This window comes from Bradyrhizobium sp. sGM-13, from assembly GCF_018398875.1.
GTDB lineage: Bacteria > Pseudomonadota > Alphaproteobacteria > Rhizobiales > Xanthobacteraceae > Bradyrhizobium.
Map to the genome: position 1 here is coordinate 1 of NZ_JAGWDK010000009.1, position 223,659 is coordinate 223,659.

At 62.5% G+C, this 223,659-nt stretch carries 221 protein-coding genes and 7 pseudogenes; 129 read left to right on the forward strand and 99 right to left on the reverse strand.

Translation table 11 applies throughout. The annotated features are described in order from the left end of the window. Positions 1–718 precede the first annotated feature (718 nt). Entirely contained in the window at positions 719–1,144 is a 426-nt protein-coding gene (locus KJQ96_RS15095) for a hypothetical protein (protein WP_213287381.1), read from the forward strand. A gap of 2,112 nt (positions 1,145–3,256) precedes the next feature. Here the strand turns inward: KJQ96_RS15095 and KJQ96_RS15100 are convergent. Further along, a complete protein-coding gene (locus KJQ96_RS15100) occupies positions 3,257–3,424 on the reverse strand; it encodes a hypothetical protein (protein ID WP_213287382.1) in 168 nt (55 codons plus the stop codon). A gap of 1,043 nt (positions 3,425–4,467) precedes the next feature. Here KJQ96_RS15100 and KJQ96_RS15105 point away from each other — a divergent pair. After that, positions 4,468–4,677 carry a hypothetical protein gene (locus KJQ96_RS15105; RefSeq protein ID WP_213287384.1) on the forward strand — a complete coding sequence of 70 codons (210 nt, stop codon included), beginning with the start codon at positions 4,468–4,470 and terminating at the stop codon, positions 4,675–4,677. A 388-nt stretch (positions 4,678–5,065) separates the two neighbouring features. On the opposite strand, the gene KJQ96_RS15110 is transcribed toward KJQ96_RS15105, so the two are convergent. Then, on the reverse strand, positions 5,066–5,992 hold the full coding sequence (locus KJQ96_RS15110) for a sialate O-acetylesterase (protein WP_309142419.1): 927 nt from the start codon (positions 5,990–5,992) through the stop codon (positions 5,066–5,068). Positions 5,993–6,614: 622 nt separating this feature from the next. Between KJQ96_RS15110 and KJQ96_RS15115 the strand changes: the two genes are divergently transcribed. The 3 genes from KJQ96_RS15115 to KJQ96_RS15125 all read left to right on the forward strand — a co-directional run bounded on the left by KJQ96_RS15115 (position 6,615) and on the right by KJQ96_RS15125 (position 9,431). Then, entirely contained in the window at positions 6,615–7,406 is a 792-nt protein-coding gene (locus KJQ96_RS15115) for a hypothetical protein (protein WP_213287385.1), read from the forward strand. A gap of 581 nt (positions 7,407–7,987) precedes the next feature. Then, positions 7,988–8,503, forward strand: a complete 516-nt coding sequence (locus KJQ96_RS15120) for a septal ring lytic transglycosylase RlpA family protein (RefSeq protein ID WP_213287386.1) — start codon at positions 7,988–7,990, stop codon at positions 8,501–8,503. A gap of 694 nt (positions 8,504–9,197) precedes the next feature. Next, a complete protein-coding gene (locus KJQ96_RS15125) occupies positions 9,198–9,431 on the forward strand; it encodes a hypothetical protein (protein ID WP_213287387.1) in 234 nt (77 codons plus the stop codon). Positions 9,432–9,927: 496 nt separating this feature from the next. On the opposite strand, the gene KJQ96_RS15130 is transcribed toward KJQ96_RS15125, so the two are convergent. Beyond that, the gene (locus KJQ96_RS15130) at positions 9,928–10,077 is read right to left on the reverse strand and encodes a hypothetical protein (protein ID WP_213287388.1); all 150 of its coding nucleotides are present in this window, start codon (positions 10,075–10,077) and stop codon (positions 9,928–9,930) included. Positions 10,078–10,531: 454 nt separating this feature from the next. On the opposite strand from KJQ96_RS15130, the gene KJQ96_RS15135 reads away from it, so the two are divergent. From KJQ96_RS15135 to KJQ96_RS15150, 4 genes are all read left to right on the forward strand, one after another. Next, entirely contained in the window at positions 10,532–10,765 is a 234-nt protein-coding gene (locus KJQ96_RS15135) for a hypothetical protein (protein WP_213287389.1), read from the forward strand. A 286-nt stretch (positions 10,766–11,051) separates the two neighbouring features. After that, positions 11,052–11,945: a bifunctional 2-polyprenyl-6-hydroxyphenol methylase/3-demethylubiquinol 3-O-methyltransferase UbiG gene (locus KJQ96_RS15140; RefSeq protein ID WP_213287390.1), complete on the forward strand. Its 894-nt coding sequence runs from the start codon at positions 11,052–11,054 to the stop codon at positions 11,943–11,945. Positions 11,946–12,075: 130 nt separating this feature from the next. After that, positions 12,076–12,765 (forward strand): glycosyltransferase family 2 protein, encoded by a 690-nt coding sequence (locus KJQ96_RS15145; RefSeq protein ID WP_213287391.1) that lies wholly within the window; start codon positions 12,076–12,078, stop codon positions 12,763–12,765. Next, the gene (locus KJQ96_RS15150) at positions 12,762–13,172 is read left to right on the forward strand and encodes a DUF2304 domain-containing protein (protein WP_213287392.1); all 411 of its coding nucleotides are present in this window, start codon (positions 12,762–12,764) and stop codon (positions 13,170–13,172) included. Before KJQ96_RS15145 ends, KJQ96_RS15150 begins: the two co-directional genes overlap by 4 nt. Positions 13,173–13,204: 32 nt before the next feature. On the opposite strand, the gene KJQ96_RS15155 is transcribed toward KJQ96_RS15150, so the two are convergent. Beyond that, on the reverse strand, positions 13,205–14,902 hold the full coding sequence (locus tag KJQ96_RS15155; protein ID WP_213287393.1) for a hypothetical protein: 1,698 nt from the start codon (positions 14,900–14,902) through the stop codon (positions 13,205–13,207). Positions 14,903–15,227: 325 nt separating this feature from the next. On the opposite strand from KJQ96_RS15155, the gene galE reads away from it, so the two are divergent. The 7 genes from galE to KJQ96_RS15185 all read left to right on the forward strand — a co-directional run bounded on the left by galE (position 15,228) and on the right by KJQ96_RS15185 (position 20,706). Then, positions 15,228–16,352, forward strand: coding sequence for a UDP-glucose 4-epimerase GalE (gene galE / locus KJQ96_RS15160; protein WP_213287395.1), 1,125 nt, complete (start codon positions 15,228–15,230; stop codon positions 16,350–16,352). Between the two features lie 51 nt (positions 16,353–16,403). Continuing rightward, positions 16,404–16,532: a hypothetical protein gene (locus tag KJQ96_RS41375; protein ID WP_256441616.1), complete on the forward strand. Its 129-nt coding sequence runs from the start codon at positions 16,404–16,406 to the stop codon at positions 16,530–16,532. 103 nt (positions 16,533–16,635) lie between these two features. Beyond that, a complete protein-coding gene (locus KJQ96_RS15165) occupies positions 16,636–16,797 on the forward strand; it encodes a hypothetical protein (RefSeq protein WP_213287396.1) in 162 nt (53 codons plus the stop codon). Positions 16,798–17,357: 560 nt separating this feature from the next. Next, a complete protein-coding gene (locus KJQ96_RS15170; protein WP_065744938.1) occupies positions 17,358–17,549 on the forward strand; it encodes a hypothetical protein in 192 nt (63 codons plus the stop codon). A 171-nt stretch (positions 17,550–17,720) separates the two neighbouring features. Beyond that, positions 17,721–17,957, forward strand: a complete 237-nt coding sequence (locus KJQ96_RS15175) for a DUF3551 domain-containing protein (protein WP_213287397.1) — start codon at positions 17,721–17,723, stop codon at positions 17,955–17,957. A 1,669-nt stretch (positions 17,958–19,626) separates the two neighbouring features. Beyond that, on the forward strand, positions 19,627–19,869 hold the full coding sequence (locus tag KJQ96_RS15180) for a PilZ domain-containing protein (protein ID WP_213287398.1): 243 nt from the start codon (positions 19,627–19,629) through the stop codon (positions 19,867–19,869). Positions 19,870–20,349: 480 nt separating this feature from the next. Beyond that, on the forward strand, positions 20,350–20,706 hold the full coding sequence (locus KJQ96_RS15185) for a hypothetical protein (protein ID WP_213287399.1): 357 nt from the start codon (positions 20,350–20,352) through the stop codon (positions 20,704–20,706). A gap of 720 nt (positions 20,707–21,426) precedes the next feature. Here KJQ96_RS15185 and KJQ96_RS15190 read toward each other — a convergent pair. The 3 genes from KJQ96_RS15190 to KJQ96_RS15200 form a co-directional block, all read right to left on the reverse strand. Continuing rightward, positions 21,427–21,873: a response regulator gene (locus tag KJQ96_RS15190; RefSeq protein ID WP_249734099.1), complete on the reverse strand. Its 447-nt coding sequence runs from the start codon at positions 21,871–21,873 to the stop codon at positions 21,427–21,429. Between the two features lie 47 nt (positions 21,874–21,920). Then, the gene (locus tag KJQ96_RS15195) at positions 21,921–24,254 is read right to left on the reverse strand and encodes a PAS domain S-box protein (protein ID WP_249734100.1); all 2,334 of its coding nucleotides are present in this window, start codon (positions 24,252–24,254) and stop codon (positions 21,921–21,923) included. A 202-nt stretch (positions 24,255–24,456) separates the two neighbouring features. After that, a complete protein-coding gene (locus KJQ96_RS15200; RefSeq protein WP_213287402.1) occupies positions 24,457–24,849 on the reverse strand; it encodes a hypothetical protein in 393 nt (130 codons plus the stop codon). A 160-nt stretch (positions 24,850–25,009) separates the two neighbouring features. Here KJQ96_RS15200 and KJQ96_RS15205 point away from each other — a divergent pair, with 160 nt between their 5' ends. The 4 genes from KJQ96_RS15205 to KJQ96_RS15220 all read left to right on the forward strand — a co-directional run bounded on the left by KJQ96_RS15205 (position 25,010) and on the right by KJQ96_RS15220 (position 27,068). Then, a complete protein-coding gene (locus tag KJQ96_RS15205; protein WP_213287403.1) occupies positions 25,010–25,255 on the forward strand; it encodes a hypothetical protein in 246 nt (81 codons plus the stop codon). Positions 25,256–25,397: 142 nt separating this feature from the next. After that, positions 25,398–25,997 carry a formyltransferase family protein gene (locus KJQ96_RS15210; protein WP_213287404.1) on the forward strand — a complete coding sequence of 200 codons (600 nt, stop codon included), beginning with the start codon at positions 25,398–25,400 and terminating at the stop codon, positions 25,995–25,997. Positions 25,998–26,200: 203 nt separating this feature from the next. Then, a complete protein-coding gene (locus tag KJQ96_RS15215; protein ID WP_083754438.1) occupies positions 26,201–26,554 on the forward strand; it encodes a hypothetical protein in 354 nt (117 codons plus the stop codon). A gap of 79 nt (positions 26,555–26,633) precedes the next feature. Then, positions 26,634–27,068: a hypothetical protein gene (locus tag KJQ96_RS15220; protein WP_213287406.1), complete on the forward strand. Its 435-nt coding sequence runs from the start codon at positions 26,634–26,636 to the stop codon at positions 27,066–27,068. Between the two features lie 86 nt (positions 27,069–27,154). Here KJQ96_RS15220 and KJQ96_RS15225 read toward each other — a convergent pair whose 3' ends face one another. Both KJQ96_RS15225 and KJQ96_RS15230 read right to left on the reverse strand, forming a co-directional pair. Then, a complete protein-coding gene (locus KJQ96_RS15225) occupies positions 27,155–27,358 on the reverse strand; it encodes a hypothetical protein (protein WP_213287407.1) in 204 nt (67 codons plus the stop codon). 78 nt (positions 27,359–27,436) lie between these two features. Beyond that, entirely contained in the window at positions 27,437–27,835 is a 399-nt protein-coding gene (locus KJQ96_RS15230; RefSeq protein WP_213287408.1) for a RidA family protein, read from the reverse strand. Positions 27,836–28,110: 275 nt separating this feature from the next. Here KJQ96_RS15230 and KJQ96_RS15235 point away from each other — a divergent pair, with 275 nt between their 5' ends. Both KJQ96_RS15235 and KJQ96_RS15240 read left to right on the forward strand, forming a co-directional pair. Continuing rightward, positions 28,111–28,989, forward strand: a complete 879-nt coding sequence (locus tag KJQ96_RS15235) for a DMT family transporter (RefSeq protein ID WP_213287410.1) — start codon at positions 28,111–28,113, stop codon at positions 28,987–28,989. 174 nt (positions 28,990–29,163) lie between these two features. Continuing rightward, positions 29,164–30,591 (forward strand): caspase family protein, encoded by a 1,428-nt coding sequence (locus KJQ96_RS15240; RefSeq protein ID WP_213287411.1) that lies wholly within the window; start codon positions 29,164–29,166, stop codon positions 30,589–30,591. 105 nt (positions 30,592–30,696) lie between these two features. Here KJQ96_RS15240 and KJQ96_RS15245 read toward each other — a convergent pair whose 3' ends face one another. Continuing rightward, positions 30,697–30,936: a BrnA antitoxin family protein gene (locus tag KJQ96_RS15245; RefSeq protein ID WP_065729276.1), complete on the reverse strand. Its 240-nt coding sequence runs from the start codon at positions 30,934–30,936 to the stop codon at positions 30,697–30,699. Between the two features lie 2 nt (positions 30,937–30,938). Continuing rightward, on the reverse strand, positions 30,939–31,916 hold the full coding sequence (cysK, locus tag KJQ96_RS15250) for a cysteine synthase A (protein WP_213287412.1): 978 nt from the start codon (positions 31,914–31,916) through the stop codon (positions 30,939–30,941). Between the two features lie 234 nt (positions 31,917–32,150). Between cysK and KJQ96_RS15255 the strand changes: the two genes are divergently transcribed. Continuing rightward, positions 32,151–32,366, forward strand: coding sequence for a hypothetical protein (locus KJQ96_RS15255; RefSeq protein WP_213287413.1), 216 nt, complete (start codon positions 32,151–32,153; stop codon positions 32,364–32,366). A 67-nt stretch (positions 32,367–32,433) separates the two neighbouring features. Here KJQ96_RS15255 and tgt read toward each other — a convergent pair whose 3' ends face one another. Continuing rightward, positions 32,434–33,567: a tRNA guanosine(34) transglycosylase Tgt gene (gene tgt, locus KJQ96_RS15260; protein WP_213287414.1), complete on the reverse strand. Its 1,134-nt coding sequence runs from the start codon at positions 33,565–33,567 to the stop codon at positions 32,434–32,436. Positions 33,568–33,871: 304 nt separating this feature from the next. On the opposite strand from tgt, the gene KJQ96_RS15265 reads away from it, so the two are divergent. The 6 genes from KJQ96_RS15265 (at position 33,872) to KJQ96_RS15290 (ending at position 39,454) form a co-directional block, all read left to right on the forward strand. Next, positions 33,872–34,963 (forward strand): patatin-like phospholipase family protein, encoded by a 1,092-nt coding sequence (locus KJQ96_RS15265; RefSeq protein WP_249734102.1) that lies wholly within the window; start codon positions 33,872–33,874, stop codon positions 34,961–34,963. A gap of 203 nt (positions 34,964–35,166) precedes the next feature. Continuing rightward, positions 35,167–35,748, forward strand: coding sequence for an FAD-dependent oxidoreductase (locus KJQ96_RS15270; protein ID WP_213287416.1), 582 nt, complete (start codon positions 35,167–35,169; stop codon positions 35,746–35,748). A 74-nt stretch (positions 35,749–35,822) separates the two neighbouring features. Then, positions 35,823–36,311, forward strand: coding sequence for a hypothetical protein (locus KJQ96_RS15275; RefSeq protein ID WP_213287417.1), 489 nt, complete (start codon positions 35,823–35,825; stop codon positions 36,309–36,311). A 233-nt stretch (positions 36,312–36,544) separates the two neighbouring features. Then, complete coding sequence (locus KJQ96_RS15280) at positions 36,545–37,297, forward strand: TetR/AcrR family transcriptional regulator (protein WP_213287664.1); 753 nt, start codon at positions 36,545–36,547, stop codon at positions 37,295–37,297. 273 nt (positions 37,298–37,570) lie between these two features. Next, the gene (locus tag KJQ96_RS15285; protein WP_213287418.1) at positions 37,571–38,176 is read left to right on the forward strand and encodes a PepSY domain-containing protein; all 606 of its coding nucleotides are present in this window, start codon (positions 37,571–37,573) and stop codon (positions 38,174–38,176) included. A 252-nt stretch (positions 38,177–38,428) separates the two neighbouring features. Beyond that, positions 38,429–39,454, forward strand: coding sequence for an aspartate-semialdehyde dehydrogenase (locus KJQ96_RS15290; RefSeq protein WP_213287419.1), 1,026 nt, complete (start codon positions 38,429–38,431; stop codon positions 39,452–39,454). Between the two features lie 102 nt (positions 39,455–39,556). On the opposite strand, the pseudogene KJQ96_RS15295 reads toward KJQ96_RS15290, so the two are convergent. The 6 genes and pseudogenes from KJQ96_RS15295 to coaD all read right to left on the reverse strand — a co-directional run bounded on the left by KJQ96_RS15295 (position 39,557) and on the right by coaD (position 44,197). Continuing rightward, a pseudogene (locus KJQ96_RS15295) lies at positions 39,557–40,857 on the reverse strand (PQQ-dependent sugar dehydrogenase). A gap of 180 nt (positions 40,858–41,037) precedes the next feature. Next, complete coding sequence (gene queA / locus KJQ96_RS15300) at positions 41,038–42,114, reverse strand: tRNA preQ1(34) S-adenosylmethionine ribosyltransferase-isomerase QueA (protein ID WP_213287420.1); 1,077 nt, start codon at positions 42,112–42,114, stop codon at positions 41,038–41,040. Between the two features lie 113 nt (positions 42,115–42,227). After that, positions 42,228–42,692 (reverse strand): peptidylprolyl isomerase, encoded by a 465-nt coding sequence (locus tag KJQ96_RS15305; protein WP_213287435.1) that lies wholly within the window; start codon positions 42,690–42,692, stop codon positions 42,228–42,230. Further along, the gene (locus KJQ96_RS15310; protein WP_213287437.1) at positions 42,668–43,108 is read right to left on the reverse strand and encodes a hypothetical protein; all 441 of its coding nucleotides are present in this window, start codon (positions 43,106–43,108) and stop codon (positions 42,668–42,670) included. The genes KJQ96_RS15305 and KJQ96_RS15310 overlap by 25 nt, the downstream gene beginning before the upstream one ends. Positions 43,109–43,112: 4 nt before the next feature. Continuing rightward, the gene (locus tag KJQ96_RS15315) at positions 43,113–43,655 is read right to left on the reverse strand and encodes a peptidylprolyl isomerase (RefSeq protein WP_213287439.1); all 543 of its coding nucleotides are present in this window, start codon (positions 43,653–43,655) and stop codon (positions 43,113–43,115) included. Positions 43,656–43,699: 44 nt separating this feature from the next. Then, entirely contained in the window at positions 43,700–44,197 is a 498-nt protein-coding gene (coaD, locus tag KJQ96_RS15320) for a pantetheine-phosphate adenylyltransferase (RefSeq protein ID WP_213287441.1), read from the reverse strand. Positions 44,198–44,465: 268 nt separating this feature from the next. Here coaD and KJQ96_RS15325 point away from each other — a divergent pair, with 268 nt between their 5' ends. The 3 genes from KJQ96_RS15325 (at position 44,466) to KJQ96_RS15335 (ending at position 49,808) form a co-directional block, all read left to right on the forward strand. Next, complete coding sequence (locus KJQ96_RS15325; protein WP_213287443.1) at positions 44,466–44,723, forward strand: hypothetical protein; 258 nt, start codon at positions 44,466–44,468, stop codon at positions 44,721–44,723. A gap of 221 nt (positions 44,724–44,944) precedes the next feature. After that, positions 44,945–46,291 carry a 3-carboxy-cis,cis-muconate cycloisomerase gene (gene pcaB, locus KJQ96_RS15330; protein ID WP_213287445.1) on the forward strand — a complete coding sequence of 449 codons (1,347 nt, stop codon included), beginning with the start codon at positions 44,945–44,947 and terminating at the stop codon, positions 46,289–46,291. Positions 46,292–46,463: 172 nt separating this feature from the next. Continuing rightward, positions 46,464–49,808 carry an adenylate/guanylate cyclase domain-containing protein gene (locus tag KJQ96_RS15335; protein WP_213287446.1) on the forward strand — a complete coding sequence of 1,115 codons (3,345 nt, stop codon included), beginning with the start codon at positions 46,464–46,466 and terminating at the stop codon, positions 49,806–49,808. 119 nt (positions 49,809–49,927) lie between these two features. Here the strand turns inward: KJQ96_RS15335 and KJQ96_RS15340 are convergent, their stop codons facing one another. The 4 genes from KJQ96_RS15340 to KJQ96_RS15355 form a co-directional block, all read right to left on the reverse strand. Then, a complete protein-coding gene (locus KJQ96_RS15340) occupies positions 49,928–50,437 on the reverse strand; it encodes a hypothetical protein (RefSeq protein ID WP_213287447.1) in 510 nt (169 codons plus the stop codon). Positions 50,438–50,634: 197 nt separating this feature from the next. Then, complete coding sequence (gene gyrA / locus KJQ96_RS15345) at positions 50,635–53,361, reverse strand: DNA gyrase subunit A (RefSeq protein ID WP_213287448.1); 2,727 nt, start codon at positions 53,359–53,361, stop codon at positions 50,635–50,637. Positions 53,362–53,565: 204 nt separating this feature from the next. Next, on the reverse strand, positions 53,566–53,964 hold the full coding sequence (locus KJQ96_RS15350) for a DUF2306 domain-containing protein (RefSeq protein WP_213287449.1): 399 nt from the start codon (positions 53,962–53,964) through the stop codon (positions 53,566–53,568). A 233-nt stretch (positions 53,965–54,197) separates the two neighbouring features. Then, positions 54,198–54,686: a single-stranded DNA-binding protein gene (locus tag KJQ96_RS15355; protein ID WP_213287450.1), complete on the reverse strand. Its 489-nt coding sequence runs from the start codon at positions 54,684–54,686 to the stop codon at positions 54,198–54,200. Positions 54,687–55,193: 507 nt separating this feature from the next. Between KJQ96_RS15355 and KJQ96_RS15360 the strand changes: the two genes are divergently transcribed. From KJQ96_RS15360 to uvrA, 3 genes are all read left to right on the forward strand, one after another. Then, positions 55,194–55,976, forward strand: coding sequence for an outer membrane protein (locus tag KJQ96_RS15360; protein ID WP_213287451.1), 783 nt, complete (start codon positions 55,194–55,196; stop codon positions 55,974–55,976). A gap of 277 nt (positions 55,977–56,253) precedes the next feature. Further along, on the forward strand, positions 56,254–56,910 hold the full coding sequence (locus KJQ96_RS15365) for an outer membrane protein (RefSeq protein WP_213287452.1): 657 nt from the start codon (positions 56,254–56,256) through the stop codon (positions 56,908–56,910). A gap of 264 nt (positions 56,911–57,174) precedes the next feature. Continuing rightward, positions 57,175–60,156 (forward strand): excinuclease ABC subunit UvrA, encoded by a 2,982-nt coding sequence (uvrA, locus tag KJQ96_RS15370; protein ID WP_213287453.1) that lies wholly within the window; start codon positions 57,175–57,177, stop codon positions 60,154–60,156. Positions 60,157–60,320: 164 nt separating this feature from the next. On the opposite strand, the gene KJQ96_RS15375 is transcribed toward uvrA, so the two are convergent. Beyond that, positions 60,321–60,647, reverse strand: coding sequence for a PRC-barrel domain-containing protein (locus KJQ96_RS15375; protein ID WP_213287454.1), 327 nt, complete (start codon positions 60,645–60,647; stop codon positions 60,321–60,323). 217 nt (positions 60,648–60,864) lie between these two features. Further along, a complete protein-coding gene (locus KJQ96_RS15380) occupies positions 60,865–61,635 on the reverse strand; it encodes an AAA family ATPase (protein ID WP_213287455.1) in 771 nt (256 codons plus the stop codon). A gap of 79 nt (positions 61,636–61,714) precedes the next feature. Between KJQ96_RS15380 and KJQ96_RS15385 the strand changes: the two genes are divergently transcribed. After that, a complete protein-coding gene (locus KJQ96_RS15385) occupies positions 61,715–62,038 on the forward strand; it encodes a hypothetical protein (protein WP_213287456.1) in 324 nt (107 codons plus the stop codon). Between the two features lie 399 nt (positions 62,039–62,437). Continuing rightward, on the forward strand, positions 62,438–63,130 hold the full coding sequence (locus KJQ96_RS15390; protein ID WP_309142420.1) for an outer membrane beta-barrel protein: 693 nt from the start codon (positions 62,438–62,440) through the stop codon (positions 63,128–63,130). Between the two features lie 127 nt (positions 63,131–63,257). On the opposite strand, the gene KJQ96_RS15395 is transcribed toward KJQ96_RS15390, so the two are convergent. The 3 genes from KJQ96_RS15395 to KJQ96_RS15405 all read right to left on the reverse strand — a co-directional run bounded on the left by KJQ96_RS15395 (position 63,258) and on the right by KJQ96_RS15405 (position 66,497). Further along, positions 63,258–64,115, reverse strand: a complete 858-nt coding sequence (locus KJQ96_RS15395; RefSeq protein ID WP_213287666.1) for a PCC domain-containing protein — start codon at positions 64,113–64,115, stop codon at positions 63,258–63,260. A 4-nt stretch (positions 64,116–64,119) separates the two neighbouring features. Next, positions 64,120–65,709, reverse strand: coding sequence for an acyl-CoA synthetase (locus KJQ96_RS15400; protein ID WP_213287667.1), 1,590 nt, complete (start codon positions 65,707–65,709; stop codon positions 64,120–64,122). A 386-nt stretch (positions 65,710–66,095) separates the two neighbouring features. Then, positions 66,096–66,497, reverse strand: a complete 402-nt coding sequence (locus KJQ96_RS15405; RefSeq protein ID WP_213287457.1) for an SPW repeat protein — start codon at positions 66,495–66,497, stop codon at positions 66,096–66,098. 382 nt (positions 66,498–66,879) lie between these two features. Here KJQ96_RS15405 and KJQ96_RS15410 point away from each other — a divergent pair, with 382 nt between their 5' ends. Beyond that, on the forward strand, positions 66,880–67,152 hold the full coding sequence (locus KJQ96_RS15410) for a GNAT family N-acetyltransferase (RefSeq protein ID WP_309142421.1): 273 nt from the start codon (positions 66,880–66,882) through the stop codon (positions 67,150–67,152). A 63-nt stretch (positions 67,153–67,215) separates the two neighbouring features. On the opposite strand, the gene KJQ96_RS15415 is transcribed toward KJQ96_RS15410, so the two are convergent. Next, entirely contained in the window at positions 67,216–68,007 is a 792-nt protein-coding gene (locus KJQ96_RS15415) for a fumarylacetoacetate hydrolase family protein (protein WP_213287459.1), read from the reverse strand. Between the two features lie 158 nt (positions 68,008–68,165). Then, entirely contained in the window at positions 68,166–68,546 is a 381-nt protein-coding gene (locus tag KJQ96_RS15420; protein ID WP_213287460.1) for a DUF3597 domain-containing protein, read from the reverse strand. 296 nt (positions 68,547–68,842) lie between these two features. Between KJQ96_RS15420 and KJQ96_RS15425 the strand changes: the two genes are divergently transcribed. The 5 genes from KJQ96_RS15425 to KJQ96_RS15445 all read left to right on the forward strand — a co-directional run bounded on the left by KJQ96_RS15425 (position 68,843) and on the right by KJQ96_RS15445 (position 74,082). Next, positions 68,843–69,748, forward strand: a complete 906-nt coding sequence (locus KJQ96_RS15425; protein WP_213287461.1) for a DUF2189 domain-containing protein — start codon at positions 68,843–68,845, stop codon at positions 69,746–69,748. Between the two features lie 217 nt (positions 69,749–69,965). Next, a complete protein-coding gene (locus KJQ96_RS15430) occupies positions 69,966–70,778 on the forward strand; it encodes a lytic transglycosylase domain-containing protein (protein WP_213287462.1) in 813 nt (270 codons plus the stop codon). Positions 70,779–71,267: 489 nt separating this feature from the next. Then, a complete protein-coding gene (locus tag KJQ96_RS15435) occupies positions 71,268–71,420 on the forward strand; it encodes a DUF1127 domain-containing protein (RefSeq protein ID WP_074832357.1) in 153 nt (50 codons plus the stop codon). Between the two features lie 120 nt (positions 71,421–71,540). After that, positions 71,541–72,974, forward strand: coding sequence for a methylenetetrahydrofolate--tRNA-(uracil(54)-C(5))-methyltransferase (FADH(2)-oxidizing) TrmFO (gene trmFO, locus KJQ96_RS15440; protein WP_213287463.1), 1,434 nt, complete (start codon positions 71,541–71,543; stop codon positions 72,972–72,974). Between the two features lie 4 nt (positions 72,975–72,978). Further along, a complete protein-coding gene (locus KJQ96_RS15445) occupies positions 72,979–74,082 on the forward strand; it encodes a serine/threonine protein kinase (protein WP_213287464.1) in 1,104 nt (367 codons plus the stop codon). Positions 74,083–74,261: 179 nt separating this feature from the next. Here the strand turns inward: KJQ96_RS15445 and KJQ96_RS15450 are convergent, their stop codons facing one another. The 5 genes from KJQ96_RS15450 to yajC are packed head-to-tail and all read right to left on the reverse strand — an operon-like array spanning position 74,262 to position 78,553. Beyond that, positions 74,262–75,125 carry a phytoene/squalene synthase family protein gene (locus tag KJQ96_RS15450; protein ID WP_213287465.1) on the reverse strand — a complete coding sequence of 288 codons (864 nt, stop codon included), beginning with the start codon at positions 75,123–75,125 and terminating at the stop codon, positions 74,262–74,264. Beyond that, positions 75,122–75,505: an Mth938-like domain-containing protein gene (locus tag KJQ96_RS15455; protein WP_213287466.1), complete on the reverse strand. Its 384-nt coding sequence runs from the start codon at positions 75,503–75,505 to the stop codon at positions 75,122–75,124. The genes KJQ96_RS15450 and KJQ96_RS15455 overlap by 4 nt, the downstream gene beginning before the upstream one ends. Positions 75,506–75,507: 2 nt before the next feature. Further along, on the reverse strand, positions 75,508–76,530 hold the full coding sequence (gene secF, locus KJQ96_RS15460) for a protein translocase subunit SecF (protein ID WP_213287467.1): 1,023 nt from the start codon (positions 76,528–76,530) through the stop codon (positions 75,508–75,510). 10 nt (positions 76,531–76,540) lie between these two features. Then, positions 76,541–78,142 carry a protein translocase subunit SecD gene (gene secD / locus KJQ96_RS15465; RefSeq protein WP_213287468.1) on the reverse strand — a complete coding sequence of 534 codons (1,602 nt, stop codon included), beginning with the start codon at positions 78,140–78,142 and terminating at the stop codon, positions 76,541–76,543. A gap of 48 nt (positions 78,143–78,190) precedes the next feature. Next, positions 78,191–78,553 (reverse strand): preprotein translocase subunit YajC, encoded by a 363-nt coding sequence (gene yajC, locus KJQ96_RS15470; RefSeq protein WP_028345926.1) that lies wholly within the window; start codon positions 78,551–78,553, stop codon positions 78,191–78,193. A 194-nt stretch (positions 78,554–78,747) separates the two neighbouring features. Here yajC and KJQ96_RS15475 point away from each other — a divergent pair, with 194 nt between their 5' ends. Beyond that, entirely contained in the window at positions 78,748–79,734 is a 987-nt protein-coding gene (locus KJQ96_RS15475; RefSeq protein WP_213287469.1) for an ATP-binding protein, read from the forward strand. Between the two features lie 138 nt (positions 79,735–79,872). Here KJQ96_RS15475 and KJQ96_RS15480 read toward each other — a convergent pair whose 3' ends face one another. Together KJQ96_RS15480 and KJQ96_RS15485 are read right to left on the reverse strand one after the other, a co-directional pair. After that, positions 79,873–81,243, reverse strand: a complete 1,371-nt coding sequence (locus KJQ96_RS15480; protein WP_213287470.1) for a LysM peptidoglycan-binding domain-containing M23 family metallopeptidase — start codon at positions 81,241–81,243, stop codon at positions 79,873–79,875. Positions 81,244–81,352: 109 nt separating this feature from the next. Further along, the gene (locus KJQ96_RS15485) at positions 81,353–81,997 is read right to left on the reverse strand and encodes a protein-L-isoaspartate(D-aspartate) O-methyltransferase (RefSeq protein WP_213287471.1); all 645 of its coding nucleotides are present in this window, start codon (positions 81,995–81,997) and stop codon (positions 81,353–81,355) included. A gap of 258 nt (positions 81,998–82,255) precedes the next feature. Between KJQ96_RS15485 and KJQ96_RS15490 the strand changes: the two genes are divergently transcribed. After that, positions 82,256–82,633: a response regulator gene (locus KJQ96_RS15490; protein WP_082637436.1), complete on the forward strand. Its 378-nt coding sequence runs from the start codon at positions 82,256–82,258 to the stop codon at positions 82,631–82,633. A gap of 63 nt (positions 82,634–82,696) precedes the next feature. Here the strand turns inward: KJQ96_RS15490 and surE are convergent, their stop codons facing one another. From surE to KJQ96_RS15550, 12 genes are all read right to left on the reverse strand, one after another. Beyond that, the gene (gene surE / locus KJQ96_RS15495) at positions 82,697–83,464 is read right to left on the reverse strand and encodes a 5'/3'-nucleotidase SurE (protein WP_213287472.1); all 768 of its coding nucleotides are present in this window, start codon (positions 83,462–83,464) and stop codon (positions 82,697–82,699) included. 96 nt (positions 83,465–83,560) lie between these two features. Further along, the gene (locus KJQ96_RS15500) at positions 83,561–83,977 is read right to left on the reverse strand and encodes a hypothetical protein (protein WP_213287473.1); all 417 of its coding nucleotides are present in this window, start codon (positions 83,975–83,977) and stop codon (positions 83,561–83,563) included. An 11-nt stretch (positions 83,978–83,988) separates the two neighbouring features. Next, positions 83,989–85,320 (reverse strand): serine--tRNA ligase, encoded by a 1,332-nt coding sequence (serS, locus tag KJQ96_RS15505; protein WP_213287474.1) that lies wholly within the window; start codon positions 85,318–85,320, stop codon positions 83,989–83,991. 200 nt (positions 85,321–85,520) lie between these two features. Continuing rightward, complete coding sequence (gene tatC, locus KJQ96_RS15510; protein ID WP_213287475.1) at positions 85,521–86,342, reverse strand: twin-arginine translocase subunit TatC; 822 nt, start codon at positions 86,340–86,342, stop codon at positions 85,521–85,523. Then, on the reverse strand, positions 86,339–86,854 hold the full coding sequence (tatB, locus tag KJQ96_RS15515) for a Sec-independent protein translocase protein TatB (protein WP_213287476.1): 516 nt from the start codon (positions 86,852–86,854) through the stop codon (positions 86,339–86,341). The genes tatC and tatB overlap by 4 nt, the downstream gene beginning before the upstream one ends. 121 nt (positions 86,855–86,975) lie before the next feature. Next, positions 86,976–87,215 (reverse strand): twin-arginine translocase TatA/TatE family subunit, encoded by a 240-nt coding sequence (locus tag KJQ96_RS15520; protein WP_028345916.1) that lies wholly within the window; start codon positions 87,213–87,215, stop codon positions 86,976–86,978. A 166-nt stretch (positions 87,216–87,381) separates the two neighbouring features. Next, on the reverse strand, positions 87,382–88,113 hold the full coding sequence (scpB, locus tag KJQ96_RS15525; protein ID WP_213287477.1) for an SMC-Scp complex subunit ScpB: 732 nt from the start codon (positions 88,111–88,113) through the stop codon (positions 87,382–87,384). A gap of 18 nt (positions 88,114–88,131) precedes the next feature. After that, on the reverse strand, positions 88,132–88,959 hold the full coding sequence (locus KJQ96_RS15530; RefSeq protein ID WP_213287478.1) for a ScpA family protein: 828 nt from the start codon (positions 88,957–88,959) through the stop codon (positions 88,132–88,134). Next, the gene (gene nagZ / locus KJQ96_RS15535; protein WP_213287479.1) at positions 88,956–89,978 is read right to left on the reverse strand and encodes a beta-N-acetylhexosaminidase; all 1,023 of its coding nucleotides are present in this window, start codon (positions 89,976–89,978) and stop codon (positions 88,956–88,958) included. Before nagZ ends, KJQ96_RS15530 begins: the two co-directional genes overlap by 4 nt. Positions 89,979–90,025: 47 nt before the next feature. Then, complete coding sequence (locus KJQ96_RS15540) at positions 90,026–91,504, reverse strand: SPOR domain-containing protein (RefSeq protein WP_213287480.1); 1,479 nt, start codon at positions 91,502–91,504, stop codon at positions 90,026–90,028. Positions 91,505–91,623: 119 nt separating this feature from the next. Continuing rightward, positions 91,624–93,417, reverse strand: a complete 1,794-nt coding sequence (argS, locus tag KJQ96_RS15545; protein ID WP_213287481.1) for an arginine--tRNA ligase — start codon at positions 93,415–93,417, stop codon at positions 91,624–91,626. A 9-nt stretch (positions 93,418–93,426) separates the two neighbouring features. Further along, positions 93,427–94,635, reverse strand: a complete 1,209-nt coding sequence (locus KJQ96_RS15550; RefSeq protein WP_213287482.1) for a deoxyguanosinetriphosphate triphosphohydrolase — start codon at positions 94,633–94,635, stop codon at positions 93,427–93,429. Positions 94,636–94,739: 104 nt separating this feature from the next. Between KJQ96_RS15550 and erpA the strand changes: the two genes are divergently transcribed. Next, complete coding sequence (gene erpA / locus KJQ96_RS15555) at positions 94,740–95,069, forward strand: iron-sulfur cluster insertion protein ErpA (RefSeq protein ID WP_213287483.1); 330 nt, start codon at positions 94,740–94,742, stop codon at positions 95,067–95,069. A 248-nt stretch (positions 95,070–95,317) separates the two neighbouring features. Here erpA and KJQ96_RS15560 read toward each other — a convergent pair whose 3' ends face one another. Further along, positions 95,318–96,223, reverse strand: a complete 906-nt coding sequence (locus KJQ96_RS15560; RefSeq protein ID WP_213287484.1) for a LysR family transcriptional regulator — start codon at positions 96,221–96,223, stop codon at positions 95,318–95,320. Between the two features lie 112 nt (positions 96,224–96,335). Here KJQ96_RS15560 and KJQ96_RS15565 point away from each other — a divergent pair, with 112 nt between their 5' ends. The 4 genes from KJQ96_RS15565 (at position 96,336) to KJQ96_RS15580 (ending at position 101,472) form a co-directional block, all read left to right on the forward strand. Then, a complete protein-coding gene (locus KJQ96_RS15565; protein ID WP_213287485.1) occupies positions 96,336–97,409 on the forward strand; it encodes a tartrate dehydrogenase in 1,074 nt (357 codons plus the stop codon). Between the two features lie 78 nt (positions 97,410–97,487). Next, complete coding sequence (locus KJQ96_RS15570; RefSeq protein WP_213287486.1) at positions 97,488–98,456, forward strand: tripartite tricarboxylate transporter substrate binding protein BugD; 969 nt, start codon at positions 97,488–97,490, stop codon at positions 98,454–98,456. A 344-nt stretch (positions 98,457–98,800) separates the two neighbouring features. Further along, complete coding sequence (gene thrS, locus KJQ96_RS15575) at positions 98,801–100,000, forward strand: threonine--tRNA ligase (protein WP_213287487.1); 1,200 nt, start codon at positions 98,801–98,803, stop codon at positions 99,998–100,000. Between the two features lie 155 nt (positions 100,001–100,155). Then, positions 100,156–101,472: a Spy/CpxP family protein refolding chaperone gene (locus KJQ96_RS15580; protein ID WP_213287488.1), complete on the forward strand. Its 1,317-nt coding sequence runs from the start codon at positions 100,156–100,158 to the stop codon at positions 101,470–101,472. A gap of 101 nt (positions 101,473–101,573) precedes the next feature. On the opposite strand, the gene KJQ96_RS15585 is transcribed toward KJQ96_RS15580, so the two are convergent. From KJQ96_RS15585 to KJQ96_RS15595, 3 genes are read right to left on the reverse strand one after another with little or no spacing between them, the layout of a single operon-like run. Then, complete coding sequence (locus tag KJQ96_RS15585) at positions 101,574–102,428, reverse strand: amidohydrolase family protein (RefSeq protein WP_213287489.1); 855 nt, start codon at positions 102,426–102,428, stop codon at positions 101,574–101,576. Then, positions 102,425–105,553: an efflux RND transporter permease subunit gene (locus tag KJQ96_RS15590; RefSeq protein ID WP_213287490.1), complete on the reverse strand. Its 3,129-nt coding sequence runs from the start codon at positions 105,551–105,553 to the stop codon at positions 102,425–102,427. The genes KJQ96_RS15585 and KJQ96_RS15590 overlap by 4 nt, the downstream gene beginning before the upstream one ends. Before the next feature lie 3 nt (positions 105,554–105,556). Then, entirely contained in the window at positions 105,557–106,687 is a 1,131-nt protein-coding gene (locus KJQ96_RS15595; RefSeq protein WP_213287491.1) for an efflux RND transporter periplasmic adaptor subunit, read from the reverse strand. A 157-nt stretch (positions 106,688–106,844) separates the two neighbouring features. On the opposite strand from KJQ96_RS15595, the gene xth reads away from it, so the two are divergent. Next, positions 106,845–107,636 carry an exodeoxyribonuclease III gene (gene xth, locus KJQ96_RS15600; protein ID WP_213287492.1) on the forward strand — a complete coding sequence of 264 codons (792 nt, stop codon included), beginning with the start codon at positions 106,845–106,847 and terminating at the stop codon, positions 107,634–107,636. A gap of 118 nt (positions 107,637–107,754) precedes the next feature. Here xth and KJQ96_RS15605 read toward each other — a convergent pair whose 3' ends face one another. Both KJQ96_RS15605 and ilvD read right to left on the reverse strand, forming a co-directional pair. Beyond that, positions 107,755–108,606, reverse strand: coding sequence for a tetratricopeptide repeat protein (locus KJQ96_RS15605; RefSeq protein ID WP_213287493.1), 852 nt, complete (start codon positions 108,604–108,606; stop codon positions 107,755–107,757). Next, complete coding sequence (gene ilvD / locus KJQ96_RS15610; RefSeq protein ID WP_213287494.1) at positions 108,593–110,317, reverse strand: dihydroxy-acid dehydratase; 1,725 nt, start codon at positions 110,315–110,317, stop codon at positions 108,593–108,595. The genes KJQ96_RS15605 and ilvD overlap by 14 nt, the downstream gene beginning before the upstream one ends. A gap of 869 nt (positions 110,318–111,186) precedes the next feature. Here ilvD and KJQ96_RS15615 point away from each other — a divergent pair. Together KJQ96_RS15615 and KJQ96_RS15620 are read left to right on the forward strand one after the other, a co-directional pair. Beyond that, on the forward strand, positions 111,187–112,143 hold the full coding sequence (locus KJQ96_RS15615) for a calcium-binding protein (protein WP_213287495.1): 957 nt from the start codon (positions 111,187–111,189) through the stop codon (positions 112,141–112,143). Between the two features lie 514 nt (positions 112,144–112,657). Beyond that, entirely contained in the window at positions 112,658–113,947 is a 1,290-nt protein-coding gene (locus KJQ96_RS15620; protein WP_213287496.1) for a hemolysin family protein, read from the forward strand. A 288-nt stretch (positions 113,948–114,235) separates the two neighbouring features. On the opposite strand, the gene KJQ96_RS15625 is transcribed toward KJQ96_RS15620, so the two are convergent. The 16 genes and pseudogenes from KJQ96_RS15625 to eno all read right to left on the reverse strand — a co-directional run bounded on the left by KJQ96_RS15625 (position 114,236) and on the right by eno (position 130,683). Continuing rightward, complete coding sequence (locus KJQ96_RS15625; protein ID WP_309142422.1) at positions 114,236–115,498, reverse strand: YeeE/YedE family protein; 1,263 nt, start codon at positions 115,496–115,498, stop codon at positions 114,236–114,238. Next, the gene (locus KJQ96_RS15630; RefSeq protein ID WP_213287498.1) at positions 115,488–116,414 is read right to left on the reverse strand and encodes a sulfurtransferase; all 927 of its coding nucleotides are present in this window, start codon (positions 116,412–116,414) and stop codon (positions 115,488–115,490) included. Before KJQ96_RS15630 ends, KJQ96_RS15625 begins: the two co-directional genes overlap by 11 nt. Positions 116,415–116,805: 391 nt before the next feature. Further along, positions 116,806–117,099, reverse strand: coding sequence for a tripartite tricarboxylate transporter substrate-binding protein (locus tag KJQ96_RS15635; protein WP_309142423.1), 294 nt, complete (start codon positions 117,097–117,099; stop codon positions 116,806–116,808). 127 nt (positions 117,100–117,226) lie between these two features. After that, a pseudogene (locus KJQ96_RS15640) lies at positions 117,227–117,910 on the reverse strand (CNNM domain-containing protein); the annotation flags it as partial. A gap of 355 nt (positions 117,911–118,265) precedes the next feature. After that, positions 118,266–118,433, reverse strand: coding sequence for a hypothetical protein (locus KJQ96_RS15645; RefSeq protein WP_156908446.1), 168 nt, complete (start codon positions 118,431–118,433; stop codon positions 118,266–118,268). Between the two features lie 59 nt (positions 118,434–118,492). After that, positions 118,493–119,461, reverse strand: coding sequence for a tripartite tricarboxylate transporter substrate binding protein BugD (locus tag KJQ96_RS15650; protein WP_213287500.1), 969 nt, complete (start codon positions 119,459–119,461; stop codon positions 118,493–118,495). Between the two features lie 33 nt (positions 119,462–119,494). Beyond that, complete coding sequence (locus KJQ96_RS15655) at positions 119,495–120,736, reverse strand: threonine synthase (RefSeq protein WP_213287501.1); 1,242 nt, start codon at positions 120,734–120,736, stop codon at positions 119,495–119,497. 125 nt (positions 120,737–120,861) lie between these two features. Continuing rightward, the gene (gene lpdA, locus KJQ96_RS15660; RefSeq protein ID WP_213287502.1) at positions 120,862–122,280 is read right to left on the reverse strand and encodes a dihydrolipoyl dehydrogenase; all 1,419 of its coding nucleotides are present in this window, start codon (positions 122,278–122,280) and stop codon (positions 120,862–120,864) included. Positions 122,281–122,420: 140 nt separating this feature from the next. Beyond that, complete coding sequence (locus tag KJQ96_RS15665; protein ID WP_213287503.1) at positions 122,421–123,776, reverse strand: pyruvate dehydrogenase complex dihydrolipoamide acetyltransferase; 1,356 nt, start codon at positions 123,774–123,776, stop codon at positions 122,421–122,423. A gap of 2 nt (positions 123,777–123,778) precedes the next feature. Beyond that, complete coding sequence (locus KJQ96_RS15670) at positions 123,779–124,084, reverse strand: DUF5076 domain-containing protein (protein ID WP_028345892.1); 306 nt, start codon at positions 124,082–124,084, stop codon at positions 123,779–123,781. A gap of 4 nt (positions 124,085–124,088) precedes the next feature. After that, positions 124,089–125,489, reverse strand: coding sequence for a pyruvate dehydrogenase complex E1 component subunit beta (locus KJQ96_RS15675; protein ID WP_213287504.1), 1,401 nt, complete (start codon positions 125,487–125,489; stop codon positions 124,089–124,091). Positions 125,490–125,592: 103 nt separating this feature from the next. Further along, on the reverse strand, positions 125,593–126,615 hold the full coding sequence (pdhA, locus tag KJQ96_RS15680) for a pyruvate dehydrogenase (acetyl-transferring) E1 component subunit alpha (RefSeq protein ID WP_213287505.1): 1,023 nt from the start codon (positions 126,613–126,615) through the stop codon (positions 125,593–125,595). Between the two features lie 214 nt (positions 126,616–126,829). Then, complete coding sequence (locus tag KJQ96_RS15685; protein WP_057843085.1) at positions 126,830–127,147, reverse strand: septum formation initiator family protein; 318 nt, start codon at positions 127,145–127,147, stop codon at positions 126,830–126,832. 360 nt (positions 127,148–127,507) lie between these two features. Then, positions 127,508–128,065, reverse strand: coding sequence for an NADPH-dependent FMN reductase (locus KJQ96_RS15690; RefSeq protein ID WP_213287506.1), 558 nt, complete (start codon positions 128,063–128,065; stop codon positions 127,508–127,510). A 151-nt stretch (positions 128,066–128,216) separates the two neighbouring features. Next, a complete protein-coding gene (locus KJQ96_RS15695; RefSeq protein WP_213287507.1) occupies positions 128,217–129,353 on the reverse strand; it encodes a zinc-binding dehydrogenase in 1,137 nt (378 codons plus the stop codon). A gap of 46 nt (positions 129,354–129,399) precedes the next feature. Beyond that, a complete protein-coding gene (eno, locus tag KJQ96_RS15700; protein WP_213287508.1) occupies positions 129,400–130,683 on the reverse strand; it encodes a phosphopyruvate hydratase in 1,284 nt (427 codons plus the stop codon). Between the two features lie 179 nt (positions 130,684–130,862). Between eno and KJQ96_RS15705 the strand changes: the two genes are divergently transcribed. The 4 genes from KJQ96_RS15705 (at position 130,863) to KJQ96_RS15720 (ending at position 133,140) form a co-directional block, all read left to right on the forward strand. Then, positions 130,863–131,846: a lyase gene (locus tag KJQ96_RS15705; RefSeq protein ID WP_213287509.1), complete on the forward strand. Its 984-nt coding sequence runs from the start codon at positions 130,863–130,865 to the stop codon at positions 131,844–131,846. Then, entirely contained in the window at positions 131,843–132,217 is a 375-nt protein-coding gene (locus KJQ96_RS15710; protein WP_213287510.1) for a c-type cytochrome, read from the forward strand. The genes KJQ96_RS15705 and KJQ96_RS15710 overlap by 4 nt, the downstream gene beginning before the upstream one ends. 56 nt (positions 132,218–132,273) lie before the next feature. Further along, a complete protein-coding gene (gene queF / locus KJQ96_RS15715) occupies positions 132,274–132,738 on the forward strand; it encodes a preQ(1) synthase (protein WP_213287511.1) in 465 nt (154 codons plus the stop codon). A gap of 123 nt (positions 132,739–132,861) precedes the next feature. Beyond that, complete coding sequence (locus KJQ96_RS15720) at positions 132,862–133,140, forward strand: hypothetical protein (RefSeq protein ID WP_213287512.1); 279 nt, start codon at positions 132,862–132,864, stop codon at positions 133,138–133,140. A 27-nt stretch (positions 133,141–133,167) separates the two neighbouring features. Here the strand turns inward: KJQ96_RS15720 and KJQ96_RS15725 are convergent, their stop codons facing one another. The 5 genes and pseudogenes from KJQ96_RS15725 to KJQ96_RS15745 all read right to left on the reverse strand — a co-directional run bounded on the left by KJQ96_RS15725 (position 133,168) and on the right by KJQ96_RS15745 (position 138,968). Next, positions 133,168–134,118, reverse strand: coding sequence for an ABC transporter substrate-binding protein (locus tag KJQ96_RS15725; RefSeq protein WP_213287669.1), 951 nt, complete (start codon positions 134,116–134,118; stop codon positions 133,168–133,170). A 133-nt stretch (positions 134,119–134,251) separates the two neighbouring features. Continuing rightward, the gene (locus tag KJQ96_RS15730; protein WP_213287513.1) at positions 134,252–136,018 is read right to left on the reverse strand and encodes an adenylate/guanylate cyclase domain-containing protein; all 1,767 of its coding nucleotides are present in this window, start codon (positions 136,016–136,018) and stop codon (positions 134,252–134,254) included. A gap of 400 nt (positions 136,019–136,418) precedes the next feature. After that, entirely contained in the window at positions 136,419–137,594 is a 1,176-nt protein-coding gene (locus tag KJQ96_RS15735) for an MFS transporter (protein WP_213287670.1), read from the reverse strand. 14 nt (positions 137,595–137,608) lie between these two features. Beyond that, positions 137,609–138,459: pseudogene (kdsA, locus tag KJQ96_RS15740) on the reverse strand (3-deoxy-8-phosphooctulonate synthase). Between the two features lie 182 nt (positions 138,460–138,641). Further along, complete coding sequence (locus KJQ96_RS15745; RefSeq protein WP_028345877.1) at positions 138,642–138,968, reverse strand: NIPSNAP family protein; 327 nt, start codon at positions 138,966–138,968, stop codon at positions 138,642–138,644. A gap of 200 nt (positions 138,969–139,168) precedes the next feature. Between KJQ96_RS15745 and KJQ96_RS15750 the strand changes: the two genes are divergently transcribed. From KJQ96_RS15750 to KJQ96_RS15760, 3 genes are all read left to right on the forward strand, one after another. Further along, a complete protein-coding gene (locus KJQ96_RS15750; RefSeq protein ID WP_213287514.1) occupies positions 139,169–139,843 on the forward strand; it encodes a response regulator transcription factor in 675 nt (224 codons plus the stop codon). Further along, a complete protein-coding gene (locus KJQ96_RS15755; RefSeq protein ID WP_213287515.1) occupies positions 139,840–141,219 on the forward strand; it encodes a sensor histidine kinase KdpD in 1,380 nt (459 codons plus the stop codon). The genes KJQ96_RS15750 and KJQ96_RS15755 overlap by 4 nt, the downstream gene beginning before the upstream one ends. Before the next feature lie 104 nt (positions 141,220–141,323). Beyond that, positions 141,324–141,965 (forward strand): class I SAM-dependent methyltransferase, encoded by a 642-nt coding sequence (locus KJQ96_RS15760; protein ID WP_213287516.1) that lies wholly within the window; start codon positions 141,324–141,326, stop codon positions 141,963–141,965. Positions 141,966–141,968: 3 nt separating this feature from the next. Here KJQ96_RS15760 and KJQ96_RS15765 read toward each other — a convergent pair whose 3' ends face one another. Together KJQ96_RS15765 and secG are read right to left on the reverse strand one after the other, a co-directional pair. Beyond that, complete coding sequence (locus KJQ96_RS15765) at positions 141,969–143,600, reverse strand: CTP synthase (protein WP_213287517.1); 1,632 nt, start codon at positions 143,598–143,600, stop codon at positions 141,969–141,971. A gap of 167 nt (positions 143,601–143,767) precedes the next feature. Then, on the reverse strand, positions 143,768–144,142 hold the full coding sequence (secG, locus tag KJQ96_RS15770) for a preprotein translocase subunit SecG (protein WP_065747221.1): 375 nt from the start codon (positions 144,140–144,142) through the stop codon (positions 143,768–143,770). Between the two features lie 226 nt (positions 144,143–144,368). Between secG and KJQ96_RS15775 the strand changes: the two genes are divergently transcribed. Together KJQ96_RS15775 and KJQ96_RS15780 are read left to right on the forward strand one after the other, a co-directional pair. After that, positions 144,369–144,935: an XRE family transcriptional regulator gene (locus KJQ96_RS15775; RefSeq protein ID WP_213287518.1), complete on the forward strand. Its 567-nt coding sequence runs from the start codon at positions 144,369–144,371 to the stop codon at positions 144,933–144,935. Positions 144,936–144,937: 2 nt separating this feature from the next. After that, a complete protein-coding gene (locus KJQ96_RS15780; RefSeq protein WP_213287519.1) occupies positions 144,938–145,471 on the forward strand; it encodes an N-acetyltransferase in 534 nt (177 codons plus the stop codon). 59 nt (positions 145,472–145,530) lie between these two features. On the opposite strand, the gene tpiA is transcribed toward KJQ96_RS15780, so the two are convergent. Continuing rightward, a complete protein-coding gene (gene tpiA / locus KJQ96_RS15785; protein ID WP_213287520.1) occupies positions 145,531–146,283 on the reverse strand; it encodes a triose-phosphate isomerase in 753 nt (250 codons plus the stop codon). A 252-nt stretch (positions 146,284–146,535) separates the two neighbouring features. Here tpiA and KJQ96_RS15790 point away from each other — a divergent pair, with 252 nt between their 5' ends. The 5 genes and pseudogenes from KJQ96_RS15790 to KJQ96_RS15810 all read left to right on the forward strand — a co-directional run bounded on the left by KJQ96_RS15790 (position 146,536) and on the right by KJQ96_RS15810 (position 153,878). Beyond that, positions 146,536–148,437, forward strand: a complete 1,902-nt coding sequence (locus KJQ96_RS15790) for a peptidylprolyl isomerase (RefSeq protein WP_213287521.1) — start codon at positions 146,536–146,538, stop codon at positions 148,435–148,437. Between the two features lie 156 nt (positions 148,438–148,593). After that, the gene (gene trpD / locus KJQ96_RS15795; RefSeq protein ID WP_213287522.1) at positions 148,594–149,607 is read left to right on the forward strand and encodes an anthranilate phosphoribosyltransferase; all 1,014 of its coding nucleotides are present in this window, start codon (positions 148,594–148,596) and stop codon (positions 149,605–149,607) included. 18 nt (positions 149,608–149,625) lie between these two features. Beyond that, positions 149,626–150,447 carry an indole-3-glycerol phosphate synthase TrpC gene (gene trpC / locus KJQ96_RS15800; RefSeq protein ID WP_213287523.1) on the forward strand — a complete coding sequence of 274 codons (822 nt, stop codon included), beginning with the start codon at positions 149,626–149,628 and terminating at the stop codon, positions 150,445–150,447. A gap of 3 nt (positions 150,448–150,450) precedes the next feature. Next, a complete protein-coding gene (moaC, locus tag KJQ96_RS15805; protein ID WP_213287524.1) occupies positions 150,451–150,951 on the forward strand; it encodes a cyclic pyranopterin monophosphate synthase MoaC in 501 nt (166 codons plus the stop codon). A gap of 195 nt (positions 150,952–151,146) precedes the next feature. Continuing rightward, positions 151,147–153,878: pseudogene (locus KJQ96_RS15810) on the forward strand (EAL domain-containing protein). A gap of 1,071 nt (positions 153,879–154,949) precedes the next feature. On the opposite strand, the gene KJQ96_RS15815 reads toward KJQ96_RS15810, so the two are convergent. After that, positions 154,950–155,204, reverse strand: coding sequence for a hypothetical protein (locus KJQ96_RS15815; protein ID WP_213287525.1), 255 nt, complete (start codon positions 155,202–155,204; stop codon positions 154,950–154,952). 19 nt (positions 155,205–155,223) lie between these two features. Between KJQ96_RS15815 and KJQ96_RS40220 the strand changes: the two are divergent. Both KJQ96_RS40220 and KJQ96_RS40225 read left to right on the forward strand, forming a co-directional pair. Beyond that, positions 155,224–157,047: pseudogene (locus KJQ96_RS40220) on the forward strand (hypothetical protein); the annotation flags it as partial. Between the two features lie 679 nt (positions 157,048–157,726). Further along, a complete protein-coding gene (locus KJQ96_RS40225) occupies positions 157,727–158,899 on the forward strand; it encodes an autotransporter outer membrane beta-barrel domain-containing protein (RefSeq protein ID WP_249734105.1) in 1,173 nt (390 codons plus the stop codon). 128 nt (positions 158,900–159,027) lie between these two features. Here KJQ96_RS40225 and KJQ96_RS40230 read toward each other — a convergent pair whose 3' ends face one another. The 3 genes from KJQ96_RS40230 to KJQ96_RS15835 form a co-directional block, all read right to left on the reverse strand. Then, a complete protein-coding gene (locus tag KJQ96_RS40230; RefSeq protein WP_249734106.1) occupies positions 159,028–160,167 on the reverse strand; it encodes a hypothetical protein in 1,140 nt (379 codons plus the stop codon). 215 nt (positions 160,168–160,382) lie between these two features. Continuing rightward, positions 160,383–161,717 carry a S41 family peptidase gene (locus KJQ96_RS15830; RefSeq protein WP_213287527.1) on the reverse strand — a complete coding sequence of 445 codons (1,335 nt, stop codon included), beginning with the start codon at positions 161,715–161,717 and terminating at the stop codon, positions 160,383–160,385. A 199-nt stretch (positions 161,718–161,916) separates the two neighbouring features. Continuing rightward, on the reverse strand, positions 161,917–162,222 hold the full coding sequence (locus tag KJQ96_RS15835; RefSeq protein WP_213287528.1) for a hypothetical protein: 306 nt from the start codon (positions 162,220–162,222) through the stop codon (positions 161,917–161,919). 156 nt (positions 162,223–162,378) lie between these two features. Between KJQ96_RS15835 and KJQ96_RS15840 the strand changes: the two genes are divergently transcribed. The 5 genes from KJQ96_RS15840 to KJQ96_RS15860 all read left to right on the forward strand — a co-directional run bounded on the left by KJQ96_RS15840 (position 162,379) and on the right by KJQ96_RS15860 (position 166,106). Further along, positions 162,379–163,005 carry an HAD family phosphatase gene (locus KJQ96_RS15840; RefSeq protein ID WP_213287529.1) on the forward strand — a complete coding sequence of 209 codons (627 nt, stop codon included), beginning with the start codon at positions 162,379–162,381 and terminating at the stop codon, positions 163,003–163,005. A gap of 13 nt (positions 163,006–163,018) precedes the next feature. Next, positions 163,019–164,230, forward strand: a complete 1,212-nt coding sequence (gene glp / locus KJQ96_RS15845; protein ID WP_213287530.1) for a gephyrin-like molybdotransferase Glp — start codon at positions 163,019–163,021, stop codon at positions 164,228–164,230. A 209-nt stretch (positions 164,231–164,439) separates the two neighbouring features. After that, positions 164,440–165,141, forward strand: a complete 702-nt coding sequence (gene lexA, locus KJQ96_RS15850; RefSeq protein ID WP_213287531.1) for a transcriptional repressor LexA — start codon at positions 164,440–164,442, stop codon at positions 165,139–165,141. Between the two features lie 228 nt (positions 165,142–165,369). Then, positions 165,370–165,792: a hypothetical protein gene (locus KJQ96_RS15855; protein ID WP_213287532.1), complete on the forward strand. Its 423-nt coding sequence runs from the start codon at positions 165,370–165,372 to the stop codon at positions 165,790–165,792. An 86-nt stretch (positions 165,793–165,878) separates the two neighbouring features. Beyond that, the gene (locus KJQ96_RS15860) at positions 165,879–166,106 is read left to right on the forward strand and encodes a hypothetical protein (RefSeq protein ID WP_028345854.1); all 228 of its coding nucleotides are present in this window, start codon (positions 165,879–165,881) and stop codon (positions 166,104–166,106) included. Between the two features lie 7 nt (positions 166,107–166,113). On the opposite strand, the pseudogene KJQ96_RS15865 reads toward KJQ96_RS15860, so the two are convergent. The 14 genes and pseudogenes from KJQ96_RS15865 to KJQ96_RS15920 all read right to left on the reverse strand — a co-directional run. After that, positions 166,114–167,196, reverse strand: a pseudogene (locus tag KJQ96_RS15865) (ComEC/Rec2 family competence protein); the annotation flags it as partial. A 38-nt stretch (positions 167,197–167,234) separates the two neighbouring features. Further along, a complete protein-coding gene (locus KJQ96_RS15870; RefSeq protein WP_213287534.1) occupies positions 167,235–168,368 on the reverse strand; it encodes a site-specific integrase in 1,134 nt (377 codons plus the stop codon). Between the two features lie 23 nt (positions 168,369–168,391). Continuing rightward, positions 168,392–168,622 (reverse strand): annotated as a pseudogene (locus KJQ96_RS42030) (excisionase family DNA-binding protein); the annotation flags it as partial. Further along, positions 168,589–169,068, reverse strand: a complete 480-nt coding sequence (locus KJQ96_RS15875) for a hypothetical protein (RefSeq protein WP_213287535.1) — start codon at positions 169,066–169,068, stop codon at positions 168,589–168,591. The pseudogene KJQ96_RS42030 and the gene KJQ96_RS15875, both read right to left, overlap by 34 nt. Further along, a complete protein-coding gene (locus KJQ96_RS15880; protein WP_213287536.1) occupies positions 169,065–169,544 on the reverse strand; it encodes a hypothetical protein in 480 nt (159 codons plus the stop codon). Before KJQ96_RS15880 ends, KJQ96_RS15875 begins: the two co-directional genes overlap by 4 nt. Further along, complete coding sequence (locus KJQ96_RS15885; protein ID WP_213287537.1) at positions 169,544–170,614, reverse strand: DUF5131 family protein; 1,071 nt, start codon at positions 170,612–170,614, stop codon at positions 169,544–169,546. Before KJQ96_RS15885 ends, KJQ96_RS15880 begins: the two co-directional genes overlap by 1 nt. Next, positions 170,614–171,069 carry a hypothetical protein gene (locus tag KJQ96_RS15890; protein WP_213287538.1) on the reverse strand — a complete coding sequence of 152 codons (456 nt, stop codon included), beginning with the start codon at positions 171,067–171,069 and terminating at the stop codon, positions 170,614–170,616. Before KJQ96_RS15890 ends, KJQ96_RS15885 begins: the two co-directional genes overlap by 1 nt. Beyond that, positions 171,069–172,298 carry a hypothetical protein gene (locus tag KJQ96_RS15895; protein ID WP_213287539.1) on the reverse strand — a complete coding sequence of 410 codons (1,230 nt, stop codon included), beginning with the start codon at positions 172,296–172,298 and terminating at the stop codon, positions 171,069–171,071. Before KJQ96_RS15895 ends, KJQ96_RS15890 begins: the two co-directional genes overlap by 1 nt. After that, positions 172,295–173,239 carry a hypothetical protein gene (locus KJQ96_RS15900; protein ID WP_213287540.1) on the reverse strand — a complete coding sequence of 315 codons (945 nt, stop codon included), beginning with the start codon at positions 173,237–173,239 and terminating at the stop codon, positions 172,295–172,297. Before KJQ96_RS15900 ends, KJQ96_RS15895 begins: the two co-directional genes overlap by 4 nt. Beyond that, the gene (locus KJQ96_RS41380) at positions 173,236–173,367 is read right to left on the reverse strand and encodes a hypothetical protein (RefSeq protein WP_256441617.1); all 132 of its coding nucleotides are present in this window, start codon (positions 173,365–173,367) and stop codon (positions 173,236–173,238) included. Before KJQ96_RS41380 ends, KJQ96_RS15900 begins: the two co-directional genes overlap by 4 nt. Further along, the gene (locus KJQ96_RS15905) at positions 173,367–173,537 is read right to left on the reverse strand and encodes a hypothetical protein (RefSeq protein WP_213287541.1); all 171 of its coding nucleotides are present in this window, start codon (positions 173,535–173,537) and stop codon (positions 173,367–173,369) included. The genes KJQ96_RS41380 and KJQ96_RS15905 overlap by 1 nt, the downstream gene beginning before the upstream one ends. Beyond that, positions 173,534–173,791, reverse strand: coding sequence for a hypothetical protein (locus KJQ96_RS15910; RefSeq protein ID WP_213287542.1), 258 nt, complete (start codon positions 173,789–173,791; stop codon positions 173,534–173,536). The genes KJQ96_RS15905 and KJQ96_RS15910 overlap by 4 nt, the downstream gene beginning before the upstream one ends. Continuing rightward, the gene (locus KJQ96_RS15915) at positions 173,791–174,252 is read right to left on the reverse strand and encodes a hypothetical protein (RefSeq protein ID WP_213287543.1); all 462 of its coding nucleotides are present in this window, start codon (positions 174,250–174,252) and stop codon (positions 173,791–173,793) included. Before KJQ96_RS15915 ends, KJQ96_RS15910 begins: the two co-directional genes overlap by 1 nt. 329 nt (positions 174,253–174,581) lie before the next feature. Continuing rightward, positions 174,582–175,070 carry a hypothetical protein gene (locus KJQ96_RS15920; protein ID WP_213287544.1) on the reverse strand — a complete coding sequence of 163 codons (489 nt, stop codon included), beginning with the start codon at positions 175,068–175,070 and terminating at the stop codon, positions 174,582–174,584. On the opposite strand from KJQ96_RS15920, the gene KJQ96_RS15925 reads away from it, so the two are divergent. The 24 genes from KJQ96_RS15925 to KJQ96_RS16040 all read left to right on the forward strand — a co-directional run bounded on the left by KJQ96_RS15925 (position 175,039) and on the right by KJQ96_RS16040 (position 185,025). Then, positions 175,039–175,269, forward strand: a complete 231-nt coding sequence (locus tag KJQ96_RS15925; protein WP_213287545.1) for a hypothetical protein — start codon at positions 175,039–175,041, stop codon at positions 175,267–175,269. The two genes, KJQ96_RS15920 and KJQ96_RS15925, sit on opposite strands and share 32 nt — an antisense overlap. Then, on the forward strand, positions 175,266–175,847 hold the full coding sequence (locus KJQ96_RS15930; protein ID WP_213287546.1) for a hypothetical protein: 582 nt from the start codon (positions 175,266–175,268) through the stop codon (positions 175,845–175,847). Before KJQ96_RS15925 ends, KJQ96_RS15930 begins: the two co-directional genes overlap by 4 nt. 61 nt (positions 175,848–175,908) lie before the next feature. Then, complete coding sequence (locus KJQ96_RS15935; protein ID WP_213287547.1) at positions 175,909–176,100, forward strand: hypothetical protein; 192 nt, start codon at positions 175,909–175,911, stop codon at positions 176,098–176,100. Positions 176,101–176,148: 48 nt separating this feature from the next. Next, positions 176,149–176,481, forward strand: coding sequence for a hypothetical protein (locus KJQ96_RS15940; RefSeq protein WP_213287548.1), 333 nt, complete (start codon positions 176,149–176,151; stop codon positions 176,479–176,481). A gap of 15 nt (positions 176,482–176,496) precedes the next feature. Further along, on the forward strand, positions 176,497–177,408 hold the full coding sequence (locus KJQ96_RS15945) for a DUF2303 family protein (RefSeq protein WP_213287549.1): 912 nt from the start codon (positions 176,497–176,499) through the stop codon (positions 177,406–177,408). A 2-nt stretch (positions 177,409–177,410) separates the two neighbouring features. Then, the gene (locus tag KJQ96_RS15950; protein WP_213287550.1) at positions 177,411–177,716 is read left to right on the forward strand and encodes a hypothetical protein; all 306 of its coding nucleotides are present in this window, start codon (positions 177,411–177,413) and stop codon (positions 177,714–177,716) included. Further along, positions 177,713–178,363: an MT-A70 family methyltransferase gene (locus tag KJQ96_RS15955; protein WP_213287551.1), complete on the forward strand. Its 651-nt coding sequence runs from the start codon at positions 177,713–177,715 to the stop codon at positions 178,361–178,363. Before KJQ96_RS15950 ends, KJQ96_RS15955 begins: the two co-directional genes overlap by 4 nt. After that, entirely contained in the window at positions 178,356–178,775 is a 420-nt protein-coding gene (locus KJQ96_RS15960; RefSeq protein WP_213287552.1) for a hypothetical protein, read from the forward strand. The genes KJQ96_RS15955 and KJQ96_RS15960 overlap by 8 nt, the downstream gene beginning before the upstream one ends. A 62-nt stretch (positions 178,776–178,837) precedes the next feature. Then, positions 178,838–179,035, forward strand: coding sequence for a hypothetical protein (locus tag KJQ96_RS15965; protein WP_213287553.1), 198 nt, complete (start codon positions 178,838–178,840; stop codon positions 179,033–179,035). Next, the gene (locus KJQ96_RS15970; protein ID WP_213287554.1) at positions 179,032–179,379 is read left to right on the forward strand and encodes a hypothetical protein; all 348 of its coding nucleotides are present in this window, start codon (positions 179,032–179,034) and stop codon (positions 179,377–179,379) included. Before KJQ96_RS15965 ends, KJQ96_RS15970 begins: the two co-directional genes overlap by 4 nt. Before the next feature lie 11 nt (positions 179,380–179,390). Further along, positions 179,391–179,714, forward strand: coding sequence for a hypothetical protein (locus KJQ96_RS15975; protein WP_213287555.1), 324 nt, complete (start codon positions 179,391–179,393; stop codon positions 179,712–179,714). Beyond that, positions 179,707–179,919, forward strand: coding sequence for a hypothetical protein (locus tag KJQ96_RS15980; protein WP_213287556.1), 213 nt, complete (start codon positions 179,707–179,709; stop codon positions 179,917–179,919). Before KJQ96_RS15975 ends, KJQ96_RS15980 begins: the two co-directional genes overlap by 8 nt. A 2-nt stretch (positions 179,920–179,921) precedes the next feature. Next, positions 179,922–180,308: a hypothetical protein gene (locus KJQ96_RS15985; RefSeq protein WP_213287557.1), complete on the forward strand. Its 387-nt coding sequence runs from the start codon at positions 179,922–179,924 to the stop codon at positions 180,306–180,308. A gap of 2 nt (positions 180,309–180,310) precedes the next feature. Continuing rightward, positions 180,311–180,496 carry a hypothetical protein gene (locus KJQ96_RS15990; protein ID WP_213287558.1) on the forward strand — a complete coding sequence of 62 codons (186 nt, stop codon included), beginning with the start codon at positions 180,311–180,313 and terminating at the stop codon, positions 180,494–180,496. Further along, complete coding sequence (locus tag KJQ96_RS15995) at positions 180,493–180,828, forward strand: hypothetical protein (protein WP_213287559.1); 336 nt, start codon at positions 180,493–180,495, stop codon at positions 180,826–180,828. Before KJQ96_RS15990 ends, KJQ96_RS15995 begins: the two co-directional genes overlap by 4 nt. Next, the gene (locus tag KJQ96_RS16000; protein ID WP_213287560.1) at positions 180,825–181,004 is read left to right on the forward strand and encodes a hypothetical protein; all 180 of its coding nucleotides are present in this window, start codon (positions 180,825–180,827) and stop codon (positions 181,002–181,004) included. Before KJQ96_RS15995 ends, KJQ96_RS16000 begins: the two co-directional genes overlap by 4 nt. 103 nt (positions 181,005–181,107) lie before the next feature. Further along, on the forward strand, positions 181,108–181,305 hold the full coding sequence (locus KJQ96_RS16005; RefSeq protein ID WP_213287561.1) for a hypothetical protein: 198 nt from the start codon (positions 181,108–181,110) through the stop codon (positions 181,303–181,305). Continuing rightward, a complete protein-coding gene (locus KJQ96_RS16010; protein ID WP_213287562.1) occupies positions 181,302–181,481 on the forward strand; it encodes a hypothetical protein in 180 nt (59 codons plus the stop codon). The genes KJQ96_RS16005 and KJQ96_RS16010 overlap by 4 nt, the downstream gene beginning before the upstream one ends. Then, on the forward strand, positions 181,471–181,752 hold the full coding sequence (locus tag KJQ96_RS16015; protein WP_213287563.1) for a hypothetical protein: 282 nt from the start codon (positions 181,471–181,473) through the stop codon (positions 181,750–181,752). Before KJQ96_RS16010 ends, KJQ96_RS16015 begins: the two co-directional genes overlap by 11 nt. A gap of 55 nt (positions 181,753–181,807) precedes the next feature. Beyond that, positions 181,808–182,725 (forward strand): YdaU family protein, encoded by a 918-nt coding sequence (locus KJQ96_RS16020; protein WP_213287564.1) that lies wholly within the window; start codon positions 181,808–181,810, stop codon positions 182,723–182,725. Next, positions 182,661–183,482, forward strand: coding sequence for a hypothetical protein (locus KJQ96_RS16025; RefSeq protein ID WP_213287565.1), 822 nt, complete (start codon positions 182,661–182,663; stop codon positions 183,480–183,482). The genes KJQ96_RS16020 and KJQ96_RS16025 overlap by 65 nt, the downstream gene beginning before the upstream one ends. Positions 183,483–183,525: 43 nt before the next feature. Continuing rightward, positions 183,526–184,380 carry a hypothetical protein gene (locus KJQ96_RS16030; RefSeq protein ID WP_213287566.1) on the forward strand — a complete coding sequence of 285 codons (855 nt, stop codon included), beginning with the start codon at positions 183,526–183,528 and terminating at the stop codon, positions 184,378–184,380. Further along, a complete protein-coding gene (locus KJQ96_RS16035) occupies positions 184,377–184,613 on the forward strand; it encodes a hypothetical protein (protein ID WP_213287567.1) in 237 nt (78 codons plus the stop codon). The genes KJQ96_RS16030 and KJQ96_RS16035 overlap by 4 nt, the downstream gene beginning before the upstream one ends. A gap of 184 nt (positions 184,614–184,797) precedes the next feature. Beyond that, complete coding sequence (locus KJQ96_RS16040) at positions 184,798–185,025, forward strand: hypothetical protein (protein ID WP_213287568.1); 228 nt, start codon at positions 184,798–184,800, stop codon at positions 185,023–185,025. Positions 185,026–185,144: 119 nt separating this feature from the next. Here the strand turns inward: KJQ96_RS16040 and KJQ96_RS16045 are convergent, their stop codons facing one another. Both KJQ96_RS16045 and KJQ96_RS16050 read right to left on the reverse strand, forming a co-directional pair. Then, on the reverse strand, positions 185,145–185,495 hold the full coding sequence (locus KJQ96_RS16045; protein ID WP_213287569.1) for a hypothetical protein: 351 nt from the start codon (positions 185,493–185,495) through the stop codon (positions 185,145–185,147). 2 nt (positions 185,496–185,497) lie between these two features. Then, positions 185,498–186,361: a hypothetical protein gene (locus KJQ96_RS16050; RefSeq protein ID WP_213287570.1), complete on the reverse strand. Its 864-nt coding sequence runs from the start codon at positions 186,359–186,361 to the stop codon at positions 185,498–185,500. A 535-nt stretch (positions 186,362–186,896) separates the two neighbouring features. On the opposite strand from KJQ96_RS16050, the gene KJQ96_RS16055 reads away from it, so the two are divergent. From KJQ96_RS16055 to KJQ96_RS16100, 10 genes are all read left to right on the forward strand, one after another. Beyond that, entirely contained in the window at positions 186,897–187,280 is a 384-nt protein-coding gene (locus tag KJQ96_RS16055; RefSeq protein WP_213287571.1) for a hypothetical protein, read from the forward strand. 290 nt (positions 187,281–187,570) lie between these two features. Then, a complete protein-coding gene (locus KJQ96_RS16060; RefSeq protein WP_213287572.1) occupies positions 187,571–187,789 on the forward strand; it encodes a hypothetical protein in 219 nt (72 codons plus the stop codon). Positions 187,790–187,898: 109 nt separating this feature from the next. Further along, positions 187,899–188,411 carry a dual specificity protein phosphatase gene (locus KJQ96_RS16065; RefSeq protein WP_213287573.1) on the forward strand — a complete coding sequence of 171 codons (513 nt, stop codon included), beginning with the start codon at positions 187,899–187,901 and terminating at the stop codon, positions 188,409–188,411. 1 nt (position 188,412) lies between these two features. After that, complete coding sequence (locus KJQ96_RS16070) at positions 188,413–188,598, forward strand: hypothetical protein (protein ID WP_213287574.1); 186 nt, start codon at positions 188,413–188,415, stop codon at positions 188,596–188,598. Next, positions 188,595–189,335 (forward strand): hypothetical protein, encoded by a 741-nt coding sequence (locus KJQ96_RS16075; protein WP_213287575.1) that lies wholly within the window; start codon positions 188,595–188,597, stop codon positions 189,333–189,335. The genes KJQ96_RS16070 and KJQ96_RS16075 overlap by 4 nt, the downstream gene beginning before the upstream one ends. Next, positions 189,325–191,100: a hypothetical protein gene (locus KJQ96_RS16080; RefSeq protein WP_213287576.1), complete on the forward strand. Its 1,776-nt coding sequence runs from the start codon at positions 189,325–189,327 to the stop codon at positions 191,098–191,100. The genes KJQ96_RS16075 and KJQ96_RS16080 overlap by 11 nt, the downstream gene beginning before the upstream one ends. A gap of 2 nt (positions 191,101–191,102) precedes the next feature. Next, the gene (locus KJQ96_RS16085; protein WP_213287577.1) at positions 191,103–191,273 is read left to right on the forward strand and encodes a hypothetical protein; all 171 of its coding nucleotides are present in this window, start codon (positions 191,103–191,105) and stop codon (positions 191,271–191,273) included. 3 nt (positions 191,274–191,276) lie between these two features. Then, positions 191,277–191,552: a hypothetical protein gene (locus tag KJQ96_RS16090; RefSeq protein WP_213287578.1), complete on the forward strand. Its 276-nt coding sequence runs from the start codon at positions 191,277–191,279 to the stop codon at positions 191,550–191,552. Between the two features lie 32 nt (positions 191,553–191,584). Further along, the gene (locus KJQ96_RS16095) at positions 191,585–192,121 is read left to right on the forward strand and encodes a hypothetical protein (RefSeq protein ID WP_213287579.1); all 537 of its coding nucleotides are present in this window, start codon (positions 191,585–191,587) and stop codon (positions 192,119–192,121) included. Further along, a complete protein-coding gene (locus tag KJQ96_RS16100; protein WP_213287580.1) occupies positions 192,118–194,412 on the forward strand; it encodes a hypothetical protein in 2,295 nt (764 codons plus the stop codon). The genes KJQ96_RS16095 and KJQ96_RS16100 overlap by 4 nt, the downstream gene beginning before the upstream one ends. Before the next feature lie 41 nt (positions 194,413–194,453). On the opposite strand, the gene KJQ96_RS16105 is transcribed toward KJQ96_RS16100, so the two are convergent. Then, the gene (locus tag KJQ96_RS16105) at positions 194,454–194,594 is read right to left on the reverse strand and encodes a hypothetical protein (protein ID WP_213287581.1); all 141 of its coding nucleotides are present in this window, start codon (positions 194,592–194,594) and stop codon (positions 194,454–194,456) included. Between KJQ96_RS16105 and KJQ96_RS16110 the strand changes: the two genes are divergently transcribed. From KJQ96_RS16110 to KJQ96_RS16210, 21 genes are all read left to right on the forward strand, one after another. Next, positions 194,593–195,279 carry a hypothetical protein gene (locus KJQ96_RS16110; RefSeq protein ID WP_213287582.1) on the forward strand — a complete coding sequence of 229 codons (687 nt, stop codon included), beginning with the start codon at positions 194,593–194,595 and terminating at the stop codon, positions 195,277–195,279. The two genes, KJQ96_RS16105 and KJQ96_RS16110, sit on opposite strands and share 2 nt — an antisense overlap. Beyond that, positions 195,279–195,509: a hypothetical protein gene (locus tag KJQ96_RS16115; protein ID WP_213287583.1), complete on the forward strand. Its 231-nt coding sequence runs from the start codon at positions 195,279–195,281 to the stop codon at positions 195,507–195,509. The genes KJQ96_RS16110 and KJQ96_RS16115 overlap by 1 nt, the downstream gene beginning before the upstream one ends. 1 nt (position 195,510) lies before the next feature. After that, entirely contained in the window at positions 195,511–195,894 is a 384-nt protein-coding gene (locus tag KJQ96_RS16120; protein ID WP_213287584.1) for a hypothetical protein, read from the forward strand. Beyond that, complete coding sequence (locus tag KJQ96_RS16125) at positions 195,891–196,268, forward strand: DUF1515 family protein (RefSeq protein WP_309142424.1); 378 nt, start codon at positions 195,891–195,893, stop codon at positions 196,266–196,268. The genes KJQ96_RS16120 and KJQ96_RS16125 overlap by 4 nt, the downstream gene beginning before the upstream one ends. A 13-nt stretch (positions 196,269–196,281) precedes the next feature. Further along, on the forward strand, positions 196,282–196,659 hold the full coding sequence (locus KJQ96_RS16130; RefSeq protein WP_213287585.1) for a hypothetical protein: 378 nt from the start codon (positions 196,282–196,284) through the stop codon (positions 196,657–196,659). Then, positions 196,652–197,890: a hypothetical protein gene (locus tag KJQ96_RS16135; RefSeq protein WP_213287586.1), complete on the forward strand. Its 1,239-nt coding sequence runs from the start codon at positions 196,652–196,654 to the stop codon at positions 197,888–197,890. Before KJQ96_RS16130 ends, KJQ96_RS16135 begins: the two co-directional genes overlap by 8 nt. 76 nt (positions 197,891–197,966) lie before the next feature. Further along, entirely contained in the window at positions 197,967–198,959 is a 993-nt protein-coding gene (locus tag KJQ96_RS16140; protein WP_213287587.1) for a hypothetical protein, read from the forward strand. A gap of 15 nt (positions 198,960–198,974) precedes the next feature. Beyond that, on the forward strand, positions 198,975–199,418 hold the full coding sequence (locus KJQ96_RS16145) for a hypothetical protein (protein ID WP_213287588.1): 444 nt from the start codon (positions 198,975–198,977) through the stop codon (positions 199,416–199,418). Positions 199,419–199,470: 52 nt separating this feature from the next. Then, the gene (locus tag KJQ96_RS16150) at positions 199,471–199,671 is read left to right on the forward strand and encodes a hypothetical protein (protein WP_213287589.1); all 201 of its coding nucleotides are present in this window, start codon (positions 199,471–199,473) and stop codon (positions 199,669–199,671) included. 6 nt (positions 199,672–199,677) lie between these two features. After that, a complete protein-coding gene (locus KJQ96_RS16155; protein ID WP_213287590.1) occupies positions 199,678–199,866 on the forward strand; it encodes a hypothetical protein in 189 nt (62 codons plus the stop codon). 11 nt (positions 199,867–199,877) lie between these two features. Then, positions 199,878–200,339, forward strand: coding sequence for a hypothetical protein (locus KJQ96_RS16160; RefSeq protein ID WP_213287591.1), 462 nt, complete (start codon positions 199,878–199,880; stop codon positions 200,337–200,339). Positions 200,340–200,342: 3 nt separating this feature from the next. After that, positions 200,343–200,975 (forward strand): hypothetical protein, encoded by a 633-nt coding sequence (locus tag KJQ96_RS16165; protein ID WP_213287592.1) that lies wholly within the window; start codon positions 200,343–200,345, stop codon positions 200,973–200,975. Then, a complete protein-coding gene (locus KJQ96_RS16170) occupies positions 200,976–201,968 on the forward strand; it encodes a tail fiber protein (protein WP_213287593.1) in 993 nt (330 codons plus the stop codon). 75 nt (positions 201,969–202,043) lie between these two features. After that, positions 202,044–203,816: a hypothetical protein gene (locus KJQ96_RS16175; protein ID WP_213287594.1), complete on the forward strand. Its 1,773-nt coding sequence runs from the start codon at positions 202,044–202,046 to the stop codon at positions 203,814–203,816. Next, a complete protein-coding gene (locus KJQ96_RS16180; protein WP_213287595.1) occupies positions 203,813–204,577 on the forward strand; it encodes a hypothetical protein in 765 nt (254 codons plus the stop codon). Before KJQ96_RS16175 ends, KJQ96_RS16180 begins: the two co-directional genes overlap by 4 nt. Next, on the forward strand, positions 204,574–205,134 hold the full coding sequence (locus KJQ96_RS16185; protein WP_213287596.1) for a hypothetical protein: 561 nt from the start codon (positions 204,574–204,576) through the stop codon (positions 205,132–205,134). Before KJQ96_RS16180 ends, KJQ96_RS16185 begins: the two co-directional genes overlap by 4 nt. A gap of 64 nt (positions 205,135–205,198) precedes the next feature. Further along, positions 205,199–205,636, forward strand: coding sequence for a GNAT family N-acetyltransferase (locus tag KJQ96_RS16190; RefSeq protein WP_213287597.1), 438 nt, complete (start codon positions 205,199–205,201; stop codon positions 205,634–205,636). Between the two features lie 3 nt (positions 205,637–205,639). Further along, positions 205,640–206,761 (forward strand): tail fiber domain-containing protein, encoded by a 1,122-nt coding sequence (locus tag KJQ96_RS16195; protein WP_213287598.1) that lies wholly within the window; start codon positions 205,640–205,642, stop codon positions 206,759–206,761. Further along, the gene (locus KJQ96_RS16200) at positions 206,761–207,717 is read left to right on the forward strand and encodes a hypothetical protein (protein WP_213287599.1); all 957 of its coding nucleotides are present in this window, start codon (positions 206,761–206,763) and stop codon (positions 207,715–207,717) included. The genes KJQ96_RS16195 and KJQ96_RS16200 overlap by 1 nt, the downstream gene beginning before the upstream one ends. Positions 207,718–207,725: 8 nt before the next feature. Further along, entirely contained in the window at positions 207,726–221,873 is a 14,148-nt protein-coding gene (locus tag KJQ96_RS16205) for an LPD38 domain-containing protein (RefSeq protein WP_213287600.1), read from the forward strand. Positions 221,874–221,976: 103 nt separating this feature from the next. Continuing rightward, positions 221,977–223,476: a glycosyltransferase family 39 protein gene (locus KJQ96_RS16210; protein WP_213287601.1), complete on the forward strand. Its 1,500-nt coding sequence runs from the start codon at positions 221,977–221,979 to the stop codon at positions 223,474–223,476. Positions 223,477–223,659 lie beyond the last annotated feature (183 nt).

The following is a 223,659-nucleotide window of genomic DNA, read 5'->3' on the forward strand; positions in this document are numbered from 1 at the left end:
GAAAGTGTAACCCATGTGTCCGGTACGTTCTGTCACCTATGTCTCGGGCCGCTCATAGGGGCATTTTGCAATCGGCCGGCCCCTTGGCGCCTCGACTGGGGGCACAAAGGGGGCACAAAAACCGTTTCCGCCCGCCTTGGCACAGCCTGAGGCCAAGATCTTCGGCCTCTATTTTCTGTGGGGGTTTCAGTCGCCATCGCTGCACCGTTCCACCGATCCGCCAGCGCGTCGGCAATCCCGATAGGCCCAAGGCTCGATGTAGCTCCCGGCAATTTTCGCGGCGCCATCATTGCCCTATTCTGAATTTGAGCCTGCAGCCTGGTCGCCCCTCGTCGATCAATTCAACGCCGGCCGCGCCCCGAGGGCATCCATCACTGCCTTGATGGCATCGATCCACTTCCCAGCGTTGCGGCGCCCTTCCCCTCCATCGCCGAAATTGTCGTCAGGTTTAGCCCGGCCGCCGCGGCGAGCTGCGCCTGACTGAGCCCGGCAAGCGCGCGAGCGGCCCTTGGTTGGTTTCCTATCGTAAGCATATTGGCGGGGCTCCTAAAGCTGATGGTTATCCCCGGGCGCGAGGGAGATGTCAGAGCGTTCATCCGGCTGGAAGAGGATGCGGGGTCCCAGCTTCGGCACCTTCTTTCTCGGGTTTCGTTGCGAAAAACGTCCGTACTTTCAAGCGCATTTATCATGACGCTCGCCGAGATCCGGAGAACATGAAATGAGCATGAAGGGTCAGACCCAGAGATACTATCGCCAATCAAGGGTCTCGTTGATGGCCGATGGATTCGGATTGGACCGGTCTGATCCGTTTTCGATGAGCACTAGGCCAATGTTTTCTAAGGTCTCGCTTGCTATGTTCGTGCTGATTTTGGTGCTTGCTGCCAACGTTGGCAGCAAAGCGGACGACCTACTACCGCAACTGAGGAAAAACTACGAAGATTGCGTCTACCGCGCAGTTCGTTCGCAAGCTGAAAAACTGAGGTCTACGGGCGGCACCTCTGAAGCGATCGAGCTAGCATTCGAAGCTTGTCAAAGCGAAGAACGAGAAATCGTAGAGCACCTAAATGCCATCGGCATGGCGTCAGCTACGGTTGATAAGGCCTTACGGGCCTTCAAACTGAGGCTGCAGAAGACGGTTCGATAAGAGAGATCGGGCGAGAGATTGCAAAAGGTCTAGATAATATTGAGCGCCTTAGAGACAACCGCTCTCTGATTGCTAAAGGTAGATGTTTGAGGCAACGCGTTTCCACCGGTCGCTTCCCCCAATAGAAGCCTCAATTTCTTTTGCCGGCTGCGCCACATACAGCAAGACTCGCAGGAAGTGCCCGCCAGGGTGAACAAGACGGCCCTAGCAAGATGCGCCAGAGCCGTCCACTTCCGGCGGGAGCCTGTTTGGTGACGCAAACCGGAAGCCACGGAATCGACTCATTCAAGCCAACATCGTTCCTAATAGAGGGCCCGACGCTCGACGATTCCAGACGACACGCGCCCGGCCTTACCACCGCGGTCACGCCTAAAGAGATTTGCGTTTGCTCGGAACGTTCGAATAAACGCGTTGGTTGTTCTATCATTATGAAAGGACAACCCATGAAGCTCACGACAATCGCTTTGGCGTCAGTCCTCACGCTCGGGTCCACACTCGCATTTGCACAAGCTGGTAGTTCTAGCGATGCCGCTGCTGCCGGCGGCGCGACGGGCGGACCGGCCGGGGCTGGTTCTTCCACCGCAGTCAAGGGCGACGCGACGGGTCCCAGCGACACCCGGGACAGTGCACAAGGCTCCGGTTCGGGCGATGCCTCAGCCGCTGCCGCCGGTGGTGCGACTGGTGGGCCAGCTGGGGCTGGTTCCTCCAGTGCTGTTAAGAGCGACACCAACACCACAGGCTCTTCAAAAGACCCCGTGCGGCGCTAACAACCATCAGAAGAGAATGAAGCGCGACACAGTTTTTTGCTTCGACCGGCGAGTTGCGCGAGTCCGCCTCTTCGGGCCCTTGTCCTTTGAGGCTCAGCCTGCGCCGTAGGGCTTGTTGAGAAAGTAATCGCGGTTGCCGAGCACCCTCAGCGTACTGATTGATCCGCGACCGTGATCGCCTGGACGTGCTGATAACAGTAGCCTTCACGCGCGGCCGGCTGGCGCAATTCGGCCAGCGCCATAAGCCATGCTATCCGCCTTCTCGTCGTACCGCTGTAGCGGCTCCGGCATTACCAACTCCGGCCGCCAAGCACGCGCCCTTTTGGCAGACCGCCCTGCTCTTTCCTGAGCCGGTCCCGCTCGCCGCACAGGTCTTCTATCTTCGCCAGCATCCTCGCTAGCAACAGCTCAGCCGCTGCAGTCGATATGCCGGCGCGCTGAAGCTGGAGGATTTCCTTCTGCCTTCCGACCTGGACGCGCATGTGTTCGATTTCGGAACGGACGTGATCTAGGCCCATAGCTCTCCTTCAATGCTCTCTGGATTGTCCGGTAGAGGCCTTCGGAGCGGCGCCCAAGGGCGCCGTAAAGCCGAAGCCGCCTAAACAGGATTTCGATCTCACGGGTGCCTTCCATTTCACGCCAGCGTGAACCGGCGGGCCTGAGACGTTCTATGTCCCTACCCGCGGCATAAGCCTGGGCAGGATATCGACAAGGCCGGCAATCACGAAATACTGCCACGTCCGAATGCCCGACAAATCGTCTGCCTCACGTCTTGGGCGAGCCCATGCCGTGAGTAGCGTCGTCATAGTCACAAGCATAGGTCAGCAAGGTAATGCCGCCTGCCGGGGTAGTTGGGTCGATCTTCAGCAGCTCGTAAGCCGCATCCTGCTCAACACCCCCCGCCTGATCTAGCGCCGCCCTCGATCGTCTATCGCGCTCTCCATTTCAGAAATATTAATTTAGACGTTTGAGGAGCAGCAACTATATGACGCTCCGGAACCGCGTTTATTGGGCGTCCATCATTCCGAGCCGCTACAATTGCTTTTACTCATTTTTGTCCTGCCATGTGTAACGCAGCGGACAGACCTTCACGCTCCCACGGGAATAACCTGCAAAGTTCTGAGTGGTGCGCTGGTAGGAGGATTAAAAGATGGATCAATTTATTTCAAGAGAGCAGAGTCTCTCGCAGATACACCTCGATCTTTCCCACCGCATGGCCGAACTTCAAAAGCTCAGAGAAGCGGTCCGTATTGCGGAGGCGCTGCATGCGTCAACGGCGCAAAGGCGTCCCCGACCTTCACCGAGCGACACCGCTTCGTACACCGAATCTCGATTGGCGGGTTAGTTAGGTCGGCGGCTTCGCACGTCGAGCGGGGTTCGCGCTTGCTGCATCGCTCGGCGGCTGGTTGAGCTGACGCAATCGATCTTCTAGTGCTGCCTTTTTGGCGAGCAGTTTTTCGCGGAGAACTGACTGCATCTGTTGGTGCAGTTCGAACAGTTCTTCGATCGACATTGACTCCCACTCACTCCGCATGACGCGTCCCGGCGATCATGAAACCATTTGAATTATTGCTCACGATAGAAACTTCAGAGATATGGAAGAGAGGCTCAGTCTCAATGTACTGAAGAAAGTTTAATGAGGGCGGCAGACGGTCCCGACCGTCTAGCGCGTTTCTCGAGCTATCTATCGCGAAGAAAAATGGCCCCAGCGCCAGAACGCCGAGGCCATCCAAGTTACCTTCCAGCTAGACAGGAGTAGTGGAGCCTACCTAGCACGCACACGAAAGCGGGAAAAAGTGGCAATTTCTATGCAATAGTGAACACATCCCCGAGTTTGTAGCCTCTGGCTTATCTCAGTTCCTGAGTCAGAAGCCGAAGGGGCCGCAATGGAAAAGAAGGTCCGCGTTTCAAAACGGAAACCGTTCAGGTAAGCACAGGGTAAGCAGGCTGGCGGAGACACGTCGGGTCGATTCCCGTGCTTAGCAAAAGATGCGTAGGCATTGCTGCCCTTTTCGCGGACGGTTGGTTGCAGAACTCTTGTCGGAGACGCGACCGCGCCGATATTTCCCCGCTAAGAAACGACTGGTCCGCGGCGGTTCAGGCGGCCTAAGCTGGCGCGCGTCGCGATCCGGGAGTACCGCCCCTAAAACTTTTATTCAGGAGCAACCCACCCGTTTTGGGACCCAATCTTTAGAATTGCGAGCAACGAAAGACTGGATTTCGCAGGCTTGAATTTCCCGCTATAAAGAAGGAATTGCTCTGGGAAGAATGTCGCTGCCCTTGATTTCAAAGGACAAAAAATTCATCCGGAAATTCGTGGAAAGTGACTCTTTGGGAATTTCACGCCTCTGAAATTCCGGGATAGTCCGGCCCGCTCGTCAGTATTCATTACCCGGATAACATTCCGGCGCGCCGCTTCGTTTCACTGTCACGAATCCATAGCCTTGGGTCCTTACACTAGGTAGGCGGCACAGTTTATGCCTGCTCCCGGAGCGTGAGTACAGGAGACCTCAGATTTCCCATCATTGATTTTCGACCGATTATTAGGAGTACAATATGATTGATGAGAATTGCGCTCGGCTTAGAACGCATCGCGGCAACATTCAGCGCTATCGCCAACTGCTAGAAACCAGCCTGACGGACTTCGAACGCGAATTTGTTGCCAAACGGCTCACCGAAGAGCTGTCGGCCATGGAAACCCTCTCTGCGATGACGCCAGCAATCCCATCCCGGGATTCACGAGCACGGCCTGACCACAAGCTGTAAAGGAGGCCCCGGCGTATGTCGTTCGAACCTCGTACGCCGGGCCTTTAGCGCCCTACGATGCAGACGGTCGCGACCGAGAGAGTAGCATAGCAGGGCTGGTAAGGGGCGTAGAGGTGCAATATGGAACAGTCGCTTGAAGCCCGGACGCATCGCCTTCTGCAAATCTCGATCGACCTTCACGACCAAATGGCTGAAATTCAGAAACTTAGAGAGATGGTGCGATCAGCGGAGGCCGCAGAGCGCGCCAAGAGCCGGTCCATGCTGCGACCGTGGCGCAGCCCGTCGGCGATGAGCTGAGCGTCTAAGTAAGTGGACCAGCGACTGCAAGATTTCGTCGGCCCGACATCGCTCAGCGGCTGGTCGAGCATCTCCAATCTACGCTCGACCTTCACGGCGCGTTTGAGAGCAAGTCTGCCCAGGCTTTGGCGACCTTCTGTTCTCCCGATGAGCCGAAATGGCAATCGTCGTATCGATCCAAATCGTCAAGCAGGGCGTCTGAATTAACTCCGCTTCTCAGATTGGCACCGCGCTCAGGGAGCGCCAGTTGAGCGCGCGCGACGGCGTTGTCGGGAGAGTGGGAGCGCGTTCCTCCATTTGTTGCACCCAAGCACTTGGTCGCGATGCCAATGTATACCGGCGCCGCCACGTTATGAGATCTCAACGAGTTAACCAGCGACAAGAAGCGGTCGCGGTAGTCCTTCTCGCTCGTTCCCTTCACGTAGTCGATCTCACCTTGCACCCAGAGTACGTGCGTCACAAGATGCCCTTGCCGCTGCAGACGGCTCGCGGTGTCGGTCATGATTGCGTTCAAATCGCCGCCCGGCCCCCAACGAGAGACCTCAGAGCCGCTTATGGACACGGGAGCCAGTATGACTTGGTCGAACGATCCGCGTTCCAGCAGAAGATTGCCGAGCTGGGTCCAATACTCACCGCCGATGCCGTCGGATCCCAGCAGGGGCGACGCGGCGACATAGCATCGTCCATCGAAAAAATTCACAACCTTCTCTCCGTGTTCCGAGCGGAACCGTTGCCCCCCGTGATTTCCAGCGTTGGACTGCCCGATCAGCAGCAGAACGGCTGTACGGTTCGTCTGCTCCGGGCAGGTGACAGCTTTCTTCTGATCGCCCGAAACGAGCCGTCCCGTTTGATCAAACGTGTAAAGGTCTTCAGGAGCCGTCCTGCCGGCGAAGCCAGCCTTCAGCGCCTGCAAAAACGGAAACGGAAATAATTGCTGGCGCGCGCTATACGCTCCAAACAAGTACGTCGCGGTCAGGACAAGAATTGCTAACAAGAACCTCACGGGCGACATCTGCATTCAGAACACCTGAAAATTTGGCTCAGCGTTTTGGGCAATTAGCGCGACGATTGATGGCGCGAAAAGGGCCTTGGCCAGCAGTGCGTTATTCTGACACCCCGAGCGGGACACCACAGTTGCGGCCGTCCTTTTGCTCTTCGCGTGACTTTGAGCCACCTCCCGCTGGTGCCCTCACGGGCGCGCATATCAATCTCCGGTCAAGCGCTTTGCCGGCGCCCTCTGCTACTCGCGCTGCGCCGGTCTCGATATCGTTCGCGCAGCGGCAGAGCGCCCCGACTGGCATAGTCGATGCAGATGAGGCTCTCATGATCAACGGAGCAAAGGCCGCGCCTGATCACCATCCCTTTGACCGGGAAGGAGGTCTTTCGCTGGCGCCGAAACTGCGTTTGAAGGTCAGGGTTCCTTCCGTAGTTCTCCGGCCGTGAACATAGTTCCGCCTTCCCGGTTGCGTTAATAGCGCCGGTACAGTTCCGGGTGAATTAGAAAAAGACGACGTGACGCCCAGTTGAAAGCTCATCCCTTGGAAGCTTCGTAGGCTCAAGACCGTCCCGTCGAAATGTTAGTTAGTCGTAGCGCAGATGCGCGGTGGCGGGTGCCATTGCATTTGACACGGAGCACCAAAATGGTTTCCACGCCGGACAACAAGTTCGTGGAAGAGCAGATCGAGAGCTGTCTTTCGAACCTGCTAAGCGAAGCCGGAGTGCATCCTTCGGCCCCGCCGACCACCATGAAGACGTCTCGCGCCCTGCGGGCAACGATTCATCGATCGGCGGGTTGGCGCTATGCGGTTTTCGTCGGCTCTCTCGTGACAGCATCAGTTGGTGGCGCTACTTGGTGGTTGTCCTCCTCAGCTCATACAGCGATGATAGCCCCCTCGGACCCAGCACCTCTGTCAGAGGCCGCGCCGGGAGCCGTCAAAGACGCAGCGCCGACTGCCGTCGCCATGTTTTCCGACTTGGCGCAGCAACTCCAACCGATGACGCGCGATCTCGCTGCCTTGAGGCAAGCGGTAGAACAGCTCAATGTGAGGCAAGAACAATTGGTCCGCGACAATGAAAATGTCGCGAGCCAACTCAAGGCGAGCCATCAAGAAATGGCCCGCAACAACAGTATCATCGAGCAGGTCAAGGCGACCCAGATCCAGATGGCGCGCGAAAGCCAAACGCTCACCGAGCGGCTCAACGCAAGCCAGGAACAACTCGCCCGCGTCATCGCCAACGCTTCTGAGCCAACGGTGATGCCTGCAGAGCCAAAGGTGAGCCCCGAACAGCCAAAGGTAATGCCCGAGATACCACTGCCGCGTCCGCGGCAGTCGGCCAATGTCGCCCAGGCGCAAAAGCCGTCGCCAACCCCGGCCCGGCCGCAAGCCCAAAAACAGCAATCGCCATTAGCATGGCCGTGGTCAGTGCGCTAATGCCGTCTACCTTCCTTTCTGCGACGTGATGAGAAGTAGCGCAGCATTGCAGTGGTTCGCATGACATTGGCATTTCCCGTCCAGCGCGTGATTGCGCCGGCAGATGCAAGAGCCTGGGTCGACAATCCATGAAGTGCGTTTCGCGCTGAACTGACTGGGTGTGACAGGCACGAAAATAGCCGGCCGTGCATGCAGGAGCGCGAACCGGGGCCTCGCGCGCGCTGCTGAGGTGGGAGAGCTCCCTAAGCGGTTCGATCACCTCGGAGACCGCATGAAAAGGAGGGCCGTCCCTTTGCCTCAGGGACGTATCACCCAATAGCGTCGGGCTTCTGGAGCATCAGCGCAAGCAAGCCGTCCGCGCACCACCCTCTCCGAGGAGAAATTCTAAATCGCTCCACTCTCAGGAAGAACTTGGGGAGACAAATTCGTCGTTCTTGCTGCAGCGCCTCCAAACGCGGTTCTCCGCATATTGGAATCATCGGTAACTTGTCACCTTTTACGGCGCTGTAGGTTCTCCAGCGGGAACACGGTTTCATGAACTTGCGTTGTCCTGTTGTTTTTCCAATAGTGCGAGGTTCATCATGCGTATTCTGTTTAGAGTTGTCGCGATTGCGGCAATCCCCGCTTGGTTCGGCGTACATACAGATTCTGCTGCAGCTCAGAGCTTCAACGAGAGATGGTCGATCATTCCAAAGGCGCACGCAGAACCGGCTCCTCCTGAAGCAGCCGACCAGATTAACCAGGAAGTGCAATCTCAAATCGGAGGACAGCCGACGCGGTCTTCGGAAGATCGCGTAACTCGTCGATCTTCCAACCGGGTCTTTTCCGGAAATGCCTCTTACTACTCATACTCGAAAGGAAAAACAGCCAGCGGCTCCGCGTTCAACCGGGATGCATTGACCGCAGCTCACCGTAGCCTGCCGTTCGGCACAAGAGTTCGCGTAACCGATCTTGCGAGCAACAAGTCGGTGGTAGTTCGCATCACCGATCGTGGCCCTTGGGTACGCGGCCGCGTCGTCGACGTTTCGCTCGGCGCCGCGCGCAGCCTGGGGATCACAGACCGCGGCGTGGCCCAGGTTCGTGTTGAGGTGCTTTAGCTTGCGTCTGCCCAGCGACTGAAATGGACTTAGCGAACGAGCTGCGAGACTGTAGGCCGCTCCCTGGATCGATGGTGAGGCGTGCGGCGCGTGACCGGCAGCCGGTCCTTTAGCCGCTCAAAACAAAATCGCCGCAATCATGGCGCTCTTCATGACGCGCCCACGATGACGAGCCATATCGACTCAAGCTGTATTGAAGGACAGCGAATTCATAGAGATTGACGTACGAGATTGACGGTACCGAACGCGGCAAACCGGCCGACTATTCCATCCCCTCAAGCTCGCGAACGTCCCATAGTGAAACTGCCAGGATAATGAGCGATGGCGTCCACGCGAGCATGGCTCCAAATGCTATCGCTTGCAAAGTGGTCATGGATCTTTCCCAAATTTCCACCCACCAACCAACATCAGGAAACTAATTTGAACCTTCAGTTTGACCAGAAGTTACCAACACAAACCTTTTCTGCGCGAAGAGTTCCCCGCCTGGTGTGACTTTCCGGGAACAGTTGAATGTGTGAGATGCAGCGCTTCCAAACAAGCGCGGCGCCGACGTCAGGCTGCTCTTCGATCACGCCGGTGTCCAATTCCCCTTAGGTATGTCGCCTAACGGGCAGACAGTGATTTGAATTAAATATTATTATCATCTCGAATTAAATCAGCATAACTCGTCTAAATTACTGGCTCGGAGGCAGTCATGGATGACCGCGAGCAACAAGAGACCGAAGACCGCCGGAAATTTCTGATTTCAGCCGGCAGGTTTGCAGCCGTAACACCCCCAGCAATAACGCTGCTGCTATCGACCTCTCTCACCTCCGATGCGATCGCGCATTCTGGCGCGAGCGTCCGTGGCGGGCCGAAAGGCAACAACGGCTACGGCAACAGCGGCGGCGACGGCAGCCCAAACGGCAAGCCTGACAAGTATCGCTAGGTACGAGTATTGGCCGCCGACATCAAACGACTTTTTGAGCCAACCAGTTTCTGGAACCAGCTGCCCAACCCCAACCCGGAAGAAGGCGGCCCCAGCACGTCAAGGTCTTCGCCACCACCACCGTCGCGGAAAGCTGGTTCGAGGAAAATGATCCCGAAGGCGTAGCGTTCGAATATGAAGTTCTGGAATGAACCGCATCGGCCGCAGGTTCCGCGAGCAGCCCTGTCCGCATCGGGAAAAATAGGCAACTACTTAGGAACTTATCATCGCGAAAGTGGTATCCTTCGAGCGCTGGGTGCATGGTGAGCGTAGGAGGGGCTGATGAGGGCTAAAGTCCAAATTCCAAGCTACTACCTGTATCAATTAGACAAAGATAACACTGAGATACTCCGAAAGTTTGCGGAGCTCGCGACTCTGCGGGAGCTGGTTCGACAAAAAGAGGCAGCCCTGCGCGCGGAGCGAGCGTATCGCGAAAGATCGACGACTATGTTGCCGATTAAGGCCGGCGATCCTTCCCGCCGTCACTATCGGACGGCCGGTTGAGTTGACGTATTCGATCTTCCAGCAGCTTCTTCCTGGCGGTCAGTTTTTCACGAAGAACTGACTGCATCAGCTGGTGAAGCTCGAACAGTTCTTCAATCGACATTGACTCCCACTCCCTAGGCATGACGCGTCTCCGCGATCACGAAAGCAGTTTGCTCATCGAAACTTCAGAGATATGGGAGAGAGGCTCAGTCGCAACGCACAGAAAATATTAAATTAGGATCTACGGTTCGAGAACCTCACCGCGCGCCCTAAGCTGGCAAACGTGAAGAAGAAGGCCCTGGCGCGGGGATCGCGCCGGGGCCATCGGAGTATTCCCATTCCAATCAGCCAGACAGCGCAGTGGGTACCCGTCTAGCGCTCCCAGATTAGCGGGAAAACCTGGCAATGTCTGCCAAATAGTCAACAGAGCGGTGAAGAGAGGGCGGACAATGAAACCAGTTCCGCCGCTTGTACGCTCGGGGTGGAAGGCGCCAAATGATCGCCTAGGAACCACTCGGTGGCCCCCCAAGTTTCTACCACGTGTCAACTTGTTTGACTTTGCACAGGGGCGTTTGATGAAGGAGCTCTCTGCGCTCGAGTTGGCCATAGCGTCAAGCCTAATGGCCGGCGCCATGCAAGCGGCAATGCTTCAGTCGATGGTCCGCAATAATCTCATTACCGCCGAGGAAGGCCATGAGATATACGAGCAGGCACTTTTGATGCTTGAGACTAACCAGACCATGGCTTCCTCGCCAGACGTGTTCGAGGCAGCTCGCGAACTGATCGAGCAACATCTTCGGAGTACATAGACCAATCGGCTGCCTATTCGGAAAGTTATTGGTCTACCGCGGCGACCGCTCGGAGGAAGGCGGACCGACAAATGGTAGCGCGGCCCACCCCTCCGCGTTGCACCTAACCATCTGAGGCATTGTCGAATAAGACTCTGACCAGGGTCACGGTTGGACGCGAAAGGGGTCAATATTCGAAGCCCAGACACAGCAGAACAACCTGCGACCCCGTAGCCGTTCGCCAAGCGGAACAGTTCGGCATCGGAGGCGTTTTTTTCGCACTGAAGAAACGCCGTTGGGGACGCATGTGCTGACGCGAAACGACCGAGCTGCGTTTGCGCTTAAGTGTCCCGCGTGCAGTCGGGCGACGCCACATCGGTTTCTTTACATCAAGAACGGTTGCGACATCTTTCAATGTCGTGACTGCGGACTGGGACGCACCGAGGCATCGAGCTTCGATCCCCTCGCTTATTATGACGATGGCTACTTTTCCGGCCGTCAGTCGGACGGCTACGCCGATTATCGCGGCGCCGAACCCGTGCTACGGCGCGAGTTCGCCCGCACGGTCGAGTTCATCCAGCACCGCAAGCCGCAGGGCCGCCTGCTCGAGATCGGTTGCGCCTACGGCTTCTTTCTCGATGAAGCCCGCCGCGCGGGATTTGAGGTGAGCGGCATCGAGCCGGCGGGCCAGGCTGCTGCCCATGCTGGCGATCTCGGCTTGAACGTCATCTGCGGCCTGCTGAGCGAAGCGACTCTCGAGCCGCTAGGCACCCTGGATGTTATCGTCCTCCTCGACGTCATCGAGCATCTGCCCGACCCGCAGGGAGCCCTCGCGCTGCTCGCGGACCATCTTCGGCCGGACGGAATCATCGTGCTGACGACCGGAGACTTCGGCTCCTTGGCGGCGCGGTCAACCGGCGCGCACTGGCGCCTGATGACGCCTCCGCAACACCTGTGGTTCTTCAATCGCGCCAGCATCGCGTCTCTGGCCCAATCGGTCGGCTTTCGCGTCGAGAGTTCCGATTACCCCTGGAAATTCGTGCCGTTCTCGCTGATCGCCTTCCAGGTCGGTCGCATGCTCCGCCGCAAGATCGCGGCCAGCCCGACCGGCAACCGGTTCGCCATTCCGGTGAACCTGTTTGACGCGATGCGCGTGGTCTTGAGCAAGGCGCCACCATGTCCGGATACGAGCCCCCCATGATGGAGCGCCTGAAGGTTGGCCAGATCGCATTGTTGCCGGCGCGTCTCCCGGTTGGAATCGCGGTGATCGGCTGCGGCCTTGTTGTGGTTTGTTCTCGTTGTGGCTTGTTCTTGTTGTGGGTTGATGGGACATGACCAGCCGGATTCGCAATCCCTGGATCGTTGTCGCGGCGTACAATGAAGCGCCGATGGTCGGCAGCGTCGTGTCCGGCATTCGCCACGCCGGATATGCAGTCGTCGTGGTCGATGACGGCTCCAGTGACCGGACCGGCGACGTTGCGTTACTCGCAGGCGCGGTCGTCGTCCGGCATCCGGTCAACCTCGGACAGGGCGCCGCGCTGCAGACCGGCATCGACTATGCCCTCCAGCGGCGTGCGGATGCGCTTGTCACGTTCGACGCCGACGGCCAGCACTCCCCCGTGGCCATCGCGGCGCTGCTCGCGGCGATCGAGCAGCCCGGCATCGATTTCGCGCTCGGCAGCCGCTTTCTCACCGGCGCGACGACAAATCTGCCGGTGTCGCGCCGCATCCTGCTCAGCGCCGCGCTTTGGTTCACGCGCGCGAGCACCGGACTGCCGGTCACCGATACCCACAATGGCCTACGGGCGATGACCGCGCGCGGCGCCCGCGCGATCTCCTTGCGACAGAACCGAATGGCGCACGCGTCCGAGATCCTGCACCAGATCGCGCAGAGCCGCCTGCGCTTTGTCGAGGTGCCGGTGAACATCGAATACAGCGCCTATTCGCTTGCCAAGGGTCAACGCATCACCGATGCGCTGGCCATCCTGATCGATCTGTTTGCGCGGAGGCTCTACCGATGATCGCGCAGCTCTTGTTGACGGCCTTTCTGGCGTTGGTTCTGATCTACGCCTGGTCGGAGCATCGGACGGTGCCGATCATCGGCCCGCTCGCGAGCGGCGCTGCGCTCGCCGGCCTCTACTTCGTTTGGGTGCCGGAGCATGCCACCGCGCTTGCGGCCTTCGTGGGAATTGGCCGCGGCTCCGACCTCATCGTCTACACCTGGGTCGTGATCAGCCTGCTCATCATGCTCAACTTGCATCTCAAGTTGCGGCTTCAGCTCGATATGATCACGCGGCTGGCGCGCGCCGTCGCGATCGATCGCGCCAAGGAGAGCCGACGTGAGGCAGGCCCGCCGCGAAAACGTCGCCCGGTCATGTTGGGCCAAAAGGCCGAGGCGCCCCCGATCGAATTGCAGGCGAAGAAGTAGATGCCCTTGTCAAGTCGCGCCCGAAATTGGCGTCACTCGCCGAGCCCGCGACGATTGGCGTAGATCTGGGCGAACGGGCGGCCAAATCGCGTGACCTCATCAACCAGTACGGCCGACGTATCCTTGGCACAAGGCCAGCGCTCGGTGGCGATCAGGTAGTCGGCCTTCTGCAGATCGGTTTCGGCAATCCAGTTGCGACGGAACATCACGCCGGCCAGTTGCTCGCGCCAGCCCAGGCAGACCAGCACGCGCGGCGGATCGCCCGCGAACCGGCCTTCGGCGTCAATTCGACCCTCGAGGCGGCGCAGCGCCACGGGCGTCGCCATGCCCCAATAGTCGAGATCGAATCGGCCGTAAGCGCCGGCGACGCCGCCTGCCAGACTGTTCATTGCGATATATTCGAGCGGATGCAGGATGACGAGCGTCACCACGATGACGGCCGCGTGCGCGACCCCGAGGGCCACGGGCACAATCGGGAGGCGTCGCAAGAAGGGCAAGAGGCTCATCAGCCCGCGCGCGGCCACGATGGCGAGCATTGGGATCACGAACAATACGTGGCGGACACCGTCATAGAGCGTCGAGCCCTGCAGGATGAGCACCCCGATGGGCCCGAACGCCGCCACACTGACGACCAGCACCGCGCGCGATCCAGCGAGCTCGGCCGCAACTGGTCGCAGTCCCACGGCGCCGGACCGACGCAGGGCGCTGAGGGCGGCGCGCGTCCACGACCCTGCAGCACCGATCCAGGCCGCCATGCCGAGCAACAGCAACGCCAAAAAGCCCTCGGGCAAACGCGCCGCGAGCTGTCCGGGGATGTACCAGGCGGGCAGTTTATCGGTGAACGTGCGCTGGCCCCAGTTCTGGAATTCGAACGAGGTGTCGAGCGTAGCAAAGTGCCGATAGGCCTCGAGGAATCGCATGAGCGGATGACCAGTCTGCAACCACGGCCAGAGCGCAATCGCCGTCAGCCAGGCGACGAGGATGACGAGCAGCGTATGCAGGGCGATCTGGCGCAATTGGCCATAACCCGCGCGGCCATGGCGCAGCAGCGCCTCGAGCGCGCACAGGCTCATGCCACCGACGAGGTAGGCGTGCGTGATCACCCCGCCGGTGCGCGTCCCAATGGCGAGGCCAGTGGCAAGGCCCGTCGCAAGGGTCAGAGGCCAGCTCGGGACCTCCTGCCGCACCATCAGGACGATCAAGAGCGTCGACCAGCTCATGGCGAACAGGAACGGCACGTCGATCGGGGCGAAGAACAGGTTGCCGTACAGGAAGCCGGTCAGCAGGCACAGGATGAGCGCCGTCAACCCAGCCCAGTACCCGACCGTGAGCCGTGCCATCGGCACGACGGCGGCGAGCCCAGCGAGGCCGAACAGGAAGGTCATGGCGTGCCGGACCGTGATCGGGCTCGCGAGCTCAAGCGACTGAACGGCCGCGACGAGCATCTGAAACCACGGTCCATACATCCACAGATACTCTTCGACCGTCTCGAACTGAGACCGGTCCGTAAAGGCGCTCGTGTACCAGGCAAGCGCCTTGGGACCGTAATCATCGGTATTGAATTCGTCGGTCGACAGCCCGTAATCCGCGGCGGTCGCAAGCCCGATGATCAAGGCCACGCTCAGCACAAGGAGCACGAGCAACGTCTCGGCATGGCGAGCAGCAAATGCGAGGCCGAGCTTGGGCCTCGTAAACCCAGAGCCGTCGTCATCCACCTGTTCAAGCACCATGCATTGTCCTTAACGGTTGCATGACAACGCACTGGTGCCGTCCGGAAATGTGGTGGGAATTCGCGCGGCGGGATCGCCACATCGCTACCACCACCAACGCGATCGAGCGGCAGCACGAGGAGCTTCACGCGGCGGATCGAGACTCAGACGGATCTACCATCCATCGGCCGACACCACCGCCTGCATCACATCAGGCGACATCCAGCTAAATCGCTTAATCGAGAACGAACCCCCAGCGCACCTCAAGTGTTGTTCATGGGCTTCCATAACCCGGCTGAAGGGAACTTTGTTCCGCGTTTCAGGTCTCCTAACTAAGGCGATAGCAATGACGATCCTTATCACCGGAGGTGCCGGGTACATTGGGAGCCACATGGTGCACGAACTCGCTGATCGTGGCGAACTGCCCATCGTGATCGATGATTTTTCGTCGGGGTTCGAATGGGCAATACCATCCGGCGTTTCGGTTTTCGTTGAGGACATCGGGGATCAGCGGCGAGTTGCGCACCTGATCGCGAAGTATGGGATTTCGGAGATCATTCATTTTGCGGGTTCTGTCGTCGTGCCGGAGTCGGTTGCCGAACCGCTTCGATATTACCGCAACAACACCGCAAATACCCGAAGCCTGCTCGAGATCGCAATCAGGAGTGGAGTGCGGCGTTTCATCCTCTCGTCGACGGCCGCAGTGTATGGGAATCCGCCAGCAAATCCTGTCCCGGAAGAGACCCCCGTTGCGCCCCTATCACCTTACGGCTCATCCAAATTCATGGCCGAAACAATGCTGCGTGATGCTGCACGCGCTCATGGCCTACGCTACGTCATCTTGAGGTATTTCAACGTAGCAGGCGCCGATCCTGCTCTGCGCACCGGACAGGCAACGCGAGAGGCAACGCATCTTATCAAGGTTGCAGCAGAAACCGCCGTGGGTCTGCGAGAGAAGATGCAGGTTTTCGGCACCGATTACCCCACGCCTGACGGGACCTGCATTCGCGACTATATCCACGTGAGCGACCTCGTAAACGCTCATTATCACGCGCTTTCATACCTGCGCGGTGGTGGAGAATCCCTGACGCTAAATTGCGGCTACGGCCGCGGCTTTTCGGTCTTGCAGGTGATCGAGGCCATGCGGCGCGAATCCGGAAACGATTTTCCCGTGGAACTTGCCGCCCGCCGGCCTGGCGATCCGGCGGAGATCGTGGCGTCGGCGGAACGGATGCGCAATCTGCTAGCCTGGCGGCCTCAATGGGATGATCTTTCCCTGATAGTCCGCCATGCGCTCGCTTGGGAACGTAAACTGTTGGCACAAGGTAACGCGACGCAGCGCTTGGCAACTACGGCTCTTCATCCCAACAGCGGAGATCCGCCACCTAGGACCGTTTGGGTCAGCAGGCCTCGGTCGAGCCGCGTATTCCGCGCCTCGCAGGACGCCTCGGGGACGAGCAAACAGGCGTGACAGGCGGCGCCGAGCGGATATTCGTCGCTTCCCTCGCTGTGCTCGGCGCAGATGGGATCATTCGAGCAAGCGCAGGCGCTTCACTGGTCGATCGCGACGGTGATCGCCTGGGACGTGCTGATAGCAGTAGCCTTCACGGGCGGCTCGCCGGCGCAGTTCGGCAAGCGCGTCGATCGGTAGCGACCCCTCGACTTTCTCGTCGTACCACTGAAGCTGTTCCGGCATCACCAACTCCGGCCGCCCAGCACGCCTTTCGTCGGACCGCCCTGCTCTTCTTGAACCGGTGCCGCTCGCCACAAAGACCCTCGATCTTGGCCAGCATCCTCCCGAGCAAAAGCTCGGCCGATGCCGTCGATATGCCGGCGCGCTGAAGCTGGAGGATCTCCTTACGCTGCCTTCCGACCTGGACGCGCACGTGCTCGATTTCGGAACGGACGTGATCTAGGCCCATAGCTCTCCTTCAATGCTCTCTGGATTGTCCGGACGAGCCCCTGGGCACGGCGCCCGAGCTGGTCGTACAGCTGCCTGAACAGGATCTCGATTTCACGTTCGTTTTTTATGATGTGCTCAATGGTGCAAAACGTGAACAAGATGACAAGACGCTAGGAACAGGGGTGTGCTGGCGCCGCGTACCCAAGATTGTTGCCTGAGTAGATTTTATTGCCCTGGTCCACCCCGTTTGATGACCCGATCCTTCTTCCCAAGGGCCGGCGGCTCCTCACCTTGAGGCATGCGGCCAGCGACATCATGGTGCTGCCCAATCATGTCGAGCCAGTCCTTGATCCCGAGCGCAAGAGTCATCATTGGGGCAAGCGCAAGCTGAAGAGAGAGACCAATGACCGTTTTTGTCTACGTCAACACCAGCAAGCAGGTGGGAGATCCCGAGCACATCAATGTGGACGCCGCAGAAAGTGGTTTGAGGAAAACGATCCTGAAGGCGTAGCCTTTGGGTATGAGGTCTTGGAGTGAACCGCTGCCTTCCAATTACAACTAGCGGAGAGCGAAATGGCTGAGAGAATAGACGTTGAGGTTACCGGCAAATCGCAGTTTGAAGTCGCCCACGACATGGCGAAGTTTATTCTAATTAATATGGAAGGGCGTCAGGTGAAGCGCATAAAGCGGCAAGAGTTCTTGCATTTGGTGGCTGACTGCATCGAGGCCTTGCGCGGCATCAAGGTCAGGGAGATTGTCAGCTAAAAAGCAAGGCACTCCCTGCAGGCTCCAGCCTCCACTTGTCCACACGAGCAATCAAGTTCGGTGACAAGGTTTGCGAGCGAGGACGCCGCGGAAAAACGGTTCGAGCAGAACGATCCGGAAGGTGTGGCCTTCGAGTATGAGGTCTTGGAGTGAATGCCGAAGGAGGCTCTGATGCGCATTCTGGCCTTGGCGATTTTGGCTATCGGGATAGTCTCAATAGGGCCGGTGGCCGCCCAGACATACGATCCGGCTTATCCGGTTTGCCTGCGGGTATATGGCCCGGCCACCTATTACGAATGCCGCTACACGTCGCTGCCTCAATGCAACGCGTCGGCATCGGGCCGCTCGGCACAGTGCGTCATCAATCCATATTTCGGAGGTTATCAGCGGCATCACCGGGTCTACTGAAGTGAACCGTGGCCGCAGGACCGGTTACGCCGTGCTCTTGGTGCTGGCCATCGTATGGCAGACGCTGGGGTCACTGTAGCCTACAAAAAGCCCGGCCAGTGGCCGGGCTAACTCGGTAAGTAACTGCACGTGCTGAAACCGGGACATTGAAGCATCAGGAATGCGGTGCGTCTGTCACAAAGCTGACACTGGAACAATGATGCGACACTGTGCCCAGGAAAACGTGGCATGTGTGAAGCTAATATGACAGTGGATGGCTTGCCGGGTAGCCTTTGCTGCCAGCCCAATACCTAAAGCCGTTGATTAGCAGCAGCGTTGCGTATCCGCGCCGGAGCCGCTGGCCGCAATGAGCCCGCCAGCGTGACCGGCGGCAGTTTGGATCCGAGCAGAGCAAAGGAGCGGTATTCACGGCACCAATTTAACCCGTGCTCAAGACAGCGAGCTGCCGTGATGATCCGCTTTGCTTGCTTTGGGGCCTTTGTAGCTTTTGCTCTTGCCGAACCAGCTTTGGCCACGGGCGGATGTGGAGTCGGGTGCAGCAGCACGTCTGAAGGGGCTTGTGTCCGCGATGGATGGCAGCAAGGTTTGCCCGTTCGGAACGTGTGCCCGGCCACATCCCAGCCATCTCCTTCTTGCGGCCCAATCACCGATGGAGTCGGCCATCCGTGATATGCGTACCGCGTTGAATCGAGCGGCCCCGGCAATACGCAACGCACCGGGGGCCGCCAACCAGGAGATTCCCCCGGCTAGTGGCTTTGGGGACATGCAGCCAGGGGACTTACAGAATAGCCCGCCACCGGGCGCGCGGTCTGTACGGCCGCTGACAAAGGGCAGGTCCGCCAGCGTGAAGCGGCGGGCCAGTCATACGCCTGTGGCATAGGCATTGCACCCGATTAGGCGACTGGGATTTCAGAGCCCAGTCTGAGACAAGGCGCCGCCGGGATAGGGTATTTCGAGCCCGGCGGCGTATCTTTTTAAGGCCCATCCATCCCAACGCAAGCTCGCTGCCCACTGGAGCCGGACAGAGTCCCGCGGCCTGTTGCCATGCAGGACTTGCCAGCCTCCGCAATCATCCTCACCCTCTGCTCACAGCTCAGCGCCGGCCATCTGTCAGCGCACCATAGGTCCGCAAGGTGATCTTCCAGGTGATTGCTGCCAAGGATGGTGCTGGAGCCGGGTCCGGCCCCAGCCGCCCGCCATTAGGCAGCCCTCCGCGCTCACCAAGCGATTTCTTGTCCATAGGTAACGGAACGTACCTGAGACATGAGTGACAACCTCGTGCCGAACGGGTTGTCGTGCTCACGGGTCCTCGTTGCCGGAGCCTTCCAACAATGGAAGGCTCTGCGCACGACGTTGCCGGACGACATGCGCAGAGCCGCGCCACGCCAGGGAACTCCCCAAAGGGCACTCCCCAAAATGGCTTATTCAGGCTGATTTCGATTCTTGGCAGAATTGGGCACGATGCTGCGGCTTGGGCAATCACCTTTGGAGAGATGCGCGAATCGGGCGCCTGCGGTGTCGTCGTGTTCTGCGGCGATTATCCACTGTCGCCCCTTCGACCGTCCTCGACGCCGATCGTTGATACGATCTGCCTGAAAACGGACTCCATCTTTGCAACGCTTTAAGAGTTCAGTGCTACCAAGGCAGTATTTTAAAGCGGATTATTGCGATGGTGGAAACTCGGATTGCCCCACGTGTTCGCGTGATGAAGCCTGCCAAGATCGATTACGGCGGCGACAAGTATCCTTGCATCGTTCGTGACATATCCAGCACGGGCGCGGCGCTGGACTTTTCCGAGCTGATCCGCATTCCCAATGCGTTCACATTGATCTTGCCGGATGACAAGCTAAAGCTCCCTTGTCGCGTTGTGTGGCGCAAGGAGTACAGACTTGGCGTGGTCTTCGACCTGTAGCTCTATGCAGCCATTCGGCTCCCGATGTCCGGCTGCGCTACTCTCACCCGCATTGGCTTGCCGCCCGAAATAGTTATGACGCTCTTCGCTTTCGGGCTAACAATTCGAAGCGGACAAGTATAGCCGTGCAAGCGGCCAGCGCGGTCAAAGCCATCAAGAGAACCGTCGTGAGCATGGCAAATCTCCAGCCCGATGATTCGCAATTTCCTAAAGTCTGAACTATCTCAATCGAATCCTTAAGAAAAAGTTAACGGCCTGACTTCTAATGGGCCGTTGCTCAGCTCGGGCATCCGGGTTGAGCCTGCCCGGGAGCACCTCAGCCGGGGTCGTAGTCCTTGGGACAATCGCGCCGCTCAAAGCTGCGCTCACACACAGAGAGACCGCCCTTCGGGCAGCCATTTTGTTTCTGGCAAGCTCCTTGCTCTCCGCACAGCATTGCCACGTATCGCTGCCAATGATGTGCCATTGCGGAGCAAACAAATGAACCAGCCCCAATTCAAGACAGCGGATCTGCGACATCTTGTTCGCGCTCAAGCCAAGGGACAGGCCATGGCAGAGCGCAAGCGGCTCGCAACGGACCGCGCGCTTAGGCGGAAGCATCAACAAACTGAAGCAACGCTAATCGATATCAAGAACGCCCTCCGCCTCCTTGATCAAAGCATTGAGGCTGAACTACAGAACAGTCCGACGAGAGATCCTCATCACTTCGCATTTCCGATGACGGTGAGAGCTTTGATCGCGCGCCGCGAAAATCTTAAATCGACTATTACGTTGCTTTTGCTTGAGCTCACCGAGAGCGATCACAAACGTGTCGATGGCGGCTGCACACGTCCGTAATGGCGGGCCTTTTAGAGAGAGGACATCGCGGTCGGTAAGGTTGACTGGTTAGGTTAAACTGCAAGTTCGATTGCCGCCTGCTGCGGCGACGCCTAATGATCAGCCACCGGACACTCCCCCAAGCGTCCGGGCCCACACCGGCAAGCCGTCAGGCGACCATGCTCCGCCTGGCGGCTTTGTCTTGCTGGCCGAACGTCCTCCTTTTCCATCTAGCTCCGCTGTTCCTCGCCTAACGTCAAGATTACTACCGCTACCTGAAACAAACGGCTGCGTACCTGGTTATTAACAAAAACACATGGACGCCACCGTGCAATCTCATCTGGAACCGGTCACACGACGGCGTCCTCCTGCAATCGGTAAGCGGGAGGCCGAACAATGATCGAGCTGTCAGCAGGGATCCTCGCCCTGATTAGCGTGGGAATCTTCGCCGCTCACGCGCTGGATGCCTACCGCACCGACTAGCGCACGAGCGGAGAAACAAAATGTCGCCTGAGGTGCCACGGCGCCTCAGGCGCATTCGTCAGACGTCTGCTGCCGCCTGTAAATCTCCTGTCCGACGGAGGTCCTTGGCCGCCGGATTGATGGGCCACGAGCGCAGCCTTAGGCACTCCTAGCTGCTGAGGCTTGAAGAGACCACCACGACCCACGGTCGATCCATCTTCTCTGCAATTGCTTGGGCCGAAAAGTTCCATAGCTCCGGTGCGACTGCCGACGTATCCGCTACGGCCGGCGCAACTGCGCGAGAGCCTCGACGACCACCGATACCAGCGACGCCATGGTGTACGGCTTCGGCAGCCATCCGAGCGGGGCGTAGGGCTCGGCGCGCCCGCGCGTGTACACATCGTCGTGCGCGGTCGCAAAGATGCAGCGAATGGCGAAGTCCTGATAGAGTTGCCGTGCGGCGTCGATGCCGTCGCGGGTGCTGGCCAGGCGAATATCCATCACGGCAAGCGTCGGTTGGGCCTCGCTGGCGAGCGCGACGGCTTCCTCGGCGGTAGTGGCCGGACCAACAACTTCAAAGCCGGCAGCCGTCAGCGCGACTTCGGATTGCATGGCGATCAAGAAATCATCCTCGACGACAAGAACCCGCAGCGGGCCCTGCTTCCCTTCCTTGCGCCGGGTCTCTTCAGCAGGTGGCGACGAATTCCGGTCCGGCTCGGATGGCAACGCAACATGCCCTGCATTCTGGTGGAGCGTCGTCATCGATCACCGGCCTAACTCTTGGCAACAGGGAAATCGAGGCACGCCCGCGAAGGGCTTTTCGTGACGTGAAGTGTTCCATGGAGCTGGCGCGCGAGGCCGAGCACGAGCTGGAGCCCAGACGACGTCTTGCGCACGGCCTCCAGATCGAAACCCTCCCCGTCATCCTCGACGCAGAGCGCCAGCCGTCCGTCATGTTCGGTCAGGCTGATCCGGACGCCCTGCCTCGCGTGATCCTTGATGCCGTGCTTCACCGCATTGGTCAGCAGCTCGTTCAAGATCAGGGCGAGCGGCATCGCCACGTCGTTGGAAAGCACACCGTGCGCCGCGCCACACTCAATTCGCGCATCCGCCGGCAGCAACTGTCGGATGGTCTGGCAGACCGCCGGCAGAAATTCTTCCGCATCGAACCGGCTTGTATCGCTTCGGCCATACAGCACGCGCTGCGCTGCCGCCATGGCCGCGATCCGTGCGCTGGCTTCGTTCAGGACTTTCCGCGCCTCCTCGCTGTGGGCTGTTCTTGCGGCGGAGAACAGCAGCGACTGCAGCATCTGCATGTTGTTCTTGGTGCGATGATTGAGTTCATCGAGCAGCAGGCGCTGCTGGGTTTCGGCCTGCCGTCGCTCGCTGATATCGACCAGCATGTTGATGGCACCTGTGACCTTGCCGGAAGAATCCCGCAGCGGCGTCGGGAATGGGATAAACGGCACCCGCGTCCCGTCCGGCCGCTCTGCGACCGCTTCGGCGCCACGCACCGCGCGTCCTTCCTTCAGCGCAACCGCCATCGGACACTGGTCGTGCGGAAGCGGCGTGCCGTCCGGCATGTACAGCTTCCACGTGACGCACCATTCGTCAGTGCCGAGCACGGGCATCCGACCTGAGAATTCCACCGCCGCTTCATTGAAGTAGGTAATCTTCCCCTGCGCGTCTGTTGTGTAGATGGCGGCTGGAATCGCCGCGAGCAGTTCCTTGAGACGCAGTTCGCTCTCCTGAACCTTGCGTTCGGCCTCCTTGCGATCGGTGATGTCGCGGGCGATCTTTGATGCGCCGATGATGGTCCCTGTATCGTCGCGCACGGGCGAGACGGTCAGCGAGATGTCCAGAAGTCTTCCGTCCTTCCGCCGGCGAACCGTCTCGTAATGGTGGACGCGCTCGCCGCGCCGGATGCGGGCCAGGATCCCGGGCTCCTCGTCTTCACGTCCTGGCGGAAACAGAATGGTCACGGGCTTACCGATGGTCTCGCCGGCGGTATAGCCGAACAGCCGCTCAGCGCCAGGATTCCAGGTCCGGATGATCCCGTCGAGATCCTTGCTGATGATCGCATCGTCGGAGGACTCGACAATGGACACAAGCTGCTGTGCCCTTTGTTCGGCGGCCGAGCGCGCCTCCTCCGCCCTCAGCTTGGCAATGCCGAAGCCGAGTTGCCGGGCCAGCGTCAGGGCGACATCGACCCCCGGATCGGTGAAGCGATGCGGGCTGTCGTAATAGGCCATGAATTTTCCGGCGAGCCGGCCGCCGATCAGGATCGGAATAAAAGCGACGGCCGCAATCTTCTCGCGCGCAATCGTTTCCTTGAGGGCATCAGACAGGCCAGAAGCGCCAATGTCCTCGAAATAGACCGGACGCGGATTTCTTTCATCCTTCGCCCATGGCGAATGCCCCTCAACTGCCCGCCGGTACCCGTCCGACAGGCCCCGCCATCCGACGAAACGCATCACCTCGCGCTCGTCGAACAAAAGGATGGAGGCGCGATCGCAGGCGAGCGCCGCGAGGATAGCGTCCAAGGCGGCGTCGTAAACATCCGAAAACGACGTAGCGCGTTGCAGCTTTTCGGAAAATTCGAACAGCGCCCCCTGCTCCTCGCTACGGCGTGCCAGCGCTAGTTCGGTTTCCTTGCGGGCGCTGATGTCATGTTGAACGCGGACCGCGTAAAGGAAATTTCCCGATGCATCGCGGACGCTTACGGACGTAACTTCCGCCCAGAAGGATGAGCCGTCCTTGCGGACGATTCGCTTTTCGATGGTGTAGCGATCGATGTCGCCCGTGATCTGTCGCCTGAACTGCGCGAGATCATGCGCGACGTCGTGCGGCGAGGTCTCGTCAAAGATGGAGCGGCCGAGCAGGTCGGCCGCTTCGTGTCCCATCAGTTCGCAGAGCGTCTGATTGACGCGCAGCATCCGCCCAGCCTCGTCGATCTCGACGATGCCGACGCCGACATGCTCGTAGGTGATAGCCAGCCTGTCTTCGTGCGCCTGCCGCCGTTCATCAAGAGGTATATGATGGACGTCGGGGATGGCGGACCGGCCTGGCTGGGAGAGGGTCTTGGCCGTCAATTGCTGGATATTCATTCCCGCCATCCCTGCCACAAAGCAATTTTGGGTCGCACGATACTCGGTGTCGGCACATGCAGGGACCCGCACGCACGACCGCTGAGCGCTTGACCTTGGAAAAATCCGGCAAGAGAAAATTTGTTCCTAACTGTGGCCGGGCGCCGAAATGTCAGTCTTCCGGCGCGCTTTGTTTCCCGCAGGATGGGTCGCAATTTGATCGCTAGCACCCGCGGCAGATCCCGGTGAACCTACTCACCTCCGGCCGCCCCCGCGGCCGAACCGGCGGCTTACGCGGAGCCTTGCGCGCACTGATGATCCGCTGCGAGGCGCTTGGATATGGCGGCGTCACGACACGTGCGCGCGGCGCCTCGACTGAGCCGTAGGAGACGGCCGGCGGCGGGGGGTTGGGGCGGAGCGGTGGCACGTTCGCGGCATTGCTGATGCCGCTGGGATCGGAGAGGGCCCTGGGGTTGGCCGGTCCGAACGGCACGCCCGATATCGGCGAATTGCCGGCGCCTGCCGAGCCGGCTGGCGGCATCAATTGTGCTGATGCATTTACGGGAACCATCAGGTTGAGCGCCACGAAGAGAACAAGCGCCGGATTGCGGGACATCGAGGTCTCTCCAGGAGGCTCCCACTCAACGAACATGTAGGGCGCGCGTTCCCCAGCTTCCAGGCGAGCCCATTTCGTGCTGCCCGCCCTGTCACGAGTAGGCGTCGGCGGGAGAATCAGTCCTAATCAAGGCGCGATCACGTTTTGAGATTCCGGCGGCATGAACCAGCCTGAAGTGCTCGACTCCGATATCCGCGCCCTGCAGCAATGGCTGCGCGCTGCCTGGCAGCAGCTTGGCGATCCCACCCTCACCGTCTTCGCCCGGCGCGAGCTTCGCAACCAGATGAAGCAGTGCAGCTCCGACTTGCGGGAGTGCCTGCAAAGGGTGGCTGAACAACAGCCCGAGCCGGTCCAATCACCGGCCTCGCCCTTTTCCAGGCCAGAACTGCGAATCCTGTCGTGGTGACGGAACGCGATTAGGCGCCTGCCCCTCCGTCTATGCTCGACGGCCTGCCCTGTTGATAACCCGCGAGCCTGTTGGCGAGCATCGAAACAGGCCGGCATCGTGTGCTATCGCCATACGGCCTGATTAACGACGGACAGAACACATGCGGATTACCCTGGTCGGTTCCCGCCATTTTGGCGTGACGACAATGAACACCCTGCGCCAACATGGGGTCGATATCGTTCGCGTCGTCGTTCACGACGGCGAAGACCGGCTTGCCGCCGCGGCGCACGCCGCCGGGATTGACGTCGTGGTGCAGACCGATCCGAAGCGCGTGATCGCCTCCGAAATCGCACCAGGGACCGACCTGATCGTCACTGCACACAGCCATGCCCGCGTCACCAGGGAGGCCCTGGCCACAGCCAAACTCGGCGGCATTGGCTATCACCCCTCGCTGCTGCCCCGGCATCGCGGCATCGCCGCTGTCGAATGGACCATCAAGGAAGGCGATCCGATCGCTGGCGGTACCATCTACCATCTCGCCGATCGGATGGATGCCGGCGCGATTGCCGCGCAGGAATGGGTGTTCGTCAAAAAAGGCGAAACCGCCCGGGAGCTCTGGGAGCGCGCGCTGGCGCCGCTTGGCCAGAAATTGTTGGCCGATGTTATTTACCACGCCAAAGCCCACGGCAGCCTGCCGGCCACGCCCCAGGATGAGGAATTTGCCACCAAGGCACCGAGCGTGACTGACGCCAAGCATTGACCTCTACCATAATACCGCAAAAGCGTCGCAATTTGCCGCAATCGCGACAAAACTGCGGATTTTTCCGTTCCTCCACCGGAACCAGATTCACCTTGATGTGTTTGAGATCGCGGGAACATTCCACAGTGCTGCGGCGCACCCAAGTTTGGACACATTGTGACCAGATAAGGCGAGCCATCACACACATTTCGAGGACTTGATCCATGCGCTCCAACCGCATTCACAACCTGTTGTTTGTTTCGTTGCTTGCTTCCGCCGCCACCTTTGCCAGCGCTCCCGCCTCCGCCCAGAACCCCTATGACGGCCTTTGGCAGGTGACTGTAGTCACAAAAACGGGCAATTGCGATGCGCAGACTACGTCGACCGTGAATGTCACCGGCGGCAAGATTTCGGGCGGTCCGGTTTCCGGCAGCGTCGGCAGCGGGGGACTTGTGCGAGTCTCGATCAATGGTGCATATGCGAACGGTCAACTCAGTGGCAACTCCGGATCGGGGAAATGGAATGGGGCTTCAGCGGGCGTCGCATGTAGCGGTCGATGGGAAGCGTCCCGTCAATAAGACAAGCCAGACTTTTGAATCTTCTGCCAAAGCGCGGCGGCTGACATTCGCAGCCGTCGCTTTTTTTATGACGGCCTTTATGACGGCCTTGGCCACCACCACTACGAGCCACGCCCAGTCCAGTACGTTCGCCGGCATGGCCGGCACGTGGTCCGGTCCTGGCACGGTGACGCTGGATGACGGTTCGAGCGAGCGGATCCGCTGCCGCTCCACCTACAAGGTGATCGGGGCCAGCATGGAAATGGCCCTCACCTGCGCCAGCGACGCCTACAGGTTCAACCTGCAAGCGGCGGTGGTCTCAGCCGGAGGCGAAGTCAGTGGCACCTGGAGCGAAACCAGCCGGAACATCGGCGGCACCATCCAGGGCCGCGGGGCTGGCGGCAGTTTCCAGGTGATCGCCCAGGCGGCCGGATTCGCCGCCAACATCTCGCTGAAGACCACCGGCAACAAGCAGCAGATCGCCCTGAGGGCCGACAGCGTGTTCCGCGCTGCCAATATCTCGCTGTCGAAGTAGACCAATCCCCGCCCGCCACCTGTCATCGCCCGCCAACGGATCGTGCGAATGCGCGGGCGACGACAGCACGGAGTTGGCGATCGCTCTTAACTCGTCTTCGGCTTCTCGAGCTTCGCCGCGGTCTCCTTGATCGTCTTGGCGATCAGCAGGGCCTGCTCCCTGTTGAACGCAAAATCCTGCACGCCGCGGTGCGTGGTCAGCGCCAGCACCATGATGTGAGGCTGGTGCTCGGGCCAACCGGTTGCGAAGGCGGTAACGAAATCTGCAGAGGTCGATCGAGTAGCGGTCATTGGCTCACGGTATCCTTTTGTTCTTTCCGGCGCGCCTGATGAAACGGACAGCGCCCGTGCGGCAGTTGTGATGTCCGGTTACGCCTTGGGCACGAAGGCGGTGACTTCGATTTCGACCTTGGCCCTGACGTCGACCAACCCGTCGATGTAGAGCAGCGTCGACGGCGGGAAATTGCGCCCGAGTGTTTCCTTCCAGGCCGCACCGATGCCGGGACCTGCGGCTTCGTATTCGCTGCGGCTGGTCAGGTACCAGGTCAGGCGCACGATGTGCTCGGGGGCTGCGCCTGCTTCCCCAAGCAGCTTGACGATGCGCTTGAGCGCCGTGCCGACCTGCGCGGCCATGTCTGGAGCATACTCGCCCTTCTCGTCGCCGCCGGTCTGGCCGGCCAGCACGATCCATTTACCAGGGCCGTCGACCTCGACACCATGCGAGAAGCCGCGGGGTTTCGACCATTCGGCCGGTTGCAAGATGCGCATGCGTACGTTCCTCCTCAATTCCCGTGGTTATTCCGGGACGGTCCGAAGGACCAGACCTCAGATGCGCAATTGCGCATCGGGGAATCCCGAGATTCCGGATCGCCGCTGCGCGACGTCCGGAATGACGCTCAAAGTCCGCCGCTCTTAGCACTGAACCGGCAGCCGCTCCCACAGTGAAATTGCAAAGGCATGCATCGCTGCCCCCGCGCATTTGCGCGTTGCAAATTGTGGCGCGCTCGCCGATACCGGCCTGCCCTCAACTGATCTCCCCGCGAATGGACCGCACACAATCCAAAACCCTGGCCGCGCTGTGGATGGCCGGCTGGCTGACCCTGATGCTGATCATCGCGATCGCCGGGCGCGAGGCGGCGCGCGAGATCAACGTGTTCCAGCTCATGGAGATGCGCTCGATCCTCGGCTTTCTGATGCTGTACCCGCTGATCCGCGCCAGGGGCGGATTTGCCATGATGAAGACGAAACGCCTGCCGGAGCACGTTGCGCGCAACCTCATTCACTATGGCGCTCAACTCGGCTGGTTCTTTGCGCTCACGCTGATCCCGATCGGTCAGGTGGTGGCGATCGAATTCACTATGCCGATCTGGACTGCGATCCTGGCCGCTACGTTTCTGGGTGAGCGCATGACGCCCTGGAAGATCGCTGCGATCGTGCTCGGAATCGTCGGCGTCTTTGTGATCGTTCGCCCCGCTGCCAGCGAGATCAATCCGGGGCAGTTGATCGCGCTGGCGGCCGCGGTCGGGTTCGGCGTTTCGGTAGCGATGGTGAAGTCGCTTACCCGGACCGAGCAGACGCTCTCGATCATGTTCTGGATGCTGGTGATACAGTCGGCGGCCGGCCTCTTCCCCGCGCTCTACGTCTGGACCTGGCCGCCAGCCCATCTGTGGGGCTGGGTGGTGGTGATCGCGTTTTGCGGCACGTTTTCCCACTACTGCATGGCGCGCGCGATGCTGCACGCGGATGCCACCGTGGTGATCCCGATGGACTTTCTGCGGGTTCCATTGAGCGCCGCTGCGGGCTGGCTGATCTATTCGGAACGGCTGGATGCATTCACCGTGTTCGGCGCGGCGCTGATCCTCACCGGCAATCTGCTGAACCTGAAACCGAATCCTTCGCCGCCTGCGCGCGTGCAAGGCTGAAGTTTATTTCCCGGGCTGTGATCTAGATCACGCTACCGCGCGTGTCGCGAGGGTAACGGATGGCTCGGGATTTGGCCGTTCGGCTGCTTTTTTGTGGTGCGAAGCGGGCGATATTTGTAATGTCCAGCCAGCGTTACAGCCAAAGCCTTTGTTGATTCTGCAGGGGGATTTCTTATGCGTTACCCAACGCTCATTTTGTCCGTCATATGCATGGTCTTTGCGGCCGGAACCGCTCAAGCCGAAAAGCGCGTCGCTTTCGTCGTCGGCAACGGCACCTACAAGAACGTCGCACCGCTTCCGAATCCCTCCGTTGACGCCAAGGCGATGGCCGCCGCGCTACGCAATGTCGGATTCGAGGTGGTCGAAGGGTCCAACCTCACGCGCGACAAGATGACCGAACGTCTGCTCGACTTCGGCAAGAAGGCGCAAGGCGCCGACGTTGCGCTGTTCTTCTATGCCGGCCACGGCATTGCCATCTCCGGCACCAACTATCTGTTGCCGATCGACGCCGACATCAAATCCGAAATGGACGTCAAGCTTGGCGCCGCGATCAATATCGACCTCACCCTCGAGCAGACCATGGGCGATGCCAAGGTCAAGCTGGTGTTCCTCGACGCCTGCCGCGACAATCCGTTCGCAGCCAAGATCAAGTCGAACTCCGCCACCCGCAGCGTCAACGTGCAGACCGGCCTCGCCGAAATGAAGTCCGGCGAAGGCACGCTGATCGCGTTTGCGACCGGCCCGGGCCAGACCGCGCTCGACGGCCAGGAAGGCGGCAATAGCCCGTTCACGCGCGCCTTGCTCGCCAACCTTACCCAGCCTGGCGTCGAGATCCAGCAGGCGATGACCAAGGTCCGTGCCCAGGTCAACGAAGAGACCAACAAGGGTCAGCTCCCCTGGGGTCACACCAACCTGATCGGCGCGGTCTACCTGAACGGCGCGCCCGCGCCCGGCGCCGTGGCGGCTGCAGCGCCGGCGTCGGGTCCAAAGCCGGGCTCCGACGTTGAACTGGAGTTCTGGCGCTCGATCAAGGATTCCAACAAGCCGGAAGAGTTCAACGCCTATCTGACCAGCTATCCCAACGGTCAGTTCCGGTCGCTGGCGCTGTCGCGGATTGCGTCGCTGGAGAGCGGTGCAAAGGATGCAACCCGCAATCTGAGCACGGGTATCGATCCCGCGACCTTCAAGGACGAAGCAAACCAGACCACCGAGGACCAGATCGGCCTCGACAAAGGCCAGCGCCGCGACGTGCAGCGCCGCCTGAACGGGCTCGGTTTCGATACCAAGGTCACCGGCCAGTTCGACGCCCCGACCCGCGCCGTGATTACGCGCTGGCAGGCGGCGCGCGGCTATCCAAAGAGCGGCTACCTCAACAAGCTGCAGCACAAGGCGCTGCTGACGGAGATCGTGGCCGCCGCACCGACCGCGAGTTCCGATGAGGAGCGTCCCGCCCCCAAGCGCCGCGCCCCCAGCACCGTTCAGGCGCAGCCTCAAGCGCAGCCGCAGCAGCCCCCGCCGCAGCGCCAGTACAGCAACCCCGGCCCCGATCCGGCCGGTGCCGGACGCTTCATCGGCGGCGTCGTCGGCGGCATGCTGCGCTAACGGCAAGCGACCATCTGCCAAAAAAAGGCCCGGGATCATCCCGGGCCTTTTTCATTTGGCAGGTCGCAAACCAATAAGCCGCAAATCAATAAGCCTAGGAGCGTTCTATTTGCCTGCAGCCTTTCGCAGCGCCTCGTTGATGCGATCCTGCCAACCCGGACCACCCTCCTGAAACCATTCCAGCACGTCCTGATCGATCCGCAACGTAACCTGCTCGCGCACGCCGGGAACGGCGGCTTGTTTGGCGGGTGCTTGCGCCACCTTTGCGGTCGCGCGCTTGAATGCGGCCTCGGCTTCGGTGCGCGCATCGTTCAGGGTTCTCGGTCGCCGCGGCTGGTCCGCCATCGCTAAATTCCTTCAAACAAGGCCGTCGACAAATACCGTTCGGAGAATGATGGCACGACAGCCAGAATGGTCTTGCCGGCGCTCTCGGGACGTTTGCCGATCGCAAGCGCCGCCGCGATCGCAGCGCCCGAGGAAATGCCGCCGGGAATGCCCTCCATGCGCGCCAGCGCACGCGAGATTTCAATCGCCGTCGGACCGTTGACCCTGACGATCTCATCGATCACAGAGCGATCCAGAATGTCCGGAATGAAGCCGGCGCCGATGCCCTGGATCTTGTGCGGCGTATGCTGGCCGCCGCCCAGCACCGGGCTTTCCTCCGGCTCGACGGCAACGATCCGCAAAGATGGCCTGCGCGGTTTCAGCACCTGTCCGACTCCGGTGATGGTGCCGCCGGTGCCAACGCCGGCAACGAACACATCGATGTTGCCGCCGGTGTCGTTCCAGATCTCTTCCGCCGTGGTGCGGCGATGAATTTGGGGGTTGGCGAGGTTCTTGAACTGTTGCGGCATCACGGCGTTGGGCGTGCTCCGCACCAGTTCCTCAGCGGTTGCGATCGAGCCCTTCATGCCCTGCGCGGCGGGCGTCAGGATGATCTCGGCGCCGAGGAACGCCAGCATCTTGCGCCGCTCGATCGACATCGATTCCGGCATCACAAGCTTCAGCCGGTAGCCGCGTGAAGCCGCGACGAACGCCAGCGCGATGCCGGTATTGCCCGAGGTCGGCTCGATCAGCACGGTGTCGGCGTTGATCACGCCGGCCTTTTCCATCGCGATCACCATCGCCGCGCCAATGCGGTCTTTGACGCTCGCGGCGGGATTGAAATATTCCAGCTTGGCCAGGATGGTTGCGCTAACGCCATGTGCCTCCGGCAATTTGCGCAAACGAACGATTGGCGTGTCGCCGATCGCATCGACGATGGAGTCGAAGACCCGTCCCCGCCCCGGACGTTGCACTGCACTCGCGACTGACGATGCATCCATCTCGACACTCCTGTGACGACTATGTGCGGGAATTGGCGGCTGTTCCTACTTAGGAGCCGCTAGCGTTGATGCGCAAGGTGAAATCAACGCGTTGAAGAATTCGCTGCATTGCAAAACAAGAACGTCGGTAAATATCGCGAAATGAACGCATTTGTGTTGCCACATCGTCAAAGATTTTGGTGTATACTTTCGTAGTGAGCTGAACCAGAAGGTTCAGATCGCTAGGAGGTCACGATGCCAGCTTTTGCTGAAATCCGGTCGACCGTGCCGCTTGGACCAGATCCGCGTGGATGTGATCTGCCGACGTGCCCTGTGTGTGCTGACACCATGGTGGCCGCGGAAGCGTCAGCCTACCTCAACGACAACGTGATCAGCTATCTCTGGACCTGTGACACCTGCGGTTATGGTTTCGTGACCAAGCATTCGGTCAAGCGGTTCGCCTGTAATTGAGGGCATAGCGTTTTCAAGCGAAGTGGCATCCGGTTCGCGTGAAGAAAACGCGTCAAACTAAAATAGCCTATCTCGGAGCTATGTCACCGCGCGCCCAACCGGCGCGCGTTTGTTCTTGGAACGTCTCGAACGTGCCGGCGGTGATCGCGTCGCGCATGCCCTGCATCAGATACTGGTAATAGGCCACGTTGATTTCCGACAGCAGCATCGCGCCGAGCGTCTCTCCTGACCTCACCAGATGATGCAAATAGGCGCGCGAGACGTTGCGCGCCGAGGGCCACGCGCTCTCCTCGTCGAGCGGCCGCGGATCGTCGGCATGACGGGCGTTGCGCAGATTGATCTGGCCGAAGCGGGTGAATGCCATGCCGTGACGCCCGTTCCGCGTCGGCAGCACGCAATCGAACATATCGATGCCGCGCGCCACCGCCTCCAGCAAATCCTCGGGCGTGCCGACGCCCATCAGATAGCGCGGACGATCCGCGGGCAGCGCCGGCGCCGTTTCCTCGATCATCGCAAGCATCACCGCCTGCGGCTCGCCGACCGCCAGGCCGCCGATCGCGTAGCCGTGAAAACCGATATCCACCAATTCACGCGCGTTGATGTGGCGCATCGCGGGAATATCGCCGCCCTGCACGATGCCAAACAGCATGTAGCCATCAGGCGCGCTCTCGAATGCGCGCTTGCTGCGCTCGGCCCAGCGTAGCGACAGCCGCATCGCGCGTTCGATGTCGTCGCGCGAGGCCGGCAGCCGCACGCATTCGTCCATCTGCATGGCGATGTCGGCGCCGAGCAGGCGCTGCACCTCGATCGAACGCTCCGGCGACAGCTCGACCTTGGTGCCGTCGATATGCGAGCGAAACGTCACGGCCTTTTCGCTCACCTTGCGCAGGTCCGACAGCGACATCACCTGGAAGCCGCCGGAGTCCGTCAGCATCGGGCCGTTCCAGCCGGTGAAGGCCTGCAGGCCCCCCAGCACGGCGATCCGCTCGGCGCCCGGCCGCAGCATCAGATGATAAGTATTGCCGAGCACGATATCGGCGCCGGCATCGCGCACGTCGCGCCAGTGCATGCCCTTCATCGCGCCGGCGGTGCCGACCGGCATGAAGGCCGGCGTTTGCACCACGCCATGCGGCGTGGTCAGGCGGCCGGTGCGGGCATGGCCGTTGGTGGCGAGCAACTCGAAATGATTGGGAAGACTCATGGCGCTGCTTATTGCGTGCCGGGAACGGCCAATCAACCCGCCCGGTGCGCATTCCGAGCCACCCGTGCCCCACGCCGGACACAATTGAGCCGCCCAGAGCGCCTCAGCTCTCGCACTTGTTAAATAAAACGATACCGTATAGTTTTATAGGACAAGGCGGATGTCGCGGGCGATGAGGCCGGCGGCGGGTAGTAGCGTGTACGGTGACTGACGGCGAATGCCCTCCCCCTCTTTCCCGACTGGATCACTCCTCTCCGACCGATGGATCAGGAAGACAGGCCCACGCCTGCTCAGGTCAGCAGTCTTGCTGTGCAGCCTCGCGGCTGCCGCCTGCACGTCCCTGCCGCGGACGCCTTACAGCGCTGCGGATGCCTCTAGCGCCCGCGTGCTCGATATCGATGGCCTGCGGCGCTACACCGACGAACCCGTCACAAAATTCCGTTTCGAGAAAGACCAGTTCTCCTCAACCAAGACCTATCTCGCGCTCTCCGGCGGCGGCGCCGATGGCGCCTATGGCGTGGGCGTGTTGAACGGCTGGACCGCAGCCGGCACCCGCCCGACCTTCTCGGTCGTCTCTGGCGTAAGCACCGGCGGCCTGATTGCGCCGTTTGCGTTTCTCGGGTCCCAGTACGACGACACGTTGAGGGAGGTCTACACCAGCGGCATAGCAGAGAGCCTGCTCGCTGATCCCAGCATCATTCGCGTGCTGTTCGGATCCGGCCTGTTCGGCAATAAGCGACTGCGCGAGCTGGTGGCCCGCTATGTCGGGCCGGAGATCCTCGCCGCCGTTGCGCGCGAAAATGCCAAGGGCCGAAAACTGCTGGTGGTGACGACCGATCTCGACACCCAACGCACGGTCGTTTGGGACATGGGGAAAATCGCAGCCGTCGGTTCGCCCGAGGCGCTGCGCCTGTTTCGCGACGTGATGGCGGCCTCCGCCAGCATTCCCTTGGTCTTCCCGCCGATCCTGATCGAAGCCGAGGGCCAGGGCCGGCGCTTTGAGGAGATGCATGTCGACGGCGGCGTGACCGCTCCGGTCCTGACGCTGCCAGATGCCCTGCTCTTCCAGGGACGTCTGCCCGGAAACAGCCGGATGAACATCTACATTCTCGTCAACAAGAAGCTCGAACGAACTTTTGAACTCGTGTCCAACAGCACGATCGATGTCGCCTCACGCAGCCTGTCGTCGATCACCCAGTCCCAGACGCGTTCGGTCATCTTCTCGACCTACGATTTCGCCAAGCGCAACCGGTGGGGCTTCCATCTGTCCTATATTGAGCGCGACTATCCCGCGTCGCCCTCGGAGGGATTCGACACGGCCTATATGCGTGCCCTTTATCGGTATGGTTATGAGAAGGCTGCATCGGGCCGCGCCTGGACCTCGGCGCTTCCGTGAGCCGCCGCCTTGAAGAACAAGCGGGCCAGGTCTCTGAAGTTTGGCGTTTCATTCTTCCGTAGTGCCGAAAGACAATGGCCTCCAGAAGTATCAGACATATAGATAAGGTATTTGGCGTGACCCAGTGCCTTGGCCGGCAAGGGGAGCGGTGCTGACATGGTGGATTTCATGCTGCTTATGCCAGCAAGGCGTAGGAGTTAATCGTGAGCGCTAATAAAGCGATCAAACTTGCGGTGATCGGACGTGGTCTGATCGGGTCGGCGGCTGCGCGACATTTGTGCAAAATGGGCCATGATGTTGCACTGATCGGGCCCAATGAGCCGGCAGATTTTTCGAGCCACAGCGGCGTCTTTGGAAGTCACTACGATGAGGGCCGTATTACGCGAAGTTTCGATCCGGGGGCATTTTGGAGGCAGGTGAACCGCGCTGCGATTTCGCGCTACGGCGAGATTTCAGCGGAAAGCGGTGTAGAATTTTACCGAGAAGTCGGCGTGCTTCACGTTGGCTCTGGCGAAAGCAGCGACGTCGCTTCAGTTGGGAAAATCTGTACTGAGGCCGGGATCCTCTGTGAATCATATAGGGATACCGGGCTCGCGGAGCGATTTCCGTTTCTGAGATCAACGGCGGGTATGCAGGGGTATTTCGAGCCGCGGAATGCCGGATACATCAGCCCGCGCCGCTTGGTCCGGGCACAGACAATCGGGGCGGAGCGCGCCGGGGTTCAGATTATCGACGAACCTGCTCTAGGGATTCGGAAAGCGGCTCGGGTGTTACGATCCGGATGAGATCGGGCAGTGTCGAGGCCGAGCGTGTTCTCGTTGCGGCTGGCGGGCATACCCAATCACTGCTCGGTCAATCATTGGGCTTTACGGTCTATGGACGTACCGCGGCGCTGTTTCGGCTTGGGGCGGCAGAGGTTCAACGTTTAGCCGGAATGCCGTCGATGCGTTGTATCGGACCCAAAGGCCAGAATCCCTATATTCTGCCGCCAATCGCCTATCCGGACGGCCAAACTTGGCTAAAGCTCGGCGGTGATCCGGTTGATATTCCGCTCGAAAGCGAGGCGGATATCAAGGACTGGTTCAAATCGGGCGGATCAATCGACGTTGCTGATGGGCTTCAAACGCAGATCCTTGACCGTATTCGCGACTTCAATTTCGAAGAACGCCGCGTCGTGCCTTGCATGACCACCTTTGGCGACACGGGCCTGCCCCGCATCGGACCGCTTTCGAAGCGGGTATCGGTTGCATTCGGCTGCTACGGCAAGAGTGCGAAATGTTCGGACGAATTGGGTCGGTTAGGTGGCATGGCGCTGCTCGGTGAGGTTAGAGCAGAGCTCGCGCCCTGACTGAGTTTTGTGTGGGTTCTTCTGCAAGATGTTGTGCACCCAAGAGTGCTTCAGGGCCAAAGGCGCGCCAAACGCGGACGGCGAAGACGTCAGCGACAAGTTCGCCGTGGTGGAAGAGAGCCACGAGTTCACGTTGACGATATGGCCAATTCGGCCAGATTCGCGATGACGCCCCTCCTACTGCGCGTTATAGAACAATGACTGATATCACGACCGCGCAGGAATCGATGGGCATGGGATTGACTGCGACCAAGGCCAGACCGGCAAGACGAGAGGTCCCGAAGTCGCGCGGCGGCCGGCCGACGAAGAGCGCCGCCATCGAGCGCGATCAGCGGCTGATCGAAGTTGCCACCCGCCTTTTTTTGGACCGGGGCTATGACGCGACCTCGCTTGATGCGGTTGCGGAAGCAGCCCGGGTCAGCAAGCCCACCGTCTATTCGCGCTACGGCGACAAGCGCGGACTGTTTGCGGAGGTGCTGAGGCGCGAGATCGCGCGCTGGCTTGCGCCGCTTGCTGAGGCGGCGGAGGGGCAGCTCACGCGTTCCTCGGACATTTCGGTCGAGCAGCGCCTGATAGAGGTCGGGCGCGAGATGCTGATGTTCACCTGCGGGCCCGATGCCGTTGCGTTCAGCCGCATGATGACGTCACAGGCCATCAACTTTCCCGACATTGCCAAACTCGGCAAGGAAGAGGGCTGGTTGAAGGCCGTTTCCACGACCGCGCGCTTCTTTGATCATTTGGTCGCACAGGGCGCTATGGACGTCGAGGATACCGGCATCGCGGCAGAGGTCTTTCTCGACGTGGTCGTCGGTCACACGCACCGCATGGCGACGTTCGGAACGCCGCTGGAGATGAAGTCCGCCGAAAAACGCATGCGCTTGGCGATCAGGCTGTTCCTGGCCGGTGCGCTTGGACCATCGAGCCGCGTTCAGTCCGCCCCCAAGGGAACCACTAAGGGAACCATTCGGCGCCGCTCTTCCCGCTGACAATTCCGTGAGAACGGCGTTTCACGTGCGTTACCCCATGGCGCCATCGTTGACCAAAACAAAACGATACGGTATGGTTTTATTATAAGCGAGTGCGAGCTTCCGCTTTCACTGGTCCCAGCGGGGGCTCTCACCGCTTCGATCGCCGCAAGCGGCGGTACCTTTGCGGCGTTCCGCGGCCGGCCCGAATACCTCCAAAGGGTCGGCCGCGCTTTCTTCGAGGCGATCCGGCAACCGCCGGCCGAGACAGGCTCATCGATGGAGACTGCAACAATGCATGCGCCGAGATCGTGGAGAAAGTTGCTTGCAGCCATCCTGGTGGCGTTCATCCTGCCTGCCCCGGTCTATGCCATCGCATCGTCGACCGGCGAGCCAGCCTCCCTCCGCAACGAGGCCGGCGATGACGCCGCGTCCGACCAGCAGGCGGTCAGCCGCGAGCTGGCGCTTTTCCGTGGATCGGCGATCTCGCTGAGCCAGGCGATGGCGATTGCCGAAGCCCTGCATGCCGGCGCGACGACCGCCGATGTCAGCTTCGACGGCGCGCCGGATTCACCGGTCTACCGCGTCAAGACACTTCACAACGACCGCATCTGGCACCACGCCATCGACGCCACGACTGGCAAGATCGTCGGCGGCGAAGCCGCCCTGCCCCTGAAGGAGTTCGATGCCGCGGAACGCAGCAACCTCGTTGCACTCAAGACGATCCGGCAGCGCCTGGCAGATGCCGTCCGCGTGGCCGAGCACGCGGCGTCGGGCAAGGCCATCAGCGGCGGCCTGATCCGCGAACGCGGCCGGCTGAATTTCGCGATCGTCGTCATGAGTGGCAACGACCTGAAAGCGGTGATCCTCGAGCCTCCCGGCGCCGCAAGGCGGCGATGACGGGGCTCGTCTGCCCGCATTGCAGACCGGATGAGGCGAAAAGCCGTTGACTGCAGCCCCAAGCTGCCGCATAAGTCCGCGCCATGACGACTTCGACCAAAGCGACCACGAAAACCAAAGCACCCTCCGGGGGCTCGGGAGCCGTGCGCGCGTAGTCGAACGATCGCATTATCCGAACCGAAGCCCCGCCTGAAAAGGACCGGGGCTTTTTTATTGCCTGTAAGCCATGATGCTCAACCAGAGGACAGACCCGTGAGCCACGAACCCGTTGTAGCCATTGCCGGCGTGACCGGCGCGGTCGGCGCCGAATTCATCGCCACCATGGACAGGCGCGCTTTTCCGGTCGGCAGGCTCAAGGCGCTGGCGAGCGCCCGCTCGGCCGGCAAGACCATCGATTTCCGCGGCGAGAAGATCGTGATCGAGGAGCTAACCGAAAAGTCGTTCGAGGGCGTCGACATCGCGCTGTTCTCGGCGGGCGGCGGCATCTCGCGCAAGTTCGCGCCTGCTGCCGTGAAGGCCGGCGCGGTCGTGGTCGACAATTCCTCAGCGTTCCGGATGGATCCGAACGTGCCGCTGGTCATCCCGGAGATCAACGCGGGCCGCATCCGCGACCACAAGGGCATCATCGCCAACCCGAACTGTTCGGCGATTACCGCGCTGGTGCCGCTGTGGCCGATCCACCGCCAGAACCGCATCAAGCGCATGATCGTCTCGACCTACCAGGCGGCAAGCGGTGCAGGCGCGGCCGCCATGGAGGAACTGGTGGAATCGACCCGCGCCTATCTCGACGGCCGGCCGTTCACGCCCAAGGTGATCCCGCTCCCCTACGCCTTCAACGTCTTCAGCCACAACACGGCAATCGATCCCGAGACCGGCTACAACGACGAAGAGACCAAGGTGATCAGGGAGACCCGCAAGATCTTCGAGGACGATAGAATCGCGATCGGCGTAACCTGCGTCCGCGTGCCGGTGCTCCGCGCCCATTGCGAGGCCATCACCTTCGAATGCGAAAAGCCGATCACCGAGGATGAAGTGCGCGCGATCCTGTCGAAGGCGCCGGGCGTCAGAATCGTCGACGACCGCGCAAAGAACTATTTTCCGATGCCGATCGATGCGTCGGGCCAGGACGACGTTCTGGCCGGCCGCATCCGCAAGGATCTCAGCGACGCCTCCGGCCACTCGATCTCGATGTTTGTATCGGCCGATCAGCTCCTGAAGGGCGCAGCGCTGAACGCAATCCAGATCGCGGAGTTACTGCCGCAACGCGCGATGGCGTGAACATGCCGCAGGGTGGGCAAAGGCGCGACTGCGCCGTGCCCACCATCGGTCCGCATCATCAATCGAAATATTGGGCACGCTTCGCTTTGCCCACCCTACCCGCTACGCGCCCGTCACGCGCCAGATCACGTTGCCGACGTCGTCGGCGACTAGCAGCGAGCGGTCGGGACCGATCGTCACGCCAACCGGTCGTCCGTAGGAGACTTTCTCGTCGGCGGCGAGAAAGCCCGTCAAAATATCCCGCGGCGGACCGGAGGGGCGGCCGTTCTCGAACGGCACGAAGACGACGGCGTAGCCGCTCAGCGTGCTGCGATTCCAGGAGCCGTGCTGGCCGATCAACATGCCGTCCGGAAAGCCCGGCAGCGTGCCTGATGGCATCCAGCACAGGCCGAGCGAGGCGGTGTGGCCGCCGAGTGCATAGTCGGGTTGAATCGCCTTCGCGACCATGACCGGGTCCTGCGGCACGCGGTCGTCTATCGTCTGTCCCCAGTAGCAATAGGGCCAGCCGTAGAAGCCGCCGTCGCGCACTGAAGTCAGATAGTCCGCGGCGTCTCGTCGCCGAGGCCGTCGCGCTCGTTAACGACCGTCCAGAGCACGCCGGTGTTGGGCTCCCAGGCGAGGCCCACGGGGTTGCGCAGTCCGCCGGCGAAGATGCGGCTCGAACCGTCGCCAAGATCGAGTTCATAGATCGCAGCGCGGCCCTGCTCCACTTCCATGCCCATCTCGGCGATGTTGCTGAGCGAACCGACTCCGGCGTAGAGCTTTTTGCCATCCGCGCTCGGCAGCAGGCTCCGCGTCCAATGTCCGCCGGGCTTGAATGTCACGAGCTTTCGTCCCTCGGCGGTGATGCGGTCCGCGCCAGCCACATAGGGAAAGGCGACCACGCCGTCGGTGTTGCCGACATAGAAGGTGTCGCCGACCATCGCCATGCCGAACGGCTGGCTCAGTCCCTCCATGAAGATCCCGCGCCCTTCAGCAACGCCGTCACCATCGCGATCGCGCAACAGGGTGATGCGGTCGGCGCTGACACCGAGCGCCGCGGCACGCCGCATCGTGGCCTGCATCGCATAGTGGAACACGCTCCTGGGCGGTCCCGCGATCTGGGTGGCCTCTGCGATGAGCACGTCGCCATTGGGCAGCACGTTGATCCAGCGCGGATGGTCCAGGCCGGTCGCAAACGCGTTGACCTTGAGCCCGGGCGCCGCGGTCGGCCTCTGCCCGTCGCTCCAGCCTTGGGCCGTCGGCATCTTGAGCGTCGGGATCGCCCCTTGCGGCTTCGCCGCTGGAATTGCCGGCGCGCTGCCCCAGGCCGCTTTGGGCGCGGATCCCTGCAGACGTCGCCACAGCAGCGCCGCGGCGCCGATCAGCGCGACCATTCGCGCGAAAATGCCGGAAAAGTTCATGCAGGGCCCCTGTTGTTCCCGCGCACCGATGCGCCGAGAGACGGTAGTTATACGATCTTGGCGTCAGCCGCCGAATCAAAGAGACAGGCGTTAGCGCTTTTTTGTCAGAGCGCTTCCTCCCTGAACCTTTGCCCGCCCAATTGGCGGGCCTCTTTTCAAGCGAGGACGCCCGGCTTCGCCTCAATCCGGCGCGCGAAACAGTAAGCAAGCATCGCCATAGGAATAGAACCGGTAGCCGGCTGCGATCGCATGCGCATAGGCGCGCTTCATCGTGTCAAGACCGGAGAATGCCGACACCAGCATGAACAGCGTCGAGCGCGGCAGGTGGAAATTGGTCATGAGGATATCGACCGCGCGAAAGCGATAACCCGGCGTGATGAAGATCGAGGTCTCGCCATCGAACGGCTGAACGGTGCCGTCTTCGCGCGTGGCGCTCTCCAATAGCCGTAGCGACGTGGTGCCGACCGCTATGATGCGCCCGCCCTGGGCGCGCGCGGCATTCAACGCGGCAGCGGTATCAGCCGAGATCGATCCCCATTCGGCATGCATCCGGTGCTCGGAGGTCTCGTCCACCTTCACAGGCAGGAAGGTCCCTGCCCCGACATGCAGCGTTATCCGATGCAATTCGACGCCGTGGCGGCGTAGCGCCGTCTCGAGCTCAGGCGTGAAATGCAGTCCCGCCGTCGGTGCCGCGACCGCCCCCTCATTTGCGGCGAACATGGTCTGATAGTCGGCGGCATCGCGATCGCCGGGCGCGCGTTTGGAGGCGATATAGGGCGGCAGCGGCGGCGTGCCGAGATCGGCGATGGCCTGATCCAGCGCCGGACCGTGAAACGAAAACGACAGCGTGATCTCGCCCTCTTCGCCCTTGGCCTCGACCTCGGCGTCGAGATGGCCGAGCAGGCAGACCTTGCCTTCATTGCCGAAGCGAACGATGTCGCCGGGCGCGAGCTTCTTCGCCGGCTTAACCAGCGCGCGCCAGCGCGACCCGTCCAGCCGCTTGATCAACGTCGCCTCGATCTTCGGCTCGGTCTCGCGGCCGATGCGCCGGCCCTTGAGTTGGGCGGAGATCACCTTGGTGTCGTTGACGACGAGTTGATCGCCAGGCTCCAGCCATTGCGGCAACTCGGCGACGGTGCGGTCGCGCAGCACGCCATCGGGTTGCACCACCAGCATCCGCGCAGCATCGCGCGGGCTCGCGGGCCGCAGCGCGACGCTGGTGGCGGGAAGTTCGAAGTCGAAGAGATCAGTGCGCATGTTCTTGCACGTCATTCCGGAGGCCGCGCAGAGCGCGGCAATCTGGAATCCAGAGATTGTCAGCGCGAGATTCCGGGTTCACGCTTCGCGTGCCCCGGAATGACGGCGTCAAATCAAGCCGCTTCCAGCGCCATCCGTGCCTTGACGATCTTGTCCGGGTTCTGCACCGGCTCGCCGCGCTTGATCTTGTCGACGTTCTCCATGCCCGACGTGACCTTGCCCCAGACCGTGTACTGGCCGTTGAGGAAGGAGGCGTCATCGAAGCAGATGAAGAACTGGCTGTCGCCGGAATCCGGGCTCGCGGCGCGAGCCATCGAGACGGTGCCGCGCACGTGCGGTTCCTTGTTGAACTCGGCCTTCAGCTTGTTGCCGGAACCGCCGGTGCCGGTGCCGTGCGGGCAGCCGGTCTGCGCCATGAAGCCCTCGATGACGCGATGGAACACGATGCCGTCGTAAAATCCCTCACGCACCAGTTTCTTGATCTGAGCGACGTGGCCAGGTGCGAGATCGGGACGCATTTCGATGGTGACGGGGCCCTGGGTGGTTTCAAGGATCAAAGTATTTTCGGTATCAGCCATACTCTTTTCTCTTCCGGTTTGGGTGGACGTTTGCGGGTTCTAAAAAGGACCGCGAAAGGCCGGCCGGCGACCGCACCGCCCAGTCCCTCGGTAAATGGCAACGGCGTGCAGCGTTGCAATGTCTCCATCACGGCAATTCGGTACGCGACCCTGTCGTTATCGCTGGCGCGTTCCGATTCGTAGGTGATCCTGGGTTGCCCCAGAATGGCGCCCTCGCGGTTGAAGCTGACGGCGACCGTAATGTCCATCGGGCTGGCGCGCGAGTAAGGCGGCGGCTGCCAACACGAATACAGTTTGGCGAATATGTCCTTGATGGTGTCGAGTTGCTGCGGTTGAGCCGCCGCATGCGCCCCCGATGCGAGCCACACGAGAGCAGCGGCAAACCAGACGAATGGCTTGCTGCGGCCCGCCGTCATGGCCTCACTTGACGTCGGATGCGACTTGCACCTTCACCATCTTGTCGGGATCGACGACCGGTTCGCCACGCTTGATCTTGTCGACCACGTCCATACCCGACATCACTTCGCCGATCACGGTGTATTTGCCGTTCAGTGACGCGCCTTCGGCAAACATGATGAAGAACTGCGAATTGGCCGAGTTGGGATCGCTGGTTCGCGCCATGCCGACGATGCCGCGCTTGTACGGCACGTTGGAGAACTCGGCCGGAAGGTTCGGATGTTTCGAGCCGCCGGTGCCGTTGAAATTCTTGCCGTCGCCGGTCTGCGCCATGAAGCCTTCGATCACGCGATGGAACGGCACGTTGTTGTAGTAGCCCTCGCGCGCGAGCAGCTTGATGCGTTCGGCATGCTGGGGCGCGATGTCGTTGCGCAGCTTGATCACGATGCGGCCCTTGGTGGTGTCGATCACGATCGCATTCGCCTTGTCGAGATTAGCGGGCAGCGGCTGCGCGATCGCGGGGACCATAACGAACAACGCGGCGAGAACAGCGAGAATTCGGATCATGAAAGCTCCGGTCATGTGGAAACAGGAAAGCGCGTAGAAGCGCGTTAGCCCGCGAACTTGGCCTTCAGCCTCGCGGCAATCTGGGGCGGCACGAAGGCGGAGAAGTCGCCGCCCATGCCGGCGATCTGGCGAACCAACGTGGCGGTGATCGGGCGGACCACAGGCGACGCCGGGACGAACACGGTGTGCACCTCTGGCGCCATCACCTCGTTCATGCCGGCAAGCTGCATTTCGTAGTCCATATCGGTTCCATCGCGCAGGCCGCGAATCATGATGGTCGCGCCGACCTGCCGCGCCGCAGCTACGGTGAGGTTGTCGTAGGTGGTGCAGTCGAAAGCGCAGCCGGCCTTTTGCGCAATCGGCTCACATACCGCCCGAATCATGTCGACCCGCTCCTCGATCGAAAACAGCGGCTTCTTGCCGGAATTGACGCCGATGGCGACAACCAGGCGGTCGCACAGCGTCACGGCGTGCCGCAGCACGTCCAGATGGCCGTTGGTGATGGGATCGAATGAACCGGGATAAAGCGCGATACGGGACATATTCCCTCCTACCGCGCCTCGGGCGGCCGGGCAAGCCGGGTCGGTTCCCTTCGGATCCGGGTTTTTACTTCGAGTCGGCCAATGAACCAGTCTCGGGATCCCCGTCTCGGGCGGGCCGGCAATGTTTCGTCCGCCACCGGCCGGCGAAACAAAACTCGGTCCGGACGAAACCATTTTCCGCGCCCGCGAAGACGGCCGGAAACTTGCGCCCCCTACAAGTCCACCCAACGAAACGACGGGCCGCCAAGGCCCATGACAGGGGACCGTCATGATCAAGGCTTTATCCGCCATCGCTGCTGCCGCGTTCATCGCTGCCGCGATGACCGTATTGCCCGGCTTTGCCCCCCAGGTCGAAGCCAGCGTGCCGCAGGCGCTTGCCAAGGGTGACCGCCTGGATATCCGCAACGTCGGCAAGGACTGCTCGCAGCAGGCTTGGCCGAATTTCGAGGCTTCGTGCCTGCGCGCCGCCGGCTCCAAGGCCGTGGTGAGGGAAGCCCGCCTGGTGACCGCCGACCGCACCCCGTAACGGCAAAACATTCGTTCCGACCCCACCTCCAAGGAACGCTCTAGTGGCGAGTAGGGATGCCCCCCTGCTCGCCATTGACGTTCTGGAAGCTTGGATTGCGCGAAATTCTCCTGCCTGCCTCAAGCGCGCGAGCACGCGTTCGAGGTCTTCGCGGCCGCGCTTGACGGATCTGTACACATCACTCAGATGGCCGGAAATATTGACAGGAAGGAAACAAGCGCGTGGCCAGCACGATTTTCGACAACGCCCTCTATCGCGACGTTTTCTCGACGCCGGCCATGCGAGCGGTGTTTTCCGATGAGGCGCAGCTCAAGGCCTATGTGCAGGCTGAAGTCGCGCTTGCCATTGCGCAAGGCGACACCGGCGTGATTCCGCGCGAGGCGGCCGAGGCGATCGCGCGGCAGGCGCCGGCGATCGCGCTCGATATCGAGCAGTTGAAGCGCGACACCGAGAACGTCGGCTATCCCATTGTCGGCCTGGCCCGCCAGCTATCGGAGCGACTCGGCGAAGCCGGCCGCTATCTGCATTGGGGAGCGACCACGCAGGACATCATGGATACCGCGACGGTCCTGCAACTGCGCGAAGCGGTCGCGCTGATCGAAGCGCAGCTCACTGACGTCATGGCCGCGCTTGCCAATCTCGCCCGCCTCCACCGCGATACCCCGATGGCCGGCCGAACCCATCTTCAGCAGGCGCTGCCGATCACGTTCGGGCACAAGGCAGCGATCTGGCTGTCGGCGCTGCAGCGCTCGGCCGATCGGCTCGCGCAAGCAAAACCTCGTGCCCTTCAGGCGCAGCTCGGCGGCGCGGCGGGAACGCTGGCTTCACTCGGCGATCGCGGACTGGATGTACGTGCCGCCTATGCCCGCGTGCTCGGTCTGGCCGAACCCGACATCACTTGGCACGTCGCCCGCGACGGGCTGGTCGAACTGGCGCAGACGCTGGCCGTGATCTGCGGCGCGTTCGGCAAGATCGGCTACGACATCATGCTCCTGATGGCGACCGAGATCGGCGAGGTATTCGAGCCCTTCTCCTCACATCGCGGCGCATCCTCGACCATGCCGCAGAAGCGCAACCCGATCTCCTCGGAAATTCTGCTGGCGAACGCAAAGGCATCGCGCGACGCCGCTTCGCTGATGTTAGATGCCATGGTTCAGGATCTCGAGCGCGCCACCGGGCCCTGGCATTGCGAGTGGCTCGCTTTGCCCCAAGTCTGTTTGCTGACGGCCGGGTCGCTGGCGCAGGCGCAATTCATGCTGTCCGGCCTGATCGTCGATCCCCAGGCGATGAAGCGAAACCTTCATGCCACGCGCGGGCTGATCGTCGCCGAAGCGGTCATGATGGGGCTGGCGCCCGCGCTTGGCCGTCAGTTGGCCCATGACGAGGTTTATGCCGCCTGCCGCGATGCGTTCGAGCGTGGCGACGCGCTGCTCGATGCCCTGCTGCGCCGCCCGGCCATCGCATCCGCCCTGCCGCGCGATCGGCTCGCCGCGTTATGCGAGCCGTCAAACTATCTCGGCACCGCGGGAGCGATGGTCGACCGCGTGCTCGCACGTCACAGCAAGTGATAAGCACGATCGATAAACACCGACGCGCTACCGCATGGCAGCGTATTGACGCGAATGGCCACGACCCGATTATCGGAGCCGAGCCCGCCGCTTTCGGAACTCCTGCCGGCGGCAAAGACCCTTTGGAGCGCGCGCTCGATCTGGTAGAATCCGCACGAGCGAGGAGGAAGCCGTGGACGAGCTGGAGCGCTGGCTGGCGCCGCTTGGCCTGGCGCAGTTCGCACCCGCGTTGCGGGCGAACGATGTCGATCTCAATATCCTGCCTGAGCTGAGCGAGGCGGACCTGGAGAAGCTCGGCCTCTCGCTTGGCCAGCGCAAGAAGCTATTGAAAGCGGCCGCATGCCTGCCACAGCCCTCGAAACTGGCAGGCCCGAGCGCCGCGTCGGCGCCAAGCCTCAGTGCCGTCTCCTCTGCCGAACGTCGGCAGCTCACGGTGATGTTCTGCGACCTCGTCGGTTCGACCGCGCTATCGGCTGGTCTTGACCCCGAGGACCTACGCGAGGTGATTGGCGCCTATCACCGCTGCGTAGCTGAGACGGTCGCCCGCTTCGACGGCTTCGTCGCCAAGTACATGGGCGACGGCGTACTACTTTATTTCGGCTATCCGCAAGCGCACGAGGACGACGCCGAGCGAGCGGTGCGCGCCGGTTTGGCACTTATCGACGCCGTCAACCAACTGCAAACACCCGAGCGTCTTCGGGTCCGGATCGGCATCGGCACAGGACTTGTCGTGGTCGGCGACCTTATTGGCATGGGCGAAGCACAGGAACGGGTCGTGGTAGGCGAGACGCCCAACCTCGCGGCGCGCCTGCAAGCAGTTGGCGAGCCGAACACCATCGTCGTGGGTCCCATGACGCGTCACCTCCTGGGCGATCTTTTCGAGTACCGCGATCTCGGGACGGTCGCGATGAAAGGCTTCCCGCAGCCGGTCCAAGCCTATCAGGTGCTCCGCTCGAGCGCCGTCGAGAGCCGGTTTGAAGCCTTCCATTCGGCCGGCCTGACGCCACTGGTCGGCCGCGAGGAAGAGCTCGAACTGCTACTGCGCCGGTGGCAGCGTGCGACCTCCGGGGAGGGGCAGGTGGTGCTGCTCTCAGCGGAGCCCGGGGTCGGGAAATCGCGACTGGTGGCGGCCCTCCAGGAGAAGCTCCAGGCCGAACCGTACTCGCGCCTGCGCTGCTTCTGCTCGCCGCACCACCAGGGCAGCGCGCTGTACCCGGTCATCAAGCAACTGGAGCGGGCGGCCGGGTTCACCAGGGACGACCCAACGGCGGTCAGGCTCGACAAAATCGAGGCGCTGTTAACGGCCTCAGCGACCGCTGCCGAATACATGCCGCTATTGGCCGAGCTGCTATCATTGCCCTCCGACCGCTATTGCCCGGTATCGCTCAGTCCGCCTGCGAAGAAGGAGCGCACGCTTCAGGCGCTGCTCCGGCAAGTGGAGGACCTGTCTCGGCGCAATCCCGTGCTGTGGGTCTTCGAAGATGTGCACTGGATCGACCCGACCTCGCTCGAGCTTCTGCAAGTAGCGGTCGATCGCGTGCAGCAACTGCCGGTGTTGCTACTCCTCACCTTCCGACCGGAGTTCTTGCCACCGTGGATCGGCCAGCCGCACGTCACGATGCTGGCGCTCGGTCGCTTGAACCGGCGTGACACCGCAGCCCTCGTACAGCGGGTGGTCGGCGATAAAGTGCTGCCCGGCGCGGTCGTCCACGAGATCGTCGACCGCACGGACGGCGTGCCGCTGTTCGTGGAGGAACTGACCAAGGCCGTGCTGGAAGCGGGAGCCGAAGGGAATGCCAAGGCCGTGCTTTCGCGAACCTCACCGGGTGCACTCGCCGTCCCGGCTACCCTGCACGCCTCGCTCCTGGCCCGTCTCGACCGTCTCAGTCCGGAAGCCAAAGAAATTGCCCAGACCGGCGCCGCCATTGGCCGGGAATTCTCCGACGATCTGATACGCGCCGTGTCGCCACTGCCGGACGCACCTTTGCAGTCCGCCCTCGACCAGCTTGCCGCGTCACAGTTGATTTTTCGTCGTGGCTCGTCAATCTACAGCTTCAAGCACGCACTCGTTCAGGACACCGCCTACGGCACACTGCTGCGCGGCAAGCGGCAACCGCTGCACGCGCGGATCGCACGTGCCCTCGAGGAGCTGTTTCCGGACATCGCGGCTACCCAGCCGGAGGTGCTTGCGCACCACTTCACCGAGGCTGATCTCACGGAAGATGCTGTGGCCTACTGGCGCAAGGCTGGCCAGCGCGCGGCCGAGCGCTCGGCACACGCGGAGGCGATCGCCCATCTCCGCAAGGGGCTGATGCTCGTCGATCGGGTCGCCGAGCCTGCGGAACGCGCCCGCCGCGAACTCGACCTGCAGCTCGTGCTTGCGCCGGTGCTGATCAGCACCAAGAGCTGGTCGGCACCGGAGGTGGAGCAAGTCTACCTGCGTGCCCGAGACCTGTGCCGGCAAGCCGGCGATGTGGCGCAGCTCTTTATCGTGAGTTGGGGGTTGTGGCTCGTTTACCAGCAACGCTGCGAGTTTAAGACGGCTCGCGATCTGCTGGACGAGCTGTTCGCACTCGCGCGGCAGAGCACAGATCCGGCGCTCCTCCTGCAGGCGCATCATGCCGCATGGACAACCCTTCTCAATCTCCCGGATCTGACCGCGTGCAGGGCGCATCTCGAGGCGGGATTGGCGCTCTATCGGCCGGACGCGCACAGTGCCCACAAATTCCTCTATGGCAGCCACGACGCGGGTGTCTGCTACCGATACACCGAGGCTGCCGCGCTGTGGCCGCTTGGCTTCCCCGAGCAGGCGCTCGCCGCTGCGCGCGAAGCGGTAAGCATGGCGCGGGAGCTGTCGCATCCTTTTAGCCTTGTTCTCGCCCTGGTGTTCGCGGCGATGATCTACCAGCATCGGCGGGAAGCCGAGCCGGCCCGGGAGCAAGCGGAAGCCGCGATCGCGGTGTGCGCCGAGCACGGCATCGCACCGCACCTGGCGGCGGCGGGAAGCATCTTGCGGGGTTGGGCGATCGCGGAACGCGGACAGGCAGCGAAAGGGATCTCGGAGGTCCGCGACGGTCTCGCGGCCGTCCAGCCGACGGGCGTGCGTATCCGTCGGCCCTTTTATCTCGCGCTGCTGGCTGAAGCTTCGGCGCGGGCCGGAGAAATCGAGCCAGGATTGACTGCGCTGGCCGAAGCTGCGGCCGCTGTCGAGGAGACCGGCGAGCGGCGATGGGAGGCGGAAATTTATCGCTTGATTGGGGAGCTGACGGCGGCGAGGCCAGGCGGCGACAGGACCGCAGCGGAAGCGTACTTTCGGCGAGCGCTTGACGTGGCCGGTCGCCAGAGCGCGAAGACGCTGGAGTTGCGCGCCACCACGAGCTTGGCCCGGCTCTGGCGTGATCAGGGCAAGCACCAGCAGGCCAGTGATCTCCTCGCGCCGACCTATGGATGGTTCACGGAAGGTTTCGATACCCCTGATCTGCGGGAGGCCAAGGCGCTGCTTGATGCGCTCCAGTGACGCTCCTGTATGTCAATCGGCGCCGACGTTGAACCTAGATCGGCAACGCTCCGGAGAGTCCAGTGTGATCTGAAGTTTGTGCCAATCGCGGCAAAGCACCGACACGTTGGCAGGCCGATTCAATTCTGTGACTGGGGTACGGGGCCGGCGCTCTCGCGAGTGCCCGAGGCGACTTGCGGTAGGGCAAGGTTGAAAGCATCAACCAGCCGACGTCGCCAGGGTTGCGTCAGCATCGACAGCTTGCCTTCGAGCAGAGCTGCCCTTTCCCGGGCTCCCGCGCTTTCCGTGCTCACTTTGAGCAGTTCGGCCAACAGCTTGTTGGTGCGTTCGCATTCTCTTTCGAAGTCGGCGCGATGACCGCTGGCAATCACCTTCATCTCTGCCAGCTCAGTCTGCAGCGTCTCAATTCGTTGCTTTAGGGCGGTGACCACCTGGTGACCGGCCTGCGTTTGCGGCTGACGGGGTATCGGGGAATGGCTGAATTCGCTGAGATCGACCTGGACTAACGTCTTGCCGTCGTTGGAGCGCGAGCGCGGCCATCGGTGTCGCTTCACCAGAGCGCGGGCAGCTTCTGGGGAAATCTTGAGCCGTTCGCCCAGATCGGCATACGTCAGCATCTCGACGGGCATGAGATCCGCTCCCGTTGGCCGGACGGTCACCACCCGGACACGGCAAACGGTATCAATCTATAGTTAATGCTTGGTTTACCGTAAGCGGGAGCCCTGACGCGACGCGCCGCGGCGAGCGTCCAGCTCATCCGGACTACGCACCTCGTCATTCCGGGATGCGTGCGCAGCGCGCAGGCCCGGAATGACGGCGAACGGCGCTAGCCGCCGTTCCCGTTTACGCCGTTCTCGTCTTCCGAGATATGCTCGACCGACACCACGTGCTCGTCCTCCGCCGTATCGAACACGATGACGCCTTGGGTCGAGCGCCCGGCGATGCGGATGTCCTCGACCGGGCAGCGGATGAGCTGGCCCTTGTCGGTGACCAGCATGATCTGATCGCTATGCTCCACCGGGAACGACGCCACCAGCTTGCCGTTGCGGTTGTTGACGCTCATCGCGACGATGCCTTTGCCGCCTCGGCCGGTGGTGCGGTACTCGTAGGACGAGGTACGCTTGCCGTAGCCGTTGACGGAGACCGTCAGCACCACCTGCTCCTGCGCCGACATTTCGGCGTAGCGCTCCTGCGAGAGCTGGAGCGAACCCGAAGTCTCCTCGCCCTCGGCATCAACAGGCTCTTCCGCCGCGGTTTCGCCGGCCACTGCGCGGCGCATCTTCAGGTAGGCTGACCGTTCATCGGAGGTGGTCTCGACATGGCGCAGGATCGCCAGCGAGATCAATTTGTCGCCTCCCGCCAGCGCAATGCCGCGCACGCCCATCGAGGTGCGCCCCGTGAAGACGCGCACGTCGCTGACCGGGAAGCGGATGCACTGCCCGCCGGCCGCCGTCAGCAGCACGTCGTCGTGCTCGGTGCAGATCTGCACGTCGACGATCGATTCGCCCTCCCCGAGCTTCATGGCGATGATGCCGGAGCGGCGGACATCGACAAAGTCGGACAGCTTATTGCGGCGGACCGTGCCCCCGGTGGTAGCGAACATCACGTCGAGATTGGCCCAGGAGGATTCATCCTCCGGCAGCGGCATGATGGTGGTAATGCGCTCGCCCTGCTCCAGCGGCAGGATGTTGATCATCGCCTTGCCGCGGGCGTTCGGTGCCGCCATCGGCAGCCGCCAGACCTTTTCCTTGTAGACCTGGCCGCGCGAGGAGAAGAACAGCACCGGCGTGTGGGTCGAGGCCACGAACAGCCGGCTGACAAAATCCTCGTCGCGGGTCTGCATGCCCGCGCGGCCTTTGCCGCCGCGCCGCTGCGCCCGATAGGTCGAGAGCGGCACGCGCTTGACATAGCCAGCGTGCGAGACCGTGACCACCATGTCCTCGCGCTGGATCAGGTCCTCGTCTTCGACCTCGCCTTCCTGTTCGACGATGACGGTTTTTCGCGGGGTGGCGAATTTGTCTTTCACCTCAGCCAGTTCGGTCTTGATGATCGCCTGCACGCGGGCACGCGAGCGCAGGATTTCGAGGTAGTCGGCGATCTCGACCGCGAGCTTGTCGAGCTCTTCGGAAATCTCCTCGCGGCCGAGCGCGGTCAGGCGCTGCAGGCGCAGCTCGAGAATGGCCTTGGCCTGCTCGAGCGATAGCCGCGCAGTGCCGTCCGGCGCCATCCGGTGACGGGGGTCGTCGATCAGCGTGATCATTGCTTCGACATCCTTGGCCGGCCAGTCGCGCGACATCAGCGTGTCGCGCGCGGTGTTCGGATCTGGCGAAGTTCTGATCACGCGAATGATCTCGTCGATATTGGCAACTGCGATTGCAAGGCCGACCAGGATGTGGGCGCGGTCGCGGGCCTTGCTGAGCAGGAACTTGGTCCGACGGGTGACCACCTGCTCGCGGAACGCGATGAACAGCGTCAGCAGATCCCTTAGGTTCATCGTTTGCGGGCGGCCGTTATCCAGCGCCAGCATATTGGCCGGGAAGTTCGATTGCAGCGGCGTGAAGCGATAGAGCTGATTCAGAACGACATCGGCCATCGCCTCGCGCTTCAACTCGACGACGACACGGAAGCCGTCGCGGTCGGATTCATCGCGCAGGTCGGCGACACCTTCGATCTTCTTTTCGCGCACCAGTTCGGCGATGCGCTCGACCATGGTGGCCTTGTTTATCTGATAGGGAATTTCAGTGATGATGATCGCTTCGCGATCCTTGCGGATGGTGTCGATCGTCACCTTGCCGCGCATTACGATCGAGCCGCGGCCGAGGTGATAGGCCGAGCGGATGCCCTGGCGTCCCAGAATGATGCCGCCGGTCGGGAAATCCGGCCCCGGAATGATATTGATGAGATCGTCGATGCCGAGGGCGGGATTGTCGATCAGCGCCACGCAGGCGTCGATGACTTCGCCGAGATTGTGGGGCGGGATGTTGGTCGCCATGCCGACCGCGATGCCGCCGGCACCGTTGACCAGCAGGTTCGGGAATCTCGCCGGCAGGACCGACGGCTCCTTCTCGGAATTGTCGTAGTTCGGCTGGAAATCGACAGTGTCCTTGTCGATATCGCCAAGAACTTCCAGAGCCGACCGGGTCAGACGGGCTTCGGTATATCGATAGGCCGCGGGCGGATCGCCATCGACCGAGCCGAAATTGCCCTGGCCGTCGATCAGCGGTACGCGCATGGAGAAATCCTGCGCCATCCGGACCATCGCGTCGTAAATCGACTGGTCGCCGTGCGGATGATATTTACCGATCACGTCACCGACGACGCGCGCTGATTTGACGTACTTCTTGTCCGGCGTGTGCCCCTGCTCGTACATCGAATACAGAATCCGCCGATGCACGGGCTTGAGCCCGTCGCGCGCGTCCGGCAGCGCCCGCGCCACGATGACGCTCATGGCGTAATCGAGGTAGGAGCGTTTCATCTCGTCGAGAATGGAAACGGGGCGAATGTCGGAGTGCTCCGGCGGCTCGCCGGGCTTGTCGTCTTCGTTATCGGACAAAGGGGGAATCCAGTCAGTTCTCAGCTAAGAATCATATAGCGCATCGAGGGTCCGATAACCACCCCGAAGCTGTCAGGAGGAAGCTGTTTTTCCGCTCGTTTTTTCATAGACTTACCGGGATCGGAGACAGCTCGCCCGAGCCCTGCCGGGACCGCCATTTCAAGGCCGGAAGACGGTGTCAAAAACGGTGTTCCCATGGTGGGCCTAATGGCCAAAAACCACCGCATGCATGATCCGTCCGGGTAAGAAGGTGAACACGCCGGCCACGACGAGCGCTCCAAAGAAGATCGACACCATCGCTTTGCGGTGACCGCTGACATTGTGCCGGCGAGCATGCAGGACTGCGAGCGTCAGCATGATCGGCACAAAGATCGACAGCAGATGGATCGGGCTGAACAGCCCGAACATGCGGATCTCATGGATCCAGAGCGAGCTGATCGCGACCGCAGCCATCAGCACGACCCAGATCCAGCCGATGGTCCGGTGCGGCAGGCTTCCCTTCGGTGCTGCGAATTGCACGATGCCAAGCGCAAACGCCGCCAGGGCTGCGAGGGCATGCAACGGGATCGTCCCAGGCGCCTCCAGCAGCGGTGCGAGGCTCATGGTAGGCGCTCCAGATCCGGTTGGCGTTCAAGGCTGGAGCAGCTTAAGCGAAATACCTCATGTGAATATTAACAACATGACGGCTGAGCGAACCGACCGGGCGCCCGGATCGCAACGCGCCTGTGGGCTGGTGTTCAGCCGAATGCAGCCGATTCCTGCGGCGGCACATTAGCCGCAAAGCGGGTGAACGCCCGTTCTCGCAAGCGAATTTCTCGCCGGCCGAGGGCCCTGCTTTAGAACGGAATATCGTCGTCCATATCGCTGTTGCGGCTGCCCGCCGCGACCGCCCGCCGCGGCGCGGAGCTAACTGGACCGCTCGAGCCGAAGTCACCGGAATCATCGGAGCCGAAGCTGCCGCCCCCGCCGCCGCTGCGGCCGTCGAGCATGGTCAGGTTCGAGTTAAAGCCCTGCAGCACGACCTCGGTCGAGTATTTGTCGACCCCGCTCTGGTCGGTCCATTTGCGCGTCTGCAACTGGCCCTCGATGTAAACCTTGGCGCCCTTCTTCAGATACTGTTCGGCGACCTTGCAGAGCCCCTCGTTGAAGATCACCACGCGGTGCCATTCGGTCTTTTCCTTGCGCTCGCCGGTGCCTTTGTCGCGCCAGGTCTCCGATGTCGCGATGCTCAGATTGGCGATCGGTCGCCCGTCCTGTGTCCGCCGGATTTCAGGATCCTTGCCGAGGTTGCCGACCAGAATCACCTTGTTCACGCTTCCCGCCATCGCCGCTCTCCACTCGATATCGCCGGCAAAAATCACTGGTCCGGCCGCTTTCGTGCCGGCCGTCTTCAATTCTTGACCTGTCGCTTGTCCGTTTCCGCGTCCGCTCCCGGACATCCGGACCCTATACACCGACAGACCCCGCTGACTTGGCGATCCCTCGGCAAGTCGCCGGTTATCCACATATAGCATCGCCTACGTGCACGTTCCAGCTTTGTTCCGGATGACGTTCTACGTGCGTCTGCTGGCGGCTCGGCAATCTCTAGGCGAACCCCAGGGAACCCGCGGGGAAACCGAAAGAGGCGAAACGGAACCCGAAAGTTCCCGCCTCGGTTCCAATTATACCAGATAAATCATAAGCTTCGTTCCATAAACTTGGTTGGCGCCTGTTGCATCCGGGACACGCCATTTCCGGTCGAGTCGCGCTATAGAATTCTCCAGCGGCGCGGGCGCTCGCGTCACAACAACGCTTCAGGCCTAGCGGGAAGCGGACAAAACTGGGGATAGATCATGAAGAAGTATCTGTTAGCTACAGTTGCGCTCATTGCGTTCGCCGCGCCTGCGGCGGCGGCCGACCTTGCAGCGCGCCCATACACCAAGGCGCCGCCTGCTCCTGTCGCCGCCATCTACGATTGGACCGGCTTCTACATCGGCGCCAACGGTGGCTGGGGTTCGGCCCGCAAGTGCTGGGATCTCACCGCCGACGCTTTCGGTCCTATCGTTCCGCCGCTGGCCGAAGGCTGCCACGATGCGACTGGCGGCACGGCCGGTGGTCAACTCGGCTACCGCTGGCAGGCCGGCACCTGGGTATTCGGCGTGGAAGGGCAAGGCAACTGGGCTGACTTCCAAGGCTCCAACATAAGCTTGGCCTTTCCTCTCGCTCCCGTTGAGAACGAATCGAGGATCAACGCGTTCGGACTGATCACCGGTCAGGTCGGCTATGCCTGGAACAACGTTCTGCTCTACGTGAAGGGCGGCGCTGCGGTGACCAGCGACAAATACCGGGGATTCGATGTCGCGACCGGGCTGCTGATCGACAGCGCCAAGGAAACGCGTTGGGGCGGCGTCGTTGGTGCCGGTCTCGAAGTCGGCTTCGCCCCGAACTGGTCGGTTGGAGTCGAGTACAACCACCTGTTCATGGGTGATCGCGACATCGACTTTGCTGCATCCGGCAACTTTATTGGTGCTCCGGCCGGCTCGTTCTCGAGGACTAGCAACATCAGCCAGGACGTCGATCTCGTCACGGTCCGCGTCAACTACCGCTGGGGCGGCCCCGTCATCGCGAGGTACTGATCGCAAAGCCAGCGCGGTACTACGGAAAGGCCGGCTTCACGCCGGCCTTTTTGTTTGCGGTGATAACCAGCACTGAGAAGGCCGGCCTTGCGCCGGCCTTTTTGTTTGGTTGTAGACCGGCACGACCGACACCCGGAACAGTTGTATTTCCATGCTTTTGCCGCTGATGTGGTATTTCCGCGACAGCATTTTTCGGGAACTTCGCGCTATATCGCCAAGCAACCTCAAATTGACGGCTGAGGAAAGTTGCGTTGGAGAGCCGCGAAAGGAAAAGAAAGTGAAGAAGATTCTGCTGACCACCACCGGCCTGATCGCGCTTGGGATGGCGCCTGCGATGGCCGCCGATCTCGCTGCCAGGCCCTACACCAAGGCGCCGGCCGCAGCGATTGCGATCAATAACTGGACCGGCTTTTACCTCGGCGCGATGGGCGGCTACGCGCACGAAAACAGCGATGGCGTTGGTACGCTCAGTGGCGGCTTCGCCGGCGGCACCGTCGGCTACAATTGGCAGACCGGCAATCTCGTTCTCGGTGTGGAAGCCGATGGCGCCTGGGCTGACGTGGGCGCGACACTGGGCATTCCCGGCCTAGCTTCGGTCGACTACACGATTCGTTCGATGGGCACCGCTCGCGGCCGCATTGGCTACGCCTTTGATCAGGTCCTGATCTACGGCACCGGCGGTTACGCCTGGTCTGATAACCGCCTGACTGCAACGCTCCTCGGCTTGAGCGCCTCGGACAGCAAATTCCACTCCGGCTGGACTGTCGGTGCCGGTGTCGAAGTCATGTTCGCACCGAAGTGGTCGGTCAAGGCTGAGTACCTCTATCGCAGCCTCGAAAGCGCGAACTACTTCACCGCTGCTATCCCGGGCGGCGTTCCGGTCGGAACGATCAATCTCAACAGCGTTCAGGTCGGCGTGAACTACCACTTCTAAGATTTCCTGCTGAAACTGCCTGCGCCTCCGTTCCGAGAAATTCGAACGGAGGCGTTTGTATTTGAGGAGTTCCGACCGGAGCTGCTGACGGCTGCTGCCAAAAACATCTGAGCGCAAACAATCCGTTGATGATTCGCGCGCGGCACTGGAAATTCCCTGCCGTTCTTCCTATGTTCCGACTTTCAATCAACGGCGCCTGATCCCGGTTCTTGCCCGGCGATGCGCGCCCAACGTGGCGCGTGCCTCGCGTCTGGAAATGCCGATATGGATGAAGTGCTCAGGGCGAAGCGCCAACAGAACGCCGGCTCCGCATCGCGTGCGATCACCATCCGCGGTGCGCGCGAGCACAATCTCAAGAATGTCGATCTCGAGATTCCCCGCGACAAGCTCGTGGTGTTCACCGGCCTCTCCGGCTCCGGCAAATCCTCGCTCGCCTTCGATACCATCTATGCCGAGGGCCAGCGCCGCTACGTCGAATCGCTCTCGGCTTACGCGCGCCAGTTCCTGGAGATGATGCAGAAGCCGGACGTCGACCAGATAGACGGCCTGTCTCCTGCGATCTCGATCGAGCAGAAGACCACCTCGAAGAACCCGCGCTCCACCGTCGGCACCGTCACCGAGATCTACGACTACATGCGCCTCTTGTGGGCACGCGTCGGCGTGCCCTACTCGCCGGCCACGGGATTGCCGATCGAAAGCCAGGTCGTCTCGCAGATGGTCGATCGCGTGCTGGCACTGCCCGAAGGCACCCGGCTCTATCTGCTGGCGCCGGTCGTGCGCGGCCGCAAGGGCGAGTACAAGAAAGAGCTCGCCGAATGGCTCAAGAAGGGTTTTCAGCGCGTCAAGATCGACGGCACGTTCTATGAGCTCTCCGACGCGCCGACGCTCGACAAGAAATTCCCGCACGACATTGATGTCGTCGTCGACCGCATCGTGGTGCGCCCCGACCTCGGCCAGCGCCTCGCGGAAAGCTTTGAGACCGCGCTGAAGCTCGCCGAGGGGCTCGCCGTGATCGAATATGCCGACGCGCCGGCAGGCGCGCCTGCGGCCGAGGACAAGAAGAAAACCGCAAAGATCCACGACAAGAGCGGGCCTGAACGGATTTTGTTCTCGGAGAAATTCGCCTGCCCGGTCTCCGGATTCACGATTCCCGAAATCGAGCCGCGGTTGTTCTCGTTCAACAATCCGTATGGCGCCTGCCCCGCCTGCGGCGGCCTTGGCATCGAGCAGCATATCGACGAGGACCTCGTCATTCCCGACAAGGAGTTGACCTTGCGCAAGGGTGCGATTGCGCCCTGGGCAAAGTCGTCCTCGCCCTATTACATCCAGACGCTGACCGCGCTCGGCAAGTTCTACAAGTTCACGCTCGACACCAAGTGGAAGGACCTGCCGAAAAAGACGCAAGCAGCCCTGCTGCATGGTTCCGGCGACGACGAGATAAAATTCTCCTACGAGGATGGCGTCCGCTCCTACGACACCAAGAAGCCGTTCGAGGGCGTCATCACTAACCTCGAGCGCCGTTACCGCGAGACCGAGAGCGAATGGGCGCGCGAGGAGCTGGCCAAATATTTCTCCGACATCCCCTGCGAGGCCTGCAAGGGCCATCGGCTCAAGCCCGAGGCGCTCTGCGTCAAGATCGGCGGCAAGCATATCGGCGAGATCTCCGAACTGTCGGTGAAGCGCGCCGGCGAATGGTTCGAAAGCGTGCCGAAGGCGCTCAACGACCAGCAGAACGAGATCGCCGCGCGCGTCTTGAAGGAGATCCGCGAGCGGCTGTCCTTCTTGCTCGACGTCGGCCTGAACTACCTCACGCTCTCCCGCTCCTCCGGCACGCTCTCCGGCGGCGAAAGCCAGCGCATCCGCCTCGCCTCGCAGATCGGCTCGGGGTTGACCGGCGTGCTCTATGTGCTGGACGAGCCCTCGATCGGCCTGCACCAGCGCGACAATGCGCGCCTGCTGGAGACGCTGAAGCGGCTGCGCGACCTCGGCAATACCGTGATCGTGGTCGAGCACGACGAGGACGCGATACGTCTGGCGGATTACGTGCTCGACATCGGCCCCGGCGCCGGCATGCATGGCGGCCACATCGTGGCGCAGGGCACGCCTGCCGATATCATGCGGAATCCGAAGTCGCTGACGGGCAAATACCTCACCGGCGAATTGTCGGTTCCGATCCCCGAGCGCCGGCCGCCGAACCATCGCCGCACCATCAAGGTCGTCAACGCCCGCGGCAACAATCTGAAAAACGTCTCGGCGGAAATTCCGTTGGGGCTGTTCACCTGCGTGACGGGAGTCTCCGGCGGCGGCAAGTCCACGCTGCTGATCGACACGCTCTACCGTGCCATCGCGCGCAAACTCAACAACGCCAGCGAGGGCGCCGCCCCCCACGACTGCATCGAGGGGCTGGAGCATATCGACAAGATCATCGATATCGATCAGTCGCCGATCGGCCGCACCCCGCGCTCCAACCCTGCTACCTATACCGGCGCCTTCACCCCGATCCGCGAATGGTTTGCCGGCCTGCCCGAAGCCAAGGCGCGCGGCTACGAGCCCGGCCGCTTCTCCTTCAACGTCAAGGGCGGCCGCTGCGAGGCCTGCCAAGGCGACGGCGTCATCAAGATCGAGATGCACTTTTTGCCCGACGTCTACGTCACCTGCGACACCTGCAAGGGAAAGCGCTACAACCGCGAGACGTTAGAGGTCCTGTTCAAGGGCAAGTCGATCTCGGATGTGCTCGACATGACGGTGGAAGAAGCCGCCGAATTCTTCAAGGCGGTCCCGCGCGTGCGCGAAACCTTCAAGACGCTGCACCGCGTCGGCTTGGACTATATCCATGTCGGCCAGCAGGCGACGACCTTGTCCGGCGGCGAAGCCCAGCGCGTCAAGCTGGCGAAAGAACTGTCAAAGCGCGCCACCGGCCGCACGCTGTACATCCTGGACGAGCCCACGACGGGGCTGCACTTCCACGACGTGGCAAAGCTGCTCGAAGTCCTCCACGAGCTGGTTGCCCAGGGCAATACAGTAGTCGTGATCGAGCATAACCTCGAAGTCATCAAGACCGCCGACTGGGTCATCGACCTCGGCCCCGAAGGCGGCGACGGCGGCGGCGAAATCGTCGCCTGGGGCCCGCCGGAGGACATCGTGAAAGCGCCGCGGAGCTATACGGGGAAGTTTTTGGCCCCGGTGCTGAAGAAGGCGGAAGGCAAGCCGCGGAAGAGCGGAGCTGCGAGCGAGGCGGCGGAGTAAGCCCGACGCAAAACCCGGAACACCCATCCTACAGTCTTGTGTCACCGACCAACAAATTCAACGATCGTCTCCCCGCGCTCGCAGATCGAACCAGGAAGCGTACGGCAGATTAGCGTAATCCGCCGTTTCTTCCTCCCCGCGAGCAGGTCACTCCGCTGGCGCCGCTACACCCCCCAATAGTGCGGATGCGGCCGCGAGCGGTCGCCCCAGTCGAAGGCATCGTCATCGAGTTCGGACGGGCCCGTATGCAGCTCCTCCAGCGTCACGTCGGTCTGGTAGGCCTGACGCGCGGGATCAAATCGGAGCGCGTCCCAGCGGATCGGATAATGATGGTGGCTGCCGAGCAGCCCGCCGGTTTTGATCACAGCGTAGGCAACCGTTCCGCTCACCTTGTCGAGCATCAATCGCTCGATCGAGCCGAGTTTTGTGCCGTCGCGCCCGTACACGTTCACACGCTCGACGCGATCACTGGGCACCAGGGTATGAGGCATGGCGACCTCCCTGTTTTCCTTTGTTCGGTCGATATAATAGCACAGCCGAGCCCGGAGTAGATGATCCAGCCTGCGACAAAGTCTGCAGTTACCGTAGGATGGGTGGAGCGACGTGTCCGCCGTAGCCAACGGGCGAAGGCGGAAGCGATACCCATCAAAGTCGTCGTACGATGCAACATGGTGGGTTTCGCTTACGCTCTACCCACCCTACAAACCCTCACTCCTCGATCGCCGCCTGCACGAATCCATCCGGATCGTCGCAAAATTCGCGCAGGACCTTGTAGTGGTCGGTCTCGCGCACCGTCACCGGCTCCAGCCCATACTTTGTCAGCCGCAGCAGCGTCGCGTTCGGATAGGCCATCAGGACAGGCGAATGGGTGGCCATGATGATCTGGCAATGGCCGATCTCGTCCATCCGCCGCATCAGTTTCAGAAACTCGATCTGCCGCGATGGCGAGAGCGCGGATTCCGGCTCGTCGAAGATGAAGATGCCTTGCCGCTGGCAGCGCTCTTCGAAGAAGCGCAAAAAGCCTTCGCCGTGGGAGTGCGAGAGGAAATCGGGAGGCGGCGGGCCGGGCGTTCCAATGGCTGCTTCATCGAGATATCGGGCGACCGAAAAGAAACTTTCGGCACGGAAGAACCATCCGTTGGTGATCTTCGGCAGCCAGCTCGCGCGAAGGGCGGTCGACAACGTTCCACCCATCTTCTCCAACGCCTTCGAATGATCGACGGGCATGTACCCCTTGCCGCCGCCGGCTTCGTCGTAGCCGGCAAGCACAGCGATGCCTTCGAGCAAAGTCGATTTGCCGGTGCCGTTCTCGCCGACGATGATGGTGATCGCCTTGTTGAAAGTCAGTTCGAACTCATCGCGCAGCAGCGGCAGGCAGAACGGATAGACCTCGCGGTTGGTAATCCGTGCCGGCTCCAGCCAGATGCGCTTGAGGTACGGCGCCGGCAGATTGATCGCACGATTGCGCTTGTAAGCCATGGTTCGCAGCCCCGCGGAACAAAGTCATTCGGAACGGTTATACAGACAATGCCGTACAATCCTAGATGGTACCCTGCCGATGCCGAGTGCTGCCTACACCCTCTTCCGCAATGCCATCCTCGGCGAGCAGCAGGTCGTCTGCGCCTATGACGGCCGCGTCCGCGAGCTATGCCCGCACATCATCGGCACCAACAAGAGCGGTGAAGAGGTCGTGCTGGCCTGGCAGTTTGCCGGCGAAAGCAGTGGCCCGCTGCCGCAATGGCGCTGCCTGAAGCTCGCGAATGTCAGAGATGCGCGCACGCGCGAGGGCCGCTGGCACGAGGGCCGCTCGCATCGCACGACGCAGACCTGCGTCTACGAGATCGATCTCGACATCAACGTTCATGTTCGAAAGCGGCGCTGACACGAGGCCTGCCTGCCCGTATTCACGCTCCAAAGCGTGCACCGCCATTGATGGGTATCGCTTCCGCCTTCGCCCGTTGGTGACGGCGGACACGTCGCTCCATCCACCCTACGAGGCGCGTCTCTCTCTCTCTCGCAGATCGCGAACGTGTCTTACGCCACACGTCGCCGCACTGCTGTCGAAATAGCAACCTGTCCGCGCCAATGAGCGAACGCGCTTCGGTCCAATTTTTGCCGGCATACATGACGTATGGTTAACCTGCGAACGACGTTCTCACATTTGCACGAACGTTGCTTGCAGACGGCTCTTTGGGGGCGCATTCGCGCCCGCTTTCCGAAAACGATACGTCACCATGCCGGTGCAATCGGTCCGTTATGGGGCCTGCAGGGGGTTATACGAGTGTTCAACTTCAGGGGACAAAATATGAAACGACTACTTTTAGCTGGTGTGGCTCTTTCGGTCGCGACCGCGGCCTCGGCCGCCGACCTGCGGGCGCGGCCCTACGCCAAGGCGGCTCCCCCGGCGGCGGTGGTTGCGGCGTATAACTGGTCCGGCTTCTATATCGGTGCGATGGGTGGCTATGGCTGGGAGAGCGAAGGCGATGGTGGCGGCGGCTTCGGCGGCGGCACTATCGGCTACAACTGGCAATTCCCAGGCAGTCAGTTTGTTTTCGGTATCGAAGTCGACGCCGCCGGCGCCAGCATCAAGGACAGCCTCACCGCAGACATCGGCGGGGGCGTCCTGGCCACGGAGGAACTCAAGATCAACTCGTTCGGCAGCGTGACCGGCCGCGCGGGCTTCGCATTGGATGCGGCCCTCATCTACGCCAAGGGCGGTTTTGCGTGGGCCAACAGAAAGGACTCCATTTCAGTGCCCGCGCTCGGCGTGTCGCTTTCGGATAGCCAGTCTCACACCGGATACACCATCGGCGGCGGCCTCGAATATTTGTTCACGCCGAACTGGTCGGCCAAGGCCGAATACATGTTCACCAGCCTCGGCAGCGAAACCTACAATCTGGGCGGCGACGTGTTTGACTCCGGTACGGTCGATTTTCACACCATCAAAGTCGGCGTGAACTATCACTTCAGGTGAGGCGAGAAGTCGAGAACTGTAGGGTGGGCAAAGCGCAAGCGTGCCCACCATCTGCAGATCGTGATGACGCCGGATGGTGGGCACGGCACTGCGTGCCTTTGCCCACCCTACGGCAGTCATGACGAGCTCACACCACCTCCAGCACCAGCTCCATCGTCATCAGCACCGGATTGTCGCCGCGCATCAGCCGTCCCTCGGCGATGCCGCCGAGATAATCGACCAGCGCGACATCGAGCTCCGCATGCAACGTGCCGTCAGCGCCGGGCGCGATCAGGCCGTCCCTGATCGCAAGCTCGGTTGCAAACGGCACCACGGTTCGACCATCGGTGAAATGCGCGCCGATGGTGGAGCCGACGCCGCCGTGAATCCGCGCGCGCAGGATTCCGTGTTGCCGGCAGAAGGTCTCCAGCGCCGCGGCAAAATCCTGGTTCGGCCGCAGCCGCAGCGCAAAGGCGCGGCTGGTGGTCTCGGCGGCCGTGCTCGCGCACGCCACTGGACCGAACAATTTGAAGTTGGTCTCGGGATCGGGCTCGGCCACAAACATCGCGCCGTCGATGCCGAATGCTTCCACCGCGAATGATTCGGCGACGATGCTTTCCTCGGGAAGAATGTGGCCGCCGTGCAGATGTCCGTCCGTCTCGGTCCACAGCCCGTGGCAATGGAAGAACGGCGCGCCGTCGCGCTCGCCGAGCGTCATCGCGCCGAGCTTCAGCCGCGTGATGCCGGACGGCCGGAACGTATCGCTGTAGAAGGCGGCATTGGCGCCGGTCTTCGACAGCGCCGGCATGACATAGGCAAACGGCCCGAGTGCCCCTCCCCGCATGCTCAACACGCCGCCGGAAAATCCGGCTTCGGCAAAGCCGCGGCGCGCAGCCTCTAGCAGCGGCAGATCCGCCTGCAGCGTGAACGAGAACGCCCGCCCCTGCGCCTCGACCCATTGGATGCGCTCGGACGCGGGCGGCCCGGGCTGCGCGATGCTGCGCATCGGCTCAGCTACCCGTTTTGGCAACAAGCTCAAGCAGTCCCCTCGCCTCCAGCTCATCGCGAACCAGCCGCTTCGGAATCTTGCCATAGCCGGATTTCGGCAGCGCCTCCCAGAAGAAGAAGCGCTTCGGCATTTTGTAGCGCGGCACCTTGGGCGCGAGGAACGCGGCAAGCTCCGCTTCGCTCACAGCAGCAGCGCCCTCGCGCGCGACGCAGACGGCGACCCCTACCTCGCCCCAGAACGGGTCCGGCACGCCGAGCACCGCCACCTCGCCGATCGCGGGGTGGGTGAGAATCTTCTCCTCGACCTCGCGCGGATAGATGTTGGAGCCGCCGGAGATGTACATGTCGGAGGCGCGGCCAGTGATATAGACGAATCCCTCCTCGTCCATGTGGCCGAGATCGCCGGTGCGAAACCAGCCGTCGCGAAACGCCTTCGCGTTAGCCTCTGGGTTGTCATAATAGCCGGCGAACACGGCGGGGCCGATCACGCAGATCTCGCCGGTCTCGAACGGTTTGAGCTCGCGCCCGTCATCGCCCTGGATCGACACCTGCATGCCGGTGCGCTCGAAACCGCAGGTGCCGATGCGGGCCTGCGGGCCGTCCTCCGTGTCGTGCAGACTGGCCGGCATCACCGTGATGTTGCCGGTGACCTCGCCGAGGCCGAAATACTGCACGAGCACCTTGCCGAGCTTGTTCAGCGCGGCCTTCTGGTCCTCGCGATACATCGGCGCGCCGGCATAAATCACGAAGCGCAGCGAGGAATGATCATATTTGTCGACCGCCGGATGCTCGACCATCATCTTCAAAATCGTCGGCACGGTAAAGATGTTGCTGACGCGATGGGCCTCAATCAGCCGAAACGCCTCGGCGATGTCGAATTTTTCCGACGGCAGCAGAATGGTCGGTACGCCGCGCGCCGCCTGTACGAGCTGGTGCACGCCGGCGCCGTGCGACAGCGGCGCGACCACCAGCGAGGCATCCATCTCCGTCGTGCCCGGCATCAAATCGGCGAGATGATTTGTCACCACAAAGGCCATCTGCCCATGGGTAAGAACCGCGGCCTTGGAGCGCCCGGTCGTGCCGGAGGTAAAGAAGAACCAGCAGGGATCGTCGTAGTCGACCGCCGCATTCTCTATCTTGGCGCCGGCATGCTCGGCGATCACGTCACTGACCGCCTTCTCGCCGAGGGCGCCATCACCGATCCGCCAGATGAATTCGAGCGCCGGATTGGCCGCCGCTGTAGCGTGATCGGGAAAATCGCCATGGCACAAAAAGGCCTTCGCACCGGAGGCGCTGGCGAGATAGGCGACCTCGTCCGGCATCAGGCGGAAATTGGTCGGTACCCAGACTGCGCCGAGCCGAAACGCCGCGAACATCGACCAGAACATCTCGTCGCAATTTTTGGAGTGCACGAGGATGCGATCGCCCCTGGCGATACCGCGCGCGGCGAGGCCTGCGGCCAGAGCCGACACGGCACTATCGATCTCGCGCCAAGTCCAGGATCTATCGCCCCAGATGAAGCCAATGCGGTCGCCATGGCGGCGGGCATTCTGGGTCAGTATATGCGCCAGATTCATCACCCGGCGCGACATCCGCGCGAGACCGCCGCGCGGGATAGGAATGGTCACCGTTTCAGTCACAGGGAATCAACCACCACGCTTCGGAAAATAGACATAGAACATCTCACGGCAACGATAGCAGAAAGGCCGCTGTGAGCTCAAATCCGCCGTCGGCTTACCGGCCGTGATAGTCTCCCGCCAGCGGGCCGACGCCACCATTATCCAGCCACGCGTTCGCGTCCATAACCCCGCGCAAATGATTTTCGTCGGCCAATGGAAGATTGACCACATCAAGGGTGGCGTCGACGGCAGCCCGTGGTCGGTCCGCGCGCTGCTTATCGTCTCATTAGGAATTAGAATTGAAACGAGAGCCCGCCAGCCACGTGTGTGGACCCGACGGGCTCTCGGCTCTTCAGAATTTATTGCGGATGATTGGCCAGTTCCTGATCGCTCAAGCGCCAGTCCTGCCAGAGCTGAAGTGCGCCCAGCAAGACGACGATTCCACCGAGGGCGACGTGCCAAGCCCGAAGCATGTCGTCACCGGCATACCCGAGTATGAAGGGCGAAGCGGCCAACCAGAGGCCGAGCGCGATCTCCCCCACCTCCTCCCAGCGCTGCAGTGCGACATATTCGAGTTGGGCCAGACCGAAGACCAGCATACCGATCACGAACGTATTGAGGATCATGGTGCTGCGTTCGGCGTCCATCACGTCGTGGCTGGAGAACGGAAACCACGGAGATACCACAATCAGCACGCCAAGCAGCATGCCGAACCAGTCTTCCCACGTGCGATGCTTGCTGAAGAATCCAAAGCCCGACATTGTAAACCTCCCCTTGAAAAGAGGCATACGTCGGCGGCCGCGATCACAGTATTTCCGATATCGAGCCCAGACCCGGCCGCCACAGCGGCGTATGTCATTCTAAAGACGTAGGAACCTCGCCCCCGGTTGCAAGGTGTCGCCGGCAAAGTTCCTGTGCGATTGCGCGTCCTTATTGCACTGCACCGAGCCACTACGCGCTCTCGCGCTGGCCCCAGCCGGCTCGTTGAGGTGGCCGGTTGCGACGATATCACCGCGATGCCCAGCAATGCAGGGGTCAAGGCTCAAGACAGCATATCAGCGAGGCAGTTGTCCGTTCGTCGCCGGTTTGCGCCGGCGGGTTCATATCTCTAAATCAAGCAGTGAATCATACGGGAATCGCTACGTGGCCGCCGTCCGCGACAACAAGGCTCAAAACCGCTTCGAACTCGATGTCGATGGCGCCGTGGCGTTTGCGAATTATCGCATCACGCCCGCGGCGATCATCATCACCCATACGGAAACGCCGCGCGCCCTGCGCGGCCGCGGCGTCGCTTCTAAGCTGATCAGGGGCGCCCTCGAACTGATCCGCGCCGACGGACGCAAGGTCATCGCCGGCTGCGGCTTTGTCGTGGATTATCTGCGCAGAAATCCGGAATTCGCCGATCTGACGGGGTGACGTGGCACACCAAACCACCGTCGTCCCTGCGAAACGCAGAGGCGACGGCGATAGGTGGCACTCTCACGTAATCCGGATCGACATATCCGGCAGGCCCTCGAGCCTGCACAGGATAACGTCGCCCTTCACGACGGGACCGACATTTTCCGGCGTGCCCGAATAGATGATGTCACCCGCCTTGAGCTCGAAAGCTTCCGAAAGCTTGGCGATTTGCTCCGCCACGTTCCAGATCATATTCCGCAGATCGGAGTTTTGCTTGACGGTGCCATTCACCGCCAGCGAGATCGCGCCCTTGCTAAAATGGCCGGTCTTCGTGGCCGGATGAATCGGTCCGAGCACCGCGGAGCGATCAAAGCTCTTGCCGATTTCCCATGGCTTCTTCTCGTCGCCCATTGCACGCTGCAGATCGCGCCGCGTCATGTCGAGGCCCAGCGCATAACCGTAGACATGATCGAGCGCCTGCTCCACGGGGATCTTGGTGCCGCCCGATTTCAGCGCCGCCACCAGCTCGACCTCATAATGATAGTTCTTGGTGAGCGACGGATACGGATGATCGCCAACCGTTCCGATGGCTACATTCTGGATCGCGTCGGTCGGCTTTTGAAAGAAGAACGGCGGCTCGCGATTGGGATCCGAACCCATTTCGCGGGCATGCGCGGCATAGTTGCGCCCAATGCAATAGATTCGCCGCACCGGAAAAACATCGGTCTCGCCGACGATGGGTATGGTCGTCGTGCCAACCGGAAAAATCGATTTCGGGCCGGCCTGCGCTGCGGCAGTGCCCCATTGCGCCGCCGTACCCGCCAGCGCCAGCGCGCCCGTGGCCAGAATGGTCCTGCGATCAACATTGCTCATTGGCATCCTCCTTCTTTTATGAGTCTTCTTGTCCGCCTGCATCTACGGCGTTTTCTCCACGAAGTAGATGCCGTTGACGCGTTTGCTGCGTTACAATCGCACCAAAAAAGAAGGCCCGCGCCGCCGCGGACCTTCGCATGTCAGGACCGAGCGAAGCGTCAGTGCTTGATATCAGGCGGCAGCTTGCCGCCATTGGCGGCCAACTTGGCCATGACCTGCTTGTGCAGCCAGATGTTCATGCTGGCGGAATCGTTGCTGTCGCCGGTGTAGCCGAGTTCTTTCGCAAGATCCTTGCGCGCTGCGAAGCTGGAATCGATGTCGAGCGCCTTCATCAGATCGACGATCGAGGTGCGCCACTCCAGCTTCTCACCCTTGGCCTTGACTGCCTGATCGAGGATCGGCGCGACGTCGACAGTCGCCGCAGGTGCAGCGGCCGCACCGGAGGATGATCCGCCTCCTGCAGCCGCACCGCCGCCAGCCGGCGCGGCATCTGCCTTGGTGCCGAAGATCGCGCTCATGATTTTTCCGAAAATGCTCATCGTTCGCTCCCAATGAGTTGAGGATGGGGTGAGTCTTGGGCGGCACTGTTTTGACCGGCAGCACCACGCCGGGATCGCTTGGAAGTCTAACCACCCAGGCGGAGCTTGCCAATGAAACATTCACCTAAGCGTGAGTGCGTTTGTTGCTGGTTGAGAGTACCCTATCTCGACAGTTCGCGACACGGCCAGTTCCCACCTCTGTCTTCGCGTCTGGCCTGATCGTGATCGTTTTATGAAAACGGCGCGTGTGTGTCTTTCGATTGGCGCGCAATGCGACCGCCAGGGAGACAGCGACCATGGCCACCTATCACGGCAATGTCACATCGATGGCGCAGCGCGCAGCGGATGCCGCTGCCGCGCCAGTCATCAGAACCATCGGCCTCGCCGAACTGGGTCGCGCGTTGCGGCGCGGCTGGGAAGATTTCAAGGCAGTGCCAAGCCACGCCATCCTCCTGTGTGTGATCTATCCCATTCTCGGACTGGTGCTGGCACGCGCCGTTCTCGGCTATTCTGTCATACCGCTGTTGTTTCCGCTGGCCGCAGGCTTCGCCCTGATCGGCCCATTCGCGGCGCTCGGCCTCTACGAGATGAGCCGCCGTCGCGAACGCGGCGAACAGGCAACTGCCTGGGATGCGCTCGAGGTGCTGCGTTCGCCGTCGTTCGGCGCGATGCTCGGGTTCGGCGTGCTGCTGCTGGCACTTTTTGTGACCTGGGTGGCGACCGCGCAGGCGATCTACATCGCTGCGTTCGGCTATGAGGGCGTGACCGGCTTTTCCAATTTCGCGACGCGCGTGCTGACGACACCACAAGGCCGGTGGCTAATCGTGGTTGGCTGCGGCGTCGGCTTCCTGTTTGCCCTCGTCGCGCTCTGCATCAGCGTGGTCTCGTTCCCGCTGATGCTGGACCGTCATGCGGGCGCTGGCGATGCGATGGTGACCTCGCTGCGCGCGGTCGCGCACAACCCGGTGCCGATGGCGGCCTGGGGCTTGATCGTCGCGGTGCTGCTGGTCGCGGGAACGTTGCCGTTCTTCCTCGGCCTTGCGGTCGTCATCCCGCTGCTCGGGCACGCTACCTGGCATCTTTATCGGGAGACGATCGAGCCGGAACTCAACCCGCAGCCGCTTCCGCCCCGCGCGCACCGCGAACGCAAGCCTGCTGCCGACTTCCCGGCCAATCTGTTCCCATGGCGGCGCAGGGAATAGCGTATAGGCCTGCACGGAACCTGATCGATCAATCCGCCGGTCGAATCCGACCGGCGGTTTGATTGTTCATCTCTCACTAACGATGAATTGAGCACATTCAACGAAATGGCATTGCGGGCACCTACATAAGCCTTGTTTTGGCCGACCTTGCTTCGAACATTCGGCGTGGCGTCAACACTAATGCTGAAGACGCATCGATCGTGGAGCGAACAACACGATGATCTCTCGCCTTTTCCTGCGCGCCCTGACCTTGGGCGCGCTGTTATTGACCTCTACTGCCGCGCTCGGTGCGCCCTGCGGCACGGCCCCGTTCGAAACATGGCTGGAAGATTTCAAGAAGGAGGCGGCCTCCAAGGGAATATCGGCGTCCGCCATCCAGGCCGGCTTGACCGGCGTCACGCTCGACAAGAGCGTGCTGGCCCGCGACCAATCGCAAAAGGTCTTCAGCCAGAGTTTTGAGGAATTCTCCGGCCGTATGGTCCCGCCCCGGCTGACGCGTGGGTCCAACATGCTCAAGCAATACGGCTCCGTGCTCGGGCGCATCGAACAAGCATATGGCGTGCCCGGCGAAGTGCTGGTGGCGATCTGGGGCCTGGAAACCGATTTCGGCGTCAACATCGGAAAATTCCCGACGCTGCGCGCGCTGGCGACGCTAGCTTATGATTGCCGCCGCACCGACATGTTCAAGGCCGAGTTGATGGATGCACTACGCATCGTCGAACGCGGCGATATCGCGCCGCAGGAAATGCGCGGCGCCTGGGCCGGCGAAATCGGCCAGACCCAGTTCATGCCGTCGTCCTACATCAAGTTCGCGGTCGACTTCGACGGCAACGGCCGCCGTGACCTCCTGCGCAGCCCGCCCGACGTGCTGGCCTCGACCGCCAATTTCCTCGCCAACCACGGCTGGCAGCGCGGCAAGGACTGGGAGCCCGGCGGCGCCAATTTCGCTGCGATCAAGGAGTGGAACAAGAGCGAGGTCTACGCAAAGACCATCGGCTATTTCGCGACACAGCTTTCGCGGGCGCCTTAACACGAACTCAGAGGGCTGGCCGTGGTGAGCCTTGCAGGCCGGCCCATTCACTAAGGCTGCCACTGCGGCGGCCGCGTTGCGACTGTCTACCGTAATAATGAATTAATATTCAATTCATTCTGCAAATAGCATGCGGTTCGCGCATGAGAAGATTCCAAAAGCGTCGGCATTTGTGGCACGTTTTGTCGCCCTTGAGAGCCTTCGAGCTGGTTTCCGGCCTCTTTGGTCGCCAGTTAAGGGTTATCTGACGATTACGAGAAACCCGCAAATCTACGGCATTACTTTGCATGTTCGGCGCACGCCATCACGTGCTTCTGCCGACTAATCCGCGACTATGCCGAAACGTTAAACGGTCGTTACCATCGCTATGCGTTTTGGGATTAGCTGCATCGCAACATAAGAAGTTCTGCACTGCAAAAAACGAGTTATATTCATTTCAACGATGAAGCCGTTCTCTAAGGGCTGAATCGTAACTGCAAGGAGACTACCATGTTGCTCTCGCTCATCCGCATGATCCAGGCGTTCCGGGATTATCAGCGCAATGTCAGCGAACTGTCCCAGCTCAGCGATCGGGAACTGGCCGATATCGGCCTTGATCGTTCGGACATCCCGCGCGTTGCCGCCGGAAGCTATAACGGCTGATCATTGCTCAGCCACCTGGATGAACGGATAACGCCCGCCCCGCTGCGGGCGTTGTCGTTTGCTTCGCTTGGAAGCGCTTCGTAGGTGCGCCAGGCGCGAAAACGCGCTAACCCTGCGCGCATGATTTCCAACACTCCCCAAACTGACACCGTCCATGTGATTGGCGGCGGCCTTGCCGGCTCGGAAGCGGCCTGGCAGATCGCCAATGCAGGCGTTCGCGTGGTCCTGCACGAGATGCGCCCCTCGCGAATGACCGAGGCCCATCGCACCGAGGGCTTGGCCGAACTCGTCTGCTCCAACTCATTCCGCTCGGACGACGCCGCCAACAACGCCGTGGGCCTGCTGCACGCCGAGATGCGCCGGCTGGGCTCGCTGATCATGCGCTCCGCCGACGCCAACCAGGTGCCCGCGGGCGGGGCGCTGGCGGTCGACCGCGACGGATTTTCCGCCGCCGTCACCCGGGCCTTGCACGACCATTCCCTCATCGAGATCGACCGCGCCGAAATTGCCGGTCTACCACCGGCCGAATGGGGCAACGTGATCGTCGCCACCGGCCCCCTCACCTCGGCGCCGCTGGCGGACGCCATCCGCGAACTCACCGACGAGAGCGCGCTGGCGTTCTTCGATGCGATCGCACCGATCGTGCACAAGGATTCCATCGATATGTCGGTGGCGTGGTTTCAGTCGCGCTACGATAAGGTCGGGCCTGGCGGCACTGGCGCCGATTACATCAACTGCCCGATGACCAAGGAGCAGTATGACGCCTTCGTCGCGGCATTGCTCGCCGGCGAGAAGGTAGATTTCAAGGACTGGGAGACCAATACGCCTTATTTCGACGGCTGCCTGCCGGTCGAGGTGATGGCCGAACGCGGCCACGAGACATTGCGGCACGGGCCGATGAAGCCGGTAGGATTGACCAATCCGCACAACCCGACAATCAAACCTTATGCCATCGTGCAGCTACGACAGGACAACAAGCTCGGCACGCTCTACAACATGGTGGGTTTCCAGACCAAGCTGAACTACGGCGCGCAGCAGCGCGTGTTTCGCACCATTCCGGGGCTCGAGAACGCCGAATTCGCCCGGCTCGGCGGCCTGCATCGCAACACTTTCCTGAACTCGCCAAAGCTCCTGGATGGGCAATTGCGGCTGCGCGCGCAGCCACGGCTGCGCTTTGCCGGCCAGATGACCGGCTGCGAGGGCTATGTGGAGTCCGCCAGCATCGGCCTGATCGCAGGGCTCTACGCTGCAGCCAATGCGCGAGGACACTCGCTCGAATCGCCGCCCGCGACGACGGCGCTGGGCTCGCTGCTCGGCCATATCACCGGCGGCCACATCGAAACGTCAGAGGCGGGCACGCGCTCGTTCCAGCCGATGAACATCAATTTCGGCCTGTTTCCCCCGCTTGCCAGCGTGCCGACCAAGAAGGCCGATGGCAGCAGGCTGCGCGGCAACGAGAAGACGGTCGCCAAGAAGCAGGCGCTCAGTGCCCGTGCGCTGACCGATCTCGATCGCTGGATCGCTGATCATCTGCGCGTAGCGGCGGCCGCGTAATCCCATGGGCTTGCCGAAAGACGACGCTGCCATTTTGTCGGCGCGATGGATTGAAGGCGTGCTTTTGAAGCGCGACGTATTCTCCACCGTCGAACGCGGCCGGTTTCGCGAGGATAGCGGCGAGGTGGATGCCGTGCTGCGCCGGCTCGATCAGGTGCCGCTGTGGTCCTATCCGCTCGCCCAACATCTGTTCGTCCGCGAGCGCCGAGCCCTGGCGCTGGCTCGCGATCTCGACGTTAGCCCGAGACTGCTATGGGCTGGACGGCGGGTACTGGTGCGCGGCTTCATCGACGGCGTTGCGCTGCATCTGGCAAAGCCCCATGGCAATATCGCCTATTTCCGCTCCGCCAAGCTCGCCCTTCGCAAGCTGCACCGCGCCGGCATCTGCCACAACGATCTCGCCAAGGAGCAGAATTGGCTGGTGGGCCGCGACGGCCGCGCTTACCTCACCGATTTTCAACTCGCGGCGTGCTTCAAGTCCCGCAGCCGATTATTCCGGATCGCGGCTTACGAAGATCTGCGGCATATGCTGAAGCACAAGCGCAGCTACGCGCCTGCCGCGCTGACGCCGATGGAACGCAAGATTCTGGCGCGCAAATCCTTTGTCGCCAGCATCTGGCTCAAGACCGGCAAGAAGGTCTACCAAGCCATCACCCGCGGACTGTTCAACTTCACCGATCGCGAAGGCGGCGGCCGCCGGCTGGTCAACGACGCGCCGGTGCTGAGCGCCCTGATCAGGAAAAATCCTCAGGTGCGCGATACCGCCATCGTCGCGTTCGCCGACCGCCGCACCGGCGTCGGGCTCTATGCATTCGTCGAGGCCGACGAGGTCGCACTGGAAAGGCAGTTGCGCAGCGAGCTCGCATCAGCCAAAGGCGTCAAAGCGCCGGAGCATATCCAGGTGGTGCATGCCCTGCCCCGCGATGCCGCCGGCAAGCCGCGCACCGAGATCCTGCAGCTCGTCGCGATGAACCAGCTCGACCTGATCGAGCCGCTGATCACGAGCGATATCGACCGCGCGTTCCTGAAGGACATTCTGGAGAGTCGCAAGAATCTGCGCGATCGGTTCAATTTTGAGAGTAGCGAATTGAATTCGCAATCGAACTGATTGCTCGTGTCCCGGGCGCGATGCAGCGCACTTCGCGCTGCATCGCAGAACCGGGACCCACTTGGCGGCAATGATGGACCCCGGATCAGCAGCGCACCACGTCGCAAGCATAGCGCGTCGAAGACGCGCGTGAACGCGCTGTTGGCGCTGCGCAGCATCCAGGGAACGCCAGGAGCCCCTTACCCGCCAAACTCCCGCGAGCGCGAAGCGCGCCAAAGCGTCCACAGCGTCCGGAGTCGTGACGTTACGTGCGGCACGAACGGATCGACGTCAGCCCGTGACATATGATCCAGATCGCGGCGGACCATCGCCAGCGGCAGGAATACCGGCCGCACTTGAGGCGGCACATGCGTGAGCAACTCGAAGGCCGTACGGAGATGTTTTTGCCCCTCTCCGATCAACTGATCAATCGCGGCGCGCGCCTGTGGCGTCTGCTTGCCCGAAAAGACCTGCTCTATCCCGCTGCCATGTTGCTGCAGCAGTTGCAGCGGCACGAACAATTGCCGCCGCACAGCATCGAGCGGCAGCGCTGCGATCACCTGCGCCATGCCCTGGGCGAGACCCGCATGGCGGGAGAGATGGTCGATCGCCACCGACGGCTGTGCTGCAGTCCGCGCAGCCAACGAGAACAGCGCCGAGGCGGTGTCGGTGACATAGCCTTCCAGCGCCGCCATCGACGGCATTGGATCGTTGTAGAGGTCGAACTGGTGCTCCTCGATCAGCCGCGACAGCGGCTCGACCGGCAGGCGGAATTCGCCGATGGTCTGCAGGAGTTCGGCTGCAACCGGATTGCCTTCGACGCCGCCATGGCCGGCGCCTACCAGCATATCGGTCCACCATTGCAGCCGGATTTCGCCCGGCAACGGCTGGCTGACCTGCTCGCGCACGCGCAAAATCTCGACGTTGAAGGCATAGATCGACAGCAGTGCGCGGCGCTGGACCTGAGGCAGGAACAGTGTCGAGGCATAGCGGACAAAGTCGTGCGTGCGCACCAGATCGGCGCAGAACGCAGCGGATTCTTTCGACGTCGCCGTGGCGCTCATGGCACCGCGATCAGCGCCGCAGCGACGCGCCGCCGCTCGCCCAGCATGATGTTGTAGGTGCGGATCGCCGGCCCCGTCTGCATCGGGTCCAGCACCACCCTGACCGCACGCAGCGCCTCGCGCAGCCCGCTCGGCGGCAGCCAGATTTCTGTGCCGGTGCCGACGACCAGCGTATCGATGGAATTGGCCGCCTTGAACACGCGGTCCAGCGAATATTGATCGATCTCGGCGGGCCTGGTCACCGGCCAGGCCCAGATGCCGTCCGGCAGGCACAGCAGCGAGCCGCGATGCGACATGTCGGCGAAAGCGAAGCCGCCCTTGCCATAGGCCTCGATCGGTGCCGGCCTCGGAAGGTGCGGAGCGTCCGAGGATGTTGCCATGACTATTTCTTTGCCGGCGTATCCGGCTTCTTCACAGGCGTATCCGGCGCCTCGCGGTGCTCACCAACGCCCAGATAGATCAGGATCGGCGCGGCGATGAAAATCGAGGTGTAGGTGCCAACCAGCAGCGCCCCGAACACCATGACGGCCGTAAAGCTGTGGATCGCGTGACCGCCGAACAACAACAGCGCCAGCAACGCCAGCGTTACCGTGACGTGGGTGATGATCGAGCGCGACAGTGTCGAATTGATGGATTCGTTCAGCAGTTGCGGCATCGGCATTTTCTTGTAACGCCGCAACATTTCCCGGATGCGATCGTAGATCACGACCGTATCGTTTAGGGAGTAACCGAGAATCGTCAATAACGCGGCAATACTCGTGAGGTCGAAGTCGACCTGGGAGATCGACATGAAGCCGATCGTCAGCACGATATCGTGGACGTTGGCGATCATGGCGCCGAGCGCGAACTGCCATTCGAACCGGAACCAGAGATAGATCAGGATTGAGAAAATCGCGAGCATCATGCCGAGCATGCCGTAAGCCAGCAATTCGCCGGAAACGCGCGGTCCCACCACTTCGACGCGGCGATACTCAACGGAATCGCCGAGCGCGCCGCGGACTTTCTGCACCGCAGCCTGCTGCGCGGCGTCGCCGCCGGGTTGCTCGGCTACCCGAATCAGCACGTCGGCCGGACCGCCGAATTGCTGCAACTGAATGTCGCCTAGGCCAAGATTGCTCAGCGACGCGCGCATCGTGCCGATATCGGCGGAACCGGACTTGGACTGCACTTCAAGCAGCGTGCCGCCCTTGAAGTCGATGCCGAAATTCAGCCCGTGGGTGAAAAACAGCACGATCGCGAGGATCGAAAGAGCCGCAGAGATTGGGAAGCTGATGCGACGAAAGCGCGTGAAATCGAAATGCGTGACGTCAGGGACGATGCGCAGCGGCGGCAACAGATCGAACACGGCGACCACGGTCAGCACGACGATCAGAACGCCCAGCGCAATGAGAATAGATTGAGTCACAGTGGGGTCCCTAGATCGGCACGGTCTTCGGCCGCTTCCAGCGCACCCAGCCAGCGACGATCAGGCTGGTGAGCGTAAACGCTGTGAAGACCGTGGTGATGATACCGATGCCGAGCGTGACGGCGAAGCCACGAACCGGGCCGGTGCCGATGTAGAACAGCACCGCTGCGGCAATGAAGGTGGTGATATTGGAGTCCAAGATAGTCGCCAGCGCCCGCCTGAAGCCGGCGTCGATCGCCGAGATCGCATTGCGTCCGCCGCGCAGCTCCTCGCGGATGCGCTCATAGATCAGCACGTTGGAATCGACCGCGATGCCGACCGTCAGCACGACGCCGGCGATACCGGGCAGCGTCAGCGTGGCGTTGAGTAGCGACAGGATGCCGAAGATCATCGCGACGTTGATGGCGACCGCTATGTTGGCGAACACACCGAATAGGCGGTAGGTCAGCAGCATGAATGCGACGACCATGATCGAGCCGACATAGGCTGCGAGCTTGCCCTTCTCGATTGAGTCCTGCCCGAGGCCGGGACCGACGGTGCGCTCCTCGATCACGGTCAGCGGCGCCGGCAGTGCGCCGGCACGCATTAGCAGCGCGAGTTCGTTGGCCGCCTGCACCGTGAAGCTGCCGGAAATCTGCCCTTGGCCGCCGGTGATCGGTTCACGGATCACGGGTGCGGATATCACCTTGTTGTCGAGGACGATGGCAAAGGGCTGCCCGACATTTTCCGACGTCGCCTGCGCGAATTTGCGCGAGCCCGAACTGTTGAACTTGAAGTTCACGATCGGCTCGTTGGTGCGCTGGTCGAAGCCCGGCTGCGCGTCGGTCAGGTCGCCGCCCGACACCAGCACCTGCCGTTTGATGACGTAGGGAACCTTGGGCGATTGCTCGCTCATCAAGACTTCCGAATCCGCCGGAACCCCCCGCCCCGACTGAACCTGATCCGGCGATACCGACGGATCGACCATGCGGAATTCCATCTTGGCGGTCTGACCAAGGATGCGCTTCAGGTCGGTTGGATCCTGCAATCCCGGTACCTGGACCAGGATACGATCGGTGCCTTGCCGCTGGATCAAGGGCTCGACCGTGCCCAGTTCGTTGATACGGCGCTCGACGATCTGGATCGACTGTTCAATCGTTTGCCGGATGCGCTCGGTGATGGCGGCTTGCGGCACGGTGAGACGGAACAGGCCGCCGCCGGCATCGGAGACTTCGAGGCTGCGCTGCCCTGAGGAGCCGAGCAGGCCGCCAAGCGGCTGCGACAGCTCGCGCAGCTTGGTGAGGGCCGCCTGCTGGTCACTCTCCTTGACACGGACCTCGACGGCGTCGGCGCGCACGGCCAAGCCTGTATACCCGATCTTGGCGTCGCGCAGCACGCGACGGACTTCGTCGCGCACCTGATCGAGCTTTTCCTTCTTCACGTAGTTGGAATCGACTTCGAGCAGCAGGTACGAGCCGCCCTGCAGATCGAGGCCGAGCACGATGTGGCGCTGCGCCCACACCGGCCAGGTCTTCACCCGCTCCTGGGAAAAAAAGTTCGGAACCGCGAACAGGCAGACGATCAGCGCGGTCAGAATGATCGCCAGCGCCTTCCACCGCGAGAAATACAACATCGAGTAGACCCGTCAGGAAAATGCGCCGCGACAAGCGGCGCGGAAAACTCAGCTCGCGGACGTCTCGTCCTTGGCTTCACTCTTTTCCTTGGCCGGCTCGCCCTTGGCGCGAACACCCGAAATCATCTGCCGCATCTGCCGCACGCGGACGCCGTCCGAAATCTCGAACTCGATCTGGTCGTCGTCCACCACCTTGGTCACCTTGCCGACCAGGCCGCCCGAGGTGACGACGGTATCGCCGCGGCGGATGTTTTTGACCAGTTCCTGGTGATCCTTGATCTTCTTTTGCTGCGGTCGCAGAATCAGGAAGTACATGATCACGAAGATCAGTGCGAACGGCAGCAGCGACATCAACATGCTGTTGGCATCGCCACCGGCTGCAGCCTGGGCGTACGCAGGGGTAATCAGCATTCGAACAATCCTCGTGAGACGGAAAAGAACCGGCCATGCCTGGGCACAGCATCCTGGGCATGTCGCCGGTCCGGGTAAATTTGCGCGGACTATAGCGGCGGCGGGCCCAATTGCAACGTTGGCCGCCCCCTCATTTAGGCCGCTTGCGAGAGCTTCCAAGGCCCGTTAAGGCTGCCCCGTCAGGAACTCGGGAAATGTCGAAAAAAGTCAAGAAAACTGCGGCTCAAACAGCGCCCCGCGCCGCCCCCAAGGCCGCCTCGCGAAGACCAGCGAAAACCGCGACAAAAGGTCCGGCAAACCGGCTTAACGGCGCCACCGCCGAGCGGATCGCCAGCGCGCTGGAAGCGATCGCCGGCCATCTCTCTGCGGCCTCGCCGGCGGCGGGAGGCACCGAGGCGTTCGGCTCGGCCGATGCCTTTGTCTGGCATCCCGAGGGGCGCCTTTCGCCGGTGCCGCGCGTCAGCCGCGTCGACCTCGGCCTGCTCAAGGGCATCGACCGGATGCGCGACATCCTGATCCAAAATACCGAGCGCTTTGCCGATGGCCTGCCCGCCAACAATGCGCTGCTGTGGGGCGCACGCGGCATGGGCAAGTCGTCGCTGGTGAAGGCGACACATGCCAGTATCAACGTCGATCGCAAGCCGGCTGACCGGCTCAAGCTGATCGAGATTCACCGCGAGGATATCGAGAGCCTGCCCGGCCTGATGGACCTCCTACGCAGCTCCGATTTCCGCTTCATCGTGTTTTGCGACGATCTCTCCTTCGACGGCAACGACGCCTCCTACAAATCGCTGAAGGCGGTGCTGGAGGGCGGCATCGAGGGACGCCCCGACAATGTCATCCTCTACGCCACCTCGAACCGGCGGCACCTCTTGGCGCGCGAGATGATCGAGAACGAACGCTCGACCGCGATCAATCCGGGCGAAGCCGTCGAGGAGAAGGTGTCACTATCGGATCGTTTTGGCCTGTGGCTCGGCTTTCACCGCTGCAGCCAGGATGAGTACCTCGCCATGGTGCGCGGCTATTGCGGCCATTTCGGCATCAAGATTGCCGACGAAGAGCTGGAGCGCGAGGCGCTGGAATGGTCGACCACGCGCGGCTCCCGCTCGGGGCGCGTCGCCTGGCAGTTCACGCAGGAATTGGCCGGAAGGCTTGGCGTGAGGCTGGCCGGGAAGTCATGAAGGACTGCGTTCCCCGGGCGCTGCGCAGCGCATAGCGGTGCGCTGCAGAATCGGCGTCCAAACTTCACGGCACGCTCTGCGATGGGTCCCGGCTCTGCGGCGCAGCGTCCCGCTGCACCGCGTCCGGGACACGAAGCCTCACGCCCCGTTCAGGAATTGAAGCGGGTCAACCGGTGAAGATCCCTTGCGGATTTCGAAGTGGAGCTGCGGCGACCCCACCTCGCCCGATTGACCCGATTTGGCAATGATCTGGCCGCGCTTGATCGTATCGCCGCGCTTCACCAGCAGTTCACTCGCATGGGCATATGCGGTGACGTAACCGTTGGAGTGCCGCACCAGAACCAGGTTGCCGTAGCCCTTGAGCTCGTTGCCGGAATAGGCGACCACGCCATCTTCCGCGGCTTTCACCGGCGTTCCCTCCGGCACCGCCAGGTTGATGCCGTCATTCGACTTGCCGTTGGTCTTGGCGCCATAGCTCGTGATCACCTTGCCGCGCACCGGCCAGCGGAAGGTCGGCAGCGCGCCGGTGGCTTCGCTGGGCTTGATCGAGGCTTGCTCGACGACGGGCTTCTCCTCGGTGACGCTGGTGGTCGCCTGGGCCAACCGCGCACTCTGCGGCGGACCACCGGCCGAGGCTACCTTGGTGGCCGGTGCCGCAACCGCTGCGGCCGGCTGGGCCGGAGCTGCAGCAACGGGCTGCGCCACTGGTGCTGCGGCGGCGGATTTCGAACGGGGCACGGTCAGCTTCATGCCGAGGCTGAGCTTGGTGGACTGATCGAGATTGTTGGCCCTGGCGAGTTCGCTGACCGAAACCTGATTCCGCCGGGCGATGCTCATCAGCGTATCGCCGCGATTGACGACATGGACGCTCGGCGCTGCCGCCGCGGCAACCGGCTTGCTGGCCGCAGGCGCGAGGGCCGGCGCGGGCGCTGCCGTCGCCGTCTGGCGCGGAATGATCAGTTGCTGGCCGGGCGACAGCACGCGCGGGCCCTTATAGCCATTGGCCTGCAGGATCGCAGCGGCTGAAACGTTGTAGCGCTTGGCCAGAATGTCGAGCGTGTCGCTCGTGCCGACGATGATCGTAGTGCCGCCCGGCGCGGATGGTCGCGCTGCAGCCACCGAACGCGGCGGCACCGTGGCGGTGGTCTCGATGGGCGAACGGGACGGCGGCGCATAGGACGAAATCCCGCGCCCTCCTCCCGACACCCCGCCCGAGTTGGCGGGATAGGCCTGCGGCGCAGTGACCGCGGGCGGCGGCAGGTCCTGGGACTGATATTGCGGGGTCGAGGCCTGCGGCCGGGCATATTGCGGCGGCTCGCGGCGTTCGACAGCGGGAGCGCGCACCGAACCTGTCGCTTCGGGCTGAGAAGCAAAGGGATTGGAGAACGAGCTATCGGAAAAGCGCGTCTGCATATCGGCGCTGCAGCCGGCAAAGCCGACCGACATCAGCGCCAGCACCGCGGCCTGCGGCACCCGACGCGAGCGAAGCAACTCGGCTACACGGGACATGGTTACTCACTCGTACGCAACAAAATACTGTTTTGAGTAAACACGTACCGAGTAAATAACCGCTTAACCCTTGGAATAAGATGTTGGCGGGAACCGCCAATCCGGGATTCTACAGTTCGCGCGCAATTCCCGGCAGGGCCGGGACGAAGCGGACATCGACCAATTCCTTGCGCTCAAAACCGCTGTCCGTTCGGGTCACCCTGACCAGCGTCTGGCTGCCATGATGGGGCCCGACCGGCGCGATCAGGATGCCACCCGGCAGCAGCCGCTCCAGCAGCTTTTCGGGGATTTGCTCCATCGCAGCCGTCACGATGATGCGGTCGAAGTCGCCGGCGCCAGGCGGAATCTGGAAACCGTCGCCCAACATCACTTCGATATTGAAATAGCCCAGCGCTTCGAGCCGGTCGCGCGCGGTGTCCGCCAGCGTCCGGTAGCGCTCGATGGTCAGGACATGCGCGCATAGCCGCGACAGCACCGCGGCCTGGTAGCCGGAGCCGGTCCCGATCTCGAGTACCTTATGGTGCTTTTGCAGTTGTAGCTGCTCGGTCATGTAGGCGACCACGAAGGGCTGGCTGATGGTCTGCCCGCAGGCGATGCCGAGCGCACTGTCACGATAGGCATAGCTGCGATCGCCGGCCGCCACGAAATTCTCGCGGGGCACCTCTTCCATGGTCCGCAGCACCGCCTGATCGCTGATCCCCCGCCGCCGCAGAGTGAGCTGAAACATCATCTTTTCGAGCGGTTCTTGGGACATCGCGGTCTCGTGGCGGGAGTCTGCCGCCGATCCAATGCTTCGGCCTCGCCGAGTTGTAATATAGCGTCCGCGCACTTAAGGAACGATTTCCTTAAAGATTGTTGTTCCTCGTCCGGAACTGGGACCGCGTCCCGACGTTAGGGGCCGGGGAAAATCCCTCGCAGACAGTCTTTACACAGCGCCTACCCGCCCATACCGACATTGCACCCGGGTCCGTTTTTTGCGAACCTCGACACTCGGAAGGGCAAGGAATCCATCATGGTAGCGACACGGCCGGCGGGCTGTTCAGTTTTCCTCGTTGAAGACGAGGTCATGATCCGCATGATGGTCGCTGACATGCTGGAAGAGTTGGGCCACAGCGTAGCCGCCGAGGCCGGCGAAATCGGTGAGGCGGTCAAGCTGGTGCAATCCACCGAGTTCGATCTCGCCATTCTCGACGTCAACGTCAACGGCAAGGTGATCACACCGGTGGCCGAACTGATCACAGCGCGCAACCGTCCGTTCATCTTTGCGACCGGCTACGGCTCCTCCGGCCTGCCGCAGGAATATCGCGACCGCCCCGCGCTGCAGAAGCCATTTCAACTGGAAACGCTGGCCCAGGTGATCGCCTCTACATTGAAGAGCGCGCCGGTTTAGGGCACTACGTGTGGCCCGAATGGAGCGAAGCGCAATCCGGCTGCTTCGTCGCCGTGCTCCGCGTCACTTCAGCGTCGCCGTCAACTCTTCCGAGAACGCTTCATCGGTACGATCCAGCCGCAGCGGCGTGACCGAGACGTAGCGCGCCGCGAGTGCCGCCAGATCGGTGCCATCGGCCGGTGTATCCATCGCCGCGGCGCGTTCGAAACCGATCCAGTAATACGGATTGCCGCGCCCGTCGTGGCGCTTATCGATTTTCAGGAAGCCGAGATTGCGCTTACCCTGCCGCGTCACCCGCACGCCCTTGACCTGATCGGGCGTGCAAGCGGGAAAGTTGACGTTGATCACGGTATTTTTCGGCACCCCGGCATCGATCACCTTACGCAGGATGCCGGGGCCGAATTTCAGTGCAGTATCCCACAGCGGCGCGTGACGGGTCTCGATGGAAAATTCCTGGCTCAGCGCAAACGACGGGATGCCAAGGATCGTGCCCTCGAGCGCGCCCGCGATCGTGCCGGAATAGACGACGTCCTCGGCGACGTTGCGGCCCTTGTTGACGCCGGACAGCACGAGATCGGGCATCTTCTCGCCGAGGATGTGGCGCGATCCCATGATCACGCAATCCGTCGGCGTGCCCCGCACCGCGAAATGGCGCGGACCGATTTCGCGTAAGCGCAAGGGATCGTTCAGCGACAGTGAATGCGAGACACCGGATTGATCAAGCTCCGGCGCCACGATCCAGACATCGTCGGACAGCGCGCGGGCGATCTCCTCGACGATCTTGAGACCCGGCGCATGGATGCCATCGTCGTTGGTGCAGAGAATTCGCATCCGTCAAAATGCCTTCAGGTTCAGGTCGAGGTAGGCTTTCGCCTTTGGCTGTCGTCTTATCCGGCTATCGCGGCTGAGGCAAACCGGCCTATTTCCTCATGTTTTCTTGATCCAGACACGCCAGGGGCGGGCAAATCTGGCGCCGCCATCGATTTTCATCTGCAGGTCTGGCGATGCCTGTTGCGCCGATTCGACGGGCAGAGACGGCGGGCTCGCGTCCACTGGCTTGGGCGAAGATGCCGCGACGGGCTCGATCGCCGGAAGCGCCGCGGCTACCGGTGCCGATCCCGTCTCCGGCTGCGTGTGCCGCGTCCGCGCAACCGCCAGCCCCTTGTCGAAATCGGCGGCGTTGAGCCACTCCTTGGCATGCATGCGCGCGATCAGATCGTCGTCCCACAGGCGGGCCACTTCGATATCGAAGGCGCCCATCAGCCGTTGGTCGATCAATTGCATCCCGTGGCCGGTGACAGCCCATTGCCTCCCGATCCATAGGATGTCGCGATGCAATGCCATTTTGCCTTGCGCTATTTGTCCCGCTCGATGGTCTTGAGCCCGCCCATATAGGGCTGCAGCGCCGCGGGCACCGCGATGGAGCCGTCTTCCTGCTGATAGGTTTCCATCACTGCAATCAGCGCGCGGCCGACCGCCGTGCCGGAGCCGTTCAGCGTGTGCACGAAACGCGGCTTGCCGTCGGGGCCGCGCGAACGCGCATCCATGCGCCGCGCCTGGAAATCGCCGCAGATCGAGCAGCTCGAGATTTCGCGATAAGCGCCGCCCTCGCCCTGTCCCGGCATCCAGACCTCGATGTCGTAGGTCTTCTGCGCGGAAAAGCCCATGTCGCCGGAGCACAGCGTCATCACGCGGTAATGCAGGTCGAGCCGGCGCAGCACTTCCTCGGCGCAGGACAGCATGCGCTCGTGCTCGTCCCGGCTGGTCTCCGGCGTCGCGATCGAAACCAGTTCGACTTTTGTAAATTGATGCTGCCGGATCATGCCGCGGGTATCGCGCCCGGCGGCGCCCGCTTCGGCGCGGAAGCACGGCGTCAGCGCGGTCAAGCGCATCGGCAGTTCTTTTTCGTCGACGATGGATTCGCGGACGAGATTCGTGAGTGAGACTTCGGCGGTGGGAATGAGACCCAGACGTTCAGTTTTCAATCGCTCATCCGGCGCTGCTAGCAGCTCCCCCTTGATGGCCCAGAACTGGTCGTCCTCAAATTTCGGCAACTGGCCAGTGCCGAACATCACGTCGTTGCGCACCAACAACGGTGGATTGACCTCGGTGTAGCCGTGCTCGTTGGTATGGAGATCGAGCATGAACTGCCCGATCGCACGCTCCAGCCGCGCCAGGCCCTTCTTCAGCACCACGAAGCGCGCGCCTGAGAGTTTCGCCGCCGCCTCGAAATCCATGTAGCCGAGCGCGCCGCCGAGATCGTCATGCGGCTTCGGCGTGAAGGTGTAATTGCGGATTTTTCCGAAGACATGGCGCTGCACATTGCCATGCTCGTCTGCGCCTTCGGGGACGTCGTCGAGCGGCAGGTTCGGAATGGCAGCGAGTCCTTTCGCCAGTTCCTCGTCCGCCGCCTTCGCCGCAAGCTCGAGCTCCGGCATCGTGGTCTTGAGCTCGGCGACTTCGGCCATCAGCTTGTTGGCGCGCGCGTCATCCTTGGCCTTCTTCGCCTCGCCGATTTCCTTCGAAGCCGCATTGCGCCGCGCCTGCGCCTGTTCGGACGCCAGGATGGCCGCACGACGCTTCTCGTCGATCGCCAGCAGCGAAGCCGACAACGGCGCCAGTCCGCGGCGCTTCAGTCCGGCGTCGAACGCCTGGGGATTGTCGCGGATCGATTTGATGTCGTGCATTGGCGTGCGGTCCTGAACTCGTCTCAACACGCACGTTGATTGTTTGCGGTGCGCGCCCCCAAGTACCACACCCGTCATCACCCGCGAAAGCGGGTGATCCAGTATTCCAGAGCAGTTCGAGATAAATTGGCCACGCCGCGGCGTACTGGATTCCCCGCTTTCGCGGGGAATGACAGCCGATTGCGGAGTACGATAGAGCCCTACTCGGCCGGATTAGCCTCTGGCGGCGGGCTTGCGGGCGGCGTCCCCGTGGACGCCCGCGCCGCGGCGGCCTTCTTTTCCACCATGCGGACGGCGACGATCGCGCCCTCGTAGAGCGCCATCAGCGGGATCGCGAGCGAGGCCTGGCTGATGACGTCGGGCGGCGTCAGCACGGCGGCAATCACGAAGGCGATCACGATGAAATAGCGCCGCTTCTCGCGCAGCATCTGGGATGTCACGATGCCGATCCGGCCCAGCAGCGTCAGGATCACCGGCAACTGGAACGCGACGCCGAAGGCGAAGATCAGCGACATCATCAGCGACAGATATTCGCCGACCTTGGGCAGCAACTGAATCTGTGCACTCTCGTCGCCGCCCATCTGCTGCATGCCGAGCGAGAACCGCACCAGCATCGGCAGCACCACGAAATAGACCAGGAGCGACCCGAGCACGAAGAAGAATGGAGTTGCGATCAGGTACGGCAGAAACGCGCCACGCTCGTGCTTGTAGAGGCCGGGCGCCACGAATTTATAAATCTGCGTCGCCACGATCGGGAACGAGATGAAGGCGGCACCGAACAGCGCGAGCTTCAATTGCGTAAGGAAATATTCCAAGAGCGCGGTATAGATGAATTTCGAATTCTCGGCGCCCGCCACCCAGACGAAGGGCCAGACCAGCACGTTGTAGATCTGCTTGGCGAAGAAGAAGCAGAAGATGAACGCAATGCCAAAGCCGAGCAGCGCCTTGATCAGCCGCGAGCGCAGCTCGATCAAATGGTCCATCAACGGCGCCTTGCTGGCCTCGATGTCTTCGATTGTCATGACGCTTTGGCGTCCTTGAGAATGTCGGGCGCCGTCGGCGCGATATCCTGCGGCGCGGCCTGAACTTCACGCGTGATCGCCAGCGGCTCGGAGGCCGCCACATGCGCCTCGGCCTCGACGAAGGTTTCCGGTGTGGGCAGCGCTGGGGTAGTCGGCGTGACAGGCTCGCCGGTCGCGGAGGCAACTTGCGCATCCACCGGCTTGTCGGCAGGCTTGTCGATATCCCCAATCTGCAGGGCGTCGTTGACGTCTTTTTGCAGCGAGGTCATGACGTTGGCCGGCGAAAGGCCCGTAGCCACGTCCTTGACCTCGTCAAAGCTCTTCTTGAGGTCGGCCATTTCGGCCTCGCGCATGGCTTCCTGGAACTGGCCCTGGAATTCGGCGGCCATTTTGCGCGCCTTGCCCATCCATTGCCCGACCATGCGCAGCACACCGGGAAGCTCTTTCGGGCCGATGGCGATCAGCGCGACGACCGCGATGACGACCAGTTCACTCCACCCGATGTCGAACATGAATTCTTCCGCTCACGCGAGACGTCCGCGCCCCAATCCCTTTAGCAAAGATTTGGAGCCGCCCGCGTCTTTTCTCAACCGGCGTTTTTCCCGGGTGCCTGGTTCAAGATGTCTGGTTGGTTCAGACAGCCTTGCTGCCGACATCCGTCCGCGCTGTCGGCGCCGGCGTCGCATTGTGATCGATGGTCTTCACCGGTTCGGCGGGCTTTTCAGGCGCCTTCTCGTCGTCCTGCATGCCCTTCTTGAAGGCCTTGATACCATTTGCGACATCGCCCATCAGATCAGAAATCTTGCCGCGGCCGAACAACAGCAGGACCACTGCGATCACGACGATCCAGTGCCAAATGCTAAGCGAACCCATCCTGCAACCCTCCAAAAGAGACGGCCGGCTTCCGGCCAAGCTTTGGCGGAAGGTAGGCTCCCAGGGTATCAAAAACAAGGACCCCTGCCGCGGCAAATCGCTGTCGCGGCTACGTATTATGGCTATTATACCCCGCCTCAGCCAATAAATCGGCGAGCCATTGGAACTAGCTTTCGCTGCCGCCTTCAGGCTCGGCGGCCGGAGCCAGCAGCAGTTCCAGGTTGTCGCCAGCGTCCAGCGGATCCTCGTCCTCGCGTAGCGCCACGTCATCCGACGGCGTCGGGACGCTGAAGCCGGAAGGCAGCCGCGAATCCAGGAGCCCCGTCCCCTTCAGCTCTTCCAGGCCTGGCAGGTCGCTCAGCGCCTCCAGGCTGAACTGCGAAAGGAACGCTTCCGTCGTGCCGAACGTCAGCGGCCGCCCCGGCGTCTTGCGGCGGCCGCGGGGGCGAATCCAGCCGGTTTCGAGCAGCACATCCAGCGTTCCCTTTGACGTGATCACGCCGCGGATCTCCTCGATCTCGGCGCGCGTCACGGGCTGGTGATAGGCGATGATCGCGAGTACCTCGATCGCCGCCCGCGACAGCCGCCGCGTCTCTGTGCTTTCGCGCGTCATCAGCCACGACAGGTCGCCCGCGGTGCGGAACGTCCATTTGTTGGCGACGCGCACCAGATTGACGCCGCGCGGCGCATACTCCGCCTGCAACTGCGCCAGCGCTGCCTTGACGTCGACGCCGTCCGGCATGCGCTTGGCCAAGGTTGCCTGGTCGATCGGCTCCGAAGAGGCAAACAGCAACGCTTCGAGCAGCCGCAATTCCTCCGGCCGCGCGGCCTGATCGGTATGTTGGTCGATGGGATGATCCTCGGCATCTTCCATGCGTTTTTCCGCCAGGCTTGCCATGGCTAGGTCTCCTTCCACTTACTCGACCGTCATATCCGGCGCAGGCATTGCGGCCTGCGGCGGACGCTTACGAAAATACAGCGGCGCGAACGCCTCTTTCTGGTTCAATTCCATCTCGCCTTCGCGCACAAGTTCGAGCGCCGCGGCAAAGCTCGACGCGAACACCGTTGCCCGCTGCGAGGGATCGACCACGTAGCTGAGCAGGTAATCGTCGAGACAGCTCCACTCCTCGGATTCGGCCATGCCAACCAGCCGCTCCAGCGAGGCGCGCGCTTCGGCCAGCGACCACACCGTGCGCTTGGCCAAATGCACCGTCGCCAGCACGCGCTGCTGGCGCTGCGTGGCATAGGCGGTGAGCAGGTCGAACAGCGTCGCGGTGAATTTGGGATGCTTGATTTCGGCGATCGTTTCCGGATTGCCGCGCGGGAAGATATCGCGCTGGAACTGTGGCCGGTTCATCAACCGGTTGGCGGCTTCGCGGATGGCTTCGAGCCGGCGCAGCCGATTGGCCAGCGCGGTCGCCATTTCCTCGGCGCTTGGCCCATCGGGCGTGGCCGGTTCGGGCAGCAACAGCCGCGATTTCAGGAACGCAAGCCAGGCGGCCATCACAAGGTAATCGGCGGCGAGTTCGAGGCGGATCTTTCGCGCCGCCTCGATGAAGGTCAGATACTGGTCTGCCAGCGCCAGGATCGAAATCTTGGCGAGATCGACCTTCTGCTGCCGCGCCAGCGTGAGCAGCAGGTCGAGCGGGCCCTCATAGCCCTCGACGTCAACGACCAGCGCCGGCTCGCCCTCGGTGATTTCGGCGGGCCGTCCGGTTTCAAACGATAGAATCTCAGCCGTCATGCCGTTCCTACCCGATCCATCAACGCTTCAAGTTCAACCCGCGCCGCCTGCCGGTCGAACGGCTCAGGCTGCTTTCGCGAGGCCAGTGCCCGTGTGGCGCGGCTCAAGGCCTCGCCCGTCAGTTCCGGCGTCTCGCGCGCCACATCGCTCATCTCATCGAGCTTGCCGTTGCAATGCAGGACCATGTCGCAGCCGGCGCTGACGATGGCGCGGGTCCGATCCGAGATCGATCCCGCCAACGCATTCATCGACACGTCATCACTCATCAACAAACCCTGGAACCCAATTACGCCGCGAATCACCTGCCGGATGATTGTCGCAGAAGTCGTCGCCGGTTGGATGGGGTCTAACGCGCTAAACACAACATGCGCGGTCATGGCCATCGGCAGGTCCGCCAGCGGTTGAAAGGCGGCGAAATCGGTCCGTTCCAGCTCTTCCCGCGCTGTATCAACGGTCGGGAGCCGGAAATGGCTATCCGCATTTGCCCGGCCATGGCCGGGAATGTGCTTCAGCACAGGTAGCACGCCGCCCTGCTCCAATCCCTCGGCGACCGCTCGGGCGATCGCTGCGACCTTGCCCGGCTCGGTTCCATAAGCCCGGTTGCCGATCACGGCGTCCGCGCCAGCCACCGGCACGTCCGCCAGCGGCAGGCAGTCGACGGTGATGCCGATGTCGATCAGATCGGCCGCGATCAGGCGCGAGCTCAAGCGCGCGGCTTGCAGGCCCAGCGCCGGGTCGATGTCGTAGAGCGCACCGAAGGTGGCGCCGGGCGGATAGACCGGCCAATGCGGCGGCCCGAGCCGGGCCACCCGCCCGCCTTCCTGGTCGATCAGGACCGGCGCGTCGGCCTCGCCTACAAGACCCCGGAATTCATCAACAAGCGCAGATACTTGATCCGGCGTCTCGACATTGCGTTTGAACAGTATGAGACCCCATGGCCGTTCGCCACGGATGAATTCGCGCTCCGCGGCGCTCAGCTCCAGTCCCGATACGCCCGTGATGAATGCGCGGCTTGTCATGGGGGCCGATTAGGCCCCTCATAACCCCGCGGTCAAGGAAACCGCCGTTAATTCCTTTGGACGAAGCACTGCCCGCCGGCAGATTTTAGGCTGCTGCAGACCTGCGCCGCCTCTTCGGAAGAGCCGAACGGGCCGGCGAACGCGCGGTAATAAACGCCCTTTTCGCCGAGATCGACGCGCTTCACGAGTGACGAGTGCTGCCCCAGCACGCTCGGGAACTTGCTCTGCAGGGCCCGGTAGGAGGCCTGCGCGTCGGCCTCGTTCTTCTGCGAGGAGACCTGGACCAGATAGCCACTGCCAGTCGGAGCAGCCGGCTGGGCCGGATTGGTCGCGGCCATTCGGGTTGGCGGGGTGGGATCGGCCTGCGGCGCGAGCGACACCGGCGTATTGGCGCTGGCATTGGCCGAAGCCGGATTACGCGCTGGCGGTATTACGGGAGCCGCAGCCGCTGGGGCAGCCGCGCTTCGCGTCGTCGGTGCCGGCCTCGGCGGCGGCGCGCTGGCCCCTGCCGGAATGCCGCCATTGTCGGCGGGGTCGCCCTTGACGGCGAGCGTCCTGATCCTGCGCGGCTCGTTGTTCGGCATCGTACCGTTCACGCCGGTCTGCGGCGGCGGGCCGGACGGCGAAACGCTCGCGACCGGCGGCGGATTGCTATTCGGATTCAGCGGCGGAAACACCACGCGCGGCGCGCCGGACCTTGCATTGACGTCGACCGGCGTCTCTTCGCGCGACACCAGCTTTTCGCCGCCATCGCCCGGCAGCATGCGGTCAGGGGCCTTGGCGGTGCCCATGTCGGACGGTGCCGGCATTACCTTGGTCGGGCTGTTGTCGGCCCTGATGATCGGCGGCTCGCCCGAGCGGGGCGAACCGATGTAAGTGCGATAGGCAAAGGCAGCGCCCGTCCCGACCACAGCCAACGCCAGCACCGCAGCGACCGTCATCAGGCCGCTCGAGCGCTTCTTCGGAGCGGGCTCCTCCTCCTCGTATTCGCCCTGGTACGCATAGGGATCGTCCGGATAGGCCGGATCGCGGTGATAGTCCTGCTCGCCATTTTCGAGCCGTCCATACAGCGCTTCGTCATAGCGCGACGGGTCCTGCTGCGGCTCGTCGGCATCTTGCTGCGGAGCCTCGTAATAGTCCTGCGAGTCCTGCGCGGGCGCCTGATGCTGGGCCGCGTAGCGGTGCAAGGGGTGCACCGGCGCCGGCTGGTAGTCCGGCTCGTCATCCTGAGCCTGATCCTGCGGCAAAGGCGATGGAAGTGGTGGCGGCGGGGTTTCCTGGCGCGTTTCCTGGCGTGCACGCTGCATCCATGCCGGCGGGGCCGGAGGCGCATCGAGATCTTCCGGTGGATCATACCGCTGTGGACGCGCATTCGCCCGCGACTGCAGCGGATGCGGTGTCGGTTTGGCGGCAGCCCCGTACGGGTCGTTCTGCCCGATCAGCCTTGCGAGCTCGGCAAGCGGATCGCTCTCGCCGCGATCTTGGTCGGCGGAGGGAAAATGTCGGTCCTGATATCGATCAGCCATCGTGATGATGCATCCCCTACGGGACAGCGCCAACCCGCCATGTCAAACAAACCATGACGAGCGTGGCCCCTGCCAGATACCCCCACGAACCCCCATCCGTGAAGGGCCTTCGCCCCTGCCTACCGCATCTCGGTCGGAGCGTGGACGCCGAGAACGGCTAAGCCCGATGCCAGAACCGAGACGACGCCCTGGACCATAGCCAGTCGCGCCCTCGTGATTTCTGCATCATTAGTTATAATGAAGCGTAAATAGGGCAAATCCCGCCCCTTCGTCCATAACGCGTGAAATTCACTGGCTAAATCATACAGATAAAAAGCGATTCGGTGTGGTTCGTGTGCGACCGCCGCCGCCTCGACTATCCGGGGATAGAGTGCCAGCCGCTTCAAAAGGTCCAGTTCGGCCGGATCCGTCAGCCGCTCCACCGGGGAATCCTCCAAATAGGCCGTCCGGGCCGCGTCATCCTCGGGGAGGTCAGGAACTACCTCGCGGGCATTCTTGAAAATTGAGTGGCCGCGGGCGTGCCCGTATTGAACGTAGAAGACCGGATTGTCCTTCGATTGCTCGAGCACCTTGGCGAGGTCGAAATCGAGCACGGCGTCGTTCTTGCGGAACAGCATCATGAACCGCACCGCATCGGACCCGACCTCGTCGACCACTTCGCGCAGCGTGACGAAATCGCCGGAGCGTTTCGACATCCGCACCGGCTCGCCGGCACGCAGCAGGCGAACGAGTTGCACCACCTTGACGTCGAGCGCCGCCTTGCCGCCGCTGACGCCCTTCACCGCCGCCTGCATGCGCTTGATGTAGCCGCCATGGTCGGCACCGAACACGTCGATCATGTCGAGGAAGCCGCGATCGACCTTGTTCTTGTGGTAGGCGATGTCGGAAGCGAAGTAGGTGTAAGAGCCATCCGACTTGATCAACGGACGATCGACGTCGTCGCCGTAGGCGGTGGCGCGGAACAGCGTCTGGATCCGGTCCTCGTAATCCTCGACTGGCTTGCCCTTCGGCGGCGGCAGGCGGCCTTCGTAGATGTCACCCTTCGCGCGCAGGAAATCGATCGTCTCGGTGACCTTGTTGTTGCCGGTCTCGATCAGCGACCGCTCCGAGAAGAACACCTCGTGCTTGATATTGAGCGCCGCGAGATCGCCCTTGATCATGTCCATCATCATGGCGATCGCCTTGGCGCGCACGATCGGCAGCCAGGCGGCTTCAGCCATCGCCTTCAGCTTGTCTCCGTGCTCGGCAGCAAGAGCCTGCCCGACCGGCACGAGATAGTCGCCGGGGTAAAGCCCTTCCGGGATCTCGCCGATGGCTTCGCCGAGCGCTTCCACATAGCGCAGGTAGGCCGAGCGCGCGAGCACGTCGACCTGCGCGCCGGCGTCATTGATGTAATATTCGCGGGTGACGTCGTAGCCGGCAAAATCCAGCAGGCCGCACAGCGCGTCGCCGAACACCGCGCCGCGGCAATGGCCGACATGCATCGGCCCGGTCGGGTTGGCGGAGACATATTCGACATTGACCTTATCGCCGCGGCCGATCGCGCTCTTGCCGTAGGACACGCCTTCGCGCAGCACGGTGCGCAATTCGTCGGCCCAGACTTGCGGCTTCAAGGTGAGATTGATGAAGCCGGGCCCGGCGACCTCGACGGCGGCAACCAGATCGTCGGCGCGCAATTTTTCTGCGATCTTGTCGGCGAGTTCGCGCGGTTTTGCCTTGGCGTCCTTGGCCAGCACCATCGCGGCGTTGGTCGCCATGTCGCCATGGCTCGCATCGCGCGGCGGTTCGACCACGACGCGGGAGAAATCGATGCCGGCGGGCCATTGGCCCTCGGCTGCGAGCGCGGCGCAGACCGCCTGCACGCGCACCAGCGCGTCGGCGAACAGATGTTGTGTGGCTGGCTTATCGGACATGGCCGCCGCCTAACGCAAATCCGGGGTCGAGTCAAAAAGCCGCTGGTGCTCCATCAGGGCGTAGCGGTCGGTCATTCCGGCGATGAAATTGCCAATCCGGCGCGCTCGTTCGCCGTCCGTGACGCGCTCGGTACCCTCCACCCATTCGGCCGGCAGGTCCCCCGGCGAACTCTGGTAGCGCGCGAACAGGTCGAACAGGATGCCTTCCGCCTCGCCCATAACCCGCATCACCCGGTGGTGGCGATACATGTGCTGCTTCAGGAACGCCTTGATGGCGGCCTCCTCCTCGGCGACGTCAGGCGGAAAGGCGATCAGCGGCTGGTGATGGTGGCGGACGTCATGAGCCGATTGCGGTTTCGCTTCTGCCAAGCGCCTGCCCGCCTCCGACATGACCGCCATGATCATGTAGGAAATCAGCTCGCGTACCAGTTCCGCGCCGCGCCTGGCGTCGTCGAGGTTGGGATAGTGCCGGTCGATCTCGGCGATGATCGCTGCGGTGAGCGGCATCACCTTGAGGTCGTCGACGGCAAACAGGCCGGCGCGCAGGCCGTCGTCGATGTCGTGGGCATCATAGGCGATGTCGTCGGCAAACGCTGCGGCCTGCGCCTCCAGTGAGGCGTAGCTCGATAGCTCCAGATCAAATTTTTGATTGAAATCGGAGATGCCGATGGGGATGCCGCCGTCGCGGTAAGGCGCGGCTGGGGTCCCGTCCCGCTCGGTCAGCGGGCCGTTGTGCTTGACGATGCCCTCCAGCGACTCCCAGGTCAGGTTCAGCCCGTCGAACTCGGGATAGCGATGCTCCAGCGAGGTCACGACCCGCAGCGCCTGCGCGTTGTGATCGAAGCCGCCGTGATCCCTAAGGCATTGGTCGAGCGCCCGCTCGCCGGCATGGCCGAACGGGGGATGGCCGAGGTCATGGGCCAGCGCCAGCGTTTCTGTGAGATCCTCGTCGAGGCCGAGCTGGCGGGCCAGCGCGCGGGCGATCTGCGCCACTTCCAGCGAATGGGTCAGCCGGGTGCGGTAGTGGTCGCCCTCGTGAAACACGAAAACTTGTGTCTTGTGCTTCAGCCGGCGGAACGCGGTGGAATGGATCACCCGGTCGCAATCGCGCCGGAACGGGCTGCGGGTCCGGCTCGGCGGCTCCGCAAACAGCCGGCCGCGGCTCCGGTCAGGGTCGCAGCCATAAGGCGCGCGGGGGGCAGCCATTCCGACCGACACGGTTTTTTAGCCCTTATCCATTTGATTCCGCGAGATTGCGCACTTAACTATGTCTGACGCGCCATACCAAATGAATTGGGTATGACGGGGCCGGAGACCATGCAATGACCACTGCCATCACCGTCAGCGAGCGGGCTGCCCGCCGCATCGGCGAAATCCTAAAGAACGAAGGCGACGGCGCCATGCTGCGCATCTCCGTCGAGGGCGGCGGCTGCTCCGGCTTCCAGTACAAGTTCGACGTCGACCGCGCCAAGGCCGAGGACGACCTGGTGATTGCGCGCGAGGGCGCGGTGGTGTTGGTCGATCCAGCCTCGGTGCCGTTCCTCGCCGGCTCCGAAGTCGATTTCGTCGACGATCTGATCGGCGCGTCGTTCCGCGTGGTCAACCCGAATGCGACCGCATCGTGCGGCTGCGGGACCAGTTTTTCGGTTTGAGACGAAGGCGCTTCCGCTTGTCGTCCCTGCGAACGCAGGGACCTACAACCACTGTCGCCAATTGGTGAAGCACAACCGGCGACCACTCTCCCCAGGCAACATCCGCCGGCGTATGGGTCCCGGATCGCGCTCGCTACGCTCGCTTGTCCGGGACGACGGGTGGTGTAGATCGGGCTCAGCGAAGACACGCCGGTGCGCATGGCGATGGGTTTCGTTTCGCTCTAGCCATCCTACAACAAACAATCGCTCTACGCCTCGCGCGCGTAGCGCGGCAAATCGGCTTTCAGCATTTCCAGAACGTCGTCCCGGACCGGATCGCGCGTGCCCCGCGTCCAGGCAGCCGCTAGTGGCAGCTTGTTCATGTCAGAGGCGGCAAGGCGGATGAAGCGGACACCGCGCGTCGCCATGCGCGAGGTCCAGCGCGGGACGATGGCGACGCCAAGGCCGGTGGAAACCAGGTTGACGATGGTCTGCTTCTCGTCGGCGACCTGGGCGACGCGCGCCTCTAACCCCGCCTCGGCAAACAGTTTCATCGTGAGATCATGACTGTGCGGACGCGAGCGGCGTTCGGGCACGATCAACGGCTCGTTCTCGAGATCGGCAATGGTCACGCGCTTGCGCTGTGACAGCGGATGCCGGTCGGCAACCGCAACGACGGCAGTCTCGTGCAACAGGAAGGCAAACTCCAGCCGCTTGTCGGGCCGCTCCGGCGGACGCACCAAGGCGAGATCGAGCCGGCCGGACAACAAACGCGGCAGCAGGCGAACCGTCTTGTCCTCGACCAGTTGCACGCTGACGTCGGGCCGGCGCTGCCGGAAATCATGGAGCAGTTTTGGCAACAGTCCCGCGGCAGCGCTGTCGATGGCGCCGACGCGAATGATCGCCGCGCGCTTGCGGCCGCCGGTGCGAAACCGCCCTGCAAGCGCATCGGCCTGCGTCAACAGCGCCCGCGCCTCCTTGAGCAGCACAGCACCATCATCTGTCAGCGCGACGCTTCGCGTCGTGCGCGTCATCAGCCGCGTGCCGAGGTCCTCTTCGAGCAGGCGGATGAAGCGACCGAGCGCCGATGGCAGCATGTCGAGCCGTTGCGCCGCCCGGCCAAAATGCAATTCTTCGGCCGCCGCCACGAAGCAGCGTAAGTGATGTAGGTCCATCGGCCCTCCCGCCTCTGATTATATCAATTTTTTGTATAAACGCGAGGCAATTGCCTCCGACCTGCCGGAGCCGCAAGCTCTCGCGCACCAAGCTGGCTCACGGGAGAATTCGATGCGTGAATATTCAATCGCCGCCATTCCGGCTGATGGCATCGGCCCGGAAGTCATCGCCGCCGGCGTCACCGCGCTCGAAAGCCTCGAGAAGCGGCTCGGCGACGTGAAGTTCAACGTCGAAACCTTCGATTGGGGCTCGGCCTATTATCGCAAGCACGGCGTGATGATGCCGGCCGACGGCCTCGCCACGCTGAAGAAATTCGACGCGATCTATTTCGGCGCGGTCGGCGCGCCCGACGTGCCCGATCACATCACGCTGTGGGGCCTGCGCCTGCCGATCTGTCAGGGCTTTGACCAATACGCCAATGTCCGGCCGACCCGGATCCTGCCCGGCATCACCTCGCCGCTGCGCCATGCCGAGGTGGGCGACCTCGACTGGGTGATCGTGCGTGAAAACTCCGAAGGCGAATATGCCGGCTGCGGCGGACGCGTGCATCGCGGCCTGCCGGAAGAAGTCGGCACGGAGGTCGCCGTCTTCACCCGCGTCGGGGTCCAGCGCATCATGCGCTACGCATTCCGCCTGGCGCAGTCTCGGCCACGCAAGCTGCTCACGGTGGTGACAAAATCGAACGCGCAGCGGCATGGCATGGTGATGTGGGACGAGATCGCCGAGCAGGTCTCGAAAGAATTCCCCGACGTTACCTGGGACAAGATGCTGGTCGATGCGATGACGGTGCGGATGACGCTGAAACCGCAGAGCCTCGACACCATCGTCGCGACCAATCTTCACGCCGATATTCTGTCCGATCTCGCCGGTGCGCTCGCCGGCAGCCTCGGTGTGGCACCGACGGCGAACATCGATCCGGAGCGGCGCTTTCCCTCGATGTTCGAACCGATTCACGGCTCGGCATTCGACATCACCGGCAAGGGCATTGCCAACCCGGTCGCGAGTTTCTGGACGGCATCGCAGATGCTCGATCATCTCGGCGAGGCTGAAGCCTCGGCGCGGCTGATGCGTGCCGTTGAAAACGTCACGGGCGCCGGCATTACGACGCCCGATGTCGGCGGCACCGCGACTACCAAGGATGTCACGGCGGCCGTTGTGGAGGCGATTCATAGCTCCAATGTGTGAGGCCCGCACGGCGAACCGGTCGTGCGGCAGGAGGCCTGCGTTAAAAGCCAAACAAAACAAATTCTTCGGGAGGCACGTATGAGGAAAACAGCTGTCGTCGCCGCAGCGTTCGCGATGCTCAGTTCGACCGCTTTGTCGCAGAACTATCCCAGCAGACCCATTACGTTGATGGTCCCGTTCGCCGCCGGCGGCGCCACCGACACGGTAGCGCGGGTGACCGCGCAGTCGATGTCAAAGCTGCTTGGCCAGACGATCGTCATCGAGAACGCGACCGGCGCCGGCGGCACCATCGCGGCCACGCGCGCCTCACGCGCGGACCCGGACGGCTATACCCTTCTGATACACCATATCGGCATCTCCACCGCCGCCACGCTGTATCGCAAGCTGCCTTACGACACCAAGACGGCATTCGCGCCGATCGGCCTTGTCACCAATGCCCCGATGACGATCATCGGGCGCCCCGATCTGCCGCCGAACACGCTCGCCGAGCTCGTCACCTACATCAAGGCCAACGGCGACAAGATGACGTTCGGCAATGCCGGCCTTGGCGCCGCGTCGCACCTATGCGGCATGCTGTTCATGACGGCGGTCGGCAAGCAGGTCCTGACGGTGCCCTACAAGGGCAATGCGCCTGTCATGAACGACCTGATCGCCAAGCAGATCGACCTCTCCTGCGACCAGACCACAAACACCACGAGCCCGATCGCATCGAAGCTGGTCAAGGCCTACGCCATCACGACGAAGACACGGCTCGCATCGATGCCCGATCTGCCGGCCGCCGACGAAGCGGGCCTCAAGGGCTTTGAAGTCGGCGCATGGCACGGCATCTACGCGCCGAAGGGTACGCCCGACGAGATCGTTCAAAAACTGTCCAGGACGCTGCAAGAGGCGTTGCGCGATCCGGATCTGGTGAAGCGATTCAACGACATCAACACGGAACCTGTCCCGCAGAGCGAAGCGACGCCGGAAGCGCTGAAGGCGAAACTGATCAGCGAGGTCGATCGCTGGGCGCCGATCATCAAGGCGGCCGGTCAGTTTGCGGATTGAGCGCCAGCCGCCACGACGTTTGCCGATTTTAAGCGCGTTTCTCACCAACGAGCCGCATCATCCGCTACAGGAGTATTGATGCCCCCGCGCATTATCCATATTCCGCGACGCCAAGCGGCTGGCGTTGACGCCTGAGCGCTTTACCGCCATATACAGCGCATGAATAAGCTTCTGTCAGCCGCATTGACCACCACGGCGACCGCTTACGGCGGATCGCCTGCTGGTTGCGCGCGCTAGAGACAAGCGTACTTCACCCAGAAAAGGCCCCGCCGGCGACGGACGGGGCCTTTTCTGGTTTTTGATGGTCCCCGTCCGCGCTTTTTCCCATCACAAGGAACACAGCCATGGACGATCTCGACCACAGAAATCTCGGCGTGAAGCTCAAACTCTGGCACCTTCAGGAAGATGCGCCGGGCATGGTGTTCTGGCATCCGCGCGGCTACGCGGTCTACCGGGTGCTGGAGGATTATCTCCGGCGCAAGATGCGCCGAGCCGGCTATGCCGAGGTCCGGACGCCACAGCTGCTGCCAAAGGAGTTCTGGGGCCGCAGCGGCCACTGGGACAAGTTCGGCGAGCACATGTTCCGGGTCGACGACGGCGAGCTGGCGATGGCGCTGAAACCGATGTCGTGCCCGTGCCACGTGCAGATCTTCAACAAGGGGCTGCGCTCGTGGCGGGAGCTTCCGATCCGCTATGCCGAGTTCGGCGCTTGCCACCGCAATGAGCCTTCCGGTTCGCTTCACGGCATCATGCGGACGCGCGCCTTCGAGCAGGACGACGCCCATGTGTTCTGCCGCGAGCAGGACGTTGAGGCCGAAGTCGCACGCTTCATCACCCTGCTGGGCGAGGTCTACCGGGACCTCGGTTTTCCCAACTGCGAGGTGGCGCTGGCCACGCGGCCGGCGGTGCGCGCCGGCGACGACGCGACCTGGGACTGGTCAGAGGCGAAGCTCGCCGATGCCGCGCGGCAATGTGGCCTCGTGCCGCAAATGAATCCCGGCGAAGGCGCGTTCTACGGACCGAAGCTGGAATTCGCGCTGCGCGACCGGCTGGGACGATCCTGGCAGTGCGGCACGGTGCAGCTTGACGGCGTGCTGCCGCAGCGGCTCGAGGCGTCCTACGTCGCCGCCGACGGCAGCCGCGCGAGGCCCCTGATGATCCACCACGCCATCTTCGGATCGCTCGGCCGCATGATCGCGATCCTGCTCGAGCACCATGGCGGCGTGCTTCCGTTCTGGCTGTCGCCGGACCAGGTCGCGGTCGCGCCGATCTCGAAAGACCAAGCCGGATACGGCGCGGACGTTCTCGCGGCGTTCGAGGCTGCCGGGATTCGGGCCGTAGCCTATGACGGCGCCGATACCCTTTCGCGGCGCATCGTGGCGGCGCATGAAATGGCGGTGCCGGTGATGGCTGTCGTCGGCGGGCGCGAGATGAGGGACGGCCGGGTGAGCCTGCGCGAGCGCGACGGCTCACAGGCCGACGTTCCGCTGGCCGAGGCGGTATCCCGTCTTCAGGCGAGGGCCCGGCCGTGCTCCCCTGTGTAGCTGAAGCCTTGTAGTCCGCGGACGCAAGGATATACCGGTGATTGCTGCCGTATTTGCGCGCGATGCCTTGGTCTGTGCATCATTTGCTTACAAGGAACTTTCGGTCATGTGCGGCGTCATAAGTGGCGCGGCCAAGGCTTGGCACGGGAGATGCCATGTCGAAGTTCGGCGTTACAGTAATCGCTGTCGTACTGGTGACCGCGCTGTCGAGTGCCGCCACTGCGAAAAGTCGCGGACATTTTGGTCTCGGCCCACTTGGCAGCGTGAAATCCGCGTTCGCCCGCGTGCTTGCGCCAGGGCTGTTTCATAGCCGCCCCAGGCATCACCGCCGGGTGCACGTCCGTCGGGCCAAAAACGCTCCTCCCGTCGCTTTAAAAAGTGCTGCCGCCGCAAAAAGTGCTCCCGCCGTTTTACAAAACATCCCATCCGCGACGAACCAGCCTTCCGGCGAGGAGGAGTTGGTTGTTAGCAAGCTATTCACTGACCCTGCGGCACGCAGGCAGATCGCCGCGACTGCAGCACTTGCTCACTGGCATGGTGACCGTGACACCACAGACGGGTGGTGGTCGCATGGCCATGGCGGATATGGCTGGGTTGGGCCGCTGTTCTGGCCGTTCGCCTACAATGATATTTATGGTTATGCCATCTTCGGCGATGCCATGGGCTTCTGGGACTACGGCTACCCCGACATCCATGCCGGAATTTTTGGGCCTTACGGCAGTGACGAACTAGCGGCCTATATGGCACCGGTCTCTTCCGGCCAAAGCGAACGAAGGATCCCGCCGCTGCAGCAGCTCTGTGGTGATGCCGGCGGCGAGATTACCGGTCTCGCCATTGATGAGATTCAGCGGGCGATTCAGCCGACCGAGGCGCAACGGGCCGCGCTGGACCGTCTCGCCGACGCGTCTAACTCGGCCGCTCAGATCATTCAGGCATCTTGTCCGACGCAGCCCGCATCAACGGCGCCGGCCCGATTGGCCCTGATGCAGCAGCGCACTGCGGCACTTCTTACTGCGGTAATATCGCTGGAGCCGCCGCTAGGGGAACTTTATGATCTGCTGAACGACGAGCAGAAAACGCGGCTCAATGCACTCGCCGATGATCGGCTCAAGACAGCGTCCGCAAACGGGGCGATGATGGCGCCGTCCCAGGGCTGCGACGCGTCCTTGCCAGCCGCGTTGCAATGGCCGGCTGGCGAGATCGAGGCCGCGCTACAACCGAACGATACTCAACGCGACGCGCTTGAACGGCTGCAGCGTGCCAGCGCCAGAGCTGTCGAGATGCTAAGCTATGAATGTCAGCCGAAAGATGCGATCACCCCACGCGCTCGCCTCGCCGCGATGGATGGTCGGCTCGGTACCATGCAACAAGCCATCAATCTAGTGAGCGACGCTCTGGAAGACTTCTATGCTACACTGAGTGATGAGCAGAAGTCTCAATTCGAGCTGATCGGACCAAAACGAGCGCCGTGATTGCCATGTATTCCGATCGGCGCGTTGGCTTTTGCGCCGCTCTCGGGGGAGAAGCGGATCGAACGCACCTATGCCGAACGTCCTATTTATGAGTACACGGGCTAGTGGCCAGAACCGAACAGCGCCCGCGCATTGCCATGGGCAATCTGCGCAGCGACCTTTGGCGGTAGCTGCGCGAGCCAGGCACGGTACTCCGCGATGATCTCGCCGTAGCTCTCCCAGCGCTGGTTGATCCAGGTGTCGGAGCCGAGCAGGAAGCGGTCGGGGTAGCGCTCGAACAAGGCGCGCCATTCGTCCGTCAGTTTTCCGCCGCCGCCAACGATGCCGCCGCGGTAGGACAACTCGCCCCACAGCTTCGGATATTTCGACAGCATCTCGGCGACGCGGTCGGTCGAAAGCCCAAAACCGGTATGGGCCCAGATGATGCGGGCGCGCGGATTGTGGCGCATCAGGATTTCGACGGCCACGTCATCGGCATGGGCGTGCAGATAGAGGTCGTGCTCGACCGCGAAATCGACGGTCTTCTTCACCCACTCGGTATCGGCCGCCTTGCCCGAGATGTGGAATTCGCCGATGCCGCGGTAATAGCCGCGCTTGAACTCGTCCTGCACGAGATCGAAGATGAAGGGATCGCCGAACCAGGTCTGAATGTCGGCGCGCACCCGATAGGGCCGGATGAACGGCACAATCCAAAGGCCCTGCGGCTTGGCATCCATGAGCGCATGCGTGCCGGTGTTCGGACGGCTGGTCGCGAGGATGCCGGTGACGCGGTGCTTTTTGAACAGCGCCAGCACCTCGTCGACGCCAAAATGAGGCTTTGGCTCCCAATTGTAGTGCAGATGGGCGTCGAAGATTTCGATCGGCTCGTCGGCGTTGGCGCGATCGATCGTGCCTGCCGCCCATGCGAGCGCGACCAGCAAGGTGATGAATCGCGATGCCCGCCCGAACGTCGTCATTCGGCTGCGACCACGTGCGGCCGCTCGCCCTCGCCCGCTTCCTGCAGTTGCGGTTCGAGCTTGCGCCGCAGACGGCGGTCGATGCGGTCGAGATAAATGTAGATGACAGGTGTGATGTACAGCGTCAGCAGTTGCGACAGGCAGAGACCGCCGACCACGGCGACGCCGAGCGGCTGGCGCAGTTCGGCGCCGGCGCCGGCGCCGAGCGCGATCGGCAGCGTGCCGAAGATCGCGGCGAACGTCGTCATCATAATCGGACGAAAACGCAACAGCGCCGCTTCCCGGATCGCGTGCTCGGCGCTTAAGCCGACGCGGCGACGCTCCAGCGCGAAGTCGACCATCATGATGGCGTTCTTCTTGACGATGCCGACCAGCATCACGATGCCGATCATCGCAATCACGGACATTTCCATCCCGAACATCATCAGGGTCAGGATCGCGCCGATACCGGCTGACGGCAGGCCGGAGATGATGGTGATCGGATGAATGAAGCTCTCGTAGAGAATGCCGAGGATGACGAAGGCGGCGAAGACGGCCGCGAGGATCAGGACGCCCTGCCCGCGCAGCGAATCCTGGAACACCTGCGCGGTGCCGGAGAATCCGGTGGCGATCGTCGCCGGCAGATTCGAAGCTTGCTCCAACTTGGTGATCTCGTCGACCGCGTAGCCCAGCGAATAGCCCGGCGCGAGGTTGAAGGAGATCGTCACGGCCGGCTGCTGCGCCTGATGGTTGATCTGCAGCGGACCGACCGTCGGAACCAGTTTTGCCACCGCCGACAGCGGGATGGTCTGGTTGTTCTGCGTCTTCATGTAGAGCTTGGAGAGATCCGACGGATCGACCCGGAACTGCGGCTGCACTTCCAGGATGATCTGGTAGTCGTTCGACGGCATGTAGATGGTACCGACCTGGCGCGAGCCGTAGGCGTTGTAGAGCTGATTGCGCACCTGGTCGACCGTGATGCCGTAGACCGCGGCCTTCTCGCGGTCGATATCGACCGTCATCTGCGGGTTCTTGATGTAGAGGTCGGTGGTGACGTCGAGCAGGCCGGGCAGCTTCTCGATCTTCTCGCGCATTTCCGGCGCCAGCCGGTACAGCGAATCGGTGTCGCCGCTCTGCATCACGTATTGATACTGGCTCTTCGAAATCCGGCCGCCGATATTGAGGTTCTGGATCGGCTGGAAGAACGCCTGCATGCCCGGAACCTGCCGCGCATTGGCACGCAGCCGGCCGATGATGGTGTTGAGGTTGTCGCGCTCCTTTTTCGGCTTCAGGGCGATAAACAGGCGTCCATAATTCGCCGTCGGATTGGGGCCGCCCGAGCCGACGGTGGAGTTGATGTAGTCGATCGCCGGATCGGATCTCAGCACGTCGACAAGCGCCTGCTGCCGCTCCTTCATCGCATCGAACGAGGTGTCTGTGGCAGCTTCGGTCACGCCTATCAGAAAGCCAGTGTCCTCCTGCGGGAAGAAGCCCTTCGGCACGATCATATAGAGGTAGACGGTGCCGCCCAGCGTCGCCAGCGTCACCATCAGCATCAGGAATTTTCGGGCCAGCACCCAGTCGAGCGTCCATTCATAGGCGCGCAGCCAGGAATCGAACATCCTCTCGAAGATGCGGAGCACGATGTTCGGCCGCTTGGTCGCGTCATGCGCCCGCAGCACGCGCGCGCACAGCATCGGCGTCAACGTCAGCGAGACGAACCCGGATACCAGGATGGCGACCGATACCGTGACCGCGAACTCGCGGAACACGCGGCCGACGATGCCGCCCATCAGCAGCACCGGGATGAACACCGCGATTAGAGAAAACGTGATCGAAATGATGGTGAAGCCGATCTCGCGGGCGCCCTTCAGCGCCGCCTCGAACGGCCGCATGCCGTGCTCGATGTGGCGGACGATGTTTTCCAGCATGACGATGGCGTCGTCGACCACGAACCCGACCGAGAGGGTCAAAGCCAAGAGCGTCATGTTGTTGATGGAGTAATCGAGCGCGTACATCACCGCGCAGGTGCCGAACAGCGAAATCGGCACCGCCAGCGCCGGAATGAAGGTCGCGGACGCCGAGCGCAGGAACAGGAAGATCACCAGGATCACCAGCCCGATCGCGATCAAAAGCGTTTCCTCGACGTCGGCCACCGCCTGGCGTATCGAGATCGAGCGGTCCATCAGCACGTTGATCGAGACCGATGGCGGGATCTGCGCCCGCAGCACCGGCAGTTTAGCCAGGATGGAATCGACCACCGCCACCGTGTTGGCGTCCGGCTGCTTCTGGATGCCGAGCACGATGGAACGGTCGCCGTTCAGCCAGCTCGCGATCCGCTCGTTCTCGACGCTGTCGTAGATCCGCGCCACCTCGTCGAGCTTGACCGGGGAGCCGTTGCGCCAGGCCACCACGATCTGGCGATAGTCCATCGCCTTGTCCATCTGGCCCGAGGCCTGCAGGGCCACGTCCTGCTTCGGTCCGTTCAGCGTGCCGACCGGGGTCGAGGAATTGGCGGCCGAAACCGCATTGCGAATGTCCTCGAGCGACAGCCCGCGCGCCGCGGCGGCTTCCGGATCGGCCTGGACGCGGATGGCGAATTTCTGCGCGCCGTAGACGCTGACCTGGGCGACGCCCGGAATCTGCGACAGCGTCTGGCCGATCGTGATCTCGCCATATTCGTTGACCGCCGACAGCGGCAGCGTCGACGAGCCGAGCACCACGAACAGCACCGGGAAATCGGCCGGATTCACTTTGCGGAAACTCGGCGGGATGATCATCTCCCGCGGCAACCGGCGCTGTGCGATCGTCAGCGCGGTCTGCACGTCGAGCGCGGCGGCATCGATGTTGCGGTTGAGGTCGAACTGGATGGTGATGGTGCTGGTGCCCTGCGACGAGTTCGACGACATCGACGAGATGCCGGCGATCGTCGAGAGCTGGCGCTCGATGACGCCCGCAACGGAGGACGCCATGGTGTCCGCGCTCGCGCCCGGCAGGGTTGCGGTCACGGCGATGGTCGGGAAATCGACCCGCGGCAGCGCCGAGACCGGCAACAGGCGAAACCCGAATATCCCGAACGCGATGATCGACGCCGTGATCAGCGTCGTCATGACCGGCCGGCGGATGCAGAGTTCGGACAGGGTCATCGGTTACGCCCCGGCCTTTTTAGCCCGCGGCTCGACCCGCGTTCCGTCAGACAGCAGCAATTGCCCGTCGACCACCACGCTTTCGTCGCCGGCGAGCCCCTCCGAAATCACCGAGATGCCCTGCGAGGTGCGGTCGACCGTGACCGGTTGGACCTTGGCGACCCCGTCCTTGACCACGAAGACGAAATTGCCGCTCTGGCTGCGCTGCACGGCGACCGTCGGCACCACGATTGCATCTTCGTTGCGGATGACGAGCTTGGTGGCGACCAGCGTGCCGGGCCAAAACGTCTCATTCTCGTTGGCCATAATGCCGCGCACGGTGACCATGCCGGTGGTCGCGTCCACGGTGTTCTCGACCATCGCGACCTTGCCGGTCTCTGAACGCCGATGGCCGGGGATCATCGCAGTGACGGTGGAGATCCCTTTCGCCATCGACTCCCGCAAATCGACCAGCACGCGCTGCGGTACCGCGAATGTCACATAGACCGGCGCCATCTGGTTGATGACGGCGAGCGGCGTGGTATCCGCCGGGCGAACGAAATTGCCCACCTTCACATTGGCCGCGCTGATCCGGCCCGAGAACGGCGCGCGGATCACGGTGAAGCTTTTCTGGACCCTGAGATTATCGAGCGCGGCCTGCGCGGCTTTGATGGTGCCGGTCAGGATGTCCGACTGGGTCCTGGCGTTATCGACGTTGACCTGCGTGGTCGCGCCTTTGGCGACGAGATCGTTGAACCGGCGGAGGTCGCGCTGCGCGCCCTCGAGCTGCGCCTTGTCCCTGGCGAGCACGCCCTCGGCCTGTTCGATCTGGGCGTCGATCTGGCGGCTGTCGAGCGTGAACAGCAAATCACCTTCATTGACCTTGGCGCCGTCCTCGAAATGCACCGCGAGGATGGTGGTCTCCACCCGCGATTTCAGCGCCACGCTGGAGATCGGCGTCACCGTCCCATTGGCGTCGACATCGACCGGGACGGATTTGCGCTCCGCCTTCGCCATTTCGACCGAAACCGTCCGCGGCCGCTGCGGGGCTTGAGCGTTGCTGCTGCCGCCCATCCATGAGGAGCGGGTAATGAAGCCGGCCGCGGTAGCAATGGCGATGGCGCCGGTAACAAGTATCAAGGTACGCTTTTTCATAATTTTCACGCTCGCCGGTCCCACAACGGACGGGACGGTTTACTCCTGCCCCTTGACGGCGATGTTTGCGCCTTATTCTTAAACGGTTATCACAGCCCGGCTGCACATGGTATGCCACTGCAGCAGAAATTGTGTAGTTACGATCCGGACAGAATTCATGCGTATTGCAACCTGGAACGTCAATTCGATCCGGCAGCGGCTCGAGCCTCTCATGACGTGGCTGAAAGACTGCTCGCCGGACGTCGTCTGCCTGCAGGAAACCAAGTGCGTTGACGACGCGTTCCCGCGGCTGGAGCTCGAGTCGCTTGGCTATAACGTCGTCACCCACGGCCAGAAGACCTTCAACGGTGTCGCCCTGCTGTCGAAACTGCCGTTCGACGAGACCAAATCGGGGCTGGCCGGCGACGACGAGGACGCCCATGCCAGATTCCTCGAAGGCGTGGTGACGCTGAAGACCGGCGTGATGCGGATCGCCTGCCTCTATCTGCCCAACGGAAATCCGCCGGATACGGACAAATACCCGTATAAACTCAAATGGATGTCGCGGCTTCTTGAGTACTCGAAAGAGCGGCTTAAGGCAGAAGAACCGCTGGTGCTCGCAGGCGACTTCAACGTCATTCCGGCTGCCGCCGACGTCTATAACCCCGCCGCCTGGGGTAACGACGCGCTGTTCCGCCCACAAACCCGCGAGGCCTTCCAGTCCCTGCTCGGCCTCGGCCTGACCGATGCGCTGCGTGCGGTGACCGACGAACCGGGTCTCTACACGTTCTGGGACTACCAGGCGGGCGCCTGGCAGAAGAACTGGGGCCTTCGAATCGACCACCTCCTGCTGTCGCCGCAGGCCAGCGACTGCCTGACCGACGTCGGCGTCGACAGCTACGTCCGCGCCTGGGAGAAGCCGTCCGATCACGTGCCGGTCTGGGCGGATTTCGATCTGGAGAAGGCTTGAGCGACAGAATCGCAGGGTGGGCAAAGCGCAGCCTGCCCACTCTTTTCTGTCTGTGACCTCGGATTAATGGTGGGTACGGCGCTAACGCGCGCCGTTGCCCACCTAGGGCAGCGCCGCGTCAGTCCCGCTTGCCCTGCACCCAGTGCTCGAGCATCTGCAAGGCCGTGGCGCGATCGTCGTCGGAGGCCTTGGCGAACGCGCGGTTATAGCTTTCGCGGATCCAGGTCTCATCGGGCGCGGCGTTGTCACGCGCCAGCGTCAGCCACATCAATCCGCGGGCGGCCTGCCGCGGCAGCCGGTCGCCGTTGAACAGCATCTGGCCGAGCATGGCCTGCGCCTGATGCTGGCCCTTCTGGGCAGCCAGACCAAGCCAGCGCGCCCCATAGCGGAAATCGTCCCGCGAGGCGTCCGGGGTCTTCAGATAAAGCCGCGCCAGATCGTATTGCGCGTCGGCATTGCCGAAATAGGACGCGGCATAGGAGAACATCTCCCGGGCGCGTTCGGTATCCGCCTTGATCTTGGAATTCGGGATGCCATTGAGGTAGTAGCGCCCTAGCGCCACGAAGGCGTTGGCCACGATCGCGGCCTGCGGCGCCGACGGGCTATCCTCGGCATGCTGGTTGGCGATACGGCTGAAATATTCAAACGCGCGCAGGTCATCCTGCACCACGCCATCGCCGTCGGCATACATCCGGCCGAGTTTCCACTGCGCGACGGGATGGCCACCCTCGGCGGCGTATTGCAGCGAAGTCAGCGAAGGCGCGTTAACCGCAGTCGCCGTGGCGGTAGCCGTCCCGGGCGCAGCCTTCTTCAGCGCCTGCGCCGTGACGGCCTGCGCGGCCGCGGGCTGGTTCATTATGGGGAGCGCGGCGTCCGGCTTTACCGGTGCGCCATCAAATGCGAATCCGGGAGCGGCCACTGGTGCGGCCCCCAACATCAACGCAAGAATGATACGCCTAGATGTCCGCATAACACTGTTTCTCGTGCGCACCGCCAGGATGGGTCACAGCCCCATCCACCGCCGGCCCAACCTGTTGGGCATATTTCCACAGCGCACCCGACGTATGGTTAGTCTGTCGAGGCAGCCATTTGGTTTTACGGTCGGCGAGTTCGGCGTCGGTCAATTTTACGTTAAGAGTACCGGCCTCGGCGTCGATCTCGATAATGTCACCATTTTGCAACAGGGCGATCGGGCCGCCCACGGCCGCCTCCGGTCCGACATGGCCGATGCAGAAGCCACGGGTGGCGCCAGAGAACCGGCCGTCGGTGATCAGGGCGACCTTGCCGCCCATCCCCTGCCCGGTCAGCGCCGCCGTGGTCGAGAGCATCTCCCGCATGCCGGGGCCGCCGCGCGGCCCCTCGTAGCGGATCACGATGACCTCGCCTTCCTTGTAGGTTTTCTTCTGGACCGACTCGAAGGCGTCTTCCTCGCGATCGAAGCAACGGGCAGGACCAGCAAATTTCAACTTCGACATGCCCGCGACCTTCACGATCGCGCCCTCCGGCGCGAGATTACCCTTCAACCCGACAACGCCTCCCGTGACGGTGATCGGGTTGTCGGCGGACCGCACCACATCCTGGTGCGGATTCCATTTCACGCTCTTGAGATTTTCGGCGATCGTACGGCCCGTGACGGTAATGCAATCTCCGTGCAGGTGGCCATTGTCGAGCAGCGTCTTCATCAGAAGCGGAATGCCACCAACCTCGAACATGTCTTTGGCAACATAACGGCCCCCTGGCTTCAAATCCGCGACATAAGGAGTCTTTTTGAAGATTTCGGCGACGTCGAATAAGTCAAACTTTATCCCACACTCATGCGCAATCGCCGGCAGGTGCAGCGCAGCATTGGTCGACCCGCCGGAGGCGGCAACCACGGCGGCGGCGTTTTCCAGCGAGCGGCGGGTGACAATGTCGCGCGGGCGGATGTTGGCTGCGATCAGCTCCAGAATCTTCTCGCCGGCTGCGGTGCAAAACGCGTCGCGAATCTCGTAAGGCGCCGGCGCGCCGGCCGAATAGGGCAGCGCCAGGCCAATCGCCTCTGACACGGTCGCCATGGTGTTGGCGGTGAATTGCGCGCCGCAGGCTCCGGCCGAGGGGCAAGCCACCCGCTCGATTTCGTCGAGATCGGCATCCGACATATCACCGACCGAGTGTCGGCCTACGGCTTCGAACATGTCCTGTACCGTGACTTGCTGGCCGCGGAAATTGCCCGGCAGAATCGAGCCGCCATAGATGAAGATCGAGGGCACGTTGAGCCTGACCATCGCCATCATCATGCCCGGCAGCGACTTGTCGCAGCCGGCGAGCCCGACGAGGGCGTCGTAGGCGTGGCCGCGGACGGTCAGCTCGACCGAGTCGGCGATGCATTCCCTGGACGGCAGGGACGAGCGCATGCCGTCGTGGCCCATGGCGATGCCGTCGGTCACGGTGATGGTGCAGAATTCGCGCGGGGTGCCGCCGGCGGCCGCGACGCCTTTCTTGACCGCCTGCGCCTGGCGCATCAGCGAGATATTGCAGGGTGCTGCTTCATTCCAGCAGGACGCCACGCCGACGAAAGGCTGGTGGATCTGCTGGGTGGTCAGCCCCATCGCGTAGAGATAGGACCGATGAGGGGCACGTTCCGGCCCCTCCGTCACGTGACGGCTCGGCAACCTCTTCTTGATGTCGGTCTTGGCGTCCATCAGCGGAACCTGTTCTCCCAGCCATCTCCCTGTCGGTCTCGGGAGCAATTTCCCGTCGCCTTTGCCCGCTGTGGCCAATCAGCTATGAAAGAAATGGTTTCATGGAGGGGTGTGGCCAAAAAGCGGCGCAAGCAAGAGGCAGCCGGGGCAGCTAACCAAATGTTCCCCTGCTGTTGCAGTTTCGCAACAATCGTGGCCCAGCGGCAACCATTATTTGAGCTTATCAAATCGGCGGTACCCTCGAAGAACCTCGTTCCGGGAGGCCCAGACCCTCAACCGATCACAACCTGAGGGCGATCGACGACGGGAAGTCCAGCGCGGGAATCGCCCACGCATCCGGACCGACATTTGCCGAGCGCCCAGCCTCGCTGCGAATCGGACAACGCAATCCGAACGACATCAACGTCGCCTGTCTTTTGATTGCGCCATTGCACACACGAAAAACTGCATCCCATGCCATCATGCATGGCATTCGAAGGGGATCGCGTCATTTTTGTGCGACCGGCACTTTTTGCGCCAGTTTTCGTCACGCAATGATGCGGCTCGCAACATGCGCATCGTCGGCGCTTGTCATTCATATGCGAGAGAGAACAACGCGGTACGCCATTATCGCAGATGTTTTTATTGCCGGCTGGAATTGAGGCGCACGCCCAAGGATCGGCGCACGAACGCCTTTCGCGTCACCATATTGCCCCTGCACAGCGCAAATCCGCCGCGCACACGTCCAGCCACGGGCCCGTTTTCCTGTTTCTTCTTCGATGCGGGTGAAGGATCCTGCCTCACGTCCTTCCCGCGCGCATCACGCGAGGCTTTCTCAAAGTCCGTGGTCGTTTCTAGTCCGTGAGGCCTCTGAGTAAGAGGTTCGACTAATGGCACGCTTCAATCTGAACAGGTTCTTCGACGACGGCCGTCTCGATGATTTTTTAGCCAGGTTTACGGGCGGCAGCGCCGACCATGATCATCTGAACGGCACGACGGGCAACAACGTCTTGTACTCCGGTGCCAAGGCGGACTCGGTCGCCGGCATGGCCGGTAACGACACGCTGAACGCCGGCTCCGGCGACGACAAGGTTTGGGGTGGCTCGGGCAACGACAATCTCTCGGGCGGCTCCGGCGCCGATCTCCTGGTCGGCGGCTTCGGCGCTGACCGCATGGATGGCGGCTCCGGCAATGACGTGCTGCTCAGCCGGTCGGACGCCGGCGAGATGGTCGCGGCCCAGGACGGCACGACCCAGATCTTCGCGGAGGAAACCGCTGCGTTCAAGGCGGTCAACGATACCCTCACCGGCGGCAGGGGCGGCGACACCTTCCGCTTCGAAGGCATGGTGAACGCCAAGGACGAGATCGTCGCCAAGCATGTCAACGACGATGGCACCATCGACTGGGTTGGCGTCACCGGCGAGAACAACGCCACTCACGATCACTGGGTCGACGGCTTCGGCAACGACGTGATCCGCGACTTCAATCGCGCCCAGGGCGACAAGATCGAAATCTCGGCGCACACCGCCGAGGTCAAGTCGATCGAGCACAAGGACAGCAACGGCGACGGCAGGAACGACTATAGCGTGATCACCGTCATCAGCCAGCAAGGTAATGCCGGCGCGCATGACGAGGATCTGCTCGGCACCATCACCGTCTACGGCAACCTGGTGAAGCAGAGCGACATCAACGTTACCCAAACCGTGTATGGCGCCTACGAGAAGGTTGGCGAACTCGGCGGCGCGCACTTCGATATCGAAGACGACGGCGTGCTGGCCGGTGGCGGCACCGACGGCGGCCACCACAACGAAATGACGGCGATGGCCAACATGGCCACCTACGCGTAAGCGAAGGAGCTCAGGTCTCAAACACCTGAAAGGGTCGGCTTTCCGGCCCTTGCACCTCCAGCGTCCGGTGTCGATTCAATCGTCACCGGGCGCAAGGCTGCATCGGCGCGCATGCGCGACCAGTGGCTAGTCGTGGCTTACGCTTGCCGGCAAGCAAAGCGACCATTGTGTGAAAATGCCCGGCCACGAGGTCAACGCGACTTCCCGCTGGTCGTCCTCGAGAGATCCCCGGCGGGCGGTGGGGTCTGGTCTCGCACCGTGGATCCCGGTATTCCGCTGGGTCCGGGACTACTGGGAACATGCGCGATGTTCTCCCATGCAAGGGCGGCAATCATCAGAATGATTTGCTGCAGCGATAACGGCAAAAGTTCGCAAGCTGATTAAGCCACGATCTTGACTGTCCGCATGCCGGCCTCCGGGAACTGGTTCCATTTGCGTGCCTATGGTAGACACTCCATATGTGTTGCGGCGATCGTGTGGTACCGGCGCGGCCCGCGCCACAGAAGGTAAAGTCGTGTTATACCTAGACCTCGGGATCGTCACGATCCTGATTGTTCTCAACGGCCTACTCGCAATGTCGGAGTTGGCCATTGTGTCCTCGCGTCCGGCGAGGCTGGCCGGCCTTGTCGAGAAGCGCGTCAAAGGAGCCCGCCGCGCCCTTGCGCTGGCATCTGATCCCGGCAAATTCCTGTCGACGGTTCAAATCGGCATTACCCTGATTGGCGTGTTGTCCGGCGCTTTCTCAGGCGCGACGTTAGGGCTGCGTCTTGCATCTTGGCTGATCGAGGCCGGCCTGTCGCCTGCCCTTGCAGAGCCGGCCGGAGTTGGCGTTGTGGTGGCTTTCATCACCTATGCGTCACTGATTATCGGCGAGCTCGTTCCGAAGCAGATTGCGCTTCGTGATCCAGAGGCCATAGCAGTGAAGGTGGCACCTGCGATGGTGTTGCTTGCCAAGGTGTCGCATCCGCTGGTGTGGCTGCTTGATCGATCCGGCAAGATATTGCTGTGGCTGTTGGGTCATCGAGAGGAAGCGGGCGATAGAGTTAGTGAGGATGAAATTCGATCGCTTGTCGCCGAGGCCGAGAATGCCGGAGTATTAGAACCCGGCGAAAAGGAATGGATCGCCGGGGTGATGCGGCTCGGCGATCTGGCCGTGGGGGCGGTAATGACCCCACGTCACGAGGTAGACTCTATCAACTTGGAAGACAGTAACGACCAAATTTTCGCTGACCTCTTGGAGAGCAAACACTCCCATCTCGTCGTCTTTGATGGCAATCACGAAGGCGCGGTAGGCATCGTGAGTGCAAAAGATTTGCTTGACGTCTACCTGGCGGGCAAGATCCCCAAAGTCCGAGATCTCGTTCGCGAAGCACCCATAATGCCGGAAGCGCTCGATGCTCGAGATGTGGTTACGCTCTTGCGCGGTGCACCTGTTCACGTGGGACTGGTGCATGACGAATATGGCGTTTTCCAAGGCGTCGTGACCAGCGCTGACATCCTCGAAGCGATCGTCGGCTCCTTCAATACCAAAGACGGGCCGGTTGAGCCTGCTGCCGTAAAGCGTGACGACGGATCGTATTTAATCTCCGGTTGGATGCCGGCGGTTGAGGCCGCACATTTGCTCGGAATTGCCCTTCCTGCATCGCGGCCCTATCAGACGTTTGCCGGCTTTCTGCTTCAAGAGTTTGGCAAGATTCCCAACGTGGGCGATAGAATTGAAGATGAGGGATGGCAGTTTGAGGTTGCCGATCTCGACGGCAGGCGGATTGACAAGGTGTTGGCCAGTCGACTTGAGCCGGCATGAATGTCGACCGGCGCAAGATGATTCCGCTGTGCTGGCCCCGACCCGCCGCCGACTGGCAGAAGGCCCATGGATCGTTCGTTTCTGTGACGGCGTTAGGACCAAGAATCAATCCAGGCGGATGATTTTTGAGCGTTCGAGGCATCGACCGTACCGAAACGCCGACTGACGCGGGAAGCCATCGTTCCAAGCTGAAACGTCAAAACGCGTAAGGCAAACGCAGTCCAGCACTCAAACCACTTCCTGAAAATCACTTGCAAGGGCCGGCCGCCGGCCCTTGCACTCCGACTTTCAACCTAGCGCCCCGATGCGGCGCCCCACGAGCAGTGTGGCGGCGATGCCTGTGAACACCGCCACCGCGAAGACCCAGCCTGAGAGCGCTCCGGCCATGATGCCGGAAAGCAAAGTGCCGATCGTGCAGCCAAGGCCTGTCATGGCGCCCCAGCCAAGCAGAATACCGCCGATCACGCCGCGGCTGGCCTGACCAGCGGTCGGCCGCTCCGGCTTGAATTGGCCGGATACGAATGCGGCGGCAAAGGAAGCGACAACGAGCGCTGCGATGAACGCCCCGTTATTGGAAACGAGACCGTCGCGAATGACGGTGACACAGCCCCGCAGCGTATCAAGTCCCTCAAGCCTGCCGGGCGAGAGACCTGTCACCGAGGCGATCTGACGCGCGCGGCCGCCAATCTCTGCGGTGACGCCCAGCGGCGCGACGCGCAGATACGCCACCATGCCGATAACGCCAACGATCGCTCCGCCGATCCAGGCTGGCCAGCGATGGATCAGTATCTTGCGCCAGGGCGTATCGTCTACTGGCTGAGAGCGTTGCTGGCCGCCGCGCGACAGCCAGAGCGCGACGAGAGCGAGCATGATCAGGCTCGCCACCAGCGTGCCGGCATAGCCGACCCAGTGCGGCAGCCACACCATGGGCGCGCCAACGATCTGGGTCAGGTAGAGCGTATTCCAGCTCATAAAGCCGAGAATGAAGCCAATCACCGTGCCGATCAGCGCGAAAGGCGCGGTCGGCGATCCCTCGCCGAGGCGATAGAGGTGCGCGCTGACACAGGAGCCTGATATCGCCATACCTGCACCGAATGCGAGGCCGGCAACCGGCAGGACGAGGCTCACCGGGCCTATGAAGGCGTCCGGCGGCAGCCGGCCGCTGGACGGATCGGGCAGCCACGCCCCGAACACGATGGCATAGCCGACGATGCCGACCGCGAGCGCCACGAGGATTCCGAACAGGCCGCGCGGATCGCCACTGTCGAACCAGTCGCGAAAATTGCAGAAGAAGCAGAAGCGCGAGCGTTGCAGGACAATGCCGAAGGCTGCGCCCAAGAGAAGCGAGAGCGAAAGACCTGGCTGGCTGTTCAGGTGGAGCACGTAAGCCAGCGCCGCCAGCACCACCAGAAGCGCAGCCGAGACCAGCAAGCGCACGAGTGAGGGCACAAATGCGAACGACGCCGGGGAGCCCGGCGCCGTTGCGGTCTGCGGCGCATCGATGCGATGCGCGTAAGCCTTGTCCTGCGATGTCAGCGCTTCACTTGCCACCCCAGACGGTCCCTGCCACGTTGACGACGGGCAAGCCAACCGCGTTTCCGTATTCGGTCCACGAGCCGTCATAGTTGCGCACATCATAGCCCAGAATCTGCGAGAGCACGAACCAGGTGTGGCTGGAGCGTTCGCCGATGCGGCAGTAGACGATGATCGGCTTCGAATCATCGATGCCCGCTGCTGCATAAAGCTTCTTCAATTCGTCGGCCGACTTGATCGTGCCATCCTCGTTCACGGCGCGGACCCAGGGAACGTTGATCGCACCCGGGACGTGGCCGGCGCGCACCGCCAGCTCCTGCGAACCCGGAGGAGCGAACACCTTGCCGGAATACTCGTCCGGCGAGCGGATGTCGACGATGGTCGCATTGGTCTTCTTCGATACCGCGTCGTTCACGTCGGACAGCCGCGCGCGCAGCTTGCTGTTGGGCTCGCCGATGGAAACCTGGCTCGGCGCTACCGAGGCCACACGGCTGTCGAAGGGACGCTTGTCAGCCTCCCATTTCTTCCGGCCGCCATCGAGCAGCTTTACGTTATCGAAGCCGTAGCTTTTGAAAATCCAGGCGCCCCAGGCTGCAAACCAGTTGTTGTTGTCGCCGTAGAGGACGACGGTCGTATCCTTGTCGATGCCGAGTTTGCGGACGAGGTCCTGAAATTTCTCCTTCGTGGCGATGTCGCGACGGACCGTGTCAACCAGATCCGTGTGCCAGACAACGTTCTGCGCATTGGGGATATGGCCGCGTTCGAACAGGCCCGGTTCGACGCTCACCTCGACCACACGCACCTTGGGATCGCTAAGGTTCTTCTCCAGCCATTCGCCGTTGACGAGTGGGCCTTTCGGCGTTTGTGCAAGCGTCGGGCCTGCAAGGCCGATGAAGGTGAGTGTCACCGCAGTGAATAGCGATGCTAGTTTCATGGGAGGCTCCTGATAATGGAGTTAAAGCGTTCCGTGCAAATGGATCGTCAGTATGATCGCGGCCAGACTATCCTGACGGCGAAAAGCGCCACTGCAGCGGAGGCCAGTCAATAGCTGCATTCCGGGCATACAATGAAATTCCATGCATCTCCAACAGACGGAAAGAATTGAGGCACCACCTGCGTCAAAACGCAAATGACTATCTCGGCTGTGGCAACAAGTCGCGCTGGAGCGGCTGCCCAGCGTTCAGTGACGACAGCGCTTCGAACAAGCGGCAAAGGCCATGCAGCCTCACCGGGGGAGCGGCGGATAAACTTAGACAGCCGCCGGTCACACGCCCCACATACGTAAGCCATCCTGACACATCATGAGCGAGCGCGCAGCGGCCGGGCTAATCCACCTTGACGTTGGCGGCCTTGATCATCGGCCACCATTTTTCGATCTCGGCCTTCTGCCAGGCGCCGAGTGCTTCGGGTGCGAGCTTTGTCCTTTGGCGGCATCTGCAAGCCGAGATTTCGAGCTGCTTGCGGACCGCCGGATCGCCCAACGCCTCGACCGTCGCCGCGTTCAGCTTTGCGATAACGTCCTTCGGCGTGTTCTTGAGCACCCAAAGGCCGGACCGCAGCGTGGGAAGCCTCGGCAACCCCGCCTCGTCAACGGTTGGAATATCGGCAGCCGATTCCACACGCTTGTTATCGGTGATGGCGTAGGCCCGGATGTTACCTATGATGGCCTAGTCTAGGGTGGATCAGAATCTCTTGATGCAAGAACTTGCTAATCCGCGGACCGTCCATATCAACGATCCGGAATCGATCGCACACCTCGCGACTGGTGGTATTGATGATCCGCTCGACGACATTGCGCTGCGCGCGCGCGAGCAAGCCTGCTTCCTCGGTTTCGGCTACCAGAAGCTTTATTTCCTCAGGGGAGTGGATCGTTTCCTGTTCGCTCGCCGGCCTCAACCCGGCCAAGCAGAGAACGCTGTTGCCCAGCGCGTTCAAGCACACGATGGCTGGCTTGAACGGGAATCCGAACAGCACGAGCCGTCGCACGATTAGGAGCGTGGTTATCTCTATCCGCTGCAGCGCGAGGCTCTTGGGTGCAAGTTCGCCAAGCACGATATGAAGCATCGTAAGGATGACGAATGCAATCGCGATGGCAATCGCGTGAGCGCCGAACGTCGAGCCGGATCCAAGAGGCCCAACCAATAGTGGCTCGATCAGGTGCGCCAGGGCCGGCTCGCCGATCCAGCCCAGCGCCAGCGAGGAAATCGTCATGCCAAGCTGGCACGCCGCAATATTGTAGTCGAGACGAGTAATGGCCCGTTGCAGCGCCCGAGCATTCATGCGGCCGCCGGCGACCAACTGGCCTACCCGGCCTCGGCGTATCGCAACGAGGGAAAATTCGGACGCAACGAAGAAGCCATTAGCAACGACGAGTACGATGATCGAGAGGATTCCAAGTATGTTGACCAAACTGCCATCGTCCGTGGGCATAGTCGCCTCCCGTGGGCGTCGACCCTTCCCGTCCGTTCGACGCGGATCCTCTCTATGTGACGTGCCGACCCTCGCAAGACTCGCGCAGGCATTGATGCCGCGAGGCAGGTTTCGCTGCTCGTCGATTTCAGGGAATGTGTGCTTGGAGGTTCGTCGCTCATGGCCGGCACCTACAAAAATAGCCCGCTACCGGCGATTAATGATGCGGCATTTGGTCAGTCGCGACGAAGGGAGCAACAGGTCGTAGTCCCAGCCGGTAGCCAGTTCGAAATAGAGCATCCGATCAATGGACGGCCTAGCCGCTGCAGCCCGAAGAGATCGGACAAATCAGCACACTTGCCAACCCATTTTCGCGCTATTTCTTTTCAGGCGAAGAGACCGGCGGAAGGTCAGCATCGCTGGTCACGTCTTTAGTGCCGCCCAATTCACCGCCGGTGAGAATGAATACCGCAGCAGCCAATGCGATGACTCCGCCGAGAATGAGTCCGATTGTGCCCTTGGATCGGTTGTCGTTTTCAGCCATCGTACGCTCCGTATAAGAGCGTTAAACGTCCGCACTCCCCCTAGGTTCCCTGCCCGGAGCTAATCCACCTTCACATTGGCGGCTTTGATCATCGGCCACCATTTTGCGATTTCGGCCTTTTGCCAGGCGCCGAGCGCTTCGGGCGTGAGCTTGTCCTTGGGCGGCATTTGCAGACCGAGGTTTTCAAGCTGCTTGCGCACCGCCGGATCGTTCAGCGCCTCCACCGTCGCCATATTCAGCTTGGCGATGACGTCCTTCGGCGTGCCCTTTGGAACCCAGAGGCCGGACCACAGCGTCATGTGGAATCCGGGCAGCCCCGCCTCATCCACGGTCGGGATGTCGGACGCGGATTCCACGCGCTTGCTAGCGGTAATGGCATAGGCGCGGATATTGCCCGCGCGTACCTGCCCGATCGAGTTCGAGGTCTGGTCGACGATCATATCGATCTGTCCGGAGACGAGATCGTTCATCGCCGGTCCCGTGCCGCGATACGGTACATATTGCAGCTTGATGCCGCTGACGTTCTCGAAATAGAGCCCGGCGATATGGCTGCCGGACCCGGCGCCGGCGGTGCCCGCGATCGGCGCGGCCGGCTGCGCCTTCAGCCATGCCAGAAATTCCTTCAGTGAGGTTGCGGGAACCGCCTTCTTGCTGACGATGATCATCGGGTTGCTCGGCAACAGCGCGACCGGCTCGAGATCGGTGACGAGATCGTAGCCAAGCTTGTAAACCGCGCCATTGGCAACGTGGGTGCCGAGATGGCCAAAGCTGATCGTGTAGCCGTCAGGCGGCGATCGCACCGCGCGGCCGACGCCGACCGAACCGCCCGCCCCGGTCACGTTCTCGACCAGGACCTGCTCGCCGAGCGAGGCCTTCATGCGTTCAGCGAGAATCCGCGCCATCGCATCCGACGGACCGCCGGCGGAGAACGGCACAATGATGGTGACGGGACGCGAGGGAAAGCTTTGCGCTGCCCCACCACCACCGAACGCCAGCACTGCAATCGCGGCCAGAATGATCTTTCGCATCTCATGCTCCCATCACATTCCGCCGCGCGATGGTCAGAGTTTTGCGTAGTCGATCGGCTGGTGGCGATCGAGCGTCCGCGTGACCTGCGGCAGCGGATATTTAAGCCCTGTCGCGCAATTGAACAGCATGACGCGATCGTTTTTGGTCACGCGGCCGTCGGCAAGGCTTTGCTGATAGGCAGCATACGTCGCCGCCCCTTCCGGACACAACAGCAGGCCCTCCTCGCGCGCCACTTCGTTGAGCGCAGCAGAAATCTTCTCGTCCGGGACCGCAATCGCAAATCCCTTGCTCTCGCGGACCGCGCGCAGGATCAGAAAATCTCCGACCGCCTGCGGCACGCGGATGCCGGAGGCAATGGTGTGGGCATCTTCCCAGCGGGGAGCGTGCTCGGTGCCGTTCTCGAAGGCGCGCACCATCGGCGCGCAGCCGGACGCCTGTACCGCGACCATCCGCGGCCGCTTCGCGCCGATGAAGCCGATGGCTTCCAGTTCGGCAAACGCCTTCCACATCCCGATCAGGCCGGTGCCGCCGCCGGTCGGATAGAAGATCACGTCGGGCATCTCCCAGCCGAGCTGTTCGGCGAGCTCGAGGCCCATCGTCTTCTTGCCTTCGATCCGGTAAGGCTCCTTCAGCGTCGAGGTGTCGAACCAGCCGGCTTTTGCCTTCCCCTCGCCGACGATCTTGCCGCAATCGTCGATCAGACCGTTGACGCGATAGACGGTAGCGCCCTGCAGCTCGATCTCGCTGACATTCACCTCCGGCGTGTCGGCGGGGCAGAAGATCGTCGTCTTGATGCCGCAGGACGTCGCGTAGGCCGCGAGCGCCGCGCCCGCATTGCCGTTGGTCGGCATCGCCATGTACTTGATACCGAGCGCCTTGCCCATCGACACCGCCATCACAAGGCCGCGGGCCTTGAACGAGCCGGTCGGCAGACGTCCTTCGTCCTTGACGATGATCTCGCCGCCGCCGAGTTTCTTCGCAAGCTTCGGCAGCCGGATCAGCGGCGTCGTCACTTCGCCGAGGCTGACGATGTCCGTGACCTTACGCACCGGCAGCAGCTCGCGATAGCGCCACATGTCGGCCGGGCGCTGCGCGAGGGCTTCCTTGGTCAGCGCTTTCTTCACGCCAGCGAGGTCGTAGCGCACCAGTAGCGGCTTGCCGGCTTTGGAGAGGTTGTGGATCTGGTCGGCCTCGTACCGATCGCCTTCCATCGCGCATTCGAGATGGGTCACAAACGTCGGGCGTTCGATGGTCAGATTGTCGTTGTCTTTCACAACTGTTCTTTCTGGTTTGCTTGTCATTGCCGGGCTAGACCCGGCAATCCATCTTCTTCGCAAGACTCTTGTGAAGCGCGATGGATGCGCTGGTCAAGCCCCGCGCATAACGGTTAGGAACTAGGCTAGATATTCAGCACGCGGCCGTAGGCATCCAGCACGGCCTCCTTCATCATCTCGGACAGCGTCGGATGCGGGAAGACGGTGTGCATCAACTCCTCTTCCGTAGTCTCCAGGTTCATGGCAACCACGTACCCCTGGATCAACTCGGTCACCTCCGCGCCGATCATGTGGGCGCCGAGCAATTGCCCCGTCTTCTTGTCGAAGATCACCTTGACGAGGCCCTGGTCCTCGCCGAGCGCGATCGCCTTGCCGTTGCCAACAAACGGGAAACGGCCGACGCGAATCTCGCGGCCGCCCTCTTTCGCCTTCGCCTCGGTCAGACCGACGGAGGCAATCTGCGGGTGGCAATAGGTGCAGCCGGGAATGAGGTTCTTGTCCATGGCGTGCGGATGCAGGCCTCTGATCGCCTCGATGCAGACGACGCCTTCGTGCTCGGCCTTGTGGGCGAGCATCGGCGGACCTGCGACGTCGCCAATGGCATAGATGCCGGGGACATTGGTCTTGCCGTAGCCGTCGATCACGACGACGCCGCGGTCGGTCTTGACGCCGAGTTTTTCGAGGCCGAGCCCTTCGACATTGCCGACCACGCCGACCGCCGAGATCACCCGCTCGAACTCGACCGTCTGCGGCTTCTTGCCGTCGTCGATGGTGGCGACCACGCTATCGGCCTTCTTCTCGAGCTTCGTGACTTTGGTGTTTGAGAGAATCTTGATGCCCTGCTTCTCGAACCGTTTTCGCGCGAGGCCAGCGATTTCCGCATCCTCGACCGGGAGGATCTGCGGCAGCACCTCGACCACGGTGACGTCAGCACCCATGGTGTGGAAGAACGAGGCGAACTCAATGCCGATCGCGCCGGAGCCGACCACCAGCAGCGATTTCGGCATCCGATCCGGCACCATCGCCTCGAAATAGGTCCAGACCAGTTTCTGGTCGGGTTCAAGCCCCGGCAGCACGCGCGGCCGCGCGCCGGTGGCGATGATGATGTGCTTGGCCTGATAGGCGCCCTCGCCCAACGCGCCCTTTGGCGCCTCGACCTGCGACTTCTTCACTGTGACCTTACCCGGCGCGTCGATCGACGCATCGCCCCAGATCACCGTCACCTTGTTCTTCTTCATCAGGAAGCCGACGCCGTCATTCAGCCGCTTCGAGACGCCGCGCGAGCGCTGCACGACGGCCTTCGGATCGAACGATATTTTCTCGGCAGAAAGCCCGTAATCCTTGGCGTGCTGCATGTAATGAAAGATCTCGGCGGAGCGGAGCAGCGCCTTGGTCGGGATGCAGCCCCAGTTCAGGCAGATGCCGCCGAGATAGGATTTTTCGATAATCGCGGTCTTGAAGCCGAGCTGCGCCGAGCGGATCGCGGTGACGTAGCCACCGGGGCCGGAGCCGATGATGATGACGTCGAAGGATGTGTCGGCCATGGCTATGTGCTCGTTATCGTCGTGCGACCATCACAGTTCTCCGTCATTGCGAGGAGCCCTTGCGACGAACCAATCCACCTTGTCGCCGATGCGATGGATTGCTTCGCTGCGCTCGCAATGACGATGCGGCTATCCTCGCCTCACACCATCATCATGACGGGGTTTTCGATCAACTGCTTGAAGGCGCCGATCAGCTCGGCGCCGAGCGCGCCGTCGATCGCCCGGTGATCGCAGGACAGCGTCACGCTCATCATCTGCGCGATCTCAATCTTGCCGGCACGCACCACGGGACGCTCCTCGCTGGTGCCGACCGCCAGGATCGTCGCGTGGGGCGGATTGATCACGGCGGTGAAGTGGTTGATGCCGTACATGCCGAGGTTGGATACCGCCGTGGTGCCGCCCTGGTATTCTTCCGGCTTCAGCTTGCGCGCCCGCGCGCGCGCGGCAAAGTCTTTCATTTCGGACGAAATCGTGGAGAGTGTCTTGGTCTCGGCTTTTCGGATGATCGGCGTGATCAGGCCGCCGGGCATGGCCACGGCCACGCCGATGTCGGAGTGCTTGTGCTTGACCATGCCGCCTTCGGTCCAGCTCACGTTGCAATTCGGGATCCGCTGCAGCGCGATCGCCATCGCCTTGATGACGAAGTCGTTGACCGAGAGCTTATAGAGCGGCTTCTTTTCCTTGTCCTTGGGGGCTGCGGCGTTGATCTCCTCGCGCGCGACCAGGAGCTTGCCGATATCGCAGTCCATCGTCAGATAGAAATGCGGCACGGTCTGCACCGAAGCGGTGAGCCGTTGCGCAATGGTGCGGCGCATGCCGTCGTGCGGCACGATCTCGTAGGAGCCTTCCTCAAACAGCGCCAGGATCTGCTTGTCGGAGATCCCGGGCGCAATGCTCGGACCCGCCGCAGGCGCGGCGGCCGGGGCTTTCAGGCCCTTGCCGGATTTCGCATCCTCGACGTCGCGGGCGACGATGCGGCCATGCGGGCCCGAGCCGTTGATGCGCGAAAGATCAATGCCGGCATCCTTAGCGAGACGGCGCGCGAGCGGCGACGAGAAGATGCGGGCCTGGCCGTTCCCCTTGGCAGGCGCCGCCGCCTGAGGAGCAGGCGCGGGAGCCGCTGCGGGCGCAGGTGTTGGCGCCGGTGCCGCGGCAGCAGGCTTAGGTGCCTCCTTGGGCGCTTCTTTGGGGGCCTCCTTGGGCGCCTCAGCAGCCTTCGGCGCGGGCGCGGCGCCTGCCGCCTTCACATCCTCGTCGTCGCCGGCCAGCACCGCGATCACGTCGTTGACGGGGACGTCCTGCGTACCCTCCGGCACCAGAATCTTGGCAATCGTGCCCTCGTCGACCGCCTCGACTTCCATCGTCGCCTTGTCGGTCTCGATCTCGGCGATTACGTCGCCGGATTTGACCTTGTCGCCCTCTTTCTTGAGCCACTTGGCAAGGTTGCCCTTTTCCATCGTGGGCGACAGCGCGGGCATCAAAATGTTGATCGGCATCGTCAGTGACCCTGTTGCGACCGGGGCGTGGTGGAGCCCATGTCGGTCGGCCGGTTGATTTCGGCTTCGAACATCTCGACGATGCGCGCGAGCGCCTCGTCCTCGGTGTAGCCGCTCTCGCGCGCATAGGCGCGGGCGGCGTGGCGGGCGATATCGACCAGCAAGAGGCCCCACATGTCAGGCTCCTCGAAGGCGCGCTGAAACGCGATCGAGAGCCCACCATCGACGACGAAGGCGCGCAGGACTTCAACGGCGTCCTCGCGGCCGATCACGTCCGGCGGCAGCGGTTGTTCGTTGGGACCGGCCATGGGCTTACCGATAAGAAACGGCCTTGGCGGCTGCGACCACCTCGGCAACGGAAGGCAATGCGAGCTTTTCGAGGTTCGCGGCATAGGGCATCGGCACGTCCTTGCCGGATACGCGCGCGACCGGCGCATCGAGATAGTCGAAGGCTTGCTCCATGATGCGGGCGGCAATCTCGGCGCCGACGCCGGACTGCTGCCAGCCCTCCTCCACTGTCACCGCGCGGCCGGTCTTCTTCACCGAGTTGATGATAGTCTCGGTGTCCATTGGGCGCAGCGTGCGCAGGTCGATCACCTCGGCCTCGATGCCTTCCTTCGCGAGTTCGTCGGCGGCTTTCAGCGCGTAGGTCATGCCATTCGACCACGAGATCAGCGTGACGTCCTTGCCCGAGCGAACGATACGCGCCTTGCCGATCGGGATCACGTAGTCGTCGAGTTTTGGCACCTCGCCGGTGTGGCCGTACAAGACTTCGTTTTCGAGGAAGATGACGGGGTTGGGATCGCGGATCGCGGCCTTAAGCAACCCCTTGTAGTCGGCCGCCGAGAACGGCGCGATCACCTTCAGCCCGGGAATTTGCGAGTACCAGGCCGAGTAGTCCTGGCTGTGCTGGGCCGCGACGCGGGCGGCGGCGCCGTTCGGGCCGCGGAATACGATCGAGCAGCCCATCTGGCCGCCGGACATGTACAATGTTTTGGCCGCAGAGTTGATGATCTGGTCGATCGCCTGCATGGCGAAATTGAACGTCATGAATTCGACGACCGGCTTCAGCCCCGACATCGCAGCACCGACGCCGACGCCGGCAAAACCATGCTCGGTGATCGGGGTATCGATCACGCGCCGCGCGCCAAACTCTTGCAGCAGGCCCTGGGTCACCTTATAGGCGCCCTGATATTCCGCGACCTCTTCGCCCATGATGAACACGTCGGGGTCGCGCCGCATCTCTTCCGCCATCGCATCGCGCAGCGCCTCGCGAATCGTCTGCGTGATCATCTCGGTGCCGGCGGGGACTTCCGGATCGGGCTCGGCGACCGCGGCCGGCGGCGCTGCTGGCGCCTTCTCGGCCTTGGGCTGCGGCGCTTCCGCCTTGGCTTCGGCGGGGGACGCGGATTCCGCGGCCTTCGCCGCTTGCGCCGGCGCGCTGGCCTTGCCGAGATCGGCGGCGCTCTCGCCGTCGGCCAGAATGGTCGCGATCGGCGTGTTGACGGCGACGTCGGCGGTGCCTTCCGGGATCAATATCTTGCCGAGCGTGCCCTCATCGGTCGCCTCGACTTCCATCGTCGCCTTGTCGGTCTCGATCTCGGCGATGACATCGCCCGACTTGATCGGCTCGCCTTCCTTCTTCAGCCACTTCGCGAGGTTGCCCTTCTCCATGGTGGGCGACAGCGCAGGCATCAGCACTTGAATGGGCATATCGGCTCCCGAAAATCACTCGTCAGTTGGTTCTGCGCTCGTTTGATCTGCAGGTCGCGAGAGCAGCAAACCAGGTCCCACGTTTTACGAACTATGCGTTGAATTACCTGTAGACGTCGGTCCAGAGCTCGGACGGATCGGGCTCGGGATCGCGCTGGGCGAAATCGGCGGATGCGTTGACGATCTCACGGACCTCGGCGTCGATCGCCTTCAGCTCCTGCTCGCTGACCTTGGCGGCCAGCAGGCGGTTGCGCACCTGCTCGATCGGGTCCTGGTCGGTGCGGATTTTTTCGACCTCTTCGCGGGTCCGGTATTTGGCCGGGTCGGACATCGAGTGGCCCCGGTAGCGATAGGTCTGCATTTCCAGGATAAACGGCCCCTTGCCGGCGCGGCACCAGGCGACCGCCTCGTCGCCGGCGGCCTTCACTGCGCGCACATCCATGCCGTCGACCTGCTGGCCCGGAATATTGAAGGAGGCGCCGCGCTTGGAAAAGTCGGTCAGGGCGGAGGAGCGCGTCACCGACGTGCCCATCGCGTAGCGGTTGTTCTCGATCACATAGATCACCGGGAGCTTCCACAGCTCCGCCATATTAAAACTCTCGTAGACCTGGCCCTGGTTGGATGCGCCGTCGCCGAAATAGGCGACGCTGACGAAATCATTGCCGCGATAGCGATTGGCGAAAGCAAGGCCGGTCCCGAGCGAAACCTGGGCGCCGACGATGCCGTGGCCGCCGAAGAAATTCTTTTCCATGCTGAACATGTGCATGGAGCCGCCTTTGCCCTTGGAATAGCCGCCGCGGCGTCCGGTGAGCTCGGCCATCACGCCGTTGGCGGACATCCCGCAGGCCAACATGTGGCCGTGGTCCCGGTATCCGGTTATGACCTGATCGCCCTTTTTCAGGGCCATCTGCATCCCAACCACCACGGCCTCCTGGCCGATATACAGATGGCAGAAGCCGCCGATCGCACCCATGCCGTAGAGCTGGCCGGCCTTTTCCTCGAAGCGGCGGATCAAGAGCATGTCCCGCAGCGCGGCCAGTTCCTGCGCCTTGGTGAATTCCGGTGGGGACCCGTTTGCCTTCTCCTGCCCTGATTCTTTCGCGACGCTTTTCTTGGGTGCAGCCATGGCAATTCCGGGTGAAAGAGAGACGGATCAGCCCTCTCTATCCCAACTCAAACCGCCGTGAAAGGATTGCGTGCGCTGGAGAAAATATTGCTATGCCGCAGTGCAATGTGGGCTGCGACATTTTCGAAATTGATTTCGCGATTTTTTGAAATTTGCGGACCGGTCACGCCGGCATCGCCCCATGACGGCCGTGTTCGTGACACCGGTTTGAAAATCAGTTCGGCTTGACGATCCGGATCAGATCGCGCGGATTGGCGTAGTCGAGCTGGAAGCGTGCACGCTCATCCAGCATGTCGGGATCGACCCGGTCGGAGCGCAGCAGCGATACCCGCTGCTCGCCCTCTGCCCGCTCCCGCTTCAGCCGCGCCAATTCCGAAGTCAGGGCAATGATTTCCTGATCGAGCTCCTGCCGCGCGTTCAGGCCGTATTTGCCGGTGTAAGCGTTGACCCCGAAATAGCCGACCATCATCGCGGCCACCGTATAGAGGGCGAGCCCGGTCAGGATGGATTTCAATCGGGTGCGGGAGACCATGCCGTCAAGATGCGACGGTCCGGTTAATGGAATGCTAAGGCCAGCGGCACGAATGTCGCAGCCGTCATCGCGAGGAGCTCGCGACAAAATTGCGGAGCAATTTTGCGCTGAAGCGACGAAGCAATCCACCTATCCGCTATGCTGCACTATGGATTGCTTCCGCCTTCGCTAAAGCTACGGCGGACAAGTCGCTTCGTGCACCACGATGAATATCGAACCACCACAACGACCGTCATACCCCGCGAAGGCGCGGTATCCAGTACGCTGCGGCCTATCGATTCAAATCATTGATATCTCTGGAATACTGGATCGCCCGCCTTCACGGGCGATGACAGTTGAGGTCGTCATTGCGAGGCGCTCCTACCCGTTCTGCTTCTCGATGAATGCCGCAAACGCGTCGATGTATTGCTGCAGCACCTTCTGCACCGCTTCCTTCACGAGCTCGCCCTTCTCGTTAAAAGCGTCGCCGATGCCGTTGAGGTAGATTTCGGGCTGGCCGAGGATCGGGCCGGAAATGCCCGGCAGGATGTTCTGCAAATGCTTGGCAGCGCTGACGCCGCCGAGCGCGCCGGGCGAGTTGCTGACGATGCCGGTCGGCTTGCCGAGAAACGAGCTCTTGCCATAGGGGCGCGACCCGACGTCGATCGCGTTCTTCAACACGCCCGGGATCGAGCGGTTATATTCGGGCGTCACGAACAGCACGCCGTTCGACTTCTGCAGCTTTTCGCGAAACGCCAGCCAGTCAGCCGGCGGTGCCGCTTCCAGATCCTGGTTGAAGAAGGAAATTTCATGCAGCGTGGTCACATCGAGCTTGAGCGAAGCCGGCGCCAGTTTGGCGAGCGCATTGGCGACCTTGAGCGAAAAGCTCTCCTTGCGGAGAGAGCCGACGAGCGTGACGATGGTGTAGTAGGTGGCCATTGGATTTCCCTTTTGAAGCAAAAGCGCCAGCGCTCCCTTACGCCAGATCACCAGAAAGATGCAAGTGCATCAACTTATCTTGACGGCTGCCTCGGCATGCAAAAACAGGCCGCCTGAAAGGCAGCCTGTTAGCGGCGATAGAAGCGCGCGCTCATTCCTTGTTCGGATTGATCAGGAATTTCTCGCCGGTGGAGCGCTTGTTGTAGATGGCGATGTTGGAAAGCTGCAGCGTCTCCTGCAGCGACACTACCTGCGTGTAGTGGCTGGCAAACGTGGTCTTAAGCTCGGACGCGACACGCTGGCGCAGCCGGCCGATTTCGGCGGGGCCGATCTTCTGCAGGAACGGCGTCAAGAGCCAGCCGCCGACGCCCCAGGTCAGGCCGAATGTACGGCTGAGCTCGGTCGGACGATTGTCGAGGCTGCCATAGATATAGACCTGCTTGTACACGTTCGAGCCGTAGCGGCTGTATTCCTTGGCGGTCTTGTTGGCCGCGATTTCCATGCAGGTCAGAATCTGGCTTGCCAGCTTGCCGCCGCCGATCGCATCGAACGCAATGGTGGCGCCGGTTTCCACCAGCGCGTTGGTCAGATCGTCCATGAACGTGTCTGCGGTGGAATCGACGACATATTTGGCGCCGATGTTGTGCAGGATGTCCGCCTGCTCCTTGCTGCGGACGATATTGACGAGGCCGATGCCGTCCTTGATGCAGATCTTGTTGAGCATCTGCCCGAGATTAGAGGCGGCAGCGGTGTGTACCAGCGCCTTGTGGTTCTCCCGCCGCATCGTCTCGGTCATCCCGAGCGCGGTCAAGGGATTGACGAACCATGATGCGCCCTCCGCCGGTGTTGTGCCTGACGGCAGCTCCATGACGTCCCTGACCTTGATGGTGCGATACTGCGTATACATCGCGCCGCCGATCATCGAAACCGCCTTGCCCATCAGCGCTTTCGCGGCGTCCGAAGATCCGGTCCGGATCACCACGCCGGCACCTTCATTGCCGACGGGAAGCGACTGGTCGAGCCGCGCCGCCATCATCCGCATCGCAGATTCCGGCATCTTCGCGGTGATGACAGGCGCGTCCGCGCTGCCGGATTCCTTGGCGGTCGACATGTCGGCCGGGCCTATCAAGAGCCCGAGATCGGAGGGATTGATCGGGGTCGCCTCGACGCGGACTACGACTTCGTCGTCGGCCGGCTCGGGAGTCGGGACATCGACCAGCGACAGTTCGAGTTCGCCGCTCTTCTTGAGCAGCGAACGCAGTTGAAGTCCGCTCTTGCCGTCACTCATCGCCATTCTCCCCCTGGTGTCCGTTCTATCTGGTTGCGCCGATGCGTTACGCCAAGGCCTTCAGCGCCGATTTGCCGGCAAATTTCGCCTGATTGCCGAGTTGCTGCTCGATGCGCAGGAGCTGGTTGTACTTGGCGGTGCGATCGGAGCGCGCCAATGATCCGGTTTTGATCTGGCCGCAATTGGTGGCGACCGCGAGATCGGCGATGGTGGAATCTTCCGTCTCGCCGGAACGGTGCGACATCACGGAAGTGTAGCCGTATTTGTGCGCCAGCTCGACGGCGGCGAGCGTCTCCGTTAGCGTTCCGATCTGGTTGACCTTGATCAGGATCGAATTGGCGCGGCCGTTCTTGATGCCGTCGGCAAGGCGGGTGACATTGGTGACGAACAGGTCGTCGCCGACGAGCTGGCACTTCTTGCCGATCAGGTCGGTCAATTGCTTCCAGCCTTCCATGTCGTCCTCTGACATGCCGTCCTCGATCGTGACGATCGGATAACGCGAGACGAGATCGGCGAGATATTTTGCCTGCTCGGAACGCGAGCGGGTCTTGTTCTCGCCGCCGTAGACGTAATTGCCGTCCTTGAAGAACTCGGTGGCCGCGCAGTCGAGGCCGAGCATCACGTCGCTGCCCGCCTTGTAGCCGGCCTTGCCGATCGCGCTCACCACGAATTCGAGCGCTGCGTCCGCCGATGGCAGGTTCGGCGCAAAGCCGCCCTCGTCACCGACATTGGTGTTATGGCCGGCCTTCTTCAGTTCGCTGCGCAGCGTGTGGAAGATTTCCGATCCGCAGCGCAGCGCCTCGGCGAAGCTCGCGGCGCCCACGGGAAGGATCATGAACTCCTGAAAGTCGATCGGGTTGTCGGCATGCACGCCGCCATTGATGATGTTCATCATCGGCACCGGCAGCGTCCGCGCCGAGGTGCCGCCGACATAGCGATAGAGCGGCATGTCGAAGGATTCGGCCGCCGCCTTGGCGCAGGCCAACGAGACGCCGAGGATGGCGTTGGCGCCGAGTCGGCTCTTGTTTGGCGTGCCGTCGAGATCGATCATGATCTGGTCGATGTGGACCTGGTCCTCGACGGCCTGATCGCTGAGCGCCTCGAAGATCTCGCCGTTGACGGCTTCCACCGCCTTTTGCACGCCCTTGCCGAGATAGCGCTGCTTGTCGCCGTCTCGCAGCTCGACCGCCTCATGGGCGCCGGTGGATGCGCCGGAGGGAACAGCCGCGCGGCCGATCGAGCCGTCTTCCAGCACCACATCGACTTCAACGGTGGGATTGCCACGGCTATCGAGAATTTCACGGCCAATGATGTCGACGATGGCGGTCATGTCTTGAACTTTCCTGGGAATGGGTGGTCCGGTTTCGGGGGCGGTCTTACACGGGGAGCAAGCAAATGTGAACGCTTTGGCTGCGACCTCTTCCGGACGATAGAGCCGGGTCAGGATAGACTTGCTTCGAGGGTGATATCAGCGTCCAAACCTTCACATTGATAGACCGGGGTAACGCAATGAATCGTCGCCAGTTTCTTGGAACCGCCGCCGGATTCCTTGCCGCGCCCACTCTCCTGCGCCACGCGAACGCACAGGAAGGCCCGTTCCGCGTCAAATATTATCCGGTCGCATCCGGCATGGGCTCGCGTGATACGACTCCGGCCCCCGATGGCTCGATCTGGTTCTGCGGCCAGCGCAACGGCACGCTCGGCCGGCTCGATCCGCGCGACGGGTCCTACAAGTTAATCGACCTTGGCAAGGGCGCCGCGCCCCATGGTGTCATCATCGGTCCAGATGGCGCGCCCTGGATTACCGAAGGCGGACAGAACGCAATCGCGCGCGTCGACCCTATTGATCACAACGTGACGCTGTTCCGCCTGCCCGAAAAGGAGGCCTACGCCAACCTCAACACCGGCGTATTCGACAGAGGCGGCATCTACTGGTTCACCGGCCAATCCGGCATTTATGGCCGGCTCGACCCCAAATCGAGCGACATGACCGTGTTCAAATCGCCGCGCGGTCGCGGCACCTATGGCATGACCGTCACGCCGAAGGGCGACATCTGGTACGCCTCGCTCGCCGGCAACCACATCGCAAAGATCGATCCGGCGACCGGCAACGCGACTGTGGTCGAGCCACCCACACCCAAGCAGGGCGCGCGGCGCGTATGGTCGGATTCGAAGGGCCGGATCTGGGTCAGCGAATGGAATAGCGGCCAAGTGTCGGTGCACGATCCCGCCGACGGCTCCTGGAAGGCGTGGAAGCTGCCGGGCAGCAATCCCCGCGCCTATGCGGTTTATGTCGACGATAGGGATAAAGTCTGGCTGACCGATTTCGGCGCCAACGCGATCGTGCGCTTCGATCCGGTGACGGAGAAGTTCAACGCATTCCCCAGCGATAAACCGGGCGCAAATGTGCGCCAGCTCGACGGCCGGCCCGGCGAAACCTGGGGCGGCGAATCCGGCAATGACCGCCTGGTCGTGATACAGACGGTCGCGTGAAGTCATTCGCTGCGCTGCTGCTGTTGCCTTTCCTCCTATCCGCGCCCGCCATCGCGGAAGAAAATGGCGTGCGGGCGTTCGCGCTTTGCCGCGCCTGCCACAGCCTCGATCCCGCCGAGCGGGGCCTGCCCGGCCCCAACCTTGCAGGGCTGATCGGGCGCACGGTGGCCGCTGATCCCGAGTTCGATTACTCGCCGGCGCTGCGCAAGGCGCGCGACGAAGGATTGCGCTGGGATGCGACGCGCCTGGAGGCCTTCCTCGCCGATCCCGCCGCGATGTTTCCGGGATTGTGGATGTCGATCCGCGGGATCGAGGACGCCGCTGAGCGGCAGGCGCTGGTGAGATTTCTCGCCGATCCATCGTCCCGGTAACGGTTGACGATCGCGGCCCGTTGCGGCCATGTCTGCGCTCGCAAAGGACGATCCTGATGGCCAAGAAATCATTACCCCAATCATTGCAACTCGGGCGCGCCGTGGAATGGCCTGATAGCCCTGAAAAGGCGCAGCTCGACCGCGTGCCCAATCCGCAAGCCGGCACCAATTATCTGGTTCGCTTCACCGCACCGGAATTCACCTCGATCTGCCCGGTGACCGGCCAGCCGGATTTCGCGCATCTCATGATCGACTACGTGCCGGGACAATGGCTGCTGGAATCCAAATCGCTGAAACTCTATGTCGCGAGCTTTCGCAATCACGGCGCCTTCCACGAGGATTGCACGGTCATGATCGGCAAGCGGATCGCGGCCGAGATCAAGCCGAAATGGCTGCGCATTGGCGGCTACTGGTATCCGCGCGGCGGCATCCCGATCGACGTGTTCTGGCAGATGGGCAAGCTGCCCAAGGACGTATGGGTGCCCGACCAGGGCGTCGCGCCCTATCGCGGGCGGGGCTAGGCGCTGATCGGAAGGTGGACTCGCAGCGGACCTCCGAGAACTGTCTAAGCTCGGGGACTGCGTGCCAAGATAGGCTTTTGCAATTGCACGACCGGGGTAGCCGATGACGACGATGTAGACCGTATGGGAGATCTTGCTCTCGTCGGCGAAGCCTCGCCGCTCGGCACCAGCCGTCCCATCAGAATTGCGTGGATGGACTGCCGCAGCCGCGCTTATATGCTCAATGCTCGCAATCCGCTTGGCAAGACGGCGATATCGGTCGTTTTCAGAGAACGATGCGACATGATCGCGGCGACTGCTGTAGTCGGCCACAACCGGCCGTCAGCTATCGAGCCGAGCGTGATCGAGTTTCTCAATGGCAGCACTGTGATGCGCCGGGCCGAGATCACGCTTGGCCTCTGATCTGACCTCGCAGCGGGAACAGATCTCTCACTCAATCACCTCATCAGCTGCGCTGACGAATGAAGGCGAGAACTCCCGCCCCAATAACTTTGCCGCCTTCATGTTGATGATGAACTCCACCTTGGTGACAAGCTGTACCGGAAGATCGGAGGGCTTCTCGCCTTTCAGGATCCGCCCGGCATACATGCCGGCGCGTCGATGCGATTGCGCAAAGTCTCCCCCATAGCTCATCAAGCCGCCTGCCATGGGGAAATCCCGGGACTGAGTAATTGCCGGCACGCGATATTTCATTGCGAGTTCGGCTAGCTGTCTGCTGCGGAATGCAAAATAAGGGTCCGATGTAAAGACGAGCCCGCCCGCTTCCTCGGCCGCGCCAGAGAAAATCGGTTCGAATTCCCTCTCGGTACTTGCATTCACCACCTGCAGAAGGATCCCCAAGGTTTCGGCGGCCGAGCGCAGCTTCTGCAATTGTGAATTGGCGGTTGGGCTCGTAGGATTGGCGACCACCGTCAGTTTTGCCGCGACTGGCAGCATTTCATGCATCAGCTCAAGCCGTTTCGGCGACACGTCAACGCTCAGGCTCGACACCCCCGTGATATTGCCGCCCGGCCGCGACAGGCTGTCCACGACACCTAACTGAACGGGGTCACCACCCATCTCAAAGACGATTGCATTGTTGTAGGCAGCAGCTTTCACAGCGAGTGCCACCTGCGCGCCGCCGGGCGCGACTACAATGTCGACATTGCGCGCAACGAGGTTGGCAGCCAGGGCAGGCAATCGGGTGTACTGCCCTTCGGCCCACTGATAGTCGATGGCGACATTGCTGCCTTCGACAAAGCCAGCTTCACGAAGTCCTTCATGGAAAGCTTTCAGTCGGCTGGCAAACAGGTCGGGAGATTCCGCGCAGAGATAGCCGATGACCGGCATCGTTGCCTTCTGCGCATGTAGCGGGGTTGTCCAAGCGGCGGCGCCCGCCATCAACGCAAGCAAGTCTCGTCGCCTGACGCATCTGCCGGACGTCATTGCGTTGAACTTGGCGCTCGTCATGCTTTCACCGATTGGCTGTGTTTGGACGCCGCCCCCAGCATATCCCGTGAAGCTGACCTAGTCCCTAACGGATTACGCCAGACCCCTGCGGCTTGATGTCGGCCACGGCGTCGAAGGAAATTCCGAATACCGGAATAGCTTCGTCAAATCCCTTGATTTGGCGGTCGCCAAGTCGCTCCAGGGGACGCTTGCCCCTAACGCGTTCGGCGACTTCAGCATCTATCAGGATTTCCCGGTCTGCCGCCGATGCGCATAGACGTGCCGCCAGGTTCACCACGCTGCCGATGGCGGTGTAATCGAACCGGTCGGCGTATCCGATCCGTCCAACGGTCGCTGCCCCGCTGGCAAGACCGATCCCGAAGCCAACCTGGTAGCCTCGGGATCGCCAGTCGGCGATGAGCCCTTGCACGCTCTTCTGCATCTCAACAGCCAGATCGACAGCCCTTAGTGCCGGTTCTTCAACCGGCACGGGAGCGTTCACGAGAACCATAAGGCCGTCTCCCGAGAAACTGATGAGTGTCGCTGCAAATTCCGTGATGGCTCTGCCGAGGCACGCATAGTACTCCGACAACACGTTCATGACTTGCTCTGGCGCAAGTGCCGCAGAAAATGCGGTGAAGCCTCGCAAGTCACAGAATAAGACGACAACTTCCGCGTGGCGGCCGTCCAATACACTGTCGTCGCCCGCTCGATCGACGAGGTCGGCAACCTGCGGCGCGAGGAATCGCTTCAGCTTCGCTATGCGTTCCTGATGCTGCTGCGCGAGCTCCAGCTCGGCAGCCATCCTGTTGAAGCTGTTTGCCAGACGCTGAAACTCGTCTCCGGTCTCGATGGAAATGCGGTGATCGAAAGAGCCGGCCCCGATTTTCTCAGTCCCTTCCTCCAAAATCCTTATCGGTTCGGTCATCCGGTGCGCCAATGCGTAGGCAAGCAGCGCGGCAAATATCGTACCCGCGGCGAGAAGCGTCGCGGTGCGCCATAAGGCTGCATAGATGGGCGCGTAGGCTTCAGACAGCGGCTGTTCGACTATTACTGTCCAATCGGGGCCCGCAACGGGAGCAGCGACGGCGGCAATCTCACGGCCTTCCGCATCTCGGCTCGTCGCAAAGCCTGCCCCCGCCGGGCCGATTGCGTCGCGTATGTTTCGGAACGGCTTGGAGGTCGCTTCTTCCGCCCCACGGAGGACAAGACTGATGTCGGGATGCGCAATGAGCCGACCCGGTCGGTCCAGGACGAAGGCAAAGCCACTCTTTCCCACTTTTATCGCTGAAATCACATCCCAGATCAGCTTGAGATTGACTTCCGCGACAACCGCGCCGACCGATGGGCGGTTGCCAACCACCGCAACCGTCAAATGTGGTTCAGAGCCTCGATGGTAGCTTACATCGCTGAACCAGACTTGTGCCGAGCGGGCGCCAACTACCGCAGGATCAGCGGATCGGTCCGTGCGGCTTTCAATTCGATTGAGCCCGATCCGTGAGACATAGAGGCGTTCCAGGCCCTTGTGATCGATGAGCGCCAGACCGACGATGGCAGGAGCTTGTCGAAGCAAGCGCAACGCCTCGGTCCGCCGACGTTCGTCTGGCTCGTCGCTCCAGGGAACCTGGACAAACCAGCCGAGCTGGTTTGTGATGTCGAAGATGAAGTCATGGATTTCGGCGGCTGCCGACGTTGCTTGAACGCCGAGCAACTGATCGAGCCTTTCTCGTTGGTCGCGATAGCCGAACCAGGCTTCGACAACACCGTTCACGACGAGCGGAATCGCGACGGCCATGAACAGCACGAGCAAATACTTCTGAAAAAGGCCACGAAAACGTTCTCGGACAATCATTCGTTGGTACCCAGTACAAGACAAGCTGGACACTGCAATTGCTTCGGCCGTCTACCGCCGCTTCTTATCATAGACTCCAAAGCAAACAGCCGCTCTCCGCAAGAACTCGTTGCGGAGTTTTCGCGTCCGTTTGCTCTTGATAGGGAAATCAGCTCTCTGCTCGGCATCTCTAATGCACGATACCGAAGAAGCTCGGCCGTACCGTTCAATGCCCGCTCAGCACCAGTGTCCTGACCAGCAGCAGCGCTTGAATGCGCAGCAGCATCGCGTGCACGATTCCGGTGGCATCGACGACCATCGCGATCTTGGCACAATGCGGGAACTTGGCAAGTGCTGAACACGTCCGCGACGTGCGGGCGCTGACCCGGCTCCGCGCCTGTCGCGCGCCCGGCGCGATCGGCTATGTCACCGCCGCATCCGCCGGCCCGGTCTGGCGCAGCAGTTTGGCACAGACAAAGCCTAGCGCGATCATCACGGCCGCCGCGGTGAGCAAGGTCGGGACCTTGCCGGCATGCTGAATGCCGAAGCCATAGGCGATCGGGCCAACGGTCTGCCCCATGAAGAAAAAGAACGCGTGCAACGACAGCGCAGTCGCGCGCGCTTCCGCCGACAATTCGCTGGCAAATACCTGCAGACTACCGTGGATCATGTAGAAACCCCAGCCCATGAAGATCAGGCTGAGCAAATGCAGCTTCCATTCCGGACCCATCGCGACCGCGATGAGTTGGACACCGACCAGCGCGCCTCCTCCGATCATCATCCCGTTGACACCGATCTTCGGCAGAAGCCGCGACACTGTCATGGTGTAGAAGAGGCCGCCGACCGCAAAGCCCGCGATGACGACACCCGCGATCGACAGCGAGGTTTGTCCGAGCTCAAACAGAAAGGCGGCAATGAACGGAAACAGACCGAGCACGCAGCAGCCTTCGATAAAGACGGCCGCGTAGCAGATGCGCGCGTTCGGGTTGGTGAAAATCGTGCGATAGCCCTGTTTGAGGGCTGACAGGCTGGTCCGGGGCGGACGTGTCAGCGCCGCGCCGCGGAATCGGATCGCAACCACGATCGAGGCCAGCATGACGATGCCACCGAGCACAGCCAGCACGCCGCGCCAGCCGAGGAAATCGCCGATCAGGCCGGACACCGTAGCGCCCAGAAGATTGCCGGTCATGGCGCCAGCCAGCGTACGCCCGATCGCGACCTGACGCTTCTCGGCACCAACGAGATCGCTGGTCAGTCCCAGCGCGATCGGAAACACGCCGCCCGAACCGATGCCGGCCAGAATTCGACTCGCAAACAATAGCGGGAACGAGGTCGCCATCGCGCCGAGAATGTTGGCGAAGCCGAGCAATGCCAGGCAGACGATCATCAGCCTCGCCTTGCCGAAAATGTCGGCAAAGGCGCCAAGCACCGGCTGGATGATGGCAAAGGTGAAGGCGAAGGCGGCGGCGAAACTCGCGGCTGTGGCGATGCTGACCGCAAAATCCTCGGCCACATGCGGCAACACCGGATCGAGCGCGCGGGCAGACAGGGCTGCCGAAAAGGTTGCGAGCGCAATGATGTTGAGCGCCGGCGGCATGCCGCTGGCGGCGGTCACGACAGGGCGTTCTTCGCCAGCGCGTCAAAACCCATCAGCGTCTTCACCAAGGCTTCGAACTCGCGTAGCGGAACCATATTGGGTCCATCCGACGGCGCGCGGTCCGGATCAGGATGGGTCTCGATGAACACACCGGCGACGCCGACGGCGACCGCAGCGCGCGCCAGCACCGGAACGAATTCGCGCTGGCCGCCGGACGAGGTGCCCTTCCCGCCCGGTTGCTGCACCGAATGGGTGGCGTCGAAAATGACGGGTGCACCCGTCGTCTGCGCCATGATCGGCAGCGCGCGCATGTCCGACACCAGCGTGTTGTAGCCGAACGAAGCGCCGCGCTCGGTGACCAGCACGTTCGGATTGCCGCCGCCGGTGATCTTGGTGACGACGTTGGCCATTTCCCACGGCGCGAGAAACTGCCCCTTCTTGACGTTGACGACCTTCCCGGTCGCGGCCGCCGCAAGCAGCAGATCGGTTTGCCGGCACAGGAAGGCCGGGATCTGCAGCACATCGACTGCCTGTGCGCCTCGGCGCATTGGGCGGTCTCGTGCACGTCGGTCAGCACGGGCAAGCCGAGCGAGGAGCGTATCTCGGCGAAGATCGGCAAGGCCTGCGCCAAGCCAATTCCGCGCGCGGCCGAGCCCGACGTTCGATTGGCCTTGTCGAAGGAGGTCTTGTAGACGAGGCCTACGCCGAGCCGGCCTGCGATCTCCTTCAGCGCAGTCGCCACTTCGAGGGCGTGCGCACGGCTTTCGAGCTGGCATGGTCCGGCAATGATCGAAATCGGCAGATCATTGCCGAATTTGACCGGACCGACCGAGACGACCGGAGTTGCTTCGGGTTTCGCGTTCAAGGGATCTTCCTTTACGTCCGGCGCGGACCATGTCGGTCCGCGACACGCGCGTATTCCGCAAAAGTGGACACCGGTTTTGCGACCAGAGTACGCGCAATTCAAAAAGGCTGAGCATTTTCTTGACAGAAAATGCTCAGGGATCAACCCCGTTTAACCCCTGAATATCAGGGTTGCGCCGCCAGCTATTTTACCGCGGAGAACGCCGTCGGCACCAGCAACTGGCTGACGATGTTGTCGATGATCTGGCCGTCTTCTTCACTCTTGGCGCGGCCGGCGATCCAATCCGGATCGCTCTGAAACGCGGTCCATTTCTTCTCGCGCTCGGCAAGCGAGTCCCAGGCGATGAAGTAGGTCAGTTCCTGATTGGAGGTGCCGATCAGCGTGGTGTAGAAGCCGGCCTGCTTGATGCCGTGCTTGTCCCACAGTTTCAGCGTCAGCGTATCAAAGCGCTTCATCAGCGCCGGCAGGCGGCCCGGCAGACAGCGGTAGACGCGCATTTCCATGATCATCGATGGTCCTCCCCGGATTATGACGGAGGCGCGTTATAGCGGCTGGCCCGGACGCTGTCTTGGGCCCGATTTGGCGTATCATACGGCGCCATGTGCATGGCTGGTGGCCAATCAGGATGCCCCCGGCCCCTGCCGATCCCGCAATGCTGCCGCAATGTTGCTGGCCCTAGTAGGGCTGGTCCGGGAAACGCGGGTGCAGGATGAGGGTTTTGCTGGTCGAAGACGAAGCGGAAATGGCGGCGGCGCTGTCGTCGGCATTGAAACGTTATGACATGGTGGTCGACCATGCGCCGACGCTAGCCGACGCCGAAGCGGCCATTTCGGCCGATGTACATGGCGCGGTGCTGCTCGACCGCCAATTGCCCGACGGAGACGGGCTGGCGCTGATTCCGAAACTCCGCGCCCGGGCTGATGGCGTGCCCATCATTGTGCTGACTGCACGCGGCGAGCTTGCGGACCGCATCGCCGGCCTGGACAGCGGCGCCGACGACTATCTAGCCAAGCCATTTGCGGTCGAGGAACTTCTCGCGCGGCTGCGCGCCGTGCTGCGTCGACCGGCCGGCATGCAGCCGGACGTCGTGCGTGCCGGACGCCTCGCCTTCGATTTCAGCCATCGAGAAGCCAGCGTGGAGGAACATCCGCTCGACCTGCCCCGGCGCGAACTGCTGGTGCTGGAAGCGCTGCTCCGACGTATGGGACGCACCGTGCTGCGCTCGGCGCTCGAGGAGGCCGTCTACAATTTCGATGACGCGGTCCAGTCGAACGCGCTGGATACCCATGTGTCACGGCTCCGCCGCAAGCTCGCCGATAGCAACGCCGGGGTTGAAATTCACGGAATCCGCGGCGTCGGCTATTTGCTGAAGCCGCTGCCGTGACCGAGACAGCTCGCTCGCACTGCCTGCAGACGCGGCTCGTCTGGCGATTGATATCGCTACAGGCGGGGCTGCTCGCGATCATCGCAATCCTGGTCATCGGGACGCTATGGGGCGCAGGCTTACTGTTGGACGCACGGGACGAAGACCGCGTCATCGAGATCGTCCAACAGGCGGTGGCGCAAGATACGTCGGGGGGCCTGCTGCTGCGTTCGCGCCCGGAGCTTGCGCAACTGCGCGAGGAGATTCCCGATCTCTGGTTCGTAGTTCGGGACAGCCAGGGGCACTCGCTGTCGGAAGGCGCAGTGCCGCCGGATTTTGTCGGTATGGTCGATGCGCTCAGCCATATCAGCCAGGCGCGGCTCGGCTGGCAGCTGTTAGCTGACGATCTGAGCAAGCCGGCGGCGCGGTTGAAGCGCGTCGATACCGCGGCGGGCACGGTACAAATCCTAACGGCAACGCAGGGCAAACCGTCCGGACGCAAGGCGATGCTGATGAGCTCGCTCAGCTTTCTCGGCGTCGTCCTTCCCGGATTGCTCTTAATGGCGGCCGCGACATTCGTCGCGACGCCAATGGTGGTGCGGCGGGCGCTTGCCGGTCTTGGCACGGTTGCCGATCAGGCACGCCGGATCGACATCCATCAGCGTGGTGCGCGGCTTTCGGTGGAACACGTCGCCGACGAGATTGCTCCGCTGGTAAGGGCCGTCAACGAAGCGCTGGCGCGGCTGGATGACGGCTATTTGCGGCAGCAGCGCTTCGTGGCCGATGCCGCGCATGAGCTGCGCACGCCGATCGCGATCCTGAACACGCGCCTCGAATCCTTACCGGCAGGTGCGGAGAAGAACCGGTTGCTCGAGGACACGGCGCGGCTTTCGACGCTGACCGAGCAATTGCTCGACATCCAGCGGCTCGACCAATGTGGAAGCCCGTTTACTCCGGTCGATGTGGTGGCAGTCGCGCAGGGCGTCGCCGCGAACCTGGCACCGCTCGCTATCGCCGCCGGCTACGAATTGTCGCTTCAAGTCGCGGCCGATCGCATCGAGACGCTTGGCGACCACGGCGCCATCGAGCGGGCAGTGACCAATCTGGTGCAGAACGCGATTCAGCACGGCGGTTGCCGCGGCAGCATCAGCATTCACGTGAGCCGACCAGCGACCATCGAAGTCACCGACGAGGGTCCCGGCATCCCGGCGGAACAGCGCGCGTTGATCTTCGAGCCATTCTATCGCGTGACGCCGCTCGAGCGCGGCGCCGGCCTCGGACTGAACATGGTGCGCGAGATCGCGCGTATGCATGGCGGCCACATCTCGGTGTTCGATGGCCCGAATGGCGGCGCATGTTTCCGACTGACGCTGCCACCTGCTCCGTCAGCGAAATAGCGGCGTCCACGCTTCGCGCTCCGCAATGCTCTCGCAATGCAGGCACGCCAGATTGACCGCGCCTCGTCATCGAATCGAGGCGCGGTCAATTCGTTGGAGTGCCTATGTCACACGACTTCTTTTCGTTCTTTCTGGCCTGGATGTCGGCCCCTGGCCGCGTCGGCGCGATCGCACCATCGAGCCCCGCCCTTGCCGAGCTGATCACGAGCGAAATAACGGCAGGAAGTGGCCCAATCATCGAGCTCGGTCCCGGGACCGGCGCCTTCACCTATCAGCTATTAAAGCGTGGCATTCGCCAGGAAGACCTGACGCTCATCGAATACGGCTCGGATTTCATGAAGCTGTTGCAGGTACGTTTCCCGGGGGCGCGCGTGCTTTGGATGGACGCCGCAAGGATGGCGGCACAGCCCTTGTATGATGGCGCGCCGGTCGGCGCGGTCATCAGCGGCCTTCCACTACTGAACATGTCGATGCGCAAGGTGGTCTCGATCCTCAACGGCGCCTTCAGCTACATCCGCCCGGGTGGCGCATTCTACCAGTTCACCTATGGCATGACCTGCCCGGTGTCGCCGCGGGTGCTTGACCGGTTGGGATTGAAGGCGAAGCTCATCGATCGCGCGATCCTGAACGTGCCGCCGGCGGCGGTTTACCGGCTGACGCGGCGGCCGCAGAGCAAGTTTTTCGCCGGGAACGTCGCGCTGCCACAGGCAGAGCCGCTCCGGCTGCAGATGGATCAGCCGACGTAAACGTCAGACCAGCCGGCTCTGCACCACCGCCGCCTGAATGAAAGACGCGAACAGCGGATGCGGCTCAAACGGCCGTGATTTCAGCTCGGGGTGGAATTGCACGCCGATGAACCAAGGATGGTCCTCGTATTCGACGATCTCCGGCAACACGCCGTCGGGCGAAAGGCCTGAGAAGCGCAGGCCGTGTTGTTCGAGGCGGTCCTTGTAGGCCGTGTTGACCTCGTAGCGGTGGCGGTGGCGTTCGGAAATCTCGGTGGCGCCGCCATAGACGGCCGAGACGCGGCTGCCACGCTTGAGCGTTGCGGGGTAAGCGCCAAGCCGCATGGTGCCGCCGAGGTCGCCCGACTGCGAGCGCTTCTCCAACTCGTTGCCGCGCAGCCATTCGGTCATCAGGCCGACCAGCGGCTCCTTGGTCGGGCCGAACTCGGTGGAGTTGGCTTCCTCGATGCCGACGAGATTGCGGGCGGCTTCGATCACCGCCATCTGCATGCCGAAGCAGATGCCGAAATACGGCACGTCGCGGACGCGGGCGAACTGCGCCGCGCGGATCTTGCCCTCGGCACCGCGCTGGCCGAAGCCGCCGGGCACCAGAATGCCGTTGACATGTTCGAGGAACGGCGCGGGATCTTCGTTCTCGAACACCTCGCTCTCGATCCAGTCGAGATTGACCTTCACCTTGTTGGCGATGCCGCCATGGGAGAGCGCCTCGATCAGCGATTTGTAGGCATCCTTCATGCCGGTGTATTTGCCGACAATGGCAATCGTCACGGCGCCTTCCGGGTTGCGAACGCGCTCGTTGATGACGTTCCAGCTTTGCAGCGCCGGTGGAATCTTTGGCGCGATGCCGAACGCGGCCAGCACCTCGTTGTCGAGACCTGCGGCGTGATAGGCCTCAGGGACGGCATAGATGTTGTCGACGTCCCTCGCCTCGATGACGGCGCTTTCGCGCACGTTACAGAACAGGCCGAGCTTGCGCCGCTCTTCCTTCGGGATTTCGCGGTCGGTACGGCACAACAGGATATCGGGCTGGATGCCGATCGAACGCAGCTCCTTCACGGAGTGCTGCGTCGGCTTTGTCTTCAACTCGCCGGCGCTTGGAATGTAGGGCAGCAACGTCAAATGAATGTAGACGGCGTGATCGCGCGGCAGCTCGTTCTTGAGCTGACGGATCGCCTCGAAGAACGGCAAGCCCTCGATGTCGCCGACGGTGCCGCCGATCTCGACCAGCACGAAGTCGTACTCATCATTGCCGGAGAGAACGAATTCCTTGATCGCGTTGGTGACGTGCGGAACGACTTGAATCGTCGCGCCGAGATAATCGCCACGGCGTTCCTTGGTGATGATGTCCTGGTAGATGCGCCCGGTGGTGATGTTGTCGGCCTTGGTGGCCGGACGCCCGGTGAAGCGCTCGTAATGGCCGAGATCGAGATCGGTCTCGGCGCCGTCATCGGTCACGAACACTTCGCCGTGCTGATACGGCGACATCGTTCCTGGATCGAGGTTGAGATAGGGGTCGAGTTTGCGGAGACGGACCTTGTACCCGCGAGCTTGCAGCAGGGCACCGAGTGCCGCCGAAGCCAGACCCTTTCCGAGCGAAGAAACCACGCCGCCGGTGATGAATATGTACCGCGCCATGGGATTCTACCTTTAAGGCCACTGCCCCGATTCTCCAAAACGAATCGCATGCGCGGGCAAACATTTTGCCGGGCTGTGGGTGACGTGAATTTTAAAGCGATTTCAGAGCATTAATGGGAGGTTCTGATGCCGGACGGTAGAGGGCCGCCCTGCATAGCCACCCTGCTTTATTGCGAACGCGGCGCCTGCGGGCCGGACTGCTGCTCATCCACCTTCTTAAGCGTATCGAGCACGCCGCCGGAGGTCGGCGGAGCGACCGGTGTTGCGCCACCCGGCTGGGACTGCGTCGTCGGCGCGGGGCCGAGGATCGATGCGGGCTTGCGATCGACGCCCGCGAGCCAAGCCAGCGTCATGCTGGTCACGAAGAAAAGGCCCGCCAGAACGGCGGTCGTCCGCGTCAGGAGATTGGCGGTGCCGCGGCTCGACATGAAGCCGGCGCCGCCGCCCATGCCGAGCCCGCCGCCTTCGGATTTCTGCAGCAGCACGGCGCCGATCAGCACGGCGACGATCATGAGGTGAACGACGATAATGACGGTCTGCATCTCAAAACCTTCCGTCACAAGCGAAGAGCGCCGGGCTTCGGCTGCACCAAGAGCTTGCGGGTTTTCCTGAAGTTGCGCGGTGTTACACGATCGGACGGGGCATTGTCACCCCCAACGGCCGCCGTGGAGATAATTGCCGCAGGCGCTACAGCAAGCCTGTCCACATATCCCGCCCGAGCTCGCATTCAGGACTTGAGGTCGCACCAGTTTCTCCTATAATAGACAAATGGATACTTTAATAGACGACCTCAGCAGCCGGCTCGCCCAGCGACTGCGGCTCGAACGCGACAGCCGCGGCTGGTCACTGGCCGACCTCGCCGAACGCTCCGGCGTATCAAAAGCCACCATCAGCAAGATCGAGCGCGCCGAAGTCAGCCCGACCGCGGTGGTGCTGGTTCGGCTCGCCAGCGCCTTCGACCTCACCCTTGCCGGCCTGATGCTGCGCGCCGAAGGCCAGGGCGGGCGTCTTTCGCGCGCCGCCGAGCAACCGGTGTGGCGCGATCCCGAAACCGGCTATTTGCGCCGGCAGGTGTTCAATCGGCCCGATCACCCCATCGAGGTCGTCAAGGTCGAGATGCCGGCCAAGCAACGCGTGACGCTCCCCGCTTCATCCTACGCCCACATCCGCCAGGTCCTCTGGGTGTTGTCGGGCGCGCTCGTGCTCATCGATGGCGGTGAACGCCACGAACTTGGGCCCGGCGACTGCCTCGGCTTCGGTCCGCCGGCGGAAGTGACGTTCGCTAACGAGACTACCGCGCCCTGCACCTATGTCGTGGCGCTAGCCCGGAGCTGAGGATGTCGCCGATCAGGATCGAAGCGCTGACGTCCTCGCCCGTCGTCTGGACCGCGTTGAGCGAAATGCTGGTGGAGACCGTCGCGCATGGTGGCTCCGTCAGCTTCATGCACCCTCTGCCCTTGGCGGCAGCAGAAATGTTCTGGCGCGACTCGCTTGCATCTGCCGGCCGCGGCGAGCGTATCGTGCTCGGCGCGTTTGATGGCGATGACCTGATCGGGACGGTCACGCTGTTACTCGACCTGCCGCCGAACCAGCCGCATCGCGCCGAGATCGCGAAGATGATAACGCGAGTCAGTCACCGCCACCGCGGCGTCGCCACGGCGCTGTTGCGCGAAGCCGAACGGCTGGCGATCGCGCACAGGCGCTGGTTGTTGGTGCTCGACACCGCCGAGGACGAAGGTGCGGCGGGACTGTACGAGCGGATGGGATTCAATCTGACCGGGGTGATTCCGGATTACGCGTTCAAACCCCATGGCGGGCTGACGGGCACGCTGATCTACTGGAAGCGGTTGCAGGAAGGCGCGCCCGCCTGAGACTTTTGAATAGACGCGTTTTCTTGACGCGAACCGGTCCGCACCTCGCTTGAAACGCTCTAACACGCCTCCGCAATTGCCAGAAAGTCCACAGCTTTCAGGCTGGCGCCACCCACCAGTGCGCCATTGACATCAGCAACCGCCATCAGTTCGGCCGCGTTCGAGGGTTTTACCGATCCGCCGTAGAGAATCCGGATCTTGCTGCCTTCCGCCTTAAATCGGCTGACGAGAACATCGCGGATAAAGCGATGAACTTGTTCGACATCATTTGGTGTCGGCGTCAGACCGGTGCCGATCGCCCAGACCGGCTCATAAGCCACCACCAGATTGGCTGATGTCGCCCCCTCCGGCAGCGAACCGGCAAGTTGCCCGCCGCAGACATCCAGCGTCTGGCCGGCATCGCGTTGCTTCTGGGTCTCGCCGATGCAGACGATCGCCACCAGGCCCGCTCGCCAAGCCGCCTCAGCCTTCTGCCGCACCACCGCATCGGTCTCGCCATGATCGGCACGCCGCTCCGAATGCCCAACGATGATGGCGGTGGCGCCGGCATCCGCCAGCATTTCCGCCGAGAGATCGCCGGTGTGGGCGCCCGAGGCCTTGGCATGGCAATCCTGCGCCCCGACCGTGAGTTTTGAACCGAGCGCTCTATCTGCAAAGCCGCCGATCAGAGTGGCCGGAGGGCAGACCAGCAGGTCGGCCTTGCCGGCCAACGCACCCGCCCCCGCGATCATTGCCTCGAATTCACCCAAGGCGGATTTCAGGCCGTTCATTTTCCAGTTGCCGGCGATCAGCGGCCGGATGGCATCGGTCATGTCGATTGTCCCGCAAATGTCAGCGTTCTAGATGCGCTAGCAGAGCCACGCCGCCAGTTCCAGATCCCCGTCGGGCGATCCTCGGGCCATTAACCGCTTCAAATAGCCCGCATGGGCGAGGTTGCGAGGGGGGCGCCGCCACTTTATGATGCGTTTTCAACTCGGTGACGCCTTGTTGCGGAATTCGGTCCCGGATCGAATTCCCTTGGGCACGACCCGGTTCCCCCTCTCCTTTAAAAACAAGTTGGACCCATGCTTCGAGGAATTCGGAAAGCCTCATCAAACTGGCTCGGCAAGGTTGTCATGGCCGTCGTGATGGGCGTTTTGATTGTCAGTTTCGCAGTTTGGGGTATTGCCGACATCTTCAAGGGATTTGGCCAGTCGTCGCTCGCCACGATTGGCAAGACCGAGATTTCGACGGAGCAATTCCGCCAGATCTACACGGAAAAGCTGCAGCAGCTTGGCCGCAGTTTCGGCCGTCCGCTGACCCCTGAGCAGGCCCGCGCCTTCGGGCTCGATCGGCAGGTGTTGCAACAGACCATCGCCGAAGCCGCGCTGGATGAGGAAGCCCGGCGCATGGGGCTTGCCCAGTCGCAGGACGAAGCCATGCGGCAGATCTACAGCGATCCGAATTTTGCGGGATTGGGCGGCAAATTCGATCCCGCTCGCTTCCAGGCCACGATCCGGCAGTTCGGCTATACCGAGCAACGTTATCTGGCGGAACGCCGGCGGGTCGGGCTGCGGCGCCAGATCGTCGGCGCCGTCTCAGCTGGGGCTGAGCCGCCGAAGGTCCTGATCGAGGCGCTCGCCCGCTTCCAGAACGAGCAGCGCTCGATGGAATTCGTCAAGCTCGACGCGGCGCAGGCCGGCACGATCGATCCACCTTCGCCCGAGGCGCTGGCCGCCTATTTCGAGGATCACAAAACCCAGTTCCGCGCGCCCGAGTACCGCAAACTGTCCTTTGTCGTGATCAGCCCCGAAGAGATCGGCAAATGGACCGAGGTCTCCGACGAGGATGCGAAGAAGGCCTTCGAGCAGCGCCGCGACCAGCTCGGGACGCCGGAAAAGCGCGAAGTGTCGCAGATGTTTTTTCCGAACGAAGGCGAAGCGCAGGCCGCGCGCAGCCGCATCACGTCGGGAACATCGTTCGACGACGTCGCCAAGGAGCGCAACCTCAATCTGGCCGACGTCGATCTCGGCATGATCGCGAAGAACGCGATCATCGATCCGGCGATTGCGGATGCCGCGTTCTCGCTGCAGTCAGGCGAAGTCAGCCAGCCGGTGCAGGGCCGGTTCGGCGTGGCGCTGGTCAAGGTCGGCAAGATCGAGCCGGGTGTGACGCCGACCTATGAAAGCGTCGCAGCGCAGGTGAAGAAGGAAATCGCGACCGAACGCGCGCGCGCCAAGGTCAACGAAATCCAGAACAAGATGGAAGACGAGCGCAGCGGCGGCGCCAATGTGGTCGAGGCTTCGCAGAAGCTCGGCCTCACCCCTGTCACGATCGAAGCCGTCGATCGCTCCGGCCGGACGCCCGACGGCCAGCCGGTGGCGAATATTCCGCGCGGCCTCGACGTGGTTTCGCAGGCCTTCAACAGCGATATCGGCGTCGACAACGAACCGATCCAGTTTGCCGGCGGCTATGTCTGGTACGACGTGCTCGGCATTACGCCCTCGCGCGAGCGCTCGCTCGACGAGGTGCGCAGCCAGGTCGAGGCAAAATGGCGCGAAGACCAGATTTCGAGCAAGTTGCGCGCGAAGGCAACCGAGATGGTGCAGAAGGTCGAGCAAGGCGGCACGCTCGCCGCCGAAGCGGCTGCGGCCGGGGTAAAGGTCGAGACTGCGACCGGTTTCCGCCGCGACGCCTCGCTTTCAGGCGTGCCCTCCGCCGCCATCACGGCCGCATTCCGGACGCCCAAGGATGGCGTTACGCAGACGCCGGGCACCAGTGGCAGCGAGTGGATCGTGTTGCGCGTCACCGACGTGACGGTGCCGCCGGTCGACATGGCCTCCGATGAGCTGAAGAAGTTGAAGGAGACGTTGCAGCGCGGCCTGACCGACGAACAGATCGCGCAATACGTGACCAAGATCGAATCCGAGATCGGCACCTCCATCAACGCGGCCGCCTTCGCGCAGGTGACGGGCGCGAACAATTGAGCATAATAACTCACCTCATCCTGAGGAGCGGCCACTTGGCCGCGTCTCGAAGGATGAGAGCCGGGCCCCATGGTTCTCCGAGCGATGCGAAGCATCGTCCGGGGACGGCGCAAGAACGCCTCCTCACCATGATGTCTCGATTTTGAAAGCCAAACGATGGACGACCTCAAATCTATCATCGGAAAAGTAGCCACCGGCGCGACGCTGTCGCGTGACGAGGCAGCCTCCGCCTTCGATGCCATGATGTCCGGCGAGGCCACACCCTCGCAGATGGGCGGGCTGTTGATGGCGCTCAGGGTTCGCGGCGAGACCGTCGACGAGATCACCGGCGCGGTGGCGGCGATGCGCGGCAAGATGCTGCGGGTCAAGGCGCCTGCGGACGCGGTCGACGTGGTCGGCACTGGCGGCGACGGCTCGGGTTCGGTCAATGTCTCGACCTGCGCAGCCTTCATCGTCGCAGGTGCCGGTGTGCCCGTCGCCAAGCATGGCAACCGCGCGCTGTCCTCGCGTTCGGGGGCTGCCGACGTGCTGGCCTCCCTCGGCGTCAAGATCGACCTCACGCCCGACCAGGTCGGCCGCTGTGTGCAGGAGGCCGGCATCGGCTTCATGTTCGCGCCCGCGCATCACCCCGCGATGAAGAATGTCGGCCCGACCCGCGTCGAGCTCGCCACCCGCACGATCTTCAATCTGCTCGGGCCGCTCTCCAATCCGGCCGGCGTCAAGCGCCAGATGGTCGGCGTGTTCTCCAGGCACTGGGTGCAGCCACTGGCGCAGGTCCTGAAAAATCTCGGCTCTGAATCCGTCTGGGTTGTCCACGGTTCCGATGGGCTCGATGAAATCACCCTCACGGGTGCGAGCTTTGTCGCCAGCCTCGACGACGGAAAGATCACCACCTTCGAGGTGACGCCGGAGGACGCGGGCCTCACCTGCTGCAACGTCGACGCGCTTAGGGGCGGCGATGCGGACGCCAATGCGCTGGCGCTGCAAGGCGTGCTCAACGGCAAGCCCAGCCCCTATCGCGACGTCGCCCTGTTGAACGCCGCGGCGACGCTGATCGTGGCCGGCCGTGCCAAGGACCTGAAGGAAGGCGTCGCGATCGGCGCGAAATCGCTCGATAGCGGTGCGGCGGCGGCACGGCTGAAGCACCTGATCGCGGTCTCACGCGGCTGATCTTAGGGGGCGCCAGAAATGTCCGATATCCTGAGCAAGATCGAGACTTACAAGCGCGAAGAGATCGCTGCGGCCAAGCGGGCGCACCCGCTTGCTGAGGTCGAGGCTCGCGCGAAAGCGGCCCAGCCACCACGCGGCTTCGTCCGCGCCATTCGGGAAAAACTCGCCCGTGGCGACTACGCGCTGATCGCCGAGGTGAAGAAGGCCTCGCCGTCGAAGGGGCTCATTCGCGCTGATTTCGATCCGCCGGCGCTGGCCAAGGCTTACGAGGCCGGCGGCGCGGCGTGCCTATCGGTACTGACGGACGAGCCCTCATTCCAGGGCCATCTCGATTTCATGGTGGCGGCGCGCGCGGCGACCATTCTGCCGGTGCTGCGCAAGGACTTCCTGTTCGACACCTATCAGGTGGTGGAAGCCCGCGCCCATGGCGCGGATTGCATCCTGATCATCATGGCTGCGCTCGACGATGCCGCCGCGAGGGATATCGAGGACGCGGCGATTGCACTCGGCATCGATGTGCTGATCGAAATCCACGACCGCACTGAGCTCGACCGCGCGCTAAAGCTTCGTTCGCCGATGATCGGCGTCAACAACCGTAACTTACGGACCTTCGAGACCACGCTTGCGACCAGCGAAGCGCTGGCGCCGCTGATCCCGCGTGACCGCCTGATGGTCGGCGAAAGCGGTATCTTTACGCCTGATGATCTCGCCCGCCTCGAGCGCGTCGGCATGTCGACCTTCCTGGTCGGCGAAAGCCTGATGCGGCAGGCCGATGTGACCGCAGCAACGCGCGCATTGCTGGCGCGTTCCGATACGGCCCGCGCGACCGGGACCGGCTAGCAGATGGCGCGGAAGGCTTCCAAGGGCGGCGCCCTGACCCATATCGACGCTGCCGGCGAAGCGCGGATGGTCGACGTCTCCGCGAAGGCAGCGACCGAACGCACCGCCATCGCCGAGGGGCGTGTCGTCATGGCCAAGGCGACGCTCGATCTGATCGTCTCCGGCAATGCCAAGAAAGGCGACGTGCTGGGCACGGCCCGCATCGCCGGCATCATGGCGGCAAAGCGCACATCGGAATTGATCCCGCTGTGCCATCCGCTGGCGCTATCCAAGGTGACGCTCGACATCACGCCTGACAAAAAACTTCCGGGGTGCATCGTCCGCGCCACCGTCAAGGTCACCGGCCCGACGGGCGTCGAGATGGAAGCGCTGACGGCGGTGTCGGTTGCGTGCCTGACGATCTACGACATGATCAAGGCGGTCGAGCGCGGCGTTCGAATCGAAGGCATCCATCTCGTCGAAAAGAGCGGCGGCAAGTCCGGCCATTATCGCGCGGAGCGGTGAGTCCGGCGACGGCATCGCCCTCGTCGCGCGCGACGGTCCCCCTGTGGTTGTTGGCGGAACCCACCGCCACCGAGCTAACCATTCGTTAACCAGACTTCCTAACGTCAACTCCATCTCGGCGCGGTATCGAATCCATGGGCCGGGTTTGGGAGAACGCCGCTTCCGGCAGTTCATGTCCCGGCCGCGATCGCGTTCATGGCTTCAACCGGCATCAGATCATTGAGGATCGCGTTCGCCTTTCGCGGCGGCCCGATCCGCTGGTTGACCCTGGGCGGCACGCTCTTGATCGCCACCATCGCGATCGGCGCGACCATCATGGCCGGCGATTTCCGCGAGCGCGCACTGCGCAACAGCGAACGCGAGCTGGAAAACACCGTGCTGCTGCTCGCCCGCCATTTCGACCAGCAGCTCGAGGATTTTCAGGTCGTTCAGAAGGACCTGATCGCGTTCATGCGCTCCAGCGGGATCGCCACGCTCGAAAACTACAAGCGCCGGATGTCCGGCCATGACATCCATCTCATCCTGAAATCCAAGATCGACGCGCTGTCCTATGTCGGCGGCATCAACATCTTCGACGCCGATGGCAATCTGATCAATGCGTCGGCCACCTGGCCGCCGCCGCCGGTCAACTCGGCGGACCGCGCTTTCTTCAGAACCTTCAAGTCCGGCCCGCAATGGCCGGAAATGCTGGTCGAGCCGGTCTACAGCCGCATCACCGGCGCCTGGACCACCGTGATCGCGCGCAAGATCGCCGGGCCGAACGGCGAGTTGCTCGGCGTCATCGGCCGCGGCATCGAACCCGTCCATTTTGAAAAGTTCTTCGCAACCGTAGCCCTCGGTCCCGGCGCCTCGATCGCCATGCACCACAGCGACGGCACGCTGCTCGCCCGCTATCCGCATGTGGCGGAGCTGGTTGGCAAGAACTTCAGGACCGGTCCGGCCGCCCAGCGGCAAGTCTTCGAGCTGCCCCGCAGCACCTCGCGCCTCACCAGCCCGATCGACGGCGAGGACCGGCTGATCGCGTCCCGCGCGCTGACCAATTTTCCGATCGTAATGGTCGCCTCGATCACCACATCGGCCGCGCTGGCCGACTGGCGCGAGCAGATCGGAATCCTGATCGCCGTCACCGGATTTTCCGTGCTGGCGATCGCCGCGCTACTGTTTCTCGTCGTCCGCAAGCTTTCCTATCAGCATCGCGCATCCAAACAGCGGCTGACGCTGGAAAAGCAGCGTCTCGACACCGCCGTCAACAACATGACGCAGGGCCTGTTGCTGTTCGATGCGAAGCGGCAGCTCATCATCTGCAACAGGCGATACCTCGAAATGTACGGCCTGTCGGCCGATGTCGTGAAGCCGGGTTGCAGCTTCCGCGAGGTGATCGCCCATCGCAAGGAGACCGGCTCGTTCGTCGGCGACATCGACCACTACGTCGAGATGGTGCTGCGCGACATCGCGCACCGCAACGTCATGGTCATCTCGACGCCCGACGGGCGCTCGATCCAGGTCGTCAATGAACCGGTGGCTGACGGCGGATGGCTGGCGACCCATGAAGACATCACCGAGCGACGGCGCGCCGAGGAGCGCATCACTCACCTCGCCCATTACGACTCGTTGACCGATTTGCCGAACCGCACCCTGTTCCACGAGCGGCTCAAGCGCGAATTGTCTTACGTCGCGCCGAACCGGCCACTGGCAGTGCTCTATATCGACATCGACGAATTCAAGAGCGTCAACGACTCGCTCGGCCACATGATCGGCGACGAACTCCTGAAATCGGTCGCGGCCAGCCTCGCCGCCTGCACGCGGAGATCCGATTTCGTGGCCCGGCTCGGCGGCGACGAATTCGCCATCGTGCAGACCGGGATCGATGATATCGACGAGTGATGAAGCTCGTCAGCCGCATCTTCGAGGCGATCCGCTCGCCCTATCAATGCCTCGGCCACCAGGTCACCACCGACGCCAGCATCGGCATTGCGCTTGCGCCGCAAGACGGATCCGATATCGACCAGATCCTGAAGAACGCGGATCTGGCGATGTACGCCGCCAAGGCCGCCGGCCGCCGCACCTATCGCTTCTTCGAACCGGACATGGAAGCCGAGGTCCGTGCGCGCCGCGGCCTGGAAATGGACCTGCGCCAGGCGCTCGTGGACGGCGGCTTCGAGGTTTATTACCAGCCATGTCTGAGCCTGCAGACCAACGCGATCACCGGCTGCGAGGCGCTGGTGCGCTGGCGCCATCCGCAGCGCGGCATGATTTCGCCCGCCGAGTTCGTGCCGCTCGCAGAGGACACCGGCCTGATCAACCAGATCGGCGAATGGGTGCTCACCACCGCCTGCAAGGAGGCCGCGACCTGGCCCGGCGATGTCAGGCTCGCGGTCAACGTCTCGCCGATTCAATTCAGGAGCGGCACGCTGGCGCTGAAGGTGATGGCGGCGCTCGCCGCATCGGGCCTCGCGGCGAGCCGGGTGGAGCTTGAGATTACCGAGGCCGTGCTGATCCGCGACGACGAGGCGGCACTTGCGGTTCTGCACGACCTTCATGCCATCGGGGTCCGCATCGCACTTGACGATTTCGGCACCGGCTATTCCTCGCTGAGCTATCTGCAGCGTTTTCCGTTCGACAAGATCAAGATCGACCGCTGCTTCATCACCGATATCGCCGAGCCGCAAGGTTCGTCCTGTATTGTGGAGGCGGTGGTGAACATCGCCGCCGAACGCCACATGACGACGACGGCCGAAGGCGTCGAGACCGAACAGCAGCGCGACTTGCTGCGCGAACTCGGCTGCTCGGAAATGCAAGGCTATTTGTTCAGCGCGCCGCAGCCGGCGGCGGAGATCAGGCCGCTGTTGTCAAAATACCAGCCGTGCCCTGAAGCAGCGCGCCCGGTCCGCCCGCGCAAGCGCAAGGATGAGGCGCGTTCGGCGTAGATTCGTTCGTTACTTGTCACCGTCATTGCGAGGAGCGAAGCAATCCATCTCTCCACCGGTGCGTAGGGAGAAATGGATTGCTTCGCTCCTCGCAATGACGTGGAGAGCAAGTGAAGACCCGTTATCGGCGTGAATCTCTTGCGGCCTGTGCTCTCTTGTTCGCCTGTGACACCCGCCCAATTGTTGACCGCGGGAGCTTGACACTTCGTCGGCGACTTGGAATCGGCTTCTTGCCTTCATGAGAAGTTGGCTCATTTGTCGGGCGGGAGAATTGCTGTGCTCTACGAAGAGAAAGCGCTCGCCGGGCCGCTTCTCCCAGCTCCCTCCGCGCCTCAAATTTTTGGACGCGTGCGAGCTCCTTGTTAACCCGCTTCAGGGCAGCGACGAAAACCTGCTTGCGACGGAGAGAATGCTCGGCAGTCCCCGAAACGCTTTGGCCGCGCGGCTCGGCGGTGCCTTTGCTGATCCGGCGCCGCTGGAAGGCGAGCGTACGCTCCTTGTCCCGAAGTTTTCTGAGCGATGATTTCAGGTTTTCAAGTGTCGCGCGATCCACGTCACCAATTTCGGGGTGATGAGAGGTCTGTATGAGCGCTTTCTCATCGTGATTCAGGATACTTAGCTCGAACTTGCAGGGTGCAGACATATGACACCTCATACATGCAATTTGTTGCCTTCCCGTCGCTGCGCTACCGACCCTGCCAATCATATCCACGGTGCGTTTCCAAGGCTCTCACGATAGCTTGAAGAATTACGGTGACGCTCCTGGACTGATACACGCCAGTCTGCTGACCCGGGCTTCCGCGGCCCCGCCGCCATCAACGCGGCGTTGACGCGTCCGCTTGATGCGGACTGCTTCTCCTCGATCGCGATGTTTCTGTTGTTGGGGGCGGATACGATTCAATTTCCGAACGCCTGTGATTACGGCGCAACATGCGGGGGAATTATCACCTCTGGTGGCACCTGCCTCGATTGACATGCCGCGCTGTTTTGAAGGTAAGTACGGAGTGCAATCGGAGCGATGTGACGCGGCTCGCGACATGGATCGAGCGGCGAGCGTGAGAGGGAGGCGGGTCAGTTGTCGATGCGGCCACGCCTGAACTCCTGGTTGCGCAACTCCCGGTTGTATTTTGGCGGCGTCTGTCTCGCGGCGGCATCGTTGCCGGCCGCGGCGCAATCCACCTGGACCGGTGCCGCATCCAGCAATTGGTTCGACGCAAGCAACTGGACGAACGGCGTTCCGGTCGCTGGCGGGGGAACGGCAAGGGTCGACGCAACTACACCCAATGCTCCAGTGGTGAATGCGCCCGGTGCTGCCGCGGAAGTCATTGCGGTCGGCATCAACGCCGTGGGCGCGCTCACCATTACGGGAGGCGGTACGCTAAGCAGTGTCGATGGCCATATCGGCTACCCCTTCTCTCGTGGCACGGTGGCGGTGACCGGTCCCGGATCCAACTGGAGCAATTCCCAGACCCTTGACATCGGCTTCTTCGGCGCAGGGACGCTCACCATCGAGAGCGGTGGGACGGTGAGCACCATGAACGGCTATCTGGGCACGGCTCCCGGCGCCGAGGGCACGGTGACGGTGACCGGCGCCGGCTCCACCTGGACCAACAGCGGAAATCTCTTCGCCGGCAGGGCCGGCACGGGCACGCTCACGATCGCGGACGGCGCAACGGTGAGCAGCGTGGACGGCTATATCGGAGACCTCGATAGCGCCCGCGGAACCATGACGGTGACCGGCGCGGGATCCACCTGGACCAATTCCGGAAATCTCTTCGTCGGAGATGCCGGCACAGGCACGCTTGCCATCGCGAATGGCGGAATGGTGAGCAATACGGACGGCTATCTCGGCCGCAGCGCTTTCTCTTCTGGCACGATGACGGTGACCGGCAACGGCTCCACCTGGATCAATTCCGGAAATCTCTTCGTCGGCAGTGCCGGCACAGGCACGCTCACCATCGCGGATGGCGCAACGGTGAGCAGCGTGAACGGCAATGTCGGCGCCGTCTCTAGCGGCCACGGAAGCACAACGGTGACCGGCGCGGGATCCACCTGGACCAACTCCGGAAATCTCTTCGTCGGGGATGACGGCACGGGCACGCTCACCATCGCGAATGGCGGATCGGTGAGCAATACGGACGGCTATCTTGGACGCAGCGCTCTGTCTCATGGCACGGCGACGGTGACCGGCGCCGGCTCTGCCTGGATCAACAGCGGAAATCTCGTCATCAGCGATGCCGGCACAGGCATGCTGACCATCGCGGCCGGCGGCGGGGTGAGCGGCGCAATCGGCATCATCGGCAACGACACCGGCTCCCGCGGCACGGTGACGGTGACCGGCGCGGGCTCCGCCTTGACCAACAGCGGAAATCTCTTCGTCGGCAACGCCGGCACGGGCGCGCTCACTATCGCGGACGGCGGCCGGGTGAGCAACGCGATCGGTTTCGTCGGTTTCGTCGCCGGTTCGCAAGGGTTCATGACGGTGACTGGCGCCGGCTCGGCCTGGAGCAACAGCTCCTCCCTCACGATCGGCGGCGGCGGCACGGGCATACTCGCCATCGAGAATGGCGGAGCCGTGAGCAACACGTCCGCAATTGTCGGGTCGGCCAATGGCTCGCAAGGGAGCGTGACGGTGACGGGCGTTGGCTCCACCTGGACCAATTCCTCACAGCTCTCGATCGGCACCTTCGGCGTCGGGTTGCTCGCTGTCGCAAGCGGCGGGACGATCAGCAGCACATATGGGATCCTCGGCGACTTTGCCGGCGCGCAGGGCACGGCCACGGTCGCGGGCGCCGGCTCTGCCTGGGTCAATTCCCTGGACCTTTACGTCGGCAACGCCGGTACGGGTTCGCTCGCGATTTCGAACGGCGGCACGGTGAGCAATGCGAACGGCTACGTTGGTGACGACACCAGCTCGCAAGGCACGGTGACAGTGACGGGTCCGGGCTCGGCCTGGAACACCAGTGCCTCCCTCACAATTGGCGTCAGCGGCACTGGCGTGCTCGCCATCGACAATGGTGGATCCGTGAGCAGCGCGTCCGCGATCATCGGATCGGCCATTGGCTCGCAAGGAACCGTGGCGGTGACGGGCGCCGGCTCGACATGGACCAATTCCGGAGACCTCCATCTCGGATTCGACGGCACCGGAACGCTCACCGTCGCGGCGGGTGCAACGGTGCACACCGGCACCGCGCATGTGGCAAGCCAGGCCGGCTCGCGCGGCACGCTGAACATCGGTGCGGCGGCAGGCAGTCCGGCGGCGGCCGCCGGCACGCTCGACGCGGCAAGCGTCGCATTCGGCGCTGGCACTGGCACGATCAACTTCAATCATACGTCCGCCAACTACGTGTTTGGGTCGACGATGACCGGCAATGGCAGCGTCGACGTGCTGTCCGGCACCACCATCCTGACGGCTGCCAACAGCTACACGGGTCCCACGACTGTCAACGGCGCCACGCTCATCGTGAACGGCTCGATCGCCTCGTCACCGCTGACGGTGGATGGCGGCGGTCTTGTCGGGGGCACCGGTCTTCTTGGCGCAACGACCATCGGTGCCGGCACGCTCTCGCCCGGCAACTCGATCGGCACCATCACGGTACAGGGCAATCTCATGCTGTCGGCGGCCTCGACCTACCTGCTCGAGATTGCGCCGACGAGTGCCGATCGCACCGATGTCACGGGCGCGGCGCAGCTCGCCGGTGCCTTGCGTGTGGTCACAGCGCCCGGGACCTACGCACCGGGCACCACCTACACGATTCTCACGGCGACGGGCGGCATCGCCGGCACGTTCGACAGCGTGACTTCCAATCTCACGTCGTCCGCCTTCATAACGCCGACCGTGTCCTACAATGCCGACCACGTACTCTTCACCCTCGCACGCACGGCATTCGCGAGCGTCGGCTGGACGCGCAACCAGATTGCCACCGGCACCGGCGTCGACTCGCTGGGCTTCGGCAATCCCATCTTCAATACGGTGCTCTACGGCACGGCCGCGCAGGCGCGGCAGGCGTTCGATGCAGGGCCAGTTGCATGCGAGTACGGCGGGCGTGCTCGTCGACGAATCGCGCGATCTGCGCGACGCAGTGCTCGGCCGCCTGCGCCAGGCGTCCTTCGACAACGCGGCAGGCGGGACGACGTCGCGTGCTGCCCGCCCGGTGGCCCTTGCGGGGACCGTGCCGGAGACGAAGACGCACTCGTCCCGCCTGACCTTCTGGGCGCAGGGACTCGGCGCGCGCGGTCGCATCGACGGCGACGGCAATGCGGCAGCGGTCGGTCGCCACCACGCTGGCGCCGTCGCGGGGCTCGATGGCGCCGTTGATGACTGGCGCTTCGGCTTTGCGGCGGGCTATTCGGACTCAGCGGTCGGCGTGGACGCGCGCGCGAGCTCGGCCTCGGTCGAGAGCGGCCACGCGGCGTTCTACGGCGCGGGCAGTGCCGGCGCCTGGAGCGTGCGCGCCGGCATGGCCTATTCGTCCCACCAGATCGACACCACCCGTACCATCGCGTTTCCGGGCTTCGTCGATCGCGCGTCGGCCGCCTATCATGGCGGCACCACCCAGGTGTTTGGCGAGGTTGGCTACGGTGTCGGACTCGGCCCGGTCGCGCTCGAGCCGTTCGCAGGGGCTGCCTGGGTGCAGGCGAGGACGAGCGGTTTCACGGAGAAGGGCGGCGTCGCGGCGCTCACGGGTGCGCGCGACCGCGAAGAGGCGGGCTTCGCGACGCTTGGCACGCGTCTCGCCACCAGCGTGGCGGTCGGGGGAATGACGCTGGCGCCGCGCCTCTCCGCTGCCTGGCAGCACGTGCTCGGTGACGTGACGCCGGTCACCACCCTCTCCTTCGCGGGCGGAAGCACTGCCTTCGAGATCGCGGGCGCGCCGCTGGCGCGCGACAGCGCGCTCCTCGAAGCCGGCGCTGACCTGTATCTCAATGCGCAAACCACGCTCGGCATTCTCTACCAGGGCCAGGTCGCACGCAACGCCGAAGACCACGCCGTGCGAGGCCGCCTCGCCGTGAGATTTTGACACGTTAATGAGACACGGCAATTTCTGTGACAGAGCTGCAGCAAGTAGCCCGCATGAGCACCGCGATATGCGGGGATAAACCAAACCCGGACTCGACTCGCTCATCCGAGCTACGCTTGCTGCGACGTCTAGAGTCGCGCCTTTTGTGCGAGCGGCACCCGAAAAGTCCTGAAGCCTTCGATATCGGGAAACCCCTCTGCTGCTTCGCGCGAAGCGAATGTCAGAACCGCGGCCGGGACTTCGCCGTTGATCAGCCGGTCGATCGCGCCGGCTTTTGCTTCGCTGAACTGGACTTCCGCGGCTCCCGCCGCCATGAACGCAGCGCTGACACGTCCGCTCGATGCGGACTGCTTCTCCTCGATCGCAATGCTCATGTTGTTCAGGTCGGACAGCGAATCGATCTCCGGACGTGCCAGCACAAGCGCGACCAGATCCGGGTCGTCTGGCGCTACGGATGCCGCTTTGTCGCTATCGCTCACGTCGGCTGGCGCTGCTTCCGGATTGTCCGATTTGTTGGCCGCTTCCCTCCCCGTCCCGATCGCCGTGACGAGATCGGCCATTCCCGTCGCTTCCACAAGCTGCTGCTGTATGGTTCGAGAGACCGGAGCGGGAGCAACGCCGGCCGAGGGAGGCAACGCAGTCGCCTCGGGCGTAGCAGGCGTCGCGGCGATCTCAAGCGTGGCCGGCGGCGGCAGGGTGACCTCGGATTTGACCTCCGATTTCCCCTCCCACTTGGGAGTCTCCACCTCCGACTTGGGAGTCTCCGCAGGCTGCGACGCAGCGACGGCGGCTGTCTGACCGGGCTCGGGGCTATCAGGGATTTCCAATTTGCGCTCCGGCGGTTGGCCAGCCGCGACTGCGTTTTCGCGAGCCACTGGCGCCGTGACAGCCGGAATGTTCTTCCCGGCTGCTGCGAGCGCGGGAGCGGCGGCCTTCTTGGCGGTTGGCGGCCTCGTATTGGAGGCCGCCTTGCTGCCGCGCGGCGCAGTGCGGGAAACAGGTGCGCCCTGCCTCGCTACGCGTGCGGGACTGGCGTGTTCTGGTCTTGCTGTTTCGGCCTCAGCCGGCACCGCGATATCAGTTTCGCGAACCGCGCGGTGCCGGGCAGACAATGCCTGATCAGACCAGGTCATGTAGGACTGGCACGTGCGGTTGCACGGCAGCCCGTCGATATAAACGATGTCGGGAGAATCCAGCGGATTGGCCTGCAGGGCTCCACTCGAACCAAGGGACAAGATCAGGGCCGGCAAAATCCATCTTCTCGACATGACTGCTCCGTTCGAACGCGCGTGGTGTTCGACGCGAGCTACGAATGGATGGAGATGAGGTTTCAAAAAACGGTCATGTTTTCCGGATCGCTACGCGACGCATAATACGCGCTGCTTGAAGCATAATACGCGCTGATTGTTTCCGTCATTGCGAGCCACGCCCGGTCGGCCCAAAGCGCCGCCGGGTGCCTCGCAGTGACGCAGCGGTTCTGAGTTTAGTTCGGCACCGCCCGCTTCGCGGCCGTGACTGCATTTGCATTCACGGTGCCGCCGCGCAGCAGGTTGAACGCGGCGTTGAGCGCCTTGTCGTCCTTTTCGTTCGGCGGGACGTAAGCTTGCGAGCCGGTCTGCTCGGCGCCGTCGGCGGCGAGGTGGCCGCGCATCGAGGCTTCGCCCTTCAGCTCGGCGCGGCCCTTGAGTTCATCGGGCACGTCCTGCAGCACCTCGACGTCGGGCGCGATGCCCTGGGCCTGGATCGAGCGGCCCGACGGCGTGAAGTAGCGCGCCGTGGTCAGCGCCAGCGCGCCGTTACCCTGTCCGAGCGGAATGATGGTCTGCACCGAGCCCTTGCCGAAAGTGCGCGTGCCGATCAGCGTGGCGCGCTTGTGGTCGCGAAGCGCGCCGGCCACGATCTCGGACGCTGAAGCCGAGCCGCCGTTGATCAGCACCACCAGCGGCTTGCGCTTGGTGATGTCGCCGCCGCGCGCGGTGAAGCGCTGGGTTTCCTCCGAAGTGCGGCCACGCGTCGAGACCACCTCGCCCCGGCTTATGAAGGCGCTCGACACCGACACCGCCTGATCGAGCAACCCGCCGGGATTGTTGCGGAGGTCGACGACATAGCCCGTTAGTTTTTCCGGCGGAATTTCCTTCGAGATGCTGGCGATGGCTTTCTTCAAGCCGTCGGTGGTTTGCTCGTTGAAACGGGTGATCCTGATGTAACCGATGTCGCCGCCGTCTGTCTTGAAGCGGACCGGCCGCACCCGGATGATCTCGCGCACGATGGCAACGTCGATCGGCGCGGCGGCCCCCTTGCGCACGACCTTGAGGCGGATCTTGCTGTTGGCGGGGCCCTTCATCCGGCCCACCGCCTGTTCGAGGGTCATGCCCTGGATGACCTCGTCGTCGATCTGGGTGATCACGTCGCCTGACAGCATGCCGGCCTTGGCCGCGGGCGTATCGTCTATCGGCGTGACCACCTTGACGAGGCCGTCTTCCATCGTGACCTCGATGCCGAGCCCACCGAACTCGCCATGGGTGGTCTCCTGCATGTCGCTCCAGCCCTTCTCATTCATGTATCTTGAATGAGGATCGAGCGCCGAGATCATGCCGTTGATGGCGCCTTCCATCAGCTTGGAATCGTCCGGCTTCTCGACGTAGCTGGTCTTGATCCGCTCGAACACGTTGCCGAACAAATTGAGCTGGGTGTAGGTGTCGGAACGGGCCGCAGCCTTTGCCGCGGCCACCAGATGCGCGCCTTGAGGTCCGATCACGAGGGCGGTCAGACACGCGCCCGTCACCGTGCCGAGAAGAAAGGCAAAATTCCTGCGCATCGTGGGGCGTCCCTCTATCTCTACGGACGCCCACACCATCCCTGTGAATCGGCGCCCCTGTCCCGGCCCCGCCAACTCACAATGGCTTTTTGGTCGGATCAAGGCACGCCGACCCGGGGCAATACGGTCGCTTTCAGAGTCTGAATGAAATCATCACGTTAGATAGGGAATTCGTCATGCCCGGGCTTGCCGATATCTTCTACTTTGCAGCCCCTTCGGCGGAGTTGGCCTTTGACTTCGCTGCCGGCGCCTTAGCCGCCGCTTTCGGTGGTGTGCTGTCGCCGCGCATCGTCCCCCAGGGGTCCGAACTCTTCTGCTGCTCGGGGATGTTGCCGAGCGATCTCCGGTAGGCCCGCTCGGCCTCCTTCTCGGCCGCGATTTGCGACGGCGTCTTGGGCTTGTCCTCCTCGCCATATTTGGGGGGACCTTGTTGTTGGGCGGCAGCGGATCCGGCCAATAAGGCGATCACGGCGACAGCGCCCAGGATTCTGCCAACAACATGCATGCGACTACTCCCTGAAAATTGGCCCCAAGCAACTGGCCCCAAGAAATTGGCCCAAGCCTTAGCACAGCCTGCGTATGGGCTTAAGCGCCGGATTGGGCTCCGACGCAAATCGCCGTGGCCGTTGCCGAGGCCGATCCGGTTTTGTAAACGACTGCCATGAATTCGCCGCCAGCGCCCCATTCCGTCGATGCCTTGCTGTTCGACCTCGGCCGTGTCGTGCTCGACATCAGTTTCGATCAGGTAATGACTTGCTGGGCGGGGCATGCCGGCTGCGCGCCTGCCGACCTCGCCGGACGCTTTGTGGTGGACGACAGTTTCAAGCACCACGAGACCGGCCGGATCGACGATGCGGCGTTCTTTGCGAGCCTGCGCCAATCGCTCGGCATCGGCATCACCGACGCACAGTTCCTGGAAGGCTGGAACGCGATCTTCACCGGCGAAATGCCCGGAATTTCGCCGCTCCTGGCGCGCGCAGCAAAACGCCTGCCACTCTATGCTTTTTCCAACACCAATCCGGCCCATGTTACGCATTTTTCGCAGGCCTATACGGATGTGCTCGGCCATTTCCGTCAGATATTCCTCTCCTCCAGCATCGGTTTGCGCAAACCCGACGCCGAAGCCTATGATCATGTGGTAAAAGCGATCGGCGTGCCGGCGTCGCGGATCCTGTTCTTCGACGACTCGGCTGCCAATATCGAAGGTGCGCGGGCGCGCGGCCTTTCTGCCATCCACGTGACATCGACGGATGACGTGGCGAGGGCACTGACCGCACTTGGAATTTGAGGGAGGTCCGCCCGTGGCGTTGATGCCGGTTGCCGATGCATTGTCTGCCATCCTTACGGGCGCCGATCCCCTGTCCGAAGAAATGGTGGCGCTCGATGAGGCGTATCACCGCATTCTCGCACGCGACGTCGCCGCGCGGCGGACGCAGCCGCCGCAGGCGATGTCCGCGATGGACGGCTATGCGGTGCGCGCGGCTGACGCCGCCGATGTCGGCGCACGGCTGAAGGTGATCGGCGAGGTTGCCGCAGGCCGACCATTCGAGCGGAAGGTCGGCCCGCGCGAAGCGGTGCGGATCTTTACCGGCGGCGTGATCCCCGATGGCGCCGACGCTGTCATCATCCAGGAAGACACTGGCGTCGACGGCGATCATATCACCATCACGGAAGCTGCCGTTCCGGGGCGGCATATCCGCGCCGCGGGCGTAGATTTCCGCGAAGGCGACGTCCTCCTCAAACGCGGGCGCCGCCTCACCGACCGCGACCTCTCGCTCGCCGCCGGCATGAACTACCCGGAACTTACGGTGCACCGCCGCCCGAAAGTAGCGATGCTGGCAACCGGCGACGAACTGGTGATGCCAGGCGCAACCCCCAGCCCTGGCCAGATCGTCTATTCCAACGGCTACAGCTTGCGGGCGCTGGCGCGCGCCGAAGGGGCAGAAATCATCGACCTCGGAATCGCCGCCGACACCGTCGCCGCGACCACGGAAGGCATCCGCCGTGCCCGCAAGGCCGACGCGGACATCCTGATCACCCTGGGCGGCGCTTCGGTCGGAGACCACGATCTCGTCAAGCGGTCGCTTGAGGCCGAGGGCGTCGCCATGGCGTTCTGGCGGATCGCGATGCGGCCGGGCAAGCCGATGATGCATGGCAGGCTGGGCGCGATGCGGGTGATCGGCCTGCCCGGCAATCCCGTCTCCTCCTATGTCTGCGGCTTCCTGTTTCTGGTACCGCTGATTCGCGCCTTATCGGGCCGCGACACGATCCATCACCGGCGCGAAAACGCCCTCCTCGGCCGCGATCTCGCCGCCAATGATCAGCGCGAAGATTATCTTCGCGCCCGCCTCGAAGCGCGCGACGACGGCACGCTGGTTGCCATGCCGGTGAACCATCAGGACTCGTCGCTATCAGGTAATCTCGCTGCAGCACGGGTGCTTGTGATACGTCCGCCGTTCGCGCCGGCTGCCGCAAAGGGCTCGCGCTGCGAACTGCTCCGGCTGCCGGAATGACGCCTGGAACGGCGCTCCAACAGCACCTTGGACCGGAACCGCAATGCGTTCACCTGAAATTAAGTGGTTGCGGAACACATATCGAACATATAGTGTCCGTTCATGATTTGTTTCGACTGCTAGTGTCTTTGATCGAGAGTTTGGGGACTCGACGATCTGGGCGCTGAAAAATTCGGAACGAGACGACGCCAACCGGGGGATTGCTCGCGATGCTTACGCGCAAACAGTACGAACTTCTGCGTTTCATCAATGAACGGCTGAAAGAGGCCGGCGTGCCGCCCTCCTTCGACGAGATGAAGGACGCGCTCGATCTGCGCTCGAAATCCGGAATCCACCGCCTCATCACGGCACTGGAGGAGCGTGGCTTCATCCGTCGCCTGCCCAACCGCGCCCGCGCCATCGAAGTCATCAAGCTGCCCGAGCTCGCAGCCGCCGCCAACAGCCGCCGCGGCTTCACGCCGAGCGTCATCGAGGGTACACTCGGCAAACGCACGGTGAGCGCGCTGGCCGCCGAGGACGACGGCAATCGCCCGGTCGCCGTGCCTGTCATGGGCCGGATTGCTGCCGGTACGCCGATCGAGGCGCTGCAGACCCGCAGCCACACCATCAGCGTACCGCCTGATATGCTCGGCTCCGGCGAACATTACGCGCTCGAAGTGCGCGGCGATTCCATGGTGGACGCGGGCATTCTCGACGGTGACATGGCGCTGATCCAACGCAACGAGACCGCCGACACCGGCGACATCGTCGTGGCGCTGATCGACGAGGAGGAAGCGACGCTGAAGCGTTTCCGCCGCCGCGGCGCCTCGATTGCGCTCGAGCCCGCCAACGCAGCCTATGAAGTCCGCATCCTGCCGCCAAACCGGGTCCGGATTCAGGGCAAGCTGATCGGACTGTACCGCAAATACTGACCCGTTATGCCGTCCGGGCCGTGACGGAAAAAGAGCCCCGGCCCGCGGCCGGGGTTTTTTGTTGCGCGTTTGGAACCAACGCCCGTTAGCGCGTTTGTGAATGTGGCGCAGCGCGCCAGTCGCAGAATTGCCCAGAAACGAGAAAAGGCTCTGCGCCATGTCCACTCTGATAGAGGCCTGTGCCTCTTCTAGACACGGGTCAGCTATCTCAAACGAGGGAGCCATCCGATGTGTGACTATAGCCTGCATGCTGTGGCTACGCGGCCTGCCGTGGTCGGCGAAACGCTGATCACCACGACGTTCCGCGGTACATCGACCCGCGGCTTTGCGTCGGAACGCGAGCCTGCAGTGGCGGTCTGCATGCTTCCCGGCACCGAACTGGCGTTCGCTGAGGACGTCAAATACGACAACCGGTGGATCTGGACTCGAACCACCGACTGGCGGGTCGGCAAGTTCAATCAAATCGACCCCCATATCTCCGACCGTCACCATGACGCGATCGAATTTCCCGACGGAAGCCATGTGCTGGTGACGCAGCTTTGCGAAGGCCAGCGCGCGACCGTGTTGCAACTGCCGGTGGTCCAGACCGGTGGCGAACATGCGCCGAAGGTGACGGAAGCGCCTCCGGCCGAATCGATCGTGACCGGATAAACGCCCACGCGCATATGATCCGCCGGTCCAGGCCGGCGGATCATGGTGGTACATTTTCGGAACTTGGCACCGCAGGGGGGCAGTCGGTGGTCAACAAGGTAACGTGGCAAAAAGCCGGGCGCGTCACTGAGCCCGGGCGGTACATGTTCAGGTACGGCTGGCTCACCATCACAGCCGAAGATCTCGCAATCTGGCAGCAATTCCCCGACGCATCGTTCACGCTGGTCGCTTTGCCGTCAGCGCCCGATGCACCCGAGGAATTCCATCTCGGCGCGTTCGAAATACCAGCCAAACCCACGGTCGACGAGCACTGACGCCCGTCTACTCCTCCGCCTGAAGGTCTGCCTCGGCCGGCGTGGCATCGACGCTGCGCGGTGGCACGACGCGCGGCGCCAGCACGGTGGTGTCGGCCTCGCTCTCGTCAGCTATGGCCGGCGACCAAGGCCGGTCGATCCCCCTCGGCTTGACCGCCTCGACGACAAATCCCTCGCGGCTACGCCGCAACGCCATGGCACCTTGGCGCCGCAGCCGTTCGGCATCGATAATCGAAGCCGCGCATGATGCGGGCGCCTGCCGCAGCGTCACAATGATTGCCGCGCGCTCGCAATCGTCCGAAAATGCCTCGGGCCTGAGCGCCTGCGCGATCAGGCCGCCGCCGGCGGATTGCACCACGCAGCCAAGATCGTCGCATGAGACGCCTGACGTGAGCGAGGCGTCAGCCGCCGTCCGTGCGTCCGCATCCGCCGCCAGCCACTCCTTCAAGAGGAAGACGTCTCGAGACCCTTTGGCCGCATGCATCAAATGCAGCCGGCCATCCTGGCCGCGCACCCCGACATTGCGTCCGTCCGCGGAAATCAGGATATCCGGCGGCGGCACCCTCGCCGCCCAAAGCGCCGCTGACAGCACCAGCGCCGCACCCGACCAGCGCAGCGGCGTTCGCAACAGGCCGAGCAGGATGATGCCGAGGCTCGCTGCAATCAGCGGGCCGATGCCGAAGGCCGGCACCCGGCCGACCGCGCCGGGTAACGCCGCGACCCACTGCGTCACCGCAATCATCCAGTCGATGCCGAGCCCCATGACCGCCCAGAACAGTCGATCGAAGCCGAACGGCATCGCGACGAGGCCGAGCAAGCCCGCCGGCATCACCAGCGCGGAGACCACCGGCATCGCCGCGAGGTTTGCCAGCACGCCGTAAGGCGTGACCCGGTGAAAGTGAAAGGCGGCGTAAGGCATGGTCGCAAGCCCCGCCACCAACGAGGCCAGCAACAGCATCGTGACTTCGCGGCCGCCCCACAGCGCCACGCGCGCCGTTGCGGTATGATCCGCCGTCGCGAACAGGCGCGGCATGCCGGTCTGCACCAGCGCCACCAGCCCCAACGTCGCCGCAAACGACATCTGAAAGGTTTGACGCTTGTTGCAATATCGTTTGGAAAATGAGTGACTTAGACGACCTTCCGAACCTGAGTCCGGGACTTTTTCCGGGACTTTGCGACGCGCTCGACAGCGGCGGCGACATCCTCGTCCAGCACATGGGCGTAGCGCAGGGTCGATTTGATGTCCCGATGATTCATTGCCTTCTGCACCAGCTTCAAATTCCCGCTATCGCGCAGAAGCTTGGTGCCGAAATCGTGACGGTAGTCGTGGAAGCGGAAGTTGGTCACACCGGCGGAGGTCCGAATGCGCTGCCAAGCTGACTTGGTGCCGTTGTAGGTGAGCTGGTAGCGCTGACCGCGCACGATGCCCAGCCGTCGGTTCCCATACTTCGCGACGTAGGTGAACACGAATTCCGGATGCTGCCCCTGCAACGGGAAGAGGATCTCGCGGATCGCGTCGGTGATCGGAAAGACCACTCTCCGGCCGCCTTTACCGGTCCTGACGATCTGTCGGGTGCCAAAGTTCACCTCAGACCAGCGCAACGTCACACATTCCTTAAACCGCATGCCACACGCCCGAGCGAAGGCAAAGAACGGCTCGTAATCAGCGCGCATTGCCTCATCAAGGGACGTTGCTTCGCTGTCCATCAGCTCGCGCACCCGCTCCTCTGGCTCCGGCAGATAGAGCTCGCCCCACTTCGGTTCGTTCTCAAAGACGGCGCGCTCTGCCTTCGCGAAGCGAAAGAGCCGCTGCAGGACAGCGGTCACGGAGCGGTTTACAGTAGCGTTCGCGATCAGCGGCAACGCCCGCTCTTCCTCTTTGGTCCTTTTGCCGCGGCGCGAGACACGGTGACCGCGGCGCCACGATACCATGTTCTTCGCCTTGTAATGGTCGATATCCGTGAGCGGCGTCGCCTCGCCGAAATAATTCACCAAGCGTTCGAGGTTCGTCCAGGTCGCGTCCGGCTCGGCGTCGTATTGCGCCTCGTCATTCCACAGCCGCACCACGACGTCGCCGATCAGGAGAGATGTCTGCGATCGCTTGGTCGCCTTGATTAGCTTCTTGGCCTTCTCTCGCTCTGCAGACTCGAATTTTTCTGCTTCTTTTCGAGTCGTGCTTTCTGTAGAGCCGCAAAACCGACGACCACGGAGCTGGAAGTCATAGTGATAGAACGGCGACTTCTTGGGCTTGTAGACTGACATGCTTCCCGCCTCCGGCGCCGCTCGATGAAGCCATGAATGTCTGCCTCGGTGAACCGCCGCCGAGGCCGCTTCGAGCCACGCCCCACAAAAATGTAGGCAATCTCGCCATCGTGGACCAAGGCGGCGAGCTGATCAACGGTGATACTGAGCCGTTCTGCGGCCTCTTTTGGGGTCAGCAATGGAGTGCCGAAGGGAAGCCGCGCGTCGTCGACGTAAACGGTCACAGCATCGCCTCCGCTTTCGGCAACATCCATTTGGCCGGCTCGACCAGATGGCCGTAGGAGGGCTTCCACTCGAAAAAGCCAAGCTGGCCGGTGGCCGGGATCGGCGTCAGCGGCACCGGATTGGCCAGCACGAGGCCGATTGTGCCAAAGAACCATGGGCTATGGCTCTTGCGGACGATATCGACGAGCTCGACGGCGCCGATGATGCCGCCGCGCAAGAGCTCATGGGCCGGCGGGCAGTAGCCGTGGATCTTGGTGATGTACTCGGCGGCGTGCTGGTATTCGGCCCGGGTCATGCCGCTGGCGGCGTGGACGCAGAACGCCTTGATCCGCTTGGCGTCCAAGTAGGCCGGGTTGTGGGCGTGCCACGAGCGGTTTTCGATGTTCTTGCCGGCGTAGATGATTGCCCAAGCCCACGGCTGGCGCACCGAGAGTGCGAATTTCGGGATCTCAGCGGAAGTCCGTTCGTCTGTCATGCCGCCTTTGCCCCCTGCCAAAGCGCGTTGTAGGAAATGTGTTGCGTGCTCTCGACCTTGCGGAGCAGGTCGGACCGATGGGTGCCCGGGATCACTTCCTCGCAGAGCAAGGCCAGCGCGGCGTCCATGAAGTGCTTGAACTCTTCAGGGTCCATGGCGTCGAACGAGGTCGATTTGACCGTCGTCAGCATCTGCCCGCCGATGAAGTGAAGGCTCTCGACGTATCCGAGCTTCACCTTGAGGGCCAGGTGTAGCTCGGTCGCGTTCTGATACAGATCCTGATGCTCGACGACTTCGCGCAGCACAGCCCAATAGAACTTGTTCTGGATGACGGAGCGCGGGTTGACGCGCGTCAGCTTGGCCAGGAAGGGTTTCTTGGAAAGGCCGTTGATGAGTTCCTCGTCGCCGGGCGTGACCGGTGCGAGCGCGATGCGACGATCAATGATCGTTGGCAGGATGAGGGCCTGGATTGCCATCAAGCGACCCTCGGCATTTCGCTGTATTCGGAGCGGTCGAGGACGCGACCGGCCGCCTTCTTGCCGACGTTGCGCATCGCCACCAGCCGCTCGCCGTGGAAGCCGATGCCTCCTGCGAGGTTATGAAAGCGGGTCGCGCCGAGGCCCATCTGGTTGTCAACCTGGGGCACATTCCGCCAGTCCGGATCGTCGCGGTCGCGGTCGTAGAACGGGATCCACGCGCCCCACTGCTTGAAGAAGAACGGTACGCCAGCCCGGTCGCACTGATCGCGCAGAGAGCGCACCCAATCCGGGTGCATCGGGCGAGCGCCGTCACCGCTCTCGCCGCCGACAATCACCCAACTGACCGTGGCGCCTCCAAACTCTTCGTCATCCTCAACCGCAACATCACACTCGAGCGCGCTGCGATGATCTTCGTAACCGTCGCCTTTGGTCACGATGTCCTCGAGGTCGATCGGCCCCAGCAACGGTTCGGCCGAGATGAATCGCACCGCCGCCGGCGTCCTGAGCAGATCCGGAATCCGTTCATTGGCTTCCTGCTGGCGCTCGGTCGAGACGCCGGCCCAGACGTTCGGGAGAGGCCACTCTGCCCAAAAATGCTTATCGCGCGACATCTCCCGCGCCAGAAGCGACGCGTGCATCTCCGCTCGTCGGCATCCGTGATGCCCTGCCCAGCGGGTGGTCATGTACTCCCGCATCCGCTTCGCGCGTTTTGTCAGCACCTGATAAGTATGCTGCGGGGTCAGCGCCATGACGGCGAACACCTTGTCGATCCACTCGTCGGGCACGTCCTCGTGGAACAGGTCCCCGTGCGCGCAGACGAAGATCATCCGTGGCTTCCGCCACCCGAGCGGCTGCATCAGCCATTCTTCGTTGAACCGGACCTTGCCGTTCCAGACGGGACCGGCCTTTGTCTCGATCGTCAGGCCGGCCCGCGAGCGATGGTTGCGCAGCCGTGTGCCAGCCAGCTTCATGGCGTAGCAATTGGTGCAACCAGGCGTAAGGACGCGGCAGCCCGTGATCGGATTCCACGTCGCATCGGTCCATTCGATGGTTGAATTGTCTGACATCAGCCCTCCAACAGCGCAAACGTGTGACAGGTGAAAACGACGGCGCGCATGTGCTCGACGTTCGGCGAGGCGTCGTAGAGTGCCATGCACGTCTTGATCGGGTCGATGCCGATGCGCTTGTAGAAGGCGATCTCCGCGCCCTTGTGCTGGGCGTCGGGTGCGTCCTGATGGCACGACTGGCAGAGCGGCAGCGTCCAGGCGTCATCCGGCTTGGCCTGCATCCCCGGATTCGGCTTGCCGATCTCCGCGCAGGCGAAGCGAACGTGCGCAGCGACGCCCGCCGGATCTCGGCGGCACAGCGGATTGACGCACGGCAGTTGACGAATAGCCTCAAGATGCGCGTTGTCGCGCACCCTCCCCTTCGTCTTGGGCTTGGCCGGTTTGGTTTTGACCTCTCGGCCCGCGCCCTTGAGCAGCGAGCCGACCGGCGCGATGTTGGCGAAGCGGTGCGCCATCAGTCCTCGTCCTTGTTGATGCGCTGGAACGCCTCCGTGATGATGATCTGAGACCGCGCCCAATCGGCCTTCGAGACCTTGCCCTTCATCGGCGCCTGATACTTGTTCTGCGCGGCGGCCAGTTGCTCGGTGTCCTCGCAGCCGGATACCGCGTTGGTGAGGCTCGCGAGCCATTCCGCGACGTCGACAGTTTCGGGCTTCGGCTCATCCTGCCGGCGCAGGAACTCCGGAATGCCGCCGTCCGCTGGAATCTCGCGGCTCCTGTCCGTCGTCATGGGCCTATCGCCGGGGAAGTCGGCGACGATGGTGCCTCCCTGCGCGGTCTCGATCTTCACCGTTCCGGTGGGAAGTGGCGGCGCCGGTGGCTGTTCGGTCGCGGCCTCGACGGTCTTTTCTTCCGTCTCCGTCCACTCGACGGCATCGGCCTGCGCCGTTTCCTCACGCGCCTGCTCGGCGCGCTCGACCGCATCGCTCAAGCCATTGTCGGCATAGCTGATGATCTCCGGCTGATGAGTGACTTGCGGCGGCGCGGGAGGACCATCGTTCACGACGCGCGCGGCGTTCGCGCGATGGTTTGCACTCAGATCCTCCATCTCGTCGTCGGAATAGACTCCGAGCATCAGGCCGGGTGCATATACCCGCCCCCACTCCCGCGCCCCGCGATACCGCAGCATCCGAGGATGACCGCCGCGGGCATCCCAGGGCGAACCGCGGCCGGTGGTTTTCCACTCGCCGACCGTGCCCTCGATCGTCTTGGGCCTGCCCTTGGAGTCGGTCACGGGCTTGCCGTTGACCGCGCCCGTGACCACGACCTTCATGGCGTCGCCGACCCCGGAGATTTCATATTCTAGTTCGACGCCAAGCTTGCCTTCCAGCACAGCGGCAATCAGCTTGCCCTCGTAGCAGAGCTTGCCGTGGACGACGGAGACGCACTGCGCCACCGCAAACGGGTCCATGTTCCACCGCACCGCCTGATTGACGACGAGGAAGCAGTTCGCCGTGACAACCTCAATCGGCAGCGGGACCTTGTTACCGTTCTCCTCCTTCTCGAAGCAGAGCGAATCTGGGATCAAGTTCGAGTGCGCCATCACGTTCGCAATGCGCTGCATGTGCTCGAACCGCGCGGTATCGAGCACTGCGATGGGATCGGAGACGACGCGGATCTCCTGCTTGCGAACAGGCGTCAGCGCGGTTGAGGTATTCGGATCGACCGTGGCGATCTGGTTCATGCTGCCCTCTTTTCAGATTTGACGGTGCAGCCCGGGAGGGCGACCTGTTGCTTGGCCGCGTCGTTCGCGATCTCCTGCAGGAGTTCGACGACGCGCGGGTGATCCTTCAAGCTGTCGAGCAGCTTGGCCTTGTCCTCGATGACGGCGAAGTAATGCGTGCGCAGGCCGGTCGAGCGCTTCGACGAGCCCGAGGTCACGCGGACCTGCGGTGCTTCATCCGCCGACTTGCCGGTCTGGATCGCCGCGACCTTCGCCGCCTCCGCCTCTGCGGCCTTCTTGGTCAGCCAGGGCGTGACGACGACGGCCTTGAGCCGCTTCTTCAAGTCGTCGGCGCGATCGCGCAGGCCGAACCACTTCCTGTCGACGCCGCGGCCTGCTTCGAGGTGCGGCGCTTTCTCTTTCTTGTGCAGATCGATGATATTGTTCTGCAACTCGCCAAACGTGTTGGCGAGGTCGGACGCCTGATCGGACAACGCCTGATTGGTCGCGGCGCCAGCCTTCAACATGCGCTCGGCTTCGCGCCCCAGATCATCCATGCGCTCTTGGATCGCCTCCATGCTGTCTGCGACCGGCGCATTGTTGTGGCCGATTACAGCGTCGTTCAGATCGGGCCACGGCTCGCCGTTGCGAACGGCGGTGAACAGCTCGTGGGTGATCGGCCGCCGCGAAACGTAGGGCCACATTTCCCGAGCGCGGACATCGTCAACGTCCCGCCCGTCCATCTGGCAGCGGAGCGTGCCGTCTTCCTTGTACCAGTAGGCAACCGGAGCGAAGGTGATGACGTTCGTCTGCTTGTTCTTGCGCCGGCTGCGATAGAAGCCCGTCTTGGGTTCGTCGGCGTGGATCTCGCCAAACACGCCCTTGAGCGCGTTCTGCCACCACTCCCACGGATCTTCGGCGGGCGGGATGATGTTGACCTTCTCAAGCATAGCCGTGCTCACAGAACCTCTCCTGTTTGGGTTTCGGTGGTGTCCTTGATGCGCGGCGGGTCGCTCTTCCAGGCGGCGACGAGCAAGCCGCCCGAGACAGCGCCCAGCACGAAAATTGCGATGACGAGAGACCAATCCATCACGCGCTCTCCCGCTCTTGAACCGGAGCCATGTTGAAGGCGACGCAGGCAGCGTTGGTGTGCTGGCGCAGCCGCAGCTCGTCGACGGCCGACAAAACCCCGCGCAGGATCAGATCCTCACAGGCCGTGGTGAGACGCGCGACGGCCTCGCGCCTATCGTTGTCGTTCATGGCGCAGCCTCATGCTTGCGAAGGTCGATGATGTGGTCGGTCTGGAAGGCGGCGCTGTTGGCCGCCTCCTCTTCCTCAGTGTTGCTGATCGCTGCGACCAGATCGGCAATAGCTGCGATGCGGCTGTGCCCATAGCCACGAATACGGCCTTCGTCCTCGTCCTCGCGATAGGCGCCGTATTCCCCGTTCGGGCACAGCCCGGTGACGACGCGGCAATCGTTGGCCGGGAAATAGTGGCTGCGGATGTTAATCATCACGCAGCCTCCAACTCGTTGGCGAGGGCGTTCGCGGCGGCGATAACAGGTTCGAGGCTCACGCCGTAGTCGCTGATGACGTCGGTTTCGTTGCCCCAGACCAGAACCACGAACGAATGTCGCTTCTCGGCGGCCGGGTTGAAGACTTCGAGGGTGTCGGAGTCGGTTGAAGCCAGCGCCTTGAAGATCGTGTTGGGATCGTTCGAGGTCTTAACCACATCCTCCTCACCGTCGTTGACGGTGATGCGATAGCCAGCGGCCAGCAGATCGGTGACGAGCCTACCGACAATCGCCCTCTCGACTTCGCTGGCGTTCGGGATCGGCGGCAGAAGCGCCAACGCCTTCATCAGGGTGCAGGTGACGTCCGGGCGGACGCAATTGTGAGCGGCGTTGATGCGATTGAGTTCATCCAGCGAGTGCTGGAGCGCTTCTCGAAGCGTGACGATCAGTTGCAGTCCCATGGCCAGCTCCCGTTGATGACGAGAGAATCCATAGTCCAATTAACTTGGACTTTCAAGGATGAAATCTAAATTATTTGGATTTTGCCGAAGCCCCTTCCATTTCAGCAGGAAAAGTGTTCTTGTTTTGTTCTGATAATCCGAAGTCATCCACTGAGCGAGCACGAAATTACGCAGCCACCTAAAATTGTAAGAGGCCGGGTCAGATATCGTTCATCAGTTCAGGTCGATGGTTGGAAAAAGAAGTAAGAAGGGGGCTGTATGCTGCCGGACGGTGAAGGGTGGAAGCGTCGCCACGCAATCCACATTGTTTCAGAACTGCCAGACGATCCTCAGGACGCCCTTGCGGTGCTCCGCTTGGCCGTTGAGGTGGTGGAGCGGTTCTTGGTGCCGGAGGCGCGGCCGGCGCCTACCCTGAGCCTTGTTTCGGCCTCTCGTAGTCTATCCCGCAGCGAGACCGGTAGCCCGCCCTCGTCCCCATCATAAAGCCAGTCCCTGGTGATCCCTGGAACCACCTGCTTAATGCGCTGGGCTAACTCTATCGACAACGGATAGCCCACGAGGGCGTTGTTGAGCCGCTTCTTTTCAACCTTGAGTCGCTCGGCAAATGCATCCTGAGTTCCAAAGCCCTCAGCGTCCATAACCGCCCGCAGACGGATGGCGATATCGGAATTTTTGCCGGCTGGATCTTTACTGGCCATGCTCCTGCTTGGGACAAATCCAAAAAATTTGCTATCCATCGCTTCTAGACCTTGAAAATCCAATTTAGTTGGATTATTGAGCGTCGCTATGGATGAGCTTTCCACCACTTCCGAAGTCATTGACGCCCTCGGCGGCAACGCTGCTGTTGCGAAGATCACCGGCAGTACGGTCAAGGCCGTCTGGAATTGGCGCGGCTTCGAGACCTTCCCCTCGAACACCTACGTTGCGCTGACCGATGCACTCCGCGCGATCGGCAAGACGGCACCGCCGTCGCTGTGGGGCATGAAGATTCCTGCCGAGCCGGAGCGCGCGGCATGATCGCGTTTCATGTGAAACAATTCCTATCCGCCGTTCCCGCGGTCGTGGGCTTTGCGAGCCCTGCCGGGGAACGCGACTACTTTTCCCCGGCAGGGTCGCCGGTCCGGGGGCAGGACCGAGCTCAACACCGTTTTGGTGATGTCGCCCAACAGCAGCCAGCAATCCTCTTCAGCCTCCATCGCCGCATCCTCGCCAAAGGTCGCGATGGGGGTGATCTCGCCAGCCATGATCAAGCACTCCGTACTCACCCGCGTAGCGTAACGGGAGACGGTTTTATGATCAGACAAAGGGCTTTGATTTCGGCGCAAGTTCTCGCCGAGGCACGGGCATGGGCCAACGAGCTTACTTCGCTGGAAATCGAAGGGCCGGGCGACCTTGAGCCTGCGTGGCGCCGTCTCGAAAACCGCTATGGCATCCCCTACTCCACGTTCTGGTCTCTCAAGTATCGGACCGAGCTGAAAAGCATCTGGGCCGATCTGCATCTCATGTTGAAGCTGGCGGTCGAGCACGAGCGCTCCCGCCGAGCCGCGCAACTTTCGCATCACAAGTTCGTCGAGACCGTCACCGGCAAAGGGTGACGGCTAGCACGGGGGCAGCATGGCAAGGGGACGCAAGCGCATACGCAGCGGGATTCCGGCTGTGACCGTGTCATTCGGCGCGAAGCTGGCTGACGCGCGCGAGCCGCTGCACCGCAGGCTTGGCATCGAAACAACCGTTTATCGCATCGCGATCCTCGACGATCACCGCATAGGTCGCCGCTTCGACAGCGTGTCGCGCGCTTGGAACCACCAGCATCTGTACCGCGAGAGCATCACGCTCCCGCGGGTCTAGCTGCGTCCACTGTTCTGTAACTGCGTACCCACACAAGGAGGATTAGCAATGTCGCGCCTCATCAGGCGTTTTTCAGAGATTCTTGGCCTCGTCGATCGCGACTTCGAGCCCAAGATCGACTCTGCCGTTCGCGAAGTCGTCGAAGCCCTTGTCGATCTGCCGACCGAGAAGGGCAAGGCGTCGATCACCGTCACGTTGGACTTCGAATACGAGAAGGGAATGTTCAACCTTCTCCCCAACGTGAAGGTGAAACTGCCGGAGGGCCAGAAATTCCGGCGCACTCCGTTCTGGGCGCACGAAGGCGCGCTCTCCACCCAGCACCCGTCGCAGATCGACATGTTCGTCCGCGACTCCACCAAGAGCATGGCCCAGCAGGGCTAACCACAGGAGCGTTTCATGTCTGAAGCGGTCAACGGCGAAGCCGTCGACAAAATTGCCGCCCTCGCAAAGAGTGCGGCTGACTTGCAGGTCGCGAGCGTCAGCGTCAGCGGCGTTGGCCTGCCATCGTCCTTCCCGGTTGCGTTCGATCGGCGTCAGGGCGGCTCCGGTCTGATCTCGCTGAAGGAGCATGCCGAGAAGTGGCGCAATGCTCCGGAGCGCAAGCGCGGTGTCGCGAGGCTCGCCACGCTGCAGAGCTTCATCGATCTCGCCAATCGTCACAAGGACGCGAACAGCGTCATCTTCGCCCAGGCGGAGTGGCCGAGCCCGTCGCTCACGGCGATCATCAACTACAACGAGGCCGGCACCGGCGCAGCACGCTTCGGCGATCATCGCTTCGTCTATCCGTTCCCAATGACCGACGAGTTCAAGGCTTGGGCAGGTCAGGACAGCTCCCAGATGTCGCAGAGCGAATTCGCGGCCTTCATTGAGGAGCGCGTGTTCGAGCTGGCCGATCCGACACCCGGTGAAGCCGACATGTTCGAGAAGATCCTGCGGACGCAGTTCGCCTCACCGAGCCGCATGATGGAGTTGTCGCGCGGGCTGCAGGTCAACGTGGAGTCGGTCGCCAAGTCCGGCGTCACCTTGCAGTCGGGCGAAGGCGAAATCCAGTTTGTCGAGGAGCACCGCGACCAGCGTGGCGAGAAGTTGATCGTCCCCGGCCTGTTCATGATCGCCCTGCCGGCCTTCATCGGCGGCGATCCGGTCCGCATTCCCGTTCGCCTGCGGTACCGCGTCAAGGGCGGCGCCATCTCGTGGTTCTACCAGATGTATCGCTGGAAGGAGTTCCTGCGCGAGCGCGTCATTGCCGACCTCGACTTTGCGCACGACCAAACCGATCTGCCCACCTTCGAAGGGTCGCCCGAGTAACGATGGACGACCTGTTCACATACGCGGCGAAGCAAGCGCCGAGCAGCGACACGCCGGAGGGCATCCCCTCCGACGTGGCCGCGCTGTTCGAGCGGCTGTCGCTGCAATTGTGGAACAAGGGACATCGCCGCTTTTCCGCTGACGCGATCCTGCATCGCATCCGCTGGGAGTTCACCGTCGAGCGCGACGGCGAATGGAAGTGCAACAACAATCACACGTCCGTGCTGGCGCGCTGGTTCCTCGCAAAGCACCTGGACAAGGCGGGCTTCTTTGAGACGCGCGAGAAGCGCGCGAAGGAGGCCGCATGAGCTGGCCCTTCGGCCCCCTGCGCATGTTCGGTTACGACGTCATTGTCGCCGATCCGCCGTGGTTGTTCGATCTCTACAGCAAAGCAGGCGAGGAGAAATCCGCCGCTGCTCACTACGAGCTGATGACGCTCCACGACATCAAGGCGCTACCCGTCTCGCAGCTCGCCAGCCGCGATTGCCTGCTGCTGCTGTGGACCTGCGGCTGGGCGATGGCAACCTGTCAGGCTCACGAAGTCGCTCGCGCGTGGGGCTTCGAGCCGATCACCGAAATGTCGTGGCGCAAGACAACCGCGTCCGGCGCCGTTCGCATGGGCCCGGGATACCGCGTCCGCACCATGCACGAGCCGATCTTGGTCTGCACCACGGGCAATCCGCGTCATCGCGCGCTGGAATCCACCGATCGCTTCGACATCTGCATCGACGGTCTTGCTCGCGAGCACTCGCGCAAGCCGGTCGAGTTCTACGAGCACGTTGTCGATTGCACGCCGAACGCTCTGGCGCGCGCCGATCTGTTCACTCGAGAGACGCGCCCCGGCTTCGACGGCTGGGGCAACGAGTCCACCAAGTTCGACCGTTCGATCCGCCGCCCGAACGAGACGAAGACTACCACTCGCGCGGCAGCAGCAATGGGGAATGACAATGACTGAACAGACCAACACCGCCCAGGAGAAGGCGCCGCCGAGTTTGGAGGAAATCAAGGCCACCTACGACCAGGCGTCCAGCACGAACAAGACCCTCATGCGGGCGACCCTGACCTTATCGGCAATCATCGACTCCAAGCTGGATCGTCAGATCAAGATCGACGCGATGCTGGCAACCATGAAGTCGTTTGCCGCCGACATCGAACTCGGCGCGTATGAGAGGGTCATGGAGACGGCCGAGAGGAAGAAGCTTCCGCCCGAAGTCGTCATGGCCCTCACCGCGGTGAGCCTCTGTGGGACGGCTGACAAGCTGCGCGCGCAAGTCGCAAATCACATCTTGCTGTTTCAGGACGAGTGCGAGCAGGCGTTGAAGGCCAAAGGCGAGGCCGAGAAACAGCCGGAGCCAGTCCCGGCATGATCTCGAACGCTGGTGCTCAGATTGCAGGACACGGCGTCGTTCGAGCGACACCGGCAGAAGAAATGGCCGCGTTCGAGAAACTCGGCCCTCACTGCAAGGCCGCGCTGAATGACAGCGTGTTCCCGTGGTCGAGCATCGCGGTGCTTCGGCGGTTCGCGCAGACGAAGCGCGATCCGTCGAATGCGGATCACGACAAGGATCTCGCGGATGAACTGCGAGCCATCGACAAATCCCGAACCGAGGAACGCAAAGCGTCATGAGCGACGAGCAGGCAATCCACATCGCGAATTTCATTTCCGATCTTCGCGCAGCGATCGACAAACACGCCGAGGAGGCAGGCCGCGCCCTCTCCAAGATCGTCATTGACGACGGCGTTATCCGCAAGCCCGACCCGAGCGACCAGATGTGGGCGATCTTTCTCGCCTTCCACACCGCTGCCGTGGATTGGGTCATCGCCCAGGGCATCCGGGAAGACAAGGTGCCGGCGTGCGTGATGGTCGACGTCGGCCTGCGCATGTTCCTCGACAACACCCGCGACACCATCATGAAGGTGGAGGCGGAGAAGCGGAAGCCGAAGCCGAACATCATCGGACTGCGGAACTGAGGACTGCGCTGATGAAGGTCGCCCCGTTCTTCCGCAACCAGTTCTCCTGCCTCGAAACCGGTAAGCGGCCAGCGCCGAAAGTCTGCAAGGACTGCAGCGTCAATGCCGTCGAAAGAAGCAACCAATCCTGCAACCCGTGCCGAGTCATTCGGCACGAGGCGAAGATGGAAGCCAATCGCCTGCGCGCCAAAGCGGCTTGCGCGCCTGTGCCACGCATCGACAGCATCTCCGACCTGGGCCACGCCGCGCGCCGCGCCGGCCTGACCGTCGCCGACATAGAGGCGATCTACCCGCCTCTCTCTCCCACCGAAGAAAGGCTGATGAACCATGGCTGAGAAGCCGAAACCTCCCACCACCTGGCTTGTCTGGGTGCAGGGCCTCAAGGGGCCGAATCCGCAGCTTTGGTACGACGATGGAGGCCGCTTTGTCGGCCCGTCGGAAATCGTCGTGCTTCAACGCAACGAGCTGCCGTCGCCGCAGTCCGAATTTCACCTCGACACCCTCGCCACCCTCTACCCCCTCGAACAGGAGGCCGCATAGCCATGGCCCACATGATCGACCTCGAAGAAGTGCAGGAAGCCGTCGCCGCCGCGCGTGAACGCTACGTCAGGGACAGCGAATTGCCCGGCCATGACGGTGCAGTCTCCCGCCTGGGCGTCGACGCCGACGAAGCGCTGACGATTTGGCGCTCCAAGGAGCAAAATCGCGACACCGATCCCAACAACATCATCAACGCGCTCGTCACCGCCCTCGTCGCGCATATCGCCGGCGAGCTCATGCAGCACGCCGAGGACCGAGAGATGCGCACCCGTGCCGCGATGTCGGTCGGCGCCACGTTCATCCAGACGCTACTCAACACCATGTCCGCAGCCGATGCGGGCGCCTTCCAGATCCAAAACATCCCCTCGAAACAAGTGGGGATCGCATAGCCATGTGGATCATCGCATCACTGCCCCTCTGGATCATCGGCATCGCATTGCTCCTGCTCGGCCTGTTCGGCCTGCACCTGACCATCAAGGACTATCGGGGCCAGGGATCCACGTTCGCTGGCGGCACCCTCATGGTGCTCATTGGCTCCGCCATCTTCTTGGCGATCGCCGCAAAGGTGGCGTCATGAACGCCAAACGCAAGCCCAAGGTCCAGCCCGAGACCATCGCTGCGCCAACGGAAGTCCAGATGGACGAGGCCATGTGCGCCTTCGAGAAGGCGAAGCTGCGCCACCAACTGCTGCGGGTGGGCGACAAGATTGCCGTTCGCATCCTGCCCGACATGATGCTCCCGACGGCGGAGTTCATCGGGGTCAAGGTGCCGCCGCTGCACAATGGCCCCGTGCCGGCCGACATCGGCTACAGCATCAAATACTTCGCCGACGAGCCTTCCGCGCGCCAGTGGCGTGAGCGGGAGATCATCCGTGAGGCCGTCACCGCAGGGCTGAGGGCTTCGCGATGAAGCACTTCCTCCGCAAGCTCGCCAGCACCGTCCGGATCCTCGCCTGCATGGGCATGGCCCGGACCTTCGGCAAGTACGAGCACACCGTCTGGGACCATGGCCTGAACTACGCCCGGTACCGCTGGCGCGATCGCACATGGGCCATCCCAACCTCCCACCTCGAGGAGGAGTCATGATCGCTGACATCGCCACGCTCTACACCGAGCACCCCGTCACCATGGGCACCCTCACAGCGGTCCTGCTGCTGATCGTGGTCGCCATCGTCAACATGGTGCGCCGATGAGAACCGCCCTGAAATGGCTCGGAAGCATGGCGTTGTGGTGCGGCCTGGCGGCCTTCGCCGGCGCCCAGATCGGGTACCGGGATGGATACGCCCACGGCGTCCGCGACATCGGAAGGCTCGTCATCAAGCTCCACGAGGCCGGAGAGGCGCCCACCGCGCCAGCCGCCCGCGATGCCCTGTGGGGGAGGCTATGACCCTGCCCTACGTCTACCGCTGGGACCGCATGGGCCGCAAAGGCCAGCCCTGCGCCGTTCCCGTGCGCGGCACGATGAATAGCTGCCTCGTCGTCTTCGAGGACGGCTTCTCCATGGTCACCAGCCGCAACGCGGTCCGGAAAGCCAAAACAGAGGAGCCCGCCCATGACCACTGAGTGGGGCAACGCCTTCCAGATCACCAAGATCGAGCCGTCCACGCTCGATGCCCTGCACCGTGACGCACAGCGGACGTTGCCGCCAGGCCATCGCTATGAGATCCGGCTCGCTCCTCGGGGCGTCGTCGCGAACATCAGGGGCATCGCTTGGTACGCGCACTCGAAGATGGCTGATGAGCCGACGTGGGGCGGCCACGGGCTCAAACATGGCTTCTACCTGATCGGCCAGTACGTAACGGGGTCCGCCCCTTCACAGTCCGAGCCGCTGTGAACCGTGGACTTCTGTGAACTGCGTTTTGTGAACCTCTGGCTTGTGAACTGTGAAGATGGTCGCCTGGTACAAACACGATATCCCGGACTGGATGGATGGCACGGAAGGGCTCGATGATGGGCCCTACCGCGTCTATCACGTCGTTTGCCAGTTGATTTACCTGAACGAGGGCCCGATCGCGCTCAACGAGAAGGGCATCGCCGGCCGCTGCAATCAGTCCACGCGGGCGTTCCGGTCGCACCTGCAAGCGCTGCTCGATCAGGGGAAACTCGCGCTCGTCGACGGCCGTCTCGCCAACTCTCGCGCCGATTTCGAACTCGAAAAGGTCGCCGAAAATCGCGAGAACGCCGGGAAAGGTGGACGAACACCGCGCCAACGCTCCGCCAAATCTCGCGAGACCTCTCCGAAAGCTTCCGACAACGGCGATAAGCCATTGATCCAGAATGATGAGGATCAAGCGCCGCTCAAATCTCAAGAGAGCCTAAGAGAGAAGAGAAGAGAAGAAGAGACCAGAGAAGACAAGACAAGAGCAGAAGAGAAGGCCGCTGTTGCTGCTGCTCGGGGCAAATCGGTTTTCAGCGAGGGCGATTTCGACCTCACCGATCGCATCCTGAAAGCCCAGGGCCTTGACAAGCACCACCCGTCGGCCGTCGGCGCGACCTACTTCGCGAACAAGTGGCGCTCCTCCGGTTGGCAACCCGACCTGATCGTGGCGACGATCGAGCGCGTGATGGCGAAGCGCGACAAGGCGCCGAACAACCTCCGCTACTTCGAGCAGGCGATCGCGGACGCGCACGCTGAGCTGACCCGCCCACTGCCGCAGGGCAGCACCGGCCAGCCACGCCGTGAGCGCCGAACCGCTGGGGATATTTTCTTCGAACTGGACCGTGAACTGAATGGGAAAGCCGATGCAGACGACCACACTGCCGACCAAGACCTCGCCGCAGGCCCCGGGATCATCTTGGACGCCTGATCCAGCCGCAACGCTGGTCGCTGATCGCGCCGCCAGCACCATCTTGCGGTACGACACTCGCGTCGTCCTGCAGCGCGCAATGACGCCCGCCGAGAAGGATTTGCTCAAGGATCGGCTGGCGACCGTGCGCAAGACGCTGCTGCCGGCGAACGGCGAGACCGACCTGAAACGCATTGGACGCGCCCTCAGCGCCGCGCTGATGGGTTACGCGCGCCCTGACACGGACAAGATGGTGCGCGACTACACGCGGCTCCTTTCCGCCCTACCCGCCTGGGCGATCGAGCAGGCTTGCGACGACATCCGCCGCGGCGGTGCATCAGGCATGGACCCGAACTTCCCACCGTCGGCGCCGGCGATCCACAAACTCGCCGACGAGAAGCTGGTACAGGCGCGCGCCGAGCGGGACAAGCTGACGTTGCTGCTCACGGCGCCGGTCGAAGAGGCACGCAACAACGCGACGCCGGAAAGCCGGGCGCACGTCGCCGCCTCGCTGCAGGCGTTTCACGAGCGGATGGGCACGCCGGACCCGCAGGAGAGCGAGCAGCGCAAGGCCGAGCGCGAAAAGCAAGAGCAGAAGCGGGCCGATCACGCGGAGATGAGCCGCCGCATGGATTACATCCGGCAGGGCTTCGAGCCGCCGACCAACAAGCACGGCATCACGATCTCGATGTCGCTCGCGCTGTCTACCGGCATGCAGCTCACGCGCCGCAAGCCGGCGCCGCCGCCGCGCCACGAGTTTTCACCGGACGATCAGTAAGCGTTGCGTTCAACCGATCCGGGGGCGGGTCATGGGAAGAACAATGTTGGCAGTCAAGACGAAGAAACCTCACGATCCGAGCGGGCGGCGCGTGCCCGAGCGGAAGGCGAACGGAGCGATCAAGCAAGGCGTCGCGCCGGTCATCTTTTTCAGGATCCGCGAGCATGGCGTTAGGCTCGGTGCTGATCCGCGCCTGGCTACCGTGCTCGGTCGCATGGGCATGTTCAAGGAGCTGGCGGAGGCAGAGGTCGACGCCGGTTTCAGGATCGCCGAGATCTACGGGCGCTACGAAAGTCTCAAGGGCATTCCGCGGCGCACTGCGGCTTCGCCATCGTACCAGCGTGGCTTTGGCTCGAAGGATGGCGTCGACACCGACCGCATGCTGCCCGACGAGCTGAAGCGTCACCAGCGGGCCTTGAAGCGTGCCACCAAGGCGTTCGACAGGCTGCAGACGTGGATGCCGGACGATCGGCTTCGCGACCTGATCGAGCGCGTCTGCTGCGAGAACGAGGAGATCAACCCCGTTCTGAAACCCGGCCTCGCCGGCACCCTGCACACGGTAGCGGTCAAGATGGGGCTGACCAAGGAGGCTCGAGCCAGGAGGACCAAGAGCGAACCGCGGGCCGACGATGGCGCGCTGCTCGCCAATGCCGCCGTCGAGGCCCTGATGCACTGGTTCATGGAGCGGGCATCGAAGCCGACGCATTTCAGTCTGGTCGATAATCCGGACTGGAAACGCTCGCGCGGCATCACCGGCTCGGATGGGCGCTATCACCACACCATCCCAGTGCCGCTGCGCCACCTCGACGTCAAGGCGATGGACGCGCAACTACGCCTCGCCTGCGCCGTCCATGGCCTGCTTGAGATCCACGACGCCGAAACGGGAGAAGTCGCATGAGCGGCAAGGCACAGACCGCTTGGGCGCTCGTCTTCAGCAACGGCCACATCCACCACGGCCGCATGTCGTTCACCCGCAAGCAGGTGATCGAGGGCGTCATTGCCGAGTATCGCGGCTTTCATTCGGCGCGGGAGCGCTTTGGGCACATGACCGACGTCCAACTATGGCGCCACATCAAACGCAAGCGGGGCTATTCCGTCCGCCGTGTCAGCTTGAGGGTGGTGCGATCGTGAATCGGTCCTGCGAGACCTGCAAGTTCTGCTCGCTCGACGAGCAGGATGACAACACCGGCTGGTGTCACCGCATGCCGCCTGCCGTTCTCCCGCCCAATTCGTCCGCCTGGCCGCCCGTCAATCTCTCGCGCGGCTGGTGCGGCGAATACAAACCAAAACCCAAGCAGAAGAAAGGAGCTACCCGATGAACTATGCCACTGCGAAGGCGATCGCTGCCGAGCACGCGCCCAATCTCATCATCGACGACGAAATCGAGGGCCAGTTGCACGTCTGCGTCCGCAAGCACGAGAAGGGCCCGCCGTTCAGCATCACCCTGCCAGTATCGACCGAGGCGATGCCCATGCAGCCGGAGGAAGAGGCTACCGCGTTCAAGGGTGCCCTCGATGCTGCGGTGAGGTATCTCGGGGCCTGATGAGCCTCTACTACGGCCCCTGTCAGGACTGGCCATACGACGGCAAGCCGATGGCGCACGGTGTCGATACCTGCCGCGTCGCCATCCACACGATGAAGGCTGTGCCCGACGGCAGTCGTTTAGGATTTGCCGACCGAAACGCCGACCAGAGGCAATAGGAAGGTGAAGGGGAAGAATATCCCAAACAGTAGGACCGCCAGAAAGGTCACTTCTAGCGGCTCGCCCGAGCCTCGCTGAACGAGGATTGTGTAGGTAACAACACAGACGGCCGTCGCAGTGGCCATAAAGACTACTAGGAGCACGCGGCCCCATCCCACAATTTTGCTCGATTGAGAACCGAGTGCATACCCGGCCATCGAGGCGACCGCAGCTATTAAGCTGAATGATTTCAGATCGGAGGGCAAGAAGAGGCCATAGCTTAGGATCAAGGAAACAAAACCAAACAACGCCGCGATGCCGAGCCCCTTCATATTCAACGCGCGTTATCTGGTGTCAGTAGACGAACGGTTGTTGCAAAGAATGGACGCGCATCGCCGTCCAACAGCATTAAGTCCGAGGAAGTTTCGCGTAGCCTGCCAGCTGGCAAAACGGCGAAATGTTTAATAAGACGGTCTCGGCGCGGCAGTACGAGATATGGCCGGGTAAGACGCTCCTCCAACTCCGTCTCAGAATATAAAGCTGCCAATGTCTTGGCATCAAACTTGATAGGGCCATCGGCTTGGAGCTGCCGAGCAAGGAAGGCGTATTGGTCGATGTCGTTTGGCAAAGAAATTGCTACAGCGACGTTCGGTGCCTGCTGATCAATCAACAACTGCCAACGATCGTTGTCGTACCTGCCAGTATGTACTCCAATCCGCACGTCCACTGTAGCACCCGATGAGGTGCGATAGCTGGTTTCAATGATGGAGCTCGAAGATTGAGCGGATGAGCTTTTCGTCTCGGCAAATACTGCGGCACGCTGAACCGTTTCATTCGTACCAAAAGTTATTGGCGCATTATCATCTACAGCTGTCGCCCCTGTGACAAGATAGCGATTACAGTCGATATCCCCCGGCTCTAATGGGTTGCCAAGCGCCCGCCGAAGTGCGGCCTTCGGCCATTTATAGCCCAAGCCGCGATCACCTACATTTCTTATGTAATGCCAAACCCAACTGCGGTCCTTATCCACATCGACGTCCGATGACCATTCAAAATAGACGGTGCCATTGTTCACCTTGTCAATAATCTTTATCGGAGGCGAATTGTCGAACTTGGAGATGTCGCATTTGGCGAGCGCTGATGATGAAAGAAAGAGGCTAGAAAGAATAATCGCAATCACAGGATAATCAAAAGTCATAGCAAGTATCTCAAATCTAGCTCGGACGACTTGTTGCTACCATAAGTTTACCAAGATTGAAAGGAGCCATCATAACCGTTAGGGGCATCTACGCTCTGATCAGCCTGGTGACTTGCAGCGGCATTCCGGTTCGCGGCGGCCGCCAAAGCGGATGCCGAGTGCTATTGATTTGTGAATTTGGCTGTGAACTACCCAAACCCGTGCAGCACAGGCACTTGCGAAATTTTTGCAAATCGTGGAAGGTCGATTTTGTCAGGGCGGCGCGATTCGCCCGAAATCAGGTTTCACCCGGCACCGCGAGGTCGCCGGGTTTTTCGTTTGGAGCGGCCGATGACGAAGGTGTCTTCCGCTCACGGCGGCGTAGCGGACACGGCCGGCCTCGAGGCTGGCCCAAGCCGGTCGCGAATGACCCATCTGCGACATAGTTGGACGGAAATCCCGTAACGCAGCACCCTCTCGCCATAGAGATGTGCTATCCTTCTGTCGGAAACCACGGGAGGCACCGGGGGGCGCTTCAAACTCCAAAGGAGGCCCCATGCGAAGGACATTGCTCGGACTTGCCGGTCTGGCAACCGTGCTCGTCGCGATGGCGTCGGCGAGCGCGCAACAGCCCATCAAGATTGGACTGATCACGCCGTATTTCGGCCAGTTCGCCGATACAGCGAGCCCTGCAGGAAGACCCTTGGACAGTTCAATGCTGAGCGATATGGCTCAAGGTGCGGGCTCAGTTTCTTCGACTCCGCACTTTCTGATCTCGTCGCAGGCTCGCAAACTGCCAGCGAGACGCCGCGCGTCGTCGCCGTGGGTCGCTTCCTGCATCGTCAACTGCATACGCCGCGCTGGCGGCACCGATCCGGTTGTCATTCTCAACTCCTGTATGGGGCTGTGCGAGAGGACCGGCGGTATAGTGGTGTTTTGAGCAAGCCTCTGGGCCAAGAAGGCACTGGGCTGCCCTAGACAACACGGCGGGCGCACCCGAGGTCGGTGGTTCGCGCAACCACCCACACCATGCTCGTGGAGAGAGAAGGGAATGCGGCCACCCCGCTGGGGGGACAACGCAGGCGCATTCCCACCTCCGCCTTAAGTAATTCGGCCGTAAGGCCAACGAGATCGGCGCAAGCCGATACACGGCCCGTTTCTGCTGGTCGTTTCCTCCCTTGACTGCCCGCCGCTCATCCCGAGTGGTGGGCATTTTTCTTGGAGCATCACATGGCGGTTCTCGCCTTCCCGGTCGGAGGCGCGCTGATCCGCGCCTGGACGCCCGAAACAATTCAAACCGAGATCGACAAGGCCAACGTCGGCATCCGCGCTGCGCTTCACGCCGGCGACATGGATCTCGCTCTCACCCTCATCTCGCGCAAGGTCGGTCTGCGGATCTGCGCCGGCGACGTCAAGGTCCGGCTCAAGAAGCCACCGTTCAAAGCTTAGCGTGAGCAGTTCAGCGTCCCCACGCTGCTCGACCCGCAAGGGCAATGGTTCAACTCCGCCCCCGGAGGCCGCAGCCCTTGCGGGTCTACCCTTCAACCCGGAGTGCAACATGATCGAGGTTTATCCAAACCTGTTCGTCGGCAACCAACTCGACTACGAGAACCATGTGTTCTCTGACTATGCTTACGGGCCGAAGGCTGGCTGGGCCGTCGTTCATGCGTGCAAGGAGCCCTATCACCGCCAGGCGCTTGGCTACATCGGTCGCGGCGCGCCGAAGGATCACGACGAATATCTGTTCGCGTTCCGAGGCGACCGGCTTTGCCTCAACCTCGTCGATGTCCCGCACGTCCAGTACGTAAACCCGGCTGTGATCGACGCGGCGCTCTCGTTCATTGCGAGCAACCTCGCTGGCGGCAAGAAGGTGCTGGTGCACTGCAATCAGGGGCAGTCCCGGGCGCCGAGCATCGCCCTGCTCTATCTCGGTAAGGTCGATCCGCAGTTCGCCCGTCTCAAGGCTGCCGACGCGATTCACACATTCCAGTGGACGTACCCGCAGTACGAACCGGCTGACGGTATCGCGGAGTATGTGCTGCGCAACTGGCCGAACCAGAAGGCGGCGTGACATGGTTTCCGAACGCCTCGTTGCTGCTGCGCCCTACATGCTCTTTGCCTTGTTCGTGTTGGCCGTGGTGCTGGCGATCGGATCGGCTTGGCTGATCCGGCGCGGCGGCTGGCAGCGGATCGCGGGGCTCGCGATCGCGGCAGTCCTCGCGTTCTACTACGCCTACTTCCTTTGGAACGTCTGGTGACCGAGAAGAAGATTGCCACGCCCGAGATCGCCAAGGCGACTTGGGAGGAGATGGACAACCCGTCCTGCCGGCGCGTCCGCGAAAAGCTGGTCGCCGCCGGCTACGTCACGCCGAGCTACAAGACCATCAACAAGTGGGCGGCCGAGGGCAAGTGGACCAAGAAGAAGGTCACGCGCAAGGGCCGCCCGCCGGACAGCGACCGGCTCTCTGAGAAGCTCGACGACGCCGCGCCCGCGCTGACAGGCGACCCGCGCACCAGCGCCGAGGACATCGTCAACGCGGCGCTTAAGGCGCTTCCGCCGCCAGAGCAACCCAACGAGGAGCCGGAGGCCGAGCAGCCGAAGGCGGACGATTCCGAGGCCCAGCGTCAGCGGGATGAGCAGGAAGCCCGTAAGCGGCTCAAAGAGCTGCGCGATGCCATCATGGGCGACGTGAGCGACGAGCACCTGTTGAGCGCCGCCGCCCGGCAAACGCTACGCACCGCCATCATCATCGAGGGCGTGCTGGCTGAATTGGCCCCTGCCCTGATCGCATCGGCCCCGGAAGCCGTCGGCAAGCTGCAACTGGCCGTGGCCGAGTCCCTCGCCGCGGCTGGTGAGCCGTTCGATCGCATCGGCGCGGCGCGCGACCGCGCGATGAAGACGATCAACGCTGGCGGCGCGGAGATCATCCCGCCAGGCCAGAACGATCCGCTGGCAGATAGTCTCGCCGCGTTCAAGAAGCGACATGCCGCATGAACTCCGCGGCACGAGGTATCTGACCGCCGCCAACGACGCTCTCGCGAGGTTCATCACCAACGACCTTCGCTATCTCGATTACGATCAGACGCTGGCGTTCTATTCCGAGGTCGTCCCGGGGCTCGATCTTCGAGGGCGGGCGCTGCTCGGGATCAATGACCGCTTCTTTCTGCTGACCGGGCTCTGCCGGCGCGTCGACGCGGTCCATCCGTGGCTGTTCAACCGCTGCCGCGAGGTCGAGGCTGATCCGGACGGCCACATCGACCTGTGGGCGCGGTTTCACTACAAGTCGACGATCATCACGTTCGCCGGCGCCATTCAGGAAATCCTCACGGATCCTGAAATCACCATCGCGATCTTCTCGCACACCAAGCCGATTGCGCGGGCGTTCCTCTCGCAGATCATGCAGGAGTTCGAGCGCAACGATTACCTCAAGCAGGTCTATCCGGACGTGCTGTGGGACGAGCCGCGCAAGGAAGCGCCGGTCTGGGGTCTGGATCGCGGCATCATCGTCAAGCGGCGTTCGAACCCGAAGGAGTCAACCATCGAGGCCCACGGCCTCGTGGACGGCCAGCCGACGTCGCGGCACTACGACCTGCACATCTACGACGACATGGTGACGCGCGAGAGCGTGACCAACCCGGAGATGATCCGCAAGACCACGGAAGCCTGGGAACTGGCGGACAACCTGGGCAGCCACGAAGGCGTCCGCAAATGGATGCCAGGCACCCGCTATTCGTTCGCCGACACCTATGGCGTCGTGCTCGAACGCCGCGTGCTCAAGCCGCGGAAGTATCCGGCGACGGATGACGGCACGCTGAAAGGCACGCCGGTCTTTCTCTCGCGCGAGCGCTGGGAAGAGATCAAGAATACGCAGCGGTCGACGGTTTCGGCCCAGATGCTGCAGAACCCGGTCGCCGGCAACGAGGCGATGTTCAAGTCGACGATGTTCCGGCCGTACCTGATCCGGCCGACCATCATGAACATCTACATCATGGTGGACCCGTCGAAGGGGCGCTCGGCCTCGTCGGATCGCACGGCTATCGCGGTCATCGGCGTCGATGTCGCCGGCAACAAGTATCTGCTCGATGGCGTCCGCCACCGGATGAACCTGACGGAGCGCTGGGGCTATCTCAAGCGGCTCTACACCAAATGGCGCGATGCCATCGGTACGCAGGTCATCATCGTCGGCTACGAGCGCTACGGCGCCCAGACCGAGGACGAGGTCATCAAGGACTGGCAGGAGCGCGACTGCGTTGCGTTCGAGCTTGTCGAACTGAACTGGCCCCGCGAAGGCGGTCACTCCAAGCGCGATCGCGTCGAGCGGCTCGAGCCGGACATGAGCCACGGCCGGTTCTACCTTCCCGGCATCGTCTACCACCCGGAGATCGGCGGCAAGGATGGCCGCGCGCTTTGGTCGATCTGGACCGAAGAGGAAGCCAAGAAGGCCGAGGCCCGGGGCGAAAACACTGGCTACAACATCGGCCAGATCATCTACCGGCCGCTGATGGGCGAGCTCAAAGAGCACCGCGCCATGTCAGCGACCAGCCAGAACTATCGCATCGTGAACCCGATCCGCCTGATCGACGAGGACAAGAACCTCTACGACCTGACGCGGGCGTTCATGGAAGAGGCGATGTTTTTCCCGTTCTCGCCGAAGGACGACCTGATCGACGCGGCCTCGCGCATCTACGACCTCTCGCCGAAGCCAGCCATTCAATACGAAGCGGCCTCGCTTGAGCCGCCAGCCTATGTGGATTCCTGACCATGCCCCGTTACTTCCCGCCGAAGAGCATCAGCATCCCCTGGAAGGTGCTCGTGCTGCGCCAGGACCCAGACCTCGAGCGCGATAAGCGCAACGAGATCGAATACCAGTTTTCCAATGGCCGGGCGTTCCGGGGCAACCCCGCAACGCGCGGACCGTACTCAGAGGATTGATTCATGGCAGCCACGCCGAACGGCTTATCGACCGCCCAAGTCCCCGTTGGAACCACCGCGACGCAAATCTTGCCCGCACGTCCGGATCGCCGGGAGGTGACCATCATCAATCACGGAACCACCGATGTGATGATTGGCGGCACCAACGTCCAGACCACAACGGGCGCGCTTCTGGCCGGCGTCAAGGGAGCGAGCATCACACTGCGGAGCACCGTCGCCATCTTCGGCATCGTTGGTGACGGCGAGCAAGTCGTCTCGTTCGTCGAGACCTTTTCCTAAGGCGCCATGGACGACGCACAGCAAGGCAAGTAATGAACATGATGCCGAGTGTCCGCCACGCCGAGCGCGATAGCGCCCGCGGGCAGTTGACCTTTGACAAGTTCTTCGCGAGCAGCGGCGAAGCCGATCGCCACGCCATGATGCGGCGTGAGGGCCGGTTCGCCCTACGGCGCGATCTGCTCGATCGCGGCCGGGGCCAGCCCAACATCGAGTTGCAGCAGAGCTACGTCCGGTCCGGCCTCCTGCCCGAGGAAACCGACACCAAGGCCGAGTGGGATCTGACCGTCGCCAAAGCGATCACCCGCGTTCTCTTCTCGCAGTACCGCGGCCACTTCTGGGAGGTCTACTGCGACAGCAAGCAGGGCATCGCCTGGATCACCATCCCGCTCCTCCTCAACGACTGGAAGTACGTTTTCAAGCTGTCCGAGGACATCACGCCGGCGATGATTATCCGGGCTGGCGGCGAAATTCTAGAGCGCTTCAACATCCCCCGCACCAATCTCGACGTCGCCTCCTTCATCGCGGCGAAGAAGATGGCTGTCAGGAACGGCGGTAACGCGCCGTCATGACCGACATTCGGACCGAGCCCCCCGGAGAGGACGGATTCCAGAAGCAGGAACAGAACCTCTACGCGCGCGCCCAGGCGGCTGCGACGGGTTCGGCCCCACACGATCAAGCTCCGCAGGAGGCCGGTGGCGACGAAATCAACTGGCTCAAGCTGGTAGCCGAGGCCGAAACGCAGGGCGGACGCTTCCAGCTCGACCAGATCAAGAGTTCATGGGACGCCAGCTACAAGGCGTTCCGCAACCAGCATGTGGCGAACTCGAAGTATCGTTCGAACGACTATAAGGGCCGCTCGAAGATTTTCCGGCCCAAGACCCGCTCCGCAGTCCGCAAGGCCAACGCCAGCGCCGCGGCGGCGCTGTTCTCGACCATCAACACGATCAACTGCACGCCAGGCAACGAGGGTGATCCCCAACAGGTCGCCTCCTCCGCACTGATCCAGCAGCTCATCAACTACCGGACCGACCGCACGTCGGGCCGCGCGGCCATCCCGTGGTTCCGGCTGGCGATCGGCGCGCATCAGGACACGCTCATTATGTCGGCGTGCTTGTCCAAGCAGTATTGGAAGCTCGAGCTCGCGCCCAAGATCACTCAGGAGCCGGTGATCGGACCGGATGGTCTGCCCCTCGTTGGGGAAGACGGTCAGCCCGTCATGCGGACGGTCAAGACCTACAGCCCCATCGTCGACCGCCCGGATAGCGTGCTGTGCCCGCTGGAAAACGTCATCATCGACCCCGCGGCAAGCTGGCTCGATCCGATCCAGAGCGCGGCCTACCTGATCGTCAAGTATCCGATGCGGATCAACGAGATCCGCGCGAAGCAGAACGATCCGCGCAATCCGTGGAAGAACGTCGATATCTCTACCCTGCGCGGCGCAGGCGCCGAGCAGAAGCTCCGCGCAGCCGGCACGCGCTCAGCGCGCGAAGGCGGCCTCGATCGCATGGACCCGTCCTCGACCGGCCCCGGCGAGTTCGAAGTCATCTGGGTCTACGAAGTGTTCATGCGGGTCGGCGAAGAGGACGTCTGTTTCTATTCGGCCGGCAGCAAGGCGTTCCTGACCGATCCGATGCCGGTCCGGGAAGTCTATCCAGAGCAGGACGGTGAACGGCCCTATGTGCTTGGGCTCGGAAGCCTCGAAAGCCATCGCATCTTCCCGATGTCGCATGTGGAGGCTTGGCAGCCGCTGCAGCAGGAGATCAACGACCTCGCGAACCTGCGGCTCGATCAGGTCAAGCAGAACGTCTCGCCCATCACGTTCGTCAAACGCGGCCGGCAGGTCGATCTTGGCGCGATCCAGCGGCGCGGGCCCAATACCACCATCCTGCGGACCGAAAAGGACGACATCGAGTTCGACCGTCCGCCAGAGGTGCCCTCCTCTGCCTACGCGGAGATGGAACGCCTCAACGTCGACTTCGACGACCAGGCGGGGCAATTCAATTCCGGTTCGGTGCAAACCAACCGCAGCCTCAACGAGACCGTCGGTGGGCTGAACCTCATCTCGTCGGCTGCCAACTCGGTGCAGGAGTTCGACCTGCGCGTCTGGGTCGAGACGTGGGTGGAGCCGGTCATGGGGCAACTGGTCCGGCTCGAACAGTATTACGAGGCCGACGAAGTCATTCTCGGCCTCTGCGGCGAGCGCGCCCAGCTTCTGCAAAAGCACGGCATCAACCAGATCACGGACCGCTTGCTCGAGCAGCAGGTCGCCGTCCGCGTCGATGCCGGGCTTGGCGCGTCGAACCCGCAGCAGAAGCTCCAGAACTTTGCAGGCGCGCTCAAGATCGCCGCACCGGTCTGGGCCAACAGCCCGCAGGTTCAGTCCGGCGAGGTCACGCCGAACATTGAGGAAATCTCAAACGAGATTTTTAGCCTCGTCGGATATCGCGACGGCGCCAAGCGCTTCATCAAGAAGGGGCAGCCGAAACAGAACCCGACGATCGACGCCCAGGCAGACAAGCTCAAGTCGGAAGCCGAGAAGAACCGCAGCACGGCCCACCTCAATGAGGCCAAGGCCATGGAGACCGGCGTCCGCACCAAGATGGACTTCGCGGGCCTCGTGCACGGCCAACAGATGGACCGCGCCAAGCTGGTCAATCAGGTCCGCTCCGAGCGCGAGAGTTTCCAGCACAACAAGGAAAACTCCGCCGAGGACCGCAAGCTCAAAGAGAAGCAGATCCAGGCAAAGTCCGAAAAGCCTGCCGCCAAGGAACAGGCCCCGGACCAGCATGCGGAAATCGCCGATCTGCTCAAGCAGGTCGTTGCACTCCTGTCGCAAAACCAACAGCACGCACAGGTGTGAGGTTTAGATAAACATCTCGATCTTTAATGGCCGCGCCGTCATCAGCGGCAACGCAGCGGTGTCCATTGCCGCGCCTGCCGGACATTGGGGCCGTCGAGCGCGAGGCGGCCGAGGCGCGCGACATGCAGGACATCACCCGCGTGCTCGCAGCAATTGATTGAACAGAACAGGACCCACAACATGACTGATCTCGTGGCGCTTAAGGCAGCGAACGCAACGCGCTGGGAAAATGCTAAGCTGACGCGGAATTTTGCCGGCATAGCAAAGGCTCTGGTGGCCTCAAAGGTCCGCTACAAAGCCGTGGAAGCTATGACAGGCGTTCCCTGGTGGGTCATTGCCGTCATCCACCAGCGGGAGAGCTCACAGAACTGGCAGCGCTCCTTGGCCCAAGGCGATCCGTGGAATCGCGTCTCTACCCACGTCCCAAAGGGCAGAGGGCCTTTCAATAGTTGGGAAGAAGCCGCCGTCGATGCGCTGGTTAACTGCGGGCCTTACCTCGCCCGCAAGAAGGACTGGAGCCTTGGCGGGGCTCTCGCGAACTTGGAGCTCTACAACGGTGCGGGCTACGTGAATCGCGGCAAGCCCTCGCCCTATCTCTGGGCCGGGACCAATCAATACACCACCGGCAAATTTGTTGCCGATGGCGTCTACGATCCCACCCATATCGATCAACAGCCGGGTTGCGCGGGTCTGTTGATGGCGATGATGACGATCGATCCCACAATCACATTCACTGGGATCACACCACCCAAGACGACGCCGATCCCAACCGAAAAGCCAGTCGCTCCTTCTGTCACCAATCCCGCCAAGGGATCCATCGGTGCATTCATCGCCAACATCTTCGCACGTCTCTTCAGGAGGAAATGATGATTACGTGGCTGGACAAGTTTAAGGCATGGTTCAAGAATTCACTGACGATCCTCTGGGCCCGCATCCAGTACGTCGGCGGCGTTCTGGCTGCCGGTATCATTGCGGCGTTCTCTGGATACGATTTCACGCAACTGACTTCGATGACGCTGAAGGACGCCTTCAAGATGCTCTGCGCCGTCGCCATCGCCGGGGTCATGACTGAAATCGCACGACGCCGGACGCTCTAAAATGTGGATGACCATCATCAGCTTCATCGGTGGTCCGGTTATCAAGGGCCTGATTGACGGCTACAAGGCCAGGCTTGCGGCCGGCAACACCTCGGAAAAGATCGCTAGCGAAACGGCATCTGCCGAGATTGCGGCGCAGGTCTCCGAAACCAACGCGATCATGCAGTATCGCATCGCCGAGATCGGGCACTGGTATGAGCCCGACAAGCTGATGGGTTACTTCGTCGCGATCTACTTTGGAAAATTGCTCATCTGGGATAAGGTTCTCGGCCTGGGCACAACCGATCCCCTCGCGGGCTTTGCGGCGGTCACGTCCAATCTAGTCGTTAGCTTTTACTTCGCGAAGCGCGGCTTTGAGAACATCGCGCGGATCATCAAGAGGTGAGCGATCCCGACACCCAAGCCGCGCTTCGGGAGATGAGCCGCTCGATTGGTGGGCTCGAGTCCACAGTGAAGACACTGGTATCGACATGGCAGTCTCAGGAGATCCAGGCTTCCCAGGGGCGCCGGGATCTGCATCAAAAGTTCGACGCCCTAAGCGAGAAAGTCTCCGTTCTCGCCGGCAAGGTGGAAGCCGCCATTAAGGACATTACCGAGATCAAGCCTTCGGTTGAGGCGTTCGAAACAGCCAAAGAGCGGGCTGTCGGTGCGAGCATGTTCGGTAAAGTTCTTTGGGGCATAGCCGTTTTCATGAGCGGTGGGTTCGGCTGGATTCTGTCCAACTGGATCAACGTCAGCCCGAAGACACCTATTCACTAAATCGGGTGGACTGATGCCCATTGATCCGGTCTACGCCGCTGCCCTCCGGCGCACGTCAAGGCTATCAATCGACCTTGAGGCGCAGCTTCTCTCGAAGCTCAAGAGCGAACCCCTCCTCGTGGTGCTGCACACCGCCAAGGAGCAGGCCGCCGAGGCCCTCGCCGCCCTGGTCGACGTCGATGCGGAAGACCCGAAAGCCATCCGAGCCCTGCAGAACGAGGTCACGCGGTTCGACGACATGGTGCGCTGGCTCAAGCAGATGCTGATCGACGGCCCAGAGGCCGATCGCGAATTGGGCGCCCTGCAGATGCAGGAAGCCCGCGAACTGATCCTCTCCGACGAGGACGCCGCCCAACTCGGAATCCCAACCGAAGGAACCCACGATGACTAAGCCGACCGAGCAGCAAGAGCAGAAGCCGCAGGACCAGATCGAGGTCCATAACAGCCAGATCGAGGACAGCCAGGTCCAGCAGCAGGATCTGGCGCCTGCGCCGAGCGGCGGCGAGCCGCCTGCCCCGCCGCCGCAGGAGCCGAAGGAAGAGTCCATTCAGGACGGCGGCCGCAGCGCGATCGCCGAGCGCTTCAAGAAGCTGCGCGCCGACAAGGAGCCGCCTGTCGAGACCACCGGGGATTTCATCCACCCGTCGCAGACATACGGCCAGGTAGCGGCCGACCAGCGGCAGCCCGAGCCGCCGCCGGCCCCCGAGCCACAGGCTCCGCGCAAGATGAAACTCAAGGTTCGCGGTGAAGAGCGCGAAGTCGAGCGCGACGAAGCCGTGAAGATGGCAAAGGTTGTTGCCGGCGACGAGGACGTCTCGAACCTGAGCGACGAACAGCTTACGCGGCTAGCGCAAATCGGCGCTGCCGGACAGTCCTATCTCGAAGAGACGAAACAAGTTTTGGAGACCACCAAGCGGGTGCAGGTCTCCCGTCAACACCCCGACGCACCGCAACCCGCGCCCCTCGCCACTGAGCAAGACAATCCCGACAGCCAGCAACACCCCGCTGACCCCGTCGCCGAGATCGTCGAGCAATTGCAGTATGGCGACCCGAAGGAAGTAGGCCCGAAACTCCGCTCCACCATCGCGGATATCGTGACCGACGCCGTCAAACAGGTGACAGTCAATGACCGCGTCCAGCAGGACGTGGCCAATGACCTGCTCGCCCACGACGACTTTGTGAAGAAGAACGCCGAACTGGCGGCGGACCCCCGCGCAACGAAGTTCATCCGAGCCGAATTGCTCGACGGGTACCGCGACGATCTTCTCAAAATCGGAGTGCCCGAAGAGAAAATCCCGACTGACCCCACGCATCTGGCGAACCACCATCGCCATTACAAGCTGCAAGGTCATCCCGTCAGGACCGTTTCCAAGCTGCTCGAAGATGCAGCGACGAGCCTGCGCGAGTTTCGGGGTACTCCGAGGACCGAACCATCACCACAGCCGAAGCCCGAACCGCGCGTTGACGTCAACCTCAACCGCGATGCCAGGCGAATGGCTATACCCCACCAACCCACGCGCGCCAATGTGCAGCCTGCCCTGACGCAACCGACACAGCAGGGACCAAAGTCCCGGCACGATGCCGTCAGGCAAGCGCAGATTGCTCGCGGGCAAGCAGTGTAACCAACCTCCCCTTCTCACGAACGATCTGACGCAAAGGAGCACACGAACGCGCCTCATAAAATGAGGACGCAATACCATGGCTGGACAGCTTTGGAGCGTTGCAGCGGAAGGCGGCTACATGTACTCCGACGAATTGTCGGACGTGATCCGCCAGCAGTTGCAGCCTCTCACCAAGTTCCGACAACTCTGCGACGCGAAAGACGCCGTAGATAAGGGACTTCACCGCGGCGCCAAGTTCTATTGGGATGTTTATTCCAACATCCAGACTCAGGGCCGGCGCCTTTCGGAAACCGGACCCATCCCGGAGTCCGGCTTCACCGTCGCTCAGAAGAGCCTTTCGGTTGTGGAAGCTGGCAACAGCGTTCCTTACACCGGCCTTCTGCAGGCGCTGGCGAAGCACGAGGTCACGTCGATCATCGACCAGACCTTGAAGGACGATGCTCGAAAGTATTTCGACATCGAGGCGTTCTTGCAGTTCAAGAACACCCTGCTGCGGGTCGCTCCGACCGGCGGCACCTCGACCACGGCGGTTACGCTCGACACGAACGGCACTTGCTCCACCACCAACAATCTGGCGATGGGCACCGGTCACGTCAAAGCGATCGTCGACATGATGAAGGAGCGGAATATCCCGACCGCTCGCGGCGATGACTATGGGTGCATCACCCACGTCACCTCGCTCCGCACCTTCAAGAACTCGCTAGAGGCGATCAACCAGTACACCGAGACTGGTTTGTCGCACATCTACACCGGTGAGATCGGCCGGTACGAAGGCACTCGCTTCATCGAGCAGAACTTCATCCCGAAGGGCGGTGCGGCAGACTCGACGACCTTCGATCCGTGGAGCAGCACCGCTGACGCCTGGAACAATGGTCTCTCGAGCTGGGCGTTCTTCTTCGGCGCAGACCGCGTCGCGGAAGCCTACTGCATTCCCGAGGAAATCCGCGCGAAGATCCCGAGCGACTTCGGTCGGTCGAAGGCCATCGCCTGGTACTACCTTGGCGGCTTCGGGATCGTGCATGACGACGCGACCAACTCGCGCATCGTCATGTGGGACTCGGCGCAGTAACGGAGGAACAGAGCAATGTATGATCAACCGATCGTCGAGGTTTACGAGTCCGCGACCGGCGCTTTCGGTGCCGTAACGGCCTCCAAGAAGTACATCAGCCCTCCGGGCAAGCGCGGTGTCGTTCGCGACATCGAAGTCTTCCTGACGGCCGATGCCGTCGGCACCACCGCCGTTCCCGAGGTCGCCGTTGGCGCAACGCAGGGCTCGGCGGAGTACGCCCGCTGGCGTCTCGGTACCGCTGTTGGCACCGGCCTCACCGCGGCGGCAACGCCGAAGCGGGCGCGGTCGCTGGTCGAGGGCAACGGCAACCCGCCCGTATCCAACGACTTCTCCGGGCATGTGCGGCTGGAAACGACGTACATCCCGGCGGACACGCCGTTCTTCATCACCGGCGTCGCTGGCGTCGGCGGTACCCCCGCCGGCACCGGCTATCACCGCGTGCGGATCGAGTGGTTCTAACAAGAGGGGCCCCGGAGCGATCCGGGGCTTTTCACCTTTGAGGGAGACCGGAATGTTCTTTCCCTACGGGCGTCGCCCCAACCAGCCAGTTCGGGTCAACGACCCGCGCCCCGTCAAGCGCTACCAAGACGACACGACCGGCAATGCCGGCCTTGACGGCTTCACGCGCTTGTCCCGTGCCGATCGCGAGACCGGCTATTGCCCACCTGTCGGACAAGCCACTCCCGAGTGGCCCCGCAACGTCGAGGACTGAAATCACATGAAGAACGAATCCAGCGGCACCGTTGAAAGCGTCAAGGGCGCGCGGGGCCAGACCATCAAGCGCGGCTTCGGCCGTGACGACTCGAGCATGGATGTGCCGAACGCCCGCGGCAAATCTCTGGGTGGCGGTCTGAACAACCTCTCGCACTCGCTCTCGGGCTCGTCTGCGGTTCAGGACGTGAAGTAAGGAACGACCGCATGTCAGCTCCCACAGTGAAACTGGATCGGTCGCGTGCCTACGCGACCGTGCATGGCGAGGGCATCACCCACTTCTTTGAGCAGGACGGACTGCCATTCGATCACCAGGGCAACCTCGTCGACAAGCTGGTGTCGAAGGACAAGCGCCCGCTGGTCGAGAAAAAGCTGAAGCGGCTCGCCAAACTCGCAGGCAACGCGCCCGCGGAAGAGCCTGTCGAGGCCGGTAGCGACACCACGACGGACGATGATGACGACGACGCGAATGCGGGGTCGGAGATCAACTTCGAAGGGTGGTTGAAGGACAAGGTTCGCTACGAGCAGCACGCCATCTTCAAGGAGGCCAAGAAGCGCTACAGCAAGGTCTTCTCGAACTACCGCGACCTCGCCGAGTTCCTCGTGTTCGAGGAGAACGTCTGCGGTCCGGAAGACGTTCCGACCAAGCTCGGTCCGAAGCAGTCCTGATCCATGGCGCAAAACTACACCACCTTGATCGGGGCCAAGAGCACCCCGGGCAGCATCCGGCGCTGGGTCAATTACTCCGAACTGGATGCTGAACAGGTGGTGCTGGAAGCGCAGGCGCTGATCTACCAGACCCTCCGCGTGCGAGAGATGAGGTTCGAGTTCGATAACCTCGCTCTCGCACAGGGGGATATCTACGTCGCCTTGCCGGAAGGTTTCCTTGACCCGATCGCGCTCAAGGACGCCACCAACAACATCGACCTGCGGCTGCGTACCGAAGACAAGCTGGTGAAGGCCCGGATCTACGAGAACGGTTCTCTTATGTCCGGCATCCCGACCCGCTACGCCATCTTCGGCGAGAAGCTTCAATTCGAATACAAATACGAGTCGGCGGCGACATTGAAACTCGTTGGCTTCAAGACCCCGGCGGATCTGTCGGCGTCCAACGAAACTAACTTCCTGACCAAGCGCTACCCGCATTTGCTTCGCGTGGCCTGCCTCACCCAGGCTTACGACTTCATGTCGAACATGGCGAAGTATCAGACCAACCTGACGCTATTGGATGCCTTGATCAAGAAGACGAACGAGGAAAGCGATCTCAGCTACCGCGGCGTCGAGTTCGAGGTAGAGGTCGAATAAATGCCCGCAGATTTCAGTTCCTCCCTGCTCGGCCTGCTGATGCAGGGCACCGGGAACAACAACAATTCGTGGGGCAGCAACCTCAACGATTTCGTGTTCGCCTATCTCGAAGCAGCCATCGCGGAGTACACCACCATCACCGTGACGGGCGGCGCGGAGAGCTTGACTGCTGCCGAGCACCGCTCGGCGATGATCGAGTTCGACGGCACCCTGACCTCGAACTGCACAGTGACGATCGACAACACCAAGAAGCGTTGGCGCATCTTCAACAACACCACCGGCAGCTTCGTCCTGCTGATGAAGACGGCCAGCGGCGATGCCATCGAGATCCCGCAGGGCACGCACAAAGACATCGTCTGCGACGGCGACGACCATATCTACCGCCTCGACGATAAGGAGATCGGAAACTTCATCCTTCATGGAGGACCGACAGCTCCTCCCGGGACGATGGCCTGTTCGGGTGGCACTTACGTCCGCGCCGACCATCCGAACCTCTACTCCAAGATCGGCACCACCTGGGGCGCTGGAAATGGCCTCACTACGGCGGGGCTGCCGAACCTGACCGACACCAACCGCTTCCTACGCGCGGCGGGCGGCAGCATCGCGGTCGGCACCTATCAGGCGAGCCAGAACAAGTCGCACACCCATACCGGAAGCGGAACCACCAGCACCGAGAGCGCAGACCATACCCATACCTATTCCGGCAGCACCGGTACGCAGAGTGCGAACCATACCCACACCGAAGTTCGCCCGAGCGGGTCGAACACCACCACTGGTGGCGGCAGCTTCCCCGTCTATGATGGCGGCTCGGCTGGGTATACGACAAACACCGGGGCCGAAAGCGCCAACCATACGCACAGCTATTCAGGCACGACCTCCGGCAAGAGCGCCACCCACACGCACACCTATTCCTTTACGACCTCAACCGGGTCGGCAGACGGCACCGAAGCCCGGCCCGAGAGCGCGGGCGTCCTCGTATGCATCAACCTTTGAGTTGCACGTCAGTGCAAAGGGCGGCCCCGCCTTCCCAATCACTGTGGGAGGTGTTGAGGGGGCGGGGCTGTTCCCATGTCTGATGAATTTCCCCCGGTACCGTTGACGCCGCCGCCCGGCGTCGTCAAGACCGAGTCCGACCGCGTCGTGGAAGGCCGCTGGATCGACATGCAGTGGATGCGGTTCGTCAACGGACGTCCGCAGAAGATGGGCGGCTGGGTCAGGCAGACCACGGTCATCTCGTCCGGCGCCTTGCGACAGCTTCATGCATGGCGCGATCTTCAATCGCTCGAGTATATGGCAGGCGGGACGTACCGAAAACTCTACGTCTACGAGCGCGATTTCACCCAGCACGACATTACGCCTCTGGCCGATTCCGGAACGCTGACGGACCCGTTCACCACGACATCCGGAAGCTCCATCGTCACAGTGGCTGACGCGACGCACGGCAGAAACCCCGGGGACACCGTCATTTATTCTGGCGCTTCCGCCGTCGGCGGATTGACGCTCGATGGACCCTACGAGGTGCTGACCACGATTGGCGCCGGAACCTACACAATCGATGCCGGAGCAAATGCTTCTTCCGACGCAACAGGGGGTGGCACCATCACCTATGAATATGAAGTCTCGATCGGTGCTGATCGAGGCGTCTATGGTCTCGGCTACGGAGCCGGCCCCTACGGCATCGGTACCTACGGCACCGCACGCTCCGGCTCGACTCTCTTCATCGAGCCTCGCATCTGGTCATTCGATCATTTTGGCCGGATCCTTCTGAGCGCCTTCAATGGTGGATCGATCTACGATTGGGATCCGGAGGACGTTCCTTCCTTTGGCCGCGCCGTGCGGGTAGCGAATGCCCCAACCGACGTTCGCTACATGTTCATCACGGAAGAGCGCTTCGTGATGGCGCTGTGCGATGGCATGCGCGTCGATTGGTGCAGCCAGGGCGATTACTCGATGTGGACGCCCGGCCTTGGCAATACCGCAAACACGCGCAACCTCTCGGAAGGGACCAAGCTGATTGCCGGACGGTCGCTGGGCAATCACATCTCCTGCGTCTGGACGGATTTCTCGCTCTACATCTTCCAGTACACCGGATCTGCCTCGGTCTTCTCCTCCCGGCTCGGCGGGCGCAATTGCGGTCTCGTCTCGCCATCCTGCGCGGTAACAGCGAACGGCGTCGCCTACTGGATGGGTCACACGAACTTCTATCTTTACAACGGCTCGGTGCAGTTCATCCCGAACGTTGATGACATCCGCGATTACGTGTTCGGCAACCTCAACACCGAGAATGCCTATTTGTCGTGGGGCGAGTACCTCGAAAAATACAATGAGATCATCTGGTACTACATTTCGGCCGGAGACACAGAGCCGAGCTACTATGCGCTTCTGAACCTCAAGGACTTCTCCTGGGCGGCGGGGCAGATGGTGCGCACCGCAGGGGCGGCATTCACCCACGGCGACACCCGCCCTTATTGGGCCGGTCCGGACGGTCACATCTATCTTCACGAAAGCGGCGTCGATGGCGATGGGGCTGCGATCCGCGCATCGATCAAGCTCGGGCCGTCGAGCCTGCAATCCGGTGCCGCGATGTTCAACATCGACGGCATCAATGCCGACTTCCACAATCAGATGGGCGACATCACCGCGACATTCACCGGCTGGGACCGGCTCCGCCATGCCACGGTGGACACCCAAACCGTCACCATCACGCCGACCGATGATCTCGTCGATCTGCGCCTGTCAGGCCGCTACATCAGCCTCGAACTGATTACCGACGTGATCGGCGGCTACTTCCGCTTCGGTAAGCCGGACGTGATGGTCTCCTCCAACGGGACACGCCGATGAGACCGCTTGCTCTGGGACAACCGGCCAACGACAATGATCTGCAGTGGATTATGGGCGCGCTTCGCGAGATTGAGACCGCGTCCTATGAATTAGACCCATCAACGCCAGGAGCAGTCATCCCGGCGACTGAGAACCCGCTGGTCGACGGTACGGCGGAGGTCGGAACGTCGGCAAAATATGCGCGCGAAGACCATGTTCATCCTGCGGACACGGAAACGGCGACGGCAACGGCGAATGCGAGAATTGCCGCCTCCGCCGTTCGGTACGATGCAGCTCAATCATTGAATGCGACGCAGAAAACGCAGGCGCTGAACAACATTGGCGCGCAGCCGGCGGGCAGCTACCAGCCCCCCCTGGGGTATACGCCGGTCAACAAGGCTGGCGACACAATCACCGGCTCTCTCTTGGTCAACAACGTCCTATCGGCTGGAGCCGTCTACAGCAGCACGGCGGGAGACATCAACGCCGTGAGAACCAGCGCGCCGACCACAGGCGTTATCTTTCTCGGCAACACTGGTCGCTACCTCTATTACGACGGCAGCGCCTACCATCTACCCGGGGCACGGCTGTATACGAACGGCTACAACATCGTGGTGAGTGTCCGCATGGCCTACGCGGCTGACCGCAGCTACGCGGGCGGGCTGGAGGAGCCTTACGGCGGCACCGTCATCACAGGCGCAAGCCGATTGGGCACGTTCCGTCACCGCTATCTCCAATACCAGCTCAACGACGGCGGCTGGTACACAGCAGGGTACGTATGACGATCATCAATCACGGATCGTGGTCGCGCTACGTACCAGGCATCTGGCCCGAAGGTTTCCCTTCGAACATCATGTTCTGCAAGCGGGACAGCGACGGCATCGACTGGTACGACTACATCTACAAAGGTGCATCGTTCGCCCCGGGCTCGATCAAGGTCACGGTCGAAGGAGGTCTCACGCGTGCCGCGACCCGCGATGAGAGCAAGCTGTTTCCTCAGTCCTCTGTGGTACTGGAAATCACTGGCGACAACGCCGAGGACCCGCAGGCTGCATTCGGCGGCCTCGTGTACGACGAAGCGTCCAACACGCTCAGTCTTCCTCGTCCTACCGTCCCGCAATCCGTCACACCCCGGCAGGCGCGCCTCGCGCTCCTCAGTGTCGGCCTGCTCGATCAAGTAGAGGCTAGTGTGAACGCTGCCGGAGGCGCCACCAAGATCACTTGGGAATACGCCACCGAGATCAATCGCCGCGATCCGATGATCATCTCCATCGGCTCCTCGCTCGGCCTGACTTCGGATCAGATCGACGCGCTGTTCCTTTCCGCATCCGAACTATAGGTTCACAATGTTATCTTTACCCCAACGGGCCGCCGAAGAGGCGCGGCTCACCGTTCGCGGTGCCATGTCCGATCAGGACGCGATCGAGGTCCACAAGCTCCTGATGCTGATGGGCGACGAGGTCGCGGTCGCGCCGGTCGATCCGGTCGTCGTGATGGAGGACATCTACAACCTCATCAATGCCGACAACCGCGGGGCCTTCCTGATGGCGACGCGCGAAGGCAAGCTTGTCGGCGTAATGGGACTGGAAAACACCCGCTATCGGTATTCGAAGGAATACTGCATCCGCGAGGTCTATCTGTTCGTCCATCCCGACCATCGCAACGGCGATGTGCTGGGCGCGCTGCTCGCCGAAGCCCGCGCGATCGCCGACATGGTCGGCAAGGAACTCTACGTGACAATCGCAAACCCCAACCGTCGACGGGGCAGAACGGAGAAGGTGGCGAGCCTCCTTCGTTATCAGCCGGTCGGCTCAATCTACGCACTTCATCCGAGGAACTAAAAGATGGGTTGCTTTGGCAGCAGTGAAGAAACCGGCCGGAAAACCACCACCAACACCTTGCCGGCCTATCTGGAATCCGCCGCCCAGACCAACGTCTCCAACGCGATGAACTTCGCGAACAAGCCGTTCGAAGCCTACACCGGGGAGATGACGGCGCCGCTGACGCAGAATCAGAAGGACGCGTTCGGCCTCATCAAGTCGATCGCTGGCTCGAGCAATCCGTACCTCTCCGACATTCAGGATCTGTACAAGCAGTTCTCCACCGCGCCGGCCTCGACGATCACCGCCCCGACCACGGGCGAAATCGAGCAGTACATGAACCCCTACCTCATGGCCGCGCTGCAACCGCAGCTTGACGATATCGCGCGGCAGGGCATCAACACCCGCAAGTCCCTCGATGCGCAGTCGACCATGGATGGCGCTTTCGGCGATGCGCGCTCCGGCGTCGAGCGGGCGGAGGCGCGGCGCAACGAGGACATCCTGCGGACCAATACCATCGGCAAGGGCTATTCCGACGCCTTCACTTCGGCCATGGCAAATCTCATGGATACGAAGAAGACCAACGCCACTCTGAACGAGACCGCCTTGCAGCGCGCAATAACGGGCGGCAAGGCGCTGCAGGATCTCGACTTGTCGCAGGTCAATCGCGGATTGACGACGGCGGATGCGCTCGCGAAGGCGGGCAAGACCGAGCAGGAAACCAACCAGGCGGCGGATACCGCGAAGTTTCAGGAGTTCTTGCGCGGCCAGGGCTGGGACGCGCAGAAGATCGCACTTGTCACCTCGGCGCTGGCCGGCACGCCGAAATCGACCACGCAAACGACGGTCGAAGAGCAGCCGAACAATTCCGGCTGGGGCATCATTGGTTCGCTCACCTCGTCGCTCCTGCCGGCGATTATCTCGGACCGGCGCGTGAAGGAAGACATCAGCGTCATCGGCGCGACCTTGGACGGCCTCCCGATCTATCGGTTCAAGTACATCGGCGACGATCGCTGGCAGATCGGCCTGATGGCCGACGACGTCGAAGCGGTGACGCCGGATGCCGTCATGGAAGTCGGTGGCCTTAAGGTCGTCGATTACGAGAAAGCAACGCAAGCCGCCGCTGACATGGGAGCATCTGTCTGATGAACCTTGCCGATCTGATCTCGGGTAACGCCTACGTCGGTCAAAACTTTCCCAGCGACATGCCGCCTGCCGCAGATGGCGGAGGCAACCCGATGGACGCGTTGGACAAGCTGCGCGAGCTGCTTTCGATCAGCGAGGGAAAGGCCAAGGGCCTCATCGATCCCGACCTCAATCCAGCGATGGACCCGCCCATCGGCCGCTTTCAAGAGATGCCCCTTGCGCCGCCAGACATGCGGGAGGCTTCCTCAGGTGCCACCGATTTCAGCGCGCGCTCGCGTCAGCCGCTAGCGGTCCCGCTTCCGCAGCCGCGCCCGGCCGGCGCTCCGCTGGCTCCGCCTGAGGCGATCACCGCGTTCGCCCCGACCGACATCCAGCGTGCGCAGCGGGGCATGCCGCCGATTCCGATGACGGAATTGCCGGGGCAGGATCGGCCGGCGAGTGGGCTGCTCTCGGCGATTGCTCCGAACCTCGCTCCGAGCCAGTCGACCATGAACAAGGTGATGGCATCGCTGGGCGGCGGCCTGTCCACCGTGACCGGTAACACCGCCGGCGGCGCGTTCGCGCGCGGGATGGGCGGCGGTCTGAAAGCAGCGGCTGCGCAAGACAAGACCGATTTTGACCAGCACCTCAAGGCGCTCAAGCAAGTGCAGGATGCCAAGGCCACCGGCACCAGCGAGGAGTACAAGGCTGCGTTGACGAACTACTACAAGGTTCTCACCGAGCAGAAGAACCAGCAGGCGGCAGTCGCCACAAACCCGAAGGCGGCGAAGGCATACGCCATGGACAAGGCCCCCGCGGAGAAGCCCGCAGCGGCCCCCGGCACTGAAATCTCGATGAAGGGCGACGGCACGCAAGCCTCTCCCTACGCGCCGACGTCGAAGGCCGACTACGACGAGATCGAATCCGGCACGTACTACATCCATCCCTCCACCGGCCAACTTCGCCTGAAGAAGTAAATCCCCACATGGCATTTGAAGACCTCATCACCGGCTTGGCCGGTGAGGATACGCCTGCGCCTATTGATCCCGAATTGCTCGCCTCCCGGACCGAACGGAAGGGCCTGACCGACTTCAGCGCGCGCGCGCGACAGCCGGTCGATTTCGGTGCCGATGACGAAGTGATCGGGCCCGCCCCGAAACCGCGCCGCGCCAAGGCTGCGCCGGCCGCCGACTTCGGCGCCGACGACGAAGTGGTCGACGCGATGTACGGGCAGACCGTTCCAACGCCCAAGGCGCGCCCTTCGGAAGCCGACGCGCTTACGTCGCCGGTACCCCTCCCCAGGCCGCGCCCACCAGCCGAGATCCAGCCAACGCAAGCGATGCCGGAAGTGCAGCCGCTCGAGGATGCGCCCTTTCGCGCGCCGAGCAGCGGCCTGACGACGAACATGCTGACCGGCGAAGAGGCATACGCCGAGCGCGAGGCGAACATCAAAGCGGCTGAGGACACTGTTGCCGAAGCCCGCACGCGCCTGCAGGCGGCACAGGAACGCCAGAATGCCGTGCTCGCCCCAAGTACCCGCCGCGGCACGACTGGCGACCTGCAGCGCCAGGCGATCGACGCCGAAGTCGAGAACGCCCACAAGAACCTCTCCGAGGCCGAGCTTGGCCTTTCGGCCGCGCAGCGAGCCAATCCCCCCACCCAGAAGCCTATCCGCGACGCGGCGTCCCGCTTCGCGACAGCCGTCGGCACGATTGTCCCCGACACCGTCGGCGGTATCGCACGTCCCATCGACGCCGCTCTCGATGCTGCAGGTATCAAGAACGGTACTGGAATCGCCGAGGCCATGCGTGAAGCCTCCCGCCGCATCGGGATTGCTAACCAGCCCGACCCGACGCGCGAGGAGGATCTGACCGCGAAGCTCGGCCAGGGCGCGGGCTCCGCGGTTGGCTTTGTGGCGACCGGTGTTGTCGGTAAGGCGGCTGGCCTGCCCGCCTGGGCTGCGTCTGGCGTAACCGGTGCGGCGCAGAACGCCGAGCAGTATTACCGCGAAGCCGACGACATGGGCGCGCCCGCCTACAAGAAGGCGCTGGCCTACATCACTGGCGGCGCGATCGGATCGACGGAGGCGGTTGGCCTCGGGCGCATCGCCGACGAAATGGATAAGGCCACGGGCGGCGGCGTGAGGCGTTATTTCGGTCTCATCGCGAAGGAGATGGGCGAGGAAGGTCTGCAGGAAGGCGTCCAGCAGCTGCTCGACAATATCGCGAAGTACGCCCTCTATGGCAAAGACCCCGGCGACATCACCAAGGACGTTGCGACCAATGCGCTGATCGGCGCGATGCTCGGCATGGGCATGGCCGGAACGATGGGCGCGCCGACGCTCCTGCGAGGCCGTCGCGGCGAAGCAAACATCCCCGTCCCGCCGCAAGCGCCCGTCAGCGCGGAGAACATCGCCGCGCAGATCCTTGGCGAGTCGAGCGCTCCTCCCGCGCAGGCTCCGGCCGCGCCGCAGCCGACACCCATCTCACCTGCGCCCGCGGCTGAGACTCCAGCGGACAACAGCGCACTCCCCTCAAATCAGACCGAAAATATTAACACGCCCCCTTCGCCCGAGCAGGCAAAGGCCGTGGGCGATTCCGACCGCGCCATGCTGCGCGCCTATGGCTACAGCGACGAGAACATCGACGACATGTCGCCCGGCCAGATCGCGGCGGAGGTCGCGGCTGCCGAGGAAGCCGGCACCAAGCCGGAGTTCGGTACCGACGACCATGTCGTCGGCACGCGCGCCGCACCGGTCAACATCGAGACTGCGGACGACCTCAAGGCGGTGACGAACGCCGCAAGCGGCGAATACACCCCGTCGCAGGGCGAGGCCAACAACCGTCCGCTGGGCCATGCGAAATGGAATGGCCTCGACATTTCAATCGAGACCGAGGCAGGCGGCATCCGCCGCGGCCAAGACCCGAAGACCAAGCAGACGTGGGAAACCCGCATGGGCGCGGCCTACGGCTATATCAAGGGCACCGTCGGCGCCGATGGCATGCACGTCGACGTGTTCATGGGCAACAAGCCCGAGGGCGACCGGGTTTACGTCATCGACGAGGTTGACAGCGAGACCGGGAAATTCCGCCAGCACAAGGTTATGGCTGGCTTCCCGACCGAGCAGGCCGCTCGCGCCGCCTATCTCCGCACGTCGAGCAAGAGCGAAAAGACGCTCGGCGCGATCGCCGACATGTCGATCGACGAGCTCAAGGCGTGGCTTCGCGAGGGCGATCTGAAAGCCCCCGCCGTCAAGACCAGGACCATCACCCTCCCCAAGCAGACCATCAAGAGCAGCGAACCGACCTCGCTGTTGCAATTCATCGCCTCGAAGGGCGGGTTGGCGCCTGACCCAGAACTGACGGCGCTGGATCTGACAGGCTCCCATCGCGTGAACATCCCCGGGCGGACCGGCCGCTTCGGCGTGGTGCGCCCGACGGGCATGTCGCTCGACCAGATGCGCGAGGCCGCGGAAGAGGCGGGATATTTCCGCGGCACCGCCAACGCCACCAGCACCGTGCGGGACTTCCTCGACGCGATCGACAATGAGCTGCGCGGCCAGCGCAAGCTGCCGGAGGGCCAGGAAGCAGAACCGAGCAAGCGTGAGCTGCAGCGGCTCGATGAGGAGAACGCCCACCGCGCCGCCATTGAGGCCGACAACCGGGCCGAGATCGAGCAGATGCTGCGCGACGTCGGCATCCCCGCGGGCATCACGAACGAGGAGGACATCGCCCTCGCCGCCCGGATCATGGCTGACGAGGACATGTCCGCCGAGGACGCCCTCGAACTGGCCGCGATGCGGAACCTCGAAACCGACCTGCCGGTGACGCAGGACCAGATTGATGATATCTACGACTTTGGAGCATTCGATGCTGTTCAGCCCCGACCGACACAGGAAGATGAGCGCGGCGCTCAAGCAGAAAGCGCAGCAGGAGTCGGACCCGGAGAAGAAGGCCGGACTGATGAGCCGGTCAATGACCTTCCTCGCCCTGGCGAAGATCGCCAGCAAGCGCAAGAAGAACCCGCAGCCGGAGAACTCGGACAACGCACCGGCCGAACCGAAGAAGCCGGATCTAAGGGGCGTGCCGCCGATCAAGGCGTAAACTCCGCTCCCAGCGAGGCCGACCAGAACGCAGCCTCCCGCGCAATGGAAGGTGCCCTCGACAAGATCGAGGAAGCTGTCGAGGCCAACGACCGCGAGGCTGTTTCGAAGGCCGGACGCGAGGCGCGCAAGGTGCTTGCCCAGACGCCGCAGTTCGTGAAGGACGCTGATCCCGAATATTGGGCCCAGTTCAAGCGCACCATCAGCGACATGCTGAAGCCCGGTTACGTCACGGCGAAGCAGGAGCACGACAGGGCCATCGCAGAAGGGCCGACCTGGGCGCAGGTGCTGCACAAACTGCCGATGATCGATGATCGCAACCGCGACACCGATCTTGCCTTCAGGTTAATGGCCGCCATCACCGGAGGCCCGGTCGACAAGCAGAAGTTCGACAACCTCACTGGCCCGCAGCGCCACGAGTTGCTCAAGCTCGTGAGCGATCCCTTCCATAATCCCGCAGCGACAAAGCCGGCACCGATCGAGAAGACCGAGGCCGGCGAGCAGACCGTGCTCCCGGGCGCCGAGAAGATCGGCATCGGCGAGCAGGCACAGCGTAAGGCGAACGAACGGCTCAAGCCGACCAAGCCGCAGAAGCCCGCCGACGAGGGCCTGTTCGGCGACGAGAAGGACCAAACGGACCTGCTCGACATAAAGCCGCCGGCACAACCGGCGAAGAATGAGACCACCGAGGCCCGCGAAAGCGGGCCTTCTGATTCTGAGGATCTCGACTTCGACAGCATCATCGACGAGGCGATCGACGAGCATGCGCCGGAGCCGAAGGCGAGTGCCGCCGCGAAGTCCGCCGCCAAGAATGTCGGCATGGGCCTTGCCGAGGTGGCGAAGGGCCTCGACGCTCTGTTCAGCCCCAAGGGCAAGCTGTCCTCTGGCATCACCTTCGACGACGAGACCTATGCGAGGGCCAAGCCGTTCTTCAAGGCGGGCGTGGCGCATTTCGCGGAGGCCGGTCGCGACATCAAGGCGATGCTCGACGAGCTCGTGAAGTATCTCGTTCAGACAGCAGACATGGACCGGGACGCCATCAACGCGATGCGCCCCTACCTTATTCGCTTCGCCCAGGACGTGCGGTCGGGCGCAATTGACCTCTCAGCACAGGAGACTGATAATGGCGCCACGGAGTCAGCCGATGAGCGTTCCGGAGCTGAAAGCACTGGCGAGGAAGCACTGGACGGAGTTTCTGCCGCGCAGAGTGGCGGAGCTTCGGACGCAGGGGACGCTGGACGAGGAGCTCCAGGGAGCAGCGACCTTGGCGCAGGCGGAGATCGAGCAGCTCAAGAGCCGGGGCTATCAGGAGAGCGAGGCGCGGGAAGTGGCGCTGCCGAAGTTCATCCTGCTGCCTCCGGAGCCGGTCGACGACGAGCAGGCGCGCGAGCTGGCGGCAAAAGAGGCCGCGTATCAGAAGCATCCGCCAGTGCCGAGCGATCCGGAGGAGAACCTTCCGGTCCGGTAACGCCGGCCGAGGCCCCGAACCTCCCTGCCCTCAACTACCGCATCACCGACGAAACCGAGCTTGGACAGGGCTCTGAGGGCCAGAAGTTCCGCGACAACATCGCGGCCATTGAGACACTAAAAACCATCGAGCGCGAGAACCGGCGGGCGACCCTCGCCGAGCAGCGTGCGCTTGCCCGCTATGTGGGATGGGGCGGCCTCGCCAATGCCTTCCGTGACGGCGATGGCAACTTCAAGCGGGACTGGCAGGAGCGCGGCGAGCAGCTTGAGAATCTGTTGTCCAACGAGGAGCTGACGGCGGCACGCCGCTCGACCCGCAACGCGCACTACACCTCGCGTACCGTGGTCGACGCCATGTGGGATGCCGCGCGCCATCTCGGCTTCAAGGGCGGCTTGGCGCTGGAATTGTCTTCGGGCACCGGCAACTTCCTCGGCCTGGTGCCCGAGGAGATCACGGGCAACACCCGCTTCATTGCCGTCGAGTTCGACAGCATCACCGCGCGCATTGCGAAGGCGCTCTATCCGCAGGATACCGTCCTGCACTCCGGCCTGCACAGACTGCCGCTGCCAGAGGGCGAGGCGGTCTTGAACATCGGCAACCCGCCGTTCGGTTCGGAATCACTGCGCTTCCAGTACAAGCCCGAGCTGAGCGGGCTTTCGATCCATAACCAGTTCTTCCTCGCCGGTCTCGATGCGCTGCAGCCGGGGGGCCTGCAGATCCTCGTCGTCTCGCGCTACCTGATGGATGCGCAGGACACGAAGGCGCGCGAGATGATCGCCAAGAAGGCTCGCCTTCTGGGAGCGATCCGTTTGCCGGATACCGCGTTCAAAGAGAACGCGCGCACGGAGGTGGTGACCGACATCATCTTCCTGCAGCGGCATACGCCGGCCGAGGAAGAGTACGCCACCCAGCAATTCGAGAATAGCCGCGACCCGAAGAAGAGCGCGGACACTCCGGATTGGGTGCAGACCGCGACCGTCCGGGATCCGCTGGGCGGCGAGGACATGGTGGTCAACTCCTACTTCGCCCGCAAACCCAACATGGTCATGGGCAAGCTGGAGCGCTCCGGCTCGATGCGCCAGAAGGGCGAGGTCAACGTCACGCTGGCGAAGGGCGCCGATCTCGGCGCGATGCTGCGCAAGGCTATCAAGACCCTGCCGGCAAACGTGCTGGATCTCCATCAGGAGGTGATGGACGCCACGCTGAAGCGCTACCAGAGCATGGGCGACTCGCTCTCGATCGCGCTGGCCGGTCACGAGGTCGGCCACGTCGAGCGTGAGGATGGCAAACTCTACCAGATCACGGAGCGCGAGACCCCGACTGGTGGCTATGAGCCGGTCAGGCGGCCGATCACGCCGGACTCCCCGTGGTCGCGGCAACTCCTCATGGACAGCGGGGGTAGATGGTACACCCTCGAACCGAAGGTCGATGCAAAGGGCGCCAAGGTCAAATCTGGCGCCCGAAATGTTTATGAGCGGAAGTATTTCGACGGCAACGTGGTCCCGGCCGCGATGCGGCTCGGCAAGGCGAAGTATGATAAGCTCTCCGCGCTGGTGAACCTGCGCGACCTCACGAAGCGCCAGCTCACCCTCGAGGCGGAGGATGCGCCGGCCGCAGAGATGGAGGGTAACCGCAAGAAGCTGGCGGATGCCTATCAATCATTCGTCAGCTCGAACGGCTATCTCAACGACCAGGGCAACCTCCGCCTCCTGAACGATCTGCCAGACGGCGCGCTCGTGATGGCGCTGGAAACTGGCTACCGCGCGCCGGTCACGAACGCGAAGGCCGCGCGCACCGGAGAGACGGCCAAACCTGCCTCCGCCAAGCCCGCGCCCATCATGTCGCGCCGTGTGGTGCCGCGCTATGAGCCGGCCACGAAGGCGTCGAGCCCGCAGGACGCTCTCTCGATCTCGCTCTCTGAGGTCGGTCATGCCGACATGGACCGTATCGCGCAGCTCCTCGGCATTCCCCGCGACGAGGCGATCGAGCAACTGACTTCTGGCGACAAGCCCCTGCTCTACAAGGACCCGGAGACCGGCGCTTTCGACACGGCGAACGGATACCTGTCCGGCAACGTGGTGCGGAAGCTGAAGGCGGCCGAAGCCGCAGGTCTCGCCAAGAATGTCGAGGCCCTGCAGAAAGTGCAGCCCGAGCGCTGGAGCGCGGAGAACATCTCCGCCATGCCGGGTGCCAACTGGATTCCGCCGCAGGTCTACGCCGACTTCGCAACCCACCTCTTCGGCGTTCCGGCCAGGGTCCATTACTCGCAGGTGACGAACTCATTCAACCTGTACATTGACGACTATAGCCGCGAGAAGGCCGACCAGTGGGGCACCGCTGACATGACAGCGGATGCGATCCTGCGCGGCATCCTCAACTCCCGTGTGCCGAAGGTCGTTCGCGAAGATGGCGAGGGCAAGAGGTATGTAGATCAGGAGGCAACCGCCCTCGTCTCGCTGAAGGCAAAGGAGATTGAGAACGAGTTCGCCGATTGGGTGTTCGCGGACAGCGCTCGGCGAAACCTGCTGACCGACATCTACAATGAGAAGTTCAACACCCGCGTCAACCGCCAGCACGACGGCTCGCACCTCGCCCTCCCCGGCAAGGTGCCGGATGAAGTGATCCGGCTGCGACGCCACCAGAAGAACGCCGTGTGGCGCGGCATCTATGAGCGCTTCCTGCTGCTCGACCATGTCGTCGGCGCTGGCAAGACCTTCACAGCGATTGCGCGTGTGATGGAGCGACGCCGCATGGGCCTGTCCCGCAAGCCCATGATCGTGGTGCCGAACCATCTCGTCGATCAGTGGACGGCGGACGTCTACCGGCTGTACCCGGGTGCGAAGGTGCTCGCGGCCGGCAAGAACCAGTTCGACAAGAAGAACCGCCGTCGCCTGTTCGCCAAGATCGCCACCGGCGATTGGGACGTCGTCATCGTCCCCCACTCCTCGTTCGGCTTCATCGGCATCTCGCCTGAAACCGAAAGCCGCTTCCTCGAAGAGGAATTGCGCATCGCGAAGGAGGCGGTTGAAGAGGCCAAGGATCAGGCCGCAGCCGACGGTATCGGCGGCCGCACCAAGCCGTTCACCGTCAAGGAAGCCGAGCGGCTGGTGACAACCATCGAAGGCCGTCTCGACTCGCTGAAGAAGGCAAGCCGCGACAACATGCTCACCTTCGAGCAGATGGGCGTGGACGACCTGACCGTCGACGAGGCCCATGAGTTCAAGAACCTGTTCTACTCGTCACGCCTGACCGGCGTGCGCGGCATGGGCGACAAGAGCGGTTCCCAGAAGGCGTTCGACCTCTACAACAAGGTGCGCGTGCTGCGCGATAGCCCCAACGGCACCGTCACCTTCATGACCGGCACGCCGATCTCGAACAGCGCCGTCGAGATGTACACGATGATGCGCTATCTCGCGGCGCAGGATTTGAAGGATCTCGGTATCGAGCATTTCGACGCCTGGCGCTCGCAGTACGTCTCGGCCAGCGCGAAGTTCGAGCCGACGGAAGCTGGCGGCTTGAAGGAAGTCACCCGGCTCGGCCGCAACTGGTCGAACATGCGGGCGCTGATGGAGCTCTATTACTCCTTCACCGACGCGGTCTCCCAGGAGGACATCAACCGCTGGTACGCCGAGGACAACAACGGCGCCCGCTTCCCCGTGCCGAAGGTCAAGACTGGCGGCCGCAAGGAAGTGGTGGTCAAGCCGACCTCCGCCCAATCCGGCATGCTGGGCGAGATCGTCGCGGGCTTCAACAGCCTGCCGAACATCAGCGACCCGTTCGAGCGCAACGCCACCCGCCTGCGGCTGATGGACCGGGCTCGCAAGGTTTCGCTCGACGTGCGCGCCGCCGATTCGACCGTCCAGAGCGACGAGGCAGGCGGCAAGCTCGATCAGATCGCCGACAAGATTGCGGACATCTACGGCCAATCGAAGAAGGACGCAGGTACCCAGCTCGTCTTTATCGACCGCAGCGTTCCAGCGGCGAAGAGCGACAAGAAGGTCCTCAAGGATTACGACGACCTGATCGGCCGCCGCGATGCGGCGCTGGCCGCGGGCGACGAGGCACAGTACCGCGACCTCGTCGAGCAGCTTGACAAGTTCGACCCCAACGAGATCGAGACGCTGCGCGCCGCCCAGAAAGGCGGCTGGAACGCCTATGATCAGCTCAAGGGCAACCTGATCTCCCGCGGTATCCCTGCCGACGAAATCCGCTTCGTGCAGGAGGCTAACAACGACGCCGAGAAGAAGGCGCTGTTCGACTCCGTCAACGACGGCACCGTGCGCGTGCTGATCGGCTCGACCCCGCGCATGGGCGCTGGCACCAATGTGCAGGAGCGGCTTGTGGCACTCCACCACGGCGACGTGACGTGGAAGCCCTCTGACATCGAGCAACGCGAAGGCCGCATCATCCGCCAGGGCAATAAGCTCTTGGAGAAGTACGGCGCCGATAACTTCGAGGTAGACATCCTCGCCTACGTCACGGAGCGCACCGTTGACGCCAAGATGTGGGACCTGAACGCCACCAAGCTGAAGATGATTAACGGCATCCGGAAGTACGACGGTGCCTTTAACATGGAGTTTGAGGACGAGGACTCGGTCGGCATGGCCGAGATCGCGGCGCTCGCCTCCGGAGACCCGCTCCTGTTGGAGCGCGTCAAGCTGATGGCCGAGATCGACAAGCTCGAACTGTTGGAGCGTGCGCACCGTCGGAAGATGTTCGGCATCGAGGACGCGATCTACGATCTTGAGCGGGCCCAGAAGAACTATCCTGCCATGATCGAAGCCGGAAAGGCGAAGGCCGGACGGATCGAGAGCGCGATCGAGACCATGCGCCGGGACGCGGCGGGGCGGTCCGTCGAGGTGGAGGGCAAGAGCTACGCCACCAGATTGGAGGCGAACAACGCCGTCGAAGCGGCGATCGAGGCTCAGAAGGCAGGCGACGAGAACGCCCGCTATGCCATCAACATCAACGGCCAGCGCGTCACCAACCGCGAGACGGCACAGGCGGTCCTCAACGAGGCCATCGGCGACGCTGTGCCGATCGAGGCTGTCGTGGACGGCGATGTGGTGCGCTCGCGCACCGTCTTCGGGCAGATCATCGGCCGCAAGGCGACTGAGCTATTGCACCAAACGAGCCGCGACACGAACAAGCCTGTCCGAATTGGCAAGATGCTCGGCTACAATCTCGAGCTGGGTGTCCACACTGACGCGCACCGCATCTCGCTCGCGCTGTCGGAGGATGGCACCACCATCGTGGATGTGGAGCAGCCCTACGCGCACGACGCCAAAGGTTTCGTGCCGCAGAGCGGGCGCGCGCTGGTCGACAAGCTGGAAGGCGAGATCGACTACGAAGCCTCCTTCACCGGCAAGCGGTTGCAGGACAAGCTCGACGAGGCAGAAACCCGCCTGCCCTCGCTTCGCGAGGAGCGCAGCAAACCGTTCGGCAAGGCCGAGGAGTTGCAGGGCCTGCGCGATCGCCTGGAAGAGGTCATCAAGATCCTCGACCAGCGGACCAAGGATGCCGAGAGTGGCCGGCTGACGGAAGAACCGCGGTTTTCAATTCGTCGCCGCTCGTCATCCCTCACCGGGGCGGAGATCGACGCGCCCGGACTGCTCCAGGCGCTACAGCTTCCACATGGCCGGTTCTGGGTTGACTATACGCGGCTTGCGAAGAAGCACCCCGAGGCGTTCTCCTCGCCCGAGCAAGTCCGTGACCACGTCGAGAGCGTGTTGTCCGCTCCTGACGTCGCGATCCCGCAGCGAAGCGGCAATATCGATCTGGTGAAGCGCTCCGATGTGGACCGTTTGATCGGCTTCCGCGCTCATCTGAAGAACGGCCGGTACCAGATCGCGACGGCCTACGTTCTCGAGCCGGGCCAATTCGAGCGCATGAAAAGCGGCGCGGCCCACGCCGGGGCGACGGTCTTGGAGTTAAGTTCCAAGGATCACTTGTCCGGTCAGGGCCGCAACGACGAATATAACCGCTTGGACGCCGGTGGGCAATCCGCCCCACCACCCATGTCGCCGCAAGTCCGTGCGAACCTGGAGCGAGCCCTGACGGACGTGGTGCGGAAGATCACCGGCCCGACGATCAATGTCCGGTTCGTCGACATCTATCCGTTGAAGGTCCCGCCGAAGGGCTGGGGAGATTTCAAGCCCGACGCGCAGACGGCGGCTGGCACCTATCTACCGGCAGAAGCCCTCATCACCGTGGCGCTCGCCGACCCCTCCTATCCGCTCCAACATGTGCTCGACACCACCTTCCACGAGGCGTTCCACGCCCTTGAAGACCGGTTGCTGACCGATCAGGAGATGGAAGTCTTGAGGCGCGAGGACGCGCGGCTGCGCCAGATCGTGCAGCAAGCGTTCGGCTTCTCCAATGAGGAGATCAAGACCATAGCGGGCTTCGAGATCCGGGCCATGGCGTTCGAGTATTATGCCTCGATGCGTGCTCGCGGTCTGCACGCGCCCGGCGTCCACATCGGCATCCGCAAAGCCTTCGAGCGGCTGATGGAGATTTTCCGGCGCGTCGGCAACTACCTGCGCGGGCTTGGTTACCAGAATGCCGACGATATCCTCCGGGCTGCCTATGACGGCGCCTACAGCGGGCGGGCTGGCGGTCGCACCGCCGGCGCCGAGCAGGCCAACATCCGCGGCCAGGTGCGCCCGCATGGCAACTTGAACCGGTTCGAGAGCTACGATCCCCTTCCCGAGCGCTGGCAGGATTGGTGGAAGCGTCCCGACCTGAACTGGCGCGACCGCGTCTGGGGCATGATCGACGCGGCTTTCCTTAAGGCCAACCGGGCCCTCGGCGACCGCTATGTGGACATGCGCCGGATGCAGGCGGCGGTAGAGCTCGCCGGCCGCAGGGTGACCGAGGGCATCGACATGGCCCTTGCCGCGACCCTGTTCGAGGGCCGCACCGAGAAGCGCCTGAAAGACTACTGGCTTAAGACGTGGCGGCCGGTCCTTGCTGAGATCGCCGAGATGGGTGTTTCGCGGGAGGAACTGCACGAATATCTGTACGCACGCCACGCGCCGGAGCGGAATCGCCACATCGCCGATATCAATCCGCTAATGCCGGACGGCGGCTCGGGCATGACCAACGATGAGGCCCAAGCCGTCATGGACCGCTTCGAGGCGGACGGCAAACGCGAACTGATGGAGCGCGCGGCGCAGAAGATCGACGCCATCGTTCGCAGGATCCGCGCAACGATGGTTGCCGATCAGCTCGAGCACGAAGAGACCATCAGCGGCTGGGAACAGGCGTATCAGTATTACGTCCCGCTGCAGGGCTTCGAGTCTGGCGACGAGGACATGGCAAGCCCGATCCGCCGCGGCACCGGCTTCGACGTGCGGGGACCGGAGACGAAGGCAGCCCTGGGCCGGTCGTCGAAGGCGGACGACATCCTGTCCAACCTGTTCCTGATGGGCGAGCGGACGATCATCCGCGGCGAACAGAACCGCGTCGGCCGCACAGCCATGCGGTTCATGCAGTCGAACCCACAGCCCTCGCTCTACGACGTGCAGCGCACCGAGCGCATCCTGGCGGATGGCCGCACCGAGGCCATGACGGAGAACGATATCGACCTCCTCATGGGTGAGCGTGCGATCACGGTGCAGCGGCGCAATCCGCATACCGGCTTGGTGGAGAGCGTGACGCGAGTTGCGTCTGCCTTCGCGAAAGACTCCTTCGCCGTGAAGGTGGGCGGCCACACCTACTATATCCGCATCAAGCATCCGGACCTGTTGACGGCCTTGAAGAACGTCGGCGTCGAGCGCCTGCCCGCGCTGATCCGGGCGCATGGCTGGCTGACCCGGCAATTCGCCGCCTTCCGCACCGCGCGCAACCCGGACTTCTTTGTCGCCAACCTGTTCCGCGACATACAGGACGCGGCGTTCACTGTGACCGCAGAGCAGCGCGCAGAGTTCTTGAAGCACTTCGCTGCCAATATCGGCACGCTGCGATCCTACGTCGGCGCCGTGATGGGCGAGATGATGGAGGCCGACAACGTTGCCGGCGACTTCGCCCGGAGACGGTTTGTCGAGAAGCGCTGGGCGCAACTGCATCAGGATTGGAAGAAGAATGGCGGTCAGATCGCCTTCATGGGCATCCACGACCTCGACCAGGCCAAGCGCGAGATCGAGTCGGCGTTCAACGAAACCAAGGAGGGCTATCTCAAGAGCGTTGCGATGTTCCCCGGGCGCACCGCCAAGAACCTGCTCAAGGCCATCGAGTTCTTCAATGGCACGATCGAAGCCGGCACCCGCCTTGCCGTCTACGACGCGGCGCTCAAGGCCGGGATGACGAAGGCGCAGGCCGCGCAGTTGTCGAAGGAGGCCACGACCAACTTCAACCGCAAGGGCATCTACAGCCCGTTCCTTGGCTCCTTCTATGCCTTCTTCAACGCCCGCGTTCAGGGCGGTCTCAAGACCATCCGGATGCTGCGAACCTCGAAGGTGGCGCGCCGCGCCGCTATCGGTCTCGCGGTAGGTGGTTTCGCCACCACGCTCTGGAACCTCGCGGTCTCTCCGGACGACGAGGACAAAAAGCCGGAGTACATGAAGCGCAAATATTGGGAGCGCGAGCGCTACTTCATCTTCTATATGCCGGGCTCGAAAGAGCCGTTCCGCATCCCGATGGGCTATGGCCTGCAACTGTTCTGGATGCTGGGCGAGAACCTCGCGATGGTTTCCCAGGGCAAGATCACGTCCGGCGCGGCGGCGGCGAATTATCTATCGACCATCGTCGGCGCGTTCTCGCCGGTGTCGGCAGAAGGCTCGGCCATGGACGTCGGAACGTGGCTGCGGACGATCATGCCGAGCATCGAAATGCCGCTGCTCGAACTGACCATCAACGAGAACTGGCGGCGCAAGCCGATTCATCCGAAGTTCGGTGCCAAGGGCGAACCGCACAGCGAGCAACCGTTCACCACGACCTCGCCCTTCGCGATCGACGTGGCGCGCTTCCTCAACCAGGCAACGGGCGGCGATGCCTTCCGCCCAGGCGCGGTCGATCTCTACCCCGGTGACGTTCAATACGTGTGGGAGTTTGCTACCGGCGGCCTTGGCCAGACCGTCAACCGCACCGCCACCATGCTGAACAATTGGGCGGAAGGCGTGCCGACTCCGGCCAACCAGATCCCGATCGTCCGGCATTTCGTCGGCGCCAACGTCGAGCAGCAGTCCGGCGAAGCCTTCTACGAGGACCGCGAGAAGGTTCAAAAGGGCATGGCGCAGGTCCGCAAAGCCATGAAGGCCGACATCAACGGCCCGCAGGGCGATGCCGCGGCCGAGACCATCGAGAAGGGTGGCAACGAGTTCGGCGTGAAGCAGGGCAAGCGCAAGGGCACCGTCTCGTCGGACGCGGAGAAAATTTTCCGGGATGCCGACAAGGAGTTGAAAGACCTGCGCCGGCAGGAGAAGGCAGCCCGCAACGACCCCAGCATGGACCGGAAGGCGCGCGCGGATCTCATAGCGATCATCCGGGAGAACATGCGTCAGGTGCAGGAAGAGGCCCGCAAAGCGTATCGCGAGATCAAGCAGCGGGAGGCGGCATTCTGACGTCCTTGTTGGAAATCAACCCGGAACTCGCCCTCCTGAGGAATTGACCCTTGATATCGCGCGAGAGTTGCGCTTCATACGGGGCGGGCTTGGGGAAATTGGAATGCGTTCAGCGGACGCGGGGGCGTCGGCTATTGCTCGGTTTTGGAATTTATTCTTCCGTCCTGGGGAATGGCTGCTTTTAAGATTTTCGCGATTGGATTACGCGCGATGGCCTATCCTGTGGGTCATTGGAATTTTCCTTGTTCAGGCCGTTCCCGCCACGATCATTCGCGCCTCTAACCTTGAGGAAGGCCGAATTATCGCCATGGCTCGCGGGGCGATGGAAGACGGTCATTGGATCGCACCGTTCGTCTATGGCGAGCGCTTCGCTGAGAGGCCGGTTCTGCTGGCGTGGATAACAGCGCTGTTCGGCGAGATGACGGGCGGCGTCACGCTATGGTCGCTGCGTCTCCCGCACCTGGCATTCTTCTTGGCCGGCGCATTGATGATCTACAGCTTGCTAAGGTCCAACACTGGCAAGAGTGCCGCGATCTTCGGCGCGCTCTGTTGGATCAGCATGCCGCTTGTCGCTCCGAAGTTCATCAACGCCGAAGCTGACATCGTCCTGGCGACGCTGTTGTTCGGGGCCTTCTGTGTATGGTGGCAAGCTGCCTGCAGTAAGAACATCACCTGGCTGACGTGGATATGCATCGGAATCTTGCTTGGCCTTGCCGGCCTGACGAAGGGTCCGCAACCAGTTGCTTACTTCACGCTCGGCGTTGGCGCCTACGTGATTCTGAAGCAGCGCGACCAGATCCTTGGATTCATCGTTGCAAATATGCTTTCGGGGGCGATGGTCGCGGGCTGGTATCTATTGGTCTACGAAAAGCCGAGCGATGTTGATTATTGGGCGGTTCATTCCCGGCTGCTTACTACGACTGGCCTTGATCTCGTTCGCGACCATCTCGATTTCGTCAAAAGCATAGCAGTGGAAATGCTTCCCGCGACTATTCTGCTGGGGCCTGCGATGGTTATCGTGCTGCGCCAATGGCGGACCGGCAAGCACGACCTGATGCTGGCAGCAACGCTCTACGCGCTTGAATGCACGCTGGTCTTAGTCCTCTGGCCCGGCGGAGTAGCTGCGCGCTACGCTATGCCAGCGACCATGGCACTCGCCGTAATCTGCGGATTGATGTTCGAACATTGCCGTCTAACGCAACCGCGCTTGATCGCATCAGCTTTGGTCGTAACCTATCTTATCTTCGGCGGCCTCCTTGCTCGAGGATGGATAGCGATGCCCTTCTGGCCGCATCTGTTCAAGGGAAGCGAGATCGCGGGTAATGAGATAGCTTCTGTTGTGCGGGAGAGCCCCGGTCCCCTTTACGTCATCGGCACCTCGACCGAACACAACATGTTGGTCTACGTTCCCGGAAAAATTCGCGCGGTGACATTGGACTACCTCGCCAAGCTCAATACGGCTGCGATAGCGGTGATGCTTCCCGAAGAAGAACGGGCTTTATCCCAGCTCAACCCTGGAATTAAAACGACTGATCTTGCCGAGATCGGGCCTCAAAAGAGCCGGTACCGGATTGTCCGGATCGAGTTCGCCGGAGCGCGCTAGCCCGCCGGTAGGCTGCCCAGCCATGGGCCTTACTCTAAAACAAAGGAACGGTCGGCCGGGCGGTGCGTTTCGCACCATGGATACTATGTACTGGATTGCTGGTTTCGCCGTCCTGGTCGTGCTTGCCGCGGTCTTTATCGCGATCATCCGGTCAATCCGCTGAGTGTCCCCGCTGTCACTCAG

Bases quoted from the DNA above. Each gene is read 5' to 3' on its own strand.
- KJQ96_RS15215 (WP_083754438.1), top strand. From the start codon at position 26,201: ATGCGCTCCAACCGCATTCACAACCTGTTGTTTGTTTCGTTGCTTGCT.
- serS (WP_213287474.1), bottom strand. From the start codon at position 85,320: ATGCACGACATCAAATCGATCCGCGACAATCCCCAGGCGTTCGACGCC.
- eno (WP_213287508.1), bottom strand. From the start codon at position 130,683: ATGACCGCCATCGTCGACATCATTGGCCGTGAAATTCTCGATAGCCGT.
- trmFO (WP_213287463.1), top strand. From the start codon at position 71,541: ATGATTTCCAACACTCCCCAAACTGACACCGTCCATGTGATTGGCGGC.
- KJQ96_RS15205 (WP_213287403.1), top strand. From the start codon at position 25,010: ATGAACCAGCCTGAAGTGCTCGACTCCGATATCCGCGCCCTGCAGCAA.
- KJQ96_RS16140 (WP_213287587.1), top strand. From the start codon at position 197,967: ATGGCTGGACAGCTTTGGAGCGTTGCAGCGGAAGGCGGCTACATGTAC.
- KJQ96_RS16135 (WP_213287586.1), top strand. From the start codon at position 196,652: ATGACTAAGCCGACCGAGCAGCAAGAGCAGAAGCCGCAGGACCAGATC.
- nagZ (WP_213287479.1), bottom strand. From the start codon at position 89,978: ATGACAAGCCGCGCATTCATCACGGGCGTATCGGGACTGGAGCTGAGC.
- KJQ96_RS15520 (WP_028345916.1), bottom strand. From the start codon at position 87,215: ATGGGTTCGCTTAGCATTTGGCACTGGATCGTCGTGATCGCAGTGGTC.
- KJQ96_RS15705 (WP_213287509.1), top strand. From the start codon at position 130,863: ATGAATCGTCGCCAGTTTCTTGGAACCGCCGCCGGATTCCTTGCCGCG.
- KJQ96_RS16030 (WP_213287566.1), top strand. From the start codon at position 183,526: ATGTTGGCAGTCAAGACGAAGAAACCTCACGATCCGAGCGGGCGGCGC.
- KJQ96_RS15385 (WP_213287456.1), top strand. From the start codon at position 61,715: ATGCCGAGTGCTGCCTACACCCTCTTCCGCAATGCCATCCTCGGCGAG.
- KJQ96_RS15730 (WP_213287513.1), bottom strand. From the start codon at position 136,018: ATGATTGTCCGAGAACGTTTTCGTGGCCTTTTTCAGAAGTATTTGCTC.
- KJQ96_RS15840 (WP_213287529.1), top strand. From the start codon at position 162,379: ATGAATTCGCCGCCAGCGCCCCATTCCGTCGATGCCTTGCTGTTCGAC.
- KJQ96_RS15155 (WP_213287393.1), bottom strand. From the start codon at position 14,902: ATGGTGCTTGAACAGGTGGATGACGACGGCTCTGGGTTTACGAGGCCC.
- KJQ96_RS15220 (WP_213287406.1), top strand. From the start codon at position 26,634: ATGACGGCCTTGGCCACCACCACTACGAGCCACGCCCAGTCCAGTACG.
- KJQ96_RS15415 (WP_213287459.1), bottom strand. From the start codon at position 68,007: ATGAGCAATGTTGATCGCAGGACCATTCTGGCCACGGGCGCGCTGGCG.
- KJQ96_RS15875 (WP_213287535.1), bottom strand. From the start codon at position 169,068: ATGACAGACGAACGGACTTCCGCTGAGATCCCGAAATTCGCACTCTCG.
- KJQ96_RS15685 (WP_057843085.1), bottom strand. From the start codon at position 127,147: ATGGTCTCCCGCACCCGATTGAAATCCATCCTGACCGGGCTCGCCCTC.
- KJQ96_RS15115 (WP_213287385.1), top strand. From the start codon at position 6,615: ATGGTTTCCACGCCGGACAACAAGTTCGTGGAAGAGCAGATCGAGAGC.
- KJQ96_RS16130 (WP_213287585.1), top strand. From the start codon at position 196,282: ATGCCCATTGATCCGGTCTACGCCGCTGCCCTCCGGCGCACGTCAAGG.
- KJQ96_RS15200 (WP_213287402.1), bottom strand. From the start codon at position 24,849: ATGTCCCGCAATCCGGCGCTTGTTCTCTTCGTGGCGCTCAACCTGATG.
- thrS (WP_213287487.1), top strand. From the start codon at position 98,801: ATGGACGATCTCGACCACAGAAATCTCGGCGTGAAGCTCAAACTCTGG.
- KJQ96_RS16175 (WP_213287594.1), top strand. From the start codon at position 202,044: ATGTCTGATGAATTTCCCCCGGTACCGTTGACGCCGCCGCCCGGCGTC.
- KJQ96_RS15630 (WP_213287498.1), bottom strand. From the start codon at position 116,414: ATGAAACTAGCATCGCTATTCACTGCGGTGACACTCACCTTCATCGGC.
- KJQ96_RS15565 (WP_213287485.1), top strand. From the start codon at position 96,336: ATGCGTGAATATTCAATCGCCGCCATTCCGGCTGATGGCATCGGCCCG.
- queA (WP_213287420.1), bottom strand. From the start codon at position 42,114: ATGCGCACTGATCTCTTCGACTTCGAACTTCCCGCCACCAGCGTCGCG.
- KJQ96_RS15430 (WP_213287462.1), top strand. From the start codon at position 69,966: ATGATCTCTCGCCTTTTCCTGCGCGCCCTGACCTTGGGCGCGCTGTTA.
- KJQ96_RS15665 (WP_213287503.1), bottom strand. From the start codon at position 123,776: ATGCCGATCAACATTTTGATGCCCGCGCTGTCGCCCACGATGGAAAAG.
- KJQ96_RS15830 (WP_213287527.1), bottom strand. From the start codon at position 161,717: ATGCGCAGGAATTTTGCCTTTCTTCTCGGCACGGTGACGGGCGCGTGT.
- KJQ96_RS15975 (WP_213287555.1), top strand. From the start codon at position 179,391: ATGAAGGTCGCCCCGTTCTTCCGCAACCAGTTCTCCTGCCTCGAAACC.
- KJQ96_RS15985 (WP_213287557.1), top strand. From the start codon at position 179,922: ATGGCCCACATGATCGACCTCGAAGAAGTGCAGGAAGCCGTCGCCGCC.
- KJQ96_RS15765 (WP_213287517.1), bottom strand. From the start codon at position 143,600: ATGGCGCGGTACATATTCATCACCGGCGGCGTGGTTTCTTCGCTCGGA.
- moaC (WP_213287524.1), top strand. From the start codon at position 150,451: ATGGCGCGGAAGGCTTCCAAGGGCGGCGCCCTGACCCATATCGACGCT.
- KJQ96_RS16035 (WP_213287567.1), top strand. From the start codon at position 184,377: ATGAGCGGCAAGGCACAGACCGCTTGGGCGCTCGTCTTCAGCAACGGC.
- KJQ96_RS15325 (WP_213287443.1), top strand. From the start codon at position 44,466: ATGATCAAGGCTTTATCCGCCATCGCTGCTGCCGCGTTCATCGCTGCC.
- KJQ96_RS15485 (WP_213287471.1), bottom strand. From the start codon at position 81,997: ATGTCCCAAGAACCGCTCGAAAAGATGATGTTTCAGCTCACTCTGCGG.
- KJQ96_RS15245 (WP_065729276.1), bottom strand. From the start codon at position 30,936: ATGGCGGACCAGCCGCGGCGACCGAGAACCCTGAACGATGCGCGCACC.
- tpiA (WP_213287520.1), bottom strand. From the start codon at position 146,283: ATGACCGATGCCATCCGGCCGCTGATCGCCGGCAACTGGAAAATGAAC.
- KJQ96_RS15420 (WP_213287460.1), bottom strand. From the start codon at position 68,546: ATGAGCATTTTCGGAAAAATCATGAGCGCGATCTTCGGCACCAAGGCA.
- KJQ96_RS15585 (WP_213287489.1), bottom strand. From the start codon at position 102,428: ATGACGACGTTCGGGCGGGCATCGCGATTCATCACCTTGCTGGTCGCG.
- KJQ96_RS15530 (WP_213287478.1), bottom strand. From the start codon at position 88,959: ATGACGGCTGAGATTCTATCGTTTGAAACCGGACGGCCCGCCGAAATC.
- KJQ96_RS15890 (WP_213287538.1), bottom strand. From the start codon at position 171,069: ATGGCGCACCGCTTCGCCAACATCGCGCCGGTCGGCTCGCTGCTCAAG.
- KJQ96_RS15315 (WP_213287439.1), bottom strand. From the start codon at position 43,655: ATGATCCGAATTCTCGCTGTTCTCGCCGCGTTGTTCGTTATGGTCCCC.
- KJQ96_RS16065 (WP_213287573.1), top strand. From the start codon at position 187,899: ATGATCGAGGTTTATCCAAACCTGTTCGTCGGCAACCAACTCGACTAC.
- KJQ96_RS40230 (WP_249734106.1), bottom strand. From the start codon at position 160,167: ATGTCGAGAAGATGGATTTTGCCGGCCCTGATCTTGTCCCTTGGTTCG.
- KJQ96_RS16195 (WP_213287598.1), top strand. From the start codon at position 205,640: ATGGGTTGCTTTGGCAGCAGTGAAGAAACCGGCCGGAAAACCACCACC.
- xth (WP_213287492.1), top strand. From the start codon at position 106,845: ATGCGTATTGCAACCTGGAACGTCAATTCGATCCGGCAGCGGCTCGAG.
- KJQ96_RS15490 (WP_082637436.1), top strand. From the start codon at position 82,256: ATGGTAGCGACACGGCCGGCGGGCTGTTCAGTTTTCCTCGTTGAAGAC.
- KJQ96_RS15915 (WP_213287543.1), bottom strand. From the start codon at position 174,252: ATGGGACTGCAACTGATCGTCACGCTTCGAGAAGCGCTCCAGCACTCG.
- KJQ96_RS15105 (WP_213287384.1), top strand. From the start codon at position 4,468: ATGATTGATGAGAATTGCGCTCGGCTTAGAACGCATCGCGGCAACATT.
- KJQ96_RS15450 (WP_213287465.1), bottom strand. From the start codon at position 75,125: ATGAGCGCCACGGCGACGTCGAAAGAATCCGCTGCGTTCTGCGCCGAT.
- KJQ96_RS15760 (WP_213287516.1), top strand. From the start codon at position 141,324: ATGTCACACGACTTCTTTTCGTTCTTTCTGGCCTGGATGTCGGCCCCT.
- surE (WP_213287472.1), bottom strand. From the start codon at position 83,464: ATGCGAATTCTCTGCACCAACGACGATGGCATCCATGCGCCGGGTCTC.
- KJQ96_RS15310 (WP_213287437.1), bottom strand. From the start codon at position 43,108: ATGACGGCGGGCCGCAGCAAGCCATTCGTCTGGTTTGCCGCTGCTCTC.
- KJQ96_RS15790 (WP_213287521.1), top strand. From the start codon at position 146,536: ATGCTTCGAGGAATTCGGAAAGCCTCATCAAACTGGCTCGGCAAGGTT.
- KJQ96_RS15355 (WP_213287450.1), bottom strand. From the start codon at position 54,686: ATGGCGGGAAGCGTGAACAAGGTGATTCTGGTCGGCAACCTCGGCAAG.
- KJQ96_RS15595 (WP_213287491.1), bottom strand. From the start codon at position 106,687: ATGAAAAAGCGTACCTTGATACTTGTTACCGGCGCCATCGCCATTGCT.
- trpC (WP_213287523.1), top strand. From the start codon at position 149,626: ATGTCCGATATCCTGAGCAAGATCGAGACTTACAAGCGCGAAGAGATC.
- KJQ96_RS16210 (WP_213287601.1), top strand. From the start codon at position 221,977: ATGCGTTCAGCGGACGCGGGGGCGTCGGCTATTGCTCGGTTTTGGAAT.
- ilvD (WP_213287494.1), bottom strand. From the start codon at position 110,317: ATGGACGCCAAGACCGACATCAAGAAGAGGTTGCCGAGCCGTCACGTG.
- KJQ96_RS15960 (WP_213287552.1), top strand. From the start codon at position 178,356: ATGACTGAACAGACCAACACCGCCCAGGAGAAGGCGCCGCCGAGTTTG.
- KJQ96_RS15235 (WP_213287410.1), top strand. From the start codon at position 28,111: ATGGACCGCACACAATCCAAAACCCTGGCCGCGCTGTGGATGGCCGGC.
- KJQ96_RS15855 (WP_213287532.1), top strand. From the start codon at position 165,370: ATGTGTGACTATAGCCTGCATGCTGTGGCTACGCGGCCTGCCGTGGTC.
- KJQ96_RS16115 (WP_213287583.1), top strand. From the start codon at position 195,279: ATGATTACGTGGCTGGACAAGTTTAAGGCATGGTTCAAGAATTCACTG.
- KJQ96_RS16165 (WP_213287592.1), top strand. From the start codon at position 200,343: ATGGCGCAAAACTACACCACCTTGATCGGGGCCAAGAGCACCCCGGGC.
- KJQ96_RS15745 (WP_028345877.1), bottom strand. From the start codon at position 138,968: ATGATCATGGAAATGCGCGTCTACCGCTGTCTGCCGGGCCGCCTGCCG.
- KJQ96_RS15980 (WP_213287556.1), top strand. From the start codon at position 179,707: ATGGCTGAGAAGCCGAAACCTCCCACCACCTGGCTTGTCTGGGTGCAG.
- KJQ96_RS15455 (WP_213287466.1), bottom strand. From the start codon at position 75,505: ATGGCAACATCCTCGGACGCTCCGCACCTTCCGAGGCCGGCACCGATC.
- KJQ96_RS16050 (WP_213287570.1), bottom strand. From the start codon at position 186,361: ATGACTTTTGATTATCCTGTGATTGCGATTATTCTTTCTAGCCTCTTT.
- KJQ96_RS15990 (WP_213287558.1), top strand. From the start codon at position 180,311: ATGTGGATCATCGCATCACTGCCCCTCTGGATCATCGGCATCGCATTG.
- uvrA (WP_213287453.1), top strand. From the start codon at position 57,175: ATGGATGAAGTGCTCAGGGCGAAGCGCCAACAGAACGCCGGCTCCGCA.
- KJQ96_RS15950 (WP_213287550.1), top strand. From the start codon at position 177,411: ATGGACGACCTGTTCACATACGCGGCGAAGCAAGCGCCGAGCAGCGAC.
- KJQ96_RS15180 (WP_213287398.1), top strand. From the start codon at position 19,627: ATGGTGGAAACTCGGATTGCCCCACGTGTTCGCGTGATGAAGCCTGCC.
- KJQ96_RS15350 (WP_213287449.1), bottom strand. From the start codon at position 53,964: ATGAGCCTCGCACCGCTGCTGGAGGCGCCTGGGACGATCCCGTTGCAT.
- KJQ96_RS15175 (WP_213287397.1), top strand. From the start codon at position 17,721: ATGCGCATTCTGGCCTTGGCGATTTTGGCTATCGGGATAGTCTCAATA.
- KJQ96_RS15835 (WP_213287528.1), bottom strand. From the start codon at position 162,222: ATGCATGTTGTTGGCAGAATCCTGGGCGCTGTCGCCGTGATCGCCTTA.
- KJQ96_RS15695 (WP_213287507.1), bottom strand. From the start codon at position 129,353: ATGAGTGACGGCAAGAGCGGACTTCAACTGCGTTCGCTGCTCAAGAAG.
- KJQ96_RS15395 (WP_213287666.1), bottom strand. From the start codon at position 64,115: ATGCGCAGCATCGCGCAGCCCGGGCCGCCCGCGTCCGAGCGCATCCAA.
- KJQ96_RS15120 (WP_213287386.1), top strand. From the start codon at position 7,988: ATGCGTATTCTGTTTAGAGTTGTCGCGATTGCGGCAATCCCCGCTTGG.
- KJQ96_RS15225 (WP_213287407.1), bottom strand. From the start codon at position 27,358: ATGACCGCTACTCGATCGACCTCTGCAGATTTCGTTACCGCCTTCGCA.
- KJQ96_RS15110 (WP_309142419.1), bottom strand. From the start codon at position 5,992: ATGCAGATGTCGCCCGTGAGGTTCTTGTTAGCAATTCTTGTCCTGACC.
- tatB (WP_213287476.1), bottom strand. From the start codon at position 86,854: ATGTTCGACATCGGGTGGAGTGAACTGGTCGTCATCGCGGTCGTCGCG.
- KJQ96_RS15475 (WP_213287469.1), top strand. From the start codon at position 78,748: ATGTCGAAAAAAGTCAAGAAAACTGCGGCTCAAACAGCGCCCCGCGCC.
- KJQ96_RS15380 (WP_213287455.1), bottom strand. From the start codon at position 61,635: ATGGCTTACAAGCGCAATCGTGCGATCAATCTGCCGGCGCCGTACCTC.
- KJQ96_RS15690 (WP_213287506.1), bottom strand. From the start codon at position 128,065: ATGGCCACCTACTACACCATCGTCACGCTCGTCGGCTCTCTCCGCAAG.
- KJQ96_RS15240 (WP_213287411.1), top strand. From the start codon at position 29,164: ATGCGTTACCCAACGCTCATTTTGTCCGTCATATGCATGGTCTTTGCG.
- KJQ96_RS15255 (WP_213287413.1), top strand. From the start codon at position 32,151: ATGCCAGCTTTTGCTGAAATCCGGTCGACCGTGCCGCTTGGACCAGAT.
- KJQ96_RS15210 (WP_213287404.1), top strand. From the start codon at position 25,398: ATGCGGATTACCCTGGTCGGTTCCCGCCATTTTGGCGTGACGACAATG.
- KJQ96_RS16110 (WP_213287582.1), top strand. From the start codon at position 194,593: ATGACTGATCTCGTGGCGCTTAAGGCAGCGAACGCAACGCGCTGGGAA.
- KJQ96_RS15285 (WP_213287418.1), top strand. From the start codon at position 37,571: ATGCATGCGCCGAGATCGTGGAGAAAGTTGCTTGCAGCCATCCTGGTG.
- erpA (WP_213287483.1), top strand. From the start codon at position 94,740: ATGACCACTGCCATCACCGTCAGCGAGCGGGCTGCCCGCCGCATCGGC.
- KJQ96_RS15670 (WP_028345892.1), bottom strand. From the start codon at position 124,084: ATGGCCGGTCCCAACGAACAACCGCTGCCGCCGGACGTGATCGGCCGC.
- KJQ96_RS15195 (WP_249734100.1), bottom strand. From the start codon at position 24,254: ATGAATATCCAGCAATTGACGGCCAAGACCCTCTCCCAGCCAGGCCGG.
- KJQ96_RS15725 (WP_213287669.1), bottom strand. From the start codon at position 134,118: ATGGCGGGCGCCGCCGCTTGGACAACCCCGCTACATGCGCAGAAGGCA.
- tgt (WP_213287414.1), bottom strand. From the start codon at position 33,567: ATGAGTCTTCCCAATCATTTCGAGTTGCTCGCCACCAACGGCCATGCC.
- KJQ96_RS15185 (WP_213287399.1), top strand. From the start codon at position 20,350: ATGAACCAGCCCCAATTCAAGACAGCGGATCTGCGACATCTTGTTCGC.
- KJQ96_RS16150 (WP_213287589.1), top strand. From the start codon at position 199,471: ATGTTCTTTCCCTACGGGCGTCGCCCCAACCAGCCAGTTCGGGTCAAC.
- KJQ96_RS15150 (WP_213287392.1), top strand. From the start codon at position 12,762: ATGATCGCGCAGCTCTTGTTGACGGCCTTTCTGGCGTTGGTTCTGATC.
- lpdA (WP_213287502.1), bottom strand. From the start codon at position 122,280: ATGGCCGACACATCCTTCGACGTCATCATCATCGGCTCCGGCCCCGGT.
- galE (WP_213287395.1), top strand. From the start codon at position 15,228: ATGACGATCCTTATCACCGGAGGTGCCGGGTACATTGGGAGCCACATG.
- KJQ96_RS15445 (WP_213287464.1), top strand. From the start codon at position 72,979: ATGGGCTTGCCGAAAGACGACGCTGCCATTTTGTCGGCGCGATGGATT.
- KJQ96_RS15965 (WP_213287553.1), top strand. From the start codon at position 178,838: ATGGCCGCGTTCGAGAAACTCGGCCCTCACTGCAAGGCCGCGCTGAAT.
- KJQ96_RS15940 (WP_213287548.1), top strand. From the start codon at position 176,149: ATGTCGCGCCTCATCAGGCGTTTTTCAGAGATTCTTGGCCTCGTCGAT.
- KJQ96_RS16200 (WP_213287599.1), top strand. From the start codon at position 206,761: ATGAACCTTGCCGATCTGATCTCGGGTAACGCCTACGTCGGTCAAAAC.
- cysK (WP_213287412.1), bottom strand. From the start codon at position 31,916: ATGGATGCATCGTCAGTCGCGAGTGCAGTGCAACGTCCGGGGCGGGGA.
- KJQ96_RS16205 (WP_213287600.1), top strand. From the start codon at position 207,726: ATGGCATTTGAAGACCTCATCACCGGCTTGGCCGGTGAGGATACGCCT.
- KJQ96_RS16025 (WP_213287565.1), top strand. From the start codon at position 182,661: ATGCAGACGACCACACTGCCGACCAAGACCTCGCCGCAGGCCCCGGGA.
- KJQ96_RS15945 (WP_213287549.1), top strand. From the start codon at position 176,497: ATGTCTGAAGCGGTCAACGGCGAAGCCGTCGACAAAATTGCCGCCCTC.
- KJQ96_RS15100 (WP_213287382.1), bottom strand. From the start codon at position 3,424: ATGTCGATCGAAGAACTGTTCGAACTGCACCAACAGATGCAGTCAGTT.
- KJQ96_RS15570 (WP_213287486.1), top strand. From the start codon at position 97,488: ATGAGGAAAACAGCTGTCGTCGCCGCAGCGTTCGCGATGCTCAGTTCG.
- KJQ96_RS15895 (WP_213287539.1), bottom strand. From the start codon at position 172,298: ATGAACCAGATCGCCACGGTCGATCCGAATACCTCAACCGCGCTGACG.
- KJQ96_RS16160 (WP_213287591.1), top strand. From the start codon at position 199,878: ATGTCAGCTCCCACAGTGAAACTGGATCGGTCGCGTGCCTACGCGACC.
- KJQ96_RS15540 (WP_213287480.1), bottom strand. From the start codon at position 91,504: ATGGCTGATCGATATCAGGACCGACATTTTCCCTCCGCCGACCAAGAT.
- KJQ96_RS41375 (WP_256441616.1), top strand. From the start codon at position 16,404: ATGGGATCATTCGAGCAAGCGCAGGCGCTTCACTGGTCGATCGCGACG.
- KJQ96_RS15605 (WP_213287493.1), bottom strand. From the start codon at position 108,606: ATGCGGACATCTAGGCGTATCATTCTTGCGTTGATGTTGGGGGCCGCA.
- KJQ96_RS15230 (WP_213287408.1), bottom strand. From the start codon at position 27,835: ATGCGCATCTTGCAACCGGCCGAATGGTCGAAACCCCGCGGCTTCTCG.
- KJQ96_RS15560 (WP_213287484.1), bottom strand. From the start codon at position 96,223: ATGGACCTACATCACTTACGCTGCTTCGTGGCGGCGGCCGAAGAATTG.
- yajC (WP_028345926.1), bottom strand. From the start codon at position 78,553: ATGCTGATTACCCCTGCGTACGCCCAGGCTGCAGCCGGTGGCGATGCC.
- KJQ96_RS15375 (WP_213287454.1), bottom strand. From the start codon at position 60,647: ATGCCTCATACCCTGGTGCCCAGTGATCGCGTCGAGCGTGTGAACGTG.
- secD (WP_213287468.1), bottom strand. From the start codon at position 78,142: ATGTTGTATTTCTCGCGGTGGAAGGCGCTGGCGATCATTCTGACCGCG.
- scpB (WP_213287477.1), bottom strand. From the start codon at position 88,113: ATGGCAAGCCTGGCGGAAAAACGCATGGAAGATGCCGAGGATCATCCC.
- KJQ96_RS15125 (WP_213287387.1), top strand. From the start codon at position 9,198: ATGGATGACCGCGAGCAACAAGAGACCGAAGACCGCCGGAAATTTCTG.
- KJQ96_RS16180 (WP_213287595.1), top strand. From the start codon at position 203,813: ATGAGACCGCTTGCTCTGGGACAACCGGCCAACGACAATGATCTGCAG.
- lexA (WP_213287531.1), top strand. From the start codon at position 164,440: ATGCTTACGCGCAAACAGTACGAACTTCTGCGTTTCATCAATGAACGG.
- KJQ96_RS15775 (WP_213287518.1), top strand. From the start codon at position 144,369: ATGGATACTTTAATAGACGACCTCAGCAGCCGGCTCGCCCAGCGACTG.
- KJQ96_RS15815 (WP_213287525.1), bottom strand. From the start codon at position 155,204: ATGACTTCCGCGGCAGCACCGGGCGCATTCACCACTGGAGCATTGGGT.
- KJQ96_RS15995 (WP_213287559.1), top strand. From the start codon at position 180,493: ATGAACGCCAAACGCAAGCCCAAGGTCCAGCCCGAGACCATCGCTGCG.
- KJQ96_RS16155 (WP_213287590.1), top strand. From the start codon at position 199,678: ATGAAGAACGAATCCAGCGGCACCGTTGAAAGCGTCAAGGGCGCGCGG.
- KJQ96_RS15925 (WP_213287545.1), top strand. From the start codon at position 175,039: ATGGATGAGCTTTCCACCACTTCCGAAGTCATTGACGCCCTCGGCGGC.
- KJQ96_RS15955 (WP_213287551.1), top strand. From the start codon at position 177,713: ATGAGCTGGCCCTTCGGCCCCCTGCGCATGTTCGGTTACGACGTCATT.
- KJQ96_RS15750 (WP_213287514.1), top strand. From the start codon at position 139,169: ATGAGGGTTTTGCTGGTCGAAGACGAAGCGGAAATGGCGGCGGCGCTG.
- KJQ96_RS15480 (WP_213287470.1), bottom strand. From the start codon at position 81,243: ATGTCCCGTGTAGCCGAGTTGCTTCGCTCGCGTCGGGTGCCGCAGGCC.
- KJQ96_RS15435 (WP_074832357.1), top strand. From the start codon at position 71,268: ATGTTGCTCTCGCTCATCCGCATGATCCAGGCGTTCCGGGATTATCAG.
- KJQ96_RS16080 (WP_213287576.1), top strand. From the start codon at position 189,325: ATGCCGCATGAACTCCGCGGCACGAGGTATCTGACCGCCGCCAACGAC.
- KJQ96_RS15920 (WP_213287544.1), bottom strand. From the start codon at position 175,070: ATGACTTCGGAAGTGGTGGAAAGCTCATCCATAGCGACGCTCAATAAT.
- KJQ96_RS15360 (WP_213287451.1), top strand. From the start codon at position 55,194: ATGAAGAAGTATCTGTTAGCTACAGTTGCGCTCATTGCGTTCGCCGCG.
- KJQ96_RS16000 (WP_213287560.1), top strand. From the start codon at position 180,825: ATGAAGCACTTCCTCCGCAAGCTCGCCAGCACCGTCCGGATCCTCGCC.
- argS (WP_213287481.1), bottom strand. From the start codon at position 93,417: ATGTCCGATAAGCCAGCCACACAACATCTGTTCGCCGACGCGCTGGTG.
- KJQ96_RS16170 (WP_213287593.1), top strand. From the start codon at position 200,976: ATGCCCGCAGATTTCAGTTCCTCCCTGCTCGGCCTGCTGATGCAGGGC.
- KJQ96_RS15780 (WP_213287519.1), top strand. From the start codon at position 144,938: ATGTCGCCGATCAGGATCGAAGCGCTGACGTCCTCGCCCGTCGTCTGG.
- KJQ96_RS15650 (WP_213287500.1), bottom strand. From the start codon at position 119,461: ATGCGAAAGATCATTCTGGCCGCGATTGCAGTGCTGGCGTTCGGTGGT.
- KJQ96_RS15905 (WP_213287541.1), bottom strand. From the start codon at position 173,537: ATGAACGACAACGATAGGCGCGAGGCCGTCGCGCGTCTCACCACGGCC.
- KJQ96_RS16055 (WP_213287571.1), top strand. From the start codon at position 186,897: ATGCGAAGGACATTGCTCGGACTTGCCGGTCTGGCAACCGTGCTCGTC.
- KJQ96_RS15675 (WP_213287504.1), bottom strand. From the start codon at position 125,489: ATGCCCATTCAAGTGCTGATGCCTGCGCTGTCGCCCACCATGGAGAAG.
- KJQ96_RS16100 (WP_213287580.1), top strand. From the start codon at position 192,118: ATGACCGACATTCGGACCGAGCCCCCCGGAGAGGACGGATTCCAGAAG.
- KJQ96_RS16120 (WP_213287584.1), top strand. From the start codon at position 195,511: ATGTGGATGACCATCATCAGCTTCATCGGTGGTCCGGTTATCAAGGGC.
- KJQ96_RS15720 (WP_213287512.1), top strand. From the start codon at position 132,862: ATGGGAGATCTTGCTCTCGTCGGCGAAGCCTCGCCGCTCGGCACCAGC.
- KJQ96_RS16020 (WP_213287564.1), top strand. From the start codon at position 181,808: ATGGTCGCCTGGTACAAACACGATATCCCGGACTGGATGGATGGCACG.
- KJQ96_RS15910 (WP_213287542.1), bottom strand. From the start codon at position 173,791: ATGATTAACATCCGCAGCCACTATTTCCCGGCCAACGATTGCCGCGTC.
- secG (WP_065747221.1), bottom strand. From the start codon at position 144,142: ATGCAGACCGTCATTATCGTCGTTCACCTCATGATCGTCGCCGTGCTG.
- KJQ96_RS16095 (WP_213287579.1), top strand. From the start codon at position 191,585: ATGAACATGATGCCGAGTGTCCGCCACGCCGAGCGCGATAGCGCCCGC.
- KJQ96_RS15405 (WP_213287457.1), bottom strand. From the start codon at position 66,497: ATGTCGGGCTTTGGATTCTTCAGCAAGCATCGCACGTGGGAAGACTGG.
- KJQ96_RS16070 (WP_213287574.1), top strand. From the start codon at position 188,413: ATGGTTTCCGAACGCCTCGTTGCTGCTGCGCCCTACATGCTCTTTGCC.
- KJQ96_RS15135 (WP_213287389.1), top strand. From the start codon at position 10,532: ATGAAGGAGCTCTCTGCGCTCGAGTTGGCCATAGCGTCAAGCCTAATG.
- KJQ96_RS16060 (WP_213287572.1), top strand. From the start codon at position 187,571: ATGGCGGTTCTCGCCTTCCCGGTCGGAGGCGCGCTGATCCGCGCCTGG.
- KJQ96_RS15870 (WP_213287534.1), bottom strand. From the start codon at position 168,368: ATGTCAGTCTACAAGCCCAAGAAGTCGCCGTTCTATCACTATGACTTC.
- KJQ96_RS16190 (WP_213287597.1), top strand. From the start codon at position 205,199: ATGTCCGATCAGGACGCGATCGAGGTCCACAAGCTCCTGATGCTGATG.
- KJQ96_RS16015 (WP_213287563.1), top strand. From the start codon at position 181,471: ATGACCACTGAGTGGGGCAACGCCTTCCAGATCACCAAGATCGAGCCG.
- KJQ96_RS15130 (WP_213287388.1), bottom strand. From the start codon at position 10,077: ATGTCGATTGAAGAACTGTTCGAGCTTCACCAGCTGATGCAGTCAGTT.
- KJQ96_RS15400 (WP_213287667.1), bottom strand. From the start codon at position 65,709: ATGTCGCGCCGGGTGATGAATCTGGCGCATATACTGACCCAGAATGCC.
- KJQ96_RS15590 (WP_213287490.1), bottom strand. From the start codon at position 105,553: ATGACCCTGTCCGAACTCTGCATCCGCCGGCCGGTCATGACGACGCTG.
- KJQ96_RS41380 (WP_256441617.1), bottom strand. From the start codon at position 173,367: ATGGATTGGTCTCTCGTCATCGCAATTTTCGTGCTGGGCGCTGTCTCG.
- KJQ96_RS15305 (WP_213287435.1), bottom strand. From the start codon at position 42,692: ATGGCTGATACCGAAAATACTTTGATCCTTGAAACCACCCAGGGCCCC.
- KJQ96_RS15645 (WP_156908446.1), bottom strand. From the start codon at position 118,433: ATGGCTGAAAACGACAACCGATCCAAGGGCACAATCGGACTCATTCTC.
- KJQ96_RS15145 (WP_213287391.1), top strand. From the start codon at position 12,076: ATGACCAGCCGGATTCGCAATCCCTGGATCGTTGTCGCGGCGTACAAT.
- KJQ96_RS16105 (WP_213287581.1), bottom strand. From the start codon at position 194,594: ATGTTGTGGGTCCTGTTCTGTTCAATCAATTGCTGCGAGCACGCGGGT.
- coaD (WP_213287441.1), bottom strand. From the start codon at position 44,197: ATGTCCCGTATCGCGCTTTATCCCGGTTCATTCGATCCCATCACCAAC.
- queF (WP_213287511.1), top strand. From the start codon at position 132,274: ATGGCCAAGAAATCATTACCCCAATCATTGCAACTCGGGCGCGCCGTG.
- KJQ96_RS16010 (WP_213287562.1), top strand. From the start codon at position 181,302: ATGACCCTGCCCTACGTCTACCGCTGGGACCGCATGGGCCGCAAAGGC.
- trpD (WP_213287522.1), top strand. From the start codon at position 148,594: ATGGACGACCTCAAATCTATCATCGGAAAAGTAGCCACCGGCGCGACG.
- KJQ96_RS15340 (WP_213287447.1), bottom strand. From the start codon at position 50,437: ATGCCCGTCGAGATGCTGACGTATGCCGATCTGGGCGAACGGCTCAAG.
- KJQ96_RS15735 (WP_213287670.1), bottom strand. From the start codon at position 137,594: ATGCCGCCGGCGCTCAACATCATTGCGCTCGCAACCTTTTCGGCAGCC.
- KJQ96_RS15095 (WP_213287381.1), top strand. From the start codon at position 719: ATGAGCATGAAGGGTCAGACCCAGAGATACTATCGCCAATCAAGGGTC.
- KJQ96_RS15930 (WP_213287546.1), top strand. From the start codon at position 175,266: ATGATCGCGTTTCATGTGAAACAATTCCTATCCGCCGTTCCCGCGGTC.
- KJQ96_RS16090 (WP_213287578.1), top strand. From the start codon at position 191,277: ATGGCAGCCACGCCGAACGGCTTATCGACCGCCCAAGTCCCCGTTGGA.
- KJQ96_RS15580 (WP_213287488.1), top strand. From the start codon at position 100,156: ATGTCGAAGTTCGGCGTTACAGTAATCGCTGTCGTACTGGTGACCGCG.
- KJQ96_RS15170 (WP_065744938.1), top strand. From the start codon at position 17,358: ATGGCTGAGAGAATAGACGTTGAGGTTACCGGCAAATCGCAGTTTGAA.
- KJQ96_RS16185 (WP_213287596.1), top strand. From the start codon at position 204,574: ATGACGATCATCAATCACGGATCGTGGTCGCGCTACGTACCAGGCATC.
- pdhA (WP_213287505.1), bottom strand. From the start codon at position 126,615: ATGGCTGCACCCAAGAAAAGCGTCGCGAAAGAATCAGGGCAGGAGAAG.
- KJQ96_RS15500 (WP_213287473.1), bottom strand. From the start codon at position 83,977: ATGGCATTGCATCGCGACATCCTATGGATCGGGAGGCAATGGGCTGTC.
- tatC (WP_213287475.1), bottom strand. From the start codon at position 86,342: ATGACAATCGAAGACATCGAGGCCAGCAAGGCGCCGTTGATGGACCAT.
- KJQ96_RS15280 (WP_213287664.1), top strand. From the start codon at position 36,545: ATGGGATTGACTGCGACCAAGGCCAGACCGGCAAGACGAGAGGTCCCG.
- KJQ96_RS16145 (WP_213287588.1), top strand. From the start codon at position 198,975: ATGTATGATCAACCGATCGTCGAGGTTTACGAGTCCGCGACCGGCGCT.
- KJQ96_RS15880 (WP_213287536.1), bottom strand. From the start codon at position 169,544: ATGGCAATCCAGGCCCTCATCCTGCCAACGATCATTGATCGTCGCATC.
- KJQ96_RS16045 (WP_213287569.1), bottom strand. From the start codon at position 185,495: ATGAAGGGGCTCGGCATCGCGGCGTTGTTTGGTTTTGTTTCCTTGATC.
- KJQ96_RS15425 (WP_213287461.1), top strand. From the start codon at position 68,843: ATGGCCACCTATCACGGCAATGTCACATCGATGGCGCAGCGCGCAGCG.
- KJQ96_RS40225 (WP_249734105.1), top strand. From the start codon at position 157,727: ATGCCGACCACGTACTCTTCACCCTCGCACGCACGGCATTCGCGAGCG.
- KJQ96_RS15615 (WP_213287495.1), top strand. From the start codon at position 111,187: ATGGCACGCTTCAATCTGAACAGGTTCTTCGACGACGGCCGTCTCGAT.
- KJQ96_RS16040 (WP_213287568.1), top strand. From the start codon at position 184,798: ATGAACTATGCCACTGCGAAGGCGATCGCTGCCGAGCACGCGCCCAAT.
- KJQ96_RS16085 (WP_213287577.1), top strand. From the start codon at position 191,103: ATGCCCCGTTACTTCCCGCCGAAGAGCATCAGCATCCCCTGGAAGGTG.
- KJQ96_RS15970 (WP_213287554.1), top strand. From the start codon at position 179,032: ATGAGCGACGAGCAGGCAATCCACATCGCGAATTTCATTTCCGATCTT.
- KJQ96_RS16005 (WP_213287561.1), top strand. From the start codon at position 181,108: ATGAGAACCGCCCTGAAATGGCTCGGAAGCATGGCGTTGTGGTGCGGC.
- KJQ96_RS15885 (WP_213287537.1), bottom strand. From the start codon at position 170,614: ATGTCAGACAATTCAACCATCGAATGGACCGATGCGACGTGGAATCCG.